Source organism: Brevundimonas sp. KH_025, assembly GCF_057839885.1.
The window spans coordinates 1,661,615-1,886,015 of record NZ_CM174501.1 but is presented as its reverse complement, the minus strand read 5'-3'; the positions used below and the strand labels follow the sequence as shown (position 1 = coordinate 1,886,015).

The following is a 224,401-nucleotide window of genomic DNA, read 5'->3' as shown; positions in this document are numbered from 1 at the left end:
GACGGGTCTGGACCGGGCCGGCGCAATCGGGTTTAACCTACGAGGGTTGCGATTGGAGACGGACTTGGCGGACGGCGCGATAAGCGATGAGGTGGCGACTACCGCGCGCGGCCTGACCTATCCGTCGGGGCCGCCGCCCGAGGCGGGTCAGGCGGTCGAGGTGGCGCCGGGCGTGCTGTGGCTGCGCCTGCCGCTGCCGCTGAGCCTGAACCATATCAATGTCTACGCCCTGGCGGACGGCGACGGCTGGACCCTGGTGGACACGGGGCTGAAGACCCAGGCGTCCAAGGCGGGCTGGGAGGCGGCGCTGGCGGGGCCGCTGGGCGGCAAGCCGGTCAAGCGCGTGATCTGCACCCATATGCATCCGGACCATATCGGCCTGGCGGGCTGGCTGTGCGCGCGGTTCGACGCGCCGCTGCTGATGTCGCGGCTAGAGTATGTGACGGGGCGTATGCTGCTGGCCGACACGGGCCAGCCTGCCCCGGATTCGGGCGAGGTCTTCTATCGCGCCGCCGGATGGAACGAGGCCCAGATCGCCCATTGGCGGGCCGGATACGGCGGATTCGGCAAGGCGGTGACTCCGCTGCCCTCGGCCTATCTGCGGCTGTCCGAAGACGAGGTGGTGCGGATCGGCGACGGCGACTGGCGCGTGGTGATCGGCGAAGGACACTGCCCCGAACACGTCTGCCTGTGGCGCGAGAGCGACGGCGTCTTCCTGTCGGGCGATCAGATCCTGCCGCGCATTTCCTCGAACGTCTCCGTCTGGCCGACCGAGCCTGAGGGCGATCCCCTGGGCGAATGGCTGGGCTCGCTGGCGGCGCTGAAGGCGCGGCTGCCGGGCGATCTGTTCGTCCTGCCGTCGCACGGCGAGCCCTTCTATGGCGTCACGACCCGGCTGGAGGCTCTGATCCGGGGCCATGAGGTGGCGTTGAAGCGGCTGGAGCGGACGCTGAAGGCGCCGTGCCGGGCGGTCGACGTCTTCTCGGCTCTGTTCGCGCGCCCGGTGGGCGACGAGGTGCTGAGCATGGCGACCGGCGAGGCGATCGCGCATCTGAATTACCTGGTCCGCGAGGGGCGGGCCCGGCGCAACCGCGACGAAGCGGGCGTCGATTGGTGGACACTGACAGAGGCTGGACAATGAGCGAACACATCAAGGTCGAACTGGACGGCGGCGTCCTGACAGTCGCCTTCGACCGGGCGGACAAGAAGAACGCCATCACCCAGGCCATGTATTCGGCCCTGGCCGAGGCCGTCGAAGGCGCCAAGACGGATGACGCCGTGCGCGTGGTCCTGTTCCGCAGCGAGGGCGACTCGTTTTCGGCCGGCAACGACATCGCCGACTTCATCGCCCTGGGCTCGCAGAGCAGCGGCGATCTGGTCGAGATGGGCGTGTTCCGCTTCCTGAAGTCGCTGGCCGATCTGGACAAGCCGGCGGTGGCGGCGGTGCGCGGCCGGGCCGTGGGCATCGGCCTGACCCTGCTGCTGCATTGCGACATGGTGGTGGTGGCCGAGGACGCCCTGCTGTCGGTTCCCTTCGTCAACCTGGCCCTGGCGCCCGAGGCGGCGTCGTCGCTGCTGTTGCCGGCGACCATCGGCCATCAGCGGGCGTTTGAACTGTTCGCCCTGGGCGAGGCCATCGACGGCAAGACGGCCCTGGCCTGGGGCATCGCCAACCGCGCGGTGCCGACGGATCAGGTCGATGCAACGGCGCGCGAACTGGCGCTCAAGCTGGCGGCGCGGGCGCCCAACTCGATCCGCAAGACCAAGGCCCTGATGCGCGACGCCGAGACCCTGTGGTCCCTGATGCAGCGCGAGGCGCACGCCTTTGGCTCGCAAATGCGCAGCCCCGAAGCGATGGAGGCCTTCATGGCCTTCAGCCAGAAACGGGCGCCGGATTTCTCGAAAGCCGGCTGATTTCGCGCAAACGCGATTGATTCGAGGGGGCAGGGGGTCTAGGCGCCGCGCATGAACGCCGTCGCCGCCCCCAATCCTGTTTCAGCACCCGTTGAATCCGTAACGCCGGTCCGCATCGAGCGAGAACGATCGGGCGACGCTGCGGCTATCGACGCCCTGGTGCTGGCCGCCTTTGGTCCTGGTCGGTTCGCCAAGACGGCGGAGCGCCTGCGCGAGGCGTCGGCGCTGGCTGTGGGCTTCTCCGCCTTCGAGGGCGAACGGCTGATCGGTTCGGTGCGGTTGTGGTCGATCACCGTGGGCGAGGCGCGGTCCGTCTTCCTGGGGCCGATCGCCGTGGACGCTTCCAGCCGTCGCGGCGGGCTGGGCGCCGAACTGGTGCGGGCCTGTCTCGACGAGGCCAAGGCGATGACGCTGGACGGCGTGCTGCTGATCGGCGACCCGCCCTATTTCTCGCGCTTTGGCTTTGTTGCGGCGCCTCAGGCCGTGTTCGCCGGGCCGGTGGATCAGCGTCGGGTGATGTGGCTGCCGATCAGCGAAATCGAGCCGGTCGGCGCGGTGCGTCCGGTCGCCTGAGGGCTGTCCGACCTTCCTTTGCCGGGCGACGCGCCCCATAGTCCGGATATGACGAACCCTGCGACACTGCCTGGCCTGTCCGGCGTCGCCGAAGCCGCACGGCATGCGCCTGGGCGCGGCCTGCCGCCGGTGCATCTGTGGCATCCCGACCATTGCGGCGACATCGACATCCTGATCCGCGCCGACGGGGTGTGGATGCATGAAGGCTCGCCTATCGGTCGGGCCGAGCTGGTGCGGCTGTTCTCGACGGTGCTGAGGAAGGACCCGGACGGCTATCATCTGGTCACGCCCGCGGAAAAGCTGAAGATCATGGTCGAGGACCTGCCGTTTCGGGCGGTGGCCATGCGGGCGAACGAGGGCGTGCTGACCTTTACGACCGATGTCGGCGACGAGGTTGAGGCGGGGCCGGACCATCCCATCGTGGTCGAGACGGACGCGGCGACGGGCGAACCGGCCCCGCGCGTTCATGTGCGAGCCGACCTGTGGGCGCGGATCGCGCGGCCGGTCTTCTATGAGTTGGTCGAGCGGGCCGAGGGCGTGGACGGGCGGTTGGCGGTGCGGTCCGGCGGCGCGGTCCTCGCCCTGGGACCAGACGGGGCAGGACTGGAATGAGCTGCAGCAGTCTGAGGCAACGGCTTGAGGCCCATCTGGACCCGGTGAGCGACTGGACGCCCGAGCGGACGGCCATTCGGTCGGACTATGATCTGAACCCCGGCACGGCGCGCCCGGCGCGCGAACTGCGGCCCGCCGCCGTCCTGGTGCCGATCATCGCCCACGTCGAGGGGCCGACCGTGTTGATGACGCGGCGCTCGGACAGTCTGGCCAGCCATACCGGCCAGATCGCGTTTCCCGGCGGGCGCTTGGACCCCGGCGAGACGGCGGGGCAGGCGGCGCTGCGCGAGGCGTTCGAGGAGGTCGCGCTGGACCCCGGCGTGGTCGAGCTGCTGGGGTTGGGCGATCCCTATGAGACGGTGACGGGATTTCTGGTGACGCCGGTGGTGGGCTGGCTGACGGCGCCGCCGCTGGTCACGCCTTCGCCGGCCGAGGTGGCCGAGGTGTTCGAGGCGCCGTGGGACTTCCTGATGGACCCGGCCAATCATCGCCGCGACTTCTATGACCCGGAAAGCGGCCCGCGCCGCTGGTTCTGGGCCATGCCCTATCGCGAGCGTTACATCTGGGGGGCGACGGCGGGCATTCTGAAGGGGCTGTTCGGGCGTCTGTACGGCGACGAGGCCGAACCGCTGGCGGCCGCCGCCGAGGACGCCGCGTGAGCCATCGGTTGCAAGGGCAGGACTGGCTGACGGCCTCGGCCACGCGGGCGGTGACGGCGGCGCTGGCGGCGGCGGGCGGGCCGGATTGCGCGCGGTTCGTCGGCGGCTGCGTGCGCAACGCCCTGATCGGCGCGCCCATTGACGACATCGACATCGCCACGACCCTGACGCCGGATGCGGTGGTCGCGGCGTTGAAGGCGGCGGGCTTGAGGTCGGTTCCGACCGGCATCGAGCATGGCACGGTGACGGCGCTGTCGGAGCATCAGCCGTTCGAGATCACCACCCTGCGCCGCGACGTCTCGACCGACGGTCGGCGCGCCACCGTGGCCTTCACCACGGACTGGGCCGAGGACGCGGGCCGGCGCGACTTCCGGCTGAACGCGCTGTATGCCGATGCGGACGGCGTCATTCTGGACCCGACGGGCCAGGGGTTCGACGACGCGCTGGCGGGGCGGATCGTCTTTGTCGGCGAGCCCGAGGGGCGCATCCGAGAGGATTACCTGCGCATCCTGCGCTTCTATCGTTTCTATGCCTGGTATGGGCGGGGCGCGCCCGACGCGGCGGCGGTGGCGGCCTGCGCGGGCCTGGCCGAGGGCGTCGCGCAACTGTCGGCCGAGCGGGTGTCCAAGGAGCTGCTGAAAATGCTGGCCGCACCCGATCCGCGCCCGGCGGTGCGGTTGATGGATGAGGCGGGGGTGTTGGGGCGGGTCGTGCCGGAACCCGCCGACCTGACCCTGTTCGAGGCGATGACGGGTTTGAGCGAGGATCCGGTGCTGCGGCTGTCGGCCCTGCTGCCCGCCGACCCGGCGAAGACAGCCGAGGTGGCGCGGAGGCTGCGCCTGTCCAACGCCCAGCGCGACCGTCTGGTCGAGGCGGTGAGCGGGGAGGCGACGACGGCGCTGACGCAGCTTACGCAGCCTCAGGCGCGCGCGGCCCTCTATCGCGACGGGCGACAGGCGTTCGAGGACCGGGTCATGCGGGCCTGGGCGGCGGGCGGCGAGGCGGAGAGCGCGCGGCGTCTGCTGGCGCTGGCGCGGGACTGGACGCGGCCGTCAATGCCGGTCGGCGGGCGCGATCTGGCGCGGTTGGGGCTGACGCCGGGGCCGGAGACGGGGCGGGTGCTGAAGGCGTTCGAGGACGGCTGGATCGCGGACGACTTTCCCGACCACGGCCACGAGGCGCGGCTCAGGGCGCTTTTGCCGCCAGCGTGAAGCGGGTGATGACCGGGCGGTGGTCCGAGCCGGTCTTGCGGCCCAGCTTGCGCTCCAGCAGGGCCAGATCGGGCGAGCGCCAGACCTGGTCGATGGTCATGCCGACCGCCGAGGGCGCGGCCGAGGGCCAGGTGCCGGGCCAGCCGGGGGCGGGGATCAGGCCGGCTTCGGCCTGAATCTGACGGCCGATGCGGGCGCTGGAGACGCTGTTGAAGTCGCCCGCCGCGATGACCGGGCCGGTCATGTCGCTGCTAATGGCCGCGAGCGCCGTGGCCTGATTGATCTGTCCCCACTGATACTGGAAGGGCCAGGGCCGGGTCAGGTGGGCGCCGATGATGTTGACGGGGCCGAGCGGCGTCCGGGCGACGGCAGCGACTGAAACCAGACCGTCGGGCCGGTCGGCGATGGCGGTCAGCGGATAGCGCGAGGCGATGGCCGCGCGGGCCGCGCCGCTGGGCCGGTCCACGCGGGCGTTCAGGACGCGGTGGGGGTAGCCTGCCAGCACGCGATCCAGCTGGGCCGTTGGCGCATCGCCCAGTTCGACCAGGACCACGATGTCGGGGTTCGCCTCCTTGATGGAGCGGGCGATGGCCTCCACGTCCTCGTTCCATGCCCACAGATTGGCGGAATAGACGCTGAGGCTGGCGGCGCCCTCGCGCGGCAGGGCGCCGCCGCGCGGGAACCATTGGGGCCAGACGGCGAGGACCAGAAGGGCGGTGACGCTGAGGCCCGCGATCACGGCGGGCCGCAGCCGCAGCATGGCGTAGAGCAGGGTCAGCGCCAGCGTCGCGGCCAGGGCCGGGGCTGGGAAGTGGGCCAGCAGGTCGGTCCAGCGATGGCCGATCCGCGTCAGTGCCGCCACGGCGATGGCGGCAGGCGCGGCCAGCAGGCCCAGCGCCGCCAGATGGATCGCGGCCTTCAAGGGTGAGATCAAGCGGACGTCCTCGCGAAACAATGCGGCGGACCGCTGCCTTGGCCTATCCGACCGGGGCGGCGCGTGTCGAGGGCTGCGCGCCCGACGCGGAACCTCGCGCGCAATCGGGCGGGCCAATCCCTTTGATTTTCCGGGTTTGCCAGGCGCCGCGCCCGTTCAACGCGCCGGGGCGGCGGGCCTGAGCAGACTGATCCTCCAACCTTTGGAGATCCTTTGATGAGCGACGACGCCAGCGCGCGGCTGGGCCTGCCCTATCTGGCGGCGGGACAACTGCAGAAACACGTCACCCTGAACGAGGCGCTGACGCGTCTGGACGCCCTGACCCAGACGGCGGTGGTCAGTTGCACGACCGCCGCCCAACCGGCCGCGCCCGCCGACGGCGCCCTCTATATCCTGCCGACGGGCGCGACCGGCGCGGACTGGGCCGGGCGACCGGCGGGCAGTCTGATGCGGGCCGAGGCGGGAGGCTGGGTCGCGGTGCCGACGCCCGACGGTCAGCTGGCAGTGGTGCTGGACAGCGAAGAGGTTCTGGTTCGTCGCGCCGGGGCCTGGGCGCCGCTGGTGCGGGCGGCTGAGCCGATCACGGTCCTGCGGAACCTGACCCGTCTGGGCGTGAACACCGAGGCGGACGCGAACAACGTCTTCGCCGCCCGCCTGAACAAGGCGCTATGGACCGCGCTGGAGAGCGAGAGCGGCGGCGACGGCGACCTGCGCTTCACCTTCAACAAGCAGGGGGCGTCGGACGTCCTGTCCCTGCTGTTCCAGAGCGGCTGGGGCGGGCGGGCCGAACTGGGGCTGATCGGCGACGACGACCTGAGGCTGAAGGTCAGCGCCGACGGCGGAACCTGGCGCGACGCCTTTTCGGTGGACCGCGCGACGGGGCGGCTGTGGTTCGCGCAAGGGGCGACGCGACGCGAAACCACGGTGCTGACTTCCGGCGGCAGTTGGACCCCGCCCGCCTGGGCGCGCTGGGTCGAGGCGGTCTGCGTCGGCGGCGGGAACGGCGCGCTTCGGCGGCGGCGGTGGTGGAGCAGGCGGCGTCGTGTCGGGGCTTTGGCCGGTCAACGGCTTTTCCGGCGTTCTGACCGTGGCGATCGGTGCGGGCGGCGTCAGCGGCGCCGCCGCCGCGAACTCCACGGTTTCTGCTGATGGAGTCCTGTTGCTGACCGGAGAAGGCGGCAAGGGCGGCGCAGCGGGCAGCGCGGCGTCAGGCCTTGGCGGGGTGGGCGGGGCGGGCCTGGTCCGCTCCAACGCAGGCGGCGATTCGTCTGCCTCGGCTGTCGCTGGCGCGGGGCAGGCGCTGAACCGGCCGGACGGCCCTGGCGGCGGCGGCGCGGGCGGCGGGGTCAGCGCCGCCAATGTCGCCTTCAGCGGCGGCGCGGGCGGCGACGGTGCGGTTCTGCATGTGCGGGCGGCCGGAGGTCTGGGGCGGACGACATCGGGCCTGGGCGGACAGGCTTCGCCCCTCTCGGCCCTGTCCTGCGCGGGCGGCGGGGGCGGCGGCGGGGGCGGCGCGGCCTCAGGCGCCGGCAATCCCGGCGCGACGGGGGGTCTTTACGGCGCGGGCGGCGGCGGCGGCGGGGCGGGCGTGACGGCTGCGGGCGCGGGCGGCGCGGGTGCGGCCGGCGTGGTCTGGCTGACGGCGATCGGGTGAGCGCCATGACCCGATATTTCGACCGCATCCTCGAGCCTGAACTGCTGGACGAGGAGGCCTGGGCCGCGCCCGAGCGGCTGACGCCCGACGACTGTTTCGACCAGTTGGGGAGCGACTGGCGCAGGCCCGCCGCGCCCGGCGATCAGGAGGATGAAGCATGAGCGAGAGAGGGGGGAGCGAGGTTGGGCTGGCCGAGGGGCGCTGGCTGTGGCGGCGCCTCTATGTCTTTTTCGCCAGCGCGGCGTTGTGGCTGCTGCTGGCGCGCGCCGTGGGGCGGACGGCGCCGGCCGACCTGCCGCGCGTGGCGGATGGGTTGATGGGGCTGATCGCCCTGATGCTGGTCCTCTATCTGGTGGCGCCGACGGCCCAGCAGATGATCGCCATACTGGCCAATCTGCGCCTGCGTCTGGCGGCGGGAGGCAAGGGATGAGCTTTCGCCTGTCGCAACGCTCGCTCGCGCGGCTGTCGGGGGTCCATCCCGACCTGATCGCCGTGGTCGAGGCGGCGATCCGCCTGACCGAGGTGGATTTCATGGTGACGGAGGGGCTACGCGACCCGGCGCGGCAGGCGGCGCTGGTGAAGGCCGGGGCCAGCCGTACGCTGAACTCGCGCCATCTGACGGGCCACGCCGTCGATGTCGCGGCCCTCATTGACGGCGAGGTGCGCTGGGACTGGCCGCTCTATGGCCGCATCGCCGCAGCCTTCAAGGAGGCGGGGCGCCGTCAGCGCACCCCCCCCCTGACCTGGGGCGGGGATTGGACGCGGCTGCGCGACGGCCCGCATTTCGAACTGGATCGGAGGGCCTATCCATGACCGCGGCCGTGACCTGGCGGATGTTGTTGCGGACCCTGACGCCGGCGGGATGGCTGGTCGTGGCGGGACTGGCCGTCCTGCTCGTGGCGATGGCCGGGAAGGGTCTGGGGCTGAGTTGGGATCCGTTCCGGTTCCAGGAAAGGCGGCTGGAGACCGCAGAGGCGCGCGCGACCTGGGCTGAGGCCGACGCGGCGGCCCGCCGCGCCGAGGTTGCTGGTCGGACGGCCCAGGCTGTTCGGCTGGAGGTTCGCCATCGACAAATCCAGGCCGTGGAGCGGGCGACCGTCACGGCTGTCACTGAAGCGAGGATCGCAGATGACGCGCAAACCCTTTTGGACGTGGAGCGGGCCGAGCGTCTGCGCGCTCATGATCGCGAGCTGTGCCGGAGCGCCCCCGATCTCGACGGTTGCGCCGCCGCGCCTGGCCCTGCCTGAGGTCGCTGTCGCGCCATGTGCCCTGGCGGTCCTGCCCGACGGACCCTCGTGGTCGGATCTGGAGGCCGCCTACCTGCGACGCGGGGCCCAGATCGTGGCCTGCGACGCCGCCCGCCGGCTGGCGGTCGAGACGCTGACGGCTGAACGGGCGATGCAGGACCGTCTGCGCGGCGAGGGGAGGTCCTGACGGCCTGATCGAACGCCATGCGGCGCGCGGGCGGTCGAATTTGCCGGGCGCCCGGCAGTTTTTGCCGATACTGGCGACCATCGGCAAAAACTGCCGCCCTGGACGGCATGGTTTACCAAATCTAACGCAGCAAAATCAGCAACTTGATGTTTTGGGCGTGACGGAGGGTTCTGGCCCCGCTCTTGCTCCTTGTCACGTCGAGCAGAAAGCTCCCGGCAGCCAAAATGGCGTCGGACATCGTCGAAGACAAAAGGATGGCCAAAATGGCTAACAGCATCAACACGAACGCTGGCGCCCTCATCGCGCTGCAAAACCTCAACGCGACCAGCCGTGACCTCAACGTCACGCAAAACCGCGTGAATACGGGCCAGAAAGTTTCGTCGGCCAAGGACAATGGCGCCATCTTCGCCATCGCCACCGGCCAACGCGCCGAAATGGGCGCCCTGGACGCCGTGAAGCAGTCGATCCAGCGCGGTCAGTCGGTCGTCGACGTCGCTCTGGCTGCTGGTGACGTGGTCACCAAGGCTCTGGAAGAGCAAAAGTCGCTGGCGGTCGCGATTCAATCGTCCATCGCTGGTTCGGCTCAAGAAACCGCCTACCTGGCTGACTTCAACGCCCTGGGCAATGAAATCACCAAGGCTCTGGGCGGCGCCAACTTCGACGGCGTCAACCTGTTCTCGGCGGGTTCGGCCACCAACAACCTGATCGTTCAAACCGGCACTGGCGCGAGTGACACCTTCACCGTTCACGGCGTCGCCGGCACGGCGACGACGGTCGCCACCGCCACGGGTTCGATCGCCCGCGCCGGCGCCACGGCTGCCGCGGTTGACACGGCGCTCAGCGGCTTCGCCGCCAAGCTGGGCACGCTGGGCACCAACTCCAAGTCGCTGGAGCGCCAACTGACCTTCACGTCCAAGATTCAGGACGCGGTGGAAGTGGGTATCGGCAACCTGGTGGACGCTGACCTGGCCAAGGAAAGCGCCAAGCTGACCGCTCTGCAGACCAAGCAACAGCTGGGCGTGCAGGCTCTGTCGATTGCAAACCAATCGAGCGGCATGCTGCTCGGCCTGTTCCGCTAATAAGACGTGGCCGGGGGCGGGCCTTTTGGCTCGCCCCCGTTCGCACGTCAGGAGACGGAGGGCGCGGTATGATCGCGCAAGAGGGAAATGGCAGACAATGTCGCAAGAGTACCTGGCGTAACCTTCATTAACGCGGACGCCCTGGGTCAGGGGGTCGAGGGGCCGCAGCGGCCAGTTCAGAAGGATAGCGATGCAGGACGGTATCGTCTGACCATCGAGGAAGGTCCGAACGGTTTCGTCTACAAGACCCTGGATCGGGTCACTGGCGAGGTCATTCGCCAACTGCCCCGTGAAGACGTCGTCAAGATGCGCCACAGCCCGGCCTACGGCCCTGGCGAGCTGATCAAGACCCGGGTCTGACCTTGTTGCATGGACCGCAGCGCCGCCGGCTCGCCGGACGGCGCCGCGTTCGTTTCTTCGCCGTTAACCATACGCTCAGGAATCAGCGACATTCTGGCGCTCAGAATTTGAACTGGGGCTAGAAGCCATGACCAACAGCGTTCTCACCAATGCCTCGGCGCTGACCGCGCTCCAGAACCTCAATTCGACCAACCAGAAGCTGGCGATGACCCAGAACCGGGTCAACACCGGCCTGAAGGTTCAGGGCGCCAAGGACAATGCGGCGACCTGGGCCATCGCCCAGAACCAGCGGGCGGACACGGGCGCGCTTGAAGCCGTCAAGACCAGCATGAACCGCGCGACGTCGCTGGCCGATGTCTCCCTGGCGGCCGGCGCGCAGATTTCGGATCTGCTGATCGAGCTGCGACAGAAGGCGACCTCGGCGGCGGATCCGTCGGCCTCGACCGCGACCCGCAAGGCCTATGACGACGAGTTTCAGGCCCTGCTGACCTCGCTGCAGTCCTATGCGAAGAACGCCACCTTCGATGGCGAGAACATCCTGAACGGCACCAGCACGACGGCGCTGGACTTCCTGGCCAACGTCAACGCCAGCGAAACCATCACGATGAACCGTCAGGACATGACGCGGGTCGGTCTGGGCCTGGCCACGACCAACTTCACGGCACCCGCGACGGCCTTCAACCTGCTGACGCCTGACAATGCGGCCAACGCCCTGACCCAGGTCATCGCGGCGCTGGACACCGCCAGCGCCAACCTCGCCGAACTGGGCGCTCAGGCCAAGCAGATCGAGAAGCACAACATCTTCGTCGGCAAGCTGATGGACTCGCTGGAGACCGGCATCGGCAACCTGGTGGACGCCGACATGGCCAAGGAAAGCGCCCGTCTGCAGGCGCTGCAGGTTCAGCAGCAACTGGGCGCGCAAGCGCTCTCGATCGCCAATCAGGCGCCGCAGATCATCCTGTCGCTGTTCAAGGGCTGACCTACCTGAACAGGCGGGAGGCCCCGTGACCGAGTGAAATCGGAGGCGGCCTGCGCGGGCTGGGGCGAGGCATCAGCCCGTATAGGCTGGCCAATCTCAGGACGATCCAACGCAGGTACGACATGGGCCATTCCCTTGCCTGTGACCGGCCATTAACGTCGGTCAACCGTCGCTGTTCCGGAACGATCTTAAACAGTTTGTTACCGGACGTGCGGCAAGCTGTCGGCCGGAGCGCATCAGCCTGTGATCAACAACAGCTATCTTCTTGGGATGTACGGCTTGTCGCCGATGGCCTCCGGGTCGTCGGGCGCGGGCGCGTCCGTGAAGAAGCAGCCGACCGCGCCGTGGAGCCCCGCCGCCAAGCCGCCGACCGAATCCGAGCTGCTGCGCGCGGCCTTGGGCGGACGACGCTTTATCAACGAAGGGACGACCTCGCTGGACGCGAAGGGCCCCTCGTCCGGCGACTACCGCAAGATCTTCGCCATGTATCAGGGCCTCTCCATGCTGGAGGCCATTTCCGGACGGGCCGGCGATCGCGGCGTAAGCACGCTTGAAAACGCGCAGCTTTCCAAGCGTTTCGATGCCGGCATGGCCGAACTGTCCGCCTTCCTGCGCGACTCGAAGTTCGACGGCTTGCGGATGGTCGAGGGCGTGTCGGCGACCAAGGCCCAGACCGGCGCCGCCGTCGCGCGCGATTCGGCCAAGTACGTCACCGGCGCGGTACATACGGGCGCAGTGACCGACGAGGTCCTGGCCTTCCAGGGCGACGTCAAGTTCAGCATCACCATCAAGACGATCGGCGGGACGCAGTCGATCGCCATCGATCTGGCCGACATGGGCGGCGCGCCGCGCACGCTGCAGTCGGTGGTGGACCACATCAACGGCAAGCTGGAGGCCGCGGGGGTTCAGACCCGGATGAGCCGCGAACTTCTGCCGTCCGAGCCGCGCGTCATCAAGGCGGGCGACAAGACCATGACCCTGCCTGTGGGTCCCGACCGATGGGCGCTGAGCGTCCAGGGGGCTTCGTCCGAGACGGTCAGCTTCGTTCCGGTCGCGGCGACCGACGCCGTCTATGTGGTGCAGGGCGTGGGAACGGCCGGCGGGCATAACGTGCTGAAATTCCAGGAAGGCGCCGCCAATACGACGGGCGCGGCCTTCTGGGTTGACGGCCAGATCGGTCAATCGGCCCTGCCGGACGGCGTGGAGACGGTTCGCGCCAGCGCCGTCGGACCGGACGGTTCGATGTGGATCGTCGCCGACGTCAGCGAAGGCGCCGCGACCCAGCCGATCAAGGGGCAGGGCGATGTCGTCCTGATGAAGCTGGATTCGGCCGGCAAGGTCGTGCTCAGCCGGGCGCTGGGCGCCGCCTCGACCGCCAGCGGCTACGCGATTTCGGTGGGCGCGGACGGACGTGTGGCTGTCGCCGGCTCCGTCGTCGGCGCGCTGGAGCCCGGGGTGTCGGGCGCCTCCGCCAATGTGGCCGACAGCTTCGTGACCGTATTCGACGCCAAGGGCGCGGAGCGGTGGACCCAGCGGCGCGGCGCCAAGGCGGCGGACGAGGCGACGGCGGTGTCGTTCGGCGCGGACGGCCGGGTCTACGTCGCGGGGCGTTCGCAGTCGGCCATGTCGGGCGCTGCCGCCCAGGGCGGCTGGGACGGCTATGTCCAGGCCTTCAGCGAAACCCAGGTCCACAGCCTGGCGCCGATCAAGGCCATCGCCTCGGGCGTCGACCAGTTCGGCACGGTCGGCGACGACAGCGTCCAGGCCATGACGGTGGACGGCGACAAGCTCTACACCGCCGGGGTCGAGAACGGCCGCATGGTGGTGCGCCGCTTCCAGGTCGATGCGACCGGCGCGCCGACCCTCTTGTCCACGCGCGACCTGGGCGGGTCCGGCGGCGGCGAGATCAGCGGGCTGTCCGTCGTGAACGGTCAGGTGGTCGTCGCCGGCGTCACGCGAAATTCGGCCCTGGACATCGGCCAGGTCAACACCGCCCATGCCGGCGGCCAAGACGCCTTCGTGGCGGTGGTCTCCGATGATCTGACGGCGTCGGCCAATGACCGGCTGACCTATCACGGCGGCGCGGGCGACGATTCCGCTGCTGACGTGAAGATCGTGAACGGCAAGGTCTGGCTGACCGGCGTCGCCGATCGTCCTATCGGGGCAAAGACCACGGACCCCACGTCGGGTTATCTGGCGCGGCTGGATCCGCTGACCGGCGCGGTCGAGTGGAAGCAGACATGGACCGGCGCGAACGCCCAGGCCGCGCCCACGACCATTGCGGTCGCTGCGGGCGGCGCCAGCGTGCTGGATCGGCTGGGTCTGCCGCAGGGTGAAATTCCGCAATCGGATTCCAAGAACCTGGTGGACGCCACGGCCCTGAGGGCCGGCGATCGCTTCTATGTGACCTCGTCCAGCGGTCGTTCGGTCGCCGTGAACATCGACGCCAAGGAGACGCTGCAAACCCTGGCGCGCAAGATCGAGACGGCTTCGGGACGGTCGCTCAAGGTCACGATCAAGACGGACAAGGACTATACGACGGGCATGAACGGCGACGCCACGGTGACGGCGGGCGGGGTTCAGCGCCTGTCGATCGCCTATGCCGACGGCCGCGACGGCGCGGTCCTGCAGGCCGGCGAGGCGGGGCGCGACGCCCTGGCGGCGCTGGGCCTGACCCCCGGCTATATCGGCCCTTCGAGCAGCGACCTGAAGACGTTCGGCCTCGACCTGCCCAAGACGCTGAACCTGCGCGACGCCGACGCGGTCAAGCGATCCAACGAAAAGCTGCGGGCCGCAATGGTGACGCTGCAGAGCGCCTACAGGTCGCTGGCCCCGAAAAGCACCACGCCCGCGATCACCGGCGAGGCGCCGGCCTATCTCAGGACGCAACTGGCCAACTATCAGGCGGCGCTGGCACGACTCACAGGCTAGCGGCGGCGAACCCCGCTTTATGTTGACGCGCGGCGCATCGCCGGGGTTATTGGGGCCATCATTGGCGTCGAGTCCCGCATGGCCCTTCCTAAAGACAATCGCACGGTCCTGATCGTCGGGGGCGGCCTGGCCGCTGTCGCGGCCGTCGCGGCCGCCCTGGTGTTCAGCGGAGGGCGTGACGGTCCGGCCGAGACGCCGCCGGCGGCCCAGGGCGGGCTGACCATCGATCTGGCCGAGGCGCCGACGCTGGAGCCGGCGCGCGAGTTGCGCTGCTTCGTCAATGGACAGTTCGTCGGGCAGGCGACCCTGGCCGACTGCGCCCAGCGCAACGGCGTGGCCACCAGCGCCCTGGACGTGGGTCTGGACGCGACCGGCGCCCTGGCCGCAGCCCCCACCGCCGCCTTCGCCCCGCCGCCGGAACTGCCGGCAGAGCCGCCGGTCGAGGTCGCGCCCGTCGATGAAGGCGCAGCCCCCGTCGAGGCCAGCCGCCCCGCGCCCGCGACCGCTTCGGCGACGGCCTGTTTGCGCCACACCGGCTCGGAGTGGCGTTCGATCGGCAGCGGCATGAGCATGGGAGCCTGTGTTCAGGCCCTCTACGCCGGCACCTGCGTCCGTCCGGGCGAGGCGCAATACGGCCGCTGGGGCGACACCACCCTGCGTCTGGTGCCGCGCCGCGTCGAGCAGTCGAACGACAACAGCCGCTTCCGCACCCTGGCCCAGCAGGACCGCAACTGTCAGTTCCCGGAGCTGGGCCGATGAGCCGCCAGACCGTTGCTTCCGTCGTCGCCCTCGGCCTTCTGGGCCTGACCGTCGCCGCCTGCGCCCAGAAGGGCGTCGAGGCGCCGACCGAGACCGGCGTCTGCTATCACGTGGTCCTTGCCGAGGACGGCAAGTCCGCGCCCCAGATCAACGTCGTCGCTCGCGATCAGAAGCAGATCGAGTTCTGCGCCGCCCGGCTTGAGGAAATGCGCCTGCGTTTCCTGCGCCTGGGAGGCAACAATCGCGACATGATCGGCGCCTATCAGGGGCAGTTCATCTTCATCGACCGGGGCGGGGTCAAGTTCGGCAAGACGCTGACGGGGCAGCGCTTCTTCGCCCTGACGCGCACCGGCGACGGCCGCCTGGCCATTCCGGGCGCCATCCAGCGCGAGATCGACGGTCGCCCCGTCGCCATCGCCCCCAACTAGAATTCCCGCCCGCTCGGGCGTGAACAAAACTGGAACATTCCGTCGCAATCCGCTAGGGATCGACGGCAAGAACATAAAAGGACATCGGTCATGGCGGGCAGCGTCAACAAGGTCATCCTCATCGGCAACCTGGGCAAGGACCCGGAAATCCGCACGCTGAACAGCGGCGACCGCGTCGCCAACCTGCGCATCGCGACCTCGGAGCAATGGCGCGACAAGGCCACCGGCGAGCGCAAGGAAAAGACCGAGTGGCACGCGGTCGTCATCTTCAACGAGAACATCGTCAAGGTGGCCGAGAACTACCTGAAGAAGGGCTCGACCGTTTACATCGAGGGCTCGCTGCAGACCCGCAAATACACGGACGCGCAGGGCGTCGAGAAGTACTCGACCGAGATCGTGCTGCAACGCTTCAACGGCCAGCTGACCATGCTGGGCGGTCGTAACGACAGCCAGGGCAGCAGCCAGGGCGGCGGCTACGGCGGCGGCCGCAACGACGATGACTACTCCTCGGGCTTCTCGACCGGCGGCGCCAACAAGCCCTCGGGTCCCAAGGAAAGCTACGACCTGAACGACGACATCCCGTTCTAAGGGGCGTTCGACCGAACGATCAGGCCGCGTCTTCCGATAGGAGGGCGCGGCCTTTTTCTTGTCAGCGCGCGAAACGACCTTGGGCGGCAGCGGTGCTGAGGGCTTCACGGACGGCGGCGGTCAGTTCGGGCAAGGATTGCACCTGTTTGACGCCATAGGCTTGCGCCGTGATGTCGACGTTGCCCTTCCGCCAGAAGCCCTCGGGGGCCAGCACGATCAGCTTGCCGCCGCGGGCGTGCAGGCCCATTTCCAGCAGGCTGATGGGGCTCTGGGTGCCGGGAGCGAAATACATGACGATGACGTCGGCGGATTCCAGCGCGGCCAGTTCCCATTCGACCTGACGGCGGAACTCGGGCTCGTCGGCCTCGGGGCGCCAGTTCGGGTTCCAGTCGGGGCGGCGGGGGTTGAGGATGACCACGTCCATGTCGGCCAGGGCCGAGGTCATCGCCGCCTGCCAGTCGGGGGCGCCGCCCATGTCGATGCTGCCGCCCAGGAAGACGCGCGGGCGGCTGTCGTCGATGGGCAGGGGCTGGGGCGAGACCACGGCGGTCGGTCCCTTGGTCGTCTGCGCCAGCGCGGGCGAAGCGGTCAGGGCGGCGACGGTCATCATCAGGGCGGCCAGCGTGCGGTTCATCGATCTGCCTCGGTTCTTGATCGGCGGGGGCATAACATCTCGTCCGGCAAAGAGTAGGGCAGGCGCGATGGAAAAGAGTGGTCATCGAACGTGACGGGCCTTTCGCGGCGGCCTGTGGCATCAGGTCACGGTGTCCAGCCAACGCCATTCCCCGCTCAGTCTGCTCGAGATCGGCGCCATCATCGCGGTGATGCTGATCTGGGGCATCAACAACGCCGCCGCCAAGGTCGCCACCGAGGTCATGCCGCCGCTGATGGTCGGGGCATTGCGCTTCGCCATCGCCGCCGCCTGTCTGGTCTGGTTCGTGCGGCCGCCGTTTCCGAACTGGAAGAGCCTGCTGATCATCGCCGTGGTGGGCGGACCGATCCACTATGGCCTGATTTATCTGGCCTTCTGGCTGGCCCACGACGTCAGCCCGGTGACGGTCTCGACCCAGCTATGGATCCCGCTGACCTCGCTGTTCGCCTTCCTGCTGCTGGGCGAGCGGATCTCGCGGACGGCGACGGTCGGGCTGGTCATCGCCTTTGTCGGGGTGGCCTGGATGACGCTGGACCCGCACGCCTTGCAGGACTGGAAGGCGATTGCGGTGGGGGCGGCGGGCGCCTCGGCCTGGGCGCTGACGACGGTGATCGCGCGCCGCACCACCTCCATCCCACCGCTGAAGATGCAGGGGCTGCTGGCCCTGATGGCCTTCCCGGCCCTGACCCTGGGGTCGTTCGTGTTCGAGACGGGCCAGTGGGAGGCCGCGAAGGTTGCGCCGCCCATCGTCTGGGGCACCCTGGTCTGGGCCGGTCTGATCTCGTCGGTATTCGCGACCAGCCTGGTCTTCTGGCTGGTGCAGAGGCGCGAGGCGGGGCGGGTCACGCCCTACCTGCTGGGTTCGCCCATCGTGTCGATCCTGATCGGCGGACTGTGGATGGGCGACGTGCTGACGCCGCAGATCCTGACCGGGGTGGCGATTGCGCTCGCGGGCGTGGTGACGGTGGCCTTGGGGGAGCGCGGCTTGCGCGCCGGCGCCCCCGCCAAGGTTTGATCGTCGGGCTTAGTTGGCGCTGAGGACGGCGCAGGCCACGCGCTCGCCCGCGCCGCCGATGGGCTGGCTGTTGTGGTCGTCGGGGTTGGCGTGGATCACCAGGGCCGAACCGTCGGCGTCCCACAGCCACTGGCCGGGGCCGTCCTGGCTGATGCGGGCCTTGGTGGTGAAGAACTCGGCCTTGGCCGAGCCGTCGGCGGCGGCGTAGAGGTTGGGCAGGTCGCCGTCGTCAGGCCCTTGCGCGTTCAGCAGGCCGTGCGGGGTCTTGGGGTCGGTGTGGTTGATGTGGGCGCCGGCCGAGGTGAAGGGCGCGGCGCACTGGCCCGTGGCGTGGATGTGGATGCCGTGCCAGCCGGGCGTCAGGCCCGTCGCCTCGACCTTGACCAGCAGGCCGGTGGCGCCTTGCGTCAGGGTCGCCTTGCCGATTTCGGCGCCCTGGCCGTTGATGATCGGGGCCTGACCTGTCTGGCCCGGCGTGGCGCGCGGGATCATGGCGGAATGATCGACGGCGGCGGCTTGAGCCCCGGCCTGAGCATGAGCGCCGTGGCCCATGGCGGCGTGATCGTGGCTCTGGGCCGAGGCGCTGGCGGCGATCAGCGAGGCCGCGGCGACGGCGGCGAGGGCATAGGCGTTCAGACGCATGGTTTTCCTGTCCTTTTGGGCATGAGGATAACAGCGGCACAGCTTTGCCACCACGCCCCCCGGATGCTAGAAACCGGAATAGCGGATCACGTTCCGATTCCGGCCATTTAAAGCCTGATTTCCTTGACCGACGACAGCTACGACAACGCCGCACCTTCGGCGCCTGGCGACATTTCCATCATCACGATCGAGGATGAGCTGAAACGCTCCTACCTCGACTACGCCATGAGCGTGATCGTCAGCCGCGCCCTGCCGGACGCGCGCGACGGTCTGAAGCCTGTTCACCGTCGCATCCTCTATTCGATGCACGACCTGAACATGACGCCCGAGCGGTCGTATTCGAAGTGCGCGCGCGTCGTCGGTGACGTGCTGGGTCGCTTCCACCCGCACGGCGACGCCTCGGTCTACATGGCCCTGGTGCGGATGGCGCAGCCCTTCTCGATGGGTCTGATGCTGGTCGACGGTCAGGGCAACTTCGGCTCGGTCGACGGCGATATGCCGGCCTCCATGCGTTACACCGAGGCCAAGATGGCCCCGGCGGCGGTGGCCCTGCTGACCGACATCGACAAGGACACGGTCGATTTCCAGCCGAACTACGACGAGAAGGAGCTGGAGCCCGTCGTCCTGCCGGCGCGGATTCCGAACCTGCTGGTCAACGGCGCGGGCGGCATCGCCGTCGGCATGGCGACCAACATCCCGCCGCACAACCTGGGTGAAGTCGTCGACGCGGCCGTGGCGCTGCTGGACAACCCCGACATGGGCGACGAGGCCCTGCTGGACATCGTGCCCGGTCCCGACTTCCCGACGGGCGGCGAGATCATGGGCCGCACCGCGCCGCGCAATGCGCTGCGCGACGGACGCGGCTCGGTCATCGTGCGCGGTCGCGCCTCGGTCGAGGAGATACGCAAGGATCGCGACGCCATCGTCATCACCGAACTGCCGTTCCAGGTGAACAAGCAGACCCTGATCGAACGCATCGCCGAAATGGTGCGCGAGAAGCGTCTGGAAGGCATTTCCGACGTCCGCGACGAATCCGACCGTCTGGGCATGCGCATCGTCATCGAGCTGAAGCGCGACGCTTCGGGCGATGTGATCCTGAACCAGCTGTATCGCTACACGGCGCTGCAAAGCTCGTTCGGCGTCAACATGCTGGCGCTGAACCACGGCCGTCCCGAGCAGATGGGCCTGCGCCAGCTGCTGGAGCTGTTCCTCGAGTTCCGCGAGGAAGTGGTCATCCGCCGCGTCAAGTTCGAGCTGGCCAAGGCCCGCGACCGCGGCCACGTCCTGGTCGGTCTGGCCGTGGCCGTCGCCAACATCGACGAGGTCATTCACATCATCCGTTCTTCGGCCGACCCGGCCGAGGCGCGCGAGCGGCTGCAGGCCAAGGCCTGGCCCGTCGGCGACATGATGGCTCTGGTCGAGCTGATCGCCGACCCGCGCACGGTTCTGGTCGAGGGCGACAAGATCCGCCTGACCGACGAACAGGCCCGCGCCATTCTGGCCCTGACCCTGTCGCGTCTGACGGGCCTGGGCCGCGACGACATCTTCGGCGAGGCGCGCGGCCTGGCCGACACCATCCAGGGCCACCTGACCATCCTGTCGGACCGCGCCAACGTCCTGGCCATCATCCGCGAAGACCTGCTGGCGGTGAAGGCTCAGTTCGCCGTGCCGCGCCGCACCCTGATCGGGGAAGGCGACGCCGAGATGGAGGACGAGGACCTGATCCCGCGAGAGGACATGGTCGTCACCGTCACCCTGGGCGGCTACGTCAAGCGCGTGGCGCTGAACGCCTATCGGACCCAGCATCGCGGCGGCAAGGGCAAGTCGGGCATGACGATGAAGGACGAGGACGCCATCACCGGCGTCTTCTCGGCCTCGACCCACACCCCGGTTCTGTTCTTCGCCACCAACGGCAAGGCCTACAAGCTGAAGACCTGGCGCCTGCCGCTGGGCAACCCGCAGTCGCGCGGCAAGGCCTTCGTCAACCTGCTGCCCATCGAGCCGGGCGACAGCATCATGAACGTGCTGCCGCTGCCGGAAAACGAGTCCGAGTGGGACAACTACGACATCATGTTCGCCACCAAGTCGGGCGACGTGCGGCGCAACAAGCTCAGCGACTTCGCCACGGTGAACCGCGCGGGCAAGATCGCCATGAAGCTGGAAGACGGCGACCACATGGTCGGCGTGGCCCTGTGCAATGCTGACGACGACATCCTGCTGACGACCAAGCTGGGCCGGGCGATCCGGTTCAAGGCGGACGACGTGCGGGTGTTCAAGGGCCGGGATTCGACCGGCGTCCGCGGCATCCGTCTGCAAGGCGACGACGAGGTCATCTCCATGGCCGTCCTGGGCCGCGTGGACGCTTCCCCGGAAGAACGCGCCGCCTACGTCAAGCACGCCAACGCCATGCGCAAGGCCTTGGCGGGCGCTGACGCCGAGGAAGAGGTCGTCGCGGTCGAGGCGGACGACGAGGATGCGGGCGACGCCCCGATCTCGCCTGAGCGTATTGCTGTGTTGGGCGCGGCCGAGCAGTTCATCCTGACGGTCACGGAAACCGGCTTCGGCAAGCGCTCGTCGGCCTATGAGTATCGCCGCACCGGTCGCGGCGGGCAGGGGCTGACGGCGCACGGTCTGGGCGGTCGCGCCGGCACGCGTCTGGCCGCGGCCTTCCCGGTCGAGGAGAGTGACGACCTGATGCTGGTCACCGACGGCGGCCAGATGATCCGCACCCCGGTCAGCCAGGTCCGCATCGTCGGCCGTTCCAGCCAGGGCGTGACCATCTTCCGCACCGGCAAGGACGAGAAGGTCGTCTCGGTCGAGCGCCTGCCCGACTCGGGCGGCGACGATGACGGCGCGGACGAAGCCGTGATCGAAGAGGGCGGCGAGGGCTGATCGGCCCTCAGGCTGGCGCGGGCATGGCTGACGTTCTGATGCAGATCGACGGTCGGCCCGCCAGCGCCGCCGACCTGGGCCATTTCGCCCTGTCCAACTACGGCGCCTTCACCTCGATGCAGGTGGAGGACGGCGGGGTGCGGGGGCTGGATCTGCATCTGGCCCGCCTTCACGCCGAAGCCGTCGAACTGTTCGGCGTCGCCGTTCCCGAGGCGACGTTGCGCGAGCGGATGCGACAGGCGCTGGACGGGCGGCCGGGTCGGTTCAGCCTGCGGATCAACCTGTTCTCGGACGCGATCAGCCTGCGGGCGCCTGATGCGACGGTCCAGCCGCGCGTCCTGACCACGCTGTCGCCGCCCGCCGCGCCGCTGACCACGCCGCTGCGGCTCCAGGCACAGACCTATGCGCGCGAAGTCCCGCATCTGAAGCACGCCGCCACCTTCGGCCTGACCCGCGCGCGGCGTCAGGCGGTGCTGGCCGGGTTCGACGACGCCCTGTTCGTCGGTGGCGACGGCCGGATTTCCGAAGGCTCCATCTGGAACATCGGCTTCATCCGGGGCGAGGCGGTCGTCTGGCCCGAGGCGCCCATGCTGGCGGGGACCGGCCAGGCCCTGCTGCAACGCGGGATGGCGGAACTCGGCTTGAGCAGCGTGACACGCCCGGTGCGGCTGGCCGATCTGGCGGCCTTCGACGCCGCCTTCATCTGCAACAGCGCCACGCCCGCCTGCGCCGTCGCGGCCATCGACGGTCACGCTTTTGCCTCGGCCGACGCTCCGATCGCGCGCCTGATCGACGCCTGGCGAACAAACCCGTGTCAGGCGATCTAGGCCGTTGATTTCGCACCTGCTAAACGGGACGAAACGCGGGGAGGCGAAGGCCATGCGTATTGGACTGTATCCGGGCACTTTCGACCCGGTCACGAACGGCCATATGGATATCATCGGGCGGGCCATCAAACTGGTCGACCGCCTGGTCATCGGCGTGGCTCAGAACGACGACAAGGGCCCTCTGTTCTCGACCGCCGAGCGCGTCGAGATGCTGAAGGCCGAGGTCGCGCGCTTCAACGCCGACATCGAGGTGCGGCCCTTCAGCAGCCTGCTGATGCATTTCGCGGAAGAGGTGAACGCCAACGTCATCGTGCGCGGCCTGCGCGCGGTCGCGGACTTCGAATACGAGTTCCAGATGACGGCGATGAACCAGCGCCTCAACAGCGACATAGAGACCGTGTTCCTGATGGCCGATCCGCGCCATCAGGCGATCGCCTCGCGGCTGGTCAAGGAGATCGCCCGTCTGGACGGCGCGATCGAGAGTTTCGTCAGCCCCGCGGTCGCCGCCCAGGTGCGCGCCAAGGTGCAGCGCTAGATTTCAGGATACCGAATGACCTTCAAGATGCTTCTGGCCGCCGCCGCGGTCTCGATGATCGCGGGCGGCGCGGTCGCTCAAACCGCTTCGGAATGGCGCACCGTTTCGCCTGACAACCTGCTGGTGATCGACACCGCCAAGGGTCGGGTTCTGGTCGAGCTGGAGCCGCGCGCGGCGCCGAACCATATCGAGCGCATCCGCACCCTGACCAATCGCGGCTTCTATGACGGGCTGAAGTTCCACCGGGTGATCCCGGACTTCATGGCGCAGACCGGCGACCCGCAGGGGACCGGCGCCGGCGGCAGCGACCTGCCGGACGTGAAGGGCGAGTTCAGCTTCCGGCGCGGTCGCGACAGCGGCTTCGCGGCCGTTGAGAATAGCGGCCCCGGCCTGCGTGGGATCATGGGCAGCCTTCCCATCGCCACCCAGCCCGACGCCCAGATGTTTGTCACCGCCGACTTCAAGACCACGGCCGGGGGCCTGTTCTGCCCCGGCGTGGCGGGCATGGCGCGCGCCGGCTCGCCCGACAGCGCCAACAGCCAGTTCTTCCTGATGACGGGCCAGAACGACATGCTGAACGGCGGCTACACGACCTTTGGCCGGGTGGTTCAGGGTCTGGACGTGGTCAAGGCGTTGAAACCCGGCAGCGACGCCGAGGACGGCAAGGTCGGCGAGGGCGCCGACGTCATGACCAAGGTGCAACTGGCCTCGGCCCTGCCGGAAGGGCAGCGCCCGACCGTGCGCGTGGCCGTGCCCGGCTCGGCCGCCTTCAACGCCGCCGTCGAGGCCGCCCGCGCCGCGCGCGGCGCCCAGTTCGGCATCTGCGACGTGCAGCCTGTGGTCGAGGTCACGGGCGGCTAATTATCGACTTTGGGGGAGGGACGAGGATGCGCGTTTCAACGGGTTTGGCGGCGGCGTCCGTCCTGATGCTGGCGGCCGGAACGGCCTGGGCGCAGGAGGCGGCGCCGGCTGTCGCGCCTGCGGCAGTTTCCGCGGCGGCTCCGGCGTCCGAGTGGCGCGCGGTTCCGGCCGAGAACCTGCTGGTGATCGACACCAACAAGGGCCGCGTCCTGGTCGAGCTGGCTCCCGAGCTGGCGCCGGGCCATGTCGAGCGCATCCGGCTGCTGGCGGGGCGGGGCTTCTTTGACGGCCTGCTGTGGCACCGGGTCATTGACCAGTTCATGGCCCAGACCGGCGATCCCCTGGGCAGCGGCGAGGGCCAGAGCCCCTATCCGGACCTGAAGGCCGAGTTCACCTTCCGCCGCGACGGCCAGACGCCGTTCACGGCGGTGGCCGCGCCCGCAGGGGCGGTGCTGGGCTTCCTGCATTCCCTGCCGGTCCAGACCCAGCCCGACGCCTTCATGGCCACGACGGCGGATCACAAGGTCCACGCCTGGGGTCTTTACTGCCCTGGCGTCGCCGGCATGGCGCGGGATGATGCGCCCGACAGCGCCAACAGCCAGTTCTTCCTGATGCGCCAGCCCTATCCGTCGCTGGACAAGCGCTACACTATCTGGGGCCGCGTGGTGTCGGGGCTGGACGTGGTGCGGGCGCTGAAATTCAGCCCCAACCCGGACGGCATCGTCGCCGAACCCGACCGCATGACGCGGGTGCGGGCAGCCTCCGATCTGCCGGAGGCCGAGCGGCCCACGGTTCAGGTGCTGGACACGAACTCGGCCCGGTTCCGCGCCCTGGCCGACGCGGCGCGTCAGGCCAAGGGGGCCGACTTCTCGGTCTGCGACATCGACCTGCCGGTTCAGGTCGCGGGCGCGCCCGCCGCCTGATCGGTTGAGCCTGAGCGGCCCCGGCGACGGCGTCGGCGGGGCTTTTGCCGGTCTTCGCGCATCCTTTGCAGCAACAGGCCTTCGCGCAGGCCCCGGTCGGCGACGCGCACCCGCTCGCACGGCCAGGCGCGCTGCACGGCTTCCAGGATGGCCGCGCCCGCTAGCACCAGATCGGCGCGGTCAGGCCCGATGCAGCTTTCCGCCGCCCGGCCGGCAGGGCCCAGGGTTTTCAGCCGCAGGGCGGCCGCCTCGCAGTCGCCGCGCGTCATCCACAGGCCGTCGACCAGATCGCGCTGATAGCGGCGCAGGCCCAGGTGGATGCCGGCCAGGCTGGTGATGGCGCCCGAGGTGCCGACCATGTGGACCCGCCCGCTCTCGAACAGGCCGCGCACCCGGTCGTCGTTCGGGCCGCCGGTGGCCAGGACGGCGCCGACGTCGGCGACCATCAGATTCGTACCAGGCCTCGGTGTCGCCGTCGGGCTCGGGGTGACGTTCGGCCAGGGTGACGACGCCCAGGGGCGCGGACATCCAGCCCTTGCTCTCGAAGCCGCGCGCGCCGCGCATCAGCCAGGACAACTCGGTCGAGCCGCCGCCCACGTCGATGACCAGCACCGCCTCGGCCTTGGGATCGAACAGGTTCAGGCAGCCGGCGACCGACAGGCTGGCCTCCTCGGCGGGGTCGATGATCTTGAGCTTCAGCCCGGTGCCGCGACGGACCCGTTCGACGAAGGCCTCGCCGTTGTCGGCGGCGCGGCAGGCCTGGGTGGCGACGGCGGTCAGGCGGCTGGCGTCCAGACCCTTGCGGGCCACCCGCTCGGCGCACAGGGCCAGGGCGTCATAGGCCCGGTCCATGGCGCGGTCGTCCAGGCGGCCGGTGCGCGACAGGCCTTCGCCCAGCCGCACGATGCGGCTGAAGCTGTCCACCACCCGGAACCCATCGCGCGCCGGACGCGCGATCAGCAGGCGGCAATTATTGGTCCCCAGGTCGAGCGCGCCATAGAGGGGCGCATCGCGACCGGAAGCCCCCGAATCGCGGGACTTCGTGGGCTGGGACCGCGCGTCGCGCCGTGCAGGCGCGCCAGGGGTCTCCGGCATGGGCCGAGCTTTCATGTGGGCGGTCCGAAGCGGCGCCCGTCCTGATCAGGTTAAACCGGGCCAAGCGGTCACGCCAAGACATTCTGTCGCATTGATGAACGGCCCGGATGCATCCGCTTCAACTCGCCAGGCGTATTGGTTGCAGCATGACCCAGGTTCACACAGCCCGGTTCGGCCTCGGACAGATCGTCCGGCATCGCGACCATGCCTTCCACGGCCTGGTCATGGATGTGGACGCCCAATACGCAGGCCCGGCCGCAGAGACGGGCGTGGTCGCCAGCGACCAGCCCTTCTACCGAATCCTCATCGCGGACACCGAGGGCGGGGTGATCGCCTACGCCGCCGAGGACGCCCTGGTCGCGACGCCGGAGATCGAACCCCTGTCGCCCGAGGACGAGCGGGAGTGGTTCACCATCGACGCTCAAGGCCGCCACGCGCCGCGCTCGCAAACCTTGCAATAGGCATGCGTGACGGCGGCGGGATCGCGCGCTAATCTGCCCCCAACGGCCGTCAGAGCCGAGAGGAGCGTTCCCATGTCCGATTTCGAACACGTCTTTGAAGCGCCGCCCGAAGGCGCCGCCGCCGACTGGACCATCCCCCAGAACTGGGGCGCCTATACCCAGGTCGAGCACGAGACCTGGAACACCCTCTACGCCCGGCAGATGAAGATCCTGCCCGGCCGCGCCTGCGACGCCTATATGCGCGGGCTGGACGCGCTGGACCTCAACATGGGCGGCATCCCCGATTTCGAGGTGATGAACCCCAAGCTGCAGGCCCTGACCGGCTGGACCGTGGTCTGCGTGCCGGGCCTGGTGCCGGACGACGTCTTTTTCGACCACCTGGCCAACCGCCGCTTCGTCTCGGGCCAGTTCATCCGCAAGCCGGATCAACTGGACTACCTGCAGGAACCGGACATCTTCCATGACGTCTTCGGCCATGTGCCGATGCTGACCGACCCCGATTTCGCCGCCTATATGGAGGCCTATGGCAAGGGCGGGCAGCGGGCGCAGTCGCTGGGGATGCTGAAGAACCTGGCGCGCCTCTACTGGTACACCGTCGAGTTCGGTCTGATGAAGGAGGCCGGCGGCCTTCGGATTTACGGCGCGGGCATCGTCTCCTCGGCGACCGAGAGCGTGTTCAGCCTGGAGGACGCCTCGCCGAACCGGCTGGGCTTTGACCTGGAGCGGGTCATGAAGACCCTCTACCGGATCGACGACTTTCAGCAGGTCTATTTCGTCATCGACAGCATCGAGGAACTGAAGGCCGTGACGCTGCAGGACTTCGGTCCGCTGTACGAGCGGCTGAAGGGGGCCGAGGACCTGCCGATCGAGGCGGTCCTGCCCGGCGATCAGGTCTTCACGCGCGGGACCCAGGCCTATGCCCATAAGGGCGGGCGTTTCGCAGCCTGAGGGCGGCGGGAGAAAAACAGAGTCCAATTCGTCTGAATCGTCTGAAATCCTCTTCGTGGCCCTGGTCCGGAGAGGATGATACCGTGGGATGAAGGTCAGGCGCGCCGATTGCCTATGGCGCCGCGTTCACCGTTGAAAAGCTTGGCGTTTACAGCGGTTGATATGCGCGGGAACGGACCAGCGCCGCGCCCCTAGCGTCGGGCCAGGCGCGGCCAGGCGGTCCAGGTTCCGACGGCGTAAGCCAGGCCGTAGGCGAGCACGATCAGCGAACTCCACCAGATGAAGGGGGTGATCCCGCCAGGACCCTGGGGGTTCAGGATCATGGCTGGAAACAGCACCAGACCGCGCGCCAGATAGATCAGGCTGATGACCACCAGGCCGGTCCTCAAGAGCGGAAGCCGAGGCAGGACGCCCGCGCCGGAGAAGGCATAGGCGGCCCAGACCGTCAGGATCGTCGCTATGCCCGTCGTTACGACGGCCGGATACCAGTGACCCGCTTCGGCCATGCGCGCCATCTGCTCGCCGGCGCCGAAAAACCGATAGCCTTCCGGCCCGATGCCGATCACCGCGAGGTGCAGGGCGGCGGCCAGAAGGCTCAACACGCCCCCGGCGATCAGCCAGGAATTGCGGGGCGAGCGCGTCACCGTCAGTCTCGCTGGAACGGATAGAAGTCCCTGCCCAGGGCCAGGATCCCGGTCAGCTCGTCCAGGGTGCCGCGCGTCTCGTCCAGCAGGGCGGGGTCGGCCAGGTCGCTCGCCGTCAGCGTCTCGCGATACCAGCGCGTCGCCCAGGTCGACAGGCGGGCGTGCAGGGCGTCCGTCATGCGCATGGCGGGGTTGGTCGCGGCGAGTTCGTCATCGGTCAGGACGACGCGCAGGCGCAGACAGGCGGGGCCGCCGCCGTTGCGCATCGATTGGCGCACGTCGACATACTCGACCCGGCCGATGGGGCCGTTGGAGGCGGCCAGGCGTTCGGCGACGGCGTGGCTGCGGGCGTTGTCGCGCGTCTCGGTCGGGCAGATCAGGGTCAGGCGGTTCTCGCCCGGAATCTGGATCAGCATGGAGTTGAACAGATAGCTGCTGATCGCGTCGGCCAGCGGCAGGTCGGCGGTCGAGACCTCGACGAACTGCGGCTGGAACAGGCCGTCGGCGGCGCGGCGGATGGCGGCCTTGGTGGCGTCCGTGTCCTCGAACGCCAGTTCGTGGAAGAAGAGGGTGTCCAGGGCGCCGACGCAGACCACGTCGTTGTGGAAGGTTCCGCCGGCGATGGCCGCGCGCGACTGCTGGGCCAGGACCGGACGACCGGCTTCGTGGCGGCGCACGATGGCCTCGGACGCCTCGCGCGTCTGGCGGGCGGGGAAGGGGCCGTCCCAGGGCTCGAAGGCTTCGCGGCCCCAGACCAGCAGATTGACCCCGCGCGCGCCGTGGGAGGCGCAGAGGCGGACGTGGTTGGCGGCGCCTTCGTCGGCCAGATGGGCGACGGCGGGCAGGGCGTCATGGACGGCGAACCGCGTCGCGTCGGGGAAGAGAGCGTCCAGCGCCCGCCTGGTCTGATGATGCTCCAGCGAACGGTGCAGGTTGGTGTGCAGGTTGGCGGGGGTGAAATGCACCCGGCCGTCGGCGGCGTCGGCGCTGGGGGTCACGGTGGCTGCGTTGGCGGCCCACATGGGCGAGGCCGAACAGGCGGCGGCGGCGAAGGCCGGCGCGTCGCGCCAGGCCTTGGCCAGCACGGCCTTGTCCGATCCGGTGAAGCCGAGGTGGCGCAGGAAGGGGATGTTCGGCCGCTCATGCGGGGGCAGGACGAACTGGGGCAGGCCCAGGTCGGCCAGCCGCTTCATCTTGTCGAGACCCTGCAGCACCGCCGCGCGCGGGTTCGACGCCTCGCCCTTGTTCAGGCTGGAGGCGAGGTTGCCCGGCGACAGGCCCGCATAGGAGTGGGTCGGCCCGATCAGACCGTCGGCGTTGGCTTCAACTGCTGAGATCATCCCCGCAAGCCCTTGATCTCGCTCTCGATGTTCTTGACCGCGCCGGCTTCGAAGCTGGCGACGGGGTAGGCGCAGTAGTCGGCGGCGTAGTAGGCGCTGGGGCGGTGGTTGCCGCTGGCGCCGAGGCCGCCAAAGGGCATGTCGCCCGCTGCGCCCGTGGTCGGGCGGTTGAAGTTCACCACGCCCGCGCGGATGCGGTTGATGAAGCGGTCCCAGTTCTTGGCGTCATCCGAAACCAGACCGGCGGACAGGCCGTATTTGGTGGCGTTGGCGGCGGCGATGGCGGCGTCGAAGGTCGGGACGCGGATGACTTGCAGGAAGGGGGCGAACATCTCTTCGTCCTCTACCGCAACCCCGGTCACGTCGATGATGGCGGGCTTCACGAAGGCGCCGGGAAGATTGTCCACCGGGCCGGAGGCGCGGATCACCCTGGCGCCCGCGTCGATGCGTTGCTGCAAGGCGGCCAGAGCGGCGCTCGCCGCCTTTTCCGAGATCAGCGGCCCGGCGTAGGGCTCCGGGTCGCTGTCCCAGGGGGCGAAGTTCAGGCGGTCGGACATGGCCGCCACGGCCTCGACGACAGCGTCGCCCGCCGCGCCTTCCGGCAGGATCAGGCGGCGGGCGCAGGAGCAGCGCTGGCCGGTGGTGACGAAGGCGGACTGGACCACGATGCCGGCCACGGCCTCGGCGTCGGCGGCGTCCCAGACGACCAGCGGGTTATTGCCGCCCAGCTCCAGCGCCAGGATGACGTGGGGATCGTCGGCGAACTTCCTGCGGAAGTGCGCGCCGGCCGCGCCCGAGCCGGTGAACATCAGGGCGTCGATGGGCTGATCCAGCAGGGCCGCGCCGGTGTCGCGCCCGCCCTGGACCATGTTGAACACGCCCTTGGGCAGGTCGGCGGCGTCCAGGCACTCGGCCATCAGCTGGCCCGTCAGGGGCGTTTCCTCGGACGGCTTGAACACGACCGTGTCGCCCGCCAGCAGGGCCGGGACGATGTGGCCGTTGGGCAGGTGGCCGGGGAAGTTGAATGGGCCAAGCACCGCCGAGACGCCGTGCGGGCGGTGACGCAGGGTGGCGCGGCCGAAGGCTGTCTCGGTGCTGCGTTCCCCAGTGCGCTCGTCATAGGCGCGGATCGAGATGTCGACCTTGCCCGCCATGGAGGCCAGTTCGGTCTTGGTCTCCCACAGGGGCTTACCGGTTTCGCGGCTGATGGCCTCGGCCATTTCGGGCGCGCGGTCCTTGAGCACGGCCTGATAGCGTTTCACCGCGTCGATGCGGTCCTGACGCGGGCGGTCGGCCCAGTCGGGGAAGGCTTTGCTGGCGGCCTCGACGGCGGCGCCGACCTGTTCCGTGGTGGCGGCTTCGCCTTCCCAGACGGTTTCGCCGGTGGCGGGGTTGGTGGAGGTGAAACGGGTCATGGCGGGCACTCGGTTCAGGATTTCACGCGGACGACAGCGCCGTCCTTGATCTTCAGGGCGGCGGCGACGTCGGGGGTCATGTGGACCACGTCGCCGTCGATCAGGACGCGGGCGCGCACGGCGCGGAAGGCCGAGACGCTGTCGGTCGAGACGAGGCTGGGCAGTTCGACCTCGACCTCGTTTTCGATCCGGGCGGTCAGGACGCGGGCGTCGCGCACGGTGCGAATGTTGTCGCGACCGCAGGCCACGGTCGGACCGGCGTCGAAGATGTCGACCAGGCCGTTGGGGCGGAAGCCCTCGGATTCCAGCAGGGCCATGGCCGGCACGCCCTGAGGGTGGACCTTGCCGATCACGGCGCGGGCCGGTTCGGGCAGCAGGTCGATGTAGATGGGGTGGCGCGGGGCCAGGTCGAGGATGAACTGCTTGTCGGTCGAGCCGCTCATGCGGTCGGCGTCGTCGAAGTCCATGGGGAAGAACTTGTGCGCCACATGGTCCCAGAAGGGGCAGTAGCCGTCGGGCGTGAAGACGCCGCGCAGTTCGGCCAGGACGTTATCGGCGAACAGGTCCGGCTGGGCGCCGATCAGCATGTAGCGCGACTGGCTGAGCAGGCGCCCGGCGCCGCCCTTGCGACGGTCGGCCTTGAGGAACAGGGAGCCGACCTCGGTCCAGCCGGTGCATTCGTTGACCAGAACCAGGGTCTGATGGTTCAGCTTCATGCCCAGCGACGGCGACTGGACCGTGTTGTTGACCACGCGGAACGAGAAGAAGGGCCGCTTCAGCCCCACCGTCGCCTTGACCGAGCCGATGCCGTCGATGTCGCCCGTGTCGCCGTCTTCCAGCATCAGGGTGTACCAGGCTTCCTGCGGCGGGACGCGGCCCTCGAAGCTGGCCTTGCTCAGTTCCAGCCGCTCGCTCAGCACGTCGGCGTCTTCGGGCAGGCTGGTGAAGCCCGGGCCGGACAGGATGGCCAGTTCAAGCAGGTGATGGAGGTCGGCCGGGCCGGCGGGGCGAACAACGAGCATACGGTTACATGGTCTCCAGTCGGAGCTGTTTCAGCTTCAACGCATCAATCTCGCCCGAGGCGATCTTGCACAGGATAAGGGCGGACAGTTGCGCCCGTTCGACGAAGCTGTCGGGCCAGGCGAATTCCTGATCCGAGTGGATCTCGCCGCCGACGACGCCGAGGGTGTCGACATTGGGCAGGCCCGCGGCGTGCAGGTTGTTGCCCTCGCAGACGCCGCCCGAGGGCTTCCAGGCGATGGTCTGCCCCAGCAGTTCGCCGGCGTCGCGCACGGCGTGGAACAGGGCGGTCTGCGACGCGTCCATCGGCTTGGGCGCGCGGGTCATGCCGCCGTGCAGGTCCAGGCTTAGGCCGGGGAAGGGCGGTTCGGCGGCGATGGCGCGCACCGTTTCGTCGATCCAGGCGGCGCTGTCGGCGTCCGGGACGCGGACGTTGAAGCGCACCACGGCGTTGTCGGCCACGACATTGAGGGGGCCGCCGCCGGCGATCTTGGCGACATTGACGGTGACGCCCTCGCGCTGGCCGTTCAGGCCGTGCAGGCGGGCGGCGATCATGGCCGCGCCGGCCACCGCATTGGCGCCCTCGTGGAAGGCGCGGCCCGCGTGGGCGGCCTTGCCCGTGACGATCAGGTGGAAGTTGCCGCTGCCCTTGCGCTCGCCGGCCAGGGTTCCGTCCGACAGGGCCGGTTCATAGGTCAGGCCGACGTGGCCGCGCGCGCCCAGCTGGGCCAGCAGGGGCGCCGAGGCGGGGGAGCCGATTTCCTCGTCGGGGGACAGCAGCACGGTCCAGCCGACGCGGGCCTTGTCCGGATGGGTTTCGAAGGCTTCCAGCGCGGCCAGCATGACGCTGATGCCGCCCTTCATGTCGGCCACGCCGGGACCGTTCAGGGCGCCGTCGGCGCGCGTGACGACGGTCTGGAAGCCGCTGTCGGCGGGGAAGACGGTGTCGTAGTGGCCGGTCAGGACGACCTGGATCGGCGCCTCGGGCCGGGCGGTGATGGTCAGGCAGTCGGCGTAGGATTCGGGGATGACGGCGCCGCTGTCGGCCACGGTGGTCGAGGCCTGGGTGGGCACGCGCACGACCGCGGCGGGCAGACGGCGGGCCTCGGCCTCCAGCACGTCCAGCACGCGCGCCAGTCCGGCGGCGTGGCGGCTGCCGGAGTTGATATTGGCCCAGTCGATGGTCCGCGCGACGATCACGTCGCCTCGGGCCGCGACATGGTCGAGCACGGCCTGGTCGTGGGGTTCAATCCGCATGGCGGCGACCCTAGACGCGGGCGAGGCAAAGGTGAAGGCGGGGCGGTTTCTCGCTCACGGACTTGGGAAACAGAGCCCGGCCGGGGTAGCTTTGCCTTCAGACCGAATGATTCAGGAAAAGTCCCTTTGCTCAGCAGCTTGAACCCGTTCGCGCGAATCGACTCGCAACCGATGGCGGTCCGTTTCGCGCGTCGCAGCGCCTGGGCCTTTCTCCTCGGGGGACTGATGCAGTTCACATACGCCGGGGCGATCTGGTTCTACTTCGACCACGCCCACGCGATCATGCAGGCGGGCGCTGCGGCTCCGGATGGAGCGCTCCCGTCCAGCGACGACATCCGCAATCTCGTCGTGGGGTCAACGGTCGTGATCGCCTGGATCCATGTGCTGCTGGCCGGCATTCAGTGGCGCTGGCCGAACCGGATGCTCGCGGTCCTGGGGCTGGCCTCGACCGGCTATTATTTCTCCTCGGCGGTCGTGTCTCTCGCGCTCGGCGTCGCCGGCAGCAACTACTACCCGATGTGGGTGGCGAGCATCGGCTATCTGTGCCTGCTGATAGAATTGCCCCTACATATCGCCGGCCTGCGCGGCGCGGCGGCGCTGGCGCGAGGCGGCTTCAAGGCCTAGGTGAGGGCTTCATTTCAGGAGCGCCCGCCGATGACCGTCACCCTTTTCCACAATCCGAAATGCTCGACCTCGCGCAAGGCGCTGGAGCTGCTGCAGGAACGCGGCGTCACGCCCACGGTGGTTGAATATCTGAAGACCGGCTGGGACGCCGCGACCCTGGACCGGCTGGCCAAGGAAACGGGCGTCGGCCTGTCCGGTCTGCTGCGCCAGCGCGAGCCCCGGACGGCTGAACTGCTGGAAAGCGGCGCATCCGAGGAGGCGATCCGCGCCGCCATGATCGCCGACCCGGTGCTGGTCGAACGCCCCATCGTCCAGACGGCGAAAGGCGCCCGGATCGGGCGTCCGGTCGAGAACATCCTGCACATTCTGTAGGTTGAGAACGTAGAGCGTCCGATCCTCCCCCGCTTTGCAGGGGAGGATCGCATCGAGGATCAGCGGCTTCTGCGGCGGTCGGCGCGGTCGCCGCCGGGACGGTCGCTTTCGCGGCGCCAGCGGATCGACAGGCTGGCGTCGCCCTCGCCGCCGAACTTGGAGCTGACGGCCAGGTTGCGGCGCACCTGCCATTCGACATTGACCGCCGCCCCGCCTTCGCCGCCGCCGATGATCTCCAGATAGACGTCGTCGGTGATGTAGCGGCCGCCGGCCACGGTCAGGCTGGAGGCTTCGCCGCCGAACGACAGCCGGTCCAGGCCCGCCAGCTGGCGCAGGTTGCCGATCACGTCGAAGCCGCCGCCGCCGGCCAGCGAGGCCACGGCCGAGGCCAGCTGGGCCGCCTCGAACCCTGACAGCTGCGACGCCGAACGCCCGAACAGGACCTGCGACAGGATTTCATCCTGGGGCAGGGAGGGAGTCGAGGTCAGCTCGATCTTGGGCGCGGCCGCCGTGCCGGTGACCTTGATGGTCGCGGTCAGGTTCGGGTCCTCGCGCACCGCCGCCAGGTTCAGGCGGATGCGCGCCGGGTCGGTCGACAGGGAGATCGAGCCGCTGTCGTCGAAGACGAACCGCTTGCCCGCGAACTCATAATCGCCGCGCACGACATTGGCCGTGCCGGTCAGCAGCGGCTGGGCGATGGTGCCGCGCACGCGAGCGTCGGCGGTCAGTTCGACGTTCAGGCCGCGTCCGCGCACGTGGATTTCGCGCCCGGTCAGGTTCAGGTTCAGGCCGATCTGCGGGCCGCGCGACTTGATCTCGGTCTCGACGGGGTCGCCGCCGGGTCGGTTGATCTCGACCACGTCCATCTTCACCACGCCGTTGGAGCCGGGCAGGTTGGGCGAGATGTTCGCCTCGTCGATGTTCAGGTCGCCGCTGATCTGGATGTTGCTGTCGGCGGCGCGGACGACGGTCAGGACGCCGTTGGCGCGGGCCTCGGCGATGTCGTTGTCGATGACGCGGAAGCGGGTCAGCTCCAGCCGCAGGGTCGAGCCGGAGCCTTCGCGCAGGCCCAGGTTGCCGCTGCCTGTGACCGTGCCCTTGACGCCGTCGGCGGCCTCGAAGCGTTCGATCACGGCCTGGGCGCCGTCAAACCGGCTCGCCAGGGTGACGTTTTCCAGCCGCAGCCCCGTGGCGCTGTCGCGGAAGGCGCCCTGGGTCAGGTCCACGCGGCCGTTCAGCCGCGGATCGTTCAGGGATCCGCCCAGGGAGGCGCGCACCGCCACCTGACCCGACAGGGACTGCGCCCCGCCGAGGAACAGGTCCCAGATGGGCTGGATCTGACCGTCGACGGTGATCTGGCCCGACATGTCGCGGGTGCGGGCGATGGCCAGCCTCAGCGGTGCGGCCGAGGCCTCGACCGGCAGGCTGACGTCTGCCGAAGCCTGAACCGCCGTGCCGTCGTTGGCCTGGGCCTTGATGCGCAGGACATTGTCGCTCAGGTCGGCGTTCAACGTGCCGTCCACGGCCAGACCGCGCGGGGCGTCGATGCTGCGCAACTGCTTCAGGTCCACGTTGGCCGAGCCGTTCAGGGTCTCGCCCGAGCCTTGCAGCGAGACGCGGCCGGTGATCTGACCGCGCAGGTCGGGAGCCAGGGAGCCCATTTCGATATTGGTCAGGTCGGCCTGGATGGCGCTGCCGGCCTTGTCCTGACGCAGTTCGCCGGCCAAGACGCCGCCGCCGACGCCCAGGTCGAGGCGGACCACGCGGCCGTCGCCGTTCAGGGCGATGATGGCGGGGGCGCGGGTGGTGAAGGCGACCTCGCGCACACGGCCGCCGCCGCGCAGGACGACGGTCTGGGCGGGCCCTTCGCGGGAATATTCGCCCGTGCCGTTGAACTGGACCGGGTTAGCGCCGCCGACATCGGCCGACAGGGTGAAGGGCAGACGTTCCAGCGTGCCCTGGCCCTTGAGCGACAGGCTGCGGACAACCCAGGTCGAGCCGGCCAGGCGGACGTTGCGGCCGGTCACGTCCAGAATGGCGCTCTGGTCGCCGCCGCCGTCGGTCAGGCGCACCCGGCCCTCGGCCTCGCCCGAGGCCAGGAAGGCGCCCTGACGCGCCGTGAAGCTCAGGTCGGCGCTGGAGGGGAAGTTGTTGGACAGGGCGATCGACCCCTGCGCCGTCACGCCGCCGGCGTTGACGTCCACCTCGGTCAGGCGGATGCGGTTGCCGCCGAGGAAGAAGTTCCCCGAAGCCCGCGCCGGACCGTAGTTCGAGCCGGAGTTGACGACGATCCGCCCGTCCGAGGCGTCGGCGCCCTTGCGGAAGCTGAGGATCAGGTCGGCGTTGGTCAGGGTCAGGCCGCTGGCCGAGACCTTGTCGAAGGCGGCGCGCAGGTCGGCGCGCGGCTGGGCCAGGGTGCCGGTCAAGGCGCCGCTGCCGCTCATGGCGCCGTCGATGGCGACGGGGCCGACGCCGAACGGGCCGCGGGCGTCCCAGTCCAGGGCCAGACGCATCTTGCCGCCCTCGATCAGACCCTTGGCGCCCATGCGCCCGGCGGCCCCGGTCAGTTCGCTGCTGTCGATGGACAGGACGCTGTCGCGCCACGACCCCGCCGCCTTCAGGCGCGGCGTCTGGCCCAGCAGACGGTCCAGTTCGTCCATGCCGATAGCCATGCGCGAGCCGCGCCCGTCGAAGCTGAGCGTCCACGGCGTGTCGCCACGACCTTTGCCGGCCTGGACGGGTCCCTTGAACGAGCCCTTGGCGCCGGGGCGGATGCGCGAGATGTCGGTGATGTCGGCGTCGCCGCGGAAGCTGAGGCCCCCGGTGATGCTGCGTCCGCCCGATCCGGTCAGGGTCAGGGCCTGGCCGCGCCCGTCGATCTTCTTCAGCAGATAGGCGCCGTCGGGCGTGCGCGAGCCTTCAAGCTGAACGCGCGGCGCAGCGCCCAGCAGGGCGCCGATGATGCCGGCGGTCGAGCCGCCCGTGGCGCGGGCGTCGGTCGTGACGTCAAACTGGCCCTTGCTGTGGGTCAGGTTGAGCGGCCCGGACAGGCGGGCGGCGCGATAGCTGGCCAGATCGGCGTCCTGAAGCTCGGCCGAGCCTTGCAGGGTCCAGGTCTTGGCGTCGCCCTTGAACACGCCGGTATAGGTGGTCGCCCCGGCCAGGGTCGGCCCCGCCAACCGGGTCAGCGACGGGGTCGTGACGGTCAGATTGATCCCGTCGGGCGCGGTGCGGTCCTTGAGGTTGATCAGGCCGCGCGCGTGGGTCGTGATGTTTTCGGCGCTGAGCCGCCAGGCGACGCCCTGGACGTCCTTGCGGCGGCTGTCAGGCACGGCCGCAAAGCCGAAGACCGCGGTGCGGCCGATCCGTTCGGCAAAGGGCGCCAGCAGGTCCGAACCGGAGAAGTCCGCATGACCGGAAACGCGCGCCCCTTCCTTGCCGTAGCGGCCCTTGACCGACAGGGGGGTGAACGCGCCCGTCTTCACCACGACATCGACGATCTCGCCGTTGACGACGGCGACGGCCGAGAAGGGTTGGTCCGGGGAATAGCCCAGCGACCCGGCGATCGGCCCGCCCTGGGCCTCGTTGGCGCGCAGGTTGACGCGTAGGTCCTCGGGCTTCTTGCCGAAGACGGCCTTCAGCAGCAGGTGGTCGCCCTTGCGGTTCAGGCTGAAGGCGTTGAGGTTGACCGTCTTGTCGCCTCGACGCGGGACTTGGGCGTCGCCGCTCAGGGTCCAGCGGCCGTATTCCTTGGAGAAATCCTCCATCAGCTCGACGTTGGCGCTGAACTTGTCGATGTCGACCGTCAGGGCCTGCGGGCCGCCCGGCTCGTCGCGCGGCTCGAACTGGGGACGGCGGAGCAGGCGGATCTGGTCGGCGCTGATCTCGGTGGCGTGGAAGCGGCGCGCCAGCAGCGGCCAGTAGGACCAGTCGAGGCGGACATTGGTCGCCTCCAGCCAGACCCCGTCAGCGTCCGTGACCGTCACCCGGGCCAGGGTGAAGTCGTCGAACAGGTCGCCCTTCAGCCCCTCGACATTGATGCGGCCGTAGCGGCTGATCTTCTTGCCGGCGACGAAGCTGGTGACCAGTTCGCGGCCCGAGTCCGTGAGCAGGTACATTCGTCCGCCGACGGCCAGGACGATGGTCAGGGCCAGCAGGCTGGCGACCACGATGCCCGAGATGAAGGCGATCAGTTGCAGGCGCGTGCGCTCGCGCTTGGCCTCTTTCGCGGGCGTGTCGGCGGGGGCTTCCGCTTCGGATTCGTGAGGCGGAGTGTCGGTCAAAACGCCTGGCCGATGCTGATGTAGAGCTGGAACTCGGAGTCGCCTTCACGCTTGTCCAGCGGAACGGCGATGTCGGCCCGCACCGGACCGAACGGCAGTTTGTAGCGCACCCCGACACCCGCGCCATAGCGAAGGTTGTTGAAGTTCGGCGTCTCCTGGAAGCCGACCGCGCCCGCGTCCAGGAAGGCCACGGCCTGGAACCTCTGGCCGATGTCGTGGCGCACCTCGATCGAGGTTTCGAACAGCGACAGACCCCCGCGCGGCGTGTTGTCGGGCAGGCGCGGGTTGATGCTCTGATAGGAATAGCCGCGCACCGAACCGCCGCCGCCGGAATAGAAGAGGCGGTCCGACGGCACCGTCAGCTCCTGGCCGCCGATGATCGAGCCGATGCGCGCCCGGCCCGCCAGCACCGTCCGGGCGCCGTCCTGCAGGGGCAGGTAGCCGGTCGCCTGACCCTCGGTGCGCAGGAACACCACCGTGTCCTCGCCGGCCACGGCGGTCGGCTGGGCCGAAACGGACAGGCGGAAACCCTGGGTCGGGTCCAGCGGGTCGTTGGAGCGGTCCATGTAGGCGCTGGCGCGTCCGGTCACGATGGCCAGGTCGCGGTCGAAGGTGATCGGCGCCTGGGTCAGGGGATCGAAGCGGTTCTCGGTGTACTGGCCCGCGTCCAGACCCAGGCCGTAGCTGAACCAGGAGGTCTTGCCGATGCGCTGCGACAGGTCGGCCGACAGGGCGACGGCGCTGCGGTCGTAGGCGTCGGTCTGTTCGTTGACGAGGTAGGACGACAGCTTCAGCGTCCGACCGGCCCGGCCCCAGTGGGGGAAGCTGGCCTCGCCGCCCAGGCGACTGTCGATGCTGGCGTAGCGGCCGCCGTATTTCAGCGTCGCGGCGCGACCGAAGCGGTTGTAGCGGGTCTGGAACACGTCCACGCCGGCGCCTTCGGCGGTCGAATAGGTGGCGCCGGCCTCCAGCACGCTGCGCGGCCGGTCGGACAGGGTCACGACGACAGGGCGCAGGCCGTCCGCCGTCAGTTGATCGAGCGGCGCCAGGGTGACGCCGACGCCCTCATAGACGCCGGTGTCCAGCAGCCGGCGCTCCAACTCGGCCACGTCCTCGGGATCGTAGCGGTCGCCGGCGTCCCATGGGGCCAGTCTGGCGATCCAGTCGGCATTGGTCAGGCCGCGCGTCCGCATCTGGATGCCGTCCAGCCGAACCAGGGCGCCCGAGGCGATGTTGAAATTGGGTTGAACCGTAAAGGTCGCGTGGTCGACGACGACCCGACGCGGTTCGGCCTTGGCGTCGGCATAGCCCTCGCGCGTCAGGCCGGCCACGATCCGGCCCTCGGCCGCCAGGACGTCGGCGGCGCGGCCGGGGTCGCCGGGCGCCAGCCCCAGGTCGGCGGTGACGCTGCGACTGGTGTCGGCATCGGGCACGGGGGCCACCCAGTTGACCTTGGTCTCGCCGAGCACGAACCGCCGACCGGGCGTGACCGTCACGACGGCGACCGGCTTGTCCTCGCCCTCCACGTCATCCTGAAGCGTCGGCTGGTAATAGCCCTCCGAGCGCAGCAGGGCCTCGGCGGATTCCATCGCCGTGCGGGCGCGACGGCGGGCCTCGAAGCGGCTGGACGGCGCGTCCTCCACGGCGCCGACGGCGCGTTCCAGTTCGCGGCGCAGGTCGGCGTCGATGTCCCCGCGAATCTGGGCGCGAGGCTCGGCGGCGGCGTGCCCGCTGACGGCCAAGAGCGCCATGCCGGCGAGAAGGAGGTGTGGCCTCGACGTCAAACTGGAACCTTGGCTCAGGGCACGGACAGGAGCGCGAACGAGGGACGCCAAGGCCCCCCGCCGATGGAATCAGTAGAACAGCGTATCGCTTTCCGGCTGAACCGTCTGTTCCGAGGTCCGTTGTTCGGGCGGCAGGGTGTCGACCGGCGGGGGCGTTTCCGCCGCAGGCGCTTCGGCTACGACCGGCGCGGCCGATTCTTCGGCGGCGGGCGCGGTTGATTCCTGAACCTCGACTTCCACGGACGTCTCGGTGGCCGGCGGTTCGCTGCAGGCCGACGTCGCGGCGGCGGCGCCCAGGGCCGCGATCAGCAGCAAACGGTTCAGATTCAATCGGTTCATAAGAAATTTCCCCCTCATGGGGCAGCAAACGTCATCCGGCGAGCCCGGTTCCCTCCTTTGTTGAACGATCCAAGGTGAACCGCAACTGACGGCGAGGGATGTTCTCATAAATTACGTGCTTTACGGCGTCGTGGGCCTTGACCTGCCGCCGCGAATGAACCAGAAACCGCCTCCGCAAACAGGCCTTGCGCCGGTTTGCGGAGAAGCGACCTAACAGGTTGATTTCAAAGTGTGCGCCCCTAGCTCAGTTGGTTAGAGCATCTGACTTTTAATCAGAGGGTCCTCGGTTCGAGCCCGAGGGGGCGTACCATTTTCCCCTTATATATCGGTATTTTGTTTGAGCCGTCGCTAGACCGATTTTGATCGGCTGTCGTTTGGGGCGCAAACGGGCTGTGCATTTTTCCTTTTGTGAGGCGTTCAGGACGTTTCGGCGATCGTCAGCCAACCCATCCGTCACGCTCTCCTGGCCCTGTCGCCGGCCTAGAACCGATATTCAAGGGCGGTCCAGACCTTGTCACGGTCGGGGAAGGCCGCTTGGGTCCCGTCGAAGAGGGCTCCCTTGACTTCAACGGCCCAGTGCGTGTCGAGCACCAGGCGAGCCGAGAGATCCAGTTCGCGGCCGTAGCGCGTGGATCCATCGGCGTCATGAAAGTCGCGCCATGAAGCGGTGAGGACGGCGTTACGTCCCACGGGCGGATGGGCGACCGCATAGCTCACCGTGGCGGAGACGTCGCGCAGGCCGTTCTTAGGCGTCGTCAGGAAGACATCGGCCCAGCCCTGGAAGGCGTGCAATGTCGCCAATGGCGTCTGGAACGCCTGGGAGCCGTCTCCGTCCAGTCGCTCGAGCGCCAGCGTCCCTGTGACAGGACCGTGCTTCAAGCCCGCCGACGCCAGCCCATAGTCGAGGTCGAACCGGGCGGGATTGGCCCCGTAATCGGACTGGCGAGCGTATTCAATTGCGTACAGGGCCGACCAGTCATGCGACAGGCTGCGGCTTCCCTCAAGTCGCGCGCCCCAGGTCGCCGAGGACTGGGCCGGGGCGTTGGCGAAATCCAGCAGATAGCCATAGGCCGTCAGCCTACCCGCAGGGGTCGGGGTCTCGACATTGACCAGATGGCTGTCTGAGCGCCAATCGCCCGCGGGGCTGTCGTCGCCGAACACCCGATGAACCCGGTCGATCCAGGCATAGGTGACGGTCAACGGCTCGAACGCGCGGGTCGTTACCTTGACAGCGTCGAAGGTTTGCTCGTTCTGGCGGAAGCCCACATTACCGACGAAGCGGGCAGAGCCCAGCACGATGCGCTGTCGGCCCAGGATCACTTCGGTGTCCGGCAAGCCGGTCCAGGCGACCTGCATCCGGTTCAGTTCCAACGCCTCCGGATCAGCCACCACGGGATAGCGCAGGGGGCCGTGGATGGTGTCATTGTAGTCATCAACCAGGGCGACGACGGCCTCGCCCTCGACCAGCAGGCGAAAGCCGGATCGCTCCGGGCTTTGCCAACCCAGGCGCGTGCGCAGAGTGGCCGCCGTCGCATCGTCGAGCCCGTCTTGGCGGACGCCTTCATAACGCAGGCGGCTCTCGAATAGGACGTCGCCCGACCGCGGCGAGGCGGTAGCCGACCTCGCTGCAGGGGACTGGGCGTAGGTTACGGCCGGGGTCGCCATTACGGCGAGGGCCAGCAAGATCGGGCGGCCGATCGGCGGCATGTCAGTATCTCCGGGTCAAGGTGCAGGTTCGGGCGGGCGTATTCAGTTCGATTTCAGGATCGCCTGGACGCAGGTCATGGTTGTCTCCATTCGGGTCGCCCGGGCGTCTGGACGAATTCTGTGGCCATCGGCGCGTCGGTCGCCTCTGACCCCGACGTCGCAACCCTGCTGAGCATAGAGTCTGGGCGGCTATTTCGAATTGCTATCGATCAAGCGCCCGGCCGACGCCGGTCAATGGAAGGCGCGAGTCGAAGCCGACCGTGAAGTTCTCCGACGGATCAAACTCGCGATTGATCGCGATCAATCGGCTCTGGCGATTCAGGGGGTAGGAGACGGGCGTGAGGACATTCATGACCCAGATCCCGTCGATCAAAATCCTGTTCTTTGGACGACCCGCCGATCGTCTCGGCTCTGGCCGGATGGTGGAGGGGCCAGCGGAAGGAATGAGTTTGGCGGATCTGCGCCGACGTATCGCCGTCAGCGCCGAGGGCGGCGAGATCCTGTTGGACCCGGCGATCAGGACCGCACTGGACGGGGTTCAGTGCGACGACGAGACCTGGGTGCGCCCGGGCCAGGAGGCCGCCTTTTTCTCCATCTTTTCCGGGGGCTGAGGCATGGCTCTGGATGTCGGGCTAGAGACCGAACCCTTGCGGACGGGCGAGCTTCTGGATCGGTTCATGAGCGACCGGCCGGCCGACGGCGCCGTCGTCGCCTTCACGGGGCTGGCGCGCGGACAGGGGCGGGACGGCGAGCCTGTCGTCGCTCTGCAACTGGACTGGTATCCGGGCATGACCGAGCGGTCGATGGAGGACATCGCCCGCGCGGCCGAAGACCGTTTCGAGGTCAGCGACATCCTGGTGCGCCATCGCTGCGGCGAGATCAGGCCGGGCGAGCCGATCGTGTTGGTGGCGGCCGCTTCGCCTCACCGACGCGAGGCCTTTCTGGCGGCGGATTATCTGATGGACCGCCTCAAGACCGAGGCGGCCTTCTGGAAGCGTGAACAACAACCGAGCGGGACGACGTGGATCGAACCGTCGGACAAGGACCGGGCCGATCTGGCCCGTTGGAGCTGACATGGCCGGCATTGACCTGAACCTGCCCTTCTACGGGCTGAACATCGCGGTGCTCACCGTGTCCGACACGCGGGATTTCGACACGGACACGTCGGGCGGCACTCTGGCGGGGCGGCTGACCGAAGCGGGGCATGTCCTGGCGGGGCGCGCCATCGTCAAGGACGAGGTCGCCGCGATCCAGGCGCAGATGAAGGTCTGGATCGAGGACCCTGGCGTGGACGTGATCTTGAGCACGGGCGGAACGGGCTTTGCGCCGCGCGACGTGACGCCGGAGGCGGTGCGGCCTCTGCTGGACCGGGTGATGGATGGATTTTCCGTGGTGTTTCACCAGGCCAGCCAGACGACGGTGGGCGTGTCCACCCTGCAGTCCCGCGCCCTGGCGGGGCAGGCGGGAGACACCTTCATCTTCTGCGTGCCGGGCTCGACCGGCGCCTGTCGCGACGCCTGGGACCTGGTGCTGGCCGAGGAACTGGACAGCCGGTTCCGGCCTTGCTCGCTGGTCGGCCAGGTGGCGCGCTATCGAGGAATCTGCCCGTGAGCGAACTGACCCACCTGGACCGCGAGGGACGCGCCTGCATGGTCGATGTCTCGCACAAGGCGGAAACGCGCCGGGTGGCGCTCGCATCCGCCCGACTGGTCTGCGCGCCGGAAACGCTGTCGCTGGTGCGCGAAGGCAGGACGCCCAAGGGGGCGGTCGTCTCTGTCGCCGAAATCGCGGGGATCATGGCCGCGAAACGCACCGCCGACCTGGTGCCCATGTGCCATCCCCTGCCGCTTTCGCGAGTGGCGGTGAGCATCCGCCTGGATGACGAACTGCCCGGTTTTCGGATAGAGGCCGAAACCGTGACCGTGGGCCAGACCGGCGTCGAGATGGAGGCCCTGACCGCCGTCACGGTGGCGGGCCTGACCCTCTATGACATGCTCAAGGCCGTGGACCGTGGCATGCGGATAGAGGCGGTCGAACTGATCGCCAAGAGCGGTGGAGCCGGCGGCGACTGGCGCAAGGAACAAGACTGATGGATGCGTTTGAAACCGCGCTGGAGCGGCTGTTGGCGCAGGCCGTCCCGCTGGACGCCGAGGTCGCGGCGCTGGAAGACGCGCTGGACCGCGTGCTGGCCGTCGATCTGACGGCGCGGCGGGATTCGCCATCGGTCGCGGTGTCGGCCATGGACGGCTATGCGATCCTGGACGGCGATCTGGGAGGAATCCTGCCGGTGGCGGCCGAGAGCTTCGCCGGATCGCCTGTTCCGCCGCGGTTGACGCCCGGCGTGTGCGCGCGCGTCTTCACCGGCGCGCCTGTGCCGCCGAACGCCGACCGCGTGGTCGTGCAGGAGCAGGTGGAGCGACGCCTTGAGGGTGCGGTCATGCCCGCCGCCCGTCCGCGCGGCGCCCATATCCGGCGAGCCGGGTCCGATTTCGCGGCGGGAGAGACGGTGCTGGCGGGCGGAACCTCGCTGTCGCCCCAGGCCCTGGTCGCCGCCGCCGGCGCCGATCACGGAGCCGTCGAAGTCGTGCGCAAGCCGCAGGTGGCCATCCTGGCGACCGGCGACGAATTGCGTGAACCGGGGTGCGCCGCCGATGACCTGGCCTCGATTCCCGACAGCGTGACCTATGGCGTCGCGGCCCTGGCGCAGCGTCACGGCGGCGAGGTCTGTTTGAAACGGCGCCTGCCGGATCGGCCCGAAACCTTGCGTCAGGCCGCCGCCCTGGCGTTGACCATCGCGGACGTGATCGTGGTCACGGGCGGGGCGTCAGTGGGCGAGCGGGACTTCGCCAAGACCATGTTCGACGGCCTTGGCCTGGAGATGATCTTCTCCAAGGTGGCGATCAAGCCGGGCAAGCCGGTCTGGTTCGCGCGGGCGGGGCGCACCCTGGTGGTCGGCCTGCCGGGCAACCCCACCTCGGCCATGGTGACGGCACGGCTGTTCTTGGCACCCCTGATCGCCGGTCTGGCGGGGCGTGATCCTCGCGCCGTGTTGAAATGGCGAGCGGTCGTCCTCGATGGCGAAACGCCGGAAGCCGGCGACCGCGACGTCTTCCTGAGGGCGGTGAAGCGCGACGGCCGCATGCGGCTGGCCTCGGATCAGGATTCGGGCGCGCAGAAGACCCTGGGACAGGCTGAGGCCCTGATCTGGCGGCCGCGTGTCGGCGCCGCAGCCGAACCGGTCGGGCTGCGAAGTCTGGAGTTCTGATGCTTCAGTCCAGGAAGCGCGGGAACAGGATGTCGTTCTCCAGGCGCATATGCTCCGAGAGATCCTGATGGAAGATCAGGGCCGCGTCATACAGGCGTCGCCATGTTCCGCAGGCCTCGGACGGCGGTGTAAACCCCTCGGTCAGGTCGTGCAGGGCCTGTAGCTGGGCGTCCACGTCGTCGTGCTCGACCATCATTCGCCGGATGGGGAAGCCGATCATCGGCGAGCCGCCGCCGAGCATCATCGGAAACAGAATCTGCTCCTCCTTCTGTTGATGCTGTTCCAGATCGGCGGCCATCTCCATCAGCAGTTGGGTCAGGCCGTCAGGCGCTTGCGGATGAGCGGCGTGGACGCGCTCGACCCGCTCGGCCAGGGCGATCAGCACGGGCAACTGGGCGCGGTGAGTCTCGTGATACCGCTCCAGGATGTGGGCGATGAGCGGCGCCGTCTCCAGCGCGTCCAGTTGTGCGGCGAAAGGGGAGGTGCGCTGGCTCATGACAGGCTGTCCGTCAAAACGAGAGGGCGGGACGAAGAGGTGTTGGTCGCTGGATGCTTGTGGCCACATGCTGGACAATCAGGACGGGGCGGCGCCGAGATGGTGGTCGTTCGCCAGCACAGAAGGTCCAGCATCAACAGGCGGCCGGCGCGGTCTTCTCCGGCCTTGGCCAGGGCCTTGACGGCGGCGCCGGCCGCGAAGGCGCCTGCGACGCCGGTGAGGGCGCCCAGCACGCCGCTCGTCGCGCAGGCGAACGCCTCAGCGCTGGGTTCGGGGTTGAGGCATCGCCAGCAGGGCCGGCCGCGGAACAGGCCGACCTGAACCTCCCAGGCGCCGACGGCGGCCGCCACAAGGTCCTGTCCGCCCGCGACGCAGGCGTCCGAGATCGCCAGCCGCGTCGCCAGATTGTCAGAGCCGTCAATCACCAGGTCCCAGTCGGCCAGGATGTCTGCGGCGTTTTCGGCGACCAATCGACGGTTGATCGGCACGATTTCGATGTCGCTGTTCAGGGCGCTCAGTCGCTCTCCCGCGGCCGCCACCTTGGGTCGACCGAGGTCTGCTTCAGTGAAAACCACCTGGCGCTGCAGGTTCGAGAGCGCGACGTGGTCGAAATCCAGCAGTCCCAGGCGTCCCACGCCGGCAGCCGCCAGATAGAGGGCGGCGGGCGCGCCGACGCCCCCCACGCCCGCGATCAGGACGCGCGCTCTTTTCAGAGCCTGTTGGCCAGGCCCGCCGATTTCCCGCAACACGAGGTGCCGGGCGTAGCGTTCGACTTCCTGCTCGGAGAAAGATGATGTCATGACGTCATCATAGGGGCGTCGATCGATCGGCCGTTTGAGCGAGGACAAATGGGGGCGCGCAACCCCGCGATAGGGGAGGGGCGAAGGAGACCCTCTTCATGTCCACCGCCCGTGCGATGCGCGCCTACAAGGGGCCGGCGCTATTCAGCTTCGGCTTTCGACCCTTCTTTCTGTTCGGAACACTCTGGGGCGCGCTGGCGCCGCCGCTCTGGGTCTATGTCCTGGCCCACGGGGACGGCCTGATCGCCGGTCGAGCGGGGCTGGACTGGCACGTCCATGAGATGCTGTTCGGATATGTCGGCGCGATCGTAGGGGGCTTCCTGCTGACGGCTGTGCCAAACTGGACGGGCCGATACCCGGTGGTCGGTCTGAGGCTCGCCGGCCTGTTCGGCCTGTGGGTCGTGGGGCGCGTCGGCATGTTGATCCCGGGCCTGGACCCCTATGTGCTGGCCGTGATCGACGGCGCCTACTTCTGCTGCCTGGCGGTGGTGATCTGGCGCGAGATCCTTGTGGGCAAGAACTGGCGGAACCTTGGTGTGGCGGCTGCGGTCACGGGTCTGGCGATCGCCAACATCGTCTTCCATCTGCGCCCGGAGGGCAGCGGTCTGGACGCGGCGGTGCGCTCGGGGCTGGCGCTGCTCGTCGTCTTGCTGGCGCTGATCGGCGGACGCATGACGCCCAGCTTCACCCGGAACTGGCTGCTGAAGCGCGGGGGAGGGACTCTTCCGGCGCCGACCTCTCGGTTGGACACGGCGGTGCTGGCCGTCACTGTCGCGGCGATGCTCGCCTGGATCATCAGCCCGAACCAGGCGGTCGTCGCTGCGGCGCTCGTTGTCGCGGGCGTGCTTCACCTCTTGCTGTTGGCGCGGTGGGCGGGCGGGCGCACGGGGGCGGAGCCGCTCGTGTGGATTCTTCACATCGGCTACGCTTGGCTGGGCCTCGGTTTGGTGCTCCTGGGCCTGTCGGCCTCGGGTGCGCTGGTTCCCGCCTCCGCCGGGGTGCACGCTCTGACCGCCGGCGCCATGGGCGTGATGATCATGGCTGTCACCACCCGCGCCACGCGCGGCCATACAGGGCGCGAACTAGCGGCGGGGGCAGGGACGACCATCCTCTACCTGCTGATCAACGCCGCAGCCGCCGTTCGCGTGATCGGCGGCCTGTGGCCCGCGCAATACGACAGCGCCCTGGTCGTCTCCGGCGGGTTATGGGCCGCCGCCCTGCTGGGCTTCTGCGCGCTTTACGGTCCCATGCTGATGCGGCCGCGCCTGCGCGCCTGACGAGGACGATTGCCTTTGATCAAGGCGCGGTCCGCGCGCCGCCTCTAGGATCACGACATCCGCTCCGAGCCGTGTGACCTATAGCTTCCGCCAGGGTCACGCGGCCGGGCTCCGACAGGAGCCGAGGGTCGGCGGGGAAACCCGCCCGCCTCCCGCATTTTTGGAAAGGAGCTTTCCAATGGCCTCCCTCAGGCCCCAAGCCATCGACGGCTTCGGTCGTCGCTTTCGCTATCTGCGGCTCTCCGTCACGGAAGTCTGCAACTTCCGCTGCGACTACTGCCTGCCGAACGGCTATCGCAAGACGCCTGGTCCCGGCTTTCTGACGGTTGACGAGGTGCGACGACTGGTACGGGGCTTCGCCGATCTGGGGCTGTCGAAGGTGCGGCTGACCGGGGGCGAACCGACGGTCCGCAAGGACTTCGTGGACCTGATCGCGGCGGTCGCGGCCTGCGACGGCGTGCACAAGGTCGCGGTGACGACCAACGGCTGGAATCTGGAACAGCGGGTCATGGACTGGCGCAGCGCCGGCCTGACCCATCTTAACCTGAGCATCGACGCCCTGGAGCGCGAGACCTTCGCCCGGATCACGGGCCATGACCGGCTGGATTCGATCATTCGCGGCCTGGACCGCGCCCTGGAGGCCGACTTCAAGGCGGTGAAGGTCAACGCCGTCCTGCTGCGCGAGACGGTGGAGCAGGGGCTGGCCCACTGGGCCGACTTCGTGCGCGACAAGCCGCTGTCCGTCCGCTTCATCGAACTGATGCGGACCGCCGAGAACGCGGACTATTTCGAACGGCATCATGTCGGCGGCCGGGTGGTGCGCGACTGGCTGGCGCAACGCGGCTGGACGCCGCGTCAAAAGCAGGCCGAGGACGGCCCGGCGACCGAATACGTCCACCCCGATCATCAGGGCGCGATCGGCCTGATCGCGCCCTATGAGCCTGGCTTCTGCGACGGTTGCAATCGGCTGCGGGTCACGTCGCGCGGCAAGCTGCGGCTATGCCTGTTCGGCGAGGGCGGCGTGGATCTGAGACCGCTTCTGTCCGACGATGCGGACCAAGAGGCCTTGATGGAGCGAATCGGCCTCTCCCTGGGGGGCAAGGGGCAGGCGCACGGCTTGAATCAGGGGAATTTCGGCGACACGCCGAACCTGGCGGCCTTCGGAGGCTGAAGCGTTTCGGGCGCGTCCTCCGCGCCCCACGTCTCGACGGCGGCCTTGCCGGCGGGCGAGGAAGAGGTCGGCGCGTGATTGTCGATCAGAGGCGAGGGGCGGGCGAGGCGCTCCAGCGCGCGTGGGCGCTCCAGGGTGATTTCGCTGCCTTTCACCTGCACGCCATAGTCGGCCAGTTGGGCGAAGGCGCGCGAGAGGTTCTCGGGCGTCATGCCCAGAAGGGAAGCCAGGGTGCGCTTGCCATGCGGCAGGACGATGCAGCGGGCGTTGTTCTGTCGCGCGCTCTGCGCCAGCAGGTAGTTGGCGACGCGCTCAAGGCTGCCGCGCAGCTTTTGAGCCTTCACCGTGCGGACCACGCCGCGATAGCAGCCCGCCAATTCCTGCACGACCGCGAAGCCGAAGGCGGCGTCCTGGCGCGCCGTGCGCCGCAGGGCTTCTCCCGAGAGCATCAGGATCTCCGATGGCTCCAGGGTGCGGGCCGACATCAGGGCCGGCGCTTCCAGCATCACGGCTGCAAGGATGAAGGTGGATACCGGCCGCAGCACGGCCAACGTCGATTCCTTGTCCTTCCAACTGCCCTGAAGTTCGACTGAACCGCAGAGCAGAACATAGAGAAAGTCGACGGGGTCGCCCTCCATCAGCAGCGTCGTGCCGGCGGGGAAGCGCTGAAGGAAGGCGCCGGCCGTCGCATCGCGAAAGACGGTCGGCGTCATGTCCGCAAATAGGGGCAGGGCGCGGATACGGTCGAGATCGGCCTGACGAATGGGCATGGGCCGACAAGATCATGCCAAGGCGGTCGATCGATTGATCGAGATCAAACAGCGTGCGTTGAATTCTAAAGATTAGTTAGTATTGATTTTCAATCGCAATATCTCCCTGCTCGCGACGCGGTTTTTTGCGAGAATGGACGCGCATCTAGCCTTCACTTGATCAAAAGCAAGTCTCAAGGCCGGTGGCTGACGCACATCCCTCTCACGGAGTCCTGCTCCGGTTTCGCAGAGGGCGTCATGTCTCGGATAACGGCAACAACAGTTGAGGCGCCCGGCGCCTGGCCCAGCCTGTGGCTCAGTACGCTGGGCTTTACGACGTGCTTCGCCGTCTGGACGATCTTTTCGATCATCGGCATCCAGATCAAGGCGGACCTTGGCCTGTCCGAGACCCAGTTCGGGCTTCTGGTCGGCGCGCCGATCCTGACGGGGTCGTTGAGCCGGGTCTTTCTGGGCGTCTGGGCCGAGCAGTTCGGCGGGCGGCGGGTCAATCTGATCATCGCCGTTCTGGCGTCGGCGGCGACCTTCCTTCTGGCGCAAGCCCAGACCTATCCGCAGTTCCTATTGGCGGCGCTGGGGGTAGGGCTGGCGGGCGGCGCCTTCTCGGTCGGCGTAACCTATGTGTCCAAGTTCTTCGGCGCGGGACGCCAGGGCATGGCCTTGGGCGTCTTCGGCGCGGGCAATGTCGGGGCGGCGGTCACGAAGTTCGCCGCGCCCTTCGTCATGGTCGCCCTGGGCTGGCAAGCCGTGGCCCAGATCTGGGCGGCTGCCCTGCTGATCATCAGCGTGGCCGTCTTCCTGCTGACACGCGACGACCCCGTCACCGCCGCCCGGCGAAAGTCGGGACAGAAGGCGCCGGCGACCTGGCTGCAGCTGTCGCCGCTCAAGAGCCTGCGCGTGTGGCGCTTCGCCCTCTATTACTTCTTCGTCTTCGGCGGCTTCGTCGCCCTGGCCCTGTGGCTGCCGCGTTATCTGACGGGCGCCTATGGCCTGGACATCAAGACGGCGGGCATGGTCGCCGCCGCCTATTCGATCCCCGGATCGCTGTTCCGCATCTTCGGCGGATGGCTGTCGGACCGCATCGGCGCGCGCAAGGTCATGTACCTGACCTTCATCATCAGCGTGATCTGCACCTTCATCCTGTCCTATCCGCCTACCCAGTATGAGGTCGCGGGTTTGAACGGACCGATCCGTTTCAGCCTGGCGCTGAGCCTGCCCGCCTTCATCGGCCTAGCCTTCCTGCTGGGCTTCGCCATGAGCCTGGGCAAGGCGGCGGTCTACAAGCACATTCCCGTCTATTACCCCGACCACATCGGCTCGGTCGGCGGCCTGGTCGGAATGATCGGCGGCCTGGGCGGCTTCATCCTGCCGATCGTCTTCGGCCTTCTGAACGACCTGACCGCGATCGGCTCCAGCTGCTTCATGCTGCTGTTCCTGCTGGTCTCGATCGCCCTGCTCTGGATGCACCTGGCGGTGCGTCGGATGGAGCACGCCCACAATCCTCAGCTGGCCGGCCTGCCGGCCTTCCCCGAGCTGGACGGCCTGAACGGCCGTGCGGCGCGATAGGAGTATCTGCTAATGGCTAGACATGTCCTGACCGACTGGCGCCCGGAGGATCCGTCCTTCTGGGCGGAGAAGGGCAAGCGCATCGCGCGCCGCAATCTCTGGATTTCGGTCCCCAACCTCCTGATCGGCTTCGCCGTGTGGATGTTGTGGTCCACCGCGGTGACGCGGTTGCCTCAAGCCGGGTTCGAGTTCTCGACCGAGCAACGCTTCTGGCTGACGGCCCTGCCAGCGCTGTCGGGCGCCACCCTGCGCATCTTCTACAGCTTCATGGTGCCTATCTTCGGCGGGCGACTGTGGACCACGCTGACGACCTTGAGCCTGCTGGTTCCCGTGGTGGGGATGGGCATGGCGGTGCAGCATGTCGAGACGCCCTACTGGGTGTTCGTCGCCTTGTCGCTGTCGTGCGGTCTAGGCGGCGCGGTCTTCGCCTCGTCCATGTCCAACATCGCCTTCTTCTTCCCCAAGGCTGAGAAGGGCAACGCCCTGGCGCTGAACGCGGGCCTCGGCAACCTCGGCGTTAGCGCGCTGCAACTGCTGGCGCCCATCGTCGTCGGCCTGGCCTTCTTCGGGCCGCTGGGCGGCCCGCCGCAGGTCTATGTCGAGAACGGCGTGGAGCATCAGATGTGGCTGCAACACGCGCCGCTGATGTGGGCGCCGCTGATCGCGGTCTGCGCGGTCCTGGCCTGGTTCGGCATGAACGACGTGGCCTCGGCGCGCGCCTCGTTCAAGGAACAGTCGGTGGTGTTCAAGCGGAAGCACAACTGGCTGATGTGCTACCTCTACATCGGCACCTTCGGGTCCTTCATCGGCTTCTCGGCGGCCTTCCCGCTGCTGGGCAAGACGCTGTTCCCGGACGTCAACATCCTGCAGATCGCCTTCCTGGGACCGCTGGTCGGCGCCGCTTCGCGCGCCCTGACGGGCTGGATCTCGGATCGCTGGGGCGGCCAGCACGTGACCCAGTGGGTGTTCCTTTCGCTTATTCTGGGCGTGGCGGGTCTGCTGCACAGCCTGGGCGCCTGGGGCGGCGAGCCGAGCTTCCCGGTGTTCTTCGCCAGCTTCCTGTGGCTGTTCTTCTGGACGGGCGTGGGCAACGCCTCGACCTTCCAGATGATCCCCGGCCTGATGCGGCTGGAAACCGCGCGCCTGATGCCGAACAGCTCGGCCGGCGAGCGCCTGAAGGCCGCTGAGCTGGAATCCGCCGCGATCATCGGCTTCGCCTCGGCCATCGGCGCCTATGGCGGCTTCTTCATCCCCCTGGGCTTCGCCTCCTCGATGGGGGCGTTCGGGGGACCGACGGTGGCGCTTTATATCTTCATGACCTTCTACGCCACGTGTCTGGTCGTGAACTGGGCCTTCTACGCACGGCCGAAGTCGATTTTGAATAAACTCGAAAAGAAGGTGGCCTGAGCATGAGCCATACTCTCGATCGTCTCGCATTCTTCAAAAGAAAGACCGAGCTTTTCTCCAACCGCCACGGCGTCATGACCGATGACGACCGCAAGTGGGAGGAGTCCTATCGAAACCGCTGGCGTCACGACAAGATCGTGCGCTCGACCCACGGCGTGAACTGCACCGGCTCCTGTTCGTGGAAGATCCACGTCAAGAGCGGCATCGTCACCTGGGAGACCCAGCAGACCGACTATCCCCGCACGCGCGCGGGCCTGCCCAACCATGAACCGCGCGGCTGTGCGCGGGGCGCCAGCTACAGCTGGTATCTGTATTCCGCCAACCGGGTGAAGTATCCGCTGGTGCGCGGCCGCCTGCTGCGTCAGTGGCGCGATGCGCGCCGGACGATGGCGCCGGTGGCCGCCTGGGCTTCGATCCAGAACGACCCGGCCAAGCGCGCCGACTACGTCAAGATGCGCGGCGCCGGCGGCTTCGTCCGCGCCACCTGGGACGAGGTCAACGAACTGATCGTTGCGGCCAACGCCCACACCATCAAGACCTGGGGCCCGGACCGGGTGTTCGGCTTCTCGCCCATCCCGGCCATGTCGATGCTGTCCTATGCGGCCGGCTCTCGCTACCTGCAGCTGCTGGGCGGCGTGTGCGGCTCGTTCTACGACTGGTATTGCGACCTGCCGCCCGCGTCGCCCCAGACCTGGGGCGAGCAGACCGACGTGCCGGAATCGGCGGACTGGTACAACTCCAGCTTCCTGCTGCTGTGGGGCTCCAACGTCCCGCAGACCCGCACGCCCGACGCCCACTTCTACACCGAGGCCCGCTATCGCGGCGCCAAGTCGGTGGTGATCTGCCCCGACTATTCGGAAGCTTCCAAGTTCTCCGACCTGTGGCTGGCCGTGAAGCAGGGCACGGACGCCGCCCTGGGCATGGCCTTCGGCCATGTCATCTTGAAGGAGTTCTACGTCGATCGGACCACGCCCTACTTCGCCGACTACGTCCGCCAGTATTCGGACCTGCCGATGCTGGTGCGCCTAGTCCCGCAGGACGGCGGCTATGTCGCGGAGCGGATGCTGCGTGCATCCGACTTCGTCGATGATCTGGGCCAGGCCAACAATCCCGACTGGAAGACCGTGGCGATCGACGAGATCAGCGGCGACGTGGTCGCGCCGAACGGCTCGGTCGGCTTCCGCTGGGGCGAGGAAGGCCGCTGGAACCTCGAGGAGCGCGAGGCCGAGGGCCGCGAGACGCGCCTGCGCCTGGGCCTGAAGGGAACTCATGACGACGTCGTGGGCGTGCGCTTCCCCTATTTCGCCAACACCGCCTCGAACGGTTTCGCCTCGAGCGACCACCCTGACGTCCTGACCCGCAACGTGCCCGTCAGGAAGATGGCGCTGAAGGACGGCGAGACCCTGGTGGCCAGCGTCTTCGACCTGTTCCTGGCCAACTACGGCGTCGATCAGGGCTTCGGCGGCGAGCATATGCCGCGCGACTACGACGACCCCGAACCCTATTCGCCGGCCTGGGCGGAGCAGATGACGTCTGTGCCGCGTGACCAGATCCTGGCCGTGGCGCGGGGCTTCGCCGGCAACGCCGAAAAGACCAACGGCAAGTCCATGGTCATCATCGGCGCGGCGATGAACCACTGGTTCCACATGGACATGAACTATCGCGCCGTCATCAACATGCTGGTGATGTGTGGTTGCGTGGGGCAGTCCGGCGGGGGCTGGGCGCACTATGTGGGGCAGGAGAAGCTGCGTCCGCAGAGCGGCTGGGCGCCGGTCGCCTTCGCCCTGGACTGGCTCCGGCCGCCGCGTCAGCAGAACGCCACCTCCTTCTTCTACGCCCACACGGGCCAGTATCGTTATGAGACGGTGTCGGCCGAGGAAATCCTGTCGCCGACGGCGCCCGCCGGCGACTGGTCCGGCTCGTTGATCGACTTCAACGTGCGGGCCGAGCGCATGGGCTGGCTGCCGTCCACGCCGGCGCTGAAGACCAACTCTCTGGAGGTGGTCCGTGCGGCCGAACGCGATGGGGTCGATCCCGTCGATTACGCCGTGCGGAACCTGCAGAACCGCTCGCTTGAAATGTCCTGCATGGACCCGGAAGATCCGGCCAACTGGCCGCGGAACATGTTCATCTGGCGCTCGAACCTGCTGGGCTCGTCGGGCAAGGGCCACGAATACTTCCTCAAGCACCTCCTTGGCGCCGACCACGGCGTTCAGGGCAAGGACCTGGGCGAGGACGGCAAGGTCAAGCCGCAGGATGTGCGCTGGCGCGACGCCACCACCGAGGGCAAGCTGGACCTGCTGGTGACGCTGGACTTCCGCATGTCCACCACGGCCGTCTATTCGGACATCGTCCTGCCGACGGCGACCTGGTACGAGAAACACGACCTCAACACCTCGGACATGCACCCCTTCATCCACCCGCTGACGGCGGCGGTGGACCCGGCTTGGGAGGCGCGTTCGGACTGGGACATCTTCCGCGGTCTGGCCAAGACCTTCTCGGAGGTCTGCCCCGAAGTGCTGGGCGTCGAAAAGGATCTGGTGCTGACGCCGATCCAGCACGACACCCCCGGCGAACTGGCCCAGGCCTTCGACGCCAAGGACTGGTGGAAGGGCGAGTGCGAGCCTGTTCCGGGACGCACCATGCCGGTCATGACCGTCGTGGAGCGGGACTATCCCAATCTCTACAAGCAGTTCACCTCGGTCGGCCCGCTGATGGCCAAGGTCGGCAACGGCGGCAAGGGGCTGAAGTGGGACACCGACCATGAAGTCGATGCGCTCAAGGCCCTGAACGGCGAGGTGCTGGAAGAAGGCGTGTCCAAGGGCCTGGCCCGCATGGAGACGGCCATCGAGGCGGCCGAGGCCGTGCTGATGATGGCGCCCGAGACCAACGGCGAGGTGGCGGTCAGATCGTGGGCGGCGCTGTCCCGCTTCACCGGCCGCGACCACACCCATCTGGCCCTGCCCAAGGAAGACGAGAAGATCCGGTTCAACGACATCGTCGCCCAGCCGCGCAAGATCATCTCGTCGCCCATCTGGTCAGGGCTGGAGTCCGAACACGTCTGCTACACCGCCAACTACACCAATGTGCACGAGCGGGTGCCGTGGCGAACCCTGTCGGGACGTCAGCAACTGTATCAGGACCACCCCTGGATGCGGGCCTTCGGCGAGTCCCTGTGCGTCTATCGTCCGCCGTTGGATCTGAAGACCACCTGGGTCAGGGGAATGAAGCCCAACGGTGAGAGCGAGATCGTTCTGAACTTCATCACGCCGCACCAGAAATGGGGCATCCACTCGACCTATTCCGACAACCTGCTGATGCTGACGCTGAACCGCGGCGGCCCGGTGATCTGGATTTCGGAGACCGACGCCCAAAAGGCGGGGATTGTCGACAACGACTGGGTCGAGTTGTTCAACGCCAACGGCGCCATCTCGGCGCGGGCGGTGGTGTCTCAGCGCATCCGTGAAGGCACGACCTTCATGTACCACGCTCAGGAAAAGATCGTGAACACGCCAGGGTCCGAGATCACGGGCCGGCGCGGGGGCATCCACAACTCCGTGACGCGGATCGTGCCCAAGCCGACGCACATGATCGGCGGCTACGCCCAGCTCGCCTACGGCTTCAACTACTACGGCACGGTCGGTTCGAACCGCGATGAGTTCGTCGTCGTGCGCAAGATGAGAACGGTGGATTGGCTGGAAGAGCCCCGTTCGGACAAGGAGAACGGCTGATGAAAGTCCGCGCCCAGATCGGCATGGTGCTGAACCTCGACAAGTGCATCGGGTGTCACACCTGTTCGGTGACATGCAAGAACGTGTGGACCAGCCGCGACGGCGTCGAATACGCCTGGTTCAACAACGTCGAGACCAAGCCCGGCATCGGCTATCCCAAGGACTGGGAGAACCAGGACCGCTGGAACGGAGGATGGGAGCGCGCCCGCAACGGCCGCATCCGTCCTCGCATGGGGCCCAAGTGGCGGATCCTGGCCAACATCTTCGCCAACCCCGACCTGCCCGAGATCGACGACTACTACGAGCCGTTCGACATGGACTACGCCCATCTCCAGGAAGCCCCGGAGATGAAGCACTTTCCTACGGCTCGGCCGCGCTCGAAGATCACGGGCGAGCGGATGGAGAAGATCGAATGGGGGCCGAACTGGGAGGAGATCCTGGGCGGCGAATTCTCCAAGCGGTCCAAGGACTACAACTTCGCAGGCGTCGAGAAGGAGATCTACGGCGCCTTCGAAAACACCTTCATGATGTACCTGCCCAGGCTGTGCGAACACTGCCTGAACCCCACCTGCGTGGCCGCCTGTCCCTCGGGCGCCATCTACAAGCGCGAGGAGGACGGGGTCGTCCTGATCGACCAGGAGAAGTGCCGCGGTTGGCGGATGTGCGTCTCGGCCTGTCCCTACAAGAAGATCTATTACAACTGGGAATCCGGGAAGTCTGAGAAGTGCACCTTCTGCTACCCGCGGATCGAGGCGGGCCTGCCCACGGTCTGCTCGGAGACCTGCGTGGGGCGCATCCGCTATCTGGGGGTGATGCTCTATGACGCCGACCGCATCGAGGCGGCGGCCAGCGTCGACGAGAAGGACCTCTATCAGGCCCAGCTCGACGTCTTCCTGGACCCCAATGATCCCAAGGTGATCGAGCAGGCCCGAGCCGACGGCGTGCCCGACGCCTGGCTGGCGGCCGCGCGCCGCAGTCCGGTCTGGAAGATGGCCATGGACTGGAAGGTCGCCTTCCCGCTGCACCCTGAATACCGGACCCTGCCGATGGTCTGGTACGTGCCGCCGCTGTCGCCGATCCAGTCGGCGGCCTCGGCCGGGGCGCTGGAAATCGACCAGGATATGCCCGACGTCAAATCCCTGCGGATTCCCGTGCGGTATCTGGCGAATATGCTGACCGCCGGCGTCGAGGAACCTGTCGTGACCGCTCTGGAGCGGATGCTGGCGATGCGCGCCTTCATGCGCGGCAAGACCGTCGACGGCCGGATCGATCACGCCCTGGCCGAGCGCGTGGGACTGACCGCTGCCCAGATCGACGACATGTACCGCATCATGGCCATCGCCGACTACGAGGACCGTTTCGTCATCCCGACCAACCACAGGGAAACGGGCGAGGACGCCTTCGACCTGCGCGGGTCTTGCGGCTTCACCTTCGGCAACGGCTGCTCCGGCGGGACGACGGAGTACGGCCTGTTCGGCCGCGTCAAGAAAACACGTCCCCGCAATCCGATGGAGGTGGAATGATGCTGGCGACCTATAGCGCCCTGGGTCGGATGCTGACCTATCCCGACGCGATGCTTCAGGCGTCGGCGGAAGATCTGCTGGCCGTGGTCCGCAGCGAAGGCCACGTGCCGGAACGCCTCGTCAAGGCCCTGGGTCGTCTCATCGATACGTTGAAGACCCACGACCTCTATGAGTTGCAAGAACAGTTTGTAGAGCTGTTCGACCGTTCGCGGTCGCTTTCGCTGAACCTCTACGAGCACGTCCACGGCGAAGGCCGGGATCGCGGCGAGGCGATGGCGGGGCTGCTGGAACTCTATCGCGGCGAAGGCCTGGAACTGGCCACGTCCGAACTGCCGGATCACCTGCCGGTCTTCCTGGAGTTCCTGTCGCAACTTCCGGCGGACCGCGCGGCGTCGCTGCTGGGCGAGGCGGCCCACGTGCTGGAGGCGCTGGGCGAACGTCTGCACAGGCGCGCCAGCCCATATCGGGCGGTGTTCGGCGCCCTGGGCGCCCTGTCGGGCGCGGCCGACAAGGACGCCGTCGCCGCCCTGTTGAGCGAACCCGACCCCGATCCGAACGATCTCAAGGCCCTGGACGAAGCCTGGGAAGACGCCCCCGTCACCTTCGGCCCCGAGGATGTCGGCTGCCCGAAGGCCGACGCCTTGGTCGCGGCGATGAACACGCCGCCCGCCCAGCCCAACGCCGCCTGAAGGAGGACACGCCATGGATGTAATGAATCAGCTCTTTTTCGGCATTTATCCCTATATCGCCCTGTCCGTTCTGGTGATCGGTTCGGTCATCCGCTTCGATCGCGAACCCTACACCTGGCGAACCGGCTCCTCGCAGCTGTTGCGTCGTCGCCAGCTGGTGGCGGGTTCGATCCTGTTTCACCTCGGCGTGTTGATGATCTTCGGCGGGCACTTCGTGGGTCTTCTGACGCCGGTGGTGGTCTGGGACACGCTGGGCGTCAGTCATTCCGCCAAGCAGCTTTTGGCCATGGTCGCTGGCGGCGTGGCGGGCGTCATGATGCTGATCGGCGGCCTTCTGCTGCTGCATCGACGCCTGTTTGATCCGCGGATCCGCAGGACGTCCAGCTTCGGCGATACGTCGATCCTGATCATCCTGCTGGTCCAGCTGTGCCTGGGCTTGTCGACCATCTTCGTGTCCGCCGGCCACATGGACGGCGCGGAGATGATGAAGTTCATGGCTTGGGCCCAAGGCGTCTTCACCTTCCAGCCCGGCGTGGCGAACCTTGTCGCCGACGTTCACTGGCTGTTCAAGGCGCACATCGTGCTGGGCCTGACCATCTTCCTGGTCTTCCCGTTCACGCGCCTGGTCCACATGCTGTCGGCGCCGATCTGGTATCTCAACCGCCGGGGCTGGCAGCTTGTCCGCAGCCGCCGTGAGATGCCGGTGCGCCGTATCTCACCTCTGCCTGCGCATCTGCGCGGTCGTTCGGGAGGCGAAAAATGAGCCGCGAAGCCGCCATCGTCGTCGGCGGGGTGGAGGTCCCTGAGGCTCTCATCGCCCAGGAGATCTCGAACCACCCGGCCCCCAGCATCGAGCAGGCCCGCAAGCTGGCGGCCAACGCCCTGGCCATTCGGGCGCTGCTGCTGAACCAGGCGTTCGAGATGGACATCGAAGCCTCGCCGCTGTTCGACGAGGAGGGGCGTGAGGAGACCGCCGAGGAAGCCATGATCCGCGCGCTTCTGGAGCAGGAGGTCGCGGTCGAAACCCCGTCCGAGACGGAATGTCTGCGGGTCTATGACAGTCGACCCGACGGCTTCCGGTCGCCCGCCATGACCGAGGCTTCGCATATCCTGGTCGCCGCGACGGGCGACGACGAGGCGCTGTGGGAAGCGGCGTATCAAGTCGCCGAGGCGCATTTGGCGACCCTGGGTTTGCGATCGGGCTCCTTCGCCGATCTGGCTCGCGCCGTGTCCGACTGCCCGTCGGGTGCATCCGGCGGCGCCCTGGGGCAACTGGTCCAGGGCGACCTGGCGCCTGAGGTCGAAGCGGCGCTGGCGGCGCTGGCGGAGGGCGAACTTTGTGCGGCGCCCGTGCGGTCGCGTTTCGGCTGGCACGTTCTGAAGGTCGATCGCCGCGCCGAAGGGCAACGCCTGCCGTTCGCGCACGTCCGACCGTGGATCGAGCAGATGCTGGAGGAGCGGGCCTGGCGCGCCGCCGCCGCCCGCTATGTCGCGGATCTGGGCGAGGCTGCGCGCGAAAGCGGCGTGGCGCTGAGCCTGAGCGCGAAAGGCGAGGTGAGCGCCGGGCCGCTGTCCTTGGGCGACCTGCTGGGCGGCGGCGGCGAACGTCTGAGCGAATGGCTGGACGTCGCCGATCCCGAGCTGGCCGGGCTTGCCCGGACGGCTTGCGACGCTGCGGGGCAGACGATGGGCGACTATGTCCAGGGGGTTCTGCGCGACCATCTGACGGCGGCCGATGACGAGGAATGGACCCGGTTGCTGTCGTCCGCCAAGGACGCCGAGGATCCGGCCCTGGCCTGCGCGCGCGCGGTTCTGCGGCTGAAACTGCAACCGGCGCCCCGGACCTTCACCCTGCTGAAGCGACGCTGAGGGGAAGGCAGGGCGCCATGATTCCCAAGGGGATGTCGCCGAAGAACGCACGGGCCGAGCGCATCGAACCCATGCCGCCCCAACTGGTGGCGTCGCCGCTCGACTGGTTGTTCGCGGAACATTATCGCCAGCGTCAACTGTGCCAGGCGATCGACGAGGCGGCCTCGCTCATGCACGCGCCCGTAAGCCTTCTGGCTGAGATCGTCGGCTTTCTCCGGCACGACCTCCCCTTGCACGTCCTAGACGAGGAGGAGGACCTCTTTCCGCTGCTGCGCCGCCGCTGTCTGGCCGAGGACGACATCAACCGCGTGCTGGGACTGCTGTCGAGCGATCATCATGCAGAGGTGGCGAGCGCGGCGCGCCTGGCCGATCGGCTCGAGGTCCTGCTCAATTCTGGAGGCGCGCCGTCGCAGATGCCCGACCTGGTGCGCTCCATGCACAATTTCACCCAGAGAGAGAGACGACACATCGCCTTGGAAAATGCGGTCGTCCTGCCCATCGCGCGCTTGCGCCTGACGCCACGCGACCTGACCGGTCTGTCCCGCCGCCTGGCGGCGCGGCGCGGGCGCGCCTGAGAAAGGAAACCCAGTGTGATTGATCAATTGCTGGAGGCGAATCTGCGGTGGGCGGCGACCAAGACCCGCATGGACGAGGACTATTTCCGGCGCCTGGCGCGGCAGCAGCAACCGGAATACCTCTGGATCGGCTGCTCGGACAGTCGCGTGCCAGCCAATGAGATCGTGGGGCTGGACCCCGGCGAACTGTTCGTGCATCGCAACATCGCCAATCTGGCCTCGCCTCAGGACATCAACTTCCTGTCCGTGCTGCAATATGCCGTGGAGGTCTTGAAGGTTCGGCACGTCATCGTCTGCGGGCACTATGGCTGCGGCGGCGTGCGCGCGGCCCTGACCCGCCGCCGTCAGGGCTTGATCGACCATTGGCTCCAGCCGGTGCGCCGACTGGCCCAGGATCGGGCGGCGGATCTGGACCTGATCGACGACCCCGACATGCGGGCGAACCGCCTATGCGAATGCAACGTCATGGCCCAGGTCGAAGCGGTTGCGGCCAACCCCTTCGTGCGGGACGCCTGGCGACGCGGCCAGCCGCTGACGGTTCACGGCTGGATCTATTCCATTCAGGACGGTCTGCTGCGCGACCTCGAAGTGAGCGTGTCGGAGCCGGCCCGCGCTGCTCGGCGGCAGGTCCTATGACGCTGGTCGCCATTCTGGCCGGCGGAGAGGGGAGGCGCATGGGGGGGCGCAAGCCGGAACGGCGGCTGGGTGGGCGCTCCCTGATTGAGCGGGTTCTGGATCGGGCGAGCGTCTGGGGCGGACCGACAGCCGTCGTGCTGCGGCGGACCGATCAATGGTCGACGCCGTCGCCTGAGGTTCACCTGATCTATGACGACCCGACGCTGGAAGGCCCCGTGGCGGGTTTGGCGGCGGCTCTGGACTGGGCGGCGGCGCTGGGGCGTGACCGGGTCCTGGTCGTAGCGTGCGACACGCCGTTCCTGCCCGAGGATCTGGCGCTGCGCCTGACGGACGCCTTGCGTCCTGATGCCGGGGTGGCGATGGCCTCGACGCCGGGCAAGCTGCATCCCTCTTGCGCCCTTTGGCGAACGAGCAGCCGCGCCGCCGTTGGGCTTGAGGCCGCCGAAGGGCGACGGTCCCTGCGCGGCGTCGGCCACAGGGCGGGTCACGTCGTGGTCGAATGGCCGGACGAGGAAGCCGCCTTCGCCAACATCAACACGCCGCAAGAGCTTGCGTCGGCCGACGCATGGCTGCGCAGCATCGCGAAGGGCTGATTTGTCCGAACGCAAGGCGGGCCATGCCCGAACACGCCAACATCGCTCGACGAGGTGTTGCGATGCGGACAATATCTGACAATCCGACTGAGGACGGACTCGACGGCCGGCGGACGGCGGCGGAGATGCGGCGCGTCTTGCTGAAGGCCGTCGGGTTGGCCGATCGGCTTGAGCCGCGCTACGCGCGGCACGATGCCTGGCCGCATGGTCTCGGGGACGTGCTGGCGGACATGCTCGACGATTTCGAAATCCATGAAGGACGCGAGGCGCTCTGGCTCTGCTCTGGCGAACCGGATCGTGAGACCGCTCATGCCTTGATGGCGGATCATGGGGCGCTGGAACGCCGTTTGCGGGACGTTCAGCGCGTCACGGAGCAACTGTCGCCGCCCGCCGGAGCCTCGCGCGACTGGCGGCGGCTCTATGCGCTGTGCCGCAGCCTGCGCATGAGGCTTCTGGAGCGGATGCGGCGAGAAGACGCCTGCCTGCGGCGGGCGGCGGCGTGATCGTTCTGGTGGACGATGACCCGGCCGTCGCTCATTCGACAGCCTTCGCCCTGGAGGCCGAGGGCCTTGCCATCCGCGTCCACGGCGACGCCGAGTCCTTGCTGCGCGAGTTGGAAGGGACGGACGGCCCAGGCCGGATCGCCGAGATCGCCTGTCTGATCCTAGACTATCATCTGCCCGGCCTGGACGGCCTGACGTTGCTTGTTCGTCTGCGCGCCGGGGGCGTGACGTGCCCTGCCATTTTAACGACCACCCATCCGCCGCGTCGCCTGCGCGAGGACGTCGCTCGGAGCGGCGCCGTCCTGGTGGAGAAGCCTCTGATCGGCGACGCCCTGCTGGGCGAGGTCCAGAAGGCTCTCGCCGTCAGGCGCTGCGTGTCAGGACCGTCACGCGGACCAGTTCCGACAGGCTCTTGACCTGCATCTTGGTCATGAGGTTGGCGCGATAGACTTCGACCGTGCGCGGACTGATGCCCAGATCAAAGGCGATAACCTTGTTGGCGTGTCCGGCGACCAGGCCGTCCAGAACCTGTTTTTCCCGGACCGACAGGGACGAAAGGCGTTCGACGACGGCGAGATCGGCCGCCGAGACCTGCGGTTCGCGAGCGCTGTCGAGCGCGCGACGAAGAGCGTCGATCAGAACGTCTTCATCGAAGGGCTTTTCGATGAAGTCCTGAACGCCGGCTCTCAGCGCCTCGACCGCCAGAGACAGGTCGGCGTGGCCGGTCATGACGACGACGGGCAGGGCGACGCCCTGGCTGCGCAACCGACGAACCAACTCGATCCCGTTCATGTCGGGCATCCGCACATCGGTTAGGATGCAGCCCGTCAGGGGCGCCTGTCGCGCAGCCTCAAGCAAGTCGATCGCGGAAACGTAGAGCCGCGTCTGCAGGTCGTTGGTGTCGAGCAGGAAGCTCAGGGAGTCTCTGAGCGCGGCGTCGTCATCGACGACGTGAACCACCTGCTCACGCATCGTCGTCATGCAAATTCTCCTGATCCGCGGTCCTCAGAATGAAGACGAAACACGTGCCGCCCTCCGGGTTGGGTTCAGCCCAGATGCGCCCGCCGTGCGCCTCGATGATCGTCCGGCAGATCGACAGGCCGACGCCCATGCCGGTGCGCTTGGTCGTCATGAAGGGTTGGAACAGAACATCGGCGATGCTCGGGTCCAGACCCGTTCCTGTATCGGCCACCATGACGCGCGCATCCGGGCCGTCACGTTTGATGGCTATGGTCAGCAGGCGGCGAGGCTGGTCTTCCATGGCCTCCAGGGCGTTGCGGATCAGGTTCAGCACGACCTGCTGGATCTGCACGCGATCCGCCAGCACCAGATCGACATCCGGCGCGAAGGCGAACTCCACCCGCACGCCGTATTCCTTGGCGCCGACCAGGGCCAGGGCCCCGGCTTCTTCGATCAGCTTGGGCAGGCTTTCGACGCGGCGCTCGACTTCGCCTCGCGCTACGAAATCGCGGAGCCGCCGAATGATGTCGCCGGCGCGCAGGGCCTGTTCTCCCGCCTTTCGCAGGGCGTCCTCCAGGCGGTCCCGGGGCAAGTCTTCCTTTTCCAGCAGGCGCACCGACCCCTTGAGGTAGTTGGCCATGGCGCTCAGCGGCTGGTTCAGTTCATGCGCCAGGGCCGAAGCCATTTCGCCCATGGCCGTCAGACGGCCGATGTGGATCAACTCGGTCTGCAGGTCCTGAAGGCGGGCCTCGGTCGCCTGTCGCTCGGTCAGGTCGCGGATGAAACCGGTGAAGTAGCGCTGCTCCCCTGAGCGCATCTCCCCGACCGCCAGTTCAAGCGGAAAGGTCGAGCCGTCCTTGCGTTGTCCGACGACGACGCGGCCCTGGCCTATGATGCGCTTCTCGCCCGTGCGCATGTAGCGGTCGAGATAGCCGTCGTGGGCGGTCTTGTAGGGTTCCGGCATCAGCAGCTTGACGTTCTGACCGACGACATCTTCGAGCGACCAGCCGAACATGCGTTCAGCCGTGGGGCTGAAGGAACGGATGATCCCCGCTTCAGTGATGACCACCATGGCGTCCGGCACGGTGTCCAGGATGGACTGAAGGTGAGCTTCACGTGCGCGCAGATGGGCGTTCACGGCGGCGGCGTGTCGGCGAGCACGATGGAGCAGTTCTCCCCCCACGCTGATCGAGGCCCCCAAAGTCAGGAAGACCACGGCGGCGACGACGTCCCCATCGGTTCTGGGACCGCCCTGCCAGGTGATCAGCAGCCCGCCGATCGCGCCCAACAGCGTGGCCGTCAGACCGGGGCCGACGCCGCCCAGAGCCGCGGCGGCGGCCACCGCGGGAACGAAGAAGAGGAAGGCGATACGGTCGCCAAGCCCCGGCTCCATGGCCGTGCGTAGGCCATAGGCCGCGACGACGCCCGCGACGGCGGCCAGGTAGCCCAGGGCGCGGTGGCGTCGCAGGCTCCAACCGGCCGGCTGTGCTGTCGCGTTCGAAGGCGCGTCGCTCATTTTCTTGTCCGTCAGGCGCGCCGCCGCGCCGGGAGCCAGTCTGAAGGATTCACGTCGCCAAGGCCATGCGGCCAGGCCCCGATAATCGTCAAGCTGTCGATTGACTGGGATCAAAAGAGATCGGCGCCGACCCGGATATATGAAGCGCGACTTCATAACGGACTGCTCCCCATGAGACGCCTTCTCCTGACATCCACCGTGTTCAGCCTTCTGGCCGCCGGCCTGGCGCATGGTCAGGCCCCGGGGCAAACCGAAAGGGCGAGCGAGACCTACCATTTGGGCGAGGTCGTCGTGACGGCGCGCGACCGGACAGGTCAGACGGCCGGCGGCGCCGTGGTTCAGGCCGACGTCATGGAACGCTTCGGCAAGACCAGCGTGGATCAGGTCATGGATCTGATCCCCGGCGTCAGCGCCGTTGCCACGGGCGGATCGCGCAACGAGCGCTACGCCTCCATCCGCGGGTTCGACCGGTTCCAGACGACATTGTCCATTGACGGCGTGCGCGTGTTCCTGCCGGCGGACAATCGTATCGACCTGGCGCGGTTCCTGACGGCGGACCTGTCCCAGGTGCAGGTGTCCAAGGGCTATGTTTCCGTGCTGGACGGACCCGGCGCCATGGGCGGCGCGATCAATCTGGTGACGCGCCGGCCGACGCGCCGGCTCGAGGGCGATCTCGGCGTCGGCCTGGAGTTCGACAATGATCTGGAGGCGGCCCGCAGCAGCGTAACGGGGCGCGTCGGGGCGGCCGTCGATCGCGGCTATGTGCAGGTCAGCGGCGCCTACGCCAACCGTGATCACTGGTCCCTGCCCGAAGGGTTCAAGGCCACGAGCCTGGAAGACGGCGGCGCTCGCGAATTCTCGGAGACCGAAGACTGGCGCCTCAACTTCAAGGCTGGACTCACGCCGAACGAAACGGACGAATACTCCCTGACCTACACGCGACAGGAGGGCTCCAAGAATGCGCCCTACCATGTGCGCGACACCGCCAGCGCCCGCTACTGGAGCTGGCCCGAGTGGAACCTGGACAGTCTGGCCCTGATCTCTCGGATCCAGTTGACCGACCAGGCGACGCTGGAGGGGAGGCTGTACCGGAACACCTTCGATAACGGGCTGTTCGCCTATGATGACGCCAGCCAGACCACGCAGTCCCAGCGCCGCGCCTTCCGGTCCTTCTATGACGATGAGGCCATCGGCGGGGATCTGAGGCTGACGCTCGCCCTGACGCCGGTCGACACCTTGCGGGCCGCCGCCTTCGTTCGCGAGGACGAGCATGTCGAATGGCAGACGAGCTTCCATCCCACGCTCTCGACCGAGCCGCGCCAGATCACCCGTGAGCGGACCACCTCGGTGGCGCTGGAGAATGTGCACAGGTTCGGCGAGACGCTCGATCTGATCGTGGGCCTGTCGCACGATCGCCGCGACCTGCGCCGGGCCGAGGACTACAATAACGGCGTCCTGCTTTCGCATCCCTTGAGCGACGATCAGGCGTCCAATGCGCAGGCGATGCTGATTTATCGTCCTGACCCGGATCTTAAACTTTACGCCGGCGTGTCCTCGCGGAGCCGGTTCCCGACCCTGTTCGAACGGTTCAGCTCCCGCTTCGGCACGTCGGTGCCGAATCCCTCGGTCAAGAGCGAGAGGGCCATCAACTATGAGGTCGGCGTCCATCGAAGATTCAACGACGGACTGACGGTCGACGGCGCCGTCTTCTACAGCGATCTGCAGGACATGCTGGTCCAGATCCCTGTGGATCTCGGTCCGCCCTTCGGCGTGGTCAACCAGACGCGGAACGCCGGCAACGGGCGCCTGTACGGCGTCGAGACGTCGGTGCGGGCCGCCCTGTCGCCGAAGCTGGAAGCGAGCGGCTCCTACGCCTACGTGAAGCGCGAATTGGAGAACCCCGCCGAGACCGACTACCGCGCGACCGGAACGCCGGCCCACCGGGTCTTCGCCTGGCTGGAATGGAGCGTCACGGATCGGTTGACCCTGATCCCCACCGCCGAAGCCTGGAGCGGCCTGTGGACCTATGCGACGGTCGCGCCCAAGCGCTACTACAGGACGGACCCGGTCTTCCTCGGCCATGTCACGGCGGAATTCGCCCTGACGGAGTCCGTCGACCTGATCGTCGCCGCCAATAATCTGTTCGATGAGCATTACGAGCTGGTCGACGGCTACCCCGAAGCCGGTCGCGCCGGTCGTCTGGATCTGCGGGTGAGGTTCTGATGCCTCCGCAGGATGCCCGGCTGGACGCCAGCATCTCCATCGCCAGGGAAGGGGGCGTTCGCGTGAACGTGGACCGCGTCGCCCTGCTGCATGCGATCGAGGCGACCGGTTCGATCGGCGGCGCGGCGCGCCGCCTTGAGCTGAGCTACCGGGGGGCCTGGGATCAGGTTCAGGCGCTCAACAACCTGTTCGAGCACCCGCTGATCGAGGTGGAGCGGGGGCGACGGGACGGCGACAACGCCGTGCTGACGCCGCGCGGCCGGGCCATGGCCGACGCCCTGCAGCGGATGAGCACCGAACTGTGTGCGGCGCTCGCCAAAATCGACGGCGGTTTTCGCGGCGACACCGCGCGCGATCTATTCTGGAGTCTCGGCATGAAGACCAGCGTCAGGAACGCCTTGCGGGGCGTTGTCGCTCGCATCACCCCCGGCGCCGTCAACGGCGAAGTCGTCGTGTCAGTCGGGAACGAGGCCGAGATCGTCTCGGCCCTGACCAACCGTAGCATCCAGGATCTGGGCCTGGCCGTCGGGGATGCGGTCATCGCCCTGATCCAGGCCGGCGACGTGATCCTGGCGCGTGGCGAGGCGCTGCGGGCCTCCGCGCGCAACCAGCTTTCAGGCTGTGTGGTCGACCGCCAGGACGGCGCGGTCAACAGCGAGATCAGCATCGACATCGGAGGCGCCAAAACCCTTGTCGCCACCTTAACCCTGGAAAGCGCGCAGGCGCTCGACCTGGCCGCCGGCGTGGCTGTGACCGCGCTGGTCAAGGCGCCTCACGTGATTTTGGCGGTGGAGAAGTGAACATGCGTACATCCTGGATACTGGCCGCCGTCCTGGCGACGGCGCCGCTTCCGGCGCTGGCTCAGGACCTGATGCTGCGCGGCGTCGGGGGCGAGGCCGTCACGGTGACGGCCGCGGACCTTCAAGCCCTTCCTCAGGAAACCGTGGTGCTGGACAGCCACGGAACCAGCGTGACCTATTCCGGCCCTCTGCTGTTTGAACTGCTGGCCCGGGCGGGCGCGCCCGAAAGTGCGATGATGCATGGACCAGCCTTCGCCAAGGCGGTGCGGATCACCGCGTCCGACGGCTATCAGATCGTGCTCAGCCTGGGCGAAGTCGACCCCGCCATGAAGCCGACGCGGGTGATCATCGCGCCTCCGTCGAACGAGACGAGCGAGAGCCGACCGGCCGGCTTCCGCATCGTCGTGGAGGGGGATTTCCGCCCGGCGCGCTCGCTCTATGGGGTTGAGCGGATCGACATCCTGGACCTCGGCGAAAACCTGCCGCGCACGGGATCGCACCATTGACCCGGCCTGTCATGCGAACCTCGGGAATGGGGCGGCGCGGCCTGCTGCTCGGCCTGATGCTGGCGGGCCTTCTGGTCGGCTGTCAGAAGCCGACGGAGGAAAGCCGGCCGGTCGTTTTCGCCGCCGCCAGCCTCCAGGATGTCCTGACCGATGCGTCCGACGCCTGGACCCGAAAAGGCCATGCGCCGCCGATCATCTCGTTCGCCGCCTCTTCTGCGCTGGCTCGTCAGATCGAAAGCGGGGCGGACGCGGATCTGTTCATTTCGGCGGACGAGGCGTGGATGGACGCCTTGCAGGCCAAGGGGCTGGTCGATCCCGCCTCACGCGCCATCCTGGCGTCCAACCGCCTGGTCCTGGTGGCCCCCAGGGCGCAAGCGCGTTCGCTGGATCTCGCCTCGCCTCAAGCCCTTGAGGCGGCGCTGGGCGACGGTCGCCTGGCGATCGCCGATCCGGACGCGGTTCCGGCGGGACGCTACGGCAGGGCCGCCCTCATCGCCTTGGGCCACTGGCCGAGGCTTGAGACGCGCCTGGCCCCGGCCGAGAACGTCCGCGCCGCCATGGCTCTGGTTGAACGCGGCGTGGTCCCGCTGGGGGTGGTCTACGCCACCGACGCCCAGGCGTCGGACAAGGTCGCCGTGGTCGCCGTCTTCCCGGCGGAGACCCATGCCCGGATTCTCTATCCCGTCGCCCGGCTGGCGCGGTCCGACAGTCGCGAGGCGGCGGCGTTTCAAGGTTTCCTGACCTCCGATGAAGCGGAAGCCATCTTCGCGGCGCGCGGCTTCGTTCGGGGCGACCGCTGATGTTGCAGGCCGGCGACTGGGGGGTTCTGGCCCTGTCGTTGAAGGTGGCGACGGCGGCCGTTCTGGGCGCCTTGCCCCTAGCTTGCGGCCTAGCCTGGATACTGTCGCGAATGCGCTTTCCCGGTAAGGCGTTGCTGGACGCCCTGGTGCATCTTCCGCTGGTGACGCCGCCGGTGGTCGTCGGCTGGCTGCTGCTCGGCTTGCTGGCGCCGGCGGCACCGGTCGGAGCCTGGCTGCATGCCGTGTTCGGCGTGGATCTGATGTTCCGCTGGACGGGGGCCGCCGTGGCCTCAGGTGTCATGGCCCTGCCCTTGATGGTGCGGGCCATCCGCCTGTCGTTCGACGGCGTGGACCGGCGCCTGGAAAGCGCGGCTCGCGGCTTGGGGGCGGGGCCGATGCGGGTCTTCTGGACCGTCAGCGCGCCTCTGGCCGCGCCCGGCGTGGTCGCCGCCCTGGTGTTGGGCTTCGCGCGGGCCCTGGGGGAGTTCGGGGCCACGATCGCCTTCGTCTCCAATATTCCGGGCGAAACCCGGACCCTGTCCCTGGCCATCTACAGCGCCTTGCAGGCGCCGGGCGGGGAGGGCACGGCGGCCCGTCTGGCGATTCTGTCCGTCCTGGTCTCGCTGGTCGCCCTGGCGGCTTCCGAAACGCTCGTCCGGCGGGGGCTCCGACATGCGGCTTGAGGTTGATGTGAGCCTGGACACGGGCGACGGTCCCGTGACGGCGAAGTTCGAGGTCGAGACGCCGCTGGCCGTGGTGGCGGGGCCATCCGGCGCGGGCAAGACGACGCTTCTGCACATGATCGCGGGCTTGCGGCGTCCGGATCGGGGGCGGATCGGGCTGAACGGGAAAACCCTGTTTGATGCAGCGGCTGGCATCGATCTGGCCCCTGAGCGGCGCGCCGTCGCCTCCGTCTTTCAGGACAGTCGCCTGTTCCCCCACATGGACGTGCGCGCCAACCTGCTGTTCGGCGCGCACGGCCCGTCGAAGGACAGGCAGGCGTTCGAGCACATTGTCGAGGTGCTGGAACTGGGGCCTCTGCTCGCCCGGCGTCCGGCCAGCCTGTCGGGCGGAGAAAAGCGGCGAACCGCGCTGGCGCGGGCTCTGTTGCAGCGCCCCTCGCGGCTGCTGTTGCTCGACGAGCCCCTGACCGGTCTGGACCCCGCGCGGCGCGATGCGGCGCTGGGCCTGATCGAGGCGCGACGCGACGAGGGGACGTGCGGGGTCCTCTATGTCACGCACCAGGCCGCCGAGGCAGAGCGCCTGGGCGGGGTCCGCATCCTTTTCGACGGCGAACGTCACTGCCATTGCGCACGCGCAACACCCTTGACGCTCGTGGTCGATAATTTTCGTGCGGGCTTGTCTGTCCGCTAGCCGGACGGCGGGCCCTTCTTGAAGGAGAGGCGAATGATCACGAGACGTATGGCGGCTGGAGGCGTGGGCGCGCTGTTGCTAGGCGCCGCGGCGCCGAGGCCGACCGTTCACACCGTGCGCATGCTCAATCGAAGCGCCGCGGGCACGATGGTGTTCGAGCCCGGGCTGATACGCGCCAGGATCGGCGACACCGTCCGGTTCATGCCGACGGACCCGAGCCACAACGCAGAGCTGATCAGGGGCATGACGCCGGCCGGGGTCCCGATGGCGCGCGGCGCCATGAACAAGATGTTCGATCTGCGGGTGACTCACGCCGGACTCTATGGCGTCAAATGCAGTCCGCACTTCGGCATGGGCATGGTGGCGCTGATCGTCGCGGGTGATGCGCGACGCGATCTCCCGGCTTTCCGCACGGCGACCGCGCGCCTGCCGGTTCTGTCGCGCCGACGGATGGAGGGCTTCCTCCGGCAGGCGAGCGAAGCGCGTCCAGGCAACTCCGGTGTTTCCCCTAGGCGGGATACCTGAATACCGCCCGGCGGGGAGCGGACCTAGCGTGGCGTTATCCAAGACAAAGAGGTTGTCATGTGCGCCGCTCCTCCCCTGACGCTGAACGCCGGATCGACCGCGACTTCGGTCGCGCCGGCGCCTGAAGCGGCTTGCGCCCTGTGCCAGGCCTTCGCCGACAGCCATGCCTTGCCGACCCGGATGGGAGCAGGCGAGGAGCTCTTCCTCGAGGGCGAGGCGGCCGAGTTCGCCTACCGCGTCGAACGGGGGGTTCTGATGAGCTATCGCCTGCTGGGCGACGGTCGCCGACAGGTGGTGGATTTCCATCTGCCGGGCGAGTTTCTGGGGCTGGAGGCGGGCGTGGAATATTCCGTCACCGTCCAGGCCGCGACCGCCGCGACAGTGGTCGCCATAGGCCGCAGACGCCTGGCGGCCCTGGCGGCGGACGATGTCCGCCTGACGGGCGACTTGTGGGCGGCGACGGTCAGGGCCTATCAGCGCAGTCAGGATCACGCCGCCATCCTGGCGCGCCAGAGCGCCACCGAGCGGGTCGTGGCCTTCCTGCTGGGCTACGCCCAGAGGATCGGCGCGGGCAGGGACATGGTTCTGCCGATGAGTCGGCAGGACATGGCGGACTTCCTGGGCCTGGCCATTCACACCGTATCGCGCACCCTGACCCATCTTGAGGCCGATGGGCTGATCGCCGCGCGGTCCAGCCGTCAGGTCCGTTTCATGCGCAGGGATCGGCTGAAGGCGCTCTGCCCCTGAGCGAGGGGTGATGGAGGGGCGGCCCGCGTGGGCCGGCCTCCGGCAAGACCCTTAGGGGCAAGACCCGAATGTCGGCGCCGGAACACGGTCGATATGGTCCGGCTCATGGGGAAAGAGGGTTCCCCGATCGCGAGGCGATAATGTTTCCTCTGAACGAGAATCTCACTTTTCACCATGATCCGCGATCCCTCTCGGACCGGGTCGCCTGGGGCTTCGTCAAGGCGTTGCGCTTCTGCGCCGACACCTTCTTCGCCAAGCGCTACGGCCACCGGGCCGTGGTCCTGGAAACCGTCGCGGCCGTGCCGGGCATGGTGGGCGCCACCCTGACCCACCTGAAGGCGCTGCGGCGCATGAGCGACGACCGAGGCTGGATCCGCACCCTGATGGATGAGGCCGAGAACGAACGGATGCACCTGATGACCTTCATCGAGGTGTGCAAGCCGACCCTGTTCGAACGCTTCATCGTCATTGCGGCGCAGTGGTTGTTCTACATGTTCTTCTTCGGCCTCTATGTCGTGTCGCCGCGCACGGCTCACCGCGTAGTGGGCTATTTCGAAGAGGAGGCGGTGGTCAGCTACACCCACTATCTCGCGGAAATCGACGAAGGCCGCAGCGCCAATGTTCCGGCGCCCAGGATCGCCCGCGACTACTGGAACCTGCCGGAGGACGCGACCCTGAGGGACGTGGTTCTGGTCGTCCGTGCGGACGAGGCCCATCACCGCGACGTCAACCATGGATTCGCCGACGAACTGGCGGGTGCGCCGGCCGCCGCCATCAGGCCCGGCCCCGCGCACAAGGAACTGAAGCCCCACTGGACTGTCTCCTAGCCCGAAGCGGCGCGGCTGGTCCGCTCCGCCTCGCACCCCCGTTTCATGATGACCCTGCTTCCTGCATCCTGGGCCGCTCGCGCGGCTCGATCGCTTCCCCGTTACACCAGCTATCCGACGGCGGTCGCCTTTCAGCCCGCGACGGCGGGGGAGGTCGAGTCCTGGCTGAAGGTGGAAGGCGATCAGGCGCTCTCTCTCTATGTCCACGTGCCCTTCTGCGAGCGCCTGTGCTGGTACTGCGGCTGCAACACCAGCATTGTTTCTTCCTATGATCGGATCGGCGCCTTTCACGCCGTCCTGCTGCGCGAAATCGCCCTTTGGGCTGAGCGCGCCGCAAGATGGCGGGGCGTGGTGCGTCACCTGCATTTCGGCGGAGGCAGCCCGAACGCCCTGACGCCCGGGGACTTCGTCGCCGTGGTTCGCGCCTTGCGCGCCGTCTTCACCTTCGCCGCCGACGCCGAGATCGCGGTCGAGCTGGATCCGGCGCTGTTGAACCCGGCCTTCATCGACGGCCTGGCCGAGGCGGGGGTGACGCGGGTCAGTCTGGGCGTGCAGACCTTCGATCCCGAGGTCCAGGCCAGGGTCAACCGGCCCCAGCCCTTCGCCCAGGTGGCCGAAGCGGTCGAACGCTTGCGTGCGGCGGGGATCAGGGGGATCAATTTCGACCTCATGTATGGTCTGCCGGCCCAAACGCCGGGGAATGTGGCGGAAACGGCCCGTCTGGCGGCCTGCTTGGACCCGGACCGGCTGGCGGTCTTCGGCTACGCCCATGTGCCGTGGATGAAGAAGCATCAGAAGCTGATCGACGAAGGCGAACTGGCGGACACGCAAGGACGCTGGATGCAGGCCGAAGCCGCGGACGAGGTTCTCACGCAGGCGGGCTACCGGGCGATCGGTCTGGATCACTATGCGCGCCCGGAGGACGCCCTGTCCCGTGCCCTGGACCAGGGCCGGCTGCGGCGCAACTTCCAAGGTTATACCGACGATCCGGCGCCGGTGCTGATTCCCTTCGGCCCGTCCGCCATCGGCCATTGGCCGGCCGGGTTCGTCCAGAACGCCGCCGATACGCGAACTTGGCGCGAGGCGGTGGGAGAGGGGCGCCTGCCGATTGCACGTCGCCTGCCGCTGACGGATGAGGATCGCGTGCGCGGCGCCGTGATCGAAGCGCTCATGACGAACCTCGAGGTTGATGTCGCGGAGGTCTGCCGCCGTCACGGCCGTGCGGAAGATCATCTGGACGCCTGTCTTGAGGCGCTCTCGCCCCTGGTCGAGGGCGGCCTGTGCGAAGTCGCCGGGCGTCGGGTGCGGACGCCCGAGCCGGCGCGTCGTCTGGTGCGCGTGGTCGCCGCCGCTTTTGATCAGCACCAGGCGCCCTCTGAAGGGCGTCACGCGCGGGCGGTCTGACGAGGCGCGTCGCGGCTTAAGAATCCTCAAGTCGAGGATTGATCGATTGCGTCGACGAACTTGACGTCAAACCAGATCGGGGCGCTGGCCTCGCGTTAAGATGGTCCCTCATTCAGTCAGGCAGCGAGGCGTCATGCCGTTCTATTCGACCAAGACCTATGGCGCCGAGCGGGGGTTGTCCTGCACCTATCGTCAGTGGAACGCGCGGACGGACTGTCAACTGCTGCACGGCTATTCGCTGGGGTTCCGGTTCACCTTCGCCGCCGAAACCCTGGATCAGCGGGACTGGGTCGTCGATTTCGGCACGGGCGGCTTCGGCCCGATCCGGGATTGGTTGCACGAGACCTTCGATCACACCCTGCTGGTGGCCGCCGAGGACCCCGCCCGGGGGATCTTCGAGAAACTCGCCGAGGGGGGCCTGGCGGACATGCGCATCGTGCCGGGGACCAGTTGCGAAAAACTGGCCGAGCACGTCTTCGAGGCCGCCCAGACGATGGTTCACGACGCCAGCCGGGGCCGATGCCGACTGCATTCGGTGGAGTGTTTCGAGCACGGCGCCAACAGCGCGATCTATGAACATCCCGAGGCTCGGATGCGACAGACGGTCGACGAGGTCATGCGCGCGGTGCTGCGCGCCATGCCCTGAACAGGCGCCGTTGCAGGTCATCGCCTTCAGGGGCGTGGTCCAACCTTGCGGGACCGCGCCCTTTTTCGTGGGCGCTCACGGCGGACGCCTTGACCCGCGTCAAGAGCGGCGCGCGGCTTCCTTTTGAGGGGCGGCAAGCTGGGCGGTTGGAGGAAGGGGTAGGGTTCGCGCCATGTCGATGTATCGCCTTTCAGAGGGGCAGCCGCCCTTGATCCGACCCACGCTGGGGCGTCCCGCATGATCGGCGTCCCCGCAAGGCTGACCAGGAAGAAGGGCGGGAAGCGCATCTCGACGGGCCTGGCCGACAGCGCCGCGCACGAGGCCGTCCTCCTGGCGCTGCGCGCCGCGCCGGAGTTGGTGCTGGATCTGGCCCTGCGCGATCTTCGTCGTCGGCGGCCTGACCTGTTCGAGCGCCTGAGCGACATCGGCGCGGCCACCATCGTGATCGCGCCGACCGATCTGCCGGTGGCGTTTCGCCTGTCGCCGATGGCTGAGCGTCGTCCGGTCGAGGTGGTCGGACGCCGGGACGCGCGACCCGGCGCGGCGCGTATTACCGGACCTCTGGCCCTGCTGCTGGAGGTGCTGGACGGTTCCTCGGACGCCGACGCCGCCTTCTTCTCGCGGCGTCTGGTGGTGACGGGCGACACGCAGACGGTGGTCGGTCTGCACAATACGCTGGAAGCGGCGGAGCTGGCGCCGTCCGACCTGCTGGGCGCCCCCCCGCCGTTGCGTCGGCTGACCGACGCCTGGGCGCGGCGAGGATTGAGATGGATGAAACGTTCGGAGGCGCGGGCCTGATGGGGTCGATCGAACTGGTCTGTCCGGCGGGCTCGCCGGCGATGCTCAAGGCCGCGATCGAGGCGGGCGCCGACAGCGTCTATTGCGGCTTGCGGGACGACACCAACGCCCGGAACTTTCCCGGTCTGAACTTTTCGCCCCAGGAACTGACCGAGGCGTCGGCCTGGGCGCACGAGCGGGGGCGGCGGGTCCTGGTCGCGGTCAACACCTTCGCCCGGCCGGGTGAAAGCGCGCGCTGGCGCGCCTCCGTCGACGCCGCAGCCACGTCGGGAGCCGACGCGGTGATCGTGGCCGACCTGGGCCTGCTGGCCTATGCCCGCGAGCGATGGCCGGATCTGAGGCTGCATCTTTCCGTGCAGGCGGCGGCCGGCTCGCCCGACGCGATCCGCTTCTACGCCGAAACCTATAATGTCCGCCGCGTGGTCCTGCCCCGCGTCCTGAGCGTGCAGGAGATCGCGGCCATGAGGCGCGAGATCGAGACCGAAACCGAGGCCTTCGTCTTCGGCGGGCTGTGCGTCATGGCGGAGGGGCGCTGCGCCCTGTCCTCCTATGCGGCGAAGCGGTCGCCGAACCTGTGCGGGGTCTGCTCGCCGCCCGAGGCGGTTGCCTATACCGAGGAGGACGAGACCTTGGTTTCGCGTCTGGCGGGCTATGCGCTGGACCGTTACGAACTCGGCGAAAAGGCGGGCTATCCCACCCTGTGCAAGGGGCGGTTCGAGGCGCGTGGCGTCCTGTCCTATCTGTTCGAAGACCCGGTCAGCCTGAACGCCATGGGGCTGCTGTCCGGGTTGAGGGCGGCGGGGGTGACGGCGGTCAAGATCGAGGGGCGCCAGCGCGGCAAGGCCTATGTCGCGCGTGTCGCCGGGGCGTTCCGCCAGGCGATCGACGCCCTGGACGCCGGCCGCGATCCGCAGGCCTTCGAACACCTCCTGACCGATCTGGCCGAGGGCGGGCGCGAGACGTCCGGCGCCTACAAGAAGACCTGGCGATGAAGAAAGAGCCGATGCAGATCAACCTTGGCCCCCTGCTGTTCCACTGGTCGCCGGACCGGATCGAGGCCTTTTATGCGGCGGTGGCGGACGAGCCGGCGATTGATCAGATCTATCTCGGCGAAGTCGTGTGCGGAAAGCGCGCGCCGCTGATCCAGCACGCCCTCGTCGCTTCGGCGGAGCGGCTTCTGGAGGCCGGAAAGACGGTGATCTGGTCCGGCCTGGCCCTGCCGGCGATGGTGCGGGACCGCAAGGCGATCGCAGCCCTGTCGGACCTTCCCGACCTGATCGAGATCAACGATGTTTCGGCCCTGCTGGGCCGCGAAGGGCCGTTCGTCGCGGGACCCCTGCTGAACGCCTACAACGAAGGCGCGGTCGAGGAGTTGGTTCGGAGGGGATGCGTCCGCCTCTGTCCCAATGTCGAGCTGTCGCTGGAGGCGATCGGCAAGATCGCCCGGTTCCATCCCCGGGTGGAGATTGAGCTTTTCGCCTTCGGCCGCCTGCCGCTGGCGCTTTCGGGACGCTGCTATCATGCGCGCAGTCACGGCCTGCACAAGGACGCCTGCCAGTTCGTCTGCGATCAGGACCCCGACGGCATGGCGCTGCGGACCCTGGAGGGCCAGCCCTTTCTGGCGGTGAACGGGGTCCAGACCCTGTCGCACGGGGTGCAACTGGTCGATGTTCCGGCAGCGGACCTGCACGCAGCAGGGGTGACGGGGTTGCGTCTGTCGCCTCATTCCGGGGACATGACGGCGGTGGCGCGGGCTTTCCGCGCCTATGCCGACGGGCTGCTGAAGCCGGCCGAACTGGCCGAGCGGGTGCGGTCGGACGATCTCCCGGCGCCATTCGTCAGCGGCTATCTGCACGGTCAGGCGGGCGCGGCGCCGATGTCGGCGGCCTGAGACGAGACCGAGATGAAGGGGCATGACCGGAGCCTGCTGCGAGCCAGGATCGACGATCTGGACCGCCGATTGATCCGCCTGCTTGCGGCCCGCCAGGCCCTGACGGATGCAATGGCGGACTTCAAGGCGCCGGACGCGGTTCGCGACGATCGTCGCATCGCGGCCGTGGTGGCCGGGGTGCGACGCGAGGCGGCTGCGTTCGAGCTGTCTCCGGACCTGGCCGAGACGCTGTGGCGTCAGCTGATGGAGGCCAGCGCCCGGCGACAGGAAGACCGCCTTCGTTCGCGCTGATCAACGGCCCGGCGCGCGGGGCGCGGAGGGTCACGCCGGGACGGTCGTCTTCGTGATATGGTTGTTCACCAGGGCGGCGAACTCCAGGAAGAGGGCGGTGCGCACGTCCGGATCGCTCCAGTAGGGATTGGTGAAGACGCACCGGATCAAGGTCAGGCTGGAAGTGTCCGCCGTCCCGCGCCAGCGAGCGACATGGCGCTCGACGACCGCCGCGCTGGCTGCGCCGAGCGTTGTTTTTGACACCGAGAACTCGGGCGCATGGTGGATGGCGGCGAACAGAGCTTCGGTGCGCTGATTGACCACGGATAGAGGCTCGCCTCGGGCGGCGATGGAAAAGCAGGCGATGTTGCTGTCCATGGGTTCGAGAAAGCGGGCCTCGGCGACAAGGTCGACCACCGTCGCCTGGAATTGGCGCCGCGCCCGAACCGTCTCAGCCAGGATGTCGCCCAAACCATCAGCATCAAACCCCAGGGTCCGTCCGGTCAACCAGACGGCCGCGGCGCCCGCAGCCGAACGCGAACCCTCCAGCGTTGACGACCACTTGCCCTCGCCGAGTTCGGGGCGATCCAGATAGGGGGCGTCGAAGGCTGATACGGCGTAGCTGGTCGCGTCGCGGGTGAGAAAGGCCCCACAGGCATAAGGCGTGTAGCCCAGCTTGTGCGGATCGATGGTCAGGGAATCCGCGGCGCCCATGGCGCGAAGCGCCGCCGTCGTGCGGGTGTCGAAAACCGGCCCGGCCGCCCGAAAGAAGCCGCCGTAGGCTGCGTCCACATGGTTCCAGACGTGGACGCCCTCGTCCTGCTTCAGGCGCGCTAGCCGCGCTTGAAGCAGATCCAGGGGGTCGATCTGGCCGGTTTCGGTGGCGCCCGCGACGGCGACTGTCATGAGGATGGGGCGGGCCTCATCACGGGCGCGCCCGATCAGGCGGTCCAGATCGTCCAAATCCAGCCGTCCGTCGCCGTCCAGGGCGACGCTCCACAGGGAGTCCTCGCCCAGGCCGAAGATATTGGCGGCCTTGCGCCATGAATAGTGCGCCGTGGCCGGGGCCAGCAGGACCGGTCCGCGCCACGGACGGGCGGAGGCTCGGTCTATGCGGCGCCATACATCCATGGGATTGCCGGCGGCGGCGCTGCAACGGCGCACCAGGTCGTCGTTCAGGCCGTGGGAGCGCCACAAGGCGCGGAACTGATCCCAGCCCATGTGGGCGTCGGCGAAGACGTCCAGCGGCCGTCCTTCCGTCTCCGACAGGCACAGGGCCAGGCTGAGCCAATGATCCATGCGATAGCGGGCGCGCCAGACGGCCTCCATATTGGCTACGGTGCCGCCCGAGGTGAAATGCCCCTGCGCCGCGGCCGGATCATAGCCCAGCATCGAGGCCAGCATGGCGATCGCCTCCGTCTCCAGCCGGGTTCCCACGCGGCTGGCCTCGCGCGAGGTGTTGTTCGGATTGTGCAGCATGGCCGCCATCCACCCCAGCAGGGCCGGGGTGGAAATGTCGGACTTCATATGGGCGATGTAGCGCGGCGTGCAGGTCGGGGTTTCGCCCGTGAGCGAACGGCAGAGAATGTCGAGTTGAGCGGTCAGGGCCTCGCGATCCCCCGCGCGGGGCGGCGCCGGCGTCGGGGCGACGTCATGCGGAAAGAGCCCGCGTCGCCAGTCGAACCAGTGATCAAGCACATGGTTCAGGGCCTCGCGCATCCATTCCGCGTTCTCGCCGTGCGGCCCCGGAAAATAGCCGGCGGCCAGATTGGTCGTGGAAGAGGCGGAACGGGGCATGGCGATGCTCTGCGGGTGACGGGGCATGAAGGGGAGTGGGCGCTCTGGGAGGGGCGGCGGCTGTCCTGGCGTCGGTTTCAGGTTGTCTTGTCGTCCCGTTTCGGCCGATCCGCCTTGCGCCGGGACAAAATGCGCGTGGCTGGATCGAAACGGATGCCGGAGACGTCCGCGGACGCCTCCGGCAGGGCTAAAAAGCCGGGACGCCTTATCCGCACTTCGAGTAGCCGCACTCGAAGCAGGTGTCGCAGCCCTCCTTGCGGACCAGACCCGGAGCCGCACAGCGCGGGCAACTGGGACCGACGCGCGCGACATCGGGTGCGACAGGCCTCTCTTCCGTCGCTGGCTCGACCGTCGCGTCGCCGTGGCGGCCCAGATGACGCTCGATGACGCCGCCGATGGCGGCCAGAAGCGACGGCACGTAACGTCCGTTCAGCCAGCTCCCGCCGCGAGGATCGAACACCGCCCTCAGCTCCTCGGCGACGAAGCGCACGTCGCCGCCGCGCCGGAACACCGCCGAGATCATGCGGGTCAGGCCCAGGGTCCAGGCGTAGTGCTCCATGTTCTTGGAGTTGATGAAGATTTCGAAGGGCTGGAGGCCGTCAGGGCCCTCGACGTCATTGAGCGTGACATAGACGGCGTGCGGACTGTCCGGCCAGTTGATCTTGTAGGTCTGGCCGTCCAGCGCCTCGGGCCGCGATGCGAGGGTCGGCGTCGGCAGCGGGGCCTGAGGCGGCTGGGGCGCGGCGACCGGCGGCTCGACCGACAGCACCGAGCCGGTCACGGCGTTGGGCCGATAGGTGGTCAGTCCCTTGCAGCCCATCCGCCACCCCTGGACATAGACGTCCGAGAAGGTTTCGAAGGCGATGTCCTCGGGGCAGTTCACGGTCTTGGAGATGGAGCTGTCGATCAACTCCTGCGCGACCGCCTGCATCCGCAGGTGATGGGCCGGGGTCAGGGTCTGGGCCGTGACGAAGACCTCTTCGGGCGGCGGCGCGTCGCCGTGCAGACGTTTCCAGACCGTCAGGGCGTAGTCCTCGACGGCTTCCTCGCGCCGCGTTCCATCGGGTTGCAGCACCTTGCGAGTATAGGCGAAGGCGAACACCGGCTCGACGCCCGAGGACACGTTGCCGGCAAGGAGGGAGGTCGTTCCTGTCGGGGCGACCGAGGTCAGGCAGCCGTTTCTCAGGCCGTGTCGCGCGATCAGGGCGCGGGTCTCGTCATCCAGATCCTTGAGGTTCGGCGTGTCGAGGATTGCGGGATCGTAAAGCGGGAAGACGCCTTTCTCGGCGGCGAGTTCGGCCGAGGCGCGATAGGCCTCGCGCTTGATGACGCCCATCCACTTGCGCGTCAGGACCTCGGCTTCCGCCTCGCCGTAGCGTGCGCCGCAGAACACCAGGGCGTCGGCCAGACCCGTCACGCCCAGACCGATGCGGCGCTTGGCCCGGGCCTCGGCCGCCTGGGCTTCTAGCGGATAGCGGGATACGTCGATGACGTTGTCGAGGAAGCGGACGGCGGTCCGGGTCAGCTCCGCCAGGCGGGCCTCGTCCAGTTCGGCGTCGGCGGCGAACGGCCTGGGCACGAGCCGCGCCAGGTTGATGGAGCCCAGCAGGCAGGCGCCATAGGGGGGCAGCATCTGCTCTCCGCAGGGGTTGCTGGCCGAGATGGTCTCGCAACGGGCCAGATTGTTCCGGTCATTGACCTGGTCGATAAAGATCACGCCGGGTTCGGCCACGTCATAGGTGGCCCGCATCAGCCTTTCCCACAGGTCGCGGGCGCGCACCGTGCGGAAGGTCTCGCCGCCGAAGACCAGGGGCCAGTCGGCGTCGGCTTCCAGCGCCTGCATGAAGGCGTCGGGCACCAGGACGGAGACGTTGAAATTTCTCAGCCGGGTCGGATCGCGTTTGGCGTCGATATAGGCTTCGATGTCGGGATGGTCGATCCTGAGGCAGCCCATCATGGCGCCGCGCCTCTGGCCTGCCGACAGGATGGTGCGGCACATGGCGTTCCACACATCCATGAAGCTGAGCGGTCCCGAGGCGTCGGCGCCCACGCCCTTCACCGCCGCCCCGGACGGGCGGATGGTGGAAAAGTCCATCCCCACGCCGCCGCCCTGCTGCATGGTGACGGCGGCTTCGCGCAGCGCCTCGAAGATGCCGGGCAGGTCGTCAGGCACCGTGCCCATGACGAAGCAGTTGAACAGCGTGACGGCCCGGCCGGTGCCGGCGCCCGCCAGAATCCGTCCTGCCGGCAGGAACTGGAAGTCCGCCAAGGCATCGGCGAACGTGTCGCGCCAGCGGTTCCGGGCCTTGGGCGCCTCCGCCGCCGCTATGGCCGCCGCGACCCGCGCCCAGGTCTGTTCGACGGATTCGTCGCCACCGCCGTCGGGCGGACTGAAGCAGTATTTGCCACGCCAGATTTCGGCGGCCAGGGGATTGTCGAACGCCATGCGGTCCTCCTTGGGGGAGAAACCAGGCTGGCCGATTCCCGGGCGCGCCGGTCTGCGCGCGAGCAAATGGGCGACGGACTCCGGCCTTGATATTTGGCAAGTGCCCCAGAGCGGAGGGGCTGGCCGGATCTGGGCGCGGTCAGCGATCCAGACGCGCGCAGAGCGCGTCGTAGGCGGGCTTCCAGTCGATCCCGCGTTCCTTCAGCCAGGCGTCGTCGAAGTAGGTGTCCACATATCGCTCGCCTCCGTCGCACAGGATGGTGGCGAGCGAACCCAACTGGCCGGACCGGCTCATGTCCTCGATCAGGGTCGCGCAGGCCCAGATGTTGGTGCCCGTGGAGCCGCCCACGCGACGGCCCAGCCTTTCGCTGACCCAGCGCATGGCGCCAATGGACTGTTCGTCGGTGACCGTTTCCATCCGGTCGATCAGCTTCGGCAGAAAGCTTGGCTCGACGCGTGGGCGGCCTATGCCTTCGATACATGAACTGCTTCCCGTCTCATTCCGCAGAATGCTGGGATCGGCATGATGGCGATGGAAGACCGAATGCTCGGGGTCGGCGACGCAGAGGCTGACCTTCATGCCCTGATATCGGATGAAGCGGCCAAGGGTGGCGGAGGTGCCGCCCGTGCCCGCGCCGCAGACGACCCAGGTCGGTTCCGGAAACCGCTCGGCCGCCATCTGGCTGAACAGGCTTTCGGCGATGTTGTTGTTGCCGCGCCAGTCGGTGGCGCGCTCGGCGTTGGTGAACTGGTCCAGGTAGTGGCCGTTCAGGTCCGAGGCCAGCCGCCGGGCGGCGTCGTAAACCATGCCGCCGTCGTCCACGACATGCACCTCTCCGCCATAGAAGCGGATGGCGTCCAGCTTGGGTTGCGCCGTCGTTCGCGGCACGACTGCGATAAACCGGAGGTTCAGCAAGCGGGCGAAGTAGGCCTCGGATACGGCGGTTGACCCCGACGAGGCTTCGATGATCGGGGTCTGGGGGCCTATCCACTCATTGCAGAGGGCGTACAGGAACAGGGAGCGTGCCAGCCTATGCTTCAGGCTCCCCGTGGGATGGGTCGATTCATCCTTCAGGTAGAGATCAATGTCCGGATAGGCTGCGAGGGGAAGGTGAAGCAGATGGGTATCGGACGATCGTGTGACGTCCGCTCTGATCCGGCGGACCGCCTCATTGAGCCAAAGCCTGTTGTCGCTGCGCTGCGCCGTCATGCTGAAATCCGGGTCCCTTGGCCGGTGGGGCCTGACGAGGAGACATGGGCGGGCCCCAGCCCCGCCGAAGGCCCCGATCGTCGATGTCATTGATTGCACAAGCTGCAGATCAAAACCTAGCCTGACTTTCAGGCGCCGGGATATCGCGAGCCTGTGTCGCACCCGTTCGATCGCCTGAGGGCATGTGGGTGTCGATGATGATCACCGAGGCGCGTTCCGGGCGGCGCGGAAATCGATGCGGCGACGGAACGACCGTTCGCGCCTCTGGTTCTGTTCAGGAAGTCCAAGGGAGATCGGCCATGCCGCATCAGAATACGACCTCCTCGAACGCCACGTCGCAGAACGCGGTGAACGATCCCATCGCCCCGAACGATCAGGCGCGCGAGCAGAATCGCGCGGTTCACCCCGAGCCTCGCGCCTATGCCGCCCACGACGTCGCCGATTCGACCCTGGCCGCACCGGCGGCGGGGGAAGTCGCCGACTACGCGGACGAGGGCGAGGCCATGGGGATGTCGGGCCAGCAGCAGGGCCGCAACCACAATACTCGCCCGATCCGCACCGAGGCGCACAAGGGGCAGGGCAAGAAGACGCGTCAGGCCAACCACGAACGGTTCAACAACCGCGGGCCGCATTAGCCTTCACCGTGGGGACGCGGCGTGGTCTAAGGCGGGATGCGTCATCTTCCCCTCGCCGTCGCCGCCGTTTCTGTTTCGCTGGTCCTGACCGGCTGCAACGCCGGAGCCTCGGCGCGCGGCGGGGCGGAACAGGTCGGGGCGGGGTTGGGCGACGCCGTCACGGCGCCGCTGGATGACTTCAACCTGCGTCGGCAAGAGATCCCGACGATCCTGCTGCAGGCCGAATCCAATCCCTATGATCTGCGCAATCTGAACCACTGCCGCACCATCGGCGCCGAGATCGCGCGGCTGGACGAGGCGCTGGGGCCGGATACGGACGCGCCGCCCACGCAGGACGGCTCCTACATCAGCGAGCGCGCCGCCGACGCGGCGGCCTCGGCCACGCTGGACGCGGTGCGCGGCGCCGTGACCGACTTCATCCCGGCGCGCAGCTGGGTTCGCCGCCTGACCGGCGCCGATGCGCACAGCAAGCACGTCCAGTCGGCTATTCAGGCAGGGCTGCGCCGCCGCTCCTTCCTGAAAGGGGTGGGGATGCAGCGCAACTGCGCCCCGCCGGCCGCGCCGGCCGGCTTCGTCCCCCGTCAGGCTCGGTCCTAGGCCTTCAGGTGCCGGGCGCGGAAGTCGCGCCGGAACTGCTCGAAGCGGCCTTCGCTGATCGCCTCGCGCATGGCCGCCGTCAGGGCCTGGAAGAAGGCGATGTTGTGCCAGCTCAGCAGCACCTTGCCGAGAATCTCGTCGGCGCGGATCAGGTGATGCAGGTAAGCCTTTGAATAGTCGTTGGACGCAGGGCAGGGTACGCCCATGTCCAGCGGGTCCTGATCCTCGGCGAAGCGGGCGTTCTTGATGTTGATCGGCCCGTCCCAGGTCCAGGCTTGGCCGTGACGACCGGCGCGGGTCGGCAGGACGCAGTCGAACATGTCGACGCCGCGATACACCGCCTCGACCAGGTCGATCGGCTTGCCGACCCCCATCAGATAGCGGGGGCGGTCCTTGGGCAGGAACTCGGGGGCGAAGTCCAGAACCTCGCACATGGCCTCATGGCCTTCGCCCACGGCCAGGCCGCCCAAGGCGTAGCCGTCGAAGCCGATCTCTTGCAGGCGCTCCGAGGATTCCCGGCGCAGGTTCTCATAGGTCGAGCCCTGCTGGATGCCGAACAGGGCCTGAGTGTCGCGCGTGCCGAAGGCGTTCTTGGACCGCTGCGCCCAGCGCGCCGACAGCTCCATGCCCTCGCGGGCGCGCTTCTCCTCGGCGGGCCAGGCGACGCATTCGTCCAACTGCATGACGATGTCGGAGCCCAGCCGGTCGGCCTGAATCTGGATCGAGCGTTCAGGCGTCAGGACGTGCTTGGACCCGTCGATATGGCTGGAGAAGGTCACGGCCTCCTCGGTCAGCTTGGAAATGCCCGACAGGCTCATGACCTGGAAGCCGCCCGAGTCGGTCAGGATCGGCTTGTCCCAGCGCATGAAGTTGTGAAGCCCGCCCAGGCGCTCCATCCGCTCCGGGCCGGGGCGCAGCATCAGGTGATAGGTGTTGCCCAGGATGATGTCCGCGCCGGTCTGCTTGACCTGATCCACCGTCATCGCCTTGACCGTGGCGGCGGTGCCGACCGGCATGAAGGCGGGAGTGCGGATGTCGCCGCGCGGGGTCTTCAGCACGCCGGTGCGGGCGCGGCCTTCGACAGCGGAAATTTCAAACGGGAAGGGCACTAAAAACTCCGCTCATCCCCGCGGAGGCGGGGACCCAGTGAGAGCCGCAGACAGGGCGGTGTGAATTGGGGACTGCTCAAACACGGAACCATGCGCTCTGTCACCCCTGACGTCGTCATCCCGGCCAAGCGTTGCGGCCAGCGTCGCAGTATGGAGCGGTCCCGGATAACGGCTTCGCCGTTTCCGGGATGACGAACCTGTCGGGTCTAGCGCAGGCTTTCCAGCATTTCGGCGCGCTGCAGGTCCTTGGGCCGGCCGAACAGGCGGCAGGTCTCGATCTGCTCGTTGATCGAGGGGGTGAAGACGGTGAAGTCCTCCAGCGCGATCGGCACGCGGGTCGAGAAGGTCACGGGCACCCAGTCGCCGCCCGCCCGCACGTCCATCCCGGCCATGACGTCCAGCGGAACGGGCGTGGTCAGGATCTGGCCGAACACCTGCGACCGGAACAGGCCCTCGCCGGGGTCTTCGACGACTTGGCCGTGCAGGGCCTCGATCAGCCGGCGGGCGTCACGCGGGCTGGCCATGATGTCGATGTCCGGCGCGCGCCAGTCCTGAAGCCCCGCCAGCACCATGGCCGCGCCGCCGAAGATCCACCACGGGTCCTGCATCTCGCCCGCCGCCGAGGCGAGGATGTCCAGGGAGGCGGCGAAATCGTCGGGCAGGTCGTCGGTCATACGTCGCTCCGGAACAGCAGGCTCCCGTCGCCATAGGAATAGAAACGATAGCCGCTGTCGATGGCGTGGGCGTAGGCGGCGCGCATCGCCTGAATGCCGGCGAAGGCGCTGACCAGCATGAACAGGGTCGATTTCGGCAGGTGGAAGTTGGTCATCAGCACGTCGGCGGCGCGGAAGCGGTAGCCGGGGGTGATGAAGATGGCCGTGTCGCCGTGGAAGGACTGGACCACGCCGTCCTCGGTCGTGGCGCTTTCCAGCAGGCGCAAGGAGGTGGTGCCGACGCAGACGATGCGGCCGCCCGCCGCGCGCACGGCGTTCAGGGCGGCGGCGGTCTCTGGCGAGACCTCGCCCCACTCGCTGTGCATCTTGTGGTCGGCGGTGTCGTCCGCCTTGACCGGCAGGAAGGTGCCGGCCCCGACGTGCAGGGTCACGGCGTGGGTGGTGACGCCGCGCGCGCGGATCGCGTCCAGCAGGGCCGGGGTGAAGTGCAGACCCGCCGTCGGGGCGGCGACCGAGCCGTCATAGGTCGCAAAGACCGTCTGATAGTCCTTCAGATCGCGGTCGTCCTCGGGCCGCTTGGCCGCGATATAGGGGGGCAGGGGCATGACCCCGACGTCGCGGATGGCGTCGTCTAGCGCCGGTCCAGCCAGGTCGAAACGCAGGGTGATCAGGCCGTCTTCGTCCTTGGCCTCGACGGTTGCGTCGAGGCGGCCCAGTTCGCAGGCGCCGTCAGCCTGGCGTCCGAAGCGCACGCGGTCGCCGGTCTTCAGCCGCTTGCCCGGCTTCATGAAGGCGGACCAGACGTCCGGCGCGTCGCGGTGGTGCAGGGTGGCCTCGACCTCGACGGTCAGGGTCTCGCCTTCCGGCCCCCCGATCACGGGGTTCGGGCGCTGGCGCACGCCCGACAGGCGCGCCGGGATGACCCGCGTGTCGTTGAACACCAGGGCGTCGCCGGGCTGCAGGAAGTCCGGCAGGTCGCGGATGATCCGGTCGTCCAGCGCGCCGTCCTTCACCACCAGCAGGCGCGCGGAATCGCGCGGCTCGGCGGGGCGCAGCGCGATGCAGTCATCGGGCAGGTCGAAGTCGAACTCTGAGGTCAGCATGAGGTGGGGCAAAGGCCATGCCCGCGCCGGTGGGTCAAGGGCGGGGGCGCCGTCCTGCCTTACGGCGAAGTAACTGGGTCTTGGTGCGACCGACAACTAATGGCTGCTTCTGGATAGGGGAGAAGGGCTGTCATGGGCAGGCGCTTGTTTGCGAATCTGGCGACGGTTTTGGGCGCGCTGGGGCTGATCCTGCCCTCGGGCGCGTTGGCGCAGGACGTCGAGGACGCGCGGATCGCCCGCATCGAGCGATTCATGCCGCCGGCGGTCATGGTCGAAGGGCGCGAGTATCCCGCCCAGACCTTGACGGAACTGATGCAGGCCAAGGCCGTGCCGGGCGTCAGCATCGCCGTGATCGACGGCGGCCGGCTGGTCTGGGCCAAGGCCTATGGTCTGGCCGACGCCGCCTCGGGACAGGCAGTGACGACCAACACCCGGTTTCAGGCCGCCTCGATCAGCAAGGCGGTAACGGCGACCGCCGCGCTGGATCTGGTGGAGCAGGATGTTCTGGCGCTGGATGCGGATGTGAACGCCGCGCTGACCAGTTGGAAGGTTCCGGCCGGCGAGGCGGGGCGGCCGCCGGTGACGCTGCGCGGTCTGCTGACCCATACGGCGGGGCTGACCGTGCACGGCTTCCCCGGCTACGCCGAGGGCGCGCCCCTGCCGACCGTGGTTCAGGTGCTGAACGGCGAGGCCCCGGCCAATACGGCGGCGGTCGTCGTGGACCAGGCGCCGGGATCGGCGCGGCGATACTCCGGCGGAGGCTTCACGGTCGCCCAGTTGCAGATGAGCGACGCGACGGGCGAGGCGTTCCCAGACCTGATGCGCGCACGCCTGCTGACGCCAGCGGGCATGGCGAACAGCACTTTTGAACAGCCGCTGCCGCAGGCTTTGCGCTCGGTCGCTGCGACCGCCCATGACGCCGAGGGGCGTCCCGTCGTCGGGCGCTTCCATGCCTATCCCGAGATGGCCGCCGCCGGTCTGTGGACCACGCCCAGCGATCTGGCGCGGTGGGTCATGGCGATCGACGACGCCTGGGCTGGTCGGTCCGACCGGCTGCTGGATCAGAAGACGGCCCGCGCCATGCTGACGCCCGGACTGGGCGGCTGGGGGCTGGGCGTGGGACTGGAGGGCGAGAGCAACGGCCTCAGCTTCTATCATTTCGGCGGCAATGAGGGGTTTATGGCCGTCGCCATCGGCTACCCGGCGCTCGGCAAGGGGCTGGTCGTCATGACAAACGGCCAGAATGGTCGCGCGGTGATCGATGGCCTGACCCGCGCGGTGGCCGCCGAATACGGCTGGCCGGACCGCAAGACGGCGGCCGTTCGATCGGTCGCAGTCGAGCCTGACGAACTTCGCGACGCCGCCGGCCGGTATGAATTCAGCGGCTTCCAGTTGACCTTCAGCGTCATGCCGAACGGCAAGGGCCTGACCGTAACCACGGGCGACGGACACAGCAGCGAACTGATCCCTCAGGGCGACGACGTCTATATCGATGTCTCCGGCAATGAGCGGCTGCGTTTCGAGCGAGACGACAAGGGGCAGGTGGTGGCGTTGATCGCGCCGGACTCGCGCTTCCTGAAATTGGAGTAGAAGGCCGCGTCTAAAGTGGAGAGTAGAAGCATGGATCGCTATCTGGACGACCTGACGGTCGGCGAAAGCTGGGAAGGCCGGCCCTTCACCATCACCGAGGCCGAGGTCATCGCCTTCGCTGAGCAGTTCGACCCGCAGCCCATGCATATCGACCACGCCGCCGCCGCCGAGGGCCGTTTCGGCGGTCTGATCGCCAGCGGCTGGCACGTGGCCTCGCGGGTGATGCGCGAATATGTCGACGCCGCCTATTTCGGCGCGACGCCCATGCTGGGCATCAGCATCGACGACCTGCGCTGGCTGCGCCCGGTGCGGCCCGGCGACACGCTGAAGGCGCGCCGCGAAATCCTGGCGGTCGCGCCGTCGCAGAGCCGTCCCGACCGCGGCACGGTCAAGACCAAGACCTGGGTCAGCAATCAAGACGGCGACGTCGTCATGACCTTCGAGAACCTGATGCAACTGCCGAAGGACGCCTCGGCGCGGCTCTAGGCCCCTCCGATCAGACGTGGACGCCCCAACTGCCGGACGAGGGGGCTCCACATTGTGGCGATATGGCTGCCGCCATAAACCACGAGGAGGCGGCGATGCGTCTCCAGCCGTGACCGGATCAGGTCAAACAGATGCTGATCCCTGATCTTCATGTGCAGCTTCGACTCGCGCTGGACCGGCCCTGCGTGGTCGGGATCATTGCTCGCCAGCCAGTTCGGATCGGCGTTGAGGTCCACGCCGGTACGATTGCGATACCAGGCGCGAAAGGCGCGGGCGCTGGTATCGGGCGTCGGCGTCAGATCGCGTGCGCTCCATCTGGCCCAGCGCTCAAAGGCGGGATCGAAGCGGGAGTCATTCGGTCCGCTGATGTCGCCCTCCCTCACGCCCTGGGCGAGAGGACCGAAAAGGAAGGCGTAGAAGGCGTCCTCGGGATCGCTGCCTGTCGCCAGCAGGGCAGAAAATATGTCCTGCTCGGACGGCTCGCCGCCCCAAAAAGGGATGTCGCGGTCCATCGCCAACTGCGCCGTGTAGACGGCTTCGCCTGCCGCAAAGGGGTTCGAAGACGCCTTCAGAAGGCGAGCCTGGTCCATGATCGGGCGCGGCCGTTCGCCTAGCGCCGTCTCGATGCCCTCGATGACGGCGGCGCGGGGCTGGACCGCATCGAAGGCGGTTCGCACCAGGGCGAAGGTCGGGTGATCGCCGTCGATGGAATGTCTCGCCGCCACGAAGCCCAGCGTTTGGTCGCCGCGCTCGAACACCGCCAGGAGGGGCGGCTGGAGAGGCAGGCGGGCCTGCAGCGCCAGACTGAACTCAGACACGCCTTTGGGGGACGACGGAGCGGACGCGCATCCGGCGGCGGACAGGCCGCCCAGAAGTGCAAATCTACGGTTCAGCTTGGACATGGCGCAGGATGAACACGGCGGGCGGGCCGCGCATACTTAAATGCCTGTCATACGAGGCTGCGCGGCTCTGATCCGCCCGCTGCGGTTGACCGCGGGCGTTCAAGGCTTCAAAGCCCGTTAATGCTTCAGAACCTTGAAACCCTGTCCCGTGAGGCCCGTTCGTGGCCGTTTGAGCAAGCGCGCAACCTGCTGGCCCACGTGCTCAAAAAACGGCTGTCGGATGCGGAGCACGATGCGGCGAAGCTGCTGATCGACGCGGGCAAGGCGGATGAGGCTCTGGCGACCTTCGAGGCGCTGAACAAGCCGGTGATCCTGGAGACGGGTTACGGCCCGTCGGGCCTACCGCACATGGGCACGTTCGGCGAGGTCGCGCGCACGACCATGGTGCGCAATGCGTTCCGCGCCCTGACCGGCGACCACTGGCGCACGCGCCTGATCGCCTTCAGTGACGACATGGACGGCCTGCGCAAGGTGCCGGAGGGAGTGCCTAACCCGGAGATGCTGCGCGAAGACCTGCATCTGCCGCTGACCAAGGTGCGCGATCCGTTCGGCACGCACGACAGCTTTGGCGCGCACAACAACGCCCGCCTGCGCGCCTTCCTCGACGGCTTCGGCTTCGACTACGAGTTCATGTCCTCGACCGAGACCTATCGGTCGGGCCGGTTCGACGCGACCCTGCTGACCCTGCTGGAACGCTTCGACAAGGTCATGGGCATCATGCTGCCGACCCTGGGCGAAGAGCGCCGCGCCACCTATTCGCCCTTCCTACCGATCAGCCCGATCACCGGCCATGTGCTGCAGGTGCCGACGCTGGAACGCAACGTCGAGCGCGGCACCATCGTCTTTGACGACCCCGCAGGCGGCCGCACCGAGGTGCCCGTCACCGGCGGCCATGTGAAGCTGCAGTGGAAACCCGACTGGGCCATGCGCTGGACCGCGCTGGACGTCGATTACGAGATGTCGGGCAAGGATCTGATCGAGAGCGTGCGCGAGAGCGGCAAGATCTGTCGCGCCTTGGGCGGCACCTCGCCGGAAGGCTTCAACTACGAGCTCTTCCTCGACGTCGAAGGTAAGAAGATCTCCAAGTCCAAGGGCAACGGCCTGACGATGGACGAGTGGCTGCGCTACGGCACGCCCGAGAGCCTCAGCTGGTACATGTTCCAGTCGCCGAAGTCGGCCAAGAGCCTGCACTTCAACGTCATTCCGCGCGCGACGGACGACTATCTGTCCTTCATCGAACAGTACAAGACGCAGGAGCCGGCCAAGCAGATCGACAACGCCGTCTGGCACATCCACTCGGGCCAGCCGCCCGAGAGCGCCTCGCCGGTGTCCTTCGCCCTGTTGCTGAACCTGGTCGGCGTGGCCAACGCCTCCAGCAAGGACCAGCTGTGGGCCTATTTCGCCAAATACCTGCCGGACGCCACGCCGACGAGCGAGCCGGTGCTGGACCGGCTGATGGGCTATGCGCTGAACTACTACGAGGACTTCGTGAAGCCCTCGAAGACCTATCGTCTGCCCGACGACAAGGAGAAGGCGGCGCTGCTGGACCTGGCGGAACGTCTGAAGGCCCTGCCGGCCGACACGACCGACGGCGAGATCATCCAGGGCGAGGTCTATGCCGTGGGCAAGGCGCACGAGTTCGAGCCTCTGCGGGCCTGGTTCCAGGCGCTTTACGAGGTGCTGCTGGGCGCCTCGCAGGGACCGCGGTTCGGGTCGTTCGCGGCCATCTATGGCTTGCCGCAAACCATCGCCCTGATCGAAGCCGGGGCGAACGGGGACCTGGCCAAGAGCTGAATGAACGAGCCTGATTGAGAATGGAGCCGCCGCGGGAAACCTCGGCGGCTTTTTCTTTGGGCGTCTCGGCCTCAAGTAGCCCGAAGGGCGGTAGGCCCCAGCAAGCATGAGCGCGGCGGCGCGGCGGACCTTAACCAAGATGAACCGAGAATGACGGCGAGGCTCCGAGAGCCTTCACCTTGAGACAGGCATTCACTCCCTCACGACGCTCGATGACAGGAGAGAGACATGTCGAAGTTCTTCAAGGCGGGTTTGGCCGCCACCGCAATGTTCGCCGCTCTGGCTTCGGCCGCCGTGCCGATGAGCGCCAGCGCCATGCCGCAAGCCAACGGCGTCACCAACTGTGACGCGCCGGGCGGCCGCCAGCGCGCCGGCGCCGCCATCGGCGCCGTGCTGGGCGGCCTGGCCGGCAGCCAGGTGTCCAAGAATGAGCGCGCCCTGGGCGCCGTAGTCGGCGCCGGCGCCGGCGCCGCCGCCGGTTCCTACATCGGCTGCAACCAGCAACGCGCGCGTTCGGCCAATCAGGCGGCCGCCAACTCGTACCGCGCCACCTCGAACCTGCGCATCCGCACGGGTCCGGGCACCAGCTATCGCCAGACCGGCAGCCTGTCGGCCGGCCAACCCTTCACCGCCATGGGTTCGCAAGGCGAGTGGGTGCAGATCGCTGGCGGCGGCTGGGTGAACGCCCGCCACGTCGCGCCGAACTAAGGGCCTGACAGTTTGAGTGGAGAGAGCCGTCCCTGACCGGGGCGGCTCTTTCTTTTTTGGGCGCTACCGGCCGTTCGGCCTACATGAGCGGCGTTCTTGGTGCGCTATCGGTCTTCGACCTGCTTGAGCGCAGTGTTTTGTGCGCTATCGGCCGTTCGGCCTACATGATCGCAGCTACTGGCTGACCCAGAGGATGCGGGCCATCCACAGGATGTCGCGGCGGGGCAGGGCGCGCGGCGGGTAGGCGGGGTTGATCGAGGTCAGGGTCACTTCGCGCGAATTCATGGCCGCGATCTCCTTGGCCAGGGTCTCGCCGTCGGCGGTGCGCACCGCCACCCGGTCGCCGCGCCGGACGTCGGACGCCTCCAGGTCCACGATCACCCGGTCGCCGGGGCGATAGAGGGGGGTCATGGAGTCCCCGTCGATGGTCAGGCTGAACAGGCTGTCCTTGCGGGTCGGCAGGTCGGTCTGGTCCCAGCCGTCGGCCAGGGGCAGACCGGCGTCGTCGAAGAAGCCGTCGGCGCCCGCCTTGGCCAGGCCGAGCAGGGGGATGGCGCGGTCCTCAACCGGCGCATCGTCGGCTAGCGCCGCGAAGGCGCCGAGGGAGACGCCGGTCGCCTCCAGCACCCGCGTCAGGCTTTCAGTGGAAGGCCAGCGCGGCCGGGGCGGCTCGCCGGGGCCGAACCGCTTGGACGGGTTGAAGCTGGTCGCGTCCAGCCCCGCGCGGCGCGCCAGGCCCGAGGGCGAGGTGCCCTCGCGACGCGCCAGGGCGTCGAGGGCCTTCCAGAGTTTGGCGTGGGACAGCGGCAAGGGCGATTCCGGGGTGAAGCCGCCCGAAGTCTATCGCGATCAGATAGGAATATCCACCTAGTCCGCGTCGGCGCCGATGGCCTGACGCTCTTGCCAGGCCCAGAAGGTGCCGATGGCGATGGCCAGCATGATGCCGTAGCCGGTCATGTTGACGACCGTGTAGAAGGCCGAGATCGGCGTGCGCAGGTTCAGCATGATCATGACGTGGCTGGTGACAGCCAGAAGCTGAAGGGCGCAGGCCCAGACCGGCCAGGACCGCGGCGCCTTCCAGACCATGGCCCCGAAAATGATCAGAAGCGCGATGTCGATGGCGAAGACGCCCCATTGCACCCCGAAATAGCTGCCGGATGTCTGGACCATCAGCGATGCGAACCAGGCGAACAGGTATGCGCCGGCGCCGATGCGCTCTGGTTGTCCGCCTTTGATGAGCGCGAACATGCCGACGATGACCATGAAGGCGGCGCCGACCAAGGCCGGCCAAGTGTCAAACATGAATCGCCCCCACTGTCATACGACAATGGGGGCGAACATATCGCAAAGTCAGCGAGAACCGGAGAGCCGATCCTCTAGATTACCGTTATTTCACGCGACGCGCAGGTGATCGACCTTACGCGTCATCGGGCGGTCGTCCCACTCTTCCGGCTTGTTCAGCGGGCCAGCGGCGTAGACGCCGTAGCCGAGGCGACGGTGGTCTTTTTGCAGCTCGGCGTGGCAGGCGACAACGGCGTCGCGGGCGGTGCTGAGAGCCATGATGGCTTCAACGGCCTTGGCTTGCGAACCAGCGCCGGACACCGGCGAGATCGACAGGGCGGCGCGGGCGCCGATCATCGACTGAACCAGGGTGGTGGCGTGGGTGATGGCGTCATCCACCGCTTTTTCGGTGGCGTAGAGGTCGCTGGCGACGCCGGCGATGACTTCAGTGCGGTCCATGACTTTACCCCTCAATAAAGAAACACCGCCATTTCTTAACGCGCATTAAGGGAATTTGGTAGCGATTTGTTTACCAATGGTTACGATTCAACCAATGGTTAATCGACGTTAACCGCCTCAGATTGATTCTCCGACGTCATCGAGCAGGAAGTGTGCGGTCAGGGCGGCGATCGGCTGATCGCGGCTTTCCTGCCAGGCCTCAGCCACCACATGGGCGACGCGGCGTCCAGCCTTGTTGATCCGGGCGCGGGCGTAGACGTCCCGGGGCTTGCCGGAGCGCAGATAGGCCACGGTGACGTTGATGGGGCGCGGCAGGCGCAGTCGGGGGTAGGTCAGCGACACCTGGGCGACGGCGGTCATCTCCAGCAGGGCCGCGGTCGAGCCGCCATGCAGGGCCGGCAGCATGGGGTTGCCGATCAGCTTGTCGTGGAAGGGCATCACGACCGTCAGTTCGTCGCCGTTGATCTGGGTCCGAAGGTCCAGAAAGCGAGCGTAGGGCAGGCTGTCGAGCAGGGGGGCGGTCATGCGGCGTCTCCGGCGGCGCGGGCCGCGCGCAGGTTGGCGCCGGCGCGATGATCGCCCTCGGCGCTGATGACATAGGCGGACTGGGCGGCGGCGACCGGGTCTGTCGGATCGTCCTCGAAGGCCCAGGCGCGGACGAAGCCGAGGGTGCGCGTCAGGCGATAGCAGCGCGCCTCGGCGATCAGATCCCGACCGGGAACGGCGGCGCGCATGTAGTCGACCCGCAGGTCCAGGGTGGCGATCGGCTGATAGGTCTTCAGCGCGACCCAGACCGCCAGGCCGCCGACATGGTCGAGCAGGGTGGTGACCAGCCCGCCCGCCAGGACGCCCGTTTCAGGGTCTCCGACCAGATCGTCGCGGTAAGGGACGCGGATGCGCACCCGGTCGCCGTCCAGGCCTTCGTAGCCGAAGCCGAGGGCGTGGGTATGGGCGGCCCCCGAGGCCAACTGGGGCAGGAGGGTCGTCAGAAACATGTCGGTCATCAGGGCGTCCTGTCTTGGCCGGCGCCCGGGCGGGCGATCGGATCAGCTGGGCTTTCGTGAGCCGGCCCGCGCAGCCTTGTCCAGTCACGCGGCGCCGGGCGCGCATGCAGACAGGCGGGCGAAAGCAGAATGCTGTTCGAGCGAAGGCCGGGGCCGGGGCCGGGGCCGGAAGGCGTCAGGCGGCGCCGCGTTCACGGGGCGCTTCAGCCGCGCCTTGATCGGGCGCCAGCGCCGCGTTCATCGCCATCCGCAGGCGTTCAGGCTTGATCGGCTTCTCGACCACGGCGGCCATGCCCGCCGCCAGATAGTGCCTGGCGTCGTCGGGATCGGCGTTGGCGGTCAGGGCGATGATGGCTATGTTGCGGGCGTCGCCGCTGAGGGCGCGGATGGCGTGGGTCGCCTGGACCCCGTCCATGCGCGGCATCTTGATGTCCATCAGGATCAGGTCGAACGGACGCGCCTTGACCGCTTCCAGCGCTTCCTGGCCGTCCTCGACGGTCTCGGAGGTGCAGCCGAACATCTCGCACAGGGCCTGGGCCACGACGCGGTTGGTGGCGTTGTCGTCGGCGATCAGGACGTGGGGGCGCGCCTGCAGATGCAGTTCGTTCAGGTCCGAGACGTTCGACGGTTCTTCCTGCTGGATGATGGCGCGCGGGGCCGACAGGTCGAAGGCGAAGGTCGAGCCGCGGCCCGGGTTGTTTTCCGCCCAGATGCGGCCGTCCATGCCCTGGATCAGGTGGCGGCAGATGGCCAGGCCCAGCCCGGCGCCCTCGAAGCCGGCCGCATGGTCGAAGACCGTGTCGATCCGGGCCGGGTCCACGCCGGGGCCGTCGTCGCGTACGCGGGCCTCCATGCGGATCTGGTCGCCGACGACGTGCGCCTTCAGGCTGGCCTCGACGATGCCGTTGCGGGCGAATTTCAGCGCATTGCCGATCAGGTTGTTGAAGACCTGCTTCAGGCGCGGCCCGTCCAACACCGCAGCCAGCTCGGTATCGCCTTCATAGCCGACCATGAAGGTGACGCCGTCCTGGGTGGCGCGCGAGGTCCACTGGGTCTGCACCTCGTCCATCACGGCGCGAAGGGGGGTGGGGGACAGGCTCAGCGTCAGTTCGCCGGCTTCCGCGCGGGCCAGATCCAGGGCGTCCTGCAGGGTGCCCAGCAGGGTCTCGGACGAATCGATGATGGTCTGGACGTGAGCGTGGGCGGCGTCGTTCAGCGGCTGGCGGCGCAGAAGCTCGGCCACGGCCAGGACGCCGTTCATCGGCGTGCGCAGTTCGCTGCTCATCAGGGCCATGAACTGGGCCTGGGCCCGGCCGGCGATTTCGGCGCGCCGTTCGGCGTCGTTGAGGGTGCGCACCTGCTCGGCTAGGTCGCGGTTCTGCTGGCGCTGGATGTCGTTGACGGCGCGCAGCAGGGCCACCGCCGTGCCGACGCCGCGATAGGCGCCGTTGCGGGTGACGATGAAGCCGCGCATCAGCGCGCCCGGACCGCTCTTCAGGATGATGTCGGAAAAGGCGTCGATGCGGACGCCGGCTTCGACCACGGCGGGTTCGGCGTCCATGATGTGGGTGACTTCGCGGGCGCCGTAGAGGCTCAGTCCCAGAGGACCGGCCAGCTTCATCAGGAAGTCGCTGCGTTCAATCAGGCCCAGGGGGCGTTCGCCGTCCACGACGGGGATGACCAGGGTGTCCGGCTCGCGCTCGAAACGAACGAAGACTTCGCTCGCCATCGTGGCAGCGGTCACCGGCTCTACGCGCTCGGTCAACACTTCGATCGTCGGCATACGGCCGGCACTCCAATTTGGGGTTTTACATTCGCTGCGAACGCTTTGCGAAAGGGTTAAGGCGAATCAAAAATGCTCAGGTTGATGAAAAGGGTCGGGGCGGCGCCTTTTGCGGCGACCGACGGACTGGCGTATAGGGGACGCTGATCCATCTTCTCCTGGTCCTTCTTTGGATGCGCGCGGCCGTCGGCCGACCGCAGGTTCGTCATGAGCGTTACGTCGCAAGCTTCTGAAACTTCTGCCCTTGTCCTGTTTTCGGGCGGACAGGACAGCGCCACCTGCCTGGCCTGGGCGCTGGAGCGGTACGAGCGCGTCGAGACCGTCGGCTTCGACTATGGCCAGCGTCACGCGGTCGAGATGCAGGCGCGCCAGACGGTGCGCGCGCAGATGGTGAACGTCCTGCCGCAATGGGCCGAGCGGCTGGGGCCGGATCACGTGGTCGATCTGACCGGGTTCGGGGCCATCGGCGAGACGGCCATGACGACGGATCGCGCCATCGAGGCGGACGCGCGCGGTCTGCCCAACACCTTCGTGCCGGGGCGCAATCTGATCTTCCTGGTCGCGGCGGCGGCGCTGGCTGACCGTCGGGGGCTGGAGGTTCTGGTCGGGGGCATGTGCGAGACCGACTTCTCGGGCTATCCCGACTGCCGCAACGACACGATCCAGGCCATGAGCCACGCCCTGACCCTGGGCCTGGCCAAGCCGTCGCCGATCGCGACGCCGCTGATGTTCCTGACCAAGGCCGAGACCTGGGCTCTGGCCGAGCGGATCGGCGGGCGGGCGCTGGTGGAGATGATCGTGGAGGCCAGCCACACTTGCTACCTGGGCGACCGGACGCATCGCCACGACTGGGGCTATGGCTGCGGAGCCTGTCCGGCCTGCGAGCTGCGCGCGGCGGGCTACGGCGAATGGGCGGCGCGGTCGTGACCTATTCGGCCAAGGAAGTCTTCCTGACGGTGCAGGGCGAGGGCGGTCAGGCCGGGCGGCCCGCCGTCTTCCTGCGCTTCGCCGGCTGCAACCTGTGGAGCGGGCTGGAGCGGGACCGCGCCACCGCCGTCTGCAGCTTCTGCGACACGGATTTCGTCGGCACCAACGGCGACGGCGGCGGCAAGTTCAAGACCGCTGACGCGCTGGCCGACCATGTCGCCGGGATGTGGCGGGGCCGCGAGGGCGATCCCAGGCTCGTCGTCTGCACCGGCGGCGAGCCGCTGATGCAGTTGGACGCGCCCCTGATCGAGGCCCTGCACGCGCGCGGGTTTGAAGTCGCGATCGAGAGCAACGGCACGCTGGTCGCGCCCGATGGCGTCGACTGGATCTGCATCAGCCCCAAGGCCGACGCCCCCGTGGTCCAGGCTTCGGGGCAGGAACTGAAGCTGGTCTATCCGCAGCCCCTGGCCATGCCCGAGCGGTTCGAGACCCTCGATTTCGAACGCTTCTGGCTCCAGCCCATGGACGGCCCCGACCAGGCCGCCAACACCGCCGCCGCCATCGAATACTGCCTGACCCACCCCCAATGGCGGCTCAGCGTCCAGACGCACAAATACATCGGGGTGCGGTAGGCGCGAGGAGCGGACCCGCTGAAAGTCAGCGAGGGGTGGCGAAACGCGGTTCGCTCGGTCATGGACGGCAAGAGCTGGGCCGCATAGGCTCGACGAGCCAGGAAATGAAACAGGACTGATCCCGTGCTCAGACCGCTCTTGATGTCGTTCGTTTTGCTGAGTCTCTCGACGACCCTGTCCAACGCCCAGCAGACTTCCGCGCCGAGAGTTACTCCGCTGCGCGCCGAGTTGCCCGATGGCCGACATCTCGCCCTGTATTGCGTAGGGACGGGATCGCCGACCGTCATATTCGATTCCGGTCTCGGTGTGGGCGCCCAAGCCTGGTCGCGGGTCCAGCCAGAAATCGCCAAAACGACGCGAGCCTGCGCGTTCGACCGTCCTGGCTACGGGGCTAGCGATGAAGGCCCGGCGCCGAGGGACGCGACTCGTATCGTCGCCGATCTGAAAGCGGGACTGGAGGCCGCCGGTATTAATGGCCCCTATGTCCTGGTCGGCCATTCGATGGGCGGCTACGACATGCGGCTATTCGCCAACCTTCATGCGGATCAGGTCGTCGGCATGGTGCTGGTCGATCCGAGCCTCGACGGAAACGAGGCACCCCTGCGAGCCGTGTCCCCCGCGTTCATCCAGGGTATGGCCGACTTCCGGGCCACCGTCGGTAAATGTATCCGGGCCACGGCCGAAGGCCAGATGACTCCAGAGCATGCCATTTATGCCGAATGCGGTTCGCCGCCGCTGAACAGCCCCATGGCGAGCGGCGCGCATGCGCGGACGGCGCTGTCGGAACAGCAGAGCATGGACGACAGTTCCCGCCAAGTTCTGGCGAGCGAATCCGCTTCCAGCGCTCTGCCGCTGATCGTGCTGACAGCGGGCGGGGAGAATGGACCCGAGCCGGGGATGCCCGAAGCGGAGCGGATGGCGCTGTCGGCGGTGACCCGCGAGAACCACGCTGCCATCGCCGCGCGGTCGTCGGCCGGAATGCATCGGGTGGTGGAAGGCGCGCCTCACATGATCCAAATGGCTCAGCCGGATGCCGTGGTGGCCGCTATCCTTGAAGTCATCGGCGGGGTCGATGCCGCTTCCCCCTGATGACCCCAAGCCAGCCACGCTGGCTGTGACCCTTGCGGGGCCTAGGACCGGCGGTCGCCGATTTCGGTCAGCCAGGCGCTGAGGAGATCGTGGCGGATGGGGCCTTCGGACATGACGATGTCGGGCTGCGCCTCGGCGGGAGGGACATCGGAGGGCGGATAGCCGTAGCGTTCGCGGAACAGGCGGCCGAAATGGCTCTGGGACGTGAAGCCGTAGGTCCAGGCGATCTCGGTGATGGTCGGCTTCAAGGCCTTGCGGCGTCGCAGGGCGTCTCTGACGTGATGCAGGCGGCGGTCCTGGATGTAGCGGTTCACGCCGCCAGCGCCGTCGAACGATCTGTAGAGCGTCGCCCGCGACACCCCCGCGGCGGCGGCGACAGCCTTGGCGTCAAAGTCGATCTCCAGGGCGGTCAGCCGAGCCTCGATATAGTCGACGGCGGCGCGGCGCACGCTGCCTTGCAGGGCCGCCGCCTCTGGCGCGCCGATGGGGGTGTCGATGCCGGCGACCTTTCCTGCGATGAGCAGCAGCGCCTGGATCGCCGTATCCAGGGCGGCGTCCGGCAGATGCTCGGCTTCCTCGGCCAGGATGCGCATATGGCTGTGCACCAGACGAACCCCAGGTGCGTCCGGCGCCAGGATCAGGCCGTGCATGTCGGGCCCCAGCAACGGGGGCGGGGCCAGATTGCGGGGCGCCATGACGGCGATCAGATCGACGGAATCGAGCCGCGACGATGAGAGCCGGCCCATGTCGCGGAACTGCAGGGCGCCGGGCGCAGCCCTGGCGCTGCGGCCGTCATAGTCGCCCACGGTCGCCGTGCGGTTGATGACCAGGTTCAGGCCGTCGACGTTCGAGCGCCTGAGCATGGCGGGACCTCGGCTCAAGGTCTGACGAACCGAGCGCCCGACGCCGATGCCGCCGACGGCGCTCAGCGTGCTTTTGCTGCGGTTGAAGAAGTTCGCCTGATCCTCGTCGCTGATGCCGGAGACCTCGTAGATATCCGCCATCCCGACCATGTACCGCTCCAGGGCGTCGGGCAGGGTGGCGGTCGAGACGTCCCAGGCGATCGTGCGGGAATGGGGCAAGCGAACTCCTGACTGCGGCGACCTCTGCCGGTGATCTTCTTTGACCATCAAATGCTTGGTGATGAACAGGCCGAAGTGTCGCGGTCGGTGGACGACTAGTCTGTGCGTCTCACGCATTTGAGACGGACGGGCGTTCCTCGCAGGGCGCGGCGGTGGCATCGGGGGCAAGGCCTCGGGTGGGGCCGTCTGGTCGGCGCGTTCGCGGCTGACCCTATCGGGGGCTATATGCGCAAGATCATTATTTCATCGCTGGCGGCGGCGGCTCTCGTGGGGTGGGCGCTGCCCGCTGCGGCGCAGAATCTGGTCTCGAACCCCAGCTTCGAAAACCCCGTCATGGGGAATCCTGGCTTGCAGCAAGACAGCATTCCCGGCTGGACGGGCACGGTCGCCGGGGGCAGCAACTACGGCGCATTTCGCAATACGGCGCATATCGTCGCCAAGGACGGCGCGAACGTCGCCTTCATCAATTCTGAGGCCGGTGCTGCCCGGGGTCTGGTCCAGACCATCGGGGCTGTCGCTGTCGGCGAACGCTACGACGCCAGCGCCTGGTTCGGTTGGCGCGCTGACAACCCCAATAGCTCCAATGTCGCGCTGGAATTTTGGGTCGGCGGCGTCGTTTCCGGGGGCAATATCACAGGCGGGACCATGGTGGCGTCCCAGGCGCCCGTGATGGTGCAGGGGACCTGGGTTCAAGGCGTCGCCAGCTACATCGTGCCGCCGGCGGATGCGGGCAAGACGTTGAGGATCCGTTTGGCCACGACCAGCCCGCTCGGCGCCCAGACGAATTTCGACCATGTCAGCGTGACGAAGGCGGCCCCGGCGCCGGTGCCGACCCTGACGGGGTGGGCGCTGATCCTGCTGTGCGTTCTGTTCGCGGGGGTGGCTTCGACCGTGATCATGCGCCCGGAGGCGCGTCGCCTGGCCTAGGACTGCTTAAGGAAGGGCGAGACCGCCGCCGTCGCGCGCGCGACATACTCGGTCTTCTCTCCGACGGGAGCGACGTAGTGGATGGCGTCCTCGGCGTCTTTCACCGTCGCCAGGCGGGCGATCATCCAGGCGGCGAGGTATTGCGAGGCGAGGCAGCCGCCGGCCGTGGCGACGTTGCCGTGGGCGACGAAGGGGGCGTCCACGACATTGACGCCGGCCTCGACCACCCAGGGCTTGGTGGTCAGGTCGGTGCAGGCGGGCAGGTCGCCGATCAGGCCCAGCCTGGCCAGCAGCAGGGTTCCCGAGCACTGGGCGCCGACCAACTGGCGCGACGGGTCCAGTTCAAGCTGTGACAGGAAGGCGGGATCGGCGGCGTAGTCGCGGGTCCTGATGCCGCTGCCGATCAGGACGGCGTCGGCCTCGCTCAGGAACGCCAGCGGCTTCTGGCGCTGGATCGTCACCCCGGCCATCGAGGTGATCTCGGGCGTGGGGCAGGTGATGTGCGCCGCCCAGCCTTGGCTCTTCATCCGGTTCAGGATGCCCGCCGCGATGAAGGAATCCAGCTCGTTGAAGCCGTCGAGGGTCAGGATGGCGATCTGCATGGTCGGCTCGCGCGGGGAGGGAGGCTCACCCTAGGCCGGAAAAGGCGCGCGCCGACAGGGCCGGTTGGCGGCGAGCGGCCCTAGCAGTCCTTGCCTTGGCGCTGGCGTTGTTCGCAGCGGCGTTGTTCGCGTTCCCATTCGCGCTGCTCGCGCTCGCGTTTGGCCTTGGTTTCCTCGTCCGAGGTGGTCACGGCGTCGAAGCCTGCGCCGACCACGGCCCCGGTCGCCTTGACCGTGCCGCCGACGACGGCCGCGCCGGTTCCGACGACGGCCCCCACGACGCAGCCTTGCAGCATCAGCGAACCGCCGAGGACGGCCAGAAGGGCGGTCGCCCGCGCGAAGGGTTTGGTCATGAGAATCTCCCGAGGCGCCTATTCTGCGCGACGGAAGTGAACAGAGGCTGACGGCGGGATCATGTTTCGCGCTCTACCGCCGTCATCCCGGGGCCTCGAAGCGGAACCCGGGACCCAGATGGTAGAGACGGACGGGATAGGGCCGCGACAAGTGCCGCCGCCTGGGTCCCGGATAACGGCTTACGCCGTTTCCGGGATGACAGAGGGGGGTTACAAACTGTCGACCATGACCAGTTCGGCGTCTTCGCTGGCCGTGATGGTGATGACGGCCTCGTCGATGATGCCGGCGCCGTCGCGAGCGTTCAGCGTGACGCCGTTGACGTCCACCCGACCCACGGCGGGGACCAGATAGGCGCGGCGACCGGCGGCCAGGTCATAGGTCAGGCTCTCGCCCGCCTTCAGCGTCGCGGCCAGGATCCTGGCGTCGGCGTTGATCGTCAGGGCTTCGTCGGCGGGATCGCCCGAGGCGACGACGGTGAATTGGCCCGAACGGTCGCTCTTGGGGAATTCGCGCTGGCCCCAGGAGGGCTGGGCGCCCGGCTTGTCCGTCTCGATCCAGATCTGGAACAGGGTGGTCAGTTCGTTCTCGAGGTTGAACTCGGCGTGACGCACGCCGGTCCCCGCGCTCATCACCTGAACGTCGCCCGCGCCCGTGCGGCCCTTGTTGCCCATCGAGTCCTCGTGGGTGATGGCGCCGGTGCGGACATAGGTGATGATCTCCATGTCGGCGTGCGGGTGGGGCGGGAAGCCCGACTGGGCCGCGATCTCGTCGTCGTTCCAGACGCGCAGACGGCCCCAGCCCATGCGCTTGGGATCATAATAGTTGGCGAACGAGAAGTGGTGGCGGGCGTTCAGCCAGCCGTGGTTCGCGCCGCCCAGGCTGTTGAAAGGTCTGACGTCGATCATGGTGCGGTCTCCCTGTAGGCGCAGCCTATGCCGCGCTGGTCGAGGGCAATATAGGTAACAATAACTGTTACGAAAAGGGGCGTGTTTGCTGACGCGGGTTTCGTCATCCCGGAAGCGGCGCAGCCGCTATCCGGGACCGCAGGAAGCTCTGTCGTCGGCGCCTTGGGCGGTTCCGGCTCTGCGCCTCGCTGTGCGAGGCTTCGGCCGGGATGACGGTGAAGCTTAGCCCACCTGCGCCCGATGCCGCAGCATGGCGTCGGCCAGGACGATGGCGGCCATGGCCTCGACCACGGGGACGCCGCGCAGGGCGACGCAGGGGTCGTGGCGGCCCTTGGTGCGCAGGTCGACCTCGGCGCCGTCGCGGTTGATGGTCTGGCGCAGGGTCAGGATGGAGGAGGTGGGCTTGAACGCCACGCGGGCCGTGATGGGCTGGCCGGTCGAGATGCCGCCCAGGACGCCGCCCGCCTTGTTCGACAGGAAGACGGGCAGGCCGTCGTCGCCCAGGCGCATCTCGTCGGCGTTGTCCTCGCCCGACAGCTCGGCGGCGCCAAAACCCGCGCCGATCTCGACGCCCTTGACCGCGTTGATCGACATGAGGCCCGCCGCCAGTTCGGCGTCCAGCTTGGCGTAGAGGGGCGCGCCCCAACCGGCGGGAACGCCCGTGACCTCCAGCGCCACGACGGCGCCGATGGAGGAGCCGGCCTTGCGCACGCCGTCCAGATAATCTTCCCACGCGGGGACCACGTCAGCCGAGGCGGCGAACAGGGCGTTGTCATAGACGGCGTCGAAGTCGAGGGCCTCGTCGGCGATGCGGTGCGGGCCCAGCTGGACCACGCCGGCGCGGATACGGATGCTGTCGCCCAGGACTTTGCGCGCCACGGCGCCGGCCGCCACGCGGCTGGCGGTTTCGCGGGCCGACGAACGACCGCCGCCGCGATGGTCGCGCACGCCGTACTTGGCCTGATAGGCGTAGTCGGCGTGGCCGGGGCGGAAGGCGCGGGCGATCTCGCCATAGTCCTTGGAGCGCTGGTCCGTATTCTCAATAAGCAGACTGATCGGGGTGCCGGTGGTGACCGGGCCGTTGCCGTCGTCGAAGACGCCGGACAGGATGCGGACCTGATCGGCCTCCTGGCGCTGGGTGACGAAGCGGCTGCCGCCGGGCTTCCTCAGATCAAGCAGGGGCTGGATGTCGGCCTCGGTCAACGGGATCAGCGGCGGGCAGCCGTCGACGACGCAGCCGATGGCCGGGCCGTGGCTTTCGCCCCAGGTGGTGACGCGGAACAGATGACCGAAGGTATTGTGCGACATGGCCTAACGCCTAGAGCGAAATCGGTTCGAATGCGATGGCATTCGGACCCAGATATTCGCTCCAGGATAATGCGAGAGCCTGATTCACGGCATCGGAGGAATCGCGAAGCGATGCCTCCTCAACCGATCAGGCTCTAGGCCGCGATCCGCTCCGGCGTCCAGACCCGCGTGAAGCGAAGCAGCAGGTCTTCGGCCGCCGAGGGCAGGTCGGCCGAGGCCTCCAGCTTGACGAACAGGTCGCCGGCCGGGCGGTTTCCGCGCGCGGGCAGGCCCAGACCTTTCAGCCGCAGCCGCACCGGCTCGACCATGTCGGGGACCAGCCAGGACGAGCGCAGGCCGGCGTGGGTCTGGATCTCGATGCGGCCGCCGTCGTCCATCACCCGCTGAGGCACGGCCCAGTCCATGAACAGGTCGCCGCCCAGAACCGACAGGCCGTCGGCGGGGCGGATCAGAACGGGCAGCAGGACGTCGCCGCCGTCCGCGCCGCCGCGCTTCAGCCGGATCTTGTCGCCCGAGCGCACGCCGGGCGGGGCATGAACCCGCAGGATGCGCGCACCGAGCGTGATGCGGACGCAGCCGCCGCTGATCGCCTGCATCGGCGTCAGGACCAGCAGGGGACCGGGGGCGGGCGGGGCGATAAAGGGCGCGGACTTCGCGTGTGATGCGGGCGCGGGCAGGGCCAGGGTCTGGGCCTGCAACAGGCGATAGGCGGCGATGATGCGGCGGAATTGGTCGGCGCCGCCGCCGGGCGCGTCGGGGCGGGCGGCCTTGACCGCCGTCCGGAACGCCGTCGTCAGGCCCTCGGCGCCGACCGGGCCGGTCAGGCCCAGCAGCGACCGGGCGTCATCAAGGGTGAGGGCGTCCGCGCACATGGCCGCCAGCCTCGGCCGGATATGGTCAAGACCGGGTTAATCTTGCGGCCAATTGAAAAATCGCGGCCTGATGTCGGCATGACGGTTGGCCGTTCGACGTAGCGATATCGCGGAGATCAACTCCGCCGTTCAAACCAAGGGAGAGACGCCATGCGCGTGATGGTGATGATCAAGGGCACGGACGCCATCGAGGCGGGGGTTCAGCCGTCGGAGGCCCTGATGCGGGACATGACGACCTTCAACGAGGAGCTGGCGGCGGCAGGCATGATGCTGGCGGGCGAGGGGCTGCACCCGTCGTCGAAGGGCAAGCGGGTGGTGTTCGGCGGGCGCGACACGCCGATCGTGGTCGATGGCCCCTTCGCCGAGACCAAGGAACTGATCGCCGGCTTCTGGATCTGGCAGGTCAAGGACATGGACGAGGCCGTCGCCTGGGCCCGCCGCATCCCCGACACCGACAAACTGCACGGCGAGGTCGAGATCCGGCCCATCCTGTCGATGGAGGATTTCGACGCCATCACGCCCGACATCGTGGCGCGCGAAGAGGCCTTGCGCCAGCAGACCGGGGCCTATGGCGACGCTTGATGTCGCAGCCTGTCCACGCCTGATGACGTAGGGGAAGCGCGGGTGTAAGGATCAGGGCCATGACCCAGTCCCTGATCCCGCCCAGCCCGTCCGTCGAGGACTACGCCGCGCAACTGGCGGCCAATGCGGATGAGACCATCTTTGAGCGAGGCGAGCCTTTCGCCCTGTTCGCCGAATGGCTGGGCGCGGCCAAGGCGTCGGAACCGAACGACGCCAACGCCATGACCCTGGCCACGGTGGACGCGAACGGCCTGCCGGACGCGCGCATTGTCCTGCTGAAGGATGTGGATGCGCGCGGCTTCACCTTCTACTCCAATCAGGAGAGCGCCAAGGGCGAGCAGCTGTGGGCCCACCCGTCAGCAGCCTTGCTGTTCCACTGGAAGAGCCTGCGTCGCCAGGTCCGCGTGCGCGGCGCCGTCGAGCCGGTCAGCGCCGCCGAAGCCGACGCCTATTTCGCCAGTCGGGCGCGAGAGAGCCGCATCGGCGCCTGGGTGTCCGATCAGTCGCGCCCTCTGGCCAGCCGTGAAGTGTTGGAAGCCGGCGTCGCCACTCAGACCGCGCGCTTCGACGGCGGGGACGTGCCGCGCCCCGAGCGCTGGATCGGCTGGCGGGTGATCCCGCAGCAGATCGAGTTCTGGCGCGACCGTCCGTTCCGTCTGCACGATCGGCTGCGGTTCGATCGCGACGGCGACGACTGGAAGCCGACACGCCTCTGGCCCTGATCGGGGTTCAGGCGCCGTAGCGGGCCAGGAAGGTCTCCACCGCATCCTCGGCGATCTGCCGCGTAGGGCGAGCCGCCGTGACCTCGTCGCCAGTCACCAGCGGCACGAAGAAGACGGGGTGTTCGACCATCCCCATCAGTTGGCCGGCCGCCCAGGACGGCTTGGCGACCTTGACTTGACCCGCGGCGTTCATCTCGGTCAGGGCGACGATCAGCACGGCGCCGAAGTCATGCTTGCCGCGCTCGAAGAAGCTCCTCGCCACGACCTCGAAGCGTGGGCGTTCGGCCAGGACCAGGCGGAACACCGAGTGCACGAACGAGTCGCTCATGAACTCCGCATAGGCGCTGAGGAAACCCGTCAATCGCTCGCGCGGGGCGCCTTCGCAGGTTTTTACCGCCGCCATGCGCCGCGAGAAGTCCTCTGACGCATCCTCGATGACCGCAGCGAACAGCGCCGCCTTGCTGTCGAAGAAGGCATAGAGGGTGGCGGTGGATACACCGGATTCGCGGGCGATCGGCTCCATCCGCGTGGAGGCGTAGCCCTCCGAAATAAAGTGTAGTCGGGCCTGACGCACAATAGCGGCGCGTCGGGGGTCGTCGAGGTCGTGGACAGAAGCGGTCATCAGAACCTTGCCCAAATGTAATCAGGGCACGTTGCCTCTATTTCGCCACTATTGCAACGGGGTAAACGCCGTTTTGCGAACGGAAATCATTAGCGATGCCAAGGCTCTAGCATCGGGTGCGCCAGGACCGGCGCAGCCAGTCGAATGACCGCCTGGGGATCTTCCAGCCGCACGGCAGCCGTGGCGTCGGCGACGATGAAATCGGCGTGGGTGCGCGAGGGTTCGGTCAGCCTTTCGTGTCCGGGACGGACGGTCAGCAGGTACTGGTGGATGACGGATTCGGCGGTGCGGCCGCGTTCCGTCTGGTCGCGCAACAGGCGGCGGATGAAGCGGATGTCGGCCGGGGTATCGACAAAGACCTTGATGTCGAACAGGGCGGTCAGGGCCGGGCTGCACAGGACGTGGGTGCCCTCGACGATCACGACCTCGGCCGCGGGGATCGGCTCGCCGCCCGGATCGCGGCCGTGGTGGAGGAAGGAATAGAGCGGGGCCGTGACCGGCCGGCCGGCCTTCAGTTCGGACAGGTGTTCGGCCAGCAGCTCATGATCGCGCGCGGCCACGTCGTCGAAATCATGGGTGTCGGCGTCGAAGCCGGGCACGCTGGCGGCGTCGCGATAGTAGGAATCCTCGCGCATCAGCACGGCGACGCCGGCGGGCAGGGACGTGACCAGGGCCTCCGCCAGGGTGCTCTTGCCGGAGCCGGAGCCTCCGGTGATGGCGATCAGGATGGTCATGGGCGGTCTCCGTGCGTTCGGGCGGCTTTCTAGGCGGCTGGCGCGCGATTGGCCATGTTGCGCGAACCGCGCCCGTGTTGAAGAAGTCATCCGGTCTGCGAGCTTGCGAGGCATGAGGTTTCCAGCCTCTTTTGGATCGGGAGCGAGGTCATGCGCGGCGGCATGAAAAGCCGCGACCGGGTCCGCGACCTTGTTTCCCTAACGGCACGTTGCTTATCGCTGTTCACCTAGATAGCGTCGCTGCAAAGGCGCCGCTTTCAACAAGGCGCAACACGAGGGAATGCGATGCTGGGTTTGATGCAGGACTGGCCGCTGACGGTCGACAAGATTCTCGACCACGCCAAAAATTGGCACCCGAACCGCGAGGTCGTGACGCGATCCGTCGAGGGGCCGATCGAGCGCACGACCTATGGGGCCATCCACGGTCGGGCCAAGCGGGTGTCGAACGCGCTGAAGGCCTGGGGCGTCCAGCCGGGCGACCGGGTCGCCACCCTGGCCTGGAACACCGCCGACCACATCGAGGCCTGGTACGGCATCATGGGCATCGGGGCCGTGTGCCACACGCTGAACCCGCGCCTGTTCCCGGAACAACTGGTCTACATCATCAACCACGCGGGCGACCGGATCATCTTCGTCGATCTGACCTTCGTGCCGCTGCTGGACGCCATCCTGCCGCACTGCCCGTCGGTCGAGCGCGTCGTCATCATGACCGACCCCGACCACATGCCGCAGACCAAGCTGCCGGTGGTCGAATGCTATGAGAGCGTGCTGGAGCAGTCGTCGGAAGACGTGGTCTGGGGCGGGTTCGAGGAAAACACCGCCTGCGGCCTCTGCTACACCTCGGGCACGACGGGGAACCCCAAGGGCGTCCTCTATTCGCACCGCTCGAACTTCATCCACACCCTGCTGGGCCTGCAATCGACCGTCCTGGGCGCGACGCCCAAGGAAGTCATCCTGCCGGTGGTGCCGATGTTCCACGCCAACGCCTGGGGCATCGCCTTCGGCGGGCCGGCGGCGGGGTCCAAGCTGGTCATGCCGGGGGCGCGCATGGACGGTCCGGCCATCTATGAACTGCTGGAGAGCGAAGGCGTCACCTTCTCGGCCGCCGTGCCGACCGTCTGGCAGGGGCTGCTGAACCACCTGCGCGAGAACAAGCTGAAGCTCTCGACGGTCACACGCGTTCTGATCGGCGGCGCCGCCGTGCCGGAAAGCATGATCCGCGCCTTTAACGACGAGTTCGGCGTCGAGGTGCTGCAGGGCTGGGGCATGACCGAGACCTCGCCCATCGGCACCCTGTCCAACATGACCCCCGAACTGGCCGCCATGCCGTTCGAGGAGCAGCTGAAGTGGCGGGTCAAGCAGGGCACGCCGCCGCTGGGCGTCGAACTGAAGCTGAAGAACTACGCCGGTCAGGAGATGCCGCACGACGGCTCGACCTACGGCCGTCTGATGATCAAGGGGCCGACCATCGCCCGCACCTACTTCCGCGACGAGGGCGGCGAGATCCTGGACAACGAAGGCTTCTTCGACACCGGCGACGTCTCGACCATCGACGATCACGGCTTCATGCAGATCACCGACCGGGCCAAGGACGTCATCAAGTCCGGCGGCGAATGGATCAGCTCCATCGAGATCGAGAACCTGGCCATCGGCCATCCCAAGGTCGCCCTGGCCGCCGTCATCGGCGCGGCCCACCCGAAATGGGATGAGCGCCCGGTTCTGCTGATCAAGCTCAAGGACGGCGAGAGCGAGGACAAGCAGGAGCATCTCGACTTCCTGGTCGGCAAGATCGCCAAGTGGTGGATGCCCGACGACGTGGTCTTCCTGGCCGACATTCCGCTGGGCGCCACGGGCAAGATCGACAAGAAGCTGCTGCGCGAGCAGATGAAGGAGTATCGTCTGCCGACCGCAGGCTGATCTTTCAGGAGGGCCGCATGGCCGAACCGACCCGGACCCAGGCGCGCGCGGCCGAAATCCGTCTGCGCTGGCTGACGCTCGCGGCCTTTCTGGCGCCGATTCTGGTGCTGGTCGCCGTGTTCGGGACTCGGTTCGGCCTGTGGAGCGCCGGCTTTGGGCTGGAAGTGCTGACGCTGAAGATCGGCCGCATCCTGGCCTTCGCCGGGCTGGCGGCGGCGCTGACGGCGGTTGCGATTGCGTGGAAGGACGTGCGGCGGCGGGGCCTCTACGCCGCCGCAGCGCTGGCGGTCGCAGGGCTGACCGTGGCTCTGCTCCTGATCCAGGGGCAGCGTTTCGCGGTCGAGGCCGCCAACGACGTCACGACCGACGCCGCCGAGGTTCCGGCCTTCTCGCGCGCGGTCGTGGCCATGCGGGGCGGGCAGGGGGCGGCGGCGGTCGCCTGTCCCGGCCTGATCGCGGTTCCCCGTCAGGTCGCGCCCGAGACCGCTGCGGCGGCGCTGGAGGCGGCGGGCTTCACCGTGCGCGGCGCGGCGCCTTTCCGCGCTGACGGCTCGAAAGAAGGCTTCTGGTTCGGCCTGACCCATGACGCCGCCATCCGCATCCGTCCCGGCCGCACCGATGTGCGCGTGGCCCAGCGCGAAGGCGTGAAGGTCGGCGACGAAGCCTGCCGTCTGGCTCGCGCCGTCGTGGACGGACTGCAGCCCTAGTCCATGATCAGGGCGTAGCGGGCGGCCATCGTTGGTTCAGGCGCGGCTGCAGCGCGCCCCTCCTGCACCAGCTTGATCAGGTGCGACAGCACCGACAGGCTGGCCGCCGGCCACAGGCGTTGATCCACGGCGGCGTAGAGGGCGGGGACCATCTGGGCGATGGTCTCGTCCCCCGTCGCCAGTCGCGCCATGATCTGAGCCTCGCGCTCCAGCCGGTGGTCGCGGTAGGCCTTCAGGAAGGGCGCGACCTGGGTGATGGCCGGGCCGTGCGTCGGCCACAGGGTCGAGAAGCCGCGCGCCAGCACCCGATCCAGGCTGTCCATATAGGCCGCCATGTCGCCGTCGGGCGGCGCGACGACCGTGGTGGACCAGCCCATGACGTGGTCGCCGCTGAACAGGGCGTTCTCGTCCCTCAGCACATAGGCCATGTGGTTCGAGGCGTGGCCGGGCGTGGCCATGGCCTCAAGGGTCCAGCCCTCGCCCTCGATCCGCTGCCCGTCCGTCACGATGACGTCGGGTTGGAAGTCGGCGTCGTCGTCCTCGTCCATCGCGGCCTGACCCATCTGGTCCGAGGCGTGGATCGTCGCTCCGTGCGGTTGCGCCGCCAGGATGGGCGCGCCGCCCACCGCTTCGGCGAAGGGGCGGGAGAGGGGGGCGTGGTCGCGGTGGGTGTGGGTCACAAGGATATGGCTGACCGTTCGCCCCTTCACCGCCCGCAGCAGGGCGTGCAGGTGGGCCTCGTCGTCGGGACCGGGGTCGATCACCGCCACCTCGGCGCCCGGCATGTCGCGCCCGACGATATAGGTCCCCGTGCCGGTAAAGGTGAACGGCCCGGGGTTGTCGGCGATGACCCGCTGGATCAGCGGCGAAACTTGGTCGCGGTGGCCGTAGGTGAAGTCGAACTGGCGGACATAGGGGATCACGGGCGGTCGTCCTTGGCAGGCGGCAGGGGCGGCCAGCGCGGCGCCGACCTTGCGTTGAACGCCTGTAACCCATTCAGGAGCCCGCGCCGTGATCCGAACCGCTGTTTTTCCTGCGCCAAATCGAGTTTCTGGCGTGTTCTTCGCCCTGGCCTGTCTCGTGGCGGTCCAATGGGGTGTCGCCTCATGCACGCCGGAACCCGCCGCGCCCTACGCTGCGCGCGTCGCCGTCGTCCGTTAGAGCGGCAGGCGGCTAAGATCGTAACCGGCGGCCAGGGCCAAGGCTCGCAGGTCGTCGGCGTCCGCGCCCCGGCTGGCTTCGACCATGGCCCAGGTCGCGGCTGAGCGCATTCCCGAACGGCAGTAGAGAAGCGCCGACGCGCCGTCGTCCAGGAAGGCCCCGACGCAAGCAACCGTTTCGGCGTCGGGCAGGCCGCGCACCGGCGCGTCCAGATACTCCAGGCCGGCGGCTTCGGCGGCGGCGCGGATTTCGGCGCTGGTGGGTTGGCCCGGCTCCTCATGATCCGGTCGATTGTTCACCACCTTGCGGAAGCCCAAGCGCGCCGCAGCGTCGGCCAGGGTGTCAGGAGAGATCTGGCCGGCAAGCCAGATGCGGTCGTTCAGGGCGACGGGGTCGGTCATCACTACTGTCTCCTTACGCGGACGGCGCGGCTGCGCCCCGCGGTCAGCAGATAACTGCCGAGGGAGGCGCGACGCACGCGAATTTCCATGCCGGCTCGATTCTGGAACCGCACAGGATCGGAATCGATCTGACGCCATTCCGAGCCGTCGGCCAGGCGGAACAGCCATTTGCCGTCCAGGCCCTGACCGGCGCTCAGCAGGGTGGTTTCGACGGCGTCGATCTTCTCCGCCGGATCGTCGCGCCCGAACATGGGCGGGAGGGACGGAATTTCGAATCCGAACAGTTGGCGACGGGCTTCGCGAATCTGTCCGCGTTCGACCACGACGACCTCGCCTTGGCGTTCGGCGGCGTCCAGAGCGCCGGCTGCGCGGTCGAAACAGCCCAAACGCTCAGCGTCCGACGTTATCTGGCGGCAGGCGGCGACCTGCTCCAGAAGCGGTGATCGGTTTGTGGCGGAATTTTGCGCAAAACTGGACGCTGGGAGCAACAAAACGGCGAAAATCGCGGTGCCTAGTGTGGTGATGATGCGCACATTTCCCTCCAGGAGAAGCTAAGCCGTTTAAGACGTCTCTTAGTGCCACGGTGTTTCCATCAAGGCCATACGAGTCAGAGCGTGGCGATTTTGCGACAGGGCAGAGGCCACTTTGTTACGCGTGTGTAATTTTCCTGTCCGATACAGATTTCACGTGGCTAACCTCCCGGCCAGCTAACGATCCGACGCGTCTTCAGGCGCCAATCGAGTCTAGCTGTGGGCGACAGGTGAGGGGCAAGCTTTGCTGTTGCCGTCCACAACTCAGGAGGACGAACCTTGAAATTCCAGATCAAACGCGAGCGACTGCTGGCGTCGACGATGATCGCGGGCTTCGCGCTCGCCGGGCTGGCGGCTCCCGCCATGGCCCAGACCACCCCGGCGCCGGCTCAGCCTGAGCAAGCCAGCCAGGTGGGCGACATCGTGGTCACCGGCTCGCGCATTCGCCAGCCCAACCTGACCACGACCAGCCCGGTGACCCAGGTCACGGGCGAGGACATCGACGTTCAGGGCGTGACCCGCGTCGAGGACCTGGTCACCCAACTGCCGCAGGCCTTCGCCGCGCAGAACTCGACCGTCTCCAACGGCGCTTCGGGTACGGCCACCGTTTCGCTGCGTAACCTGGGTTCGTCGCGCACCCTGGTGCTGATCGACGGCAAGCGCATGGGCTACGGCTCGCCGCAGGACGACGCCGCCGACCTGAACCAGATCCCCGGCCAGATGGTCGAGCGGGTTGAAGTGCTGACGGGCGGCGCCTCGGCCGTCTACGGTTCGGACGCCATCGCCGGCGTCGTGAACTTCATCATGCGCCGCGACTTCGAAGGCATCGAAATCGACGCCCAGTACGGCTTCAACCAGCACAACAACGACTATGACGGCGTCGGCAACCTGCGCAACGTCATCGCCGGCCGCGCCGCGACCAACCCGTCGCAGTTCAAACTGCCCGACGACAACGTCACGACCGGCTTCAGCCGCGAAGTGAACGTCCTGATGGGCGTCAACGCACCGGATGATCGCGGCAACATCACCCTGTATGCCGGCTATCGGAAGAACAACAAGGTTCTGGGCCGCGACTACGACTACGCGGCCTGTTCGCTCGCGGCGCCGGCCGCTGCCACTATCAACGATTTCAGGTGCGGCGGTTCCGGCACCTCGTTCCCGGGTCAGTTCACGAAGGACTTCACGGCGGCCAACACCTTCACCGTTGACGCCTCCGGCAACTTCATCCCGTTCGTGGCTTCGCGTGACCAATACAACTTTGGTCCGTCGAACTATTATCAGCGTCCGGATGAGCGTTACACCATGGGTGCCTTCGGCCACTATGACGTGACCGATAAGATTGAAGTCTACACCCAGCTGATGTTCAGCGACTACTCGACGATCGCGCAGATCGCGCCGTCGGGTAACTTCTTCGGCGAGTTTTCTAACGGCTTCCGCACCACGGACGGCAGCTCGACCATCGGCTGCGACAATCCGCTGCTGTCGGCCCAGCAGTTGGGGATCCTCGCCTGTAGCGCGGCCGATATCGCATCCGGCGCCGACAAGGCGATGTATATCGGGCGTCGTAACGTCGAGGGCGGCGGCCGTCAGTCGGACATCCGCTTCCAGTCGTATCGCGGCGTTGTCGGCGCTCGTGGCGATCTGAACGACGCCTGGAGCTACGACCTGACCGCCCAGTACTCGCGCGCTCAGTTCACCAACATCTACCGCAACGAGTTCTCGAACACCCGTCTGGCCCGTGCGCTGGACGTCGTGAAGGATCCGATCACCGGCCAGCCCGTCTGCTCGTCCGTGCTCGCCGGCATCGACGCCGACTGCGTGCCCTACAACATCTTCAAGTCGGGCGGCGTGACGCAGGCGGCGCTGGACTATCTGCAGGTGCCGCTGGTCGCCACCGGCTGGACCACCCAGCAGGTCGTCTCGGGCTCGCTGACCGCCGACCTCGGCGTCTATGGCGTCAAGTCGCCATGGGCCACGCGCGGCGTTCAGACGGCGTTCGGCGTTGAATATCGCCGCGACGGCCTGGACCTGACCCCGGACGTGTCGTTCACGTCGGGCGACGGCGCCGGTCAAGGCGGCGCGACCCTGGGCCTCAACGGTTCGAACCAAGTCTATGACGTGTTCGCCGAAGCTCAAATTCCGATCGCCGAAGGCATGGCCTTCGCCGACCAACTGTCGGTCGACCTGGCCTATCGTCACTCGGAGTATGATCTGGGCGGCGGCACGGACTCGTGGAAAGTCGGCGCCGACTGGGCTCCGATCTCTTCGGTTCGTTTCCGCGCCAGCGCTCAGCGCGCCGTGCGTGCACCGAACGTGATCGAACTGTTCACCGCGCAGGGCTTCAATCTGTTCGACCTGGACTTCGATCCTTGCGACGGCCTGGTTGGACCGAATAACCGCCCCGCCGCCGCCGGCCCCGTTCCGGCGTCGTGCATCGGCACCAATCCGTGGCAGGTGACGACGGCTCAGTCGAATGGCGGCGCTCTGACCAGCCCGGCCGGTCAGTATAACTTCCTGCAAGGCGGCAACACGGCTCTGACGCCGGAAGAGTCCGACACCATGACCTTCGGTGTCGTCTTCACGCCGGAGTTCCTGCCGGGCTTCAACCTGACGCTGGACTACTTCGACATCCAGATCGACAACCTGATCTCGTCGATCGGCGCCCAGAACTCCCTGGACGCCTGCTATACGTCGGGTCTGGCTGCGGCCTGTAACAACATCAAGCGTAACTCCAATGGTCAGCTCTGGATCGGCACCGGCAACGTGATCGACCTGAACACCAACATCGGCGGTCTGAAGACCTCGGGTGTGGACGTGGCGGCCAACTACAATATGGATCTGGCCGACTACGGCTGGGACCGCGCCGGCACCTTGGGCTTCACCATGGTCGGCACCTGGTTGAACTCGCTCGAGACCGACACCGGCCTGGGCTTCGACAACTCGAAGTATGACTGCGCCGGCTTCTTCGCCAACCAGTGCGGCGTTCCGAACCCGGAATGGCGTCACCGCTTCCGCGTCGATTGGGGCACCCCGATCGAAGGCCTGAACGTCAACGGTACGTGGCGCTACTATGGCGGCGCAGAAATCGCCGTTCTGGGTGATGACGGCAGCCTGAACAACGCGCCGGCCAACCGTATCGACCGCGAGTTCGACGCCATCAACTACTTCGACCTGGCGGCGACCTGGCAGGCTCGTGACAACGTGTCGGTGCGCGCGGGCGTGAACAACGTCTTCGACACCGATCCGCCGCTGTCCTCCAGCGTCGGCACGACCGGCAACAACAACACCTATCCGCAGCTGTATAATGCGATGGGGCGTTACATCTTCTTCGGTGTGACGGCTAACTTCTAAGCCCTTTCAAAGGCTTGGGGATTGGGCGGCGGGTCTTCGGACCTGCCGCCCTTTTTCTTTTGAAACCGTCGCCGCAGAAAAACCATCCGGGGCGGCAAGCGTGACGGGGCAGCGCGCCGCTGTCGCCGTCAGAGAGAAAGACACCGCCTATGGACCTTCGTTCCGCCTTGATCCTGGTCGCCGCGATGGCCGTCCTGTCGCCGGGAGCGGCGTTTGCCCAGGATGCGGACGGGCTGGTGGTCACGGCCAACCGCTCGACTGAAACGGCGGAGGCGCTGAAGGTCCGCGAAGCCATGGCCTATGCGGCCGAGTTGCCGCGCGGAGCGCCGCAGGGGGACTATCCGCTGGTCGCCTGGTGCGAGGCCCTGATCAAGGGACACATCGCCCTGGGCGAGAGTCTGCAGACGACCGACGCCCTGGATCTGGACATCATCCGCCTGGGCAAGCTGGAGGCCGTTGATTTCGGTTCGGCTTTGGCCGTCGCAGGAGCGCGCCAGTCTCCGGCGATCAAGGCCACGGCGCAGCAGGCGGCGACCGCCGCCGCCGGTCAGTGGGCGCCGCTGCTGGCGCAACAGGACGTCAAGGCGCGCAGCGAGGCCTTCGGCCTGTTCTTCGGCCTGCCGGGACGCTGCGAACACGCCGCCCGCCGCATTCGCGAGAACATCGCCACGCCGCCCGCCGCGCTGAAGGATGTCGGGCTGGACACCGCGACGGCGGCCCCCGCCGCCTGACGGATCAGGCGGCGGTGTCGCGCGCGATGGCGCCGGGATCGTAGTTGAGGATGGGGGCCAGCCAGCGTTCGGCGGTCTCCACGTCCCAGCCCTTGCGGCGGGCGTAGTCCTCGATCTGATCGCGGTCGATCTTGCCGACGCCGAAGTAGTGGCTGCCCGGATGGCCGAAATAGAGGCCCGAGACCGAGGCCGGGGGCGTCATCGCATAGCTCTCGGTCAGGGCCATGCCCGCATTGGCGCCCGCGTCCAGCAGGCGGAACAGGGTGGCCTTTTCCGTGTGGTCGGGCTGGGCCGGGTAGCCGGGGGCGGGGCGGATGCCCTGATACTTCTCTTCGATCAGGTCCTGAACTGAGGTCTGCTCGTCGGCGGCGTAGCCCCAGAGCTGGGTGCGAACCTCCTTGTGCAGACGCTCGGCGAAGGCTTCGGCCAGGCGGTCGGCCAGGGCCGTGGCCATGATCGAGGAATAGTCGTCGCCTGCGTCCTTGAAGCGCTTGGCGATTTCCAGCTCGCCATGCCCCGCCGTGACGGCGAAGGCGCCGACGTAATCCTGGCTCTCTTCAGCCACGAAGTCCGACAGGGCCAGGTTGGGCTTGCCGTTCGACTTCTTTATCTGCTGGCGCAGGGTGTGGAAGCGGGCGATCTCGTCGCTGCGGTTCTCGTCGGCATAGACGGCGATGTCGTCGCCGTCGGCGCGGGCGGGCCAGAAGCCGACCACGCCCTTCGCCGTGAACCACTTCTCGTCGATGATGCGCTTCAGCATGGCCTGGGCGTCGCGGAACAGGTCCTTGGCCGCCTCGCCGACGATCTCGTCTTCGAGGATCAGCGGGTAGCGGCCGATCAGCTCCCAGCTGGCGAAGAAGGGGGTCCAGTCGATGTGGTCGGCCAGATCGGCCAGGTCCCAGGCGTCGAAGGCCCGCACGCCGATAAACGACGGCTTGCCGGGCATGGTCGCGGCGGGATCGGCGTTGAAGCGGTTCTCGCGCGCCTGCTGGATGGTGGCGCGGGCCTTGACCTCCTGGCCGCGCGCGTACTGTTCGCGGATGCGCACGTATTCGTCGCGGGTGGCGGCTTCGTTCTTCGCCTTGTCGGTTGGAGACAGCAGGCCGGACACCACGCCGACGGCGCGGCTGGCGTCGATGACATAGGTGGTCGAACCCTTGCGATAGCCCGGCTCGATCTTGACCGCCGTATGGGTGCGGCTGGTCGTGGCCCCGCCGATCAGCAGGGGAATGTCAAAGCCGCGCCGCTCCATCTCGCGGGCGACGAAGACCATCTCGTCCAGCGACGGGGTGATCAGACCGGACAGGCCGATGATGTCGACCTTGTGCTCGACGGCGGCGTCCAGGATGCGGTCGGCCGGGACCATGACGCCCAGGTCGATGACCTCGTAGTTGTTACATTGCAGCACCACGCCGACGATGTTCTTGCCGATGTCGTGGACGTCGCCCTTGACCGTGGCCATCAGGATGCGGCCGGCCTGTTCGCGCGGCTTGCCGGCCTTTTCGGCCTCCATATAGGGTTCCAGCCAGGCGACGGCCTGCTTCATCACGCGGGCGGACTTCACCACCTGCGGCAGGAACATCTTGCCCGATCCGAACAGGTCGCCGACCACGTTCATCCCGTCCATCAGCGGACCTTCGATGACGTGCAGGGGACGCTCCACCGACAGGCGGGCCTCTTCGGTGTCGGCCTCGATGAACTCGGTGATGCCGTGGACCAGGGCGTGGGCGATGCGGGCCGCAACCGGCTGCTCGCGCCATTTCAGGTCGACGACGCGCGCCGCGCCCTTTTCGCCCTTGTAGGTGGGCGCCATGTCCACCAGCCGCTCGGTGTTGGACACGTTTGTCCGCTGCGGCCGGTTCAGGATCACGTCCTCGACCGCTTCGCGCAGGGTGGCGTCGATGTCGTCATAGACCGGCAGGTCGCCGGCGTTGACGATGCCCATGTCCATGCCCGCCGCGATGGCGTGGTAAAGGAAGACGCTGTGGATCGCCCGGCGCACCGGCTCGTTGCCGCGGAAGCTGAACGAGACGTTCGACACCCCGCCCGAGATGCGGGCGTAGGGCAGGGTGGCCTTGATGACCTTGACCGCCTCGATGAAGTCGACGGCGTAGTTGTCGTGCTCCTCGATCCCCGTCGCCACGGCGAAGATATTGGGGTCGAAGATGATGTCCTCGGGCGGGAAGCCGACCTCGTTGACCAGGATATTGTAGGCGCGGGTGCAGATCTCGATCTTGCGGGCGGCGGTGTCGGCCTGACCAACCTCGTCAAAGGCCATGACGACAACGGCGGCGCCGTAGCGCAGGCATTTGATCGCGTGTTCGCGGAAGGCGGCTTCGCCCTCCTTCATGCTGATCGAGTTGACGATCGGCTTGCCCTGAACGCATTTCAGGCCCGCCTCGATGACCTCCCACTTGGAGCTGTCGATCATCACCGGCACGCGGGCGATGTCGGGTTCGGCTGCGATCAGGTTGAGGAAGGTGCGCATGGCGACGGCGCCGTCCAGCAGGCCCTCGTCCATGTTGATGTCGATGACCTGGGCGCCCGCCTCGACCTGTTGGCGGGCGACGTCGAGGGCGGCGGTGTAGTCGCCGTCGACGATTAGCTTGCGGAACTTGGCCGAGCCGGTGACGTTGGTCCGCTCGCCGACGTTGATGAAGACAGGACGCATCTTACTGACCGAACGCAATCCTTCTCCCCTTGGGGGAGAAGGTGTCATGCGGAGCATGACGGATGAGGGGGAGGTGTCCGCGTACACGGTCCTTTGCGATGAGGGAGAAGCCAGCGTCCTCCTCATCCGAGCCGCTGGCGCGGCCCACCTTCTCCCCCAAGGGGAGAAGAAAAATACCGGCGGATGTCCTCACGCCACCAGCTCGAACGGTTCCAGCCCCGACAGGCGCATGGCCACCGGGCGTTCCGGGATTTCGCGCGGCTTCAGCGGGGCGACTTCTTCGGCGACGTGCTTGATGTGGTCGGGGGTGGTGCCGCAGCAGCCGCCGACGATGTTGACCAGGCCGGACGCGGCCCATTCCTCGATGAAGTGGGCGGTCTCGTGGGGTTGTTCGTCGTACTGGCCCATGGCGTTGGGCAGGCCGGCGTTGGGGTAGGCGGCGACCAGGGTGTCGGCGACGCGGCTCAGTTCGGCGATGAAGGGTCGCATCAGGTCGGCGCCGAGGGCGCAGTTGAACCCCACCGCGAAGGGCTTGGCGTGGCGCACGGAGTTCCAGAAGGCCTCGGCGGTCTGGCCGCTAAGGGTGCGGCCCGAACGGTCGGTGATGGTGCCGGAAATCCAGATCGGCAGCGGCTCCAGCCCCTCGTCCTCGAGGTCCTTGATGGCCTTGATGCAGGCCTTGCAGTTCAGCGTGTCGGTGATGGTTTCGATCAGATAGAGGTCGACGCCGCCCTCGTTCAGGGCCTTCACCTGATGGCGATAGGCCTCATAGACCTCGTCGAAGGTCACCAGCCGCGCGCCGGGGTCGTTCACGTCGGACGACATGGACAGCATCTTGTTCAGCGGGCCGATGGAGCCGGCGGCGAAGCGCGGCTTGTGCGGCTCCCGGGCCGTCCAGTGGTCGGCGGCGGCGCGGGCTAGTTTCGCGCCTTCCAGATTGATGTCCCAGACGGCTTGCGCGTCCAGCTTGTAGTCGTCCTGGGCGATGGTGGTGGCCGAGAAGGTGTTGGTCTCGGAGATGTCCGCGCCCGCGCCGTAATACTGGTCGTGCAGGTCGGCGATGATGTCGGGACGGGTGATGCAGAGGATGTCGTTGTTCCCCTTCATCTGGTCCTTTTCGTTGTAGCCGGCAGCCGCGACGAAGCGGTCGCCGCGGAAGTCGGCTTCTTCCAGCCCGCGCCGCTGGATCATGACGCCCCAGGAGCCGTCGAGGACCAGGATGCGTTCCTTGGCCGCCGCGTGCAGGGCGGCGATCCGTTCAGGACGGGTCAGGGGGGAAGTCATTTACGCAACAGCCTTGGTTTCACGCACGCCCAGCACCCGGCAGATCGCATAGACCAGCTCGGCGCGGTTCAGAGTGTAGAAGTGGAAGTCCGCGAAGCCTTCTTCCTGCAGCCGCGCGCAGGTCTCGGCGGCGATGGAGGCGGCCAGCAGCTTGCGGGTCTCGGGGTCGTCGTCCAGCCCGTCGAAGTGGGCCGCCAGCCAGTCGGGGATGGAGGCACCGCAGGCCGCGCTCATCCGGCTCAGGCCCTTGAAGTTGGACACGGGCATGATGCCGGGGATCAGGGGGATGGTCACGCCCGCCGCCCGCACCCGGTCACGGAAGCGCAGGAAGGCCTCGATGTCGAAGAAGAACTGGGTCACGGCGCGGGTGGCGCCGGCGTCCACCTTGGCCTTCAGCACGTCGATATCGTGGTCGATCGACGGGCTTTCCGGGTGTTTCTCGGGATAGGCGCCGACAGTGATGTCGAAGCCGCCGACGCGGCTGATCGCCTGGGACAGTTCGGTGGCGTTGGCGTAGCCGTCCGTGCGCGGGACGTAGGCGCCGCCGATGCCGTCTCCGCCCGGCGGGTCGCCGCGAAGGGCGACGATGTGATCGACGCCGATGGCCTTGTAGCCCTCGATGACCTCATCGACCTCGTCGCGGCTGGCCTCGACGCAGGTCAGGTGGGCGGCGGGACGCAGGGTCGTCTCGCTGATGATCCGCTGCACCGTGCGGTGGGTGCGCTCGCGCGTCGAGCCGCCGGCGCCGTAGGTGACGGAGACGAAGGCCGGGTTCAGCGGTTCCAGCCGGCGGATGGCGTTCCACAGGTTGGCCTCGGCCTCGTCCGACTTGGGCGGGAAGAACTCGAACGAGACGTTGACGGCATTGCGGTTGGAACCGGCGCGCGCCACGGGACCCAGCGGCGACAGCAGCAGGGCGCGGGCTTCAGCCAGGTTGAGAGCGGCGGGGGAGGCCATCAGGCGGTCTTTCGGGCAGGGACGGCGGCGCGTTCGCCGGTCCAGATGTGGACGGTCAGGCCCTCGGTGTCGGGCGGCAGGGCGACGGGGGCGTCGGCGGTCAGGCCCGCGTCGGCCAGCCAGCCCTGGATTTCCTCGTCAGCGAAGCCCAGGCGGCGGTGCTGGTGCGCCTCGCGAAGTTGCTCCAGCTGGTGCGGGGCGAAGTCGACGATCAGCAGCTTGCCGCCCGGCATGACCAGGCGCGCGGCCTCGGCCACGGCGGCGGCGGGATCGGCCAGATAGTGCAGGACCTGATGCACGATCACCAGGTCGGCGCTGGCGTGCGGCAGGCGGGTCGAGAAGATGTCGCCGTGGCGCAGTTCGACCTTGTCCAGCCCGGCCTTGGAGACATTGGCGCGGGCGATGTTCAGCATGTTCTGGCTGAGATCCAGACCGACCGACATCTTCGCCTTCTTGCCGAACAGGGTCAGCATCCGGCCCGAGCCGGTGCCCAGATCGACGACGCGCTCGAACGGGCCGGGGCCGGCCGCCTGCTCGACGGCGGTTTCGACCGCGCTCTCGCAGACATAGAGGCTCCGCATCTGGTCCCACTGCGGCGCGACCTGTTCGAAATAGCGGGCGGCGTCGATGGCGCGCTCCTTGCGCACCTCGTCCAGGCGGCGATGGTCGGCCTCGCCCTCGGCGTGGTCCAGCAGGTCCAGCACCGTGTCGATCAGGCGGCGCGACAGGGCGTCGTGCGACAGGCGGTAGAAAACTCGCGCCCCGTCGGGGAATCGTTCGATCAGGCCGGCGTCGGCCATCAGCTTCAGGTGACGCGACACGCGCGGCTGGCTCTGGTCCAGAACCCGCGACAGCTCCATGACCGACAGTTCCTCGGCGGCGAGCAGCGACAGCACCCGCAAACGGGTGGGTTCGCCTGCGGCGCGCAGGGCCTCGACGGTCTGGTCAGCGGTCAGTGTCATGAGGTCGTATAAAGATATCCTTATACGATTATGCAAGCAAAATCTGGCTGCGAATGGGGACTATCGCCCATCACGCGGCACGGATCGGTCGCTAGAGCGCAAGGTGAAGGGCGATCTGCTTTCCTCCCCATGACATGAGGAGGGGGACCGCGTAGCGGTGGAGGGGCTGCTTGATCAAAGGTCGCCCCTCCGTCACGTCGGCTTCGCCGACGCGCCTCCTCCCCATTTCATGGGGAGGAGGACCCGGTTGCCTAGCCCCCGACTGGCGTCTTCAGCGGCTCGCCCGCGAAATGGGCCGACAGGTTCTGAAGCAGCAGCATCAGCATCCCCTGAACCGCCTCAGTCGTGGCTCCCGCCGTGTGAGGCGTCAGGACGGTGTTGGGCACGGCGGCCCAGCGCGCGGCGTCGGTCGGCTCGGTCTCGAACACGTCGAGGGCGGCGCCGCCGAGGCGTCCGTCGCGCAGGGCGGCGATGACGGCGTCCTCGTCCACCAACTGACCGCGCGCGACATTGACCAGCAGGCCCGACGGCCCCAGGGCCTCGATCACCTCGGCCGAGATCAGGCCGCGATTGCTCTCGTCCGCGCGACAGGCGACGACCAGCACGTCGGAGGCGCGGGCCAGGTCGAGCAGGCTGTCGGCGCGGGGCCAGGCGGCCTCCTTGGCGCGCGGCGCCCACCACTGGACCTTCATCCGCATGGCCTCGGCGCGACGGGCCACGGCCTCGCCTATGGCGCCAAGGCCGACGATGCCGATCGTCTGGTCGCCCATCGACGGGGTGATGGTCTTGGAGGCTGGGGTCCAGCCGCCGGCGCGCAACTGCCGGTCCCCTTCTGCGATCTGACGCCGCGCCGCCAGGATCAGGCCGATGGCGTGGTCGGCGACGTCTTCGTGGTTGATGGCGGGGGCGTGGGTGACGGCCAGGCCGCGCGCGCGGCACCACTCGACATCGATGCCGTCATAGCCCGAGGTGAAGCAGGCGATCAGCGACAGGTTGGGCAGGCGCTCGATCAGATCCTTGTCCAGTTCGAACTCGCCCGCCACGACCAGGACGCGGACGTCGGCCGCGGCCTCGATCGGCGGCCCCTCCCAGAAGCGATAGACGTCGTAGGCGCCTTCGAGAAAGACGCTGAGCGGCGCGAGGTGCCGCTGCATGATCAGGATGGCGGGGCGCTGGGTCATGGACGTCAGACTAACCCGGTTCCGCCGTATCGCCAGCGGGCAAAGAAAAACGGCCCCCCGATTGCTCGGAGGGCCGCTCGTCAGTCTGGCAGTTCGATCAGCGACCGAACTTCTGGTGCTGGATGCGCTTGGGAATGATGCTGTCCGCACCCAGGCGACGCATCTTGTCCTGCTCATAGGCTTCGAAGTTGCCCTCGAACCATTCCACGTGGCCGTCGCCTTCGAAGGCGAGGATGTGGGTGGCCAGACGGTCCAGGAACCAGCGGTCGTGGGAGATGACCACGGCGCAGCCGGCGAACTCCTCCAGAGCCTCTTCGAGGTTCTGCAGCGTCTCGATGTCCAGGTCGTTGGTCGGTTCATCGAGCAGGATCAGGTTGCCGCCCGAGGCCAGGGTCTTGGCCAGGTGGACGCGGTTGCGCTCACCGCCAGACAGTTGACCGACCTTTTTCTGCTGGTCGCCGCCCTTGAAGTTGAAGCTGCCGACATAGGCGCGGGTGTTGATCTCGCGCTTGCCGACCATCATCACGTCGGTGCCGCCCGAGATGGCCTGCCAGATGGTTTCGTCCGGCTTCAGGTCGTCGCGCGACTGGTCGACATAGGCCAGCTTGACCGTCTCGCCGACCTTGATGGTGCCGCCGTCGGGCGTTTCCTGGCCGGTGATCAGCTTGAACATGGTCGACTTGCCGGCGCCGTTGGGGCCGATGACGCCGACGATGCCGTTGGGCGGCAGCTTGAAGGTCAGGTTGTCGAACAGGGTCTTGTCGCCATAGGACTTCTTCAGGCCCTCGACTTCCAGAACCACGTTGCCCAGACGCGGGCCAGGCGGGATCTGGATGTGGGCGTGCGTTTGCGCGCCGCGCATCGATTCCTGCTCATCGACCATCCGCTCATAGGCGGCCAGACGGGCCTTGGACTTGGCCTGACGGGCCTTGGCGCCCGAACGGACCCATTCCAGTTCGCGGGTGAGGGCGCGCTGGCGAGCTTCGGATTCCGACTGCTCCTGCACGACGCGCTTGGTCTTGGCTTCCAGCCACGAGGAGTAGTTGCCCTCGTGCGGGTGGCCCTTGCCGCGGTCCAGCTCCAGCGTCCACTTGGTCACCAGGTCCAGGAAGTAGCGGTCGTGGGTGACCAGGATGACGCAGCCCGGGAAGTTCTCCAGGTGATGCTGCAGCCAGGCGACGGATTCGGCGTCCAGGTGGTTGGTCGGTTCGTCGAGCAGCAGCATGTCGGGCTTGGACAGCAGCAGGCGGGCCAGGGCCACGCGGCGCTTTTCACCACCCGACAGGTTGGTGACTTCCCAATCGTCGTCCGGGCAGCGCAGGGCGCCCATGGCCATCTCGATGCGGCTGTCGATGTCCCAGACGTCGCCGGCGTCGATCTTCTCCTGGAGGGCGGTCATCTCCTCCATCAGCTCGTCGGTGTAGTTCTCGCCCAGCTCGTTGGCGACTTCGTTGAAGCGGTTGACCCACTGCTTCTCTTCGCACCACGACTCGACGTTCTGACGAACGTTGAGGGTGGGGTCCAGCTGGGGCTCCTGCTCCAGATAGCCGCGCTTGATGCCGTCGGCGGCGCGCGCCTCGCCCGTGAACTCGGTGTCCAGGCCGGCCATGATCTTCAGCAGGGTGGATTTACCCGAACCGTTGACGCCGACGACGCCGATCTTGGCGTCGTTGTAGAAGCTCAGCCAGATGTTCTCGAAGATCTTTTTGCCGCCGGGGAAGGTCTTGGTCAGACCCTGCATCTGGAAAATATATTGCTGCGCCATGAGGTGCGTTTACGCCCTGTCGTCTGATCGAATGGGGAGGTCGGCGCGGGATGTAGCCGTCGCGCGCCCTTTGAGCAAACTCTAGACGTAACGCGGGGCGGTTTGAAGGCGGCTCAGCCCGCAGGAAGGACCGCCATCAGCGCCCGCGTGAAGCCGACCGGGGCGACCGTCAGGTGGTCCTCGTCCGTCAGCACCGTCGATTGCACGCTCAGGCCCGGATAGGCGCGGGACTTCAGCACCCGCTCCATCGTGCGCATGTCGCCGACCATGTCCGCCTCGCTGTTGTGCCGGGCGGTGGGGCCAGGGCCTTCAAAGGCACCGACATACATGAAGACCTCGGCGGGCAGGTCGCGATGGGTGCGGGCGTAGTTCGCCTCCATCTTCATCATGTGGCGCTTGTCGAACCAGAAGGACGGGCTGCCCAGAACATAGCCGCTGAACATCGTCGGGTCGGTGAACATGATCTGGGCGCCCAGCAGGCCGCCATAGGAATGGCCCAGCAGGACGCGCCGCGCCGGATCGGTGCGGAACTTCTGATCCACGAAGGGCAGGGCCTGGGTCTTCAGATAGGTCTGATAGGCCGCCCCGCCGCCGTGAACGGCATCGCCCGAACTGCGCGGGCCGTTTGGCGTCGGCGTATAGTCGCGACGGCGGCTGGCGGCGCCGTTGTCGCCCTTGGCGTAGGACAGGCCGACCAAGATGAACTCCTCGATCACCGGTCCCTCCAGATTCACCCGGCGCGCGATCTGGCGGATGATGGGGAAGGCGTAGTCGGCGTCGGTGACGTAGAGCACCGGATAGCGCCGACTCGGCTCGGCCTCATAGCTGGCGGGCAGGCTGACGAAGACCTCGTAATCGCGGCCCGAGACCGGATCGGGCACGGACCAGACCTGGGTGCCCGTCAGCACATAGGGTGCGCCCTCGGCGGCGGATTCGGTGGTGGTCCGGGCGTCCGCCCGTTCGCCGCAACCTGTGGCGAGGCTCGCCGCCACCAGAATTGTCGCCAGTCCCAATGCCCGCATGGACGCCCCCTCAAGCTTCACTGAGGGCAGGGTTCAGGGCAAATGCGGCGCTGAAAGGGCGATCAGGCGTAGTTGAAGCTGATCGAGATGCGCTGTTCCTCGGCGCGGTTGGCCGGCACCTCGTGACGCAGCCAGCTTTCCCACATCAGGATCGTGCCTGACGCCGGCTTCAGATAGACGAAGGGACGTTCGGCTTCGGTCGCCTCGGCGGTCAGGCCGGGGCGGGCCATCATCATGACCAGGCGCGGGTCCTCGATCTTCAGCGACGAGGCGCCGTCGGGGACGTGGATGTAGATGGTGCCCGAAATGATGGCGTGCGGGTGGATGTGGCCGGTGTGGCCGCCGCCGGGCATCAGGACGTTGACCCACAGATTGTCCAGCCGGGGCTTCTTGGCCAGATCGAAGTGCAGCGCCTTGGCGTAGGCGGCGGCGTGCTTGTCCAGCAGCTTCTTCAGTTCGGCGAACTCGGGGAAGCGATGCGGCAGGTCGTTGATCGAGCCGTAGGAGGTGTAGCCCGGATAGTGGTTGGCCTTGCACCACTCGATCCCGGCCTCGTCCTCTTCGGCCATGACCAGGCAGAGGTCGAGGATTTCCTCGTGCAGTTCGGCCCAGCCGGGCGCGGCGGCCAGCGAGGCTTCATAGACTTGAGTAGGGAAGAGGGGGCGCAGGGACATGGCGGTTCCTTAGGCCAAGCTGGCGGCTTCAGAAAGGCAGGGCTGCCTCGCCGCGCAGGATGGCCTCGGCCTCGGGGCTGTGCTTGGCGTCGGTGCGGTCGTGCAGGATCAGCGGCGGCAGCAGGCGCAAGGGGGCCTTGCCGGTCTTGATGGCCTGGACCAGCACCCGCTTGGCGGGCTGGTCGGCGTAGGGATGGATGGGGCGGATGGCGAAGGAGCCGGCCTTGTCGCCCAGCAGGGCCAGCAGGTCGGCCAGGCGATCGGCGCGGTGGATGACGATGATGCGGCCACCCTCGCGCACGGATTTCAGCAGGAAGCCGGTCCAGGCCTTCAGCCCGTCGTCGGCCATCCAGGCGCCCATCTTGCCCTCGGCGGGCGCTCGCAATGCGCCGGGGTCGTCGAAGAAGGGCGGGTTGCTGACGGCCCAGTCGAAGGGCGCAAGGTCCAGCGCGCGAAACCCCTGCGCCACATCGCCGCTGAGAATGGTGGTGCGGTCGTCGGCGCCATTGAGTGCGGCGTTCTCGCGCGCCAGTCCGGCGGCGGTCAGGTCGCGCTCCAGCCCAGTCAGGGCCACGCCCGGCCGACGCGCCGCCACCTGCATCAGCACGGCGCCCGCGCCGCAGCCCGCCTCGATCAGCCGTTCGCCGGGTTTAGCGTCGACGGCGGCGGCCAGCAGGGCGGCGTCCATGCCGGCGCGATAGCCCTTTACTGGCTGGCGCAGCCGGACGCGCCCGCCCAGCAGGGCGGATTCCGCAACTTCGGCGGCGACAGTAGGGGTTGACCCGGCTTGACCCGTCATGACGCCGCCACCATTGTGCGCCGCATCGCGTTCGGGCAAGCGGATGCGTGTGATTTCCGGGCGAATCTCCCTGTTCGCCCCCTGTGTTGAAAGAGAATTTCGTGGACGCAGCTCTCGTCGCCGCTCCCCGCCCCAAGGGCGATGTGGACGCTCTTGTTCGTCTGGCCAAGGACGACATGGCGGCGGTCGACGCCCTGATCATCGCCCGGATGCAGTCCGACGTGCCGGTGATCCCGCTTCTGGCCGAGCATCTGGTCTCGGCGGGCGGCAAGCGTCTGCGTCCGCTGCTGACCGTCGCCGCCGCCCGCGCCATCGGCGCGACGGGCGAGATCGAAGGCCCCAAGAAGCTGGCCGCCTCGGTCGAGTTCATCCACACCGCCACCCTGCTGCACGACGACATCGTCGACGGCTCGGAGATGCGGCGCGGCAAGGTGGCGGCGCATCTGATCTGGGGCGCGGCCTCGTCGGTGCTGGTCGGCGACTTCCTGTTCGCCCGCGCCTTTGAGCTGATGGTCGAGACGGATTCCCTGCGCGCCCTGGGGATCCTGGCCACCGCGTCCAGCGTCATCGCCGAGGGCGAGGTGCTGCAACTGACGCGCGCCCACGACCTGAACCTGGATCAGGCCACCTATCTGCAGATCATCCGCGCCAAGACCGCCGAACTGTTCGCCGCGGCCGCCGAGTCGGGCGCGGTGGGCGCGGGCGCGACCGAGGAGCAGGTGAAGGCCCTGCGCGATTATGGCATGGCGCTCGGCATCGCCTTCCAACTGGCCGACGACGCCCTGGATTACGGCAGCGACTCTGCGACCCTGGGCAAGAACGCGGGCGACGACTTCAACGAGGGCAAGGCGACCCTGCCGCTGCTGCTGGCCGTCCAGCGCACCAAGGGCAAGGAAGACCTGTTCTGGGATCGCGTCATCACCAAGGGCGAACGCACACCCGAGGACTTCAACCGCGCGCGTGAACTGATCCTGGGCACGGGCGCGGTCGAGGCGACGCTGGACGCGGCCGGCGACTACGCCGACCGGGCCAAGGCGGCGCTGTCGGTCCTGCCGGCCAGCGACTGGCGCTCGGCGCTGGAAGACCTGGCCGACTTCGCGGTCAGCCGCGCGGCCTAGTTCCGACGACGCAGGCCGCCCAGGCCTCGCAGAATTGAGCGCGCGGCGTCTCCGACGGTCGGGGCGGGCTGGCTGCGATCCTGGGCGCGCGCGCCGTCAGGCTCGTCGCCCATGTCCATGTCCGACATGTCCATGCCCAGCATGGTCGTGGCGTTCGAGGCGTAGCGCACCTTGACCACGTGCTCGATGTTCCACGGCTCGCGCCGGTTGGCGGGGCGCGGCGGATAGGTGAAGTCGGCCTCGCCGCCGAAGGCGGTGACGCGCACCATGGCTTGCGGCGCGGCGGCCAGGACGGCGCTGGGGATCGGACAGCGCGTGGTCGTGGCGGGCAAGACGACCTTCTGCGCGATCAGCCGGTCCAGATCGCCCGGTGACAGGAAGTCGGGGATCATGCCGGGGGCGATGGCGACGTCGCTGGAACTCCAGATGATGACGTCGCCGGCCTCGTTCGCGCCCATGGTCAGGGCGAAATAGCCGCGCGCGTTCGGCACGGCCTCCCAGCCCAGGCCCGAGGCGTCGCCGGGCGCTATGCCGCTCAGGCGCAGGGGCGCCAGGAAGTCCTGATCGCCGCTCAGGCTGAAGGCGATGTCGGGGGTGTAGTCGCCCTGAACCTTGTGCGCGCCGACCAGGGAGCCGTCCGGCGGCACGGTCTGGCTGTCGCGGCCGTTCGGCCAGTCGCCGTAGGTCCGGCCTGCGCCCGGCGAGGGCGGCGTGGGCGAGGACAGGCGGATGTTGTCAGCCAGGGCGCCGAACTGGCTGACGCCGCCGCGCGACAGTTCGATCACCACGGGCTGACCCGCGCCGGTCGCCTCGCCGCAGCCGTGATAGATCAGCATCCGGGCCGAACCGCCGTAGTCCTGCGGCGCGGTGCGGTCGTAGTCAGGCCCGCCCTGGGGCGTGTCCGGCGTGATCAGCGGCAGGCTGGGGCCGACGCCCAGCGAGGCGGGCGGCAGGTGTTCGGCGTGCGGCGAGGCCGTGGTTCGGCTGGACTGAAGCTGCAACGTCAGCGCCTTGTGCACGCCGCCGCCCGACATCATGGCCATGGGGTTGAAACCGGCGCCGCCCGCGCCCCCGCTCATGCCCGCCATGCCGGGCAGTCCGCTGCTGGTCTGGGCCGTCATCCAATAGGTGGCGACGGGGCCGGTGGTGGGCTGGGACTGCGTGGCGGCGGGACCGGCCACGACAACGGCGGCGGTCAGCGCCATAGCGCTGGCTGTCGTCAAACGCTTCATGAGAGAGGCTCCGAAGGGTCGAGTATCGACGATCTTCGAACGCTACGCCTCTCGCGACGATCGCGCCAGAGACGCGACCGCCGCTTCATGAGGAATGTCTATTTCAGCGAGGCGCAGAACTTCTGGATGCGGCGGCAGCCCTCTTCCAGCACGTCTTCCGAGGTGGCGTAGCTGATGCGGAAATAGGGGCTGAGGCCGAAGGCGGCGCCCTGGACCACGGCCACGCCTTCCTGGTTCAGCAGTTCGGCGGTGAAGGTCTCGTCGTTGTCGATGACCACGCCCGACGTCGTGGTCTTGCCGATCAGGTCCTCGATCGAGGGATAGACGTAGAAGGCGCCTTCCGGCGTGGGGCAGCGAACGCCAGTCGCCTGGTTCAGCATGGACACCACCAGATCACGACGGCGCTCGAAGGCCCCGGCGCGCTCGGCCAGAAAGTCCTGCGGGCCGTTCAGGGCCTCGACGGCGGCCCACTGGCTGATCGACGACGGGTTGGAGGTCGTCTGGCTGGCGACCTTGCGCATCAGGTCGATCAGGGGCTTGGGGCCGCCCGCATAGCCGATGCGCCAGCCGGTCATGGCATAGGCCTTGGACACGCCGTTGCACGTCAGGGTGCGCTCATAGAGGTCCGGCGCCACCTGGGCGATGGTGACGTAGTCGAAGCCGCCATAGACGAGATGCTCATACATGTCGTCGGTCAGGATCCAGACCTGCGGGTGCTTGCGCAGCACCACGGCCAGGGCTTCCAGCTCGGCGCGGGTATAGGCGGCGCCGGTCGGGTTCGACGGCGAGTTCAGGATGATCCACCTGGTCTTCGGCGTGATGGCCGCGTCCAGCACCTCGGGGCGCAGCTTGAAGCCGTCGGCTTCCTCGCCGATCACGGTGACGGGTTCGCCGCCGGCCAGCAGCACCATGTCCGGGTAGGACACCCAGTAGGGGGCCGGCACGATGACTTCGTCGCCGGGGTTCAGCGTGGCGACCAGGGCGTTGTAGATCACCGGCTTGCCGCCCGAGGCGACGTGAATCTGGTTGGCGGCGTAGGTCAGGCCGTTCTCGCGCGCGAACTTGGCGACGATGGCGGCCTTCAGCTCGGGCATGCCGTCGGCGTCAGTGTATTTCGTCTCGCCACGGTTGATGGCCTCGACGGCGGCGGCCTTGATGTTGTCCGGGGTGTCGAAGTCCGGCTCGCCGGCGCCCAGGCCGATCACGTCGCGGCCCTGGCGTTTCAGCTCGCGCGCCTGAGCGGTCACGGCCAGGGTGGCCGAAGGCTTGACGCGGGCGAGGGAGGCGGACTGAAGGCTGGACATGTCTATCCCGTCTGGAGGATGTGGAGAGAGCCGGGGAGGCGAGGCTTGATACGCAACCCGGCGAGGCCGCACAACGTTTGTGCGTGCTCTTGGCGATCAAAAGGCGATTTGGGCGAAATTAATGCGGCGGATCGTCGATTTTCTGCTGAACATGGAAGCCCAGCGTTGGCGCACCCTGCTGGTCAGCCTGCTGCTGCTCGGGGGAATCATCGCCCTGTTCGCCTTTGGCAAAAGCCATTTCACCCTGGGCGCGGAAGAGAAGCTGGAAGCCTGGCTGGAGGGCTACAGCATCGGTCCCTGGGGACTGGTCGCGGCCATCGTCGTCTTCACCCTGTCGGCCTTTGTCGGCGTGCCGCAGTTCATCCTGATCGCCGCCTGCGTGGTGGCCTTCGGGCCGTGGTTCGGCTTTCTCTACAGCTGGATCGCCACGGTGGCGTCGGCGGCTGTCACCTACTGGCTGGGACGCGGCCCTACGGCGCGGGCGCTGGAGCGGTTCGGCGGCGGCGTGACCGAGCGGCTGAAGCGGTTCGTCGGGCGCAACGCCTTTTCCGCCAGCTTCATCATCAGGAACGTGCCCTCGGCGCCCTTCATCGTCGTCAACATGGCGTTCGGCGCGGTGCGGGCCTCGTTTCCGGGCTTTCTGGCCGGGTGCGCCCTGGGCGTCCTGCCCAAGACCGCTCTGGTCGCCTTCTTCGGCGGCTCCTTCATGGCGGCGGTTTCAGGCGACGGCGTATGGACCTCTTTGATCCTCGCCGGCGTTGCAGTCGTCTGGCTGGCGTTGATGCTGGCGGTGCGCGAGGTCGTGAAGCGACGCGAGGCCGCGCGCACGGACTGATCCGATCCGGAGGAGACGGCCGATGCTCAAGCTCTACTATTCGCCCGGCGCCTGCGCCATGGCTTCGCATATCGCGCTGGAGGAAGCCGGCGCCGACTATGTCCTGGAAAAGATCGATCTGGCCAAGGGCGAGCAGAAACGGCCGGAGTATCTGGCGATCAATCCGGACGGCGTGACGCCGGCCCTGGCGACGCCGCAGGGGATCATCACCCAGAACGTCGCCATCCAGGCCTATGTCGCCCAGACGCACCCGCACGCCCAACTCGCCGATCTGGACGATCCCTTCGCCTTCGCCCGGCTGCAGGCCTTCAACGCCTGGCTGACGTCGGCCCTGCATCCGGCCATCGGCAAGGTGGTGTTCAGCCGTCCGCCGTTGGAGGGCGAGGCGAGGGATGCGGCGGTCGAGGCCGCCCTGGCGAAATACGACCTAGCCGAACACCATATGCTGGTCGGGCCATGGGCCCTGGGCGAGGACCATTCGCTGACGGACGGCTATCTGATGGTCTTCACCCGCTGGGCCCGGCAGGCGGGTCTGCTGGACAAGGCGAGGTTCCCCAAACTGAACGCCCATCTCGATCTTGTGCAGTCGCGACCCGCTGTCCAGCGGGTCCTGCATCTGGAAGGGCTGCAGCCGATCTGATCCGGTAGGAACTCCTTCAGTATTCGCGTCTAGGTTGGGTGACGGGCGTGGAGGAAATCTCTGATGGATACGCGTTCGCTTGTTTCGCAGCATCGCGTCATCATTCGGCGCGCGATCGCCTTGAGGGGCATGTCCGGCATGGTTCGGACGCCCGAGGACAGTCGCGAAGCGCGCGGCCTGATCGAGGCCATCGACGAACTGCTGGTCGAACATCTCACGATTGAGGATCAGGTGCTTTATCCGGCGCTTCTTGACGCTCCGGACGCCGCTACGCGAGCCTTTGCAGCGGATTGCTTCGAGGAGATGGGCGGTATTCTGGATGTCTGGGTCCACTATCGCGAGCAATGGACGGCTGAGCGGATACTGGCCGATCCCAGGCGGTTTCACGAGGTGACTGGCGGCGTGGTCGGCGCGCTGGCCAGCCGCGTCGAGAAGGAGGACGCCGAGCTCTATCCGGCGATGGACGCCCTGATGGCGGCGCGCGCGGGCCACGATGCGGCCTAAAGCCCGCCGGGACTGGAAGCGGGGCTGTAACCGGGTCGTGATCCGGGTTCGGATTCGGGGCTTGTAATCCAATCGGCATACAGGCAAACGGGCCTGTAGTCGGCTAGGCGAGGACGGTCAGGACGGTCCTGTGCAGGGGATGTGCAGGGCGGGGGCGTCGCCACAGCGGACTAGCACGAATCACGCCCTCGCAGGCTCGAACAAGCGGTACCCGACGCCCATGCTTTCACCCCTCTTCGGCATGATCTCCAACGACATCGCAATGGATCTGGGGACAGCCAACACCCTGATCTACATGCGGGGCAAAGGCATCGTCCTGAACGAACCGTCCGTCGTCGCCCTGCGCAACGTCGGCGGTCGCAAGATCGTCCACGCCGTCGGCCTGGAGGCCAAGCAGATGCTGGGCCGCACGCCCGGCCACATGGAAGCCATCCGTCCGATGCGCGACGGGGTCATCGCCGACTTCGAAGTCGCCGAGGAGATGATCAAGCACTTCATTCGCAAGGTTCATAACCGCAAGGGCTTCGTGAACCCCAAGATGATCGTCTGCGTCCCGTCGGGCGCCACGGCTGTCGAACGCCGCGCGATCAACGACTCCTGCCTGAACGCCTCGGCCCGCCGCGTCGGCCTGATCGACGAGCCGATGGCCGCCGCGATCGGCGCAGGTCTGCCGATCCACGAGCCGACCGGCTCGATGGTCGTCGACATCGGCGGCGGCACCACCGAAGTGGCCGTCCTGTCGCTGTCGGGCATCGTCTATTCGCGTTCGGTCCGCGTCGGCGGCGACATGATGGACGACGCCATCATCAGCTACATGCGCCGCAACCATAACCTGCTGATCGGTGAAACGACCGCCGAGCGCATCAAGAAGGACATCGGCACCGCCCGTATCCCGGCTGACGGCGAAGGCCTGTCGATCGAGGTCAAGGGCCGCGACCTGATGCAGGGCGTGCCGCGCGAAGTGAAGATGAGCGAGCGTCAGGCTGCTGAGGCCCTGGCCGAGCCGGTCTCGCAGATCGTCGAAGCCGTCAAGGTCGCCCTGGAAGCCACGCCGCCGGAACTGGCCGCCGACATCGCCGACAAGGGCATCATGCTGACGGGCGGCGGCGCCCTGCTGCGCGGTCTGGACGTCGAGATCCGCGACCACACCGGCCTGCCGGTCCAGGTGGCCGACGATCCGCTGTCCTGCGTCGCCATCGGCTGCGGCAAGGTGCTGGAGCACCCGTCGTGGATGAAGGGCGTCCTCGAGTCCTCGCTCTGAGGCTGAACGGCCTGTCGCAGGGACTGCGTTCTTCGGGAATCGGTTTTTGCGATAGGCTCTCACCGCCGGCGGGCCATGGCTCGCCGGTCCCGAACCTCTAGCAGGAAGGCTGGCCGTGGCGTTTCGCGACGGACCGTTCGAGAATCTGAAGGTGCCGCTGGCCTGGACGGCCGCGGTCGTGGTCGTCGTCGGCCTGGCCGGCGCGGTCATGCTGTTGCTGGGCGACAGCCGTCAAACTCCGAACGCTGACAGCTATGCGCCTGCACGCGCGGGCTTCGAGGCCGGCGCCGCGCCGGTGGGCGGCGCGCTGTCCGCGCCCGTTCGCTGGACGGGCAACGCCGTCGATTACGTCAAGGGCTACTTCTTCGCCGTGTCGGAGAACCGGCGTCTGCGTCAGCAGGTCGTCGAGCTGAACGCCTGGCGCGATGACGCCCTGGCGCTGAAGAACGTCAATTCCCGTTATGAGCAGATGCTGGGCGTGAAGACCGAGCCGCCGGTGCCGATGGTCACGGGCCTGGCCATCACCGACGCGCGCGGGCCGTTCGCCCGCTCGCGACTGCTGAACGTCGGCGCCGCCAGGGGCGTGCGCATCGGCAATCCCGTGTTGAGCGAGCATGGCCTGGTCGGGCGGATCGTCGGCGCCTCCGCCGGCTACAGCCGGATGCTGCTGCTGACCGACGTGGCGTCGCGCACGCCTGTGCTGATCGAGCGCACTGACGCGCGGGCCATGCTGACCGGCGACGGCAGCGGCAGCCCGCGTCTGGACTATGTGCGCGGCGCGGGTTCGGTGAAGGAAGGCGACCGCGTCCTGTCGTCGGGCGACGGCGGCGGCTTCCCGCGCGGCCTGCCCATCGGCGTGGCCGCCAAGGGCGTCGACGGATCGTGGCGGGTCAAGCTGTTCAGCGACCGCACCGCCATCGACTATGTCCGGGTGCTGCTGTTCCAGGACTTCAGCCAGCTGGCCGACCAGAACGCCCTGAACGCCCCGCCGCTGGCCAGCCTCAACACCGCGCCGCCGCCGACCCCGGCTCAGGCCGCCGCCATTCAGGACGTGGCCACGCGCCGCGCCGCCGCCGCCGCCGCGACCGCCGAGCGCGTGCGCGCCGCCAACGCCGCCCCGCCGCCTGTGGCCGCGCCCGCGCCCGCGCCCGCGTCCGGCGCCACAGCGGCTGCGACGACCGTGCCGACGGCTTCGCGTCCCGCTGCAACCCGTCCGACGACGCCGCAACCGCGACCCGTCGCGCCCCGGCCGGTCGCCCCGGCGCCGACCCCGCCTGGCGCGTCGGCGCCTGACGCAACGCCGAACCCTGCGGGAGCGGCAGAGTGAGACGGGCGATCACGGTCCGCGTCGTCGGCCCGCTGCAATGGATCGTCTATCCGGCCCTGATCGCGATCGCGGTCACGGTGCTGCTGGCGATTCCGTTCCGGCTGTTCGGCCTGAACCTGCCCGAGCCGGTGTTGCCGATCGTTCTGGCCTTCGCCTGGCCCTTGATCCGCCCGTCCATGCTGGCGCCGGCGGTCCTGTTCGGTCTCGGCCTGTTCCTGGATCTGTTCTGGGGCGGAGCGCTGGGCCTTTGGCCGCTCAGCTTGCTGGCGGTCTATGGGGCGATCCTGCTGGCGTCGAACTTCCTGGCGGGGCAGGCGACCATCGTTCTGTTCGCCCTCTATGTCGCCTCGACCGGCCTGGCCTTCTTCCTGGCCTACATGATCACTACGCTGAGCCTGGGCAATGCGCCGAGCATCCTGGCCGTCATGGGTCAGGTCGTGCCGACGCTGTTGCTCTTCCCCCTGGCCGACTGGCTGATCCAGCGGTTTGACGACGCCGACGTACGCTTCCGATGAGCAGCGAACCGCATATCTTCTTCTCGGACGTGAACGAGCGGCAGGGGTCCTTCCTGCGGCGCACCCTGTTGCTGGGCGGGGCCACGACGCTGGGCGTTACGGCGCTGATCGGGCGCCTGGCCCAGCTTCAGATCGTCAAGGCCGAGGAATATGCGACCCTCGCCACCAACAACCAGTTCAACTTCCGTCTGGTCCCGCCGCCGCGCGGTCTGATCAAGGATCGTCACGGCGTGGTCGTGGCCGGCAACCGGCCCAGTTTCCGCGTCCTGGTCGTGCGGGACGAGACCAAGGACCTAGACCAGACGCTCGACCTGCTGGGCCAACTGCTGCCCGATACGCTGGAGCGTCGCCGCACCATCATCCGCGAGGTCAACGCCGCGCCGCGCTTCTCGCCCGTGCCGGTCAAGGCGGATCTGACCTGGGAGGAGTTCTCCAAGGTCAACCTGCACGCCGCCGAACTGCCCGGCGTCATGGCCGACATGAACGAGGCCCGCTACTATCCGCACGGCGGGGCCTACGCCCATGTCATCGGCTATGTGGCCAAGGTGTCGGACCGCGACATCAAGGCGATCCGCGACAAGGGCGAGGAGCCGCCCTCCATCCTGTTCAACCCGGGCTTCCGCATCGGTCGTCAGGGCATCGAGAAGGCGCTGGACTCCGACCTGCGCGGCGAAGCCGGCGGCAAACGGGTCGAGGTCGACGCGCGCGGCCGCGTGGTCGCCGAGGACGTGGCGGGATCCCGAGCCGCTGTGCCCGGCGCCGAGGTGGTGCTGACGCTGGACAACGACGTCCAGAACCGGGCGCTGGAGGTGTTCGGCGAGGAATCAGGCAGTTGCGTCGTCATGGACGTGCGCAACGGCGACATCCTGGCCATGGTCTCGGCCCCGTCATTCGACCCCAACCTGTTCGTCTCGGGCGTGCCGTCCAAGGTCTATCGGGCGCTGGCCGACTATGAGCGCAAGCCGCTGCTGGACAAGGCGATCTACGGCACCTTCCCGCCGGGCTCGACCTTCAAGATGACCACGGCCCTGGCCTTCCTCGATGCAGGCATCGACCCGAAGGAGCGCGTGGTCTGCTCCGGCGGCTATCGCTACGGCGGGCGCACCTTCCGCTGCTGGCGACGCGGCGGGCACGGGTCGATGGACATGCACAACGCCATCAAGAACTCGTGCGACACCTATTTCTACCACCTGTCCAACCGGGCGGGGGTGGACCGGATTTCCCGCGTGGCCGAGGATCTGGGTTATCATCGCACCTATGACATCGGCATCGGCGGCCAATCCAAGGGCCTGTTGCCGACGACCGAATGGGTCAAGAAGGCCCGCCCCAGGGATCCGGTCTGGCATCCGGGCGAGACCCTGTCGGTCGCCATCGGGCAGGGGGCTGTGTCGATCACCTGTCTGCAGCAGGCGGTGATGGTGTCGCGCTTGGCCAATGGGCGAAAGGCCATCACCCCGCGCCTGATCAAGTCCATCGGCGGCAAGGAACAGCCGTCCGGCGGCGACGTGCCGGACCTGCCGTTCAGCGACGAGCACCTGGATATCGTGCGCGCGGGCATGGCGGCCGTGGCCAACGATGTGACCGGCACCGCCTATCGCGCCTCGCAGCTGGGCCTGGGCGACATCAAGATGGCCGGCAAGACCGGCACGGCCCAGTCGCGCGACTACGGCACGGGGTCGCGCGGACCGCGCGACGCGGTCTGGGCGCGACGCGACCACGCCCTGTTCGTCGCCTTCGCCCCGCATGACGCCCCGCGCTACGCCATCGCCCTGATCATCCAGCACGCCCCCTCGGGCGGCGCCGCCGACGCCGCGCCCAAGGCGCGCGAGGTGATGAAGGTCGCCTTGCTGAAGGATCCCGAGATGCGCGCCCGCATCGAGCGGCCCTTGCCGCCTGAACCGGTCGGGCCGGTCGGCGCCGACGAGGCCGAACTGGAGCCGGGCGGCGAAGTCACCGGCCAGGCCGCCGTCGAGGCCTTCACGCCGCGCGCCCCCGCAGCACGGGCGCCGACCGCGTCTTCGGGACCGCGCCCCTATCTTTCGGAGACGCCGCAATGACCGCGTCCGCCCTGTCCCGTCCCGGCGAACGCGACCGGCTGTCCAGCAAGCTGGCCGAGCTGGACTGGCGGGTCGTCGGCCTGCTGTGCGTCCTGGCCGGCATCGGCACGGCCATGCTGTATTCGATCGCGGGCAGCAGTTGGTCCCCCTGGGCGTGGAAACATCTGCTGCGCTTCGGCGTCCTGCTGGTCGTCATGATCGGTCTGGCGATGGTTCACCCGAAGTGGTGGTTCCACGCCGCCTATCCGCTGTACGGCCTGCTGCTGTTCATGGTGCTGCTGATCGAGTTCACCCCGCTGGGCTATATGGCTGGCGGCGCCAAGAACTGGCTGAATCTGGGCTTCATCCGCATCCAGCCGGCCGAGTTCGTCAAGATCGGCCTGGTTCTGGCTCTGGCGCGTTGGTACCACGGCCATTCGGCCCAGGACGCCCGCTGGTCATGGAAGCTGGTCTTCCCCCTGGGGATGATCGGTCTGCCCTTCCTGCTGGTGGCCAAGCAGCCCGACCTCGGTTCGGCCATGGTCATCGGCCTGACCGGCGCCGCCGTCATGTTCATGGCGGGGCTGAGCTGGCGGGTGATCGCCGCCGCCGCCGCCGCCGCCGTGGCCATCATTCCGCCCTTCGTCATGTTCGTCATGCACGACTATCAGCGCAACCGCGTCCTGACCTTCTTGAACCCCGAGGCCGATCCGTCGGGCACGGGCTACAACATCATCCAGTCCAAGATCGCCCTGGGCTCCGGCGGCCTGCTGGGCAAGGGCTACGGCCTGGGCAGCCAGAGCCAGCTGGAGTTCCTGCCCGAGCGGCACACCGACTTCATCTTCTCGACCGTGTCCGAGGAGTTCGGCTTCGTCGGGTCGTTCACGGTGCTGGCCTGCTACACCGCCCTGATCCTGATCTCGCTGCGGATCGCCTCGCTGTCGCACAGCCATTTCGGCCGGATCAGCGCGGCGGGCATGACCGCCTTCCTGGCCATCTTCATCCTGATCAACGGGGCGATGGTGATGGGCCTGGCGCCGGTCGTGGGCGTGCCCATGCCGCTGCTGTCCTATGGCGGTTCGACCATGATGACGGTGATGATCGGCTTCGGCCTGATCCTGTCGACCCACGTCCACCGCTATGTCGAACTGCCGAAGGGGCAGGGGCTGTTCTGATCGCGGTTTCAGGCGTTAGGCTGAGGCCATGACTGACAAAGCGCCCGAACCCGACGCCGCCATCCCCAAGGCCGATCCCTCCATGTTCTCGGACTGCGGCGACGCGCCCTGTCCGCAGCCGGTCATGTCCGACCCCAAGAACGAGGCGGCGGCGCTGGCCGAGGGCGTGCGGATGCGGAACAATCCGGCCGAGTGGGCCTTTGTCCGCCTGTCCAAGATGATCGAGGAGTTCGAGGCCAACCTCGACAAGGACGAGGAGATCGGCGCCCGCGTCGTCGGCCTGCCCGGCGACGGGACGATGCAGATCGTCGATGTCGGATTCTGGGGGCCGGACCTGATCCTGTTCTTCGGCCGCAACGCCGACGGCAAGCCGGTGCGGTTGATCCAGCACTACACCCAGATCAACGTGGTGCTGGCCGCGATCAAGAAGCCGGAGGAGCGCGAGGCGCGCCGCATCGGCTTCCAGCTCAACGAAATGGTGCTGAAGACCAACCCGCCGCCGACCGCCGCTCCGGCGGTCAGCGCGGGCGAAGCGATCTAGAGGCCGGCCGCCCAGTCGGTGCCGCGCACCAGGCTGTCGATGATGCCCGGCTCGCTGGAGGCGTGGCCGGCGTCGCCGACGATGTCCAGCTTGGCCTCGGGCCAGGCGCGGTGCAGGGCCCAGGCGCCCGAGATCGGCGTCACCACGTCAAAGCGGCCCTGCGCGATCCAGCAGGGAATGTGGCGGATCGTGTCGATGTTCTCGAGGATCCAGTTCTCGCTGTCGAAGAAGCCGCCGTTGGTGAAATACCAGTTCTCGATCCGGGCGAAGGCCACGGCGAACTCCGGCTCGGCGAACTTGTCCGGCTTGCCCGACGGGCCCTGGACGCTAACGGTCTCGCCTTCCCAGCTGGACCAGGCCACGGCGCAGCGGTTGCGCTCCTCGACGTCGTCGCCCAGCAGGCGCTTGTTGTAGGCGGCCATCAGGTCGCCGCGCTCGGCCACGGGGATGGGGGCCAGGAAGCGCTCCCAGGCGTCGGGGAAGATCATCGAGGCGCCGTCCTGATAGAACCAGTGCAGTTCTTTCTTGGTCAGCAGGAAGATGCCGCGCAGCATCAGCGCCAGGCAGCGGTCAGGGTGCTTGATGGCGTAGGTCATCGACAGGGTCGATCCCCAGGAGCCGCCGAACACGACCCACTTGTCGATGCCCAGCATTTCGCGCAGGCGCTCGATGTCGGCGACCAGATCCCAGGTGGTGTTGTTTTCCAGCGAGGCGTTCGGTCGCGACAGGCCGCAGCCGCGCTGGTCGAACATGACGATACGGTACTTGGCCGGGTCGAAGTAGCGCCGCATGCCCGGATTGACCGCGCCGCCGGGGCCGCCGTGCAGAACGATGACCGGCAAGCCGTGCGGGTTGCCGCTTTCCTCGTAGTAGATCTCGTGGACGCTGTCGGTCTGCATCCAGCCCGAGGCATAGGCTTCCAGCTCGGGGTAGAGGTCGCGGCGCGGGGTGTCGATCACAGGAAATGCCATGTCAGGAATGGGAGTTTTCAGATTGGCCGGTCAGGCGTTGACGATGTGTGAGCGGAACGCCGCGACGGCCGCCACGATCCATCCGGCGATCATCAGCGTTCCGCCGATGGGGGCGACTGCGCCCATGACGGGCAGGTTCAGCAGGCCGATCATGGCCAGGGCCAGGCTGAAGATCAGCCCGCCGCTCGCCGCCAGCCAGCCTGCGAGGCGCGCGGTCTTGCCGCCCGTGGTCCAGGTCGCGCAGGCCACGGCCAGGACGGCGTGGACCATCTGATACTGGGCGCCCGTGGTCAGCAGGCTCTTGATCGCCGGGCCGGCGCCGTGGGCGGCGAAGGCGCCCAGCGCCACGGCCATGGCCCCGTTGAAGGCGGCGAAGACGAGCAGATTGCGATCGAGTCTCATAACTCAATGTCTAGACCACAACTTCGCGGGAGTCTGCTATCGCAGCGGCGATGAAATCCGCCCCGCGCATGGCCCTGCAATACGTCCTGCTGTTCGCCGCCAGCGGCGTGACCCTGCCGTTCGCCGGCCTGTGGTTTCGCGAGCAGGGGCTGAGCGGGGCCGAGATCGGCGCGCTTCTGGCTATCCCCATGCTGGGGCGGCTGGTGACGGGACCGCTGCTCGCCGTCTGGGCCGACGGGTTCAAATACAGGCGCACGCCCATCGCCCTGCTGGGGCTGGCCATGGCGCTGGGCTATGGCGGGGCGGGATTGGTTCAGGGCTTTGCGGCCTGGGCGGTCTGCTGGTTCGTCGGGGCGACGGCGGCGGCGGCGCTGATCCCGCTCAGCGACGTGATGACGCTGCGGGTCGCCAGGCGTGAGGGGTTCAACTTCTCCCTGCCGCGCGGCTGCGGCTCCGCGGCCTTCGTGGTCGCCAATGTCGGCATGGGGACGCTGCTGACGCGGGCCTCGCCCGATGCAGTCATCATCTGGATCGGCGCGGCGGCGGTGCTGATCGCCGTGACGGCGTGGCGGGTCCTGCCTGCCGAACCCGTGACCGAGGGCGCGCGGGTGCCGGGGATCGAACGGTTCAAGGGCTTGGGGCGGCTGGTGGTCGATCCGGTCTTCATGACCGCCATCTTCGCCATCGGCGCGGTCCAGGCGGCGCACGCCTTCTACTACGGCTTCTCGGCCATCGCCTGGAAGGCGCAGGGGATTCCCGAGAGCGTGACGGGCCTGCTGTGGGCCTTCTCGGTCGTCGTCGAGATCGGCTTCATGTGGGTGGTCGAGCCGTGGCGGCGGCGCGTCGGGATTGGACCCTGGCTGATGCTGTCGATCGGGGCGGGCGCGGCGGTCGTGCGCTGGACGCTGATGGCCTTTTCGCCGCCGCTGTGGGCCTTGTGGCCGCTGCAGACGCTTCACGCGCTGAGCTTCGCCGCCACCTATCTGGCCGGGGTGCAGATCGTCGAGCGCCTGTCGCCGCCCGACAGCCATACGGCGGCGCAGACGCTCAGTTCCGTCCTGTCGGCGGGGGTGCTGATTGGCCTGGCGACGGCGGCGTCGGGGCCGCTGTATGACGCCTTCGGGCTGCAGGGCTATCTGGCCATGGCCGGGCTGGCGCTGACCGGCGGCCTGGCCGGGCTGATCCTGCAATCAAGGCTGGCGAAAGCCAGGGCCTAGGTCAGGCCGCGCTGGGGCGGGGCAGGGGCGTCAGGTGGCGCGCCATGGCCGAGGCCGCCGTCTTGACCGCCAGATGGATCTTGGCTTCCGAGGCGTCCAGCGGCGCGCGGATCAGGCCGATGGACGGCGAGACCGGACCATCCGGCAGATCGTTCAGAATGCGATACAGGATATAGCTGCCGGCATCCTCCTCAGCCTCCGAGGCGGCCAGGGCGGTCAGGCCCACGTCGGCCAGGGCGCGGACGATCTCGGCGACGGGGGCGGTGGCGCGGGCCACGCCGGGGCCTGTGTGATCCAGCCGCTCGGTCCCGTCCATGCGCCGGTTCTCGGCCCGCATCTGCAGGCGGAAGCCGCCGGGCTGGGCTGTGCGGCCGACCAGCAGCAGGGCGCCGCAATCGGCGTTGCTCAGATGCCGGCTCAAGGTGTCGGCCAGGGCGTCGGCCGAGGCGTCGCCAGGCACGGCCAGGGTGCGCGCTCCCGGCGGATTCCAGGGCTCGCCCGACAGATCCTCGACCGGGTCCCAGCCGCGCTCGGCCGGGTTCCAGGCGCAGATGGCGATAGAGGGCCGTCGGTCGGGGCCAGGCCCGGAATCCATATCCAGCAAGGAACTCATCCTGTGCGACACTGATGTGACAGCAGCCCGGACGGTGCGGTCAAACCCGGCGGGAGGTCAAGCCCGCCGGGGTCAAATTGCGACGACATTACGACAGCAACCCTAGCCCAGATCGCCGATGGCGGCGTCCAGCAGCATGAAGGCGCGGCCCTCGTCGGTGGCCAAGCGGGCCTGGACGTCGTGGACGTCGCCCTGACGCGCGTGGTCCTGCATTTCCTGCCCGAAGGCGCGGACATAGGCGTCGGCGTCGGCCCGCAGGTCGGCGTCGGCCAGGATCCGGCGCGACACGCTGCGCACGGCGGCGGGGGCGACCCGGCGCACGATCTGGCGAGCGCGGTCGGGTTCCTGGACGGCCAGGGCGCGGGCGGCTTCCTCGATCCGGGCGCGCGGCAGCAGGGCGTTGGGATCGACCCCCATGCGGCGGATCGCGGCGGTGATTCGGCCAGCCAGGGCGTCTGCGTCGGCGGAAGAAGGAACGGGGGCGTCCAGCTCCAGCGGGACTTCGTGGGTCTCGGCGTCCTGATCCCCGCCGCTGACCAAATCGCTCCAGTCCAGCGTATCGTCCTTGGCGGGAGACGGGGCGGGGGTCGGGACGGGCGCCGCGGTTTCGCCGCCGGTCGGTTCCAGCCGCAGTCGGCCGCGCAGGCCGAAGCCGCGTTCCTCGGCGCGCTTTGCGGCGGGCTCTGGCTTGGGTTCCGGCTTGGGCTCCACCGGGCGCGGCTTGTAGCGAGCGGGCTCGGCCGGCGGGACCGACAGCAGGGGCTCGCGGCGGCGCGTGGTCGGGGTGTCGCCCGACACCACGCCCATGACGCGCACGGCCTCGGTCAACATATCGTAGTTGCGGCGCACCCGGTCCTGGAAGCCGGCGTCCAGGGCCTCGGTGTCCTCGGCGGCCTTGCGAGAGGCGGCGGAGAGGGCGGCGAGGCCGTCCTCGACCGAGGCGCGCACGGCGTCGACACGGGCGGCGGCTTCCTCGGGCAGGCGGCTGGCGCGAGCGTCCATTTCGGCGACGGCGCTTTCGACCTGGGCCAGGGCGGCGGTCATGCGCTCCAGCGTGCCTTCCAGCCGCTCGACCACCTTCTCGCCGGTCAGGTCGACCATGTCGGCGGTCTGGTTGACGATCTTGCGGGCGCCGTCGATGCGGGCCTCGGCGGCTTCGTCGGCCTTCTGCGCGGCGTCGAACAGGGATTCGCCCAGGCGGTCGGCGCGGATCTGGGCCTGTTCAATGGCGGCGGCGGCGGCGGCGCGCTGTTCGTCGGCGGTGGCTTGCAGGGCCGTCAGGGCGCGGCGGGTTTCCTCGACCAGCAGGTCGCGGGCCTCGGCGGCCAGAGCCTCGAAGCGGTCCAGCGCCAGCTTGGTGGCGTGATCAAAGCCGTCAGCCTCGCGCTGCGACAGGTCCACCAGGGCGCGGAACTGGTCGGCGGCGGCCTCGATCTGGGCCTTGATGGCGTCGCTGACGTCGCCGGTCGTCTGGTTCAACTCGCCCGCGGCGCTGCGGGTCAGGGACAGTTGCTCGGTGAACTGGGCGCGCTGGCTCTCGATCTGGGCCGAGAAGTCCTCCTGATCGGTGCGCAGGGCATAGGCGGCGGTGACGAGCGCCGCGCGCTGCTGGCTCAGACCTTCCTCGACCGACTGGATCTGTTCGGCGACGCCGCTGCCGGCGGTTTCCAGGCGCAGGGTCTGGCGGGCCAGATCGTCGGAGGCGGCGCGGGCGGCGTCCTGGGCTTCTCCGGCAGCGGCGGCCAGATCGGCGGCGCGGGCGGCCAGCGCCGCCTCGGCCTCGCGCAGCTGGGTCTGGGCCAGATCGGAGGCGTCCACCACCATGCGCGACTGGCGCTCGACGGCGTCGACGACGCCGACCGCCTGGCTGTCCAGTTGAACGCCGAGGGCGCCCAGTTGCTCACGCTCGCGACCCAACTGGTCCGTCAGGCGACGGGCCATGCGTCCGGCGGACTCCGCGGCTTCGTTCAGGCGGACGGTTTCCTCGGCCAGGGCTTCACGCAGCAGGCTCATGTCGTTGCGGGCGCGCTCGGCGGCCAGCGCCGCCTGGTCGATGTCGCCGCGCAGGGCGGTCAGCACCTGCCCGGTCTGATGGGCGGCCAAGGCGGTCGGGCCGACCAGGGCTTCGGCCATGTCGCGGGCCCGGCGGGTCTCCTGAGCCAGACCGGCGCCCTGCCGCACGGCGTGGGCCAGCATGATGGCGAGACCGGCGGGGGCGAGGGCGATCAGAGCGTAGACGGCCAGCCGCAGGGGCTCCAGCGGCACGGCGCCCGAGCCGAACTCATAGGCGAACCAGGAGGCGACGCCGCCGATCCACAGAGCCGAGGCGACGCCGGCGATCAGATAGGCGTTGCCGCCCGGCGGCGGGGCGGCCTTGCGCGGAGAAACCGGCGCCGGAGCGGGCAGGGTCGCAGCCAGCGGGGCCGGCGGGGCGCCGGCCGACATGGCGAGCGGGGGCAGATCGGGCGCGGCGGCGCGCTCCTCGGCCTGACGCTGTTCTTCCATCAGGCGGCGGCGACGGCGTTCCGACATCGGGCGCTCGGACTGAGGCTGCGGGGCGGGCGCGAGTTCGATCGGCTCCTCGGCGGCGGAGGCGATGGTTTCATCCTGATCTTCGCCCGGTTCGGGGTCGGAAAGGTTGAGCGGCGGCCGATGGCTGGACTTCATGGGGCGTCGTTCTCGATCACTAATCGCCGGAAACGCGGCGAGGGCGCGCGGAGGGATTGGACCCTAGCGGCTCGATCCAGTCGCGCAAAGGCTCGCGGGTAGGGATTCGAAAGGAGATCGCGGATGACGGACCGTCGGCCGGCGCGTCAGCAGCTGCGCTGAGCCGGGGCGGCGATGCTGGCGGCGGGGGCTTCCTTGCAATCCTGCACGCGCTGGATTTCGCGGTCCGATTGGCGCGGAGCGTGCAAATCGACGCCGAACTGCGACAGCGCGGCCGCAGCGAGCAGCGCGATCAGGGCAGCCAGCATTTCAAGCAGCGTTTGCATGGCGCGCACCATGACAGAACACGGCTCTGTTTACAATGCGGCGGCTTTGTGAAGCTGCGCGGCGCAACGAATGGAACGAAGCCTGTCTTCAAACGTCAAGCTTGAGGGCCGCGCGCATGGGCTCGTCACGCGAATCAGTCAGTCTGACCGAATGAGGGAACGGGGCGACAGCTACGAGGGAAGCCTGCTCGAGCCGGGGCGGGACTGCTGGCGCGTGGACACGGCGCATCGCTTCGCGCCGCTGATGGAGAACAACGTCTATTTCGACGCCCTGGCTTCGTCGCTGGCCAAGGCGAAGAAGTCGATCGTCGTCTTGGGCTGGCAGTTCGACCCGCGCACCCGACTGGACCCCGAATCGCCGCTGACCGACCGGCGCGGCGAGATCGGCCATCAGTTGCGCAGCCTGGTGCGTCAGAAGCCCGATCTGGATATCCGTCTGCTGATCTGGAAGTCGCCGCTGCTGATCGCCGCTTCGCAGGGCTTCTATCCCCATCGCGCGCAGGGCTGGTTCAGGAAACGGACGGTCGAGTTCCGGCTCGACAAGCCCGGCATCCTCGGCGCCTGCCACCACCAGAAGGTGGTGATCATCGACGACAAGGTGGCCTTCTGCGGCGGCGGCGACATCGCCACCGACCGTTGGGACACCGACGAGCATCTGGATAATGATCCCCGTCGATGCCAGCCGTCGGGTCTGTTCAGCGCGCCTCGGCATGAGGTGATGTGCGTTTTGGACGGCCCCGCGGCGATGGCCCTGGGCGATCTGGCGCGCGAGCGCTGGTTCCGCGCCACCTGGGAGCGGACCCTGCCGGACGATACGGACCACGATCCCTGGCCCGACGGGGTCGAGCCGGCTCTGACGGACGTGGCCGTCGGCATTGCTCGCACCGAGCCGCGCGTGCGCAGCCGCCCCGAACTGCGCGAGAACGAGGCCCTGCACCTGGAATCTATCGGTCGGGCCAGGCGGCTGATCTATCTGGAGAACCAGTACTTCACCTCGCCGGTCATCGCCGCGGCCCTGGCCGAACGACTGGCCGAGCCGGACGGGCCGGAGGTGGTGCTGGTCTCGACCGGCCGCAGCCCCAGCTGGTTCGACAGTCTGACGATGGACACGGCCCGCGCCGAGGTCCTGTATCGGCTGGAGCAGGCGGACCGCCACAACCGCTTCTTCGCCTTCAGTCCTCGCACGATCGAAGGCGAGCGGATCATCGTCCACGCCAAGATGTCGATCATCGACGATCGACTGCTGCGGATCGGCTCGACCAATCTGAACAACCGCTCGCAAGGCCTGGACACCGAGTGCGACGTGGCGGCCGAACCGGAAACGCAGGAAGGGCGCGACGCCATCCGCCGTTTCCGCCAGCGCTCCATCGGTCATTTCCTGGGCGTGTCGGGAGAGGACTTCGCCCAGGTCGAGGACGTGATGGGGTCGGTCGGTCAGGCGGTCGAGACCTTCGGCGCGGACCGGATGACGGTGCTGGGATCGGACCCGCCCAACGCCATGCAACGCATGATCGCGGAGTGGCAGTTGGGCGACCCCGCCTCGTCGATGGACGCCTGGCGGCCGTGGAAGCGGCTGAACCGCTCGCACCGGCCCCGGCTGACCAGCGATCAGACCGTATCTCAGACGGAGGGCTGAAACTCGAAGTCGATCACCAGCGGCAGGTGGTCCGAGGCCGTGCGCGCCAGAGGATGCAGCGGCGTCATGGCGCCCGTCACCTTGATCTCCGGGCTGACGAAGCAGTGGTCGATGCGGATGGCGGGGAAGCTGGACGGGAAGGTCTTCACCGACGGCTTCAGTCCCAGTTGGCGCTGGGCGTCAGCCAGTCGCCGCGTCAGGGCGTGATAGGGGCGGGTGATCGAGGTGGCGTTGAAGTCGCCGGTCAGAATGGTCGGTCCAGTGCAGGCCGGATCGCCCAGCCATTCCGGCCCCACCAGGGCCGCCGCCTGCATCCGCTGTTCGCGCGGCACCAGTCCCAGATGGGTGTTGAAGACGTTCAGGATCGTGCCGTCGAAGTCGATGGCCGACCACAGGGCCCCGCGCGGCTCCAGCCCCCGCAGATTGGGCAGGGTCGGCAAGGCGGCGGCCCGGATCAGCCGCTCGGGCCGCGCCGTCAGGATGGCGTCGCCATAGAGTTCGGCCTCGATGGTCATGGCCGGATGGAAGCGGAAGCCCATGGACAGGTATTCGGCGATGGCGTGCGCCTGATCGACGCCGTTGGTGCGGGCGCGACCCACATCCAGTTCCTGCAGACAGACGATGTCCGGCTCCAGTTCGGCGATCACGTCGGCGACGCGGGCCACGTCCAGCTTGCGGTCGACGCCGACGCAGCGGTGCACATTATAGGTGACGAGTCTGGGCATGAATCCTTGCCGAGCGGCGACGGGAACAGGATCGCGCCTCCCGGGGCGCTCCCGCAAGGGCCTTATCAGGCCTAGATGACAACCAGTCGGTCGGGAACCTCGTTGGCGTCAGCGACCCGGGGCGGAAACTGTTCCGCCAGCACGGCGCCGCACAGGGCGACGGCCTGTTGCAGCCCCTCGACCGGCTGATTGCGACGCAGACCGTTGGTGAGGGCGGCGACGGCATCGGCCCAGACCTCGGGGCTGACGCAGGCATGGATGCCCTCGTCGGCGATGACCTCGACCTGATGATCGGCCAGGGCGGCGAAGATCAGGACGCCGGTGCGGGCCTCGGTGACGTGCAGGCCGTGGGCCAGGAACTGCTGCATGGCGGCGCGGCGGACGCGGGTGCGGCGCAAGGGGGCAGGGGTGATCAGCCGACGCACCGCCGGAATCAGGCTGATCAGGAAGACGCCGAGGAAGACCGCCGCCTGCACCAGAGCGTAGGCGGCCAGGGCCTGTCCGATCTCCACGTCACGCGCGGCGGCGTGGGCCGCCTGCCAGTCGGCGCTGCCCAGACCGGCCAGATTGGGCAGCCAATGGGCGCCGAAGCCCAGCGGGATCAAGCCCAGCGGCAGCAGCAGCGCCGCCGCCGCCGCCCAGGCCAGGCTGACGTCGCGATAGGAGGACACCTGCCGCGCCACCACGCAGAAGATCTCGCCCGAGGTCTCAGCCTCGGCGCGGGCGATAGCCTCGACGACGCGGGCGTGGTCTTCGGTTGTGAATTGCATCACCATCCCCCCGAGGCGCCGCCGCCGCCGAAGCCGCCGCCGCCCCCGCCAAATCCACCGCCGCCGAACCCGCCGCCTCCGCCGCCCCAGCCGCCGCCTCCGCGACCGCCCCGCCCCTGGTTCTTCAGCGCCTCGCTGGCGGCCCAGATCAGGATGGGGGTCAGGCCGTCGCCCCTGCCACGACGACGCTTGCCGCCCGCCGCGGCCATGACCAGGCTGATGAACAGGAAGAAGAAGATCAGGAAGATGATCAGGGCGGGCAGGATCGGCTTCTCGCGCTCGTTGGCCGCGCTTTTCGCCTCGGCGGCGCGGGCCTGGGCCTCGGCCGGATCGGCGGTCAGCTGGGCGATGACGGCGTCGGTCCCAGCGATGATGCCGGCGGCGTAATCGCCCTGGCGGAAGGCTGGCAGGATGTCGTTGCGGATGATCAGCGAGGAATAGGCGTCGGTCAGGACGCCCTCCAGCCCATAGCCGACCTCGATCCGCACCTTGCGCTCGTTCGGCGCGACGATCAGCAGGGCGCCGCCGTCGTTTTCCTTCTGTCCGATGCCCCAGTGACGACCCAGCTGATAGCCGAAGTCCTCGATCTCCTGATCCTGGAGCGAGGGCAGGGTGACGACCACCAACTGATCGCGGGTCTGCTGTTCCAGCGCCGCCAGCTTGCCGGTCAGGGCCTGTTCCTGTTCCGGGCTCAGCAGTTGGGCGTCGTCGACCACCCGCCCGGTCAGGGCCGGGAACTTGATCTCGGCGGCGAAACCGACGCCGGGCAGGATCGTCAGCCACAGGACGAGGCCGAGCAGCAGCGCCGGGAGCAATCCCGGCCCAAGCGGGCCGAGACTGGGGCGTTCCCTCACGGCGAGGGCGGAAGGGGTCATGTCGGCCTGACTAGGCCGCCGGAGCGGCGGCCGGCGCGGCCGGCGGCGTCGAACCGGGCGCTGCGCCGGGCGTGGTTGCGGGCGCGCCGCCGCCCGGCTGGGCGCCGGGAACGCCGAGGTTGAAGTTCACCGTCGGGGCGCTCTGGGCCTCGGCGGTGGCGGTGAACAGCTGCATGGGCTTCGACCCGCCGTGCAGGGTCTTGGCCCAGATCACGGTCGGGAAGGTGCGCAAGGACGTGTTGTAGTCGCGCACGGCCTCATTGTAGTCGCGGCGCGCCACGGCGATGCGGTTTTCGGTGCCTTCCAGCTGCGATTGCAGGGTCAGGAAGTTCTGATTGGCCTGAAGCTGGGGATAGGCCTCGACCGTCACCAGCAGCCGGGACAGGGCGCTGGAAAGCTCACCCTGCGCCTGCTGATATTGCTGGAAGGCGGCGGCGTTATCGAGGTTCGACGCGTCGATGTTGACGCTGGTGGCCTTGGCCCGCGCCTCAATCACCTGGGTCAGGGTGGTGCGTTCCTGAATGGCCGCGCCCTGCACGGTGGCGACCAGGTTCGGCACTAGGTCCGAACGGCGCTGATACTGGCTCTGCACGTCGGCCCAGGCGGCTTCGGCCCGTTCCTGCTTGGTCGGAATGGTGTTGTAGCCGCAAGCCCCTACGGCGGGGGTCAGGACGACGACGGCGGCGACGGCCGCGAGACGGGGCGAGAATCCAGCCATGAAGCTCCTCCGGCGGCCATGATGACCGCTGATCCGCTAAGGACTATCGGAGCGGAAAGGCTCCGCTTCAAGGCCGGATTTTTAGTCAATGATCTCCCTTCCCCCTCGATGGGGGAAGGGCAGGGGATGGGGGTGAGGGCGGGACATTTCAGGGTGTGGCGCGAGAGACGCGCCCGGCGTCTCCGGCGGTCTTATGGGAAGCCGCCTGCCTGCCCCCCCACCCAAACCCTCCCCCATCGAGGGGGAGGGCTTTAACTTCAGCCCAGATCGTCCGGCGTGACGCCGACCGACCGGCAGGCGGCGGTGTAGGTGTTGGCCAGCAGGCAGGCGATGGTCATGGGGCCGACGCCGCCGGGGACGGGGGTGATGCGGCCAGCGACCTCGACCGCCTCGGCGAAGTCCACGTCGCCGACCACGCGGGTCTTGCCCTCGGCGGCCTTGACCGGATCGCGCGCGGGGACGCGGTTGATGCCCACGTCGATGACGGTGGCGCCCGGCTTGATCCAGTCGCCCTTGATCATCTCGGGACGGCCGACAGCGGCCACCAGGATGTCGGCGGTGCGGCACAGGGCGGGCAGGTCGCGGGTGCGCGAGTGGGCCACGGTGACGGTGCAGCTTTCACCGAGCAGCAGTTGCGCCATCGGCTTGCCGACAATGTTCGAGCGGCCGACGATGACGGCGTTCAGACCCGACAGATCGCCCAGTTGGTCCTTCAGCATCATTAGGCTGCCCAGCGGGGTGCAGGGGATCATGCCCGGCAGACCGACCGCCAGACGCCCGACGTTGACCACGTGGAAGCCGTCCACGTCCTTGTCCGGGTCGATGGCGCCCAGGACGGCGGCCGAATCGATGTGCTTGGGCAGGGGCAGTTGCACCAGGATGCCGTGGATGCCCGCATCGGCGTTCAGGGCGGCGATCAGGGCCAGAAGCTCGGCCTGGGTGGTCGTGTCGGGCAGGCGGTGGGTGTCGGACCGCATCCCGGCCTTCAGCGTCGTCTCGCCCTTGTTGCGCACGTAGATCTGGCTGGCGGGGTCCTCGCCGACGATGACCACGGCCAGGCCGGGCGTCACGCCGTGGGCGGCCTCCAGCCGGGCGGCGGCCGCGGCGACGCGCTCGACCAGGGTGTGCGAGAAGGCCTTGCCGTCGATCAGAGCGGCGGGGGCGGGTTCGACAGCCATGATCGGCTCCATCTACTTCGGGAACTGGAAAGCGTGGCCGCGATTTACAGCCGCTGCGGTTCGGCGTCTATGATAGCGCCAGCAAAGAGGTTTTCATGCGTCATTCTCAGTTCGGGGCCCTGTTCGGGGCGGTCAGCGTCGTCGCCCTGCTGTCGTCCGGTTCCGCCTTGGCCCAAACGCCGACCGACACCCGCATCGGCGCCGAGGTGCGGGGACGGCTGGAAGAGGGGGACGCGCGCACCCGCGGCGGCGACGCCTATCGCTATGACGACTATCGCGTTCAACTGCGCGCCGGGCAGCGGCTGCAGGCCGAACTGCGCAGCAGCGACTTCGACGCCTATCTGGACGTCTATGCCGAGGGGCGGACTTCGGGCGAGCCTCTGGCCTCCGACGACGACGGCGCCGGCAGCGGCTCCAACGCCCGCCTGCGGTTCACGCCGGAAAGCGACGGCGTCTATATCATTCGCGCGCGGCCCCTCTCGGGTCTGGAGACCGGCGCCTACACCCTGGCCCTCAGCGAACGCGTGGCGCCGCGTCAGCCGCGACCGGGCCGGATTTCGGTCGGCGGCGACGTATCCGGCCGCCTGACCGGCGGCGACGCCGAGGACGAGGACGGCAACACGTTCGACGCCTACGCCTTCCGCGCGGAGGCCGGGGATCGCGTGGCGGTCCTGCTGGAAGCCGACGACTTCGATCCGGTGGTCCGCATCGGCCGTATGGTCAACGGCGCCTTCGTGCAGACGGCCCAGAACGACGACGGCGCGGGCAAGGGGCTGAACGCCTATCTGGTCTTCACCGCGGCGCAGGCCGGCGAATATGTGATCCAGGCCGCCTCGGTCGGCGGCGGCGCTGAGGGCGACTATCGCCTGTCGCTGGAGCAGGGGCCGCCGGCCCCGTCGGCGCGCAGCATCGCCATCGGCGAGGAGGTCAGCGGCCGTCTGGACGAGAACAGCGCCCAGAGCGATTCCGGCGCGCCCGCCGACCTCTATCGCTTCACCGGCCGCGCCGGTCAGCGCGTGGCGATCAGCCTGAAGGCCGACGACTTCGACAGCTACCTCGAACTGTTCGACGCCGACCGCAACAGCCTGGCGACCGACGACGACGGCGGCGGCGAGTTGAACGCCCGCCTGACCTTCGTCCTGCCCGAGGACGGCGACTATCTGGTCGAGGCGCGCGGCTTCTCGGACGCTGCGGGGTCTTACGACCTGAAGCTGGAGGAAGTGGCCCCGCCGCCGCCGCCGACCGCCCTCGGCTTCGGCCAGACGGTGCAGGGCGAACTGAAGGAAGGCGGCGCGACCGACGACGAGGGCCGCCTGTTCGACGGCTACGCCTTCACCGGGACCGAGGGCCAGCGCGTTCAGGCCCTCATGCGCTCCGGCGATTTCGACGCCCTGTTGCAGATCGGCAAGGCGGGCGAAGAGTTCGAGGAACTGGCCAGCGACGACGACGGCCTGCGTCAGGGGACGGACGCGCGCCTGACCTTCACCCTACCGGAAGACGGCGACTATATTCTTCGCGCACTGCCTTATTCTAGCGGCGGCAAGGGGCTGTATTCGCTGGAATTCTCGGATCGCGGACCTGAGCCGGGTCCCGGCAGCCTGCTGGTCGGATCGACCGCGCGCGGCAGCCTGTCCGAAGCCGACGCCATGAACGACGAGGGCGTCTCGTTTGACGCCTACACCTTCAAGGCCAAGGCCGACGAGAAGCTGCGCTTCACCATGATCTCCCCGGCCTTCGACGCCTTCGTCGAGGTGGGCGAGGACAAGGAGGGCGACTTCCGCAGCCTGGCCGAGGACGACGACAGCCTGTCGGACACCCACGCCCGGCTGGACTGGACCGCGCCGCGCGACGGGACCTATGTCGTGCGCGCCCGCAGCTTCGCGCCGGGCTCGACCGGCGACTATGTCCTGACGGTCGAGCGTCAGCCCTGACCGCCAAGGGGAGGGCGCGATGAGCGACGACCTGATTCTGGGCCGCAAGGACCAGCACCTCGACGTGGTGCTGTCCGGCGGCGGGCGACACGCCCTGGCCTCGGGCTTCGACGACTGGCGCTTCGTGCACGAGGCCCTGCCGGATCTGGACCACGCCAAGATCGACCTCGGCGCCGACTTTCTCGGTCGGCGTCTGCAGGCGCCCCTGCTGATCAGCGCCATGACTGGCGGACCGGCGCGCGCCGAAGCCATCAACGCCCGTCTGGCCGAGGCGGCGCAGCATCTGGGAATCGCCCTGGCCGTTGGCTCGCAGCGCGCGGCCATCGAGGGCGGGGCGACGGGAGGGCTGGATCGCTCGCTGCGGGATCGAGCGCCCGACACGGTGATCCTGGCCAACATCGGCGCGGCCCAACTGACGCGGGGCTTTGGTCTGGATCAGGCCAAACGGGCGCTGGACATGATCGGGGCCGACGCCCTGGTGGTGCATCTCAACCCCTTGCAAGAAGCCTGTCAGCCCGAGGGCGACCGCGACTGGTGGGGCGTCGGCGCGGCGCTTCAGGCCTTGATCCGCGATCTGGATGCGCCGGTCATCGTCAAGGAGACGGGGGCAGGCATATCGGCCGTCACCGCCCAGCGCCTGATCGCCATGGGCGCGGCGGGCGTGGACGTGGCCGGGGCTGGAGGCGCCAACTGGGGCCTGATCGAAGGCGAGCGCGCCACTGATCCTGCGGACAAGATCCACGCCGCCGCCTTCGCCGCCTGGGGCATCCCCACCGCCCGCGCCATCGCTGAGGCGCGCAACGCCTTGCCCGAAGCCCTGATCATCGGCTCGGGTGGCGTCCGCGACGGGGTCGATGTCGCCAAGGCCGTTCGCCTGGGCGCCGACGTGGTCGGCATGGCCTCGGGCGTCATTCAGGCGGCGACCATATCCACTGAGGCGGTGGTCGCGCATTTCCAGGTCGTGATCCGGCAACTGCGCACCGTCTGCTTCTGCACCAACGCCGCCAACCTGGCCGCGCTCAAACGGGCGCCGCTGCTGGCGGCGAAATAAATCAGTCGTTTAGGGCGTCACGCTACAGGCGACGTTCAACATTCGGAGACCTCCCCCATGCGCGCCCTTCTGATGACGACTGTTCTTGCGTCCGCCCTGGCTGTGGCCGGCGGCGCTGCCGCCCAGAGCACCATCCGTCCCGGCCAGACGGTGCAGGGCAATTTCAGCGGCAAGGACGCCCGCATGGGCGACGGCTCGCACTATCGTTGCTACGTCGTTCAGACCAATGCTGACGAGGCCTATACGGTGACGCTCAGCTCGGCCGACTTCGACACCTATCTGTCGGCGGGACCGGGCGCGGATTGCGATGAGACGACCGTCACCAACGACGACGGCCCCGACATGGGCACCAACTCGCAGTTGCGCTTCTCCTCCGGCGGCGGCCTGTGGATCATCAAGGCCAACACCCTGAGCGAAGGCGAGACCGGCCGCTATGAGCTGCGCATCTCCTCGGGCGAGCGCGTCCGTCCGACCACCCAGGTCCTGCCGATCGCCGTCGGCGAAAGCCGTTCCGGCCGTCTGGAGTTCAGCGATCGTCGCGCCGACGACGGTTCCTTCTTCGACTGCTACGCCCTGACCGTGGGCCGCGCTGGACGCACCGCCATTCGCCTGGATGCGCCGGAGTTCGACGCCTATCTGGCGCTGCATGAGGGGCCGCAATGCGACGGCGACTCTCTGGCCACCGATGACGACAGCGGCGGCCGCACCAGCGCCCTGATCGTCAAGGACCTGAGGCCGGGGACCTATTCCTTCCGCGCCAACACCCTGGGGGCCGCCGAAGAGGGCGAATACACGGCCACCGTCTCGATCAAGCGCTGACTGCAGGCGGCCGCCTCCGGACAAGACAAAGGCCTCGGCGTTCTCGCCGAGGCCTTTTCCTTTGGCTGCAATGCGGTCTTACGCCGAGGGCAGCAGATCGCCGGCGAAGGCGCGATAGCGACCGGCCCGCACCCCGTCCGTGGCCCGCGCGATGTCCGGCGCGAAGTAGCGGTCGGACGCATAGGGCTCGGCCGCCTCGCGCACGATGGCGTAGGTCTGCTCCAGTTCCGGCGACGAGGTCAGGGGGCGACGGAAGTCGATGCCTTGCGCCGCGGCCAGCAGTTCGATGCCGACCACGGTCGCCGTATTGGCGGCCATGTCCAGCAGGCGGCGCGCGCCGTGGGTGGCCATCGACACGTGGTCTTCCTGGTTGGCGCTGGTCGGCACGGTGTCGATGACGCAGGGGTGGGCCACCATGCGGTTCTCGGCCACCAGGGCCGCCGCCGTCACCTGGGCGATCATGAAGCCCGAGTTGACGCCGCTGTCCTTGACCAGGAAGGCGGGCAGGTCGGTCATCTTGGGGTCGACCAGGATGGAGGTGCGGCGCTCGGAGATATTGCCGATCTCGCATAGGACCATGGCGATCTGATCCGCTGCATAAGCAACAGGTTCCGCGTGGAAGTTGCCGCCCGAGATGACGTCGCCGTCCTCGATGAAGACCAGCGGATTGTCGGTCACGGCGTTGGCTTCACGCTCCAGCATGGCGGCGGCGTTACGCAGAACGTCGAGGGTCGCGCCCATGACCTGCGGCTGGCAGCGCAGCGAGTAGGGGTCTTGCACCTTGGCGCAATCGTGGCGGTGGCTTTCACGGATGGCGCTGCCGGTCAGAAGTTCGCGCAGGCGACGGGCCACGTCGATCTGACCCGGCTGGCCGCGCAGGGCGTGGATGCGGTGATCGAACGGCGCGTCCGAACCCAGAAGCGCATCGACCGACAGGGCGCCCGCGGCGACGGCGGCGGCGAAGACGTCCTCGGCGGCGAACAGGCCGGCCAGGGCCAGGGCCGTCGAGCACTGGGTGCCGTTCAGCAGGGCCAGGCCTTCCTTGGGGCCCAGGACGACGGGCTTCAGCCCGGCCTTGGCCAGGGCCGTCACGGCGTCCAGCGTCTGACCCTGATAGCGGGCCTCGCTGACGCCGATCAGGACGCAGCTCATGTGGGCCAGCGGCGCCAGATCGCCCGAGGCGCCGACCGAGCCCTTGGCCGGGATCAGCGGCAGGACCTCGGCGTTGACCATGCCGATCAGGGTCTCCAGCGTCTGACGGCGAACGCCCGAGGCGCCCTTCGACAGGCTGGCGATCTTCAGCACCATCAGCAGACGGGTGACGTTCTCGTTCAGCGGTTCGCCGACGCCGCAGGCGTGGCTGAGCACTAGGTTCTTCTGAAGGGTTTCAAGGTCTTCTGCCGCAATGCTGGTGTTGGCCAGCAGGCCGAAGCCGGTGTTGATGCCATAGACCGTGCGGCCTTCGGCCAGGATGGCGGCGACGACCGCCGCGCCCTTCTCGACATTGGCCCAGGCGGCGGGCGTGAGTTCGACCTGAACGGGGCCGTTCAGGGCTTGGCGCAGCTGATTAAGAGTCAGCGGGGCGGCGCCGATGGTGATCTGGGTCATTCGTCTTCTTCTCCTCCCTTCCCCTCGAGGGGGAAGGGCCGGGGATGGGGTGCAGGCAGTGTGCCTGAAATCAAGGCGCGGGAGGCGGCGCCTCCAGAGGCTTTACGGAAAGGGCGAAGGGTTCACCCCCACCCAACCCTCCCCCCTCGAGGGGGAGGGCTTTTAGGTTACGTCAGGCTCGGCAGGTTCAGCCCGTGCTCACGCGCGGCGTCCTTGGCGATTTCGTATCCGGCGTCGGCGTGGCGCATCACGCCGGTGGCCGGGTCGTTCCACAGGACGCGCTCCAGACGCTTGGCGGCTTCCGGCGTGCCATCGGCGACGATGACGACGCCCGAGTGCTGGCTATAGCCCATGCCGACCCCGCCGCCGTGGTGCAGCGACACCCAGCTGGCGCCCGACGCGGTGTTCAGCAGGGCGTTCAGCAGGGGCCAGTCGGACACGGCGTCCGAGCCGTCCATCATGGCCTCGGTCTCGCGGTTCGGGCTGGCGACGGAGCCGCTGTCCAGATGGTCGCGGCCGATGACGATGGGGGCCTTCAACTCGCCCGAGGCCACCATCTCGTTGAACATCAGACCGGCGCGGTGACGGTCGCCCAGACCGATCCAGCAGATGCGCGCGGGCAGGCCCTGGAAGGCGATGCGCTCGCCCGCCATGTCCAGCCAGCGATGCAGGCCGGCGTTGTCCGGGAACAGCGTCTTCATCGCCGCATCCGTCTTGCGGATGTCCTCGGGATCACCCGACAGGGCGGCCCAGCGGAACGGGCCGACGCCGCGGCAGAACAGCGGGCGGATGTAGGCGGGCACGAAGCCGGGGAAGTCGAAGGCGTTCTTCACGCCCTCGTCGAAGGCGACCTGACGGATGTTGTTGCCGTAGTCGACGGTGGGGATGCTCATGGCGTGGAAGTCGAGCATGGCCTGAACGTGGACGGCCATGGATTTGCGCGCGGCGGCTTCGACGGCGGCGGGGTCGCTGACGCGCTTTTCTTCCCACTCGGCGACGGTCCAGCCCGAGGGCAGGTAGCCGTTGACCGGGTCGTGGGCGCTGGTCTGGTCGGTTACCAGATCGGGGCGAACGCCGCGCTTGACCATTTCAGGCAGAAGCTCAGCTGCATTGCCCAACAGGCCGATCGACAAGGCTTTCTTGTCCTTGAACGACTGCTCCAGCAGGGCCAGGGCCTCGTCCAGGGTCTCGGCCATGACGTCGACGTAGCGGGTGCGCTGGCGGAACTCGATGCGGCTGCGCTGGCACTCGATGGTGATGCAGGAGGCGCCGGCCATGGTCGCGGCCAGCGGCTGGGCGCCGCCCATGCCGCCCAGGCCCGCCGTCAGGATCCACTTGCCCGACCAGTCGCCGCCATAGTGCTGGCGGCCCGCCTCCATGAAGGTCTCATAGGTGCCTTGGACGATGCCCTGGGTGCCGATGTAGATCCACGACCCGGCCGTCATCTGGCCGTACATCATCAGACCCTTGCGATCGAGCTCGTTGAAATGCTCCCAGGTCGCCCACTTGGGCACCAGGTTGGAGTTGGCGATCAGGACGCGCGGGGCGTCTTCGTGGGTGCGGAAGACGCCGACCGGCTTGCCCGACTGGACCAGCAGGGTCTCGTCGGCTTCCAGCTTTTGCAGCTGCTCGACGATGGTGTCGAAGGCCTGCCAGTTGCGGGCCGCCTTGCCGATGCCGCCATAGACGACCAGGTCCTCGGGGCGCTCGGCCACCTCGGGGTCGAGGTTGTTCATCAGCATCCGCATGGCCGCTTCGGCGGCCCAGGTCTTGGCGGTCTTTTCAGGCCCGTGCGGGCTGCGGATGATGCGGGTGTTGGGCGTGGCGCTCATCGATTCCTCCGTGCGGCGTCGGCCGCCGTCGTGTGTTCTGGCGGTCAGTCTTATGTCTAGACATTATTGCGCGCAAGAGGCAGGGTCAGTTCATGGATCATGAGCCGCTTCATCGACGGATCGCTGGCGACATCGAGCGCCGCATCGCCTCGGGCGAATGGCGGCCGGGCTTCCGCATCCCGACCGAGGCCGAGCTGATGGCCGAATACGGCTGCGCCCGGATGACGGTGTCGCGCGCCATGTCGGACCTGTCGGCGCGGGCCCTGGTGGTGCGGCGGCGTCGCGCCGGGACGGTGGTGGCCCATCCGCCGGTGCATTCGTCGGCCCTGGTCGCGATCCCCGACATCCAGTCCGAGGTCGAGGGCAGGGGGCTGACCTATTCCCACCGCCTGCTGGGCCGGATCGTCCGCCCCGCGCGGCCCGACGAGGGGCTGGGCCAGCGGGTGGTCGAGCTGGAGACCCTGCATCTGGCCGACGACCTGCCCTTCGTCTTCGAGCGCCGCCTGATCTCTCTGACCGCCGCGCCCGAGGCGGAGGCCGCTGACTTCACCACCCAGCCGCCGGGCGGCTGGCTGCTGGCCCACATGCCCTGGACCGAGGCCGAGCATCGGATTTCCGCCGTCGGCGCCGACCATGAAACGGCGACCCATCTGGGTCTGGCCGACGGCGCGGCCTGTCTGCGGCTGGAGCGCCGCACCTGGCGCGACGGCCAGGGCGTGACCTGGGCGTGGCAGACCTTCCCCGGCGCGGCCTATGATCTGGTCGCCCGCTTTTCCCCGACCAAAGGATGACCCTCATGAGCGAACCGTCTGAAGCCCTCGGTTGGCGCTCTGTCGCGGACCTAGTGGGGAACCATCCCGACGCCGCCGTCGCCCTGATAGGCGCGCCGCTGAACGAACGGTCGCTGACGCCGGGCCGCTGCGACCTGGGGCCGAAAACCCTGCGCGCCGTCCTGCCGCGCCTGTCCACCTATGACGTCGAGACCGGGCTGGAGCTGGAGGTTCTGGTCCACGACGCGGGGGATGTGGCGCTGAAGGCCGTGTCGCCGTTCGACGCTTTTGAACCTGTGCGCGACGCGGTGAAGGCTCAGGCCCACCGCGCCCTGACCATCCTGGTCGGCGGCAACAACGCCATCACCCGGCCGGGCGTCCACGCGCTGGGGCTGGACCGCGTCGGCGTGCTGACGCTGGACGCTCATTTCGACCTGCGCGACACGGATCAGGGCCTGACCAACGGCAATCCGATCCAGGCCCTGCTGGACGATGGGCTAGACGGACAGCGGATCAGCCAGATCGGCCTCGCTCCCTTCGCCAACACCCGCCGCGCGCATGAAAAGGCCGATGCCGCCGGGATCAGCGTCCGCACCGCCCGCGAGTGCCGCCAGCGCGGTCTGGCGACCGTGGTGGTCGAGGAACTGGAGCGCCTGTCCTCCCTGTGCGAGGTCATCTACGTCGACTTTGACATCGACGTCATCGACCGCAGCCAGTGGCCCGCCAGCCCCGGCGCGCGGCCAGGCGGGGTCTCGGTCCACGATTTCTTCGACGCCGCCCGCGCCATCGGCGCCTGTCCCAAGGTCCGCGCCGTCGATCTGACCGAATACGACCCCTCGCTGGAAGTCGGCGACCTCGGCTCCCTGACCGCCGGGCGCTGGTTCTGCGAAATCCTCAGCGGGGTGGCTGCGCGATGATCCTCGCTGACCGTCTCCTTACCGACTGCCACGTCGCGACCATGACCGAGGGCGGCGCCCCCTATGGCGCGATCGAGGACGCCGCCATCCTGATCAAGGATGGGCGCATCGTCTGGGTCGGGCCGCGCGCGGACCTGCCTGTGCACAAGGCTGTGGAAACCGACAGTCTGGGCGGCCGGTGGGTCACGCCGGGCCTGATCGACTGCCACACCCATCTGGTCTTCGGCGGCGACCGCTCGGGCGAGTTCGAGCGGCGGCTGGAGGGCGCGACCTATGAGGAGATCGCGCGCGCCGGGGGCGGCATCGTCTCCTCGGTCAAGGCGACGCGAGAGGCCAGCGAGGACGCCCTCTACGCCTCGGCCTGCAAGCGTCTGGAGGGGCTGAAGGCCACGGGCGTCACCACGCTTGAGATCAAGTCCGGCTATGGTCTGGACCACGACAGCGAGCTGAAGATGCTGCGCGTCGCCCGCCGCATCGGGCGCGAGGCGGGGGTGCGGGTCCGCACCTCCTACCTGGGCCTGCACGCCGTGCCGCCCGAGCATAAGGCCGACCGCGCCGCCTATGTGGACAAGGCTGTGGATGAGATCCTGCCCGCCGCCCATGCCGAGGGTCTGGTCGACGCCGTTGACGCCTATTGCGAGCCCATCGCCTTCACCACGGACGAGGTGGCGCGCCTGTTCGACAAGGCCGAGGCGTTGGGCCTTCCGGTCAAGCTGCACGCCGACCAGTTGTCGGACGGCGGCGGCGCGGCGTTGGCGGCCCGCTATCACGCCCTGTCCGCCGATCATATCGAGCACACGACCGAGCCGGGGGTTCAGGCCATGGCCGAGGCAGGCGTGGTGGCGGTCCTGCTGCCCGGCGCCTTCCTGATGTTGCGCGAGACCAAGCTTCCGCCCGTCGCCCTGCTGCGTCAGCACGGCGTCGCCATGGCGGTGGCCACCGACTGCAACCCCGGAACCTCGCCGGTCGCTTCGATGACGGCGGCGCTGAACCTGGTCTGCGTCCAGTTCCGCCTGACCCCGGAAGAGGCCCTGGCCGGCGCCACCCGCCACGCCGCCCGCGCCCTGGGGTTGCAGGACGAGGTTGGGACCATCGAGGCCGGCAAGGCCGCCGACCTGGCGGTCTGGGACATCAGTCGCCCGGCCGAGCTTTGCTACTGGCTGGGCGCGCCGCTGCTGCATGGGCGCTACCTCGGCGGCGAAATCTCCTAAAGGTTGTATTTCTGCGTTATCTGTAATCTAAGATTGTTGGCGGGGAGGCCGACAATCCATGGATGCAGACGACTTCATTCGCCGCTGGTCCGAGGCGCCGATCAGCGAGCGCGCCCACTATCAGACCTTCATCGCTCAACTGTGCCGCCTGATCGGCGTCTCGGCTCCGGATGACGAGCGGACGGGCGATCTCGACTACTGCTTCGAGCGCCCGGTGAAGTTCCACCACGAGGACGGCGGCAGCCACCCCGGCTATATCGACTGCTACCGACGCGGGGCCTTCGTGCTGGAGGCCAAGCAGTCGGGCAAGCGCGGGGCGGGCGGGGCGCTGGACCCGCAGCCGCAACTGGCTCTGTTCGGCGGGCGCGGGCGCAAGGCGTCCGCGGGCGTGACGGGCGGGCTGGAAGCCCTGATGCGCAACGCCAAGCGTCAGGCCGAGAACTACGCCAAGGCCCTGGACGAATGGCCGCCCTTCATCGTCGTGGTCGATGTGGGACGGGCCATCGAGCTGTGGTCCGACTTCGGCCGACAGGGCAAGGCCTATGTCCCGTTTCCCGACCGCGCCCGCTATCGGATCGAGATGGCGCATCTGCGCGACGAGGCGGTGCGGGACCGGCTGAGGCGCGTCTGGTCCGATCCGATGAGTCTGGACCCCGCCGCGCGCGTGGCCGAGGTGACGACGGACATCGCCGGGCGGCTGGCCTGGCTGGTGCGCTCCATCGGCGGACGGGTTCCGGTTGGCGTGGATGGACGGCCCGATCCGGTGGCCAAGGCGGCGCGGGCCAATCAGACGGCCCTGTTCGTCATGCAGTGCATCTTCGCCATGTTCGCCGACAGCGTCGGCCTGATCGAGGACAAGGGCTTCCGGCGCTTTCTGGAAAGCTATCGCGGCCACGCCGACCAGTTTCATCTGGGCGCGGGCGACTTTTTCCGCCGCATGGATGAGGGCGGGCACTGCTCGGCCATTCGCCAGACCTTGCGCCGTTTCAACGGCGGCCTGTTCCGCCACGCCGCCGCCCTGCCGATCACCGAGGACGAACTGGAGGCTCTGATCGCGGCGGCTCAGCGGGATTGGGCCTCGGTCGAACCGGCCATCTTCGGAACCCTGCTGGAACAGGCTTTGGCCCCGGACGAGCGGGCGGAACTGGGCGCCCACTACACCCCGCGCGCCTATGTCGAGCGTCTGGTCGAGCCGACGATCATGGAGCCGCTTCGCGCCGACTGGGAGGCCGCCGAGGCCAGCGCCATCGGCCTGTTCATGGCCGGCGACCACAGGGGTGCGCGCCGGATGGTGCGCCAGTTCCATCATGACCTGTGCCACGTCCGCGTGCTGGACCCGGCCTGCGGCACTGGCAACTTCCTCTATGTCGCCATGGGCATGATGAAGGAGCTGGAAGGCGAGGTCCTGGCCGTCCTGGGCGAGATGGGCGAGGCGCAAGGCTCGCTGGCGCTGGACGGCCATACCGTCAGCCCGGAACAGTTCTGGGGGCTGGAGAAGAACGCCTATGCCGCCTGGATCGCCGAGATGGTGATGTGGATCGGTTATCTGCAGTGGCATTTCCGCGTCTATGGCGACGCCAAGCCGTCAGAGCCGATCCTGCGCAATTTCGAGCGCATCCGTCAGACCGACGCCCTGCTGTCCTGGTCGCGCGAGGAACTGGTTCGCGACGCCGCGGGGCGGCCCGTCGTGCGCGCGCGGCCCAGACCTCGACAAGGGCGCAAGGACAGCGACGCGCCGGACCTGTTTCCGGTGCTCGAGGAACGCGAGGTGGTCCGCCTGATCGACCCGCGTCCGACGCCGTGGCGGGACGTTCACTTCATCATCGGCAACCCGCCCTTCATCGGCGGCAAGGATCTGAGGCGCGAACTGGGCGACGGCTATGTCGACGCCCTGTGGCAGGTGCGCCAGGGGCGGTTTCGGTCCGCTGACCTGGTCACGGCCTGGTGGGACCGGGCGGCGGACATCCTGACGGCCAAGGGGAGCAGCCTGCGCCGCTTCGGTTTCATCACCACCAACTCGATCACCCAGACCTTTTCGCGTCGTGTGCTGGAGCATCACCTGAAGGGCGAGCCGCCGATGCGGCTGGTCTTCGCCATCCCCGACCATCCCTGGATCAAGGGCGGGGACCGCGCCGCCGTCCGCATCGCCATGACCGTGGCCGAGCGCGGCGAGCCGGACGGGCGGGGGCGGTTGCTGACCGTCGTGTCGGAGGCGGGTCTTCACTCCGACGCGCCCGAGATCGTCTTCGGCGTCGAGCGCGGCGCTATTTCAGCCGATCTTTCGGTCAGTGCCCCGGTGTCCGACGCCGTGCCGTTGAAGGCCAATGCGGCCCTGGCCATGCGCGGAGTGCAACTGATGGGCGCGGGCTTCATCGTCGCGCCGGACCGGGCGGCGGCCCTGCTGTCGGCCTCAGAGCCCGAGGCGGTCTCGCCGATCCGGGCCTATCGCAATGGCCGAGATCTGGCGGATCGGCCGCGCGGGGTGAACGTCATCGACCTGTTCGGCTGGGAGGAGGCCGAGGTGCGGCGGCGCCACCCGGCGATCTTTCAGCACGTTCTCGAGACGGTGAAGCCCGAGCGGGACCGCAACAACCGGGCCTCCTATCGTGACAACTGGTGGATCTTCGGCGAACCGCGCCGGGAGCTGCGTCCAGCACTGGAAGGTTTGCGGCGCTATATCGCGACGGTCGAAACCGCCAAGCATCGCTGGTTCCGATTTATGGATCCGGGCATCCTGCCCGACAACAAGCTGGTGGTGATAGCCAGCGACGATCCGGTCGTGCTGGGCGTCCTGTCGTCCTGGCTGCATCAGCAGTGGTTCATCGCCAACTCGGCGCGGATCGGGGTGTATGACGGCGACGCTGTTTACGTGAAGGGCGCTTGCTTCGACGCCTTTCCCTTTCCCGATCTGTCCGGCAGGGCGGCGGCCGAGATCGCGGCTCTGGCCGAGGAAATCGACGAACTGCGGGCGCGGGTTCTGACGCGGCACGCCTTCCTCAGCATGACCGGTCTCTATAATGCGCGGGCCAGACTGGCGGATCATGAGGTGCTGGCCGAGGCCGAGCGCGCGCTGCATGAAGCCGGCTGCATCGGCCTGCTGGACCATCTGCACCGGCGGTTGGATGCGGCGGTCATGGCCGCCTACGGCTGGCCGGCGGATCTGTCGGCGCAGGAGGCCGTGGCGCGGCTGGTGGCGCTGAACCGGGCGCGCGCCGCCGAGGAGGCGCACGGCGAGGTGCGCTTCCTGCGTCCTGCATTCCAGGCGGGGCGGGTGAAGACGCCCCGTCGTCCTGTCCAGGTCGAGGCGAAGCTGGACGTCGCCGACAGGCTTCCGCATCTCCCCGAGGCGCCGGGAGCCATGGCCTCCGCCCTGCTGCACGCCTTGAGGCAGGAAGGCGTCCCGGTCGGGCCGCGCGCTCTGGCCGCCCGCTTCGGCGGTCGTCGCGGACGCCGGATGGAGGATCGCATCGAGCAGACCCTGGCGGTTCTGGCCGTGGCCGGGTCGGTTCAGCGCACCCCGGACGGATGGTTCACCCCGCGCCGAGTCTGATGCTAGCCTCCGCCCTCGGTCGAGGGGAAGCGGACGGCATGGCGCAATCACGGACGGACGTCGTCATCCTGGGCGGCGGGCACAACGGGCTGGTCTGCGCCTTCTATCTGGCGCGGGCCGGGCTGAAGGTGACGGTGCTGGAGCGACGCGGCGTGGTCGGCGGGGCGGCGGTGACGGAGGAGTTCCATCCCGGCTTCCGCAACTCGACCGCCAGCTACACCGTCAGCCTGCTGAACCCGCGCGTCATCGCCGATATGGAGCTGGCTCGCCACGGGCTGCGGGTGGTCGAGCGGCGCGCGGCCAACTTCCTGCCCTTCGATGACGGGCGCTACCTGCTGACCGGCGAGGGGCGGACCCAGGCCGAGGTGGCCAAGTTCTCGACCCGCGACGCCGAACGTCTGCCTGACTATGAGGCGCGGCTGGAGACGGTCGCCGCCATCCTGCGCGACCTGATCCTGACCACGCCGCCGAACGTCGTCGAGGGCGGCTGGCTGGCGGCCCTGCCGGAGATGCTGAAGGCGGCGTCGCTGGGGCGGCGCGTCTCGGGGCTGGACATGACGGGGCGGCGCGACCTGCTGGACCTGTTCGCCAAGTCGGCGGGCGACTGGCTGGACGGCTGGTTCGAGAGCGATCCGATCAAGGCCCTGTTCGGCTTCGACAGCGTCGTCGGCAACTACGCCAGCCCCTATACGCCCGGCTCGGCCTATGTCCTGCTGCACCACGTCTTCGGCGAGGTGAACGGCAAGAAGGGCGCCTGGGGCCACGCGATCGGCGGCATGGGGGCCATCACCCAGGCCATGGCCGCCGCCTGCGCCGAGCAGGGCGTCGACATCCGTCTGGACGCGCCGGTCGCCGAGGTTCTGACCGAAAAGGGCAGGGCGGTCGGCGCCGTGACCGAGGCGGGCGACGCAGTCCGCGCCCGCGCCGTCGTCTCCAACCTGCACCCGCGCCTGCTGTTCGACCGGCTGGTCGATCCGGCCGTGGTTCCGGCGGATTTCACTGAGCGGATGAGCCGCTACGCCTCGGGTTCCGGCACCTTCCGCATGAACGTGGCCCTGTCTGAACTTCCCCGGTTCACGGCCTTGCCGGGCGCGGGCGATCACCTGACGGCGGGCATCATCATCGCGCCGACGCTGGCCTATATGGACCGCGCCCATGCCGAGGCGCGGCTGAACGGCTGGTCGTCAAAGCCGATCGTCGAGATGCTGATCCCCTCGACCCTGGACGACAGTCTGGCCCCGCCCGGCCAGCACGTCGCCAGCCTGTTCTGTCAGCACGTCGCGCCCGATCTGGCGGACGAGCATCGCGACACAGTGGCCGACCTGATGATCGAGACGGTCGAGGCCCATGCGCCGGGGTTCAAGGCCTCGGTGGTCGGGCGGCTGGCGCTGGGCCCGCGCGATCTGGAGCGGCGCTTCGGACTGATCGGCGGCGACATCTTCCACGGGCGGCTGACGTTGGATCAGCTGTTCAGCGCCCGCCCTGTGCTGGGCCACGCCGATCACCGGATGCCGGTCCCAGGGCTTTACCTGTGCGGTTCCGGGGCCCACCCCGGCGGCGGGGTGACGGGCGCGCCGGGCCACAACGCGGCCCGCGCCATTTTGAAGGATCTCAAGCCAGGCTGATGTTCAGCACCTTCATCAGGGCGTTGCGAATGGCGCCCTCGGTGAAGGGTTTCTGGATAGTGGGATGGCCGCGCCAGTGTTCGGGCAGGCCCGCCTCGCCATAACCGGTGGAGAAGACGAAGGGCACGCCGCGCGCCTTCAGCGCCTCGGCCACCGGAAAGACCTCGCGCCCCGCCACGTTGACGTCCAGCAGGGCGGCGTCCAGCGCAGCCTCATGGGTCGCCGATCGAAGGCCGTCGTCGATGTTGGATTCCGGACCGACCACGGAGCAGCCCATGTCGTCCAGTATGGTTTCCAGCAGCATGGCCACCAAAGACTCGTCTTCGATGACCAGCACGCGCCGACCCTGCAGGGCGTTCGTCATTCCGCTTCCTTCGTCAGCGGGATGGAGATCTCCGCTGTAAACCCATCGCTTGAGTAGCGGCGTTCGACGGTTCCGGCCAGATCATGCCGCACATTGCGCTCGATAAGCCGGCTGCCGAAGCCGCGGCGATCCGGCGCGGAGACAGCCGGTCCGCCGGTCTCGCGCCACCGGATGTTCAGGCGCGGCGCATGGAGGTCGGCGACCGACCAGTCCACAAGCACGCGTCCGTCGCCCGGCGACAGGGCGCCGTATTTGGCGGCGTTGGTCGCCAGCTCGTGGAAGATCATGCCCAGCGAGACGGCGGTCGCCGGGTCCAGCCCGACGTTCGGTCCATTCAGAGACAGGCGGTTGGCGCCGTGCGCTTCGGTCTCATGCTTCAGGACGGCCCGCAGATCCGCGCCTTCCCAGTGGCTTAGGGTCAGCAGGTCGTGGGTGTGGGACAGCGATAGGATGCGCGACTGGAAGGTCTCGGCGAAGGAGCGCGGATCGTCGTGCGAGCGCGCGGTCTGCATGGCGATCGACTGGACGGTGGCCAGGGTGTTCTTCACGCGGTGGTTCAGCTCGTCGATCATCAGCTTCTGACGTTCGGCGGCGACCACGGTGTCGGTCACGTCGTGGCCCTGGACGAAGATGCCGACGATCTCGCCGGCCTGATCCCGGATCGGCTGGTACATGAAGTCGAGATACCGGGTCTCGAGCGGCCCGTTGGGCGTGTGTTGCAGTTGAACCGGGCTTTGCCGTCCATGGAAGGGTTCGCCGGTCGCATAGACCTCGTCGAGAAAGTCGTAATACCCCTGACCCGACAGTTCCGGCAGGGCGTCGCGGATCGCCTTGCCGGCGATGTCGCGGTGGCCGATCAACTGGCTGTAGGCCCCGTTGATCAACTGGAAGACATGGTTCGGTCCGTTCAGAACGGCGACGAAACCGGGCGCCTGCATGAACATGTCCAGCAGTTGCTTGCGCTCGTTCACCAGCCGCCGGTTGTCGGCCTGAACCGTCATGGCGCGGCGGAAGACGCCGCCGCCGATCATGGAATCCAGGGCCGAGGTGGTTTCGCTGGGCCGCTGCCGCGCGACCTGCCGACGCAGTTTTTCCAGTTCTGTGATGTCGCTCGTGTGCTGGAGGATGTGGGTGACGCGGCCTGTATCATCCATGATCGGCGTGTGAGTGCAGCTCCAGTAACGGTCCTCATAGACGATTTCGCCGTCGGGACCGGGGATGGGGATGGCGTAGTGAAGGACCGCCAGATGGTCAGCTTGGCCGGTTTCGAGAACCTTCTCGAACGACGACAGAAGTTGGCGCGCGTTTTCCGCCGCCTTCTCGCCCGGTCCGGCGTCGAACATCTCCATGACGGCGCGGCCGATCAGGTCGCTTCTGCGCCTCTGGGTGACATCCAGATAGGCCTGATTCATCCCCGCATAGCGCAACTGGTCGTCCAGCAGCATGTAGGGATTGGGCGAGGCGTCGAACGCTGCGACCAGATCAATTGTCTTGGCGAGTGTTCGCACCCTGTCCCCCGGTTCCGCTCCTCTAACGCGAGGCGCAGCGAAAGGGTGCGTGTTTTCGAAGCAAAAACTTGAGCCTTGTCCAGCGAGGGCGCCCCGGGGCGCCGAGCGGCAGCGGCTCAGGCGCTGGCGCGCAGGGTGTCGGCCAGGGCCCAGTACATGGGCTTGGGGCTGTAGGCGTCGTCGTAGGGCAGGCCGCGGTTGACGTCTTGGGCGGCCCGAACGCGGGCGTCGACCTGCTCGGTCAGCCATGAGAACTTGTCGGTCAGGCCCCAGGTCACGACGCCGCGCACCTCGGGGAAGGCCAGCATGACGTCGAGGTAGCGCCGGGTTTCGTCGGCGACCTTTTGGTCGCGCGCGGCGGTCGGGGCGCCGGATTCCGATTCCTTGACGTCCAGTTCAGTCACGGTGATGTCGAGGCCTAGGTCGATCAGGGCCTTGGTCATCTCTTGCAGACCGACGGTGTCGATCGGTCCCTTGGACAGATCCAGGTGGGCCTGAACGCCGACGCCGTCCAGCGGGACGTTGGCTGCGCGCAGGCGCCGGGCCAGGGCGACGAAGGCCTGGCGTCGGGCCTTGTCGACCGGATTGCCGTATTCAAAGCCGTAGTCGTTGACGACCAGATGGGCCTGGGGCGCGTGCGTCCGCGCCTCTTCCAGCGCGCGCTCGATATAGGTCGGGCCAAAGGCGCGGAAGAAGGTGTTGCGGCGCAAGGACCGGGCGCCCGCCTCGGTGTCGATGGGTTCGTTGATGACGTCCCACTCGTCGATGCGCGACCCATAGCGGCCCAGGACGCGCGAGAAATGCTCGGACATCAGCCGCCAGTCGCGATGCTCCAGCATTTCGCGCTTGGCCCAGTCGGGCGTGCTCTGATCCCACAGCAGGGTGTGGCCGCGCACGCGCAGGCCGTTTTCGTCCGAGAACGCCAGCAGGTCATCGACCGGGGCGAAGTTGAACTGGTCCTTGCGCCATTCCAGCGAGTTCCATTTCAGATGGATCTCGGGAGTCAGCACCTCGCAATCGCGCAGCACGGCGGCACGTAGAGCCTTGTCGTCGCGCAGGTGGTCGGCGCGGGCTGCGGCGCCGTAATAGCGTCCGCCGCTGCGGGCGGCGCGGGACAGGGACGTGGGCGTATTCGATGCGGCGGGCAGGGCGGCGCCTTCTCCCTCGGGCACGGCCCAGGCGCCGTGAGGCATGACGGCGAGCGCCGGGGCCAGCGCAAGGCCGGTCAATACGGTTCGTCGTGACGGAAGCGTCAGCATACTACGCCTAGCCTTCTCAAGTCGCGGAGAAGAGTAAGCGTGATCGTTAAGCTCCCCGGGGATAACGCCGGGTTAACGATTGCCGAGCGGTGGTTTTAAGGCGAAAAAGCAGTCGCCTTTTGTCGAGCCTCCTTAAAGCTAAGCTTGGAGGAGCGAGGCGAGGTCGGATGGTTTCGTTGATCCGACCTCGCGGAAAGACTTAGAAGCCGCGATAGAATCCGACGCGAACATAGCCGTCGGAGCCTCTGTCGTCCCCGTCGCTGTATCCGGCCGAGAGCTGGATTTCCGACTTGTCGTCGATCTTGAAGCCGACGACCGGGCCGATGTGAAAGGCGCTGTAGTTGGAATCCCCGTCGGCGGCGACCTCCATCCCTACGCGCACGCGGCCCGAGGCGCCGACCGTGTGCGTCAGACTGGCCAGGGCGTCGTAGTCGTCCAGCTGGAAGCCGTAGGAACCGTACCAGTCGGCCCGCCAGGGGCCGGCGACGTGGCCGCCTTCCAGGCTGACCATCACCTCGCCCTGGCCGCCGTCGCGGCGGTTGCCGGGGTCGCCGGGGCTGAGGTCGGTGTCGACGTAGCGATAGCCCAGGCCGACGCTGCCCCAGGTCGGGCCCGAGCCGAAGCGATAGATCAGCTCCGCCTGACCGCCGGTGAAGTCGGCGTCGATCGTCGTCGGTCCGTTCAGGTATTCATAGCCGCCGGTATAGACCGCACCGCGCACGGCCCAGCCCTTGTTGTCGACCGAGCCGGGCAAGCCGATCGTGGCCCCGGCGTAGGCCGAATCCGCGACATCCAATTTGCCGCCGGCGAAAATCGTCACGTCGCTTTGCGCCGCGGCGGATCCGGACCAGCCAGCCGCGCCGAGGGCGACCAGGGCGGCTGCGATTGACGTTTTCGATGCGAGGCGACGGCGTTGGTCGGTCATGAACATTCCCTAACGAAAGTATCGAGCACGCCGCCTTGTCGGCAGCGCAGAGGAAGGCGCTTCAGCTACGCTGGATCATTTTGGTTAATACTTTCAGACGACCAATTTTCCTCGTGTCAGTTCGGCCAGGCTTTCGGCGCTGCGGTCTATCGGCACCTTGGTGCGCGACACCCAGGCGATCAGCTCGGCCATGCCGGTCTCCATGTCGCGTTCCGGCTTGAAGCCGTAGGTCCGCTCGATCTTGGAGATGTCGCCGAAACAGTGCCGGATGTCGCCGACACGATACTTGTTCAGCACCTCGGGCGCGATGTTCTTGCCCAGCAGTCGGGCCAGCACCCCCGCGATTTCGTTGACCGAGATCGCGGCGCCGCTGCCGACGTTGAACACGTCCCAGGTCTCGCGGTCGCTGTCCAGAACCGTGGCGAAGGCCCGCGCCACGTCCTGGACGTGAACGAAGTCGCGCATCTGGCGGCCGTCCTCGAACACCAGGGGCGGCTGGTCGTTCAGCAGGCGCGAGATGAAGATGGCGGCCACCCCGGTATAGGGATTGCTCAGCGCCTGACGCGAGCCGTAGGCGTTGAACAGGCGCAGGGCGACGGTCGGGATCTGCAGCGCCCGCCCGACCGAGAGGAACATCTCTTCGTGGTCGCGCTTGTTCACGGCGTAGATGGAGTTTGGCTGCAGCAGCTTGTCTTCCGCCGTGGGGACGGGCTCCAGTTCCTCGCCGTCGACCATGACCTCCCACTGCCGCGCTTCAAGCTGAGCATGGGGGCGGACGTCGGCGGTGATGTGGCTGTTGGTCGAGGGGCGGATGTAGTCGCCCTCGCCGTAGATCGACATGGACGAGGCCACGGCCATGCGCTGGACCGTGTGCGGCTTCTGCGACAGCACCTCCAGCATGACCGCGGCGGCCATGACGTTGTTGCGGGTGTAGTCGACGATGTTGGTCATGCTCTGGCCGACGCCGACCGAGGCCGCCAGGTGCGCCAGGTGGGTGACGCCCTCCAGCGCGGCCTCGAACACGCCCTCGTCCAGCAGGTCGCCCTTGATCCGACGCGCGCGCCGATCGAGGTAGGTCGGCCAGCCGTCGGCGTCCATCTCGCCGTCGGCGTGCACCTGGGGCGACAGGCTGTCGAGGACGCTGACGCGATAGCCCCGCGCCAGCATGACATCGACCAGGTGCGAGCCGATGAAGCCGGCGCCGCCGGTGATCAGGATATGCTTGTCCATGAACCTCGCCCGCTCAGTGGTGGTGAGGGAGGACGCCGTACTGGTCCAGCTTGGACCGCACGAGCGCGTTGTTGGCGTCGATCTTCTCGGTGCGCTGCCAGACCTGACCGCTGTCCTTCAGGTACATGACGAAGCCCAGGGTCAGCGGAATGATCCACATGCACCACCAGATCATCACGAACACCGGATTGACCATCAGCATGTAGCCGATGCGGTCGATCGTGCGCTCCAGCACCAGTCCTGTGCGCGTCCAGGTCCGCATATAGAGGCCGACGATCAGGACGGTGAAGGCGATGATGTTGAAGATCGACAGGATCACCAGCCACAGGGGCAGGAAGTCGTCGCCGTTGAAGAAGCGCCACGCCGCCCAGATCCCCAGGGGGATGCCCAGGGTGTTCACCCACAAAGACATGCAGGGCAGGAAGTTGGTCCAGGCGCGGACGCGTTCGCCGAAGGTGAAGTCCATCTCCTTCAGGGGCGTGCCCAGGCTCTGGAAGAAGCCGGCGACCCAGCGCTTCCTTTGGGTGACGCCTTCGCCGAAGGTTTCGGGGACCTCTTCGATCAGCGAGTTGTCGATGATGCCCAGGGTCTTGCCGTTCTTCCAGAACCGCTCGCCGACCTCGGGGTCCTCGATGGTGATCCAGGGATGGAAGCCGCCCAGGGCGATCAGGTCTTCGACCTTGAAGAACAGCCCCTTGCCCAGGACCCAGAAGGGTTGCTTGGGGTCCGACAGGTGGCCGTACTTGGCGCCGTCCCACGTCATGTGGTCGAAAGCGTGGAAGGCGGCGGCCAGGCTGGCGTTCAGGTTGCCGGCGACGTTGCGGGCCTGAAGCACGTCGTACTTCTGCAGGCCGATGGCGGCGGCCTTGAAGTGATCGGCCGGCGGGCAGCTGTCGGCGTCGATGTAGTCGATGGTCAGATTGGTCTTGTCGCGGTGCGTCGCGGCGACCTGATACAGGGCGTAGATCAACTGCCGGGTCTTCTTGGGCGGCAGGTCCTTGACCCCGGCGCGTTTGCCCCTGTGCCACCAATAGGCCTTGGGGTTGGCGTCCCAGGCGTTCCAGACCACGTCCCATCGCGGGTCGCTGGTCGGCGGGACCTCCAGGATCTCCACGAAGGGATAGGCCTGGGCCAGCCGTTTCAGGCTGGCGACGGTTTCAGCGTCGTTCGCGTTGGGAATGGCCACGACGCGATAGCGGTCGCGCGGGTAGTCGAGCTTGGCCAGGGAGGTGAAGGTCGTCTCCATCGTGCGCTCAAGCTCTCGGAGCACGGGGTAGAGCAGGACGATGAAGGGGAGGTCCGCGTCGGCGGGCATCGGATCGTCCATGTCCACGCTCTGAACGCGCAGGGAACGGAAATACATCTCCAGCAGGAAGCAGCCCAGGTAAAGCAGCTGGGATATGGCGAACAGCCATATGAGAATCGTCGGAAGGTTGTTTTCGTAGATTTGCATCGAAAGGCCCGCCCAGAATTTTCGTGTTGGAGTGCTGTCTTTCCAGTCGTGTCGAGAGTGTCTCTTTGGGGCTGTGTCGTACTGATCTCAGGAGGCGAGCGCGCTTGTCGGACTGCGGCCGCTGTTTCTCATCTCGTCCATGAAGTAGGCGATGGTTTTGCTCAACCCGTCGTGCAGAGGCACCTGCGGGGACCAGTTCAGCCGCGCCAGGGCGCGTGAAATGTCGGGCTTGCGCCGCTGGGGGTCGTCCACCGGAAGCGGATGGTAGACGATCTTGGAGCTGGAGCCGGCCATGGTCAGGATCTGTTCCGCCAATTGGTTGACGGTGGTCTCGTTCGGATTGCCGATGTTGATCGGGCCGTCGATGCCCGAATTCGCGTTCATCAGGCGCACGAACCCTTCGACCAGGTCATCGACGAAGCAGAAGGAGCGGGTCTGCTCGCCGCTGCCGTAGATGGTGATGTCCTCGCCCAGCAGGGCCTGAACGATGAAGTTCGAGACCACGCGCCCGTCGTCGGGGTGCATGCGGGGGCCGTAGGTGTTGAAGATGCGCACGATCCGCGTCGTCAGGCCGTGCTGGGCGCCGAAGTCCGTGACCAGGGTCTCGGCGAAACGCTTGCCCTCGTCATAGCAGGAGCGCGGGCCGACCGTGTTGACGTTGCCTCTGTAGTTCTCGGTCTGCGGATGAACTTCGGGATCGCCATAGATCTCCGACGTCGAGGCCTGGAAGAAACGCGCCCTGTCGGCGGCGGCCTTGTTCAGAAGATTCAGCGTTCCCAGCGAGCATGTCAGCGCCGTTTTGACGCGATCATACTGATAGTGGACGGGAGATGCCGGGCAGGCGAGGTTGTATATTTGATCGACGGTTGGAAGGTCGTTCGGAAGGGCGTCGTTGATGTCGTGATTGAGGAGCAGGAAGCGCCCCGATGATTCTAGGTGGGCAACATTCTGTGGTCTTCCAGTGTGAAAGTTGTCGATACAGATTACAAAATGTCCGCTTTCGATCAGTCGAGTGCATAGGTGGGATCCAAGAAATCCTGCTCCACCGGCAACAATGATTGTTGCATTGGATGCTTCGTCATAGTTTTCATGACGATTGTAGAAATGACGATTTTCAACCATCTCTTGCGATCCCGAGTGATCATGTAGTTTTAGGCTGTTCGGTCCACCACGACGACTTCATTCATCCGGTGCGCGAATTTCGAAAAGCGTAAGCGGCACCTTAAGAACCTGTTAACAAACGATGCGACCTTGGGTTCCGTTTACATTTCGACGGAAATGCGACGAAGCTTCGCGGCGCAACCGCAGGGCCGGCCGCAGGCAAGGCCTGGCGCTGTCCGGTTGTGGCCTGGACAGTGGGGCGGTGGCGGCGAAGGAAGGCGACGGCTGCGGTCGCCCGGCGTCAGCGCTCGGGGGCGGACGCTGTCAGAAGGGCCAGCAAGGCGAAGCTGGCCAGCCAGTGTTCGCCCATATAGTCGCCGGTCACGTGGGGCAGGGCGGCGTCGAGGTGGACCGCCGCCGCCTGCTCGCCGACCGGGCGGCGAGGGTCGTCGGCAGACAGCCCGGCGATGACCTCGCGCCAGCACCAGCCTCGGCTCAGGTTCAACCCGTCCAGGTGGGCGATCTTGCCATCGGTGCGGTCGCTGACGCGGGCGGGCGACAGCAGGGTCGCGGGCTGGCCGTCGCTCAGGCGCGGCAGGAAATCATCGAACCAGGACTGGAAGTCGGTCGCGGGCAGGACCCGTCGCATCAGCACGGCCTCCATCAGGGCCGGCGACAGGAACTCGTCCTGCGACGGCTCCCAGGCCTGACAGTCGCGGTCCCCGGCGTGCCAGCGCAGGGCGGCGCTACGGCAGGCGGCGGTCAGATCGGCGTCGTGGGCTTCGGCGTAATCCAGCGTCAGCCGCAGGGCGAAGGCGGTGTTGTAGTGGGTGCCGACCCGCACCGGATAATCGGCCAGCGGCAGGAAGGCCTTGAACCGGTCGGCGAAGACCAGCGCCAGCGGGCGCAGGGTCTCGGCCCAGCGGCGGCCCTCGTCGGTGTCGTGGCGTTCCAGCTCGGCCGCCAGCATCAGCAGCCAGGCCCAGCCGTAGGGGCGCTCGAACCCCCGGCTTTCGGGGCGGGCCAGATAGGCGGCTTCGCCCGCGACGTTCTCGGGCGTGAACAGGTCGTCGGCCAGGGCGCGGATGGCTGGCGCCTCGGCCATGTCGGGATGCAGCCGATAGAGGGTGAACAGGGTCCACCAGCCGTGGACGCAGGAATGCCAGTCGAAGCTGCCGAAGAAGATCGGGTGCATGTCGCGCGGGGTGCGGGCGTCCTGCGGCCCGGTCAGCACGTGCATGATGTGGTTCGGATATTCCCGCGTCACATGGCCCAGCGCCGTGGCGGCGAAACGGGAGGCCAGGTCAGCATTGGGGGCGGTTTCGATCTGGGTCATGTCAGAACCGGAAGGCGAGGAAGTACATCAGCAGCATGTTGGCGATCAGCATGACGGCGGCGGTCGGCGCCTGGGCGCGGATGACTCCGTTCAAAGGCGAGTTGCGGTCGGGCAGTTCCAGCAGGTTGGCCGGCACGACGTTGAAGTTGGCGGCCATGGGCGTCATCAACGTCCCGCAGAAACCGGCCAGCATGCCGATGGCGCAGACGATGGCCGGATCGCCGCCGAACTGATGCACCACGATGGGCAGGCCGATGGCGGCGGTCATGACGGGGAAGGCGGCGAAGGCGTTGCCCATGATGATGGTGAACAGGGCCATGCCCGCGCAATAGGCGAAGACGGCCAGGAAGGCCGAGGTCATGGGGATGACCCGCGCGATCAGATCGCCCACCACCTGACCTACGTCGGCGGCCAGGAAGACCGCGCCCAGCGAGGCCAGCATTTGCGGCAACAGGGCGGCCCAGCCGATGGAGTCCATCAGGCGACGCCCTTCCTGAACCGGGGCCATGACCGGCGGCCGGAACCAGGCCATGGCCGCGACCAGGGCGACGACGCAGCCCAGGCCCAGCGAGATCAGCGTCGTCTGCACCGGCGAGATCAGCCAGGCCCCGGCAGGCGTGTGCTTGGCTAACAGGGTGCCGCCGACCGCGACCAGAGGCACCATCAGGGCGGGCACGAACAGGGCGTTCTTCCAGCGTTGGGCGCTGACATGCCGCTGTTCGGACGTGGTGGTGGCGGGCTTGCCGACGCCCAGCTTGCCCGAGGCGCCGATGACGACCAGGGCGATGACCAGAAGCCCGTTGCCCAGTCCGCCCAACCACGAGCCGAACAGCAGGGAGACGGCGATCAGGCCCCAGAACAGGGCGCTGCGGAACCGCGTCGGATTCAGCGGGTCGCGCAGACTGAGGATGGAGAAGGCCGCGAACATCAGGCCGGTGGCGATGTAGGCGTGTTCCAGCGTGATCATCGGCCAGCCTCCCCGTCTTCGACGACATCCGGCACGGCCATGTCCTTCTTCACCTGCCGGTCGAACATCAGCAGCCGCACGCCATGGACCAGGAAGGCGATGAGGGCGGTGGGGATGGCCCAGAGGGAGACGTGCAGGGCTTCGACGCGGATGCCCGCCTGTTCCAGGAAGCCGACGATCAGGACGATGGAGCCGATGGCGATGAAGATGTCCTCGCCAAAGAACAGCCCGACATTGTCAGTGCCCGCCGCCATGCCGCGAATGCGGAAGCGGGCCTTGTCGGTCAGGGGGCCATGCTGGGTCTCGGCCGCGCCCTCGGCCATCGGCGCGATCAGCGGGCGGACCATCTGCGGGTGGCCGCCCAGCGAGGTCAGGCCCAGAGCCGAAGTCGCTTGACGCACCAGCAGATAGATCAGCATCAGCCGCCCGGTGGTCGCCGCCTTGAAGCGCGTCACCAGATCGCGCGCACGCTCCTGCAGCCCTGCGCGCTCCAATAGCCCGATCACCGGCAGGACCAGCCAGGTGATGTGGAAGTAGCGGTTGTCGTTGAAGGCCTGTCCGAAGCGCGAAATCGTGTCGATCCCGGCCGTCAGCAGACCTTGCGCGTCAACGCCCGGCCCGACCGCCGCCAGCACCCCGGTGGCGATCGCGGCGACCAGAATGACCACCAGCGGATTGATCCGGGCGACGAAGCCCGCGACCACGATCAATATTCCCAGAAGCACCAGCATGGTTCGTCCTCCCCGACGAATGGTTGCGCGGTTCGGTCGGCTCAGGAAGCGTCTTTCGCGCCGAAGCCGCCGCCGCCGGGCGTTTCGATGACGAAGACGTCGCCGACCTGCATGGCGACCTCGGCGGTGGCGGCCAGAGGCTCGACCGCGCCGTTCGCCCGCTCGACCCGATTAACCCCGACCGCGCCCGGCCCGCCGCCCTCGACGCCGAAGGGCGGCACGCGGCGGTGGTTGGACAGGATGGCGGCGGTCATCGGCTCCAGGAATTGTATGCGCCGCACCGTCCCGTCGCCGCCCTGCCAGCGCCCGGCGCCGCCCGAACCACGCCGGATCGAGAACTCTTCCAGCAGGACGGGAAAGCGGGTCTCCAGCACCTCCGGGTCGGTCAGGCGGCTGTTGGTCATGTGGGTCTGGACTGCGCTGGTCCCGTCAAAGCCTGGCCCGGCGCCCGAGCCGCCGGCGATGGTCTCGTAATACTGACGCGCCTCGTCGCCGAAGGTGAAGTTGTTCATCGTCCCCTGGCTGGAGGCCAGGACGCCGAGCGCGCCGTACAGCGCATCCACCACGGCCTGACTGGTCTCGACATTGCCCGCGACGACGGCGGCCGGATAGCGCGGGTTCAGCATCGAGCCTTCGGGCACGATCAGTTCGATCGGCTTCAGACAACCCTCGTTCAGCGGAATGGCGTCGTCCACCAGGGTGCGGAAGACATAGAGGGTGGCCGCCCGCGCGATCGACAGCGGCGCGTTGAAATTGGTCGGCAGCTGGTCGCTGGTCCCGGTGAAATCGACGACGGCGCTGCGATTGGCGACATCCACGTCGATGCGGACGCGGATGACGGCGCCGTCGTCCATCTCATAGGCGAAGGAACCGGGTTTCAGGGCGGCGATGGCGCGGCGGACGGCTTCTTCGGCGTTGTCCTGAACATGGCCCATGTAGGCGGCGACGACGGTGCGGCCGAACTCGCCGGTCATGCGGATCAGTTCGTCGGCGCCGCGCGTGCAGGCCGCGACCTGGGCCTTCAGATCGGCCAGGTTCTGATCGATATTGCGCGACGGCCGGGGACCGGAGGCGAACAGGGCGCGGGTCTCGGCCTCGCAAAGCGTCCCGGCGTTCACCAGCAGGAAGTCGTCGATCAGCACCCCTTCGTCGTCCACGCTGCGCGAGTTCGCGGGCATGGACCCCGGCGTGATCCCGCCCACATCGGCGTGGTGGCCGCGCGCCGCGACGAAGAAGGCGGGGGCGTCGTCGGCGTCGAGGAAGACCGGCATGATGACAGTGATGTCGGGCAGGTGGGTGCCGCCGTTGTAGGGGGCGTTCAGCATATAGACGTCGCCCGGCTTCATGCCCCTGCCGTCACGTCCGTCGCCGCGCGAGGCGATGACCGTGCGGATGCTTTCGCCCATCGAGCCCAGGTGGACCGGGATGTGCGGGGCGTTGGCGATCAGGGCGCCGCCCGCGTCGAAGACGGCGCAGGAGAAGTCCAGCCGCTCCTTGATGTTCACCGAATAGGCGGTGGCGCGCAGGGCCTCGCCCATCTGTTCGGCGCAGGCCATGAAGCGGCTGTTGAAGACCTCCAGCATGATCGGATCGACGTCTGTGCCGATGGCGGTGCGGGCGGGCAGGGGCACGACCCGTTGCAGCAGCAGGTTCGCCGCTGCATCGACCGAGGCGCGCCAGCCCGGCTCGACCACGGTGGTGCCGGTGTCCTCCAGCAGGACAGCGGGGCCGTCGACGGCGACGCCGGGCGTCAGGGCGTCGCGGCGATAGACCGGCGTGTCACGGTCCTCGCCCGCCATGCGGACGGTCAGGCGGGCGACGGAGGCCAGTTCGGCGGCGCTGGCCGCGAGCGACGTCGTCGGCGCCTGATCGGAGCGTCCGACAGCCTCGACCTCCAGCGTCTCGACGACCAGGGCCTTGCCCTCGGCGAAGAAGCCGAAGCGGCGGCGGTGCATCTCCGCGAACGCCTCGGCCATGGCGGCGGCGGGGCCGAAGGGCACGACCAGAGGCGTGTCCGATCCGGCGAACTTGATCTCGGCCCGCGCGAGGGTAGAGACGGCGTCGGCGGCGAAGCCCTGGGCCTCCAGATCGGCCCGCGCCGTGGTCGCCAGTTCGGCGATGCGGTCGTTCAGGCCGGCGTCCTGATCGGCGCCCAGCGGCGCGGCGACGGTCGTCTGGCGGATGGCGCGCACCTCGGCCAGTCCCATGCCATAGGCCGACAGCACGCCCGCGAAGGGATGCAGCAGCACCCTGGTCATGCCCAGCGCATCAGCGACCAGACAGGCGTGCTGCCCGCCCGCGCCGCCGAAGCAGTTCAGCACATAGCGGGTCACGTCATAGCCGCGCTGGATCGAGATCGAGCGGATCGCCTCGGCCATGTTCTGCACGGCGATGGTGACGAAACCCTCGGCCAGTTCTCCGAGCGTGACGGCGCGGCCGGTCGCGGTCGTGACCTCGGCCGCCATCGCCTCGAACTTCGTCCGCACGGCGTCTGCGTCCAGCGGCTGATCGGCGTGGGGGCCGAAGACGGCGGGGAAGAAGTCGGGGTTCAGCTTGCCCAGCATGACGTTGCAGTCCGTCACCGTCAGCGGCCCGCCGCGACGATAGGCGGCCGGTCCCGGCACGGCCCCGGCTGACTCAGGCCCGACCCGCAGCCGCCCGCCGTCGAACCGGCAGATAGAGCCGCCCCCTGCGGCCACGGTATGGATGCTCAACATCGGCGCCCGCAGCCGCACCCCGGCGACCACGGCGTCGGAAGTCCGCTCATAGTCCCCCGCGAAGTGGGACACGTCGGTCGAGGTGCCGCCCATGTCGAAGCCGATGACGCGGTCGAACCCGGCGGCCCGGGCCGTCTCGGCCATGGCGACCACGCCGCCCGCCGGTCCCGACAGGATGGCGTCCTTGCCCCGGAAGGCGTCGGCCGCCGTCAGCCCGCCTGACGACTGCATGAACTGCAACGGCGTCGCCTCGCCCAAGTCGGCCCCGACCCGATCCACATAGGCCCGCAGGATGGGCGACAGATAGGCGTCCGCCACCGTGGTGTCGCCGCGCCCGATCAGTTTGATCAGGGCGCCGACCTCATGACTGACCGAGACCTGCTCGAACCCGACCTCGCGCGCGATCTCGGCCAGCCGCGTCTCGTGGGCGGTGAAGCGCCAGCCGTGGACCAGGACGATGGCGATGGCGCGCAGCCCGGAGGCATAGGCCGCTGCGAAGTCGGCCCGCGCCTTGGCCTCGTCCAGCGGACGATCCAGCGCGCCGTCGGCGGTCACCCGCTCGTCGATCTCGACCACGAGATCATAGAGTTGATCGTTCAGCACGATGTGGCGCACGAACAGGTCAGGCCGCGCCTGCCAGCCGATCCTCAACGCGTCGCCGAACCCCGCTGTGATAGCCAGCAGGGTCGGCTCGCCCTTGCGTTCCAGCAAGGCGTTGGTCGCCACCGTGGTGCCCATCCGCACCTCGTCCACCAGGCCCGCGGCCAACGGGCCGGGCGCGGCGTTCAGGATGCGGCGGATGCCCTCGACGGCGGCGTCGGCGTATTGCTCGGGATTGACCGACAGCAGCTTGCCGGTCTGCAGCGCCCCGTCCGGCGCGCGTGCGACGATGTCGGTGAAGGTGCCGCCACGATCAATCCAGAAACGCCACGCTGTCATGCTCGTCCGTCCTGTCGATTGAAGGCTGGGGTCAGGCGGCCTGAACGCCGTCGATGGCCGTGACCCCACCCAGAGCGAGCGGCTCGAACACATGTTCCGCCAGATGCCGGACGACCGGCGCCGCCACTCCGTCGCCGGTCAGGTGATAGGCGTCGCTGTATTGCCGGGGCAGGACATAGCTGTCCTTCAGCCCCATCAGCCGCGCCGTCTCGCGCGCCGAGATCAGGCGCGAACGAATGCGGCGTCCCTCGACCACCAGAATGACCTGACGGCTGGATCCGCCCGAGGGGGTGCGCAGACAGCCCGCCACGTCGTCAAACCGGACCTCGGCGCGCTGCACCTTGGCGCCGGTCTCGTCCACGCGGGTGCGGCGATAGACGCCGCCGACCATGCGGCGTCCGGCGCGCTTGGCCGCCTCGACCTTGGCCAGATGGACCGGCGACATCATGTCGAGCAGCTTCTTGGTCTCAAGCTGATTGTGCCAGGCGACGCTGGTCGGGCGCTCCTCGATGATGTCGGCGAAGGTGGCGATGCGCCGCTCCGGCGTCGGCACGTTCCACCACAGCAGGCTGTCGCGCACGTCGTCGGGCAGGCTCCCGACCGCGCGGCGCAGGGCCCGCGTGTGGAAGGGTTCGATCGGTTCCGGCGACAGCAGTTCGGGCGCGACCTCGACCTCGGCGTGGACGCCGATGACGAACAGGCGCGGGCGCGACTGCGGCACGAACAGGTCGGCGTTGATGACCAGGGCGCCGTAGCGATAGCCGGCCTCGGCGAAGGTGTGGCAGATGGCCTCGAAGTCCTTGCCGCCGTGCGACGTCAGGGCGCCGCAGACGTTCTCGACCGCCACCATGCGGGGCGCGCGGCCGTCCTCGATCAGGCCGTGGATCAGCTTCCAGAAGGAATAGAAGGTGCCGGACCGCTCGCCCTCCAGCCCGGCGCCGACGCCCGCCAGCGACAGATCCTGACAGGGGAAGGAACCCCAGACCAGATCGGCCGTCCCCGGCAACTGCGCGGCCTCCAGCGCCCGGATGTCGCCCACCGTCAGTTCGCCGCCCGTGCCCCAGTTGGCCTGATAGGAAAAGCCCTTCTTGGCGTCGAAATCATTGGCGAACAGGCACGACCAATCCGGCCCCAGACCAGCGCGGACCATGCCGCCGCCGGCGAAGAACTCATAGAAGCTGGGGGCCGAGGAGGACGAATCGCGCATCCCGGCACTGTGACCCAGGCGGGCCTCCTTTTCCACGCTTGCCCTTGACGCCAGCGGGCAGGGGACTACGAACCCCGACCCTTCTCCCCGCAGGTTTTCCCATGACGTCCGCGACGCCCGCCACCATCGGCATCGACTTCGGCACGACCAATACGGTGGTGTCGCTGACCCACGGCGACGGCCCGGCGACCCTGGTGCGGTTCCAGGCGGAGGAGAAGGACCTGTTCGCCTTCCGCTCGGCGCTGAGCTTCCAACTGCACGAGGCGCGCGACGGCGGATCGCCCGAACGGGTCATCGAGGCCGGGCCCTGGGCCATCGACGCCTATGTCGAGGACCCGCTGGACACCCGTTTCATCCAGTCGTTCAAGACCTTCGCCGCCAGCGCCGCCTTTACCGAGACCCGCATCGACAACCGTCGCTATCGGTTCGAGGATCTGCTGTCGGCCTTCCTGCTGCGGCTCAAGCATCATGCCGACGGGGCGATGGACGCCCTGCCGCCGCGCATCATCGTCGGACGGCCTGTGACCTTCGCCGGGGGCAATCCCAACGAGGCCCTGGCGCTGGAGCGCTATGAGGCGGCGTTCGCCCGCCTGGGCTTCACCGACATCCGCTACGCCTACGAACCCGTCGGCGCGGCCTTCTTCTTTGCGCGGGAACTGAAGCAGGACGCCAATGTCCTGGTCGCTGACTTCGGCGGCGGCACCAGCGACTTCTCCATCGTGCGGTTCGAGCGAGCCGACGGCGCCCTGCGTTCGACGCCTCTGGCGCGGTCGGGCGTCGGCGTGGCGGGCGACGCCTTCGACTATCGGATCATCGACCAGCTGGTCTCGCCGGAACTGGGCAAGGGCAGTCTGTACCGGGCCTTCGACAACCGCCTGCCGATCCCGCAACGCTACTACAGCGCCTTCGCCCGCTGGGATCAGTTGGCCCTGCTGCGAGCGTCCAAGGACATGCGCGACATTCGCGGCCTGGCCTCGACGGCGCTGGAGCCTGAGAAGATCGAACGTCTGATCGAGGTGCTGGACGACAACCACGGCTACGCCCTGTATCGCGCCGTGTCCGGCTTGAAAGAGGCCCTGTCGCGGGACGAGGAGGCGGTCTTCTCCTTCCATGCCGGATCGGTGCGGATCGAGAAGCCGGTCAAGCGCACCGACTTCGAAGGCTGGATCGCCCCGGAATTGCAGGCCATGGAGGCCGCCGTGGACGAGGCCATGGCCCAGTCGGGTCTGGACGGCGCGCAGATCGACCGCGTCTTTCTGACCGGCGGCACCTCCTTCGTGCCGGCGGTGCGCGACATCTTCATCCGCCGCTTCGGCGCCGAGCGCATCGAGACGGGCGGCGAGTTCGAATCCATCGCCTCGGGCCTGGCCCTGATCGGGCGCGAGAGCGATCTCGATCTGTGGAGTCAGAAGGCGGCCTGATCCCGCGTCAGTCCCGGTCTGGCGCGCCCAGCGGGAAATAGGCGCGGTAAGGCCGGGCCTCGTCCACCGCCCGGGCCATCGGCGGCCGGGCCAGCAGCCGGGCGCGATAGGCCTTCAGCGTCGCGAACCGCGCGTCGATCGGATGCGACCAGTCGGCGTAGAAGAGCGCGGGCGCGGCGGCGCAGTCGGCCAGGCTGAAGCCGTGATCCGTGGCCCATTCACGCCCTGCCAGCCGCTCGTCCAGCCACGCATAAGACGTTTCCAGCATCCGCTTCGCCTCGGCCACGCCATAGGGATCGCGGTCGCCCTCTGGCCGCAGGGCGTCGGCCACCAGCTTCTGCTGCGGCGTCGAGATATAGTGATCGAACACCCGGTCCATCATCCGCACCTCGACGGCGGCGGTCGGATCGGCGGGGATCAGGCGCACCGGGCCGGGATGATGCACGGCCAGATGCTCGATGATAGCGCTAGCCTCGAGCACCGTGCGATCGCCGTCCTGCAGCACCGGGAACTTCCGGACCGGCCACAGCGCCGCCAGTTCGGCGAAGGCGGCCTCGCCTTCCAGCAGCCGGAACTCGAACGGCGTGTCGTTTTCATACAGCGCGATCAGCGCCTTCTGGCAGTAGGACGAGAAGGGGTGGGCGTAGAGCTTCATGCGCGTCTCCTTCAGAGCCATGCGAGTCGGCAGCAGACGTTCCAAGCGTCCGCGAGGGGGAGTAGCCATTCGCTAGTCATTGGGCCTGCTTCAGTTCCTTGAAGCGGCGCAGCACGCGCTGGGTATCTGGAGCGCCGTCGACGAGGATGACGAAGTCCCATGGTGCCGAGGAATCTTCGGCGCGGCCAAGCAGAGTCACGCCAAGGCCATTGTGCACGACCGGCAGGCCCAGGAACTCCCCATATCCATCAACGGCAGCATGCAGGTTTCCGCGGGCGCAGTTCGAGAAATACTCGCGCGGAATGACGATCCGCTTCGGTGCCCCTCGCCCCCAGAAGGACCGGGTCCGGTGGATCACCATCGTGACGTCGCCATAACGACCTTCGGACTCTTGCAAGTCCTCGATGACGCCCCGGAACAACACTGTCGCTCGAAGTAGGTTCTGATCTTCGTATTCCTGCCATCGCTCGCGATAATCGGGCGGGGGCATGCAGGCGTAGGCTACGGCGGGCGCGGCCACGAAGCCTAGACAGAACAGTGCAGTCAGAAATGTCCGCATCGCCCTCTCCCTACCCAAAGTGTCGCCGGGCGCATCAGCAACGTCAATGTCCGCTAAGGGTCGAAAGCAGACATCTGAGCCCAACCAGAAAGCGGAAATTTGACCCCTCCGCCTCCCGATGCGAGATCGCGCCCCTCACCATGCGAGGAGCGCCGCCATGACCATCACCCTGCACGGCATCAAGGCCTGTGACACGATGAAGAAGGCGCGCGTTTGGCTGGACGGGCAGGGCGTGGACTACGCCTTCCACGACTACAAGGTCGCGGGCGCGAACAAGGCTGATCTGGAACGCTGGATCGCCGAGCACGGCTGGGAGACGGTGCTGAACCGCGCCGGGACCACCTTCCGCAAGCTGTCGGACGCGGATAAGGCCGACATCGACGCCGACAAGGCGGTCGTCCTGATGCTGGCCCAGCCGTCGATGATCAAGCGGCCGGTGCTGGACCTGGGCGACGGCCGGACCCTGGTGGGGTTCAAGCCGGAACGCTACGCCGAGGCCTTCGGAGGCTAGTCTTCGACTTCAGTTTGCGGGCGGTCATGGCCGTCGGCGCGCTCGGTGATCCATCGGCCCGTGACGTCCTCATATTCGATCCATGAGGTGCGGTCCGGCACCTGCTGCTCGCGCGAGACGGCGACGGCGGCGGCGCGGGCGGCCTCGTGCGTGGCGAAGGTCTCGGAGAAGCTGTCGCCCAGCTTGTAGGCCCAGCCGCCGTCATGGGGGACGATGCGATAGGTGATCTGCGTCATGGGAAGCCCTGTCCGGTAAAGTCGCGTTCGACGCTCGACCCGCGTCCGCGCCCTGTCGAGTCACGGTGTGGTGACGTCCGCGCCTGCCTTACAAAGAGTTCATGTGCGATCCTGCATCCGATCGGCGTGATCGCCGCCTCTTGTTATCAGAAGGCCGCAGCGTCACGCTCGGCTCCACTGTTCAAGAAGGGGCGAAACCCATGGCGGAAGAATTCATTCCCATCGCGTTTTTCATCATGATCGGCGCGATCGTGCTCGTGCCGGCCTGGCTGAAGAGCAAGGAACGCAAGGAGATGCAGGCGACCCTGCGCTCGGCCATTGAAAAGGGCCAGCCGCTGCCGCCGGAAGTCATCGACTCGTTGAGCAAGGACAATATCAAGGCGCCGGCGACGGCTGCGCGCGACCTGCGGGTCGGCGTCATCCTGCTGGCGGTCAGCCTGGGCGTGGCGCTGTTTGGCTATATGGTCAGCTTCGCCGAGATGGACGCCTTCTATCCGATCGCCGGCAGCGCGGCGGTTCCGGGCATGATCGGTCTGGCCTTCATCGTCCTGAGCATCTTCAACAAGAACAAGGGTTGAGGCGGGACGGGAGGGGAGACCGTCATGGCCAAGCCTTTACGCGATCTGCACGATGTCGAGCTCGCCGCCCTGTCGGCGGCGGGCGGGCGGCGCGAGTTCGGGGAACTGGTGCGTCGCCACAGCCCGGCGGTGCGCGGTCTGCTGCGTCGGATGGGGGCGCAGCCCGCCCTCGCCGACGACGTGGCCCAGGACGCCTTTTTGCTGGCGTTCGAGAAATGCGCCGAGTTTCGGGGGGAGGGGACCTTCGGCGCCTGGATCAAGCGCATTGCGGCGCGCCTGTATCTGAAGCGGCGGTCCAAGGACGCCCGCTATGTCGCGGAGCTGGAATCCGATGAGGTCGCGCCCCACGTGGACAGCGTCGGCCGCATGGATCTGGACGAGGCGTTGAAGGGGCTGACAGAAGCGGAGCGGCTGTGCGTGTCCCTGTGTCATGGGGCGGGCCTGTCGCATCCGGAAATCGCGACCGCCATTAATTTGCCGCTTGGAACGGTGAAATCTCATGTCAAGCGTGGTCTGGATAAACTTCGGGTCCGGCTCGAGCCGGGGCCGGCTGCTCACGGGAGCGCGTCCCATGTCGGTTGATGAATTCGACCCTGCCATCGAGCGCTTGTTCGCGCGGGCCCCGGCCTTCGCCGATTCGGCGCTGTTCGAGGCTGATCTGGCGGCCAAGCTGAACAAGTCGTCGCGGTTCAGAACGGCGGCCCTGTCGGTCGCCGGCCTCATCGGCGGCGTCATCGCCGTGCGCGAGGTCCTGAGCGTCGATTTCAACTTCGCCTCGTCGTCAGTGTCCGCATCCGCAGGCGCGGAGCCCGTGGCGCAAAGGCTGACGATGGCAGGCGTGGATGGCGGTCTGGCCATGCAGTCGCTGATGGATCGAGTCGGTCTGACCGGCATGGACCTGGGCTCGATGGGCGGGATGCAGCTGTTCTGGGCCACGGCCGGGGTGCTGGTCGCCCTGCTGGCGGCGGGCGTGGTGAAACTGTCCCAGCAGATCTGAGCGCCGTTTTCCTGCCGAAGTCGCGACCTAGTGCTGTAATTTCCGGTCGCGGCGTAAACGCCTGCGTTGCGGGCGCGACGACGACCCTCTAGGGTCGCGCCGGTTTAGCGACCAGTCTTGGCAGCGGTTTTTGGGGCGACGTTTCGTGGTTGATGTCTTCGAACAGGTCGAGGAGGAGCTTCGCTCCGATCGATACAAGCGTATGGCTCGCACCTGGCTGCCGATCGGCGCGGGCCTTCTGGCTGTCGCCCTGGTCGCCGCCCTGGCCTGGTGGGGCTGGCAGAGCTATGTGACGAACCAAGCCGACAAGGCCTCGGCCGCCTATGATCGCGGCATGGAGGCCCTTCAGGCCAACAACCCGTCGGGCGCCGACACCGCCTTCGCCGAAGCCGCCAAGTCGGGCAACGGCGCCTACAAGGCGCTGGCCATGATGCAGCAGGCCGGAATCGCCGTGTCGGCCAACAAGACCCAGGATGCGGTCAAGCTGTTCGACGAGGCCGCCAAGGCCGCCGGCGACCCGATCATCGCCGACGCCGCCGCCATCAAGGCCGCCTTCCTGCTGATGGATACGGCCTCGCTGGAAGACATTCAGAAGCGTCTGGAGCCGCTGGCCGACGACAAGCGCCCGCTGCACGTCTTCGCCCAGGAAGCCCTGGCGATGGCCCAGCTTCAACACGGCAAGACCGCCGAGGCGCGTCAAGCCTTCGTGCAACTGCAACTGGGCCAGGACGTGCCTGACGACATTCGTCAGCGCGCCCAGGCCGGGGTGCAGGCGATTGATTCGGGCACGGCCGCCGGCCTGGCCGCCATCGTCCGCGCCGCCGTCGCCCTTCCGGCCCCGACCGCGGCGCCCGCCGTGGCCGCTCCGGCCGAATCGCCGGCTCCCGCACAAGCCGAGGCGGCTCCCGCCGCCGCTCGCCCGTAATCGACGCTTTCAGGACGCCCTCCATGAATCGAACGCTGAAAGTCGCCCTGTTGTGCGGTCTGGCCATGACCGTCGCGTCCTGCGGCACGGTGCGCAACGCCCTGCCGTTCGGTCTGGGTGGACAGAAGGAAGACGTCGCCAAGGCGACCGAAGGCCAACGCATCTCGATCCTGGAGTTCGAACAGCAGCTGGCGCCGTCCGCCGCCCTGTCGGGCCGTGACTTCTTCTTGCCGGGCCCCCAGGCGGCGACCGCCTGGACCCAGCCCGGCGGCAATGCCGAAAACTCGGTCGAGCACGTCATCGCGGCCCAGGATTTCTCCATCGCCTGGAAGCGCGACATCGGCGTCGGCTCCAGCCGCACGCGCCAGGTCATGGCCCCGGTCGTCGCTGACAACGGCAAGATCTTCGTCCTGGACGGCGAAGCCGGCGTGACGGCGGTGGACGCCGGCACGGGCGCGGTCCTGTGGAAGGCCAGCGTCAAGGTCGACGAGAGCGACCGCGGCAACCGCATCCTGGGCATCGGCATCGGCGGCGGCTCGACCGGCGGCGGCTTCGGCGGCGGCGTGGCCGTCAGCGGCGGCAAGGTCTTCGTGTCCTCGGGCTATCGCAGCGTCACGGCGTTTGACGCGGCCACCGGCGCCCAGGTCTGGCGCTCCAGCGTCGAAGTGCCGATTCACGGCGCGCCGACGGTCGCCGGCCAGCGCGTCTTCGTCATCGACGTCGACAACCAACTGGTGGCCTTCAACGTCAACAACGGCCAGCAGGACTGGTCCTATCGCGGCATCTCCGAGCCGGCCCGCATCATGCGCGCCTCCAGCCCGGCGGTCAGCGGCGACACGGTCCTGGCGCCCTTCTCCTCGGGCGAACTGGTGGCGCTGCGCGCCTCGAACGGTCAGCCGGTCTGGCAGGAAGTCCTGTCGCGCACCAGCCGCACCAGCGCCCTGTCCGAGATTCGCGACATCGCCGGACGCCCCGTGGTCAGCCGCGGTTTCGTCTACGCCATCAGCCAGTCGGGCGTCCTTCAGTCGATGGACATCCGCTCGGGCCAGGCCAAGTGGTCCCTGCCGGTCGCCGGCGTGAACGCGCCCCTGCCGGTCGGCGACGTGGTCTATGTCGTGTCCAAGGCGGGCGAACTGACCGTGGTCAACCGCGACAGCGGCCAGGTTTACTGGACCCGCGACCTGAACGAGGGCCGCGTCCGCAACGAAGGCGGCTTCCTGGGCATGGGCGCGAAGACGGTTCGTCCCGTCTGGTCGGGCCCGATCCTGGCCTCCAATCGTCTGGTGCTGGTCAATTCGGACGGCGAGGTCGTGGCCTTTGATCCGAAGACCGGCGCGCAGCAATCCAGCCTGAAACTGGGCGCGGCGGCCTATATCGCCCCCGCCGCCTACAACGGCGCCCTCTACGTCCTGACGGACGAGGGCCAACTGGTCAGCATCCGCTGATCTTTTTCCTGAATTTGAGTTAGAAAGCCGACATGGCTCTAAAAGTCGCCATCGTCGGCCGGCCCAACGTGGGCAAGTCGACACTGTTCAACCGACTCGTCGGCAAGCGTTTGGCGCTGGTCGATGATCGCCCGGGCGTGACCCGTGACCGTCGCTATGCCGACGGCAATATCGGCGACATGGATCTGACGCTGATTGACACGGCCGGCTACGAAGACGTCACCGACGACAGCCTGGAAGCCCGGATGCGCGAGCAGACCGAGGCCGCGCTCGACGACGCCGAAGTGGTCATGTTCATGATGGACGCCCGCGAGGGCGTGACGTCGCTGGATCGCATCTTCGCCGACCGTCTGCGCAAGGTGCACAAGCCGATCATCCTGCTGGCCAACAAGTCCGAAAGCCGCGAAAGCGGCGGCGGCGTCGGCGAAGCTCACGCCCTGGGCTTCGGCGAGCCGGTCGCCATCTCGGCCGAGCACGGCGAGGGCATGGCCGACCTGTACCAGGCCCTGCTGGCGGCCTCGGCCGACATCTTCATCGAAGAGGTCGATGAGCCGGACAAGCCGATCCGCATCGCCATCATCGGCCGTCCCAATGCGGGCAAGTCGACCCTGATCAACCGTATGCTGGGCGAGGACCGCCTGCTGACCGGACCCGAGGCCGGCATCACCCGCGACTCCATCTCGGTCGACTGGGAATACGAAGGCCGGGCGATCCGCTTCGTCGACACCGCCGGGATGCGCCGCAAGGCCCGCGTCCAGGAGAAGCTGGAAAAGCTGTCGGTCGCCGACACCATCCGCGCCATCACCTTCGCCGAGGTGGTCGTGCTGGTGATGGACAAGGACGACGCCTTCGACACCCAGGACCTGCAACTGGCCGACCTGGTCGAGCGCGAAGGCCGCGCCCTGGTCTATGTCGCGTCCAAGTGGGACCTGGAAGAAGAGCCTCAGGCCAAGATGGCCGAGCTCAAGTCCCTGGCCGAGAACAAGCTGCCGCAGCTGAAGGGCTCGCCCTTCGTCGCCCTGTCGTCGCACAACGGACGCGGCGTCGAGCGGCTGATGCCGGCGATCATCAAGGCCTATGAAACCTGGTCGGTGAAGGTCAAGACCAAGGACCTGAACACCTGGCTGGCCATGGCCACCCAGAGGCACCCGCCGCCCGCCGTCAACGGCAAGCGCGTGAAGCCGAAATACATGGCCCAGACCAAGGCCCGTCCGCCGACCTTCGTGCTGATGGCCAGCCGCGCGTCGGACATGCCCGAGCACTATCAGCGCTATCTGGTGAACAGCCTGCGCGAGAGCTTCGACCTGCCCGGCACGCCGATCCGGCTGACGGTCAAGTCCGGCTCGGCCAACCCCTATGCCGAGGGCGGCGCCAAGTCCGGTCCTGAACGCTACAAGGGCGACGCCAAGACCGCGCCGCGCAAGGTGCTGAAGGCCGAGAAGGCCGCCGAGGCCCTGTCGAACCTGCCCGGCAAGGCGCTGGAGCAGAAGAAGTCGGGCATCAAGCCCAAGGTGAAGGCCCTGGGCGGTCTGAAGGCCAGCTCCAGCAAGAAGGCCGGCCAAAGCATCGCGATCCAGAAGGGCGCGCGCGGCGGCGCCCGCCAGGTCTCGCGCTCGGGCCGGGTCCGCACCGGCCAGAAGCACGCGCCGAAGAAGTAGGCCGCCCTCACGGGCAGCCGGAACAGTTTGAAGGGCGGGCGGTCGGCGACGACGGCTCGCCCTTTGTCTTTTCGGGAACCCTGAGGCCCCATCGTGCGTCCAAGCCTGCGGATGGAGCACGTCATGAGTTTGCGGAAACCGAACGACTACGCCGCGCTGGATCAGGCCGACCTGGTGCGTCTGGCCCAGGCCGGCGACCGCGAGGCCTTTCGCGCCATCATGCAGCAGGGCAACCAACGCCTGTTCCGTATCGCCCGGGGCGTGGTCAGCGACGACGCGGAGGCGGAAGACGTGCTGCAGGAAGCCTACGCCCGCGCCTTTGCGGCCATCGGCGGCTTTCGCGGCGAGGCCGGGATCCTGACCTGGCTGACCCGCATCGTCCTCAACGAAGCCCGAGACCGGGTGCGGAGACGTCGCCCGACGGTGGATCTGGATGTGGTCGAACAGGCCCAGCAGGCCGAAGTGATCCCTTTTCCCAACGCCTTCGGTGTCGGCGCCTTCGGCGGCGGCAGTCCTGAGGTCGATGCGGCGCGGATGCAGATCCGGGGCCTGATCGAACGGGCGGTGGACGATCTGCCGGCGCCCTTCCGCATGGTCTTCATCATGCGCGACATCGAGGAATGCAGCGTCGAGGAGACCGCCGCCAATCTGCAGCTCAAGCCCGAGACGGTGAAGACCCGGCTGCACCGCGCGCGCCGCCTGCTGCGTCAGGCCTTGGACGCCCAACTGGGCGCGACCATGGTCGGGGTCTTTCCCTTCCTCGGCGCGCGCTGCGCCCGCATCACCGAGGCGGTCTTGGCGCGAATGGAGCGGGAAGGGCGGCTGGCCCCCTCGGGAACCTTTCCCGCCGTTTGAAGTCCAATGCGGAGACGACGGCGGTCAAGCCGTCGCAGCAAAGGAAGAAACCCATGTCGAAAGCCCTCCTGCTGGCCGGCCTCCTGATGTTCGCACCTCTGGCGCCCGCCCTGGCCCAGAACGCCGGACCGACCGACCCCCAGATCGCGCACATCGCCTATACCGCCGGGCAACTGGACATCGACGCGGCCAAGCAGGCGCTGGAGAAATCCACCAATCCCAAGGTCCGCGCCTTCGCCGAGACCATGCAGCGCGACCATGCGGCGGTGAACCAGCAGGCCCTGGCCCTCGTCACCCGCCTGAACGTCACGCCGGAGGCCAATCCGACCAGCGCATCGCTCAGCGACGCAGCGGCGGCCACCCGTCAGCGGCTGGCCGGGCTGTCCGGCGCGGCCTTCGACAAGGCCTATGTCGACAACGAGGTCGCCTATCACCGCACCGTCAACGAGGCGCTGCGCAAGACCCTGATCCTCGAGGCCGACAACGCCGAGCTGAAGTCTCTGCTGCAGACCGGGCTGGAGCTGTTCCAGCAGCATCAGGCCCACGCCGAGCATCTGGCCCATGAATTCCATTGATCCGAAATCGGAGCGGCTCTCCCGGCGACGGCTCCTGATGACGGCGGGAGCGTTGGCGATCGCGCCGGCGCTCCCGGCGGTCGCCGCCGCCCGGACGCACACGGTCATCATCGACAAGATGAAGTTCGGGGCGGCGCCGACGGGCGTGCGTGTCGGTGACACTGTGGCCTGGGTCAACCGGGACCTGTTCCGCCATACGGCGACGGCCCGAAACCAGGCCTTCGACGTGGACCTGCCGCCCGGCGCGACCGGGACGGCGGTGATGCGGACGGCCGGGACCTTCGCCTATTACTGTCGTTTCCACACGGCCATGACGGCGCAACTGGTGGTCGCCGCCTAGAAGGGGCGCGGCCGTCGCGTGCGGGTAGAGGGCGGGATCGCGCGCGGTGGGGCGTCCTGATCGCCGATGACCGCCTTCAGCGCCAGGGCGACGAACAGCACCCAGCGCAGATTGTGCCAGTTCATGGTGATGCTCTCGGTCAGCATGGTCAGGGTATAGGCCGTCATCATCGGCATCAGCAGCCAGCCCGAGGGCCGGGCGTAGGCGGCCCACAGCGATCGACCCCACATCTCGACCATCCAGGCGCCCAGCAGGATGACGCCGGGAATGCCCAGGGCCGCATAGACCTCCAGCCAGCCGCTGTGGGCGTGGGCGGCGCTGAACTTGGCTTCATGAGCGATCCAGGCGGCGGGACCGCCCGGCGAGGCGTCGTCCCAAATCACGCCATAGCCGAAGCCGGTCCAGGGCCGCTGCTGCATCTGATGCAGGATGCCGCTCCAGATCTCAGTGCGGCCCGTCAGGGTGGCGTCCTTGCCCAGCAGGTCGAAGATCAGGTCGCTGCGCGTCACGACCACCAGCAGGGCGGCGCAGAGGACCACCACGGCCAGCCAGGTGCCGACAATGGCGCGCTTTGGCCCGGCCTTGACCAGGGCGACGAAGCCCATGCTGGCGAAGGACAGGATCAGCACCACCAATCCGGTCTTGGAGGTGGACAGGATCACCAGGGCCGAGGCGATGGCGGCGCAGATCAGCCACAGGCGCCGTCGCGCCGGGACCATGATCGCCGCCGCCGTCATGAACAGGGCGGCCAGCCCCATGTTCTCGCCCAGGGCGTTCTTCTCCAGCCACAGGCCGCGCCAGGCGCCGGGGAAGATTTCATGCATCCGGCCCCAGTCGGGCATCAGGGCGCCGAGGAAGAGAGAGGCGGCCATCATCACCGCCATGGCGGTGGCGAAGATCTCGGTCAGGGTGGTCCAGCGCCAGCGCGACGCCAGGGCCACGCCGCCCAGGGTGGTGAACAGCAGGGCCATCACCCGGCGCAGCGTCACGTCAGGGCTGATCGACCACAGGAAGGAGGCCGCCGTCAGCGCCAGCAGCAGGATCAGCAGAGGCGAGCGGACGAGCGCTTTCAGCGCCGTGCCGGGCCGGATCAGCACCAGCCCGACCGCGAGGGCGTAGGCAGGATAGTAGCCGTTGCGCAGGAAGTCGGCCGAGCGGACGCCATAGCCCGTCATCGGCGCGGCCCAGGACTGCGAATAGATCAGCACCACCAGCACCGAGGCCAGAAACGCCAGAATATCCCCATAGGGCGTCGCGCGCGCGACCAGGCCGGAACGCGGCGCAGCCGTCAGTCGAACGGATTGTGTCGTCGGTCCTGAAAGTCGGCCCCCCGGCGACTGGATCGACATGGTCTCTGTCCTAGACCAGGGCGTCCGCCGACAGGCCGTGCTTCCAGTCCTTGAAGCTGACGGTCAGGGGCGGGGTGAAGTCGGGGCGGGCCAGTTCGACCATCAGGGGGCCGATTTCGGACGGATGCGTCAGGGTCTGAGGGTCTTCGCCGGGGAAGGCCTGGGCGCGCAGCTGGGTGCGCATCCGGCCCGGATCCACGACGGCGACGCGGACCGGGGTGCTTTCGATCTCGTCGGCCCAGCATTTGACCAGGTTCTCGGCCCCGGCCTTGGTCGCCGCATACATGCCCCAGAAGGCACGCGGGTTGGTCGCCAGGCTCGAGGTCAGATAGATGGCGCGCCCGGCGTCCGAGGCGCGCAGCAGCGGCTCCAGCGAGCGGATCAGGCGATAGACGCCGGTGAAGTTGATCTTCTCGATCTTGGCGAACTCACGCGGCTCGGCGTGGGCGACGGGCGTCAGACCCGAAGGCCCCATGGTCGCGGCGGCTTGAACCCAGATGTCCAGCTTGCCGAAACGCTCGAACAGGGCGCCGCCCAGACGGTCGATGGCGCCGCCGTCCACCAGGTCAAACGGGACCAGGGTGGCGTGCTGGCCGGTGGCGGCGAAGATGGCGTCGTCCAGTTCTTCCAGACCGCCCTGCGTCCGGGCGGCCGCCACGACATGGGCGCCGGCCTTGGCCAGGGCCAGAGCGGTCTCATAGCCGATGCCGCGCGAGGCGCCGACGACCAGGGCGATGCGGTTGGCGAGGGGAAGGGAAGCGTGTTCGGACATGGTCCGCTGATAGCGCGCCCTGTCGCGGGTTGAAAGGCTCAGCCTTGCCGGATCAATAGCCCGGCGCCGGTTGCCACACACTGAAGCTGACGCCCTGATCATCGGCCACGACCGCGGACAGGCCGGACGGGCTTTCGGCCGGCATGGCGGCGTGTCCGCCCAGCTCTCTCACGCGCGTGCAGGTCGCGTGGATGTCGTCCACGCGGAAGTAGAGGTGGGGAAAGGCTCTGTGCTCGCCCTTGGTGATGCCGAAGGCGGGGTTGGAGTCGCTGACGTGGGCGTAGGTCGGGTGCGAGGCTTCTTCGTCGAAGGTCCAGCCGAACAGACCCGCGTAGAAGGCGCGGGCCCTTTCGATGTCAGGCGTGTCGAGGGTGAAGTAGCCGAGTTGGATCATACCGCCTTAAGCGGTCACTAGCAGGGAAAGTTGCCCGCCCTTCGCGTCGCGGCCGCCTTCCTCGATCTCGCGGTCCACCAGCCGGGTCGGATAGTCGCCCGTGAAATAGTGGTCCGTGAACTGCGGCTGGGCCGGATCGCGCGGTCCCGCGCCCATGGCGTCATACAGGCCGTCGATGGACAGGAAGCCCAGGGAGTCGACCTCGAGGATGGCGCGCATCTCGTCCATCGTATGGGTCGCGGCCATCAGCTGCGTCCGCTCGGGCATGTCGATGCCGTAGAAGTCGGGGAAGAGGATCTGCGGGCTGGCCGAGCGCAGGTGGACCTCCTTGGCGCCCGCCGCGCGCACGGCGCGCACCAGCTTCAGCGAGGTGGTGCCGCGCACGATGGAGTCGTCGATCAGGACGACGCGCTTGCCTTCCAGAGCCGAGCGGTTGGGGCTGTGCTTCATGCGCACGCCCTTTTGACGCGCGCCCTGGCTGGGCTGGATGAAGGTGCGGCCCAGATAGTGGCTGCGGATGATGCCCACTTCGTAGGGGATGCCGCTTTCCTGGGCATAGCCCAGGGCCGCCGGCACGCCGGAGTCCGGCACCGGCACGACCACATCGGCCTCGACCTGGAACTCGCGGGCCAGACGACGGCCCATTTCCTTGCGGACGTTATAGACCGAGCGGCCGTTCACCACGCTGTCGGGGCGGGCGAAATAGACATATTCGAACAGGCAGGGACGGGCGGCGCGAGCCGGGAAGGGCTTGAGCGAGGTCAGGCCGTCCTCGTCGATCACGACCACTTCGCCGTGTTCGATGTCGCGAATGAAGGTGGCGCCGATGGTGTCCAGGGCGCAGGTCTCGGACGCCAGCACCCAGGCCTCGCCGACCTTGCCCAGCACCAGCGGGCGGATGCCCAGCGGGTCGCGGGCGCCGATCATCTTGTAGCGGGTCTGGGCGACCAGGGCGTAGCCGCCCTCGATCCGGCCCAGGGCGTCGATGAAGCGGTCGACGATCTTGGCCTTACGGCTGCGGGCGATCAGGTGAAGAATGGCCTCGGAGTCCGAGGTGGACTGGAAGATCGCGCCTTCCGAGACCAGTTGGCTATGCAGGTATTTGAAGTTCGTCAGGTTGCCGTTGTGGGCGATGGCGATGCCGCCCTGGTCCAGATCGGCGAACATCGGCTGGATGTTGCGCAGGAAGCTGCCGCCGGCGGTGGAGTAGCGGGTGTGGCCGACCGCGGCGCCGCCGGGCAGGCGGGTGGTCAGCTCGGCGTTGCCGAAGGCCTCGCCGACGAGGCCCTGATGGCGCTCGGTGTAGAAGCGTTCATCGCTGACGCTGGCGATGCCGCAGGCTTCCTGGCCGCGATGCTGCAGGGCGTGCAGGCCCAGGGCGACGATGGAGGAGGCCTCGTTCTCGGGCGCGCCCCAGACGCCGCAGACGCCGCACTCCAGCCGAAGCTGATCGTCCTCTGGCTCGCGCCAGTGTTCGCGGTGTACGATGGGATCGGCGATATGGTGGCGCATCGTCAGGCTCCGATGACCGGGAACAGGGTAACTCAGGCGGTGGCGCCGCGCACGTAGTCCGCTATTGGGGCCGGGGCAAGGCTCATTGATCGGAAAACCCTTCGCGGACGGAAGAACCGACGACCGGCGTCAGGGCGTCGGCGCCCTTGCCCAGCGTCGGCAGCACGATCTGGATGGACTTGGCCGCCCCTTCGCTGACAGGGGCCAAGGCGGCGTGGGTCAGCCAGCGCGGGGGATTGTCGGTCATGACCCCCATGACGGTCAGGTGGACCGCCCCCACGAGCGCCAGCGCCCGCACCAATCCGAGGGCCAGGCCGAAGACCTGATCGAAGGCGCCCAGGGCGTTGCCGCGCGCGCCCTTGGAAATGGCCGTGCCGAGCAGGCGCAGGCCGAAATAGAGAATCAGGAAGGTCAGCCCCACGGCCAGAACCGATCCGGCCCAGTCGGGATCGACCAGCGACCGCCCGAACGGCGCTGTCCAGGGCAGGGTGATCAGGGCCAGCAGCCCGGCCAGGAAGAAGCTGAAGAAGGCCGTCAGCTCGCGCACGCCGCCCCGGAACCAGCCGGCGGCGCCGGAGGCCAGAAGCACAAGGATGACGAAGACGTCGTAGCCGGTCACACGCGCTGCAATCGCTGGAGGAAGAGAGGCCGCCTCAATAGCGGTTTTGCGAGATTCGCTCGACCACCTCGGTCAGCAGGCCGGCGGCGGTGACGGCGACGTCGCCCTTCTTGACCTTGTCCTTGGCCTGAGACGGGGCGAGGGCGCGGTCGAAGCCCAGCTTCTTCGCCTCCCTCAGCCGGGCTTCGGCGCGATTCACGGCGCGGACCTCGCCCGACAGGCCGATCTCGCCGAAGACGACGCAGCCCTGCGGCAGGGGCATGTCCAGCGCCGAGGAAATCAGGGCGGCGGCGGCGGCCAGGTCGGCGGCGGGCTCGCTGATGCGCAAGCCGCCAGCGATGTTCAGATAGACATCCTTGTCCCCGAAACCGAGGCCGCAGCGCGCCTCCAGCACCGCCAGCAGCATGGCCAGGCGGCCATTGTCCCAACCCACGACCGCGCGTCGGGGCGTGCCGTAGGCGGAAGGGGCGACCAGCGCCTGAATCTCCACCAGAACCGGACGCGACCCTTCGATGCCCGCAAAGACGGCGGCGCCCGGCGCTCGCTCCTTGCCTTCGCCCAGGAAGAGAGCCGACGGGTTGGTCACTTCGCGCAGGCCGACGTCGCTCATTTCGAAGACGCCGATCTCATCCGTGGCGCCGAAGCGGTTCTTGCCCGCGCGCAGGATGCGGAAGGGATAGCCGCGCTCGCCCTCGAAGCTGAGCACGGCGTCGACCATGTGCTCGACCACGCGCGGCCCGGCGATCTGGCCGTCCTTGGTGACGTGGCCGACCAGGACGATGGCCGGCCCGCCGTCCTTGGCCAGCCGCACCAGTTCGGCGGCGCAGGCGCGCACCTGGGTGACGGAGCCGGGGCCGGCCTCGTGCGCGTCAGACCACAGGGTCTGGATGGAATCGATGATGACGATGTCGAACTTGTCGCGCTTCAACGTCGTCAGGATCTCGCGCAGCGCCGTAGCCGAGGCCAATGACACGGCGGCGTCGGCCACGCCCATCCGCTTGGCGCGGGCGCGGATCTGTTCGATGGCCTCTTCGCCCGAGATATAGGCCACGCGGGCGCCGTTCCGCGCCGCCTTGGCTGTGACCTCCAGCAGCAGGGTCGACTTGCCCACGCCGGGATCGCCGCCCAGCAGGATGGCCGATCCGGGCACCACGCCGCCGCCGCAGACGCGGTCGAACTCGGTCACGCCGGTGACGATGCGCGGCGGCTCGGGCGTGTCGGATTGCAGGGTCTCGAACTGCAGGCCGCGCCCGCGCGCCGTCGAGGCGGGCTTCATCGCGCCGGGCGGGGCCGATTTCGATTCCTCGGCCAGGCTGTTCCACTCGCCGCAGGCCGAGCATTGCCCCGACCATTTGGAATGAACCGCCCCGCAGGACTGACAGACATAGAGAAGGGTGTCGCGCGCCATGACCCTGACCTAGCAGGAATCGCGGCGCGGGCGAGGGGCGATGCGCAGGGCTGCGACCGATTTTGACGCAGGGCGACGCGCGCGGGTTGCATTGAGCCGCATATGGCCGTCATCCTGCCAAGCTATAGCGCCGCTACGATTCACCCCCCGCCCGAGGCCGCCATGTCTTCCGAGAATCCGTCCGTTATCGACCCTGGCCTGATCGCGCGGGTGAAATACATCCTGACTCGGCCCAAGCTGGAGTGGGCGGTGATCGAGGCCGAGTTCGCCACGCCGCGCAGCCTGTTCGCCCGCTACGCCATGGTCCTGGCGGCGATCGGCCCGGTCGCCGGGTTGATCGGCGGGCAGGTGGCGGCGCCCAATTTCTTCGGTCTGGTGCTACGGACGCCCATCACGGGCGGCCTGATTGGCGCCTTGGCGACCTGGGGATTCTGGCTGCTGCTGGCGCTGGTGCTGGAGTTGGTGATCGAGGCCCTGGCGCCAACCTTTGGCGCGACGAAGGATCGGCTGCAGGCGCAGAAGGTCGCCGTCTATTCCCTGACGCCGGCCTGGATCGGGGCCGTGTTCAACCTGTTTCCGTCGCTGGCCTGGGTCGGAGTGCTGATCGCTTTCTACGGCTGCTACCTGCTGCATCTGGGGCTGGGCGTCGTGATGAAGGCCGCGCAAGACAAGGTGCTGGGCTACACCGTGGTGGTCACTCTGGTGGCGCTTTTGCTGTCGATGGTGGCGTGGTCCGTCATCGACGGTTTCGTCGCCATTCTCAGCTGACGTAGAGGCGCGGCACGCGCGGCGTGACCGAGGTCAGCAACTCATAGCTGATGGTTCCCGCCGCCGTCGCCGCGTCGTCCACCAGACGATTGGCGCCGAAGATCTCGACCGTGTCGCCGGTCACGACGTCCAGGCCGGTGACGTCCACCGCCAGCACGTCCATCGACACCCGGCCGAGGATGGGGCGCAGCTCGCCCGCCACCCAGACCTGACCGTGCGGGCTGTTGCTGCGCATCACCCCGTCGGCATAGCCGGTTCCGCAGGTCGCCACGCGCATCGGCGCCTCGGCGCGATAGCCTTGGGAGTAGCCGACCGTCTCGCCCGCCGGCACGTCGCGCACCTGCATGATCTGGGCGTTCAGCGTGGCCACCGGGGCGATGCGGCTGTCGGGCTTGCCCTCAGGGCCGCCGCCGAACAGGCAGATGCCCGGACGCGCCACGTCAAAGGCGAAGTCCGGGCCCAGGAAGCAGCCGCCGGAATTGGCGAAAGACCGCGTCACGCCCGGATAGCGTGTCACCGCCGCCGCATAGGCGTCGCGCTGGGCCCGGTTCAGCGGATGGGCCGGCTCATCGGCGCAGGCCAGATGGGTGATGACCAGTTCCAGCCCTTCGAACGGCTCGGGCGCGTCCTCGACGCGGAAGCCCAGCCGGTTCATGCCGGTGTCCAACTGCAGGCCGCAGGCCCCGCCGCCCGCCGCTGTCCAGGCCTCGATCTGGCCGGGTTGGTTCAGCACGGGACGCAGGTTCGCCGCCTTGATCATGGCCGCCGACGACCCGTGACAGCCGTCCAGCACATAGATGACCGGCTCGGCCCCGAGGGCCTCGCGCAGGAGCACGCCCTCGGCCGCCCGCGCCACGAAGAAGGTCCGGGCCCCCTCGGTCATCAGCCGCCTGGCGACCGCGGCGGCGCCCAGGCCGTAGCCGTCGGCCTTGACGACCGGATTGACCGGCACGCCGATCAGGCCCTGCAGGGTGTGGAAATTGCGCGCCAGGGCGCCGAGGTCGACGGTGAGGGAGGCGGGGAGGGACATGAGCCCCTTATGCCGCAAGTTTCGTGCGGCGCCACCGGATTTGAGACCCTATTCGGGAATGTCCGCATAGGCGCTGCCGTAGCGGTCGTCGTAGGCCAGGTTGCCGAAGCGGACGGTGTCCGCGTCGAAGGCCAGCTTGACGATGCCGATGGGGCCGTGACGCTGCTTGCCGATGACCACCTCGGCCTGGCCTTGCAGCCGGTCCATGTCCTGCTGCCATTGCAGGTGTTCCGGGGAACCCTCGCGCGGTTCGGCCCGGCCCAGGTAGTAGCTTTCACGATAGACGAACATGACGCAGTCGGCGTCCTGCTCGATCGAGCCGGATTCACGCAGGTCGGACAGCTGCGGGCGCTTGTCTTCGCGCTGTTCGACCTGACGCGACAGCTGCGACAGGGCGATGATCGGCACGCCCAGTTCCTTGGCCAGGGCCTTCAGGCCGCCGGTGATTTCGGACACTTCCTGCACGCGGTTCTTCTGTCCGCCGCCTTCGCCCGTCGTCACCAGCTGCAGGTAGTCGACGATGATCAGGTCTAGGCCGTGCTCCATCCGCTTCAGCCGTCGCGCGCGCGCCGCCAGCTTGGAGATGGAGATGCCGCCGGTGGCGTCGATGTAGAGGGGGCTCTCGCCGATCTCGACCGCCGCGTCGCGCAGCTTGCCGAAGTCCGAGGCGTCGATCTCGCCCTTGCGCAGCTTGTCCGAGGACACTCCGGACGCGTCGGCCAGGATACGCATGGCCAGCTGCTCGGCGCTCATTTCCAGCGAGTAGAAGGCGACGACGCCGCCGTTGACCGTCTTGCGGCCCTCGGGCGTCGGCTCCCACTGATATGCGCGGGCCACGTTGAAGGCCATGTTGGTGGCCAGGGCTGTCTTACCCATCGACGGGCGGCCCGCGAGGATCAGAAGGTCGGACGGGTGCAGACCGCCCAGCTTGCGGTCCAGGTCGTTCAGGCCGGTGGCCAGACCGGCCAGCTTGCCCTCGCGCTGATAGGCCTCGCCCGCCATTTCGACGGCGCCGGCCAGGGCGGTGGAGAAGCTGACGAAGCCCGACGAGGGCTTGCCCGTCTCGGCCAGCGAATAGAGGGTCTGTTCGGCCTGTTCGATCTGTTCGTCGGCGGGCGTATCCGGGTTGGGCGCCTCCTTGATCATCTCGCCGCCGATGCGGATCAGGTCGCGGCGCAGGGCCAGGTCATAGATGACGCGAGCGTAGTCGGGCGCGTTGGCCGCCGGGGGCGCACGGTCCACCAGATCGGCCAGGTAGCGCAGACCGCCGAACTCGTGGAAGGCCGGATCCTGCTTGAAGCGCTCCATCAGGATGGTAGGCTCGGCCAGCAGGCCCTGGCGGATATGATCCTCGATCGCCTCGAACAGCCGCTGGTGGAAGGGCTCGTACATGTGCGAGCCGCGCAGCCGGTCGCTCAGCCGCTCGAACACGGCGTTGTCGAACATCAACGAGCCCAGCAGCGCCTGCTCCGCCTCCAGGTTGTGGGGCATGGACGTGACGGAGACCTGGTCGTTTCCGTAGGGCATGGGGGCGAAGGCGTTCATCGGATTACGCATAGCCGTAAGCGACCCCTGCGTCAGATGCGGGCGCCGCCTTGGTCGTGGACAGCCGACGGCGTCTGTGGACGGTCCCGAAAACCTCTGTCGGATCAGCGGCGCTCACGGCGCGCAGGGATAGCGTTCGGCCATCCAGTCGCGCACGGCCTGGGTGACGCTGTCGCTGCGCCGCGACGCCGGCAGGCTGCTGAAGCGCGCCAGCAGGGTCTGGGCGGTGATCCCGGTGCCGGTGGGCGGAATACAGGTGGCGGGCGGTCGACCGGCCTGCATGGCCGAGGCCTGCTCGGCCTTGACCGTCAGCACCGCCTGCTTGACCGCGCCGATCAGTTGGCGCGTGTCCGACCGCAGAACGGCCGTGGGATTGCGTGGGATCCGGTCAGCGATGGCCATGAACTGCTGCACCGTCATGGCCGAGGCCAGGACGGGCGATGACGATGACGCGGCCAGCCATAGGGCGACCGCCAAGAGGAGCGCGCGCAACGGCATCGGCGGAAGATGGGGAGTCGAGGCCGCAGGGCAAGCGACGCCTTGGGGGCGGCTCACGCCGGGCAGGGATGCTCCGCCGCCATCCATTCCCGCACGGCCTGGGTCACGCTGATGTTGCGCCGCGCCGCCGGGATGGCGTTGAAGCGATTCAGGATCATGTCGGGCGACAGGCTGATCTTGGCCCCTTTGGGAATACAGGTGGCCGGGCGTCGGTTCGCCGCCTGCGCCGCCTTCTGTTCGTCGCCGACTGTTTTGAAGGCGCCGTTGATCTCGTTCATCAGCCGCCGCGTGTCCGATCGCAGCAGGGCGGTCGGGTTGCGCGGGATGCGATTGGCCGAGGTCAGGAACTCCTGAACCGTCATGGCGCTGGCGCCGCTCGCCCACAGGCTGGCGGCAAGCGCGAGGATGAGCGTGGTCTTCTTCATGCGGACCCCTCCGATTGGAACGGCCCAGCTTGTCCCGACGTCTATGGCGGAACAATGGCTGTCGAACGCAGTCAGGTCTCCAGCGGGATCGTCGGCAGGGTGTTGGGACAGATCCGCTGGACCTCGCCGCCCCCGAGCAGCAGGACCCGGCGCGAGGCGGAGGGAGGAGCTCCCTCGCGCTCGGGTCCCGCCGTCGTCACCACTTCACGCTGAGGCGGGCGTAGCCGTAGCGGCCGTTGAAACCGAAGGGCGAGTAGTAGGGGAAGCCCAGGACGCCGTTGCTGTTCAGACTGGCCGGAACGAAGTCGGGATATTCGTCGAAGACGTTGTCGATCCCGATGGCCAGGCCGACGCGATCCGTGACCTGGAAGCGGCCTTCCAGATCGACCGTGGTCTTGGCGCCGGTCGAATAGTCGTTGGCGGGGGTCGATCCGGGTTGCAGCACGTCGGCGTAGTAGGTGGCCCGCGCCGTCGCGCCCCAGCGGCCCAGGCGCCAGTCGACCGAGCTCGAGACCTTCGTATCCGGCGTGCCTTCCTCGATGGTCAGGATGCGGCTGCGCGCGAACAGGGTCGGGACCGGGTTCAGCACCGACGAGGAGGTCGGCAGCTTGGTCAGGCTGACGTCGTTGACGTTGGCGGCGACGGTGAAGTCGAAGCTGCCGGCGCTTTCGGTGCGCAGGCGATAGCGGCCGACAATGTCGACGCCCTCGGTCTCGGTCGTCACGCCATTGAGGAAGAAGCGCGCCGCCTGGACGCCGAGCGGGTCCAGCAGGCTGGCGATCTGAGGGTTGATGAGGGCACCGCCCGGTCCGGGCACGGTTCCGTTGGTCGTGCGGCCGATCAACTCCGACAGCACGATCTGATCCTCGATAGTGATCTTGTAGGCGTCCACCGTCAGGTCGAAGTTCCCCAGGCGGACGACGGCGCCCAGCGAATAGTTGGTCGAGGTCTCGGGCTTCAACGGACGCGCGCCGAGGACGGAGGCGACGGTGCTGGTGGCCGGGAAGGTGCCGGTCTCGACCACGGCGCCGTTCTGGATCACCGACGAGGTCGAGGTGAAGAAGCTCTGCTGCAGCGACGGCGCGCGGAAGCCGGTCGAGACCGAGCCGCGCAGGGCGAAGTTCGGGCTGAAGTCATAGCGGGCGGCCAGCTTGCCGGTATGGGCGTCGCCGAAGTCGGAATAGTCCTCGACCCGCAGGGCGCCTTCGACCGTGAACTTCTCGGTCAGCGGGATTTCCACGTCGGCGTAGAGGGCCAGGGCGTCGCGGTCCTGGTCCACTTCGTTCGAGGGCTGGAAGCCGACGAAGCCCTGTGCGCCGCCGGCAAGGGCGGTGTTGGAGCCCAGAGGACCGCGGTTCCAGGATTCCGGCTGGCCGGCGTCGATCTTGTAGCCTTCACGACGGGCTTCCAGACCCCAGGCGAAGTTCAGCGGGCCGCTGAGGCCGACCTCGAACTGACGGGTGAAGTCGGCGCCGAAGACCAGTTGGTCATAGGTCAGGCCGCCGGAATCGAAGCTGGTCGGCGAGGCCGCCCCATAGGTGGAGTTCAGCGAGTCCTCGGTGCGGAAGTCCAGGGCGTTACGACCGTAGACCAGGCTGAAGTCGGCGCTCCATCCGGCGATCTCGCCCTTCACGCCGCCCGCCAGGGACAGGTCCTGCGAGTTGACGGCGATCTTGGGCAGGAAGCCCTTGGGATAGACGGCGGGCACGTTGTTGGCGTTGTTGGGCAGGCGCGGGAAGGCGGCGCTCTGGCTGTCGCGATCCTGATAGCCGGCCCAGCCATAGGCCTCCCAACCGGCGGCCAGAGGCTTGCCGGCGTTGGCGAAGACGGTCCACTGCTCGACCTTGGGGTCGCCGGCGCGGGCGGTGACGGCGTTGGGCGTCATGCGGGGGTCCAGATCCGAACGGTTGGTCGGCTCGCGGTTCAGGTATTCAGCCGACAGGGTCAGGAAGCCGTCGGAGCCGAGACCCAGGCCCTGCCAGGCCGAGGCGGTGACGGTGCGGCCGTCGGTCTCGTCGCGCTCGCCGCGCGCGGTCTCGACCGTGGTGAAATACTGGCCGTAGGTGACGCTGGCGCCGCCGCCCTCGCGGGCTTCCTTGAGGCGCAGGTTGATGACCCCGGCGATGGCGTCCGAGCCGTATTGCGCCGAGGCGCCGTCGCGCAGGACCTCGACCCGGTCCAGGGCGCCGGTCGGGATGGCGTTCAGGTCGACGGCGGCCGAGCCGCGGCCGATCGAGCCGTTGACGTTGACCAGGGCCGAGGCATGGCGGCGCGTCCCGTTCAGCAGCACCAGGGTCTGGTCCGGCGACAGGCCGCGCAGGGTAGCCGGGCGGACAGAGTCGGTGCCGTCCACGACCGATGGGCGGGCGAAGACCAGAGACGGTACGCTCTGGGCCAGGGCGGCGGCGAACTCGGTCGTGCCCCGCGTCGACAGGGTCTCGGCCGTCACGACATCGACAGGGGCAAGCGTGTCGAGGCGCGAGCGGCTGGGCACGCGGCTGCCGGTGACGACGATCTCATCGACCGAAGTGGCGTCGGCGGGGGCTTCCTGGGCGGCGGCGGCGCCCGCGATCAGCAGGGCGGCGCTGGAGGAAGCCAGGAACAGGGCGGAACGGTAGGCAAGGATACGGGTCATCTCGAGAGGTCAGCTTTTCTGATTTGGACGCATGGGTTCAGTCGCTGCCGTTGACCGGCGTCGTGAGACTGCGTCGATTGTTTGTGTGGTCAGGGCCGGCGGCGGACCGGCCCGAAGGGGGTCAGCGGCGAGCTGGACATCGCGCCGGTCGAACGACCGGGCGATGAATGTCGGCGTAGAAGCGCATTCGCATCGTCATCTCCCGCCCATCGGGGAGGATGAGCTGTGACCATATTGCGGTGCGAAAGCGGCGCGGAATATCGAGAATCTGTCAGCGATTCTGTAGAAAATCTAAAACATTCGGCCAAGAAAAAGGGGCGCGTCCCGAAGGACGCGCCCCTTGATCGATACCGTCAGTCGACAGATCAGGCTTCGTCGCCGAAGCCTTCTTGTTGACCGGCGCCGCCTTCGATCAGTTCTTGGGCGGCTTGTTCGGCGGCGTTACGCTCGTCGTCGAACTGGGCGCGGATGACATCCTCGCCCTTGGCTTGACGTTCGGCTTCTTCGGCCGAGCGCGCGATGTTGATCTTGACCGTGGCGCGGACCTCGGGGTGCAGGCGAACCGGCACTTCGTGGACGCCCAGGGCCTTGATCGCGACGTTCAGCACGACTTGCGAACGCTCGACCTTGCCGCCTTCGGACTGAATGATTTCAGCCACGTCGCGACCGGCGACCGAACCGTACAGGTGTCCGGTTTCACCGGCCTGACGGATCATGACGTAGGTCTGGCCGTCGATCTTGTCGGCGACCTTCTGTGCGTCGGCCTTGTTCTTCTCGTTGCGGGCTTCGATAGCCGCGCGGTCGAGTTCGAACGCCTTGAGGTTGGCCGAGGTCGCGCGACGAGCCTTGTCGCGCGGCAGCAGGTAGTTACGAGCGAAGCCGTCCTTGACGGTGACGACGTCGCCGATGGCGCCGAGGTTCTCGACGCGTTCCAGCAGAACGACCTTCATCTTACTTCACCACGTACGGCAGGAGGGCCAGGTAGCGAGCGCGCTTGATGGCCTTGGCCAGTTCGCGTTGCTTCTTGGCGGAAACGGCGGTGATGCGCGAGGGCACGATCTTGCCGCGTTCGGAAACGTAACGCTGCAGCAGCTTCACGTCCTTGTAGTCGATTTTCGGCGCGTTGGCGCCCGAGAACGGGCAGACCTTGCGGCGACGGTAGAAGGGGCGACGGCCGGCCGAGCCGGAGCCGGCCGGGGCGCCCGGGATGGGAGCGGTGGTGTCGGTCATGATCCGGTTCCTTATTCCGAGGCCGCAGCTTCGTCGGTGCGCGGGCCGCGATCGCGGTCACGCTCACGTTCACGACGAGCCAGCAGGGGCGACAGTTCCAGGTCGAGTTCCTCGACGCGGACGGTCAGCCAACGCAGGACGTCTTCGTTCAGCGACAGCTGACGTTCGACTTCGGCCACGGCGGCAGCCGGGGCGTCCAGAGCGAGCAGGGAATAGTGAGCCTTGCGGTTCTTCTTGACCCGGTAGGTCAGGTTGCGCAGACCCCAGTACTCGATCTTGGCGACGCTGCCGCCGCCTTCTTCGATCAGAGCCTTGATGGTGTCGTTCAGCGCTTCGGCCTGTTGCGCCGAGATATCCTGGCGCGTCATGACCGTGTGCTCGTAAAGAGCCATGCGGTAGTCTCCCTTGTGGGCATCGGCGCGAGGCGGACCGGGTAAAGTCCAATCCCACGATGGCTCCTGAAGCGGCGGCCGGGATGACTTCCCGAACCCTTTGGCGTTCCGCAACAGGACCGAAGCCCTGGAAAGGCGGCGCGTATAGGCGAAATAGGCCCAAAGAGCAAGGCTGAGAGCGCCAGCGTCAGCGCCTGCTTGCCGTAGGGGAGGGTTTCGCCTACGCCTCGCGCCTTGAATCAACGGACCACGGATCGTTCCTCTATGACCCTCGCGCTTCTCTTCCCCGGCCAGGGCAGCCAGAGCGTCGGCATGGGCGCAGCCCTCGCTGAAGCCTTCGCCAGCGCCCGCGACGTCTTCGCCGAGGTCGACGACGCGCTGAACCAGAAGCTGTTCGACCTGATGCGCGAAGGCCCGGAAGACCAGCTGACCCTGACCGAGAACGCCCAGCCGGCCCTGATGGCCGTCTCCGCCGCGGCGGCGCGGGTGCTGAAGGTCGAGTTCGGCGTGGACGTGACCAAGGCCGGCTTCGTCGCCGGTCACTCGCTGGGCGAGTACTCGGCTCTGGCGGCGGTCGGCGCGATCAGCCTGTCGGACACGGCGCGTCTGCTGAAGCTGCGCGGTCAGGCCATGCAGCGCGCCGTGCCGGTGGGCAAGGGCGCGATGGCCTCGCTGATCGGTCCCAAGACCGACCTGGCCCTGGCCGAAGCCGCCGCCAAGGCCGGTTCGGAAGTCGGCGTCTGCGTCGTCGCCAACGACAACAACAACGGCAACGTCGTCATCTCGGGCGACAAGGCCGCCGTGGACCGCGCCATCGAGAAGGCCAAGGAACTGGGCGCGCGGGCCATCCCGCTGAACGTCTCGGCGCCCTTCCACTGCCCGCTGATGCAGCCTGCGGCTGACGAAATGGCCGATGCTTTGGCCGACGCCAAGGTTCTCGCCCCGGCCGTGCCGGTGGTCGCCAACGTCACCGCCCGCCCGGAAACGGACCCGGAGGTTCTCCGTCGCCTGCTGGTCGAGCAGGTCACGGGCCGCGTGCGCTGGCGCGAGAGCATGGAGTGGATGGCGACCGAAGGCGGCGTGACCCGCTTCGTCGAGATCGGCTCGGGCAAGGTCCTGACCGGCATGGCCAAGCGCATCGCGCCCGACGCCGAGAGCCTGGCGCTGAACACGCCGGAAGACCTCGAAGCGTTCGCCAAGTCGCTCTGATTTCATAGGGATAGAAACAATGTTCAATCTTTCGGGAAAGATCGCCCTGGTGACCGGCGCGACCGGCGGCATCGGCGGGGCCATTGCGCGCTCGCTGCACGCTCAGGGCGCGACCGTGGTGCTGTCGGGCACGCGGGAGGCGGTGCTGGCTGATCTGGCCAAGGAACTGGGTGAGCGCGCCTTCTTCGCCGCCGCCAACCTGTCGGACGCGGACTCGGTCGACGGTCTGGTGGCGCGCGCGGAAGAAGCCGCCGGCGGTCCGCTGGACATCCTGGTCGCCAACGCCGGCATCACCAAGGACGGCCTGCTGATGCGGATGAAGGACGAGGACTTCCAGTCCGTCATCCAGATCAACCTGGAGAGCTACTTCCGCCTGACCCGCGCGGCGGTGAAGGGGATGATGAAGCGCCGTTCGGGCCGCATCATCGGCGTGACCTCGGTGGTCGGCGTGACCGGCAACCCCGGCCAGACCAACTATTCGGCGTCCAAGGCGGGCATGATCGGCTTCTCCAAGTCGCTGGCCCAGGAAGTCGGTTCGCGCGGGATCACGGTGAATTGCATCGCGCCGGGCTTCATCGCTTCGCCGATGACCGACGTGCTGAACGACCAGCAGCGCGAGGCCATCCTGACCAAGATTCCGTCGGGTCGTCTGGGCACGGGCGAGGAAATCGCCGCCGCCGCCGTCTATCTGTCGTCGGACGAAGCCGCCTATGTCACGGGGCAGACCCTGCACGTGAACGGCGGCATGGCGATGATCTAAGCGTTGCGCGTCGTCATCACGACGCGCAACAATCTATTTCCCGCCCCGGTGGCTGTGCTAAAGGGCGGGAATGCTTCGCGGCGGTGAGTCCCTTCAAGGTCTTGCGTCCCCGGGGCTGCCGTGACACGGCGAACACTGATACCCCGCCTTCACGGCGACAAACAAACAGGCAGAGAGACACTCATGTCCGACACCCTCGAACGCGTCCGCAAGATCGTTATCGACCATCTGGACGCCGATCCGGACAAGGTCACGGAAAAGGCCTCCTTCATCGACGACCTGGGCGCCGACTCGCTCGACAACGTCGAACTGGTCATGGCCTTCGAAGAAGAATTCGACGTCGAGATCCCGGATGACGCCGCTGAGCACATCCAGACCGTCGGCGACGCTGTGAAGTTCATCGACGAGAAGCTGGCTGGTTAATCCAGCTGCGATCTGTCGCACTTCTAAATGATGGCCGCCGTGACGGGACCCTAGCGGGACCGTCCGGCGGCCATTATTGTTTTCGGTCACGATTCTGGTAGTCCAAGGAGCGCGAACCATGCGCCGCGTCGTCATTACGGGCCTCGGCCTCGTCACTCCGCTCGGTTCGGGCGTCGAGCATGTCTGGAAGGGCATCGTCGAGGGCCGCTCGGGCATCGGTCCGATCACCTGCTTCGACACCGAGGGCTATGGCTGCACCATCGCCGGCGAAGTGCCGTCCGTGGACGGCCGCGGCCGCGGCGCGCCGGGCCAGCCGGGCGTGTTCGATCCTGATCAGGTGATGTCGGCCAAGGACCGCAAGCGGGTCGACGACTTCATCCTGTACGCCATTGCCGCCGCCGACGAAGCGCTGGCCGACGCGAACTGGAAGCCCGAATCCGAGGACGACAAGGAAGCGACCGGCGTCATGGTCGGCTCCGGCATCGGCGGCCTGGGCCCCATCGCCGACACGGCCATCGTGCTGAAGGAACAGGGCGTTCGTCGCGTCAGCCCCTTCTTCATCCCCTCGGCCCTGATCAACCTGGCTTCGGGCCAGATCTCGATCCGCCACGGCCTGAAGGGGCCGAACCACTCGGTCGTCACCGCCTGCGCCACCGGCGCCCACGCCATCGGCGACGCGGCCCGCATGATTTCGCTGGGCGACGCCGAGGTCATGGTCGCGGGCGGCGCCGAAAGCTCGGTCGTGCCGATCGGCATCGCCGGCTTCCTGGCCTGCAAGGCCCTGTGCACCGCCTATAACGACACGCCCGAGAAGGCCTCGCGCCCCTATGACCGCGGCCACGCCGGCTTCATCATGGGCGAAGGCGCCGGCATCATGGTGCTGGAAGAGTACGAACACGCCAAGGCGCGCGGCGCCAAGATCTACGCCGAGGTCGTCGGCTACGGCATGAGCGGCGACGCCTATCACATCACCGCTCCGTCGGAAGACGGCGACGGCGGCCTGCGGGCCATGAAGGCGGCGTTGAAGCGCGCCGGGATGGAGCCGTCGGACCTCGACTACGTCAACGCCCACGGCACCTCGACCATGGCCGACTGGATCGAACTGCGCGCCATTGAGCGGCTGGTCGGCGATCACGCCAAGGATGTCGCCGTCTCCTCGACCAAGTCGATGACCGGTCACCTGCTGGGCGCCGCCGGGGCCATCGAGAGCATCTTCTCGGTCCTGGCCATTCGCGACCAGATCGCGCCGCCGACCATCAATCTGGACGATCCCGAGCACGAGACGGTCATCGATCTGGTCCCGCACAAGGGCAAGCCGATGAAGATCGATGTGGCGATGTCCAACAGCTTCGGCTTCGGCGGCACCAATGCGGCCGTGATCTTCAAGAAGGTCGACTGATTTGGCCAAGGCTCCGTCGCGTCGTCCCACGCCCAAGGTTCGCATCCCCAAGAATCGCGTGCCGAAGCGGGGCGGCGGCGGAGCATCCAAATCGAGTCTCGGCGTCGGCCTGATCACCGCCGCCGGGACACTGGGCCTGTTCGTGGTTGCAGCCTTGATCGCCCTGTGGGCGGTCTATTGGGGGCCGGGGCCGAAGGCGGTCGAGGGCGACGCCACCGTCGTCAGCCTGCCGTCCGGTGCGGGCGTGCCGGCCATCGCCGCCAGTCTGAAGTCGGCGGGCGTGATCCGCTCGACCGACCTGTTCCGCGCCGCCGTCAGCCTGACCGGCGCCGACCGCAAGATCCGTGCGGGCGAGTATGAGGTTCCGTCCGGCGCCTCGCTGGCGACCGTGGTCGGCCTGCTGGTCGACGGCAAGGCGGTGCGCCACTACGTGACCCTGCCGGAAGGCTGGTCCTCGGCCCAGGCGGTCGACATCCTGATGAAACAGCCGGTCCTGACCGGCGAGGTCGAGGTTCCCGTTGAGGGCAGCCTGTGGCCCGACACCTATGAGGTCTCGCGTGGCGAGACCCGCGCCTCCGTGGTCGCGCGGATGCAGCGCGCCGCCAAGACCAAGCTGGACGCCCTGTGGGCGCAGCGCTCGCCCAACACCATCGTCACCACGCCGGAAGAGGCCATGGTGCTGGCCTCCATCGTCGAGAAGGAGACCGGCCTGGCCTCGGAACGGCCCCAGGTGGCGGCGGTCTTCACCAACCGTCTGCGGCTGGGGATGCGGCTGGAGAGCGACCCGACCATCGTCTACGGCGTGACCAAGGGGCGTCCGCTGGGCCGCGGTATCCGGGCCTCGGAACTGCGCGCCCAGACGCCGTGGAACACCTATCTGATCGACGGCCTGCCGCCGACGCCCATCGCCAACCCCGGCGAGGAGGCGCTGAAGGCGGTGCTGAACCCGCCGCGTTCGGACTATGTCTTCTTCGTCGCCGACGGCACGGGCGGCCACGTCTTCGCCCGCACCTATCCCGAGCATCTGCTGAACGTGGCGCGCTGGCGCGAGATCGAACGGCGCAAGGCGGGTCTGCCGCCGGGCGAGACGGCATCGGTTCCCGGCGCCGCGCCCGCGCCGATGGGCGAGGCTGCGTCCGCGCCCGTGGTCATCCCGCCGGGCGCCAAGGTCATCACAGTGCCGACGGCGAGTCCGCAATGAGCAATTCCATCTCAGGCATGACCGGCTTCGGCCGGGCCGATGGGGCGCTGGACGGCTGGGCCTGGACGGTCGAGGTGCGCTCGGTCAACGGGCGGTCGCTGGAGGTGCGTTATCGCGGCCCCGGCGGCTTCGACAATCTGGAGCGGCTGAGCAAGGCGGCGGCCCAGGCGCGTCTGAACCGGGGTCAGGTGACGCTGGGCGTGCAGGCCAAGCGGGCCGAGGGTTCGGAGCCCGCGCCGCGCGTCAATGAGGCCGTTCTGGCCACCTATCTGAAGCTGGCGAACCAGTTGGCGGAGGAGGGGGCGGTGCCGCCTTCGGCCGACGGCCTTCTGTCCCTGCGCGGCGTCATCGAGGTGGCCGAGGAGGACGAGGACCCCGAGGCCCGCGCCGCCATCGAGGCCGCCATCGCCGCCACCATCGAACAGGCGCTGGACGCCCTGAAGTTGTCGCGTCAGCGCGAGGGCGCGCAACTGACGCCGGTCATCCATGATTTCGTCGGGACCATCGAGGCCCTGGTCGCGCGCGCCGAGGTCGAGGCATCAAGACAGACCGAGGCGATCCGCGAGCGTTTCACTCGCCGCATCAGCGAACTGGCGCCCGATGCGCCGGGTCTGGACGAGCGAATCTTCCTGGAAGCCGCTGCGCTCGCCACCAAGGCGGACGTGCGCGAGGAGTTGGATCGGCTGACCGCGCACGTGGATTCGGCCCGCACCCTGTTGCAGCAACCCCCCGCCGGGCGAAAACTCGACTTCCTGATGCAGGAATTCATGCGCGAAGCGAATACGCTCTGCTCGAAATCCGCTACCACGCCGCTCACCGGAATCGGCCTCGAACTGAAGGCCGTCATCGAGCAGCTTCGAGAACAAGTTCAGAATGTCGAATAACCGCACCCCCCGCCGTGGCGTCCTGCTGATCGTGGCCAGTCCGTCGGGGGCCGGGAAGACGTCGCTGTGCCGCCGCCTGATGGCCGACCACAAGGGGCTGGAGCTGTCGGTCTCCATGACCACGCGCGGCATCCGTCCCGGCGAGGTCGACGGCCGCGACTATCACTTCGTCACCCATGAGGAATTCCAGCGCCTGATCGACGGCGACGCCTTCCTGGAATGGGCCGACGTGCACGGCAATCGCTACGGCTCGCCCGCCGCGCCGGTGAACCGCGCCCTGGCCGAGGGCCGCGACGTCCTGTTCGACATCGACTGGCAGGGCGCCCGCGACGTGGCCGAGAAATGCCCCGGCGACGCCGTGCGCGTCTTCGTCATGCCGCCCAGCCTCGAGGAACTGCGCCGCCGTCTGGTGACGCGCTCGCAGGACGCCGACGACGTGATCGAACGCCGCGTCGCCAACGCCAAGGGTGAGATCGAACACTGCGACGAGTTCGACTACGTTCTGGTCAACGAGGATTTCGACAGCAGCTATGCTGAGCTGGCGCACATCTACCACGCCGAACGCAGCCGCCGCGCCCGCAACCTGTGGGTCGAAGGCTACAAGAGCGCGCTGCTGAAGGAAGTGGTCTGAGGTTCACCCCTTCTGCTCATCCCGGCGAAGGCCGGGATCCAGATTAAGGCGCACCGTCTGTTTCGGATGGCGCAATCCCGCCTTTAGAGCTTGCCGTCCCGCCATTTGATCTGGATCCCGGCCTTCGCCGGGATGAGCGGAATAGGGGGCTGGTTTTCACATCCACGCCCGCCCATCCCAGAAAATCAGCCGAAGGCGGCGACGGCCTACGCCGACTGACGCGGGGAACCCTCACCCTTTGGCTGCTACGCGCCGCCCTTCGGGTCGCCTTGCCAATCGCTGCGCGCTTGGAGGCTCAAGCCCTCTCCATCAGGAGAGGGAAGATTGGGCCGCGAAGAAGGGCTTGATGCGGGCCAGCGCGTCCTCGACCTGGGCGGTCGAGACGGCGAAGCTGAAGCGGATGAAGCGGTGGCCGTTGACCGGATCGAAGTCGACGCCGGGGGCGGTGGCCACGCCGGTTTCGCGCAACAGGGCCTCGCAGAAGCTGATGCTGTCGTCGGTCAGGTGGCCGATGTCGGCGTAGATGTAGAAGGCGCCGTCGGGCGGAGCGATGGAGCGCAGGCCCATGGCCGGCAGGGCGTCCAGCATAAGGGCGCGGTTGGCGCGGTAGACGTCGATGTTGGCCTCCAGCTCGTCCTCGCAGTCCATGGCGATCAGGCCGGCGTGCTGGCTGAGGGTGGCGGGGGTCAGGAACATGTTGCCGACGCGGGCGCGGGCTTGCGGCACCTCGGCCTCGGGCAGGAGCAGCCAGCCCAGGCGCCAACCGGCCATGCTCCAGTATTTGGAGAAGCTGTTGACGATCAGGGCGTTCGGCTCGAACTGCAGCATCGACGGGGTCGGGCCGGTGTAGGACAGGCCGTGGTAGATCTCGTCCGAGATGACCGAGATGTTCAGCTCGCGGCAGACCTCGGCGATGGCCTTCAGTTCGGCCTCGGGGATGATGGTGCCGGTCGGATTGGCGGGGCTGGCGATGATGACGCCCGCCGGGGCGGGATCGAGGGCGCGCAGGGCCTCGGCGGTCAGTTGGAAGCGCACCTCGGGGCCGCAGTCGATCTCGACCGGCTCCATGTGCAGGGCCTTCAGCGTGTTGCGATAGGCGACGTAGCCGGGGCGGGCGATGGCCACCCGGTCGCCGGGCTGGAACCGCATCATCAGGGCCAGCACCAGGGCGGGCGAAGCGCCGGCCGTCATGACGACCCGCTCGGGATCGACGCTCACGCCGTAGCGGTCGTCGTAGAGCTTGGCGATGCGAGCTCGCAGGGCCGGGCTTTCCCAGTAGCCGCCGGGTTCGCTGTCCAGAATCCGGTGCGCCTCGGCAATGGCCTTGGTCGGGGCGCCGGTCGAGGGCTGTCCGAACTCCATATGGATGATGGAGCGGCCCTGGGCCTTCAGTTCATGGGCCAGGCGGCTGACGCTGATGGCGCGGAAGGGTTCGATTTCAACGGTCATGTCAGGCGGTCACTTCAGGGCGTCGGCCAGGCGGAGGAAGCCGGCGATGTCGATGACTTCGGCGCGGGCGTCGGGTTCGATGCCGGCGGCTTCGCACAGGGCGGCGCCGCCGAGTTGTTTCAGGCTGGAGCGCAGCATCTTGCGGCGCTGGCCGAAGGCGGCGGCGGTGACGCGTTCCAGCTTCTTCAGCCGTTCAGGCGAGGGGCGATCGGCCAGCGGCACCACATGCACGACCGCCGAGGCCACCTTGGGCGGCGGGGTGAAGGCGGCGGCGGGCAGGTGCATGACGATGCGGGCCTCGGCCACGGCCTGGGTGATGACGGCCAGACGGCCATAGGCGTCGTCGCCGGGGCCGGCCACGATGCGCTCGGCCACTTCCTTCTGGAACATCAGGGTCAGGGCGCAGGGCGTCCACGGCCCGGTCAGCCACTTGATCAGCAGCGGCGTGCCGACATTGTAGGGCAGGTTCGACACCAGATGCGTCGGGCCTTCGACCAGTTGAGCCTCGCGCACGTTCAGGGCGTCGCCCTCGACGATGGTCAGGCGGCCGGAGCCGTCGTCCAGTTCGCTGAGCAGGGGGATGAAGCGGGGGTCCTTCTCGACCAGAACCACCTTGCCCGCGTCGCTTTCCAGGATGGCGCGGGTCAGGCCGCCGGGGCCGGGGCCGACCTCGATCACGGCGCGGCCCTCGAATGGACCGGCGTAGCGGACGATCTTGCGCGTCACATTGAGGTCCAGCAGGAAATGCTGGCCGAAGCTCTTCTTGGCCAGCAGGCCGTGGGCGTCGAGCGTTTCGCGAAGGGAGGGAAGGTCCGTCATACGGACGCCTTAGCGCGTGGCGCGCGCCGCCGCCATCTCTGAAGCCAGACGCACGGCGGCGATGAAGCTGTCGGCGCGGGCGACGCCCTTGCCGGCGATGTCGAAGCCGGTGCCGTGGTCGGGCGAGGTGCGGACGATGGGCAGGCCGAGGGTGGCGTTCACCCCGCCCCAGAAGTCCAGCGTCTTGACCGGGATCAGGGCCTGATCGTGATAGAGGCAGACGACGGCGTCATAGCGGGCGCGGGCCTCGTCGTGGAACAGGGTGTCGGCGGGCAGTGGGTCGGTGATGTTCAGCCCCTCGGCGCGCAGGGCAGCGGCGGCGGGGCGAAGGACCTCGACCTCCTGAAGGCCGATGGAGCCGCCTTCGCCCGCGTGGGGGTTCAGGGCGGCCATGGCCAGGCGCGGGGCCTTGATGCCGAAATCGCGCTGCATGGATTCGTGGACGACGCGGGCGACGCGCATGACCCGCTCGGCCGTCACCAGTTCCGGCAGCTGGTCGATGGCGACGTGGATCGTCACCAGACAGGCGCGCAGGTCCTTGGCTGTCAGCATCATGACCGGGCCGCGCGTGCCGGAAAACGGCATGTCGGCGGTCAGCTCGGCGATGAACTCGGTGTGGCCGGGGAAGCGGAAGCCCGAGGCGTACATCGGCGCCTTGGCGATGGGGGCCGTGACGACGCCGCTGCCTTCGCCCGAGATGACCAGATCGACGGCGCGCTCGATCCAGTCGGCGACGGCGGGGGCGTTGCGCGGATCGGGCTGGCCCGGCGTCACCGGGGCGGGGGCCGGGTGGTGCAGGACGGGAATGGCGCGGCCGAAGACGGCGGCGGCCTCTGACGGGCTGAAGATCTGCTGCACCGGCGCGCCCAGGGCCGCCAGAACGTCGGCGTCGCCGATGACGGCGAAGGGGGTGACGGGGGCGAGCGGGCCGGGCGGCGTGGCCAGGACCGGCCACGCCTTGGCGATGATCTCCGGCCCCACGCCGGCGGGGTCGCCCATCGTGACGATGAGCGGCCGCCCGGTCATCACTGCTTGATTTCGATCAGGGCGTCGGCCCGCAGGTCGCGCAGATAGCGGCGGCCCAGCATGGCGTAGTTCTGATTCTGCAGACGCGATTCGACCTGTTGGGCCGAAGGGGCCTCGGGGCCGCCCAGGCGACGGCCGCAGACGGCCAGAAGGTGAACGCCGAGCGGGCTGCGAACGACGCTGCTGACCGAACCGATTTCGGCGGAACGGGCGACTTGCTGGAACTGCGGCAGCAGGTTGGCCACGTCGCTTTCGCCGAGATCAGCGCCCAGCATCCCTTGCGCGGCGCGGGCCCGTTCCAGGATGTTGTCGCAGGTGAGGCCCGCGCGGATCGCTTCCAGCCGTTGGGTGGCGGCGGTGACTTCGGCCTCGCCGGCGGTTTCCGGCAGCTCGATCATGACCTGCTTCATCTGAACCAGGCTGGTGGCCGCGCCCGAGCGCTTGTCGCGCATATAGAGGATGTAGACGCCGCCATCGACCGGGATGGGGTTGGACAGCTGACCGACGGTCAGGGCCTCCATGGCCTGTTCCAGGGCGGGCTGGACTGTGCCCTGGACAACCCAGCCGGCGTCGCCGCCGCGCGCTGCCGAGGGGGCGGCCGAGAACTGACGGGCCACGGCCATGAAGGGCGCGCCCTGAATCATCTGCTGCACCAGTTGGCGCGCGCCGTTCATGGCTTCCTGCATGCCGCCGACGCGGTTGGCCTCCAGGTAGATTTCGCCGACCAGATACTGGGGCTTGGTGGCGGACTCGGTCATCTGGCGCATGGCCTGCTCGACCTGAGTGCGGCTGACCTTGGCGCGGTCGCGGAAACGGCCGCCGACCAGTTCACGCCAGCCGATCTCGGTGCGCAGCTGTTCGCGGAAGGGCTGGGGGCGGATGCCGCCCTGTTCCAGGAAGGCCATGTAGTTGGCGGCCGTCGTGCCGGCTTCGCGCGCCATGCCGGTGATCTCTTCATCGACTTCCTGGTCGGAGATCTTCAGCTGATCGAACTTGGCGATCTCGGCGGCCTGAAGATGCTGCTCGATCAGATCGTTGAGCGCCTGTTGCTGGATGGCGCCGATGTTTTCCTCGGTCGGCTGGACCTGGGTCATGGCCATCAGGACCAGCATCCGTTGACGCAGGTCATAGCCGGTGATGATGCGGTCGTTGACCGTGGCGATGATGCCGTCGGACAGGCGGAACTGCGGGGCGGCGGCCGCGCGCTGGGGCGCTTCCTCGGCGGCGGGATTCAGCGTCCCGGCGGCCGGAGCCGGCTGCGCGGGCGCCGTTTGGGCCGCGGACTGACCGACAGCCGAGCCGGCGATGAGGGCGGCCATGGCCACGCCCGTCGTGTAACGCATCAAACGCATCGTCAGTCCTGATTCCCAAAAGCAGTCTGGTCCTGGCCCAGCAACGTCATCGACGATTCTGAACCCCGGATGGCGCACGCCCCTGCACGCCGTGCTTAGCGCATATCACTTCGATCATAGCCTGAACCTCCAAAAGTGGCGAGGTTAAGTCGAATATAGACCCCTTCCGAGGGGCCGGACGGGCGCACCCGCGTATTGTCGCGACGCCAGCCCAGTTCGACGCGGAAGCAGTCGTCGTCGAACAGAAGGCCCACTTCCGAGCGCGTGATGATGTTGCGTTCCAGATCCGCGACGCCGTTCACCGCCACGCCCCAGTTGCCATAGACGAACTGCTGGCCGGAAAGCTGGACGAACTCGTAATTGCGGTTCAGCGGACCGGGCAGGGGATTGGAGCGGTCGATGATGTAGCTCAGGCTGGCCAGGTTGCGCCGGCCCCAGCGTCCATCGACGGTCGTCTCGCCGCGTCGCACGTCGCCGTTCGGGTCGATCGTGGCGTGCGCCCAGCCGCGAATCCGGTCGGACGGCGAGAAGGTGGCATGAACCACCCAGTCGGACGTGCGGTCGGCCAGACCCGAGGGGTCATACAGGCGCGTCGGATCGTCGGGAATCGGGGTGCGGAACTCGTCCTGATCGTCGGCGCGAATGCTGCGGCCGATGAACAGGCTGGCCGAACGCTTGTCGTCCCAGCGCAGGGTGGCGCGTGCGCCTGCGGTGAAGCGCAAGCCGCCTTCCATCAGGTCGTAACCAGGGAAGCGGTCCATGCGGAACAGGGAGATGTGGTCCAGTTCCAGCGTCTGGCTGTCTTCGTTGGGAATGCGAGGGTCCAGGTCGGCGTGGTTCGACACCGACAACTGGGCCATCGGTTCCAGGATCAGATCGGCGGCGGCGGACAGGCGGCGGTACAGCGGATAGCTGACGTCCACCCCGGCGCTGGCGCGGCCGCGGGTGAAGGCGTCCGTATCGAGGCCCAGCATCGGCGGCAGGTCGTCTACCGAATAGACGTCGAGCCGAGCGTCCACGAACGGCTCCCAGCGGACGCCCATGGGCGAGATCAGCGTCCGGCGCCAGTCCACCTGTCCTGTAAGGCGGCGACTGTCCACGCCAGGCAGGCCGTCGGTCGGTCCGGGCGGGATCAGGCCCGGCGCCAGGGTCGGGTAGCCGATGTAGGCGTCGCGCGTCAGGGCCACGGCCGAGCCGCGCAGGCGCAGGCGCCCGCCGAATATTGGGCCGCCCGGTTCCCAACGTGCGTCGATCAGCGGCGCGACCAGGGGCAGGGTGTTGTCGTCCTCGAACACGTTCAGGGCCGGCGTCAACGGATCAAACTTGGCGACTTGCAGGCTCTGGATCGAGAAAGCCGCGATCGAAAGATAGGACCGCTGGGTCTGACGTTCGGCATAGATCTGGCTGATCAGGCGGCGGCGGTCGCCATAGTAGAGGCCGTTGTCCTGATAGGTGTCGCGGATGTTGTAGCGGTCGAACAAGGTCTTGTCCGATGCGCGCTCGGCCGTGAAGCCCCAGCGCCACGGACCCTGCAGGTCGAACTTGCCATGCGCCAGCAGATAGCTGCGGTGGGTGCGGTCGCCGAAGCGGACGTTGCTCTCGGCGTCGCCGTCGCCGTCCTGATCGAAGTCGCCGAAGTCGCGCTCATACGTATAGCCGCCGCGCACGACGATTGTGCCGCTGTTGAAACGCCGCCGCCATTGCAGGTTCAGCAGCGGCGCGATCTTGGTGTTGATCTGCGGGCTGATCAGCCAGTCTTCGGAGGGCGAAACGACATGCAGATAGGGAACCTCCAGCGAGGCGCCGCGTCCTTCGTCGAAGTCCGGGAAGGGGATCAGGAAGCCCGAGGCGCGGTCGACGCTGGGGTCGGGGTGGGCGAAGGCCGGCAGGTAGAAGACCGGGACCCCGCCGACGCGGAAGACCACGTTGCGATACAGGATGGCCCGCAGGTCCTGGTCCTGAACCGCCTTGTCGGCCTGGATCGAGACGCTGGGCTGCTTCGGCCCGTCGACGTCGCAGATCGGGCAGGGGGTGAAGATGACCCGGTTCAGTTCGGCGACGTTTTTGGACCGGCGCACCGCCGTCGCCGCCATCAGGCTGGCCCCGTTGGCGAGGCGCATGGCCAGGTCCGTTGCGACGCCGGCCTTGAGGTCCGAATCCAGTTCAATGCGGCTGGCGTGAACTACGGCGCCGCCGGGTGCGGTCAGTTCGGCGCGGCCGACAGCGGTCGCGGCGCCGGTCTTGAGATCATAGGTGATCCCTTCGGCCCGCAGGCTATGGTCGCGAAAACGCGCGAAGACGCGATCCAGGGGCGTGCCGCTTGCAGTGATCACATCACCCTGGCGGCTGGCGGAGGCGGCGTTCACATAGACCGAGCCAGGCTCCAGTCCGTCAACGACCAGCGCGGGCTGGACGGCGGCTGCCGGGGCGGCCGTCGGGGCGGCTTGAGGCGCAGAGGCCGTGTCCTGCGCCATGGCGGGCAAGGCCGGAACGCAGGCGATGACGGCCGCACCGGCCAGGAGCCGGGCGCGCAGGGCTCCCTCTCGGGATGTGCGGCGATCACTCATGCGGAATCCACTCATTGCCGGGCGACCGGAAGCCGTCCGATTAGCCGTCTTCGGTATAGAACAGCAAGGTAAAGGCGGCGAGGGCCGTCAGCACAGGCGGAAGCCAGGCCGCCAGGAAGGGCGGCACCACCTCGGCCGAACCCATGGCCGAGGAAAACTGGTTCACGAAGAAGAAGGCGAAGCCCAGCACCACGGCCGCCACGGTCATTCTCGCCAGGTCGCCCAAACGCATCAGGCGCAGCGAGAAGGCCGCCGCCAGGATCGACATGGCGGCGAACATCAGCGGCGTGGCCAGCAACTGTTGAAGGCGCAGACGATAGGCGGTCGAGGCGAAGCCCGCGTCCTCGATTCGCTGGATCTGGTTGGGCAGCGACCAGAAGGGCGTCGACTGCGGCCGGGCGAAGCGCTGGAACGCCTCCTTGTCCGCCAGGTTCGACGGCAGGTCGAGGGTGGCGTAGCGCACCGCGCGCTGGCCCGTCTGCGCGCCCGTCGCGTTCGTCAGCCGCCAGCGGCCGGCCGTCAGCGAGGCCGTGGTCGCGTCGATCCGCTCGCTGAAGACGCGATGGCCGCCCGCCGCGGTGGTGTAGATGAAGAAGCTGGCGTCCAGCAGACGTCCGCTGGCCGGATCCTGTTGCGCGCCGCGAATGATCATCTGACGCGAGGCGTCGCCCTCGCGCAGCCAGACCGCCTCATGGCTGTCGGTCCCCGGGGTCGAGCCCGAGATGCGGCCACGCTCGCGCTGCCAAAGGCCGTCGCC

The 224,401-nt window shown here is 68.0% G+C and carries 217 protein-coding genes, 1 tRNA gene, 1 pseudogene and 1 riboswitch (1 of these 220 only partly in view); of the genes and pseudogenes, 119 read left to right on the top strand and 100 right to left on the bottom strand.

Annotation, left to right across the window (positions count from 1 at the left end):
• Positions 1-91 precede the first annotated feature (91 nt).
• From AC3IS2_RS09430 to AC3IS2_RS09405, 6 genes are read left to right on the top strand one after another with little or no spacing between them, the layout of a single operon-like run.
• Complete coding sequence (locus tag AC3IS2_RS09430; protein ID WP_489197424.1) at positions 92-1,141, top strand: MBL fold metallo-hydrolase; 1,050 nt, start codon at positions 92-94, stop codon at positions 1,139-1,141.
• Complete coding sequence (locus tag AC3IS2_RS09425; RefSeq protein ID WP_489197423.1) at positions 1,138-1,914, top strand: enoyl-CoA hydratase; 777 nt, start codon at positions 1,138-1,140, stop codon at positions 1,912-1,914. The genes AC3IS2_RS09430 and AC3IS2_RS09425 overlap by 4 nt, the downstream gene beginning before the upstream one ends.
• Before the next feature lie 51 nt (positions 1,915-1,965).
• Positions 1,966-2,487 (top strand): GNAT family N-acetyltransferase, encoded by a 522-nt coding sequence (locus AC3IS2_RS09420; RefSeq protein ID WP_489197422.1) that lies wholly within the window; start codon positions 1,966-1,968, stop codon positions 2,485-2,487.
• A 48-nt stretch (positions 2,488-2,535) separates the two neighbouring features.
• Positions 2,536-3,099, top strand: coding sequence for a DUF1285 domain-containing protein (locus tag AC3IS2_RS09415; protein WP_489197421.1), 564 nt, complete (start codon positions 2,536-2,538; stop codon positions 3,097-3,099).
• A complete protein-coding gene (locus AC3IS2_RS09410) occupies positions 3,096-3,758 on the top strand; it encodes a CoA pyrophosphatase (protein WP_489197420.1) in 663 nt (220 codons plus the stop codon). The genes AC3IS2_RS09415 and AC3IS2_RS09410 overlap by 4 nt, the downstream gene beginning before the upstream one ends.
• Entirely contained in the window at positions 3,755-4,969 is a 1,215-nt protein-coding gene (locus tag AC3IS2_RS09405) for a CCA tRNA nucleotidyltransferase (RefSeq protein WP_489197419.1), read from the top strand. The genes AC3IS2_RS09410 and AC3IS2_RS09405 overlap by 4 nt, the downstream gene beginning before the upstream one ends.
• On the opposite strand, the gene AC3IS2_RS09400 is transcribed toward AC3IS2_RS09405, so the two are convergent.
• On the bottom strand, positions 4,944-5,903 hold the full coding sequence (locus AC3IS2_RS09400; RefSeq protein ID WP_489197418.1) for an endonuclease/exonuclease/phosphatase family protein: 960 nt from the start codon (positions 5,901-5,903) through the stop codon (positions 4,944-4,946). The two genes, AC3IS2_RS09405 and AC3IS2_RS09400, sit on opposite strands and share 26 nt — an antisense overlap.
• Positions 5,904-6,119: 216 nt before the next feature.
• Between AC3IS2_RS09400 and AC3IS2_RS09395 the strand changes: the two genes are divergently transcribed.
• From AC3IS2_RS09395 to ssb, 13 genes are all read left to right on the top strand, one after another.
• Positions 6,120-7,052 carry a DUF2793 domain-containing protein gene (locus tag AC3IS2_RS09395; RefSeq protein WP_489197417.1) on the top strand — a complete coding sequence of 311 codons (933 nt, stop codon included), beginning with the start codon at positions 6,120-6,122 and terminating at the stop codon, positions 7,050-7,052.
• A gap of 10 nt (positions 7,053-7,062) precedes the next feature.
• Positions 7,063-7,557 (top strand): hypothetical protein, encoded by a 495-nt coding sequence (locus tag AC3IS2_RS09390; RefSeq protein ID WP_489197416.1) that lies wholly within the window; start codon positions 7,063-7,065, stop codon positions 7,555-7,557.
• A gap of 5 nt (positions 7,558-7,562) precedes the next feature.
• The gene (locus AC3IS2_RS09385) at positions 7,563-7,718 is read left to right on the top strand and encodes a hypothetical protein (protein ID WP_489197415.1); all 156 of its coding nucleotides are present in this window, start codon (positions 7,563-7,565) and stop codon (positions 7,716-7,718) included.
• A complete protein-coding gene (locus AC3IS2_RS09380) occupies positions 7,715-7,987 on the top strand; it encodes a hypothetical protein (RefSeq protein ID WP_489197414.1) in 273 nt (90 codons plus the stop codon). The genes AC3IS2_RS09385 and AC3IS2_RS09380 overlap by 4 nt, the downstream gene beginning before the upstream one ends.
• On the top strand, positions 7,984-8,370 hold the full coding sequence (locus tag AC3IS2_RS09375; protein WP_489197412.1) for a M15 family metallopeptidase: 387 nt from the start codon (positions 7,984-7,986) through the stop codon (positions 8,368-8,370). The genes AC3IS2_RS09380 and AC3IS2_RS09375 overlap by 4 nt, the downstream gene beginning before the upstream one ends.
• Complete coding sequence (locus AC3IS2_RS09370; RefSeq protein WP_489197411.1) at positions 8,367-8,804, top strand: hypothetical protein; 438 nt, start codon at positions 8,367-8,369, stop codon at positions 8,802-8,804. Before AC3IS2_RS09375 ends, AC3IS2_RS09370 begins: the two co-directional genes overlap by 4 nt.
• Positions 8,805-9,254: 450 nt before the next feature.
• Positions 9,255-10,070: a flagellin gene (locus tag AC3IS2_RS09365; protein ID WP_489197410.1), complete on the top strand. Its 816-nt coding sequence runs from the start codon at positions 9,255-9,257 to the stop codon at positions 10,068-10,070.
• A gap of 87 nt (positions 10,071-10,157) precedes the next feature.
• Positions 10,158-10,430 (top strand): flagellar protein FlaG, encoded by a 273-nt coding sequence (locus AC3IS2_RS09360; protein WP_489197408.1) that lies wholly within the window; start codon positions 10,158-10,160, stop codon positions 10,428-10,430.
• 127 nt (positions 10,431-10,557) lie between these two features.
• Positions 10,558-11,409 (top strand): flagellin, encoded by an 852-nt coding sequence (locus tag AC3IS2_RS09355; protein WP_489197406.1) that lies wholly within the window; start codon positions 10,558-10,560, stop codon positions 11,407-11,409.
• Between the two features lie 243 nt (positions 11,410-11,652).
• Positions 11,653-14,340: a transcriptional regulator gene (locus tag AC3IS2_RS09350; protein WP_489197405.1), complete on the top strand. Its 2,688-nt coding sequence runs from the start codon at positions 11,653-11,655 to the stop codon at positions 14,338-14,340.
• Positions 14,341-14,418: 78 nt separating this feature from the next.
• Positions 14,419-15,099 carry a hypothetical protein gene (locus AC3IS2_RS09345; protein WP_489197403.1) on the top strand — a complete coding sequence of 227 codons (681 nt, stop codon included), beginning with the start codon at positions 14,419-14,421 and terminating at the stop codon, positions 15,097-15,099.
• Positions 15,096-15,527: a hypothetical protein gene (locus tag AC3IS2_RS09340; protein ID WP_489197402.1), complete on the top strand. Its 432-nt coding sequence runs from the start codon at positions 15,096-15,098 to the stop codon at positions 15,525-15,527. Before AC3IS2_RS09345 ends, AC3IS2_RS09340 begins: the two co-directional genes overlap by 4 nt.
• Before the next feature lie 90 nt (positions 15,528-15,617).
• Positions 15,618-16,115: a single-stranded DNA-binding protein gene (gene ssb, locus AC3IS2_RS09335; RefSeq protein ID WP_489197401.1), complete on the top strand. Its 498-nt coding sequence runs from the start codon at positions 15,618-15,620 to the stop codon at positions 16,113-16,115.
• A gap of 61 nt (positions 16,116-16,176) precedes the next feature.
• Here the strand turns inward: ssb and AC3IS2_RS09330 are convergent, their stop codons facing one another.
• A complete protein-coding gene (locus AC3IS2_RS09330) occupies positions 16,177-16,749 on the bottom strand; it encodes a nucleoside 2-deoxyribosyltransferase domain-containing protein (RefSeq protein ID WP_489197400.1) in 573 nt (190 codons plus the stop codon).
• Positions 16,750-16,939: 190 nt separating this feature from the next.
• On the opposite strand from AC3IS2_RS09330, the gene AC3IS2_RS09325 reads away from it, so the two are divergent.
• Positions 16,940-17,782, top strand: coding sequence for a DMT family transporter (locus tag AC3IS2_RS09325; RefSeq protein WP_489200136.1), 843 nt, complete (start codon positions 16,940-16,942; stop codon positions 17,780-17,782).
• Positions 17,783-17,791: 9 nt separating this feature from the next.
• Here AC3IS2_RS09325 and AC3IS2_RS09320 read toward each other — a convergent pair whose 3' ends face one another.
• Complete coding sequence (locus AC3IS2_RS09320; RefSeq protein WP_489200135.1) at positions 17,792-18,334, bottom strand: superoxide dismutase family protein; 543 nt, start codon at positions 18,332-18,334, stop codon at positions 17,792-17,794.
• Positions 18,335-18,547: 213 nt separating this feature from the next.
• On the opposite strand from AC3IS2_RS09320, the gene gyrA reads away from it, so the two are divergent.
• The 5 genes from gyrA to AC3IS2_RS09295 are packed head-to-tail and all read left to right on the top strand — an operon-like array spanning position 18,548 to position 24,462.
• On the top strand, positions 18,548-21,316 hold the full coding sequence (gene gyrA, locus AC3IS2_RS09315) for a DNA gyrase subunit A (protein WP_489197397.1): 2,769 nt from the start codon (positions 18,548-18,550) through the stop codon (positions 21,314-21,316).
• A gap of 23 nt (positions 21,317-21,339) precedes the next feature.
• Positions 21,340-22,143: an aminotransferase class IV gene (locus tag AC3IS2_RS09310; protein ID WP_489197396.1), complete on the top strand. Its 804-nt coding sequence runs from the start codon at positions 21,340-21,342 to the stop codon at positions 22,141-22,143.
• Between the two features lie 52 nt (positions 22,144-22,195).
• Positions 22,196-22,678, top strand: a complete 483-nt coding sequence (gene coaD, locus AC3IS2_RS09305; protein WP_489197394.1) for a pantetheine-phosphate adenylyltransferase — start codon at positions 22,196-22,198, stop codon at positions 22,676-22,678.
• A gap of 15 nt (positions 22,679-22,693) precedes the next feature.
• Complete coding sequence (locus AC3IS2_RS09300; protein ID WP_489197393.1) at positions 22,694-23,539, top strand: peptidylprolyl isomerase; 846 nt, start codon at positions 22,694-22,696, stop codon at positions 23,537-23,539.
• Between the two features lie 26 nt (positions 23,540-23,565).
• Positions 23,566-24,462, top strand: coding sequence for a peptidylprolyl isomerase (locus AC3IS2_RS09295; protein WP_489197391.1), 897 nt, complete (start codon positions 23,566-23,568; stop codon positions 24,460-24,462).
• On the opposite strand, the pseudogene AC3IS2_RS09290 reads toward AC3IS2_RS09295, so the two are convergent.
• Positions 24,435-25,557, bottom strand: a pseudogene (locus AC3IS2_RS09290) (Ppx/GppA phosphatase family protein). The gene AC3IS2_RS09295 and the pseudogene AC3IS2_RS09290 sit on opposite strands and share 28 nt — an antisense overlap.
• Positions 25,558-25,703: 146 nt before the next feature.
• Between AC3IS2_RS09290 and hspQ the strand changes: the two are divergent.
• Positions 25,704-26,018, top strand: coding sequence for a heat shock protein HspQ (gene hspQ / locus AC3IS2_RS09285; protein WP_489197390.1), 315 nt, complete (start codon positions 25,704-25,706; stop codon positions 26,016-26,018).
• Between the two features lie 72 nt (positions 26,019-26,090).
• On the top strand, positions 26,091-26,966 hold the full coding sequence (gene phhA / locus AC3IS2_RS09280) for a phenylalanine 4-monooxygenase (protein WP_489197389.1): 876 nt from the start codon (positions 26,091-26,093) through the stop codon (positions 26,964-26,966).
• 191 nt (positions 26,967-27,157) lie between these two features.
• Here phhA and AC3IS2_RS09275 read toward each other — a convergent pair whose 3' ends face one another.
• From AC3IS2_RS09275 to AC3IS2_RS09255, 5 genes are read right to left on the bottom strand one after another with little or no spacing between them, the layout of a single operon-like run.
• Positions 27,158-27,610, bottom strand: a complete 453-nt coding sequence (locus tag AC3IS2_RS09275; protein WP_489197388.1) for a hypothetical protein — start codon at positions 27,608-27,610, stop codon at positions 27,158-27,160.
• A gap of 2 nt (positions 27,611-27,612) precedes the next feature.
• Entirely contained in the window at positions 27,613-28,950 is a 1,338-nt protein-coding gene (gene astB, locus AC3IS2_RS09270) for an N-succinylarginine dihydrolase (RefSeq protein ID WP_489197386.1), read from the bottom strand.
• The gene (astD, locus tag AC3IS2_RS09265) at positions 28,947-30,365 is read right to left on the bottom strand and encodes a succinylglutamate-semialdehyde dehydrogenase (protein ID WP_489197385.1); all 1,419 of its coding nucleotides are present in this window, start codon (positions 30,363-30,365) and stop codon (positions 28,947-28,949) included. Before astD ends, astB begins: the two co-directional genes overlap by 4 nt.
• Positions 30,366-30,379: 14 nt before the next feature.
• Entirely contained in the window at positions 30,380-31,387 is a 1,008-nt protein-coding gene (locus AC3IS2_RS09260) for an arginine N-succinyltransferase (protein WP_489197384.1), read from the bottom strand.
• 4 nt (positions 31,388-31,391) lie between these two features.
• A complete protein-coding gene (locus AC3IS2_RS09255; protein ID WP_489197382.1) occupies positions 31,392-32,642 on the bottom strand; it encodes a hydrolase in 1,251 nt (416 codons plus the stop codon).
• A 225-nt stretch (positions 32,643-32,867) separates the two neighbouring features.
• On the opposite strand from AC3IS2_RS09255, the gene AC3IS2_RS09250 reads away from it, so the two are divergent.
• Positions 32,868-33,266: a hypothetical protein gene (locus AC3IS2_RS09250; protein WP_489197381.1), complete on the top strand. Its 399-nt coding sequence runs from the start codon at positions 32,868-32,870 to the stop codon at positions 33,264-33,266.
• A gap of 30 nt (positions 33,267-33,296) precedes the next feature.
• Positions 33,297-33,638: an arsenate reductase (glutaredoxin) gene (arsC, locus tag AC3IS2_RS09245; RefSeq protein ID WP_489197379.1), complete on the top strand. Its 342-nt coding sequence runs from the start codon at positions 33,297-33,299 to the stop codon at positions 33,636-33,638.
• A 59-nt stretch (positions 33,639-33,697) separates the two neighbouring features.
• On the opposite strand, the gene AC3IS2_RS09240 is transcribed toward arsC, so the two are convergent.
• From AC3IS2_RS09240 to AC3IS2_RS09230, 3 genes are all read right to left on the bottom strand, one after another.
• Positions 33,698-37,921: a translocation/assembly module TamB domain-containing protein gene (locus AC3IS2_RS09240; protein WP_489197377.1), complete on the bottom strand. Its 4,224-nt coding sequence runs from the start codon at positions 37,919-37,921 to the stop codon at positions 33,698-33,700.
• A complete protein-coding gene (locus AC3IS2_RS09235) occupies positions 37,918-39,672 on the bottom strand; it encodes an autotransporter assembly complex protein TamA (protein WP_489197376.1) in 1,755 nt (584 codons plus the stop codon). Before AC3IS2_RS09235 ends, AC3IS2_RS09240 begins: the two co-directional genes overlap by 4 nt.
• Positions 39,673-39,774: 102 nt before the next feature.
• Positions 39,775-40,044 (bottom strand): hypothetical protein, encoded by a 270-nt coding sequence (locus tag AC3IS2_RS09230; protein ID WP_489197374.1) that lies wholly within the window; start codon positions 40,042-40,044, stop codon positions 39,775-39,777.
• A 233-nt stretch (positions 40,045-40,277) separates the two neighbouring features.
• Between AC3IS2_RS09230 and AC3IS2_RS09225 the strand changes: the two genes are divergently transcribed.
• Positions 40,278-40,354, top strand: a tRNA-Lys gene (locus AC3IS2_RS09225).
• Between the two features lie 170 nt (positions 40,355-40,524).
• Here the strand turns inward: AC3IS2_RS09225 and AC3IS2_RS09220 are convergent.
• On the bottom strand, positions 40,525-41,751 hold the full coding sequence (locus AC3IS2_RS09220) for an alginate export family protein (protein ID WP_489197373.1): 1,227 nt from the start codon (positions 41,749-41,751) through the stop codon (positions 40,525-40,527).
• 350 nt (positions 41,752-42,101) lie between these two features.
• On the opposite strand from AC3IS2_RS09220, the gene AC3IS2_RS09215 reads away from it, so the two are divergent.
• The 5 genes from AC3IS2_RS09215 (at position 42,102) to AC3IS2_RS09195 (ending at position 45,016) form a co-directional block, all read left to right on the top strand.
• Positions 42,102-42,362: a MoaD/ThiS family protein gene (locus AC3IS2_RS09215; RefSeq protein ID WP_489197371.1), complete on the top strand. Its 261-nt coding sequence runs from the start codon at positions 42,102-42,104 to the stop codon at positions 42,360-42,362.
• 66 nt (positions 42,363-42,428) lie between these two features.
• Entirely contained in the window at positions 42,429-42,824 is a 396-nt protein-coding gene (locus AC3IS2_RS09210; protein WP_489197370.1) for a molybdenum cofactor biosynthesis protein MoaE, read from the top strand.
• A gap of 1 nt (position 42,825) precedes the next feature.
• On the top strand, positions 42,826-43,362 hold the full coding sequence (moaB, locus tag AC3IS2_RS09205) for a molybdenum cofactor biosynthesis protein B (RefSeq protein ID WP_489197369.1): 537 nt from the start codon (positions 42,826-42,828) through the stop codon (positions 43,360-43,362).
• On the top strand, positions 43,359-43,841 hold the full coding sequence (moaC, locus tag AC3IS2_RS09200; protein ID WP_489197368.1) for a cyclic pyranopterin monophosphate synthase MoaC: 483 nt from the start codon (positions 43,359-43,361) through the stop codon (positions 43,839-43,841). Before moaB ends, moaC begins: the two co-directional genes overlap by 4 nt.
• Positions 43,841-45,016, top strand: coding sequence for a molybdopterin molybdotransferase MoeA (locus AC3IS2_RS09195; protein ID WP_489197367.1), 1,176 nt, complete (start codon positions 43,841-43,843; stop codon positions 45,014-45,016). The genes moaC and AC3IS2_RS09195 overlap by 1 nt, the downstream gene beginning before the upstream one ends.
• A gap of 4 nt (positions 45,017-45,020) precedes the next feature.
• Here the strand turns inward: AC3IS2_RS09195 and AC3IS2_RS09190 are convergent, their stop codons facing one another.
• Positions 45,021-45,512 carry a hemerythrin domain-containing protein gene (locus AC3IS2_RS09190; RefSeq protein WP_489197366.1) on the bottom strand — a complete coding sequence of 164 codons (492 nt, stop codon included), beginning with the start codon at positions 45,510-45,512 and terminating at the stop codon, positions 45,021-45,023.
• Positions 45,509-46,312, bottom strand: coding sequence for a HesA/MoeB/ThiF family protein (locus AC3IS2_RS09185; RefSeq protein ID WP_489197365.1), 804 nt, complete (start codon positions 46,310-46,312; stop codon positions 45,509-45,511). Before AC3IS2_RS09185 ends, AC3IS2_RS09190 begins: the two co-directional genes overlap by 4 nt.
• A gap of 98 nt (positions 46,313-46,410) precedes the next feature.
• Between AC3IS2_RS09185 and AC3IS2_RS09180 the strand changes: the two genes are divergently transcribed.
• Positions 46,411-47,589 carry an NnrS family protein gene (locus AC3IS2_RS09180; protein ID WP_489197363.1) on the top strand — a complete coding sequence of 393 codons (1,179 nt, stop codon included), beginning with the start codon at positions 46,411-46,413 and terminating at the stop codon, positions 47,587-47,589.
• A gap of 50 nt (positions 47,590-47,639) precedes the next feature.
• Positions 47,640-47,776, top strand: a riboswitch (molybdenum cofactor riboswitch).
• Complete coding sequence (moaA, locus tag AC3IS2_RS09175) at positions 47,768-48,760, top strand: GTP 3',8-cyclase MoaA (RefSeq protein ID WP_489197361.1); 993 nt, start codon at positions 47,768-47,770, stop codon at positions 48,758-48,760. Its footprint overlaps the riboswitch before it by 9 nt.
• Here moaA and ftrB read toward each other — a convergent pair.
• Positions 48,712-49,530, bottom strand: a complete 819-nt coding sequence (gene ftrB / locus AC3IS2_RS09170; protein WP_489197360.1) for a transcriptional activator FtrB — start codon at positions 49,528-49,530, stop codon at positions 48,712-48,714. The genes moaA and ftrB overlap by 49 nt on opposite strands.
• A 237-nt stretch (positions 49,531-49,767) precedes the next feature.
• On the opposite strand from ftrB, the gene AC3IS2_RS09165 reads away from it, so the two are divergent.
• The 12 genes from AC3IS2_RS09165 (at position 49,768) to AC3IS2_RS09110 (ending at position 63,035) form a co-directional block, all read left to right on the top strand.
• Positions 49,768-51,093 carry an MFS transporter gene (locus AC3IS2_RS09165; RefSeq protein ID WP_489197358.1) on the top strand — a complete coding sequence of 442 codons (1,326 nt, stop codon included), beginning with the start codon at positions 49,768-49,770 and terminating at the stop codon, positions 51,091-51,093.
• A gap of 12 nt (positions 51,094-51,105) precedes the next feature.
• Positions 51,106-52,500: an MFS transporter gene (locus tag AC3IS2_RS09160; RefSeq protein WP_489197357.1), complete on the top strand. Its 1,395-nt coding sequence runs from the start codon at positions 51,106-51,108 to the stop codon at positions 52,498-52,500.
• A gap of 2 nt (positions 52,501-52,502) precedes the next feature.
• The gene (locus AC3IS2_RS09155) at positions 52,503-56,231 is read left to right on the top strand and encodes a nitrate reductase subunit alpha (RefSeq protein WP_489197356.1); all 3,729 of its coding nucleotides are present in this window, start codon (positions 52,503-52,505) and stop codon (positions 56,229-56,231) included.
• The gene (gene narH / locus AC3IS2_RS09150; RefSeq protein ID WP_489197355.1) at positions 56,231-57,754 is read left to right on the top strand and encodes a nitrate reductase subunit beta; all 1,524 of its coding nucleotides are present in this window, start codon (positions 56,231-56,233) and stop codon (positions 57,752-57,754) included. The genes AC3IS2_RS09155 and narH overlap by 1 nt, the downstream gene beginning before the upstream one ends.
• The gene (gene narJ, locus AC3IS2_RS09145; RefSeq protein ID WP_489197354.1) at positions 57,754-58,443 is read left to right on the top strand and encodes a nitrate reductase molybdenum cofactor assembly chaperone; all 690 of its coding nucleotides are present in this window, start codon (positions 57,754-57,756) and stop codon (positions 58,441-58,443) included. The genes narH and narJ overlap by 1 nt, the downstream gene beginning before the upstream one ends.
• Positions 58,444-58,456: 13 nt before the next feature.
• On the top strand, positions 58,457-59,206 hold the full coding sequence (gene narI, locus AC3IS2_RS09140) for a respiratory nitrate reductase subunit gamma (RefSeq protein WP_489197353.1): 750 nt from the start codon (positions 58,457-58,459) through the stop codon (positions 59,204-59,206).
• Positions 59,203-60,312, top strand: coding sequence for a peptidylprolyl isomerase (locus AC3IS2_RS09135; RefSeq protein ID WP_489197352.1), 1,110 nt, complete (start codon positions 59,203-59,205; stop codon positions 60,310-60,312). Before narI ends, AC3IS2_RS09135 begins: the two co-directional genes overlap by 4 nt.
• A 17-nt stretch (positions 60,313-60,329) precedes the next feature.
• Positions 60,330-60,887, top strand: a complete 558-nt coding sequence (locus tag AC3IS2_RS09130; RefSeq protein WP_489197350.1) for a hemerythrin domain-containing protein — start codon at positions 60,330-60,332, stop codon at positions 60,885-60,887.
• Positions 60,888-60,956: 69 nt separating this feature from the next.
• Positions 60,957-61,523, top strand: a complete 567-nt coding sequence (locus tag AC3IS2_RS09125) for a carbonic anhydrase (protein WP_489200134.1) — start codon at positions 60,957-60,959, stop codon at positions 61,521-61,523.
• Positions 61,520-62,116 carry a molybdenum cofactor guanylyltransferase gene (gene mobA, locus AC3IS2_RS09120; protein ID WP_489197349.1) on the top strand — a complete coding sequence of 199 codons (597 nt, stop codon included), beginning with the start codon at positions 61,520-61,522 and terminating at the stop codon, positions 62,114-62,116. Before AC3IS2_RS09125 ends, mobA begins: the two co-directional genes overlap by 4 nt.
• Positions 62,117-62,139: 23 nt before the next feature.
• Entirely contained in the window at positions 62,140-62,619 is a 480-nt protein-coding gene (locus AC3IS2_RS09115) for a hypothetical protein (protein ID WP_489197347.1), read from the top strand.
• On the top strand, positions 62,616-63,035 hold the full coding sequence (locus AC3IS2_RS09110; RefSeq protein ID WP_489197345.1) for a response regulator: 420 nt from the start codon (positions 62,616-62,618) through the stop codon (positions 63,033-63,035). The genes AC3IS2_RS09115 and AC3IS2_RS09110 overlap by 4 nt, the downstream gene beginning before the upstream one ends.
• On the opposite strand, the gene fixJ is transcribed toward AC3IS2_RS09110, so the two are convergent.
• Positions 62,983-63,591: a response regulator FixJ gene (gene fixJ / locus AC3IS2_RS09105; RefSeq protein ID WP_489200133.1), complete on the bottom strand. Its 609-nt coding sequence runs from the start codon at positions 63,589-63,591 to the stop codon at positions 62,983-62,985. The two genes, AC3IS2_RS09110 and fixJ, sit on opposite strands and share 53 nt — an antisense overlap.
• Positions 63,584-65,095: a PAS domain-containing sensor histidine kinase gene (locus tag AC3IS2_RS09100; protein WP_489197343.1), complete on the bottom strand. Its 1,512-nt coding sequence runs from the start codon at positions 65,093-65,095 to the stop codon at positions 63,584-63,586. The genes fixJ and AC3IS2_RS09100 overlap by 8 nt, the downstream gene beginning before the upstream one ends.
• Positions 65,096-65,266: 171 nt before the next feature.
• On the opposite strand from AC3IS2_RS09100, the gene AC3IS2_RS09095 reads away from it, so the two are divergent.
• The 15 genes from AC3IS2_RS09095 to AC3IS2_RS09025 all read left to right on the top strand — a co-directional run bounded on the left by AC3IS2_RS09095 (position 65,267) and on the right by AC3IS2_RS09025 (position 77,927).
• Positions 65,267-67,318 (top strand): TonB-dependent receptor plug domain-containing protein, encoded by a 2,052-nt coding sequence (locus AC3IS2_RS09095; RefSeq protein ID WP_489197342.1) that lies wholly within the window; start codon positions 65,267-65,269, stop codon positions 67,316-67,318.
• A gap of 62 nt (positions 67,319-67,380) precedes the next feature.
• The gene (locus tag AC3IS2_RS09090) at positions 67,381-68,118 is read left to right on the top strand and encodes a TOBE domain-containing protein (protein WP_489197341.1); all 738 of its coding nucleotides are present in this window, start codon (positions 67,381-67,383) and stop codon (positions 68,116-68,118) included.
• Positions 68,119-68,120: 2 nt separating this feature from the next.
• Positions 68,121-68,624, top strand: a complete 504-nt coding sequence (locus AC3IS2_RS09085) for a molybdopterin-binding protein (RefSeq protein WP_489197340.1) — start codon at positions 68,121-68,123, stop codon at positions 68,622-68,624.
• Between the two features lie 11 nt (positions 68,625-68,635).
• Entirely contained in the window at positions 68,636-69,424 is a 789-nt protein-coding gene (gene modA, locus AC3IS2_RS09080) for a molybdate ABC transporter substrate-binding protein (RefSeq protein ID WP_489197339.1), read from the top strand.
• The gene (gene modB / locus AC3IS2_RS09075) at positions 69,424-70,107 is read left to right on the top strand and encodes a molybdate ABC transporter permease subunit (protein ID WP_489197338.1); all 684 of its coding nucleotides are present in this window, start codon (positions 69,424-69,426) and stop codon (positions 70,105-70,107) included. Before modA ends, modB begins: the two co-directional genes overlap by 1 nt.
• Positions 70,108-70,114: 7 nt before the next feature.
• Entirely contained in the window at positions 70,115-70,798 is a 684-nt protein-coding gene (locus AC3IS2_RS09070; protein ID WP_489197337.1) for an ATP-binding cassette domain-containing protein, read from the top strand.
• Positions 70,799-70,831: 33 nt separating this feature from the next.
• Positions 70,832-71,323 carry a pseudoazurin gene (locus tag AC3IS2_RS09065; protein ID WP_489197335.1) on the top strand — a complete coding sequence of 164 codons (492 nt, stop codon included), beginning with the start codon at positions 70,832-70,834 and terminating at the stop codon, positions 71,321-71,323.
• A gap of 57 nt (positions 71,324-71,380) precedes the next feature.
• Positions 71,381-72,070, top strand: a complete 690-nt coding sequence (locus AC3IS2_RS09060; RefSeq protein ID WP_489197333.1) for a helix-turn-helix domain-containing protein — start codon at positions 71,381-71,383, stop codon at positions 72,068-72,070.
• Positions 72,071-72,210: 140 nt separating this feature from the next.
• The gene (locus tag AC3IS2_RS09055) at positions 72,211-72,897 is read left to right on the top strand and encodes an alternative oxidase (protein ID WP_489197332.1); all 687 of its coding nucleotides are present in this window, start codon (positions 72,211-72,213) and stop codon (positions 72,895-72,897) included.
• Between the two features lie 45 nt (positions 72,898-72,942).
• Positions 72,943-74,301: an oxygen-independent coproporphyrinogen III oxidase gene (gene hemN / locus AC3IS2_RS09050; RefSeq protein ID WP_489197330.1), complete on the top strand. Its 1,359-nt coding sequence runs from the start codon at positions 72,943-72,945 to the stop codon at positions 74,299-74,301.
• A gap of 133 nt (positions 74,302-74,434) precedes the next feature.
• Complete coding sequence (locus AC3IS2_RS09045; protein ID WP_489197328.1) at positions 74,435-74,947, top strand: 6-pyruvoyl trahydropterin synthase family protein; 513 nt, start codon at positions 74,435-74,437, stop codon at positions 74,945-74,947.
• Positions 74,948-75,184: 237 nt separating this feature from the next.
• Positions 75,185-75,745 carry a ubiquinone anaerobic biosynthesis accessory factor UbiT gene (gene ubiT / locus AC3IS2_RS09040; protein WP_489197327.1) on the top strand — a complete coding sequence of 187 codons (561 nt, stop codon included), beginning with the start codon at positions 75,185-75,187 and terminating at the stop codon, positions 75,743-75,745.
• On the top strand, positions 75,715-76,737 hold the full coding sequence (gene ubiU / locus AC3IS2_RS09035) for a ubiquinone anaerobic biosynthesis protein UbiU (RefSeq protein ID WP_489197326.1): 1,023 nt from the start codon (positions 75,715-75,717) through the stop codon (positions 76,735-76,737). Before ubiT ends, ubiU begins: the two co-directional genes overlap by 31 nt.
• Positions 76,734-77,636: a ubiquinone anaerobic biosynthesis protein UbiV gene (gene ubiV, locus AC3IS2_RS09030; protein WP_489197325.1), complete on the top strand. Its 903-nt coding sequence runs from the start codon at positions 76,734-76,736 to the stop codon at positions 77,634-77,636. The genes ubiU and ubiV overlap by 4 nt, the downstream gene beginning before the upstream one ends.
• 12 nt (positions 77,637-77,648) lie before the next feature.
• Complete coding sequence (locus AC3IS2_RS09025) at positions 77,649-77,927, top strand: chorismate mutase (RefSeq protein WP_489197324.1); 279 nt, start codon at positions 77,649-77,651, stop codon at positions 77,925-77,927.
• 30 nt (positions 77,928-77,957) lie between these two features.
• Here AC3IS2_RS09025 and AC3IS2_RS09020 read toward each other — a convergent pair whose 3' ends face one another.
• From AC3IS2_RS09020 to AC3IS2_RS09010, 3 genes are all read right to left on the bottom strand, one after another.
• Positions 77,958-79,703 carry a pyridoxal phosphate-dependent decarboxylase family protein gene (locus AC3IS2_RS09020; protein ID WP_489197323.1) on the bottom strand — a complete coding sequence of 582 codons (1,746 nt, stop codon included), beginning with the start codon at positions 79,701-79,703 and terminating at the stop codon, positions 77,958-77,960.
• 205 nt (positions 79,704-79,908) lie between these two features.
• Positions 79,909-82,149, bottom strand: coding sequence for an adenosylcobalamin-dependent ribonucleoside-diphosphate reductase (locus AC3IS2_RS09015; RefSeq protein ID WP_489197322.1), 2,241 nt, complete (start codon positions 82,147-82,149; stop codon positions 79,909-79,911).
• Positions 82,150-82,288: 139 nt separating this feature from the next.
• Positions 82,289-83,521: a PLP-dependent cysteine synthase family protein gene (locus tag AC3IS2_RS09010; protein ID WP_489197321.1), complete on the bottom strand. Its 1,233-nt coding sequence runs from the start codon at positions 83,519-83,521 to the stop codon at positions 82,289-82,291.
• 137 nt (positions 83,522-83,658) lie between these two features.
• Between AC3IS2_RS09010 and AC3IS2_RS09005 the strand changes: the two genes are divergently transcribed.
• Together AC3IS2_RS09005 and AC3IS2_RS09000 are read left to right on the top strand one after the other, a co-directional pair.
• Positions 83,659-83,994, top strand: coding sequence for a hypothetical protein (locus AC3IS2_RS09005; protein WP_489197320.1), 336 nt, complete (start codon positions 83,659-83,661; stop codon positions 83,992-83,994).
• A 36-nt stretch (positions 83,995-84,030) separates the two neighbouring features.
• Complete coding sequence (locus AC3IS2_RS09000) at positions 84,031-84,591, top strand: hypothetical protein (RefSeq protein ID WP_489197319.1); 561 nt, start codon at positions 84,031-84,033, stop codon at positions 84,589-84,591.
• On the opposite strand, the gene tgt is transcribed toward AC3IS2_RS09000, so the two are convergent.
• The 3 genes from tgt to queA all read right to left on the bottom strand — a co-directional run bounded on the left by tgt (position 84,588) and on the right by queA (position 87,477).
• Positions 84,588-85,700, bottom strand: coding sequence for a tRNA guanosine(34) transglycosylase Tgt (tgt, locus tag AC3IS2_RS08995; RefSeq protein WP_489197318.1), 1,113 nt, complete (start codon positions 85,698-85,700; stop codon positions 84,588-84,590). The two genes, AC3IS2_RS09000 and tgt, sit on opposite strands and share 4 nt — an antisense overlap.
• 206 nt (positions 85,701-85,906) lie before the next feature.
• Positions 85,907-86,374, bottom strand: coding sequence for a nucleotidyltransferase domain-containing protein (locus AC3IS2_RS08990; protein ID WP_489197317.1), 468 nt, complete (start codon positions 86,372-86,374; stop codon positions 85,907-85,909).
• Positions 86,371-87,477: a tRNA preQ1(34) S-adenosylmethionine ribosyltransferase-isomerase QueA gene (gene queA, locus AC3IS2_RS08985; protein ID WP_489197316.1), complete on the bottom strand. Its 1,107-nt coding sequence runs from the start codon at positions 87,475-87,477 to the stop codon at positions 86,371-86,373. The genes AC3IS2_RS08990 and queA overlap by 4 nt, the downstream gene beginning before the upstream one ends.
• A gap of 132 nt (positions 87,478-87,609) precedes the next feature.
• On the opposite strand from queA, the gene AC3IS2_RS08980 reads away from it, so the two are divergent.
• Both AC3IS2_RS08980 and AC3IS2_RS08975 read left to right on the top strand, forming a co-directional pair.
• Entirely contained in the window at positions 87,610-89,067 is a 1,458-nt protein-coding gene (locus AC3IS2_RS08980) for a serine hydrolase domain-containing protein (protein ID WP_489197315.1), read from the top strand.
• Between the two features lie 30 nt (positions 89,068-89,097).
• The gene (locus tag AC3IS2_RS08975; RefSeq protein ID WP_489197314.1) at positions 89,098-89,553 is read left to right on the top strand and encodes a MaoC family dehydratase; all 456 of its coding nucleotides are present in this window, start codon (positions 89,098-89,100) and stop codon (positions 89,551-89,553) included.
• Here the strand turns inward: AC3IS2_RS08975 and AC3IS2_RS08970 are convergent.
• Positions 89,550-90,371, bottom strand: a complete 822-nt coding sequence (locus AC3IS2_RS08970) for a hypothetical protein (RefSeq protein ID WP_489197313.1) — start codon at positions 90,369-90,371, stop codon at positions 89,550-89,552. The two genes, AC3IS2_RS08975 and AC3IS2_RS08970, sit on opposite strands and share 4 nt — an antisense overlap.
• A gap of 204 nt (positions 90,372-90,575) precedes the next feature.
• On the opposite strand from AC3IS2_RS08970, the gene AC3IS2_RS08965 reads away from it, so the two are divergent.
• Entirely contained in the window at positions 90,576-92,249 is a 1,674-nt protein-coding gene (locus AC3IS2_RS08965; RefSeq protein ID WP_489197311.1) for a lysine--tRNA ligase, read from the top strand.
• 228 nt (positions 92,250-92,477) lie between these two features.
• A complete protein-coding gene (locus AC3IS2_RS08960; RefSeq protein ID WP_489197310.1) occupies positions 92,478-92,957 on the top strand; it encodes an SH3 domain-containing protein in 480 nt (159 codons plus the stop codon).
• Positions 92,958-93,131: 174 nt separating this feature from the next.
• Here AC3IS2_RS08960 and AC3IS2_RS08955 read toward each other — a convergent pair whose 3' ends face one another.
• The 6 genes from AC3IS2_RS08955 to AC3IS2_RS08930 form a co-directional block, all read right to left on the bottom strand.
• The gene (locus tag AC3IS2_RS08955; protein WP_489197308.1) at positions 93,132-93,767 is read right to left on the bottom strand and encodes a S24 family peptidase; all 636 of its coding nucleotides are present in this window, start codon (positions 93,765-93,767) and stop codon (positions 93,132-93,134) included.
• A gap of 57 nt (positions 93,768-93,824) precedes the next feature.
• Positions 93,825-94,259 carry a hypothetical protein gene (locus AC3IS2_RS08950; protein WP_489197307.1) on the bottom strand — a complete coding sequence of 145 codons (435 nt, stop codon included), beginning with the start codon at positions 94,257-94,259 and terminating at the stop codon, positions 93,825-93,827.
• A 90-nt stretch (positions 94,260-94,349) separates the two neighbouring features.
• Positions 94,350-94,697, bottom strand: a complete 348-nt coding sequence (locus tag AC3IS2_RS08945; protein WP_489197306.1) for a hypothetical protein — start codon at positions 94,695-94,697, stop codon at positions 94,350-94,352.
• Between the two features lie 117 nt (positions 94,698-94,814).
• Positions 94,815-95,222, bottom strand: coding sequence for a PaaI family thioesterase (locus AC3IS2_RS08940; RefSeq protein WP_489197304.1), 408 nt, complete (start codon positions 95,220-95,222; stop codon positions 94,815-94,817).
• A complete protein-coding gene (locus AC3IS2_RS08935; protein ID WP_489197303.1) occupies positions 95,219-95,701 on the bottom strand; it encodes a PaaI family thioesterase in 483 nt (160 codons plus the stop codon). Before AC3IS2_RS08935 ends, AC3IS2_RS08940 begins: the two co-directional genes overlap by 4 nt.
• Positions 95,702-95,876: 175 nt before the next feature.
• Positions 95,877-97,484, bottom strand: coding sequence for a response regulator (locus AC3IS2_RS08930; RefSeq protein WP_489197301.1), 1,608 nt, complete (start codon positions 97,482-97,484; stop codon positions 95,877-95,879).
• Positions 97,485-97,691: 207 nt separating this feature from the next.
• Here AC3IS2_RS08930 and queC point away from each other — a divergent pair, with 207 nt between their 5' ends.
• The 3 genes from queC (at position 97,692) to AC3IS2_RS08915 (ending at position 100,132) form a co-directional block, all read left to right on the top strand.
• Complete coding sequence (gene queC, locus AC3IS2_RS08925) at positions 97,692-98,411, top strand: 7-cyano-7-deazaguanine synthase QueC (protein WP_489197299.1); 720 nt, start codon at positions 97,692-97,694, stop codon at positions 98,409-98,411.
• Positions 98,408-99,043, top strand: a complete 636-nt coding sequence (gene queE / locus AC3IS2_RS08920) for a 7-carboxy-7-deazaguanine synthase (RefSeq protein WP_489200132.1) — start codon at positions 98,408-98,410, stop codon at positions 99,041-99,043. The genes queC and queE overlap by 4 nt, the downstream gene beginning before the upstream one ends.
• Before the next feature lie 141 nt (positions 99,044-99,184).
• Positions 99,185-100,132: an alpha/beta fold hydrolase gene (locus tag AC3IS2_RS08915; protein WP_489197298.1), complete on the top strand. Its 948-nt coding sequence runs from the start codon at positions 99,185-99,187 to the stop codon at positions 100,130-100,132.
• Positions 100,133-100,173: 41 nt separating this feature from the next.
• Here the strand turns inward: AC3IS2_RS08915 and AC3IS2_RS08910 are convergent, their stop codons facing one another.
• Positions 100,174-101,214: a helix-turn-helix transcriptional regulator gene (locus AC3IS2_RS08910; protein ID WP_489197296.1), complete on the bottom strand. Its 1,041-nt coding sequence runs from the start codon at positions 101,212-101,214 to the stop codon at positions 100,174-100,176.
• A 225-nt stretch (positions 101,215-101,439) separates the two neighbouring features.
• Between AC3IS2_RS08910 and AC3IS2_RS08905 the strand changes: the two genes are divergently transcribed.
• Positions 101,440-102,141, top strand: a complete 702-nt coding sequence (locus AC3IS2_RS08905; RefSeq protein WP_489197294.1) for a hypothetical protein — start codon at positions 101,440-101,442, stop codon at positions 102,139-102,141.
• Here the strand turns inward: AC3IS2_RS08905 and AC3IS2_RS08900 are convergent.
• The 5 genes from AC3IS2_RS08900 to AC3IS2_RS08880 all read right to left on the bottom strand — a co-directional run bounded on the left by AC3IS2_RS08900 (position 102,138) and on the right by AC3IS2_RS08880 (position 106,182).
• Positions 102,138-102,743 (bottom strand): DJ-1/PfpI family protein, encoded by a 606-nt coding sequence (locus AC3IS2_RS08900; protein WP_489197292.1) that lies wholly within the window; start codon positions 102,741-102,743, stop codon positions 102,138-102,140. The genes AC3IS2_RS08905 and AC3IS2_RS08900 overlap by 4 nt on opposite strands.
• 80 nt (positions 102,744-102,823) lie before the next feature.
• Entirely contained in the window at positions 102,824-103,096 is a 273-nt protein-coding gene (locus AC3IS2_RS08895; protein ID WP_489197291.1) for a hypothetical protein, read from the bottom strand.
• Between the two features lie 210 nt (positions 103,097-103,306).
• The gene (locus AC3IS2_RS08890) at positions 103,307-104,002 is read right to left on the bottom strand and encodes a pirin family protein (protein ID WP_489197289.1); all 696 of its coding nucleotides are present in this window, start codon (positions 104,000-104,002) and stop codon (positions 103,307-103,309) included.
• Between the two features lie 222 nt (positions 104,003-104,224).
• Positions 104,225-105,310: a chorismate synthase gene (aroC, locus tag AC3IS2_RS08885; RefSeq protein ID WP_489197288.1), complete on the bottom strand. Its 1,086-nt coding sequence runs from the start codon at positions 105,308-105,310 to the stop codon at positions 104,225-104,227.
• 134 nt (positions 105,311-105,444) lie between these two features.
• Positions 105,445-106,182, bottom strand: coding sequence for a DnaJ C-terminal domain-containing protein (locus AC3IS2_RS08880; protein WP_489197287.1), 738 nt, complete (start codon positions 106,180-106,182; stop codon positions 105,445-105,447).
• 150 nt (positions 106,183-106,332) lie between these two features.
• Here AC3IS2_RS08880 and AC3IS2_RS08875 point away from each other — a divergent pair, with 150 nt between their 5' ends.
• Both AC3IS2_RS08875 and pdxH read left to right on the top strand, forming a co-directional pair.
• Entirely contained in the window at positions 106,333-106,764 is a 432-nt protein-coding gene (locus tag AC3IS2_RS08875; RefSeq protein WP_489197285.1) for a YciI family protein, read from the top strand.
• A gap of 59 nt (positions 106,765-106,823) precedes the next feature.
• A complete protein-coding gene (gene pdxH / locus AC3IS2_RS08870) occupies positions 106,824-107,486 on the top strand; it encodes a pyridoxamine 5'-phosphate oxidase (protein WP_489197283.1) in 663 nt (220 codons plus the stop codon).
• A gap of 7 nt (positions 107,487-107,493) precedes the next feature.
• On the opposite strand, the gene AC3IS2_RS08865 is transcribed toward pdxH, so the two are convergent.
• Both AC3IS2_RS08865 and udk read right to left on the bottom strand, forming a co-directional pair.
• Positions 107,494-108,108: a TetR/AcrR family transcriptional regulator gene (locus AC3IS2_RS08865; RefSeq protein WP_489197281.1), complete on the bottom strand. Its 615-nt coding sequence runs from the start codon at positions 108,106-108,108 to the stop codon at positions 107,494-107,496.
• Positions 108,109-108,197: 89 nt separating this feature from the next.
• Positions 108,198-108,842, bottom strand: coding sequence for a uridine kinase (gene udk / locus AC3IS2_RS08860; RefSeq protein ID WP_489197280.1), 645 nt, complete (start codon positions 108,840-108,842; stop codon positions 108,198-108,200).
• 285 nt (positions 108,843-109,127) lie between these two features.
• Here udk and AC3IS2_RS08855 point away from each other — a divergent pair, with 285 nt between their 5' ends.
• Together AC3IS2_RS08855 and AC3IS2_RS08850 are read left to right on the top strand one after the other, a co-directional pair.
• Positions 109,128-110,759 carry a long-chain-fatty-acid--CoA ligase gene (locus tag AC3IS2_RS08855; protein WP_489197278.1) on the top strand — a complete coding sequence of 544 codons (1,632 nt, stop codon included), beginning with the start codon at positions 109,128-109,130 and terminating at the stop codon, positions 110,757-110,759.
• A gap of 17 nt (positions 110,760-110,776) precedes the next feature.
• Positions 110,777-111,466 (top strand): DUF1499 domain-containing protein, encoded by a 690-nt coding sequence (locus AC3IS2_RS08850; RefSeq protein ID WP_489197277.1) that lies wholly within the window; start codon positions 110,777-110,779, stop codon positions 111,464-111,466.
• On the opposite strand, the gene AC3IS2_RS08845 is transcribed toward AC3IS2_RS08850, so the two are convergent.
• The 3 genes from AC3IS2_RS08845 to AC3IS2_RS08835 all read right to left on the bottom strand — a co-directional run bounded on the left by AC3IS2_RS08845 (position 111,463) and on the right by AC3IS2_RS08835 (position 113,561).
• Positions 111,463-112,389 carry an MBL fold metallo-hydrolase gene (locus AC3IS2_RS08845; protein ID WP_489197275.1) on the bottom strand — a complete coding sequence of 309 codons (927 nt, stop codon included), beginning with the start codon at positions 112,387-112,389 and terminating at the stop codon, positions 111,463-111,465. The two genes, AC3IS2_RS08850 and AC3IS2_RS08845, sit on opposite strands and share 4 nt — an antisense overlap.
• A 234-nt stretch (positions 112,390-112,623) precedes the next feature.
• Positions 112,624-113,028, bottom strand: a complete 405-nt coding sequence (locus AC3IS2_RS08840) for a protein tyrosine phosphatase family protein (RefSeq protein ID WP_489197273.1) — start codon at positions 113,026-113,028, stop codon at positions 112,624-112,626.
• 2 nt (positions 113,029-113,030) lie between these two features.
• A complete protein-coding gene (locus AC3IS2_RS08835) occupies positions 113,031-113,561 on the bottom strand; it encodes a hypothetical protein (RefSeq protein WP_489197271.1) in 531 nt (176 codons plus the stop codon).
• A gap of 276 nt (positions 113,562-113,837) precedes the next feature.
• On the opposite strand from AC3IS2_RS08835, the gene AC3IS2_RS08830 reads away from it, so the two are divergent.
• Positions 113,838-116,909: a TonB-dependent receptor domain-containing protein gene (locus tag AC3IS2_RS08830; RefSeq protein WP_489197270.1), complete on the top strand. Its 3,072-nt coding sequence runs from the start codon at positions 113,838-113,840 to the stop codon at positions 116,907-116,909.
• Between the two features lie 149 nt (positions 116,910-117,058).
• On the top strand, positions 117,059-117,640 hold the full coding sequence (locus AC3IS2_RS08825) for a hypothetical protein (RefSeq protein WP_489197268.1): 582 nt from the start codon (positions 117,059-117,061) through the stop codon (positions 117,638-117,640).
• Positions 117,641-117,644: 4 nt separating this feature from the next.
• Here the strand turns inward: AC3IS2_RS08825 and metH are convergent, their stop codons facing one another.
• The 9 genes from metH to AC3IS2_RS08780 form a co-directional block, all read right to left on the bottom strand.
• Positions 117,645-120,311, bottom strand: coding sequence for a methionine synthase (gene metH / locus AC3IS2_RS08820; protein ID WP_489200131.1), 2,667 nt, complete (start codon positions 120,309-120,311; stop codon positions 117,645-117,647).
• 189 nt (positions 120,312-120,500) lie between these two features.
• Entirely contained in the window at positions 120,501-121,595 is a 1,095-nt protein-coding gene (locus AC3IS2_RS08815) for a homocysteine S-methyltransferase family protein (RefSeq protein ID WP_489197267.1), read from the bottom strand.
• The gene (gene metF, locus AC3IS2_RS08810; RefSeq protein WP_489197265.1) at positions 121,596-122,552 is read right to left on the bottom strand and encodes a methylenetetrahydrofolate reductase [NAD(P)H]; all 957 of its coding nucleotides are present in this window, start codon (positions 122,550-122,552) and stop codon (positions 121,596-121,598) included. It lies immediately after the preceding gene.
• The gene (locus AC3IS2_RS08805; RefSeq protein WP_489197263.1) at positions 122,552-123,514 is read right to left on the bottom strand and encodes an ArsR/SmtB family transcription factor; all 963 of its coding nucleotides are present in this window, start codon (positions 123,512-123,514) and stop codon (positions 122,552-122,554) included. The genes metF and AC3IS2_RS08805 overlap by 1 nt, the downstream gene beginning before the upstream one ends.
• A gap of 251 nt (positions 123,515-123,765) precedes the next feature.
• A complete protein-coding gene (locus AC3IS2_RS08800; protein WP_489197262.1) occupies positions 123,766-124,695 on the bottom strand; it encodes a 2-hydroxyacid dehydrogenase in 930 nt (309 codons plus the stop codon).
• A 97-nt stretch (positions 124,696-124,792) separates the two neighbouring features.
• The gene (gene ettA, locus AC3IS2_RS08795) at positions 124,793-126,460 is read right to left on the bottom strand and encodes an energy-dependent translational throttle protein EttA (protein ID WP_489197260.1); all 1,668 of its coding nucleotides are present in this window, start codon (positions 126,458-126,460) and stop codon (positions 124,793-124,795) included.
• 113 nt (positions 126,461-126,573) lie between these two features.
• Positions 126,574-127,482, bottom strand: coding sequence for an alpha/beta hydrolase (locus AC3IS2_RS08790; protein ID WP_489197258.1), 909 nt, complete (start codon positions 127,480-127,482; stop codon positions 126,574-126,576).
• A 62-nt stretch (positions 127,483-127,544) separates the two neighbouring features.
• Positions 127,545-128,156 carry a TIGR02466 family protein gene (locus AC3IS2_RS08785; RefSeq protein ID WP_489197257.1) on the bottom strand — a complete coding sequence of 204 codons (612 nt, stop codon included), beginning with the start codon at positions 128,154-128,156 and terminating at the stop codon, positions 127,545-127,547.
• Positions 128,157-128,184: 28 nt separating this feature from the next.
• A complete protein-coding gene (locus AC3IS2_RS08780; RefSeq protein WP_489200130.1) occupies positions 128,185-128,955 on the bottom strand; it encodes a tRNA1(Val) (adenine(37)-N6)-methyltransferase in 771 nt (256 codons plus the stop codon).
• 143 nt (positions 128,956-129,098) lie between these two features.
• Between AC3IS2_RS08780 and AC3IS2_RS08775 the strand changes: the two genes are divergently transcribed.
• Positions 129,099-130,073, top strand: coding sequence for a polyprenyl synthetase family protein (locus AC3IS2_RS08775; protein WP_489200129.1), 975 nt, complete (start codon positions 129,099-129,101; stop codon positions 130,071-130,073).
• Here AC3IS2_RS08775 and AC3IS2_RS08770 read toward each other — a convergent pair.
• Positions 130,070-131,305 carry a hypothetical protein gene (locus AC3IS2_RS08770; RefSeq protein WP_489197256.1) on the bottom strand — a complete coding sequence of 412 codons (1,236 nt, stop codon included), beginning with the start codon at positions 131,303-131,305 and terminating at the stop codon, positions 130,070-130,072. The genes AC3IS2_RS08775 and AC3IS2_RS08770 overlap by 4 nt on opposite strands.
• A gap of 98 nt (positions 131,306-131,403) precedes the next feature.
• Positions 131,404-132,609 carry a pyridoxal phosphate-dependent aminotransferase gene (locus AC3IS2_RS08765; RefSeq protein WP_489197254.1) on the bottom strand — a complete coding sequence of 402 codons (1,206 nt, stop codon included), beginning with the start codon at positions 132,607-132,609 and terminating at the stop codon, positions 131,404-131,406.
• A gap of 121 nt (positions 132,610-132,730) precedes the next feature.
• Between AC3IS2_RS08765 and AC3IS2_RS08760 the strand changes: the two genes are divergently transcribed.
• From AC3IS2_RS08760 to AC3IS2_RS08720, 9 genes are all read left to right on the top strand, one after another.
• Positions 132,731-133,444 carry a TVP38/TMEM64 family protein gene (locus tag AC3IS2_RS08760; RefSeq protein ID WP_489197253.1) on the top strand — a complete coding sequence of 238 codons (714 nt, stop codon included), beginning with the start codon at positions 132,731-132,733 and terminating at the stop codon, positions 133,442-133,444.
• 22 nt (positions 133,445-133,466) lie between these two features.
• Positions 133,467-134,084 (top strand): glutathione S-transferase family protein, encoded by a 618-nt coding sequence (locus tag AC3IS2_RS08755; RefSeq protein ID WP_489197252.1) that lies wholly within the window; start codon positions 133,467-133,469, stop codon positions 134,082-134,084.
• A gap of 63 nt (positions 134,085-134,147) precedes the next feature.
• The gene (locus AC3IS2_RS08750) at positions 134,148-134,588 is read left to right on the top strand and encodes a hemerythrin domain-containing protein (protein ID WP_489197251.1); all 441 of its coding nucleotides are present in this window, start codon (positions 134,148-134,150) and stop codon (positions 134,586-134,588) included.
• A 220-nt stretch (positions 134,589-134,808) separates the two neighbouring features.
• Positions 134,809-135,849 carry a rod shape-determining protein gene (locus AC3IS2_RS08745; protein ID WP_292082454.1) on the top strand — a complete coding sequence of 347 codons (1,041 nt, stop codon included), beginning with the start codon at positions 134,809-134,811 and terminating at the stop codon, positions 135,847-135,849.
• Positions 135,850-135,964: 115 nt separating this feature from the next.
• On the top strand, positions 135,965-137,176 hold the full coding sequence (gene mreC / locus AC3IS2_RS08740; RefSeq protein WP_489197250.1) for a rod shape-determining protein MreC: 1,212 nt from the start codon (positions 135,965-135,967) through the stop codon (positions 137,174-137,176).
• A complete protein-coding gene (locus AC3IS2_RS08735; RefSeq protein WP_489197249.1) occupies positions 137,173-137,691 on the top strand; it encodes a hypothetical protein in 519 nt (172 codons plus the stop codon). The genes mreC and AC3IS2_RS08735 overlap by 4 nt, the downstream gene beginning before the upstream one ends.
• Positions 137,688-139,748 carry a penicillin-binding protein 2 gene (mrdA, locus tag AC3IS2_RS08730; RefSeq protein ID WP_489197248.1) on the top strand — a complete coding sequence of 687 codons (2,061 nt, stop codon included), beginning with the start codon at positions 137,688-137,690 and terminating at the stop codon, positions 139,746-139,748. The genes AC3IS2_RS08735 and mrdA overlap by 4 nt, the downstream gene beginning before the upstream one ends.
• Positions 139,745-140,902, top strand: a complete 1,158-nt coding sequence (gene rodA, locus AC3IS2_RS08725; RefSeq protein ID WP_489197246.1) for a rod shape-determining protein RodA — start codon at positions 139,745-139,747, stop codon at positions 140,900-140,902. Before mrdA ends, rodA begins: the two co-directional genes overlap by 4 nt.
• Before the next feature lie 28 nt (positions 140,903-140,930).
• The gene (locus tag AC3IS2_RS08720; RefSeq protein ID WP_489197245.1) at positions 140,931-141,443 is read left to right on the top strand and encodes a DUF6173 family protein; all 513 of its coding nucleotides are present in this window, start codon (positions 140,931-140,933) and stop codon (positions 141,441-141,443) included.
• Here AC3IS2_RS08720 and pip read toward each other — a convergent pair.
• A complete protein-coding gene (gene pip, locus AC3IS2_RS08715; RefSeq protein WP_489197244.1) occupies positions 141,440-142,414 on the bottom strand; it encodes a prolyl aminopeptidase in 975 nt (324 codons plus the stop codon). The genes AC3IS2_RS08720 and pip overlap by 4 nt on opposite strands.
• Positions 142,415-142,444: 30 nt before the next feature.
• Positions 142,445-142,816 carry a DUF423 domain-containing protein gene (locus AC3IS2_RS08710; RefSeq protein WP_489197243.1) on the bottom strand — a complete coding sequence of 124 codons (372 nt, stop codon included), beginning with the start codon at positions 142,814-142,816 and terminating at the stop codon, positions 142,445-142,447.
• A 50-nt stretch (positions 142,817-142,866) separates the two neighbouring features.
• On the opposite strand from AC3IS2_RS08710, the gene AC3IS2_RS08705 reads away from it, so the two are divergent.
• Positions 142,867-144,033, top strand: coding sequence for an MFS transporter (locus AC3IS2_RS08705; protein ID WP_489197242.1), 1,167 nt, complete (start codon positions 142,867-142,869; stop codon positions 144,031-144,033).
• Between the two features lies 1 nt (position 144,034).
• Here AC3IS2_RS08705 and AC3IS2_RS08700 read toward each other — a convergent pair whose 3' ends face one another.
• The 3 genes from AC3IS2_RS08700 to AC3IS2_RS08690 all read right to left on the bottom strand — a co-directional run bounded on the left by AC3IS2_RS08700 (position 144,035) and on the right by AC3IS2_RS08690 (position 147,639).
• Positions 144,035-144,628 carry a hypothetical protein gene (locus AC3IS2_RS08700; protein WP_489200128.1) on the bottom strand — a complete coding sequence of 198 codons (594 nt, stop codon included), beginning with the start codon at positions 144,626-144,628 and terminating at the stop codon, positions 144,035-144,037.
• 120 nt (positions 144,629-144,748) lie between these two features.
• Entirely contained in the window at positions 144,749-147,313 is a 2,565-nt protein-coding gene (locus AC3IS2_RS08695) for a tipN (protein WP_489197241.1), read from the bottom strand.
• A 146-nt stretch (positions 147,314-147,459) separates the two neighbouring features.
• Complete coding sequence (locus AC3IS2_RS08690; protein ID WP_489197239.1) at positions 147,460-147,639, bottom strand: hypothetical protein; 180 nt, start codon at positions 147,637-147,639, stop codon at positions 147,460-147,462.
• Positions 147,640-147,790: 151 nt separating this feature from the next.
• Here AC3IS2_RS08690 and AC3IS2_RS08685 point away from each other — a divergent pair, with 151 nt between their 5' ends.
• Positions 147,791-149,275 (top strand): phospholipase D-like domain-containing protein, encoded by a 1,485-nt coding sequence (locus AC3IS2_RS08685; protein WP_489197237.1) that lies wholly within the window; start codon positions 147,791-147,793, stop codon positions 149,273-149,275.
• Here the strand turns inward: AC3IS2_RS08685 and AC3IS2_RS08680 are convergent.
• The 5 genes from AC3IS2_RS08680 to folD all read right to left on the bottom strand — a co-directional run bounded on the left by AC3IS2_RS08680 (position 149,260) and on the right by folD (position 153,541).
• Positions 149,260-150,000: an endonuclease/exonuclease/phosphatase family protein gene (locus AC3IS2_RS08680; protein WP_489197236.1), complete on the bottom strand. Its 741-nt coding sequence runs from the start codon at positions 149,998-150,000 to the stop codon at positions 149,260-149,262. The two genes, AC3IS2_RS08685 and AC3IS2_RS08680, sit on opposite strands and share 16 nt — an antisense overlap.
• Before the next feature lie 71 nt (positions 150,001-150,071).
• On the bottom strand, positions 150,072-150,770 hold the full coding sequence (locus AC3IS2_RS08675) for a TPM domain-containing protein (protein WP_489197234.1): 699 nt from the start codon (positions 150,768-150,770) through the stop codon (positions 150,072-150,074).
• Positions 150,770-151,645: a TPM domain-containing protein gene (locus AC3IS2_RS08670; protein ID WP_489197233.1), complete on the bottom strand. Its 876-nt coding sequence runs from the start codon at positions 151,643-151,645 to the stop codon at positions 150,770-150,772. Before AC3IS2_RS08670 ends, AC3IS2_RS08675 begins: the two co-directional genes overlap by 1 nt.
• A gap of 10 nt (positions 151,646-151,655) precedes the next feature.
• The gene (locus AC3IS2_RS08665; RefSeq protein WP_489197232.1) at positions 151,656-152,363 is read right to left on the bottom strand and encodes a LemA family protein; all 708 of its coding nucleotides are present in this window, start codon (positions 152,361-152,363) and stop codon (positions 151,656-151,658) included.
• A 257-nt stretch (positions 152,364-152,620) separates the two neighbouring features.
• Positions 152,621-153,541: a bifunctional methylenetetrahydrofolate dehydrogenase/methenyltetrahydrofolate cyclohydrolase FolD gene (gene folD / locus AC3IS2_RS08660; protein WP_489197231.1), complete on the bottom strand. Its 921-nt coding sequence runs from the start codon at positions 153,539-153,541 to the stop codon at positions 152,621-152,623.
• Between the two features lie 95 nt (positions 153,542-153,636).
• Between folD and AC3IS2_RS08655 the strand changes: the two genes are divergently transcribed.
• The 3 genes from AC3IS2_RS08655 to AC3IS2_RS08645 are packed head-to-tail and all read left to right on the top strand — an operon-like array spanning position 153,637 to position 157,342.
• A complete protein-coding gene (locus AC3IS2_RS08655; RefSeq protein ID WP_489197230.1) occupies positions 153,637-155,472 on the top strand; it encodes a PPC domain-containing protein in 1,836 nt (611 codons plus the stop codon).
• Between the two features lie 19 nt (positions 155,473-155,491).
• The gene (fni, locus tag AC3IS2_RS08650) at positions 155,492-156,523 is read left to right on the top strand and encodes a type 2 isopentenyl-diphosphate Delta-isomerase (RefSeq protein ID WP_489197229.1); all 1,032 of its coding nucleotides are present in this window, start codon (positions 155,492-155,494) and stop codon (positions 156,521-156,523) included.
• Positions 156,524-156,580: 57 nt separating this feature from the next.
• Positions 156,581-157,342, top strand: coding sequence for a peptidase (locus AC3IS2_RS08645; RefSeq protein WP_489197227.1), 762 nt, complete (start codon positions 156,581-156,583; stop codon positions 157,340-157,342).
• 78 nt (positions 157,343-157,420) lie between these two features.
• On the opposite strand, the gene hutH is transcribed toward AC3IS2_RS08645, so the two are convergent.
• Together hutH and hutU are read right to left on the bottom strand one after the other, a co-directional pair.
• Positions 157,421-158,950: a histidine ammonia-lyase gene (gene hutH / locus AC3IS2_RS08640; protein WP_489197225.1), complete on the bottom strand. Its 1,530-nt coding sequence runs from the start codon at positions 158,948-158,950 to the stop codon at positions 157,421-157,423.
• Positions 158,951-159,117: 167 nt separating this feature from the next.
• On the bottom strand, positions 159,118-160,782 hold the full coding sequence (gene hutU / locus AC3IS2_RS08635) for a urocanate hydratase (RefSeq protein WP_489197224.1): 1,665 nt from the start codon (positions 160,780-160,782) through the stop codon (positions 159,118-159,120).
• A 92-nt stretch (positions 160,783-160,874) separates the two neighbouring features.
• Between hutU and hutC the strand changes: the two genes are divergently transcribed.
• Genes hutC through AC3IS2_RS08610 form a run of 5 tightly spaced genes read left to right on the top strand, consistent with a single transcriptional unit; the run spans position 160,875 to position 168,855 of the window.
• Positions 160,875-161,573 (top strand): histidine utilization transcriptional repressor HutC, encoded by a 699-nt coding sequence (gene hutC / locus AC3IS2_RS08630; protein WP_489197223.1) that lies wholly within the window; start codon positions 160,875-160,877, stop codon positions 161,571-161,573.
• A 5-nt stretch (positions 161,574-161,578) separates the two neighbouring features.
• Positions 161,579-162,469, top strand: coding sequence for an agmatinase family protein (locus tag AC3IS2_RS08625; RefSeq protein WP_489197222.1), 891 nt, complete (start codon positions 161,579-161,581; stop codon positions 162,467-162,469).
• On the top strand, positions 162,466-163,680 hold the full coding sequence (hutI, locus tag AC3IS2_RS08620) for an imidazolonepropionase (protein ID WP_489197221.1): 1,215 nt from the start codon (positions 162,466-162,468) through the stop codon (positions 163,678-163,680). Before AC3IS2_RS08625 ends, hutI begins: the two co-directional genes overlap by 4 nt.
• A gap of 58 nt (positions 163,681-163,738) precedes the next feature.
• The gene (locus AC3IS2_RS08615; protein ID WP_489197220.1) at positions 163,739-167,230 is read left to right on the top strand and encodes a class I SAM-dependent DNA methyltransferase; all 3,492 of its coding nucleotides are present in this window, start codon (positions 163,739-163,741) and stop codon (positions 167,228-167,230) included.
• A gap of 38 nt (positions 167,231-167,268) precedes the next feature.
• Complete coding sequence (locus tag AC3IS2_RS08610) at positions 167,269-168,855, top strand: phytoene desaturase family protein (protein WP_489197218.1); 1,587 nt, start codon at positions 167,269-167,271, stop codon at positions 168,853-168,855.
• Here AC3IS2_RS08610 and AC3IS2_RS08605 read toward each other — a convergent pair.
• The 12 genes from AC3IS2_RS08605 to AC3IS2_RS08550 form a co-directional block, all read right to left on the bottom strand.
• Positions 168,842-169,219 (bottom strand): response regulator, encoded by a 378-nt coding sequence (locus tag AC3IS2_RS08605; protein WP_489197217.1) that lies wholly within the window; start codon positions 169,217-169,219, stop codon positions 168,842-168,844. The two genes, AC3IS2_RS08610 and AC3IS2_RS08605, sit on opposite strands and share 14 nt — an antisense overlap.
• Positions 169,216-170,727, bottom strand: coding sequence for an HWE histidine kinase domain-containing protein (locus AC3IS2_RS08600; RefSeq protein WP_489197215.1), 1,512 nt, complete (start codon positions 170,725-170,727; stop codon positions 169,216-169,218). The genes AC3IS2_RS08605 and AC3IS2_RS08600 overlap by 4 nt, the downstream gene beginning before the upstream one ends.
• 116 nt (positions 170,728-170,843) lie before the next feature.
• Entirely contained in the window at positions 170,844-171,956 is a 1,113-nt protein-coding gene (locus tag AC3IS2_RS08595) for an endo-1,4-beta-xylanase (RefSeq protein ID WP_489197214.1), read from the bottom strand.
• Positions 171,957-172,185: 229 nt separating this feature from the next.
• Positions 172,186-172,911 (bottom strand): cellulose biosynthesis protein BcsS, encoded by a 726-nt coding sequence (gene bcsS, locus AC3IS2_RS08590; RefSeq protein WP_489197212.1) that lies wholly within the window; start codon positions 172,909-172,911, stop codon positions 172,186-172,188.
• A gap of 93 nt (positions 172,912-173,004) precedes the next feature.
• A complete protein-coding gene (locus AC3IS2_RS08585) occupies positions 173,005-174,141 on the bottom strand; it encodes an NAD-dependent epimerase/dehydratase family protein (protein ID WP_489197211.1) in 1,137 nt (378 codons plus the stop codon).
• 13 nt (positions 174,142-174,154) lie between these two features.
• A complete protein-coding gene (locus tag AC3IS2_RS08580; RefSeq protein WP_489197209.1) occupies positions 174,155-175,594 on the bottom strand; it encodes a glycosyltransferase family 2 protein in 1,440 nt (479 codons plus the stop codon).
• Between the two features lie 87 nt (positions 175,595-175,681).
• Complete coding sequence (locus AC3IS2_RS08575) at positions 175,682-176,716, bottom strand: UDP-glucuronic acid decarboxylase family protein (protein ID WP_489197207.1); 1,035 nt, start codon at positions 176,714-176,716, stop codon at positions 175,682-175,684.
• A gap of 280 nt (positions 176,717-176,996) precedes the next feature.
• On the bottom strand, positions 176,997-178,031 hold the full coding sequence (locus AC3IS2_RS08570) for a DUF2891 domain-containing protein (RefSeq protein ID WP_489197206.1): 1,035 nt from the start codon (positions 178,029-178,031) through the stop codon (positions 176,997-176,999).
• Position 178,032: 1 nt separating this feature from the next.
• Positions 178,033-178,998, bottom strand: a complete 966-nt coding sequence (locus AC3IS2_RS08565) for a DUF979 domain-containing protein (protein WP_489197205.1) — start codon at positions 178,996-178,998, stop codon at positions 178,033-178,035.
• Positions 178,995-179,729: a DUF969 domain-containing protein gene (locus AC3IS2_RS08560; protein ID WP_489197203.1), complete on the bottom strand. Its 735-nt coding sequence runs from the start codon at positions 179,727-179,729 to the stop codon at positions 178,995-178,997. The genes AC3IS2_RS08565 and AC3IS2_RS08560 overlap by 4 nt, the downstream gene beginning before the upstream one ends.
• Positions 179,730-179,770: 41 nt before the next feature.
• Positions 179,771-183,385 (bottom strand): hydantoinase B/oxoprolinase family protein, encoded by a 3,615-nt coding sequence (locus tag AC3IS2_RS08555; protein WP_489197202.1) that lies wholly within the window; start codon positions 183,383-183,385, stop codon positions 179,771-179,773.
• 31 nt (positions 183,386-183,416) lie between these two features.
• On the bottom strand, positions 183,417-184,592 hold the full coding sequence (locus AC3IS2_RS08550; protein ID WP_489197201.1) for a DNA cytosine methyltransferase: 1,176 nt from the start codon (positions 184,590-184,592) through the stop codon (positions 183,417-183,419).
• Positions 184,593-184,693: 101 nt separating this feature from the next.
• On the opposite strand from AC3IS2_RS08550, the gene AC3IS2_RS08545 reads away from it, so the two are divergent.
• Positions 184,694-186,013 (top strand): Hsp70 family protein, encoded by a 1,320-nt coding sequence (locus tag AC3IS2_RS08545; RefSeq protein ID WP_489197199.1) that lies wholly within the window; start codon positions 184,694-184,696, stop codon positions 186,011-186,013.
• A gap of 7 nt (positions 186,014-186,020) precedes the next feature.
• On the opposite strand, the gene AC3IS2_RS08540 is transcribed toward AC3IS2_RS08545, so the two are convergent.
• Entirely contained in the window at positions 186,021-186,668 is a 648-nt protein-coding gene (locus AC3IS2_RS08540) for a glutathione S-transferase family protein (RefSeq protein ID WP_489197197.1), read from the bottom strand.
• Positions 186,669-186,744: 76 nt separating this feature from the next.
• Positions 186,745-187,227 carry a hypothetical protein gene (locus tag AC3IS2_RS08535; protein WP_489197195.1) on the bottom strand — a complete coding sequence of 161 codons (483 nt, stop codon included), beginning with the start codon at positions 187,225-187,227 and terminating at the stop codon, positions 186,745-186,747.
• Between the two features lie 157 nt (positions 187,228-187,384).
• Here AC3IS2_RS08535 and AC3IS2_RS08530 point away from each other — a divergent pair, with 157 nt between their 5' ends.
• Entirely contained in the window at positions 187,385-187,738 is a 354-nt protein-coding gene (locus AC3IS2_RS08530; protein ID WP_489197194.1) for an ArsC family reductase, read from the top strand.
• On the opposite strand, the gene AC3IS2_RS08525 is transcribed toward AC3IS2_RS08530, so the two are convergent.
• Positions 187,735-187,974 carry a DUF2188 domain-containing protein gene (locus AC3IS2_RS08525; RefSeq protein WP_489197193.1) on the bottom strand — a complete coding sequence of 80 codons (240 nt, stop codon included), beginning with the start codon at positions 187,972-187,974 and terminating at the stop codon, positions 187,735-187,737. The two genes, AC3IS2_RS08530 and AC3IS2_RS08525, sit on opposite strands and share 4 nt — an antisense overlap.
• Before the next feature lie 200 nt (positions 187,975-188,174).
• On the opposite strand from AC3IS2_RS08525, the gene AC3IS2_RS08520 reads away from it, so the two are divergent.
• The 9 genes from AC3IS2_RS08520 to AC3IS2_RS08480 all read left to right on the top strand — a co-directional run bounded on the left by AC3IS2_RS08520 (position 188,175) and on the right by AC3IS2_RS08480 (position 195,347).
• Positions 188,175-188,552, top strand: coding sequence for a DUF6249 domain-containing protein (locus AC3IS2_RS08520; RefSeq protein WP_184267804.1), 378 nt, complete (start codon positions 188,175-188,177; stop codon positions 188,550-188,552).
• A 24-nt stretch (positions 188,553-188,576) separates the two neighbouring features.
• Positions 188,577-189,134 (top strand): RNA polymerase sigma factor, encoded by a 558-nt coding sequence (locus AC3IS2_RS08515; RefSeq protein WP_489197192.1) that lies wholly within the window; start codon positions 188,577-188,579, stop codon positions 189,132-189,134.
• Entirely contained in the window at positions 189,124-189,549 is a 426-nt protein-coding gene (locus AC3IS2_RS08510; protein ID WP_489197190.1) for a hypothetical protein, read from the top strand. The genes AC3IS2_RS08515 and AC3IS2_RS08510 overlap by 11 nt, the downstream gene beginning before the upstream one ends.
• Positions 189,550-189,751: 202 nt before the next feature.
• Complete coding sequence (locus AC3IS2_RS08505; RefSeq protein WP_489197189.1) at positions 189,752-190,474, top strand: tetratricopeptide repeat protein; 723 nt, start codon at positions 189,752-189,754, stop codon at positions 190,472-190,474.
• A 23-nt stretch (positions 190,475-190,497) separates the two neighbouring features.
• A complete protein-coding gene (locus tag AC3IS2_RS08500; RefSeq protein WP_489197188.1) occupies positions 190,498-191,919 on the top strand; it encodes a PQQ-binding-like beta-propeller repeat protein in 1,422 nt (473 codons plus the stop codon).
• 32 nt (positions 191,920-191,951) lie between these two features.
• Positions 191,952-193,577 (top strand): ribosome biogenesis GTPase Der, encoded by a 1,626-nt coding sequence (gene der, locus AC3IS2_RS08495; RefSeq protein ID WP_489197187.1) that lies wholly within the window; start codon positions 191,952-191,954, stop codon positions 193,575-193,577.
• 123 nt (positions 193,578-193,700) lie between these two features.
• Entirely contained in the window at positions 193,701-194,432 is a 732-nt protein-coding gene (locus AC3IS2_RS08490) for an RNA polymerase sigma factor (RefSeq protein ID WP_489197186.1), read from the top strand.
• A 53-nt stretch (positions 194,433-194,485) separates the two neighbouring features.
• Entirely contained in the window at positions 194,486-195,007 is a 522-nt protein-coding gene (locus AC3IS2_RS08485; RefSeq protein ID WP_489197184.1) for a DUF4142 domain-containing protein, read from the top strand.
• Positions 195,008-195,044: 37 nt separating this feature from the next.
• The gene (locus AC3IS2_RS08480; protein ID WP_489197182.1) at positions 195,045-195,347 is read left to right on the top strand and encodes a cupredoxin domain-containing protein; all 303 of its coding nucleotides are present in this window, start codon (positions 195,045-195,047) and stop codon (positions 195,345-195,347) included.
• Here the strand turns inward: AC3IS2_RS08480 and AC3IS2_RS08475 are convergent.
• From AC3IS2_RS08475 to radA, 6 genes are all read right to left on the bottom strand, one after another.
• The gene (locus AC3IS2_RS08475) at positions 195,344-196,696 is read right to left on the bottom strand and encodes an O-antigen ligase family protein (protein ID WP_489197180.1); all 1,353 of its coding nucleotides are present in this window, start codon (positions 196,694-196,696) and stop codon (positions 195,344-195,346) included. The two genes, AC3IS2_RS08480 and AC3IS2_RS08475, sit on opposite strands and share 4 nt — an antisense overlap.
• Before the next feature lie 10 nt (positions 196,697-196,706).
• Entirely contained in the window at positions 196,707-197,468 is a 762-nt protein-coding gene (locus AC3IS2_RS08470) for an SDR family NAD(P)-dependent oxidoreductase (protein ID WP_489197179.1), read from the bottom strand.
• Between the two features lie 52 nt (positions 197,469-197,520).
• Positions 197,521-197,862 carry a VOC family protein gene (locus tag AC3IS2_RS08465; protein ID WP_489197178.1) on the bottom strand — a complete coding sequence of 114 codons (342 nt, stop codon included), beginning with the start codon at positions 197,860-197,862 and terminating at the stop codon, positions 197,521-197,523.
• Positions 197,863-197,868: 6 nt separating this feature from the next.
• Positions 197,869-199,374, bottom strand: a complete 1,506-nt coding sequence (gene purF, locus AC3IS2_RS08460) for an amidophosphoribosyltransferase (protein ID WP_489197176.1) — start codon at positions 199,372-199,374, stop codon at positions 197,869-197,871.
• Between the two features lie 82 nt (positions 199,375-199,456).
• On the bottom strand, positions 199,457-199,993 hold the full coding sequence (locus tag AC3IS2_RS08455; RefSeq protein ID WP_489197175.1) for a CvpA family protein: 537 nt from the start codon (positions 199,991-199,993) through the stop codon (positions 199,457-199,459).
• Positions 199,994-200,027: 34 nt separating this feature from the next.
• Complete coding sequence (gene radA / locus AC3IS2_RS08450; protein WP_489197174.1) at positions 200,028-201,401, bottom strand: DNA repair protein RadA; 1,374 nt, start codon at positions 201,399-201,401, stop codon at positions 200,028-200,030.
• A 162-nt stretch (positions 201,402-201,563) separates the two neighbouring features.
• On the opposite strand from radA, the gene AC3IS2_RS08445 reads away from it, so the two are divergent.
• The gene (locus tag AC3IS2_RS08445; RefSeq protein WP_489197173.1) at positions 201,564-202,169 is read left to right on the top strand and encodes a Yip1 family protein; all 606 of its coding nucleotides are present in this window, start codon (positions 201,564-201,566) and stop codon (positions 202,167-202,169) included.
• On the opposite strand, the gene alr is transcribed toward AC3IS2_RS08445, so the two are convergent.
• The 8 genes from alr to rpsF all read right to left on the bottom strand — a co-directional run bounded on the left by alr (position 202,162) and on the right by rpsF (position 209,924).
• The gene (gene alr / locus AC3IS2_RS08440; protein WP_489197172.1) at positions 202,162-203,199 is read right to left on the bottom strand and encodes an alanine racemase; all 1,038 of its coding nucleotides are present in this window, start codon (positions 203,197-203,199) and stop codon (positions 202,162-202,164) included. The two genes, AC3IS2_RS08445 and alr, sit on opposite strands and share 8 nt — an antisense overlap.
• Before the next feature lie 48 nt (positions 203,200-203,247).
• Positions 203,248-204,744, bottom strand: coding sequence for a replicative DNA helicase (locus AC3IS2_RS08435; protein ID WP_489200127.1), 1,497 nt, complete (start codon positions 204,742-204,744; stop codon positions 203,248-203,250).
• Positions 204,745-204,858: 114 nt separating this feature from the next.
• Positions 204,859-205,242 (bottom strand): hypothetical protein, encoded by a 384-nt coding sequence (locus AC3IS2_RS08430; protein ID WP_489197170.1) that lies wholly within the window; start codon positions 205,240-205,242, stop codon positions 204,859-204,861.
• A gap of 53 nt (positions 205,243-205,295) precedes the next feature.
• Positions 205,296-205,667, bottom strand: coding sequence for a hypothetical protein (locus AC3IS2_RS08425; RefSeq protein WP_489197168.1), 372 nt, complete (start codon positions 205,665-205,667; stop codon positions 205,296-205,298).
• A gap of 196 nt (positions 205,668-205,863) precedes the next feature.
• Positions 205,864-208,302, bottom strand: a complete 2,439-nt coding sequence (locus tag AC3IS2_RS08420; protein WP_489197167.1) for a TonB-dependent receptor plug domain-containing protein — start codon at positions 208,300-208,302, stop codon at positions 205,864-205,866.
• Positions 208,303-208,667: 365 nt separating this feature from the next.
• The gene (gene rplI, locus AC3IS2_RS08415) at positions 208,668-209,252 is read right to left on the bottom strand and encodes a 50S ribosomal protein L9 (RefSeq protein ID WP_489197166.1); all 585 of its coding nucleotides are present in this window, start codon (positions 209,250-209,252) and stop codon (positions 208,668-208,670) included.
• A 1-nt stretch (position 209,253) separates the two neighbouring features.
• Positions 209,254-209,532, bottom strand: a complete 279-nt coding sequence (gene rpsR / locus AC3IS2_RS08410) for a 30S ribosomal protein S18 (protein ID WP_105564333.1) — start codon at positions 209,530-209,532, stop codon at positions 209,254-209,256.
• Positions 209,533-209,543: 11 nt separating this feature from the next.
• Positions 209,544-209,924, bottom strand: a complete 381-nt coding sequence (gene rpsF / locus AC3IS2_RS08405) for a 30S ribosomal protein S6 (RefSeq protein WP_431566375.1) — start codon at positions 209,922-209,924, stop codon at positions 209,544-209,546.
• 264 nt (positions 209,925-210,188) lie between these two features.
• Between rpsF and fabD the strand changes: the two genes are divergently transcribed.
• From fabD to gmk, 7 genes are all read left to right on the top strand, one after another.
• Positions 210,189-211,133, top strand: a complete 945-nt coding sequence (gene fabD, locus AC3IS2_RS08400; protein ID WP_489197163.1) for an ACP S-malonyltransferase — start codon at positions 210,189-210,191, stop codon at positions 211,131-211,133.
• 19 nt (positions 211,134-211,152) lie between these two features.
• Positions 211,153-211,893: a 3-oxoacyl-[acyl-carrier-protein] reductase gene (gene fabG, locus AC3IS2_RS08395; RefSeq protein WP_489197161.1), complete on the top strand. Its 741-nt coding sequence runs from the start codon at positions 211,153-211,155 to the stop codon at positions 211,891-211,893.
• A 183-nt stretch (positions 211,894-212,076) separates the two neighbouring features.
• On the top strand, positions 212,077-212,316 hold the full coding sequence (locus tag AC3IS2_RS08390; RefSeq protein ID WP_105564338.1) for an acyl carrier protein: 240 nt from the start codon (positions 212,077-212,079) through the stop codon (positions 212,314-212,316).
• Positions 212,317-212,434: 118 nt separating this feature from the next.
• Positions 212,435-213,715: a beta-ketoacyl-ACP synthase II gene (gene fabF, locus AC3IS2_RS08385; RefSeq protein ID WP_489197160.1), complete on the top strand. Its 1,281-nt coding sequence runs from the start codon at positions 212,435-212,437 to the stop codon at positions 213,713-213,715.
• 1 nt (position 213,716) lies between these two features.
• Complete coding sequence (gene mltG / locus AC3IS2_RS08380; protein WP_489197159.1) at positions 213,717-214,916, top strand: endolytic transglycosylase MltG; 1,200 nt, start codon at positions 213,717-213,719, stop codon at positions 214,914-214,916.
• Positions 214,913-215,800, top strand: a complete 888-nt coding sequence (locus tag AC3IS2_RS08375; RefSeq protein WP_489197158.1) for a YicC/YloC family endoribonuclease — start codon at positions 214,913-214,915, stop codon at positions 215,798-215,800. The genes mltG and AC3IS2_RS08375 overlap by 4 nt, the downstream gene beginning before the upstream one ends.
• Positions 215,790-216,431 (top strand): guanylate kinase, encoded by a 642-nt coding sequence (gene gmk, locus AC3IS2_RS08370; protein ID WP_489197156.1) that lies wholly within the window; start codon positions 215,790-215,792, stop codon positions 216,429-216,431. The genes AC3IS2_RS08375 and gmk overlap by 11 nt, the downstream gene beginning before the upstream one ends.
• Before the next feature lie 309 nt (positions 216,432-216,740).
• Here gmk and AC3IS2_RS08365 read toward each other — a convergent pair whose 3' ends face one another.
• From AC3IS2_RS08365 to AC3IS2_RS08340, 6 genes are all read right to left on the bottom strand, one after another.
• Complete coding sequence (locus AC3IS2_RS08365) at positions 216,741-217,880, bottom strand: pyridoxal phosphate-dependent aminotransferase (protein ID WP_489197155.1); 1,140 nt, start codon at positions 217,878-217,880, stop codon at positions 216,741-216,743.
• A 9-nt stretch (positions 217,881-217,889) separates the two neighbouring features.
• A complete protein-coding gene (gene rsmA / locus AC3IS2_RS08360; RefSeq protein ID WP_441453052.1) occupies positions 217,890-218,699 on the bottom strand; it encodes a 16S rRNA (adenine(1518)-N(6)/adenine(1519)-N(6))-dimethyltransferase RsmA in 810 nt (269 codons plus the stop codon).
• Positions 218,700-218,708: 9 nt separating this feature from the next.
• Positions 218,709-219,725: a 4-hydroxythreonine-4-phosphate dehydrogenase PdxA gene (gene pdxA / locus AC3IS2_RS08355; protein WP_489197153.1), complete on the bottom strand. Its 1,017-nt coding sequence runs from the start codon at positions 219,723-219,725 to the stop codon at positions 218,709-218,711.
• Positions 219,725-221,068, bottom strand: a complete 1,344-nt coding sequence (locus tag AC3IS2_RS08350; protein ID WP_489197152.1) for a peptidylprolyl isomerase — start codon at positions 221,066-221,068, stop codon at positions 219,725-219,727. The genes pdxA and AC3IS2_RS08350 overlap by 1 nt, the downstream gene beginning before the upstream one ends.
• A gap of 104 nt (positions 221,069-221,172) precedes the next feature.
• Entirely contained in the window at positions 221,173-223,644 is a 2,472-nt protein-coding gene (locus tag AC3IS2_RS08345) for an LPS-assembly protein LptD (RefSeq protein WP_489197151.1), read from the bottom strand.
• A 40-nt stretch (positions 223,645-223,684) separates the two neighbouring features.
• Positions 223,685-224,401: the 3' portion of an LptF/LptG family permease gene (locus AC3IS2_RS08340; protein WP_489197149.1), read on the bottom strand. The gene runs 387 nt beyond the window's last position; only the last 717 of its 1,104 coding nucleotides appear in the window; its start codon lies beyond the right edge, outside the window; its stop codon occupies positions 223,685-223,687.

Coding starts and splice junctions, on each gene's coding strand:
- AC3IS2_RS08875 (WP_489197285.1), top strand. CDS start 106,333: ATGCGCGTGATGGTGATGATCAAGGGCACGGACGCCATCGAGGCGGGG.
- coaD (WP_489197394.1), top strand. CDS start 22,196: ATGCGTATTGGACTGTATCCGGGCACTTTCGACCCGGTCACGAACGGC.
- AC3IS2_RS09005 (WP_489197320.1), top strand. CDS start 83,659: ATGCCGCATCAGAATACGACCTCCTCGAACGCCACGTCGCAGAACGCG.
- mrdA (WP_489197248.1), top strand. CDS start 137,688: ATGAGCAGCGAACCGCATATCTTCTTCTCGGACGTGAACGAGCGGCAG.
- pdxH (WP_489197283.1), top strand. CDS start 106,824: ATGACCCAGTCCCTGATCCCGCCCAGCCCGTCCGTCGAGGACTACGCC.
- AC3IS2_RS08980 (WP_489197315.1), top strand. CDS start 87,610: ATGGGCAGGCGCTTGTTTGCGAATCTGGCGACGGTTTTGGGCGCGCTG.
- der (WP_489197187.1), top strand. CDS start 191,952: ATGGCTCTAAAAGTCGCCATCGTCGGCCGGCCCAACGTGGGCAAGTCG.
- AC3IS2_RS09320 (WP_489200135.1), bottom strand. CDS start 18,334: ATGGGCCACGGCGCTCATGCTCAGGCCGGGGCTCAAGCCGCCGCCGTC.
- moaB (WP_489197369.1), top strand. CDS start 42,826: ATGGCCGGCATTGACCTGAACCTGCCCTTCTACGGGCTGAACATCGCG.
- AC3IS2_RS08425 (WP_489197168.1), bottom strand. CDS start 205,667: ATGAAGAAGACCACGCTCATCCTCGCGCTTGCCGCCAGCCTGTGGGCG.
- hspQ (WP_489197390.1), top strand. CDS start 25,704: ATGACCCAGGTTCACACAGCCCGGTTCGGCCTCGGACAGATCGTCCGG.
- hemN (WP_489197330.1), top strand. CDS start 72,943: ATGATGACCCTGCTTCCTGCATCCTGGGCCGCTCGCGCGGCTCGATCG.
- AC3IS2_RS08500 (WP_489197188.1), top strand. CDS start 190,498: ATGAATCGAACGCTGAAAGTCGCCCTGTTGTGCGGTCTGGCCATGACC.
- AC3IS2_RS08900 (WP_489197292.1), bottom strand. CDS start 102,743: ATGCAGATCGCCATCCTGACCCTCGACGGCTTCAACGAGCTGGATTCC.
- queC (WP_489197299.1), top strand. CDS start 97,692: ATGAGCGTTACGTCGCAAGCTTCTGAAACTTCTGCCCTTGTCCTGTTT.
- AC3IS2_RS08550 (WP_489197201.1), bottom strand. CDS start 184,592: ATGCGCGATTCGTCCTCCTCGGCCCCCAGCTTCTATGAGTTCTTCGCC.
- AC3IS2_RS09015 (WP_489197322.1), bottom strand. CDS start 82,149: ATGGCGTTCGACAATCCCCTGGCCGCCGAAATCTGGCGTGGCAAATAC.
- modB (WP_489197338.1), top strand. CDS start 69,424: ATGTTGCAGGCCGGCGACTGGGGGGTTCTGGCCCTGTCGTTGAAGGTG.
- AC3IS2_RS09220 (WP_489197373.1), bottom strand. CDS start 41,751: ATGCCGCCGATCGGCCGCCCGATCTTGCTGGCCCTCGCCGTAATGGCG.
- AC3IS2_RS08960 (WP_489197310.1), top strand. CDS start 92,478: ATGTCGAAGTTCTTCAAGGCGGGTTTGGCCGCCACCGCAATGTTCGCC.
- rpsR (WP_105564333.1), bottom strand. CDS start 209,532: ATGACCGACACCACCGCTCCCATCCCGGGCGCCCCGGCCGGCTCCGGC.
- AC3IS2_RS08940 (WP_489197304.1), bottom strand. CDS start 95,222: ATGACCGCCCCCCTGCTCGACAGCCTGCCCTACGCTCGCTTTCTGGAC.
- AC3IS2_RS08890 (WP_489197289.1), bottom strand. CDS start 104,002: ATGATCGACGTCAGACCTTTCAACAGCCTGGGCGGCGCGAACCACGGC.
- astB (WP_489197386.1), bottom strand. CDS start 28,950: ATGATCTCAGCAGTTGAAGCCAACGCCGACGGTCTGATCGGGCCGACC.
- AC3IS2_RS09125 (WP_489200134.1), top strand. CDS start 60,957: ATGGACGAGGACTATTTCCGGCGCCTGGCGCGGCAGCAGCAACCGGAA.
- AC3IS2_RS08445 (WP_489197173.1), top strand. CDS start 201,564: ATGTCTTCCGAGAATCCGTCCGTTATCGACCCTGGCCTGATCGCGCGG.
- AC3IS2_RS08520 (WP_184267804.1), top strand. CDS start 188,175: ATGGCGGAAGAATTCATTCCCATCGCGTTTTTCATCATGATCGGCGCG.
- AC3IS2_RS08465 (WP_489197178.1), bottom strand. CDS start 197,862: ATGATCCAACTCGGCTACTTCACCCTCGACACGCCTGACATCGAAAGG.
- AC3IS2_RS08935 (WP_489197303.1), bottom strand. CDS start 95,701: ATGACCGACATGTTTCTGACGACCCTCCTGCCCCAGTTGGCCTCGGGG.
- AC3IS2_RS08580 (WP_489197209.1), bottom strand. CDS start 175,594: ATGCAAATCTACGAAAACAACCTTCCGACGATTCTCATATGGCTGTTC.
- AC3IS2_RS09025 (WP_489197324.1), top strand. CDS start 77,649: ATGAAGGGGCATGACCGGAGCCTGCTGCGAGCCAGGATCGACGATCTG.
- AC3IS2_RS08505 (WP_489197189.1), top strand. CDS start 189,752: ATGGCTCGCACCTGGCTGCCGATCGGCGCGGGCCTTCTGGCTGTCGCC.
- ubiU (WP_489197326.1), top strand. CDS start 75,715: ATGGATGAAACGTTCGGAGGCGCGGGCCTGATGGGGTCGATCGAACTG.
- AC3IS2_RS09185 (WP_489197365.1), bottom strand. CDS start 46,312: ATGACATCATCTTTCTCCGAGCAGGAAGTCGAACGCTACGCCCGGCAC.
- moaA (WP_489197361.1), top strand. CDS start 47,768: ATGGCCTCCCTCAGGCCCCAAGCCATCGACGGCTTCGGTCGTCGCTTT.
- AC3IS2_RS09355 (WP_489197406.1), top strand. CDS start 10,558: ATGACCAACAGCGTTCTCACCAATGCCTCGGCGCTGACCGCGCTCCAG.
- ubiV (WP_489197325.1), top strand. CDS start 76,734: ATGAAGAAAGAGCCGATGCAGATCAACCTTGGCCCCCTGCTGTTCCAC.
- hutU (WP_489197224.1), bottom strand. CDS start 160,782: ATGAGCGCCACGCCCAACACCCGCATCATCCGCAGCCCGCACGGGCCT.
- AC3IS2_RS09095 (WP_489197342.1), top strand. CDS start 65,267: ATGAGACGCCTTCTCCTGACATCCACCGTGTTCAGCCTTCTGGCCGCC.
- radA (WP_489197174.1), bottom strand. CDS start 201,401: ATGGCGCGCGACACCCTTCTCTATGTCTGTCAGTCCTGCGGGGCGGTT.
- AC3IS2_RS08655 (WP_489197230.1), top strand. CDS start 153,637: ATGCGTCATTCTCAGTTCGGGGCCCTGTTCGGGGCGGTCAGCGTCGTC.
- pip (WP_489197244.1), bottom strand. CDS start 142,414: ATGGCATTTCCTGTGATCGACACCCCGCGCCGCGACCTCTACCCCGAG.
- AC3IS2_RS09365 (WP_489197410.1), top strand. CDS start 9,255: ATGGCTAACAGCATCAACACGAACGCTGGCGCCCTCATCGCGCTGCAA.
- AC3IS2_RS08525 (WP_489197193.1), bottom strand. CDS start 187,974: ATGACGCAGATCACCTATCGCATCGTCCCCCATGACGGCGGCTGGGCC.
- AC3IS2_RS08685 (WP_489197237.1), top strand. CDS start 147,791: ATGAGGGAACGGGGCGACAGCTACGAGGGAAGCCTGCTCGAGCCGGGG.
- AC3IS2_RS08750 (WP_489197251.1), top strand. CDS start 134,148: ATGGATACGCGTTCGCTTGTTTCGCAGCATCGCGTCATCATTCGGCGC.
- AC3IS2_RS08780 (WP_489200130.1), bottom strand. CDS start 128,955: ATGACGGGTCAAGCCGGGTCAACCCCTACTGTCGCCGCCGAAGTTGCG.
- hutH (WP_489197225.1), bottom strand. CDS start 158,950: ATGACCCAGATCACCATCGGCGCCGCCCCGCTGACTCTTAATCAGCTG.
- AC3IS2_RS08930 (WP_489197301.1), bottom strand. CDS start 97,484: ATGCCGACGATCGAAGTGTTGACCGAGCGCGTAGAGCCGGTGACCGCT.
- AC3IS2_RS08760 (WP_489197253.1), top strand. CDS start 132,731: ATGCGGCGGATCGTCGATTTTCTGCTGAACATGGAAGCCCAGCGTTGG.
- AC3IS2_RS08645 (WP_489197227.1), top strand. CDS start 156,581: ATGCGCGCCCTTCTGATGACGACTGTTCTTGCGTCCGCCCTGGCTGTG.
- AC3IS2_RS08915 (WP_489197298.1), top strand. CDS start 99,185: ATGTCGTTCGTTTTGCTGAGTCTCTCGACGACCCTGTCCAACGCCCAG.
- AC3IS2_RS09135 (WP_489197352.1), top strand. CDS start 59,203: ATGAGCCGCGAAGCCGCCATCGTCGTCGGCGGGGTGGAGGTCCCTGAG.
- ftrB (WP_489197360.1), bottom strand. CDS start 49,530: ATGCCCATTCGTCAGGCCGATCTCGACCGTATCCGCGCCCTGCCCCTA.
- AC3IS2_RS08480 (WP_489197182.1), top strand. CDS start 195,045: ATGACGGCGGGAGCGTTGGCGATCGCGCCGGCGCTCCCGGCGGTCGCC.
- AC3IS2_RS08570 (WP_489197206.1), bottom strand. CDS start 178,031: ATGACCCAGATCGAAACCGCCCCCAATGCTGACCTGGCCTCCCGTTTC.
- AC3IS2_RS08720 (WP_489197245.1), top strand. CDS start 140,931: ATGACTGACAAAGCGCCCGAACCCGACGCCGCCATCCCCAAGGCCGAT.
- arsC (WP_489197379.1), top strand. CDS start 33,297: ATGACCGTCACCCTTTTCCACAATCCGAAATGCTCGACCTCGCGCAAG.
- AC3IS2_RS09100 (WP_489197343.1), bottom strand. CDS start 65,095: ATGAGCGACGCGCCTTCGAACGCGACAGCACAGCCGGCCGGTTGGAGC.
- AC3IS2_RS09260 (WP_489197384.1), bottom strand. CDS start 31,387: ATGCTCGTTGTTCGCCCCGCCGGCCCGGCCGACCTCCATCACCTGCTT.
- AC3IS2_RS08790 (WP_489197258.1), bottom strand. CDS start 127,482: ATGCGGGCATTGGGACTGGCGACAATTCTGGTGGCGGCGAGCCTCGCC.
- bcsS (WP_489197212.1), bottom strand. CDS start 172,911: ATGACCGACCAACGCCGTCGCCTCGCATCGAAAACGTCAATCGCAGCC.
- AC3IS2_RS08420 (WP_489197167.1), bottom strand. CDS start 208,302: ATGACCCGTATCCTTGCCTACCGTTCCGCCCTGTTCCTGGCTTCCTCC.
- AC3IS2_RS08475 (WP_489197180.1), bottom strand. CDS start 196,696: ATGTCGATCCAGTCGCCGGGGGGCCGACTTTCAGGACCGACGACACAA.
- AC3IS2_RS09295 (WP_489197391.1), top strand. CDS start 23,566: ATGCGCGTTTCAACGGGTTTGGCGGCGGCGTCCGTCCTGATGCTGGCG.
- AC3IS2_RS08965 (WP_489197311.1), top strand. CDS start 90,576: ATGCTTCAGAACCTTGAAACCCTGTCCCGTGAGGCCCGTTCGTGGCCG.
- AC3IS2_RS08545 (WP_489197199.1), top strand. CDS start 184,694: ATGACGTCCGCGACGCCCGCCACCATCGGCATCGACTTCGGCACGACC.
- AC3IS2_RS09325 (WP_489200136.1), top strand. CDS start 16,940: ATGCTGATCTGGGGCATCAACAACGCCGCCGCCAAGGTCGCCACCGAG.
- alr (WP_489197172.1), bottom strand. CDS start 203,199: ATGTCCCTCCCCGCCTCCCTCACCGTCGACCTCGGCGCCCTGGCGCGC.
- AC3IS2_RS09055 (WP_489197332.1), top strand. CDS start 72,211: ATGTTTCCTCTGAACGAGAATCTCACTTTTCACCATGATCCGCGATCC.
- phhA (WP_489197389.1), top strand. CDS start 26,091: ATGTCCGATTTCGAACACGTCTTTGAAGCGCCGCCCGAAGGCGCCGCC.
- AC3IS2_RS08975 (WP_489197314.1), top strand. CDS start 89,098: ATGGATCGCTATCTGGACGACCTGACGGTCGGCGAAAGCTGGGAAGGC.
- AC3IS2_RS08490 (WP_489197186.1), top strand. CDS start 193,701: ATGAGTTTGCGGAAACCGAACGACTACGCCGCGCTGGATCAGGCCGAC.
- AC3IS2_RS09195 (WP_489197367.1), top strand. CDS start 43,841: ATGGATGCGTTTGAAACCGCGCTGGAGCGGCTGTTGGCGCAGGCCGTC.
- AC3IS2_RS09215 (WP_489197371.1), top strand. CDS start 42,102: ATGACCCAGATCCCGTCGATCAAAATCCTGTTCTTTGGACGACCCGCC.
- AC3IS2_RS08565 (WP_489197205.1), bottom strand. CDS start 178,998: ATGATCACGCTGGAACACGCCTACATCGCCACCGGCCTGATGTTCGCG.
- AC3IS2_RS08535 (WP_489197195.1), bottom strand. CDS start 187,227: ATGCGGACATTTCTGACTGCACTGTTCTGTCTAGGCTTCGTGGCCGCG.
- AC3IS2_RS08530 (WP_489197194.1), top strand. CDS start 187,385: ATGACCATCACCCTGCACGGCATCAAGGCCTGTGACACGATGAAGAAG.
- AC3IS2_RS09085 (WP_489197340.1), top strand. CDS start 68,121: ATGCGTACATCCTGGATACTGGCCGCCGTCCTGGCGACGGCGCCGCTT.
- narI (WP_489197353.1), top strand. CDS start 58,457: ATGGATGTAATGAATCAGCTCTTTTTCGGCATTTATCCCTATATCGCC.
- AC3IS2_RS08560 (WP_489197203.1), bottom strand. CDS start 179,729: ATGCTGGTGCTTCTGGGAATATTGATCGTGGTCGCGGGCTTCGTCGCC.
- AC3IS2_RS08675 (WP_489197234.1), bottom strand. CDS start 150,770: ATGCAATTCACAACCGAAGACCACGCCCGCGTCGTCGAGGCTATCGCC.
- AC3IS2_RS08990 (WP_489197317.1), bottom strand. CDS start 86,374: ATGACCGACGACCTGCCCGACGATTTCGCCGCCTCCCTGGACATCCTC.
- AC3IS2_RS08840 (WP_489197273.1), bottom strand. CDS start 113,028: ATGACCGACCCCGTCGCCCTGAACGACCGCATCTGGCTTGCCGGCCAG.
- AC3IS2_RS09340 (WP_489197402.1), top strand. CDS start 15,096: ATGAGCCGCCAGACCGTTGCTTCCGTCGTCGCCCTCGGCCTTCTGGGC.
- AC3IS2_RS09410 (WP_489197420.1), top strand. CDS start 3,096: ATGAGCTGCAGCAGTCTGAGGCAACGGCTTGAGGCCCATCTGGACCCG.
- udk (WP_489197280.1), bottom strand. CDS start 108,842: ATGACCATCCTGATCGCCATCACCGGAGGCTCCGGCTCCGGCAAGAGC.
- AC3IS2_RS08365 (WP_489197155.1), bottom strand. CDS start 217,880: ATGACCGTTGAAATCGAACCCTTCCGCGCCATCAGCGTCAGCCGCCTG.
- AC3IS2_RS09250 (WP_489197381.1), top strand. CDS start 32,868: ATGCAGTTCACATACGCCGGGGCGATCTGGTTCTACTTCGACCACGCC.
- AC3IS2_RS08585 (WP_489197211.1), bottom strand. CDS start 174,141: ATGGACAAGCATATCCTGATCACCGGCGGCGCCGGCTTCATCGGCTCG.
- AC3IS2_RS09420 (WP_489197422.1), top strand. CDS start 1,966: ATGAACGCCGTCGCCGCCCCCAATCCTGTTTCAGCACCCGTTGAATCC.
- AC3IS2_RS08485 (WP_489197184.1), top strand. CDS start 194,486: ATGTCGAAAGCCCTCCTGCTGGCCGGCCTCCTGATGTTCGCACCTCTG.
- AC3IS2_RS09060 (WP_489197333.1), top strand. CDS start 71,381: ATGTGCGCCGCTCCTCCCCTGACGCTGAACGCCGGATCGACCGCGACT.
- AC3IS2_RS09255 (WP_489197382.1), bottom strand. CDS start 32,642: ATGCGGATTGAACCCCACGACCAGGCCGTGCTCGACCATGTCGCGGCC.
- queA (WP_489197316.1), bottom strand. CDS start 87,477: ATGCTGACCTCAGAGTTCGACTTCGACCTGCCCGATGACTGCATCGCG.
- AC3IS2_RS08865 (WP_489197281.1), bottom strand. CDS start 108,108: ATGACCGCTTCTGTCCACGACCTCGACGACCCCCGACGCGCCGCTATT.
- AC3IS2_RS09045 (WP_489197328.1), top strand. CDS start 74,435: ATGCCGTTCTATTCGACCAAGACCTATGGCGCCGAGCGGGGGTTGTCC.
- ssb (WP_489197401.1), top strand. CDS start 15,618: ATGGCGGGCAGCGTCAACAAGGTCATCCTCATCGGCAACCTGGGCAAG.
- AC3IS2_RS08880 (WP_489197287.1), bottom strand. CDS start 106,182: ATGTGCGCGGACGCCCTCACCCTTGATGACGCCCGGTCGCTGCTGGGC.
- AC3IS2_RS08745 (WP_292082454.1), top strand. CDS start 134,809: ATGCTTTCACCCCTCTTCGGCATGATCTCCAACGACATCGCAATGGAT.
- hutC (WP_489197223.1), top strand. CDS start 160,875: ATGGATCATGAGCCGCTTCATCGACGGATCGCTGGCGACATCGAGCGC.
- rsmA (WP_441453052.1), bottom strand. CDS start 218,699: ATGACGGACCTTCCCTCCCTTCGCGAAACGCTCGACGCCCACGGCCTG.
- AC3IS2_RS08850 (WP_489197277.1), top strand. CDS start 110,777: ATGGCCGAACCGACCCGGACCCAGGCGCGCGCGGCCGAAATCCGTCTG.
- rodA (WP_489197246.1), top strand. CDS start 139,745: ATGACCGCGTCCGCCCTGTCCCGTCCCGGCGAACGCGACCGGCTGTCC.
- AC3IS2_RS08770 (WP_489197256.1), bottom strand. CDS start 131,305: ATGAAGCGTTTGACGACAGCCAGCGCTATGGCGCTGACCGCCGCCGTT.
- AC3IS2_RS09415 (WP_489197421.1), top strand. CDS start 2,536: ATGACGAACCCTGCGACACTGCCTGGCCTGTCCGGCGTCGCCGAAGCC.
- AC3IS2_RS08540 (WP_489197197.1), bottom strand. CDS start 186,668: ATGAAGCTCTACGCCCACCCCTTCTCGTCCTACTGCCAGAAGGCGCTG.
- AC3IS2_RS08670 (WP_489197233.1), bottom strand. CDS start 151,645: ATGACCCCTTCCGCCCTCGCCGTGAGGGAACGCCCCAGTCTCGGCCCG.
- gmk (WP_489197156.1), top strand. CDS start 215,790: ATGTCGAATAACCGCACCCCCCGCCGTGGCGTCCTGCTGATCGTGGCC.
- AC3IS2_RS08470 (WP_489197179.1), bottom strand. CDS start 197,468: ATGTCCGAACACGCTTCCCTTCCCCTCGCCAACCGCATCGCCCTGGTC.
- aroC (WP_489197288.1), bottom strand. CDS start 105,310: ATGTCGCACAATACCTTCGGTCATCTGTTCCGCGTCACCACCTGGGGC.
- fabF (WP_489197160.1), top strand. CDS start 212,435: ATGCGCCGCGTCGTCATTACGGGCCTCGGCCTCGTCACTCCGCTCGGT.
- AC3IS2_RS08695 (WP_489197241.1), bottom strand. CDS start 147,313: ATGAAGTCCAGCCATCGGCCGCCGCTCAACCTTTCCGACCCCGAACCG.
- AC3IS2_RS08615 (WP_489197220.1), top strand. CDS start 163,739: ATGGATGCAGACGACTTCATTCGCCGCTGGTCCGAGGCGCCGATCAGC.
- mobA (WP_489197349.1), top strand. CDS start 61,520: ATGACGCTGGTCGCCATTCTGGCCGGCGGAGAGGGGAGGCGCATGGGG.
- fni (WP_489197229.1), top strand. CDS start 155,492: ATGAGCGACGACCTGATTCTGGGCCGCAAGGACCAGCACCTCGACGTG.
- AC3IS2_RS09380 (WP_489197414.1), top strand. CDS start 7,715: ATGAGCGAGAGAGGGGGGAGCGAGGTTGGGCTGGCCGAGGGGCGCTGG.
- AC3IS2_RS08800 (WP_489197262.1), bottom strand. CDS start 124,695: ATGACCCAGCGCCCCGCCATCCTGATCATGCAGCGGCACCTCGCGCCG.
- AC3IS2_RS08605 (WP_489197217.1), bottom strand. CDS start 169,219: ATGACGAACGCCCTGCAGGGTCGGCGCGTGCTGGTCATCGAAGACGAG.
- AC3IS2_RS09360 (WP_489197408.1), top strand. CDS start 10,158: ATGGCAGACAATGTCGCAAGAGTACCTGGCGTAACCTTCATTAACGCG.
- AC3IS2_RS09370 (WP_489197411.1), top strand. CDS start 8,367: ATGACCGCGGCCGTGACCTGGCGGATGTTGTTGCGGACCCTGACGCCG.
- metF (WP_489197265.1), bottom strand. CDS start 122,552: ATGGCCTCCCCCGCCGCTCTCAACCTGGCTGAAGCCCGCGCCCTGCTG.
- AC3IS2_RS08710 (WP_489197243.1), bottom strand. CDS start 142,816: ATGAGACTCGATCGCAATCTGCTCGTCTTCGCCGCCTTCAACGGGGCC.
- AC3IS2_RS09020 (WP_489197323.1), bottom strand. CDS start 79,703: ATGCCCCGTTCCGCCTCTTCCACGACCAATCTGGCCGCCGGCTATTTT.
- AC3IS2_RS08515 (WP_489197192.1), top strand. CDS start 188,577: ATGGCCAAGCCTTTACGCGATCTGCACGATGTCGAGCTCGCCGCCCTG.
- AC3IS2_RS09230 (WP_489197374.1), bottom strand. CDS start 40,044: ATGAACCGATTGAATCTGAACCGTTTGCTGCTGATCGCGGCCCTGGGC.
- AC3IS2_RS08555 (WP_489197202.1), bottom strand. CDS start 183,385: ATGACAGCGTGGCGTTTCTGGATTGATCGTGGCGGCACCTTCACCGAC.
- AC3IS2_RS09165 (WP_489197358.1), top strand. CDS start 49,768: ATGTCTCGGATAACGGCAACAACAGTTGAGGCGCCCGGCGCCTGGCCC.
- AC3IS2_RS09000 (WP_489197319.1), top strand. CDS start 84,031: ATGCGTCATCTTCCCCTCGCCGTCGCCGCCGTTTCTGTTTCGCTGGTC.
- fixJ (WP_489200133.1), bottom strand. CDS start 63,591: ATGCGTGAGCAGGTGGTTCACGTCGTCGATGACGACGCCGCGCTCAGA.
- AC3IS2_RS09190 (WP_489197366.1), bottom strand. CDS start 45,512: ATGAGCCAGCGCACCTCCCCTTTCGCCGCACAACTGGACGCGCTGGAG.
- AC3IS2_RS08785 (WP_489197257.1), bottom strand. CDS start 128,156: ATGTCCCTGCGCCCCCTCTTCCCTACTCAAGTCTATGAAGCCTCGCTG.
- rpsF (WP_431566375.1), bottom strand. CDS start 209,924: ATGGCTCTTTACGAGCACACGGTCATGACGCGCCAGGATATCTCGGCG.
- AC3IS2_RS08805 (WP_489197263.1), bottom strand. CDS start 123,514: ATGACACTGACCGCTGACCAGACCGTCGAGGCCCTGCGCGCCGCAGGC.
- AC3IS2_RS08700 (WP_489200128.1), bottom strand. CDS start 144,628: ATGGATTCCGGGCCTGGCCCCGACCGACGGCCCTCTATCGCCATCTGC.
- AC3IS2_RS08950 (WP_489197307.1), bottom strand. CDS start 94,259: ATGTTTGACACTTGGCCGGCCTTGGTCGGCGCCGCCTTCATGGTCATC.
- fabG (WP_489197161.1), top strand. CDS start 211,153: ATGTTCAATCTTTCGGGAAAGATCGCCCTGGTGACCGGCGCGACCGGC.
- AC3IS2_RS09180 (WP_489197363.1), top strand. CDS start 46,411: ATGTCCACCGCCCGTGCGATGCGCGCCTACAAGGGGCCGGCGCTATTC.
- astD (WP_489197385.1), bottom strand. CDS start 30,365: ATGACCCGTTTCACCTCCACCAACCCCGCCACCGGCGAAACCGTCTGG.
- AC3IS2_RS08895 (WP_489197291.1), bottom strand. CDS start 103,096: ATGACCAAACCCTTCGCGCGGGCGACCGCCCTTCTGGCCGTCCTCGGC.
- AC3IS2_RS08575 (WP_489197207.1), bottom strand. CDS start 176,716: ATGGTTGAAAATCGTCATTTCTACAATCGTCATGAAAACTATGACGAA.
- fabD (WP_489197163.1), top strand. CDS start 210,189: ATGACCCTCGCGCTTCTCTTCCCCGGCCAGGGCAGCCAGAGCGTCGGC.
- AC3IS2_RS09375 (WP_489197412.1), top strand. CDS start 7,984: ATGAGCTTTCGCCTGTCGCAACGCTCGCTCGCGCGGCTGTCGGGGGTC.
- AC3IS2_RS09115 (WP_489197347.1), top strand. CDS start 62,140: ATGCCCGAACACGCCAACATCGCTCGACGAGGTGTTGCGATGCGGACA.
- AC3IS2_RS09235 (WP_489197376.1), bottom strand. CDS start 39,672: ATGGCGCTCTTGGCCGTCAGCGGGCACGCCGCCGCCGAGCCTCGCGCC.
- pdxA (WP_489197153.1), bottom strand. CDS start 219,725: ATGACCGGGCGGCCGCTCATCGTCACGATGGGCGACCCCGCCGGCGTG.
- AC3IS2_RS09425 (WP_489197423.1), top strand. CDS start 1,138: ATGAGCGAACACATCAAGGTCGAACTGGACGGCGGCGTCCTGACAGTC.
- ettA (WP_489197260.1), bottom strand. CDS start 126,460: ATGGCGCAGCAATATATTTTCCAGATGCAGGGTCTGACCAAGACCTTC.
- AC3IS2_RS09310 (WP_489197396.1), top strand. CDS start 21,340: ATGGCTGACGTTCTGATGCAGATCGACGGTCGGCCCGCCAGCGCCGCC.
- AC3IS2_RS08765 (WP_489197254.1), bottom strand. CDS start 132,609: ATGTCCAGCCTTCAGTCCGCCTCCCTCGCCCGCGTCAAGCCTTCGGCC.
- AC3IS2_RS08510 (WP_489197190.1), top strand. CDS start 189,124: ATGTCGGTTGATGAATTCGACCCTGCCATCGAGCGCTTGTTCGCGCGG.
- AC3IS2_RS08665 (WP_489197232.1), bottom strand. CDS start 152,363: ATGGCTGGATTCTCGCCCCGTCTCGCGGCCGTCGCCGCCGTCGTCGTC.
- AC3IS2_RS09300 (WP_489197393.1), top strand. CDS start 22,694: ATGACCTTCAAGATGCTTCTGGCCGCCGCCGCGGTCTCGATGATCGCG.
- AC3IS2_RS08945 (WP_489197306.1), bottom strand. CDS start 94,697: ATGGACCGCACTGAAGTCATCGCCGGCGTCGCCAGCGACCTCTACGCC.
- AC3IS2_RS09345 (WP_489197403.1), top strand. CDS start 14,419: ATGGCCCTTCCTAAAGACAATCGCACGGTCCTGATCGTCGGGGGCGGC.
- AC3IS2_RS09395 (WP_489197417.1), top strand. CDS start 6,120: ATGAGCGACGACGCCAGCGCGCGGCTGGGCCTGCCCTATCTGGCGGCG.
- rplI (WP_489197166.1), bottom strand. CDS start 209,252: ATGAAGGTCGTTCTGCTGGAACGCGTCGAGAACCTCGGCGCCATCGGC.
- metH (WP_489200131.1), bottom strand. CDS start 120,311: ATGCGTCCTGTCTTCATCAACGTCGGCGAGCGGACCAACGTCACCGGC.
- purF (WP_489197176.1), bottom strand. CDS start 199,374: ATGCGCCACCATATCGCCGATCCCATCGTACACCGCGAACACTGGCGC.
- AC3IS2_RS08855 (WP_489197278.1), top strand. CDS start 109,128: ATGCTGGGTTTGATGCAGGACTGGCCGCTGACGGTCGACAAGATTCTC.
- modA (WP_489197339.1), top strand. CDS start 68,636: ATGCGAACCTCGGGAATGGGGCGGCGCGGCCTGCTGCTCGGCCTGATG.
- AC3IS2_RS08435 (WP_489200127.1), bottom strand. CDS start 204,744: ATGAACGCCTTCGCCCCCATGCCCTACGGAAACGACCAGGTCTCCGTC.
- AC3IS2_RS09210 (WP_489197370.1), top strand. CDS start 42,429: ATGAGCGACCGGCCGGCCGACGGCGCCGTCGTCGCCTTCACGGGGCTG.
- AC3IS2_RS08625 (WP_489197222.1), top strand. CDS start 161,579: ATGAGCGAACCGTCTGAAGCCCTCGGTTGGCGCTCTGTCGCGGACCTA.
- AC3IS2_RS09130 (WP_489197350.1), top strand. CDS start 60,330: ATGATTCCCAAGGGGATGTCGCCGAAGAACGCACGGGCCGAGCGCATC.
- AC3IS2_RS08390 (WP_105564338.1), top strand. CDS start 212,077: ATGTCCGACACCCTCGAACGCGTCCGCAAGATCGTTATCGACCATCTG.
- ubiT (WP_489197327.1), top strand. CDS start 75,185: ATGATCGGCGTCCCCGCAAGGCTGACCAGGAAGAAGGGCGGGAAGCGC.
- AC3IS2_RS09155 (WP_489197356.1), top strand. CDS start 52,503: ATGAGCCATACTCTCGATCGTCTCGCATTCTTCAAAAGAAAGACCGAG.
- AC3IS2_RS08680 (WP_489197236.1), bottom strand. CDS start 150,000: ATGCCCAGACTCGTCACCTATAATGTGCACCGCTGCGTCGGCGTCGAC.
- AC3IS2_RS08610 (WP_489197218.1), top strand. CDS start 167,269: ATGGCGCAATCACGGACGGACGTCGTCATCCTGGGCGGCGGGCACAAC.
- AC3IS2_RS09160 (WP_489197357.1), top strand. CDS start 51,106: ATGGCTAGACATGTCCTGACCGACTGGCGCCCGGAGGATCCGTCCTTC.
- hutI (WP_489197221.1), top strand. CDS start 162,466: ATGATCCTCGCTGACCGTCTCCTTACCGACTGCCACGTCGCGACCATG.
- AC3IS2_RS09065 (WP_489197335.1), top strand. CDS start 70,832: ATGATCACGAGACGTATGGCGGCTGGAGGCGTGGGCGCGCTGTTGCTA.
- AC3IS2_RS08345 (WP_489197151.1), bottom strand. CDS start 223,644: ATGAGTGATCGCCGCACATCCCGAGAGGGAGCCCTGCGCGCCCGGCTC.
- AC3IS2_RS08705 (WP_489197242.1), top strand. CDS start 142,867: ATGAAATCCGCCCCGCGCATGGCCCTGCAATACGTCCTGCTGTTCGCC.
- AC3IS2_RS08430 (WP_489197170.1), bottom strand. CDS start 205,242: ATGCCGTTGCGCGCGCTCCTCTTGGCGGTCGCCCTATGGCTGGCCGCG.
- AC3IS2_RS09330 (WP_489197400.1), bottom strand. CDS start 16,749: ATGAACCGCACGCTGGCCGCCCTGATGATGACCGTCGCCGCCCTGACC.
- AC3IS2_RS08690 (WP_489197239.1), bottom strand. CDS start 147,639: ATGCAAACGCTGCTTGAAATGCTGGCTGCCCTGATCGCGCTGCTCGCT.
- narH (WP_489197355.1), top strand. CDS start 56,231: ATGAAAGTCCGCGCCCAGATCGGCATGGTGCTGAACCTCGACAAGTGC.
- AC3IS2_RS08755 (WP_489197252.1), top strand. CDS start 133,467: ATGCTCAAGCTCTACTATTCGCCCGGCGCCTGCGCCATGGCTTCGCAT.
- AC3IS2_RS09385 (WP_489197415.1), top strand. CDS start 7,563: ATGACCCGATATTTCGACCGCATCCTCGAGCCTGAACTGCTGGACGAG.
- AC3IS2_RS08375 (WP_489197158.1), top strand. CDS start 214,913: ATGAGCAATTCCATCTCAGGCATGACCGGCTTCGGCCGGGCCGATGGG.
- folD (WP_489197231.1), bottom strand. CDS start 153,541: ATGGCTGTCGAACCCGCCCCCGCCGCTCTGATCGACGGCAAGGCCTTC.
- narJ (WP_489197354.1), top strand. CDS start 57,754: ATGCTGGCGACCTATAGCGCCCTGGGTCGGATGCTGACCTATCCCGAC.
- AC3IS2_RS08815 (WP_489197267.1), bottom strand. CDS start 121,595: ATGACTTCCCCCCTGACCCGTCCTGAACGGATCGCCGCCCTGCACGCG.
- AC3IS2_RS08905 (WP_489197294.1), top strand. CDS start 101,440: ATGCGCAAGATCATTATTTCATCGCTGGCGGCGGCGGCTCTCGTGGGG.
- AC3IS2_RS08350 (WP_489197152.1), bottom strand. CDS start 221,068: ATGCGTTACACGACGGGCGTGGCCATGGCCGCCCTCATCGCCGGCTCG.
- AC3IS2_RS08825 (WP_489197268.1), top strand. CDS start 117,059: ATGGACCTTCGTTCCGCCTTGATCCTGGTCGCCGCGATGGCCGTCCTG.